This is a genomic window from Aeromonas sp. FDAARGOS 1408 (genome assembly GCF_019048665.1).
Taxonomy (GTDB): domain Bacteria; phylum Pseudomonadota; class Gammaproteobacteria; order Enterobacterales; family Aeromonadaceae; genus Aeromonas; species Aeromonas dhakensis.
This window is the reverse complement of sequence record NZ_CP077394.1, coordinates 227,501-449,904: the sequence shown is the minus strand read 5'-3', so window position 1 is coordinate 449,904 and position 222,404 is coordinate 227,501. Positions and strand designations below refer to the sequence as shown.

The window sequence follows — 222,404 nt, the reverse complement described above, 5'->3', positions numbered from 1 at the left end:
ACATCCTGCAGAAACTTCACCTTCTCCGGTGTGCGGTTGTCGGTCTGGGTACTGGCATGAAGCGCAATGGGAGGCAAATCCAGCGCCAGCAGCCCCATATCCTGCACAATCAGCGCATCGGCACCGGCTTCGTAGATCTGGTGGGTCAGCCGCCGAGCCTGCTCCAGCTCGTGATCGTGCAGCAGGGTGTTGAAGGCGACAAAGACCTGGGCACCGAAGCGATGGGCATGGCGCACCAGCGCTTCGATATCCTCTATGCTGTTGCCTGCCGCGCTGCGGGCGCCAAAGGCGGGGCCGCCCATGTAGACGGCATCGGCACCGTGATTGATGGCTTCTATGCCGTAGGCGAGGTTCTTGGCCGGAGCCAGCAGCTCCAACCGGTTGTGGTGGCTTAACGGGTGCTTGTTCTGGTGCATGGTCTCGGAGTCAGGGCGGACAGCAAATGGGCGCCACTCTAGGGCATTGCCACCCTCCCCGCCTTGATCCCGCTTAAGATCACCGCAAAATACAGGATTGGATCAGAGCACCACCTTCAGGGCCAGTCCCAGCAGCACCAGACCGCTCACCTTGTCGATGACGAAGGACTTGGCTTTGAGCCAGGCCAATACGGGGCCGCGAGAGAGCACCAGCGCCACCAGCACGTACCAGACGGCGTCGATCCCGCCAGCGGTCAGCATCATGATGCCCCCCTCGCGCCAGCCGGTATCGGCATGCACAAACTGGCTGAACAGGGCGATGAAAAAGACCGCGAGCTGGGGATTGAGAAAGGCCACCATAAAGCCTTCAAAGGCACCTTGCCGACCACGCAGCTGATGCACCTCTTCGCTCGCCTCCCCCTTGGCGGGTTTGGCCAGCAGCGCCTTGACCCCGAGCCAGGCGAGAAACGCCGCGCCGCCGTAGCGAATAACGTCAAACAGCAGCGGGGTCTGGGTGATCAGGATGGCGAGGCCCAAAGCCGTGATCAGCGCATAGATGCCGACTCCGAAGCCGTGGCCAAGCGCGGTGGCCACGCCGTGCCCCTGCCCTCCCTGCACCGTGTTGCGGATGATCAGCGCCAGGCTCGGCCCCGGGCTGATGGCCCCCATCACGCAGATTGCGGCCAGTGCCAGCCAACTCGTCAGTTCCATGGTGTTCCTTGTCTCAAGCGGAATATGAATGTCTGCGCTCAGGGTAAAGGGCCCCTGGTTATGCCAGAAGTGAAAGTTGGGAATAGAACCCATAGCCAATGGCTATAGGCCAACACAAGCGTCTGTTGCTAGCGGGGCGGGTTCAACACCTTGCGGCTCGCCGCCACCGTGCGCTGCAGGTGCTCGCGCAGGAAGGGATAGGCCAGTTCGCGAAACCACTTGTGGGCCGGATCCTGATGGTGGCGCTGGTGCCACAGCAGATGATACTGCTGGGTGCGGCTGACAAACGGCAGATCACAAAAGTGCAGGGCGTGCTCGCAGGAGAGCTGCCAGGCGATGTGAGCCGGGGTGGTCAACAGGCAGTCGGTGCGCAGCAACACCTCTACCGCCGCCTGAAAAAAAGGTACCCGGGCAAACCAGCGCCGACTCAGCCCCTGCGGTGCCAGCACCTGTTCCACCGGGCTGTCCTTGTCACCCCCGCCGCTCACCTGCAAATGGGGCCAGGCGAGGTAGTCATCCAGGCTCAGCGAGCGCCCCGCCAACGGATGGTGGCTGCCCATCAACACCACCAGCCGGTCTTCCCCCTGATGCAGGCCGCGGATCTGATCCGGCACCAGCTCGGTGATGGTGGAGACAATGTCCAGCTCGGATTGCCACAGCTGCGGCAGCAGGCGTTTGTCCCACAGGCTGTACTCCAGCGCCGCCAGGGGCGCCTCCCTGGCCAGCGCCGCGCAGATGTCCGGCAGGATGTGCTGGGCCACGTAATCGGAAGAGGCGAGCCGGAACACCCGCTCGCAGCGGCTCGGGTCAAAACCGGGAGCCTCGTAGAGTCGCTCCAGCGCACCGAGGGAATCCGCCAGCTGGGCGGCCAGCGCCTCGGCCCGTGGCGTCAGCAGCCAGCGCTGCCCCTCCCGCACCAGCAGCTCGTCGCCAAACTCGCTGCGCAGCTGGCCAAGCTGCTTGCTGATGGAGGGCTGACTCAGGTGCAGCAGCTCGGCGGCGCGGCTGATATTGCGAGTCTCCAGCAGCACCTTGAGGGTAGGCAGCAGGTTGAGATTGGCTTTGTGCAAGGGGAGGTTCCATCCAGTGGCGAAAGCCCTATCTTAGGGCAGCCAAGCCTCGTGGTTTAAGCGAAATTTCCCGCCGGCCCCCGCAACCTGGCGTGACCCTGCAGCCAGATAACCATGACCACAAGATGACAGTGGTTGCCCCGTGCGGCATAATTGCGCGATTTTCCGCCCGCGGGCGATCCACTTGAGAAGCGGTAACAAGATGAAATACGCCAATATCACAGGCTGGGGCAAATGCCTGCCTCCCTCCGTGCTGACCAACGACGACCTCAGCACCATCATGGATACGTCGGATGAGTGGATCTACCCGCGCACCGGCATCAAGGCTCGCCGCATCTCCCACGTCAGCACCTCCGATCTGGCCACCCTGGCCGGGCGTCGTGCGCTGGCCTGCGCCGGGCTGGAAGCCAGCGACCTCGACGGCATCATCCTGGCCACCGCCACGCCGGACAACCTGCTGCCGAGCGCCGCCTCCGCGGTGCAGAAGAAGCTGGGCGCCACCAATGCCGCCGTGTTCGACCTCAACGCCGCCTGCACCGGTTTCGTCTACTCCCTCTCGGTCGCCACCTCGCTGGTACAGACCGGCATGATGAAGAAGGTGCTGGTGATCGGCGCCGAGCGACTCACCTATCTGCTGGACTGGGCCCGTCGCGATACCGCCGTGCTGTTTGGCGACGGTGCCGGCGCCGTGGTGATCGAGGCGAGCGAGCAGGAGAGCGGTCTCATCGCCAACAAGCTGGGCTGTGACAGCGAGGCGCGCGAGATCCTGCACGTGCCGAACTTCGGCACCGACCGGGTGCGTTTTGCCGACATCGACGGCCTCTTCACCTTCAACTTCGAAGGCCAGGAGATCTTCAAGCGGGCCGTACGCGGCATGGGCGAAGCCACCAACACGGTACTGGCGCAGGCCGGTATCGCACCGGAGCAAATCGATCTGATCGTGCCGCACCAGGCCAACATCCGCATCATCGAGACCCTCGCCAAGCGCATGAACGCGCCGATGGAGAAGGTGATGGTCAACATCGAGCACTACGGCAACACCTCCGCCGCCACCGTGCCCATCGCCCTGTGCGAGGCACTGGAGCAGGGCCGCGTCCAGCCGAACAGCTATCTGCTGACTGCCGCCTTCGGTGCCGGCCTGACCTGGGGCGCCGCCATCATCAAGTGGGGCGATCGCGTGACACCCATCAAGGCGTGCGAGGCCGAACTGCCGCCGTGCGACAAGAGCGCGCTTGAGCTTATCGCCCATGCCGTGGAAGGGTGCCAAAAAGCCCACGCCAACGAGGCATAAAGCCGCCCGCACAACGCCGAGAGCCTGTCATATGCAGGCTCTTTTTCGTTCTATCCTCCTTCCTTATTGTGCAGATACGCCATTCCCCGCCAGCAAGGGGCTGCAAGCTGCCAAGCGTCCCCTCCATATTCCATTTTTCTCAGTAACCCCAATCAAGAAAGAGCAATTTGTAACCAGGCGATTTTTTTGCGCTAACCTTACTGAGTTATTGATAATTAGCGGGTTGCGCTTGGCTCATTCAGTCTGACTGAAATGACGGCTCACCCTCTTCACATTCAAGAGCAGGGGCGAGTTTGCGTATGACAGACAACACACGGGCACACACCTTAGCCTTCTGGGAGCCGGTCAGCTGGGCTTGCGGCCTTGGCCTGGGCCTGTTCAGCTCCCTGCTGTTGCTGCTCGCGGGCAGCCCCCTCCCTTATCTGCTGGCCAACCTGGCGGCTGCACTGGCCGCCACCCTCTGGAGCGCCCGCCACTACCACGCCAAACCCGCCGACAAAGAGAGTGAGGCGAAGCAGACCCATCCATTTGCCGATAACGGACTCAACCACTCCATCATCGGGCTCGAGCAGGTATGTGAAAAAGCGGTGCCTATCTGGTCGCAACAAATTGAAAACTCTCGCCAGCAAACCGAAGGAGCCATGATCGACCTCACCCAGCGCTTCGCCGGCCTGACCACCAAACTGGAAGAGGCGGTCGCCGCCTCCCACAATGCCGCCGGCGATCTGGGGGGGGAGAAGTCGGCCGGCATGGCAGCCGTGCTGGCCCAGAGTCAGGCCCAGCTCAATCAGGTCATCACCATCATGCACTCCACTCAGGCCAACCGCGATGCCATGCTGGCTGAGATCAAGACGCTCACCGCCTACACCATAGAGCTCAACACCATGGCGCTCGACGTGGCCAAGATAGCCTCCCAGACCAACCTGCTGGCCCTCAACGCCGCCATCGAAGCGGCCCGGGCCGGTGAGGCTGGTCGTGGTTTCGCCGTGGTGGCTGACGAGGTGCGCACCCTGTCGCGCCTCTCCAGCGAGACCGCCCAGAAGATGACCGACAAGGTTGACACCATCAATGCTGGCATCGGCCGCGCCTTCCAGATTGCCGAGAGCGCGGCCGGGCGCGACCAGGTTGCCGTCAGCGACGCCGAACACGCCATCGAGCAGGTACTGGAACGCTTTCGGATGGCCACCACCAGCCTGGCAGAATCCGCAGCCCTGTTACAGAGCGAGAGCAGCGGGATCCATCGCGAGATATCCGATGTCATCGTTTCGTTACAGTTCCAAGATAGGGTCAGTCAAATCCTCAGCCATGTGCGTCAAAACATGGACAGCCTCAACGACCACCTGGTCTCGTCTCGCAACAGAACACACCAGTCAGGCCCCATCCGGATCGATGCGGAGAGCTGGTTGGCGGACATGGAGCTCTCATACGCCACCGATGAACAACGCAACATTCATCATGGTCGCCAGCACCAGGCGGCAACCCCATCCAGCAATGCTGATGTCACTTTTTTCTAGGAGAGAGATATGCCCAAAACAGTCCTGATCGTGGATGACTCGGCCACCATACGCCAGGTTGTCGGCATGACGCTCAAGGGAGCCGGTTACGAGGTGATGGAGGCCAGTGACGGCAAGGATGCCCTCAAAAAGCTCGACGGCAAGAAGATCAACCTCATCATCAGTGACGTCAACATGCCGAACATGGACGGCATCAGTTTCGTCAAGGAGGCCAAGAAGCTGGCCAGCTACAAGTTCACTCCGGTGATCATGCTGACGACAGAGTCCCAGGATAGCAAGAAGCAGGAGGGGCAGGCCGCGGGAGCCAAGGCCTGGGTGGTCAAGCCGTTCCAGCCGGATCAGATGCTGGCTGCCGTGGCCAAGCTCATCATGCCCTGAGCCGGGAGGCGTTCATGCCGCTGCAAATCGAAACGGGTGAGCACAAGTGTGTCGTGACCATCTCGGGCGAGATGACCATCTACACGGCAGCCGAGCTGAAACAGGCGCTCACACCCCTGCTCTATCGCCAGCAGGAGCTGGAACTGAACCTCTCCCAGGTCAGCGAAATGGACAGCGCTGGTTTGCAGCTGCTGCTGGCGGCCAAGAAGACGGCGCAGCAGGGAGGCTATCCGCTGCACTTGGTCATGCACAGCCATGCCGTGCTTGATGCCCTTGAGCTGTGCCAGCTGGCGGCCTTCTTCGGTGATCCCACCCTCATTCCCCACGCCGATCACGCCTGACCGGTTCTACGGACAAGGAGTCATTCGTGAGCATCAATCTTGATCAGGCCCTGCAAACCTATATCGCCGAGGCGCGCGAGCTGCTGGAGGAGATGGAGTCCGCGCTGCTGACCCTGGAGAACGACCCGGACAATGGCGAGCTCATCGGCGCCATCTTCCGGGCGGCGCACACCATCAAAGGTTCCGCCGGCCTGTTCGGCCTGCAACCCATCGTCAGCTTCACCCACATCGTCGAGGATCTGCTCGATCAGGTGCGCAACCAGCAGTTGGCGATCAGTGAAGCGCTCATCAGGGATCTGCTGAAGAGTCGGGATCACATCGAACGCCTCGTCAGCCTGGTAGCTGAACAGGGGGAAGCCCTTGGTGCGGATGAACAGGCTCAGGATGAGTTGCTGCGGCGCAATCTGGCCCGTCACCAAAGCGGCAACCAGACCACGCTGCCGGAGCGGGCCCAGCCTGCCGATGCCGATCCGGTCAGCAAGGAGGAGGGTCACGTCAGCGCTACCTCCCTGTGGCACATCTCCCTGCGCTTTGGTCTTGACGTGCTGCGCAACGGCATGGATCCCACCTCTTTCCTGCGCTACCTCGGTACCATGGGCACCCTCTGCGCCATCGAGACCATTCACCATGCCCTGCCGGAGTGGGAACAGTTCGATCCGGAGAGCTGCTACCTCGGCTACGAGATCGATCTGGACTCCCAGGCCGACAAGAGTGCCCTGAGCGATGTGTTCGAATTCGTGCGAGATGACTGTCTCATCAGCATCTTGCCGCCCCACAGCAAGATCGCCGAGTACATAGCGCTCATCAACGCCCTGCCGGAAGACAACGAGATGCTGGGGCAACTGCTGGTCAAAACAGGCGCACTGACGGCCAGCGAGCTTACGCTCGGCCTGCAAGCCCAACATGAGCAGCCGCAGGCCGACACCAACAAGCTGGGGGAGATCCTGATAGCCCAGGGTGCCGTCAATGAAATAGTGGTGGACGCCGCGCTCAAGAAACAGAATCAGAGCAAGGAGAACAAGAACAAGGAAGGGCGTTATGTCCGGGTCCACGCCGACAAGCTGGATGAGTTGATCAATCTGGTGGGAGAACTGGTCGTGGCCAGCTCCGGCGCCAACCTGCTGGCCCAGCGTTCACGGGACAGCCAGCTGCAGGAGGCCAATTCCACCATTGCCATGCTGGTCGAGGAGATCCGTGATGGTGCCCTGCGCCTGCGCATGGTGCCCATCGGCGATACCTTCAACCGCTTCCAGCGGGTGGTGCGGGATGTCAGCCACGAGCTGAACAAGGACATAGCGCTGGTGATCACCGGCGGCGACACCGAGCTGGACAAATCGGTGGTGGAGAAGATCGGCGATCCCTTGATGCATCTGGTGCGCAATGCCATGGATCACGGCATAGAAGCGGCCGAGAAACGGCTGGCGGCCGGCAAGCCGGCACGGGGCACCCTGACCCTCAACGCCTATCACGACTCCGGCAGCATTGTCATCGAGATCCAGGACGATGGCGCCGGCCTCAACAAAGCCAGGATCCTGCAAAAAGCGCAGGAGCGGGGGCTGGCAGCAGCCAATGCCACCCTGTCGGATCAGGAGATCTACCAGCTCATCTTCGAGCCCGGCTTCTCCACCGCGGAGGCCATCACCAATCTCTCCGGACGCGGGGTGGGCATGGATGTGGTCAAACGCAATATCCAGGCCCTGCGTGGCAGTGTCGAGCTGGACAGCAAGCCCGGCCTCGGCACCCGGGTACAGATCCGGCTGCCGCTGACTCTGGCCATCATCGATGGTTTTCTGGTGCGCGTCAGTACCACTTACTACGTCATTCCCCTCGACATGGTGATCGAATGCGTGGAGCTGACCCAGAGCGCGCTGGCCGATACCCAGGGGCGCAACTACATCAATCTGCGTGGTGAAGTGCTGCCATTCGTCCGGTTGCAGCACTACTTCGATGTCGAGGGAACCCGTGGCCGCCGGGAAAATATCGTGGTCGTCAGCCATGGCGGCAAGAAGTCAGGGCTGGTGGTCGACGAGCTGCTGGGGGAGTTCCAGACCGTCATCAAGCCGCTCGGCAAGCTGTTCCAGCGCCTGCAGGGGATCAGCGGCTCCACCATTCTGGGTGGCGGCGAGGTAGCCCTCATTCTGGATATTCCCTCTCTGATCCAGCATGCCATCGACCAGGAGCTGGGCCAACTGAGCCAGTACGCCATTCCACGTCTGCAATCCCAACCAAGAGTCAATTAACATCAGGAGCCTGACATGTTCAAAAACTCCACCATCAAGATACGACTCACCATTCTGCTCTGCCTGCTCTGTGTGCTGCTGTTCGGCGTAGGAGTGCTTGGGCTCTACAACATGCATAGCAGCAACAAGGGGCTGCAACGGGTCTACAACGACCGGGTGGTGCCGCTCAAGCAGCTCAAAACCATCTCGGACAACTACGCCGTCGCCATCATAGACAATGTCAACAAGGCCAATGCCGGTCTCGTCAGCGCCGAGGAGGCGTTGCAGCAGATCCAGCATGCCCAGCAGCAGATAAAACTGGAGTGGCAACACTATCAGGCCACCAAGCTGACCGCAGCCGAACAGAAGCTGTCGGCCGAGGCCAACAGCCTGTTTAATACCGCGGATCGAGACATCACCAGGCTGGAGGCCTTTCTCTCAAATCAGCATGGTGTCATTGCGGATACGCTCAATGAGTTTGACGGCAAGCTATATAGCTCCATCGACCCCATTGGTAGCAAGATAACCGAGCTGGTCAGCCTGCAGCTCGACGTTGCCAAATCAGAATACGAACAGGCACAGGCCTGGTATGACGTCATGCTGCTTACCATGATGGCAGTGGTCGCCGCCGGCATGGTGGCTGCAGCCTGGTTTGGCATCGTCCTCATTCGCAGCATCATCTCCCCCATCAACCAGGCCCTGCAGGTTGCCAACCACCTGGCGGATGGCAATCTCGACGTCACCATCGACATCGGAGCCCACGATGAAGCCGGTCAGCTGTTGCTGGCCATGCAAAACATGGTCAACAAGCTGACGTCCCTCATTACCGACATAGAAACGCTGGTGACCGCCGCCGTCGAACAGGGGGATTTCAGCTACAAGATTGAACTGGACGGACGGCAGGGTTACATCAAGCGCCTCTCCGAACTGCTCAATCGTCTCTCCAACGTGACCGACACCAGCCTCAACGACGTGATGCGCATTGCCACCGCCCTGTCGCAGGGTGACCTCACCCAGAAGATCGAGCAACCCTACCCGGGAATTTTCGGTCAGACCAAGGATGGCCTCAACAGCACCATCGCCGCGCTGACCGCCATCATCGAGGAAGTTCGCAACGCCGCCGACAACCTGACCAACGCCTCCAATCAGGTCAGCACCACGGCCCAGTCCCTCAGCCAGGCCACCAGTGAGCAAGCGGCCAGCGTGGAAGAGACCAGCGCCTCCATCGAGCAGATGAGCGCCAGCATCAACCAGAACACGGACAACGCCAAGGTGACCGACAACATGGCGAGCAGCGCCGTACTGGAGGCCACCGAAGGGGGCCGTTCGGTACAACAGACGGTTGCCGCGATGCAGCAGATCGCCCGCAAGGTTAGCATCATCGACGACATTGCCTACCAGACCAATCTGCTGGCGCTCAATGCAGCCATTGAGGCGGCCAGGGCCGGTGAACATGGCAAAGGCTTTGCTGTGGTCGCCGCCGAGGTCCGCAAGCTGGCCGAGCGCAGCCAGATCGCGGCGCAGGAGATAGGCGAACTCTCGTCAAGCAGCGTCGATACCGCCGAGAAGGCGGGCAGTCTGCTCGACAAGATAGTGCCCTCCATTCGCAAGACCTCGGATCTGGTGCAGGAGATCAACGCCGCCTCCGGGGAACAGGCCAGCGCCGCCAACCAGATAAGCCTGGCCATGAGCCAGCTCAATCAGGTGACCCAGCAAAATGCTGCCAGCAGCGAGGAGCTGGCCGCCACCGCGGAGGAGATGAGCTCCCAGGCCAACGAGCTGCAGCAGACCATGGACTTTTTCTCCCTGCAAGGCAGCGGCCGCTCACCCAGACAGGTCGAAAACCTGCACAAGGGGGTGCCTCCCAGAGGCAAGTTTGTAATGCCGGCCCAGCCCCCGTTGCATGGCAATGCGGCTGCGCAACCGCAGGTTGACGAAACCGATTTTGTCCGCTTTTAACCGGAGAGCCTCATGAGCATGTCTACCGAAGTGGTCGCCCAGCCTGGCACGCTGGTACATGACAATCAGGGTGATGCCCAGTACCTGACTTTTCTCATCAACGGCGAGATGTTTGCCATCAACATTCTCGGGGTCAAAGAGATCATCGAATACGGCAACATCACCCCCATCCCCATGATGCCGAGTTTTATCCGGGGTGTGATCAACCTGAGGGGCGCCGTCGTCTCTGTGGTGGATCTCAACGCCCGTTTTGGCAATGCCCCCTCCAGCATCACTCGCCGCAGCTGCATCGTGATCATCGAGAACGTGCACCCGGACGACCCGGAACACGGCAATCAGGACATTGGCGTGGTGGTGGACTCCGTCTCCGAGGTGCTGACCATCCCCTGCAACGAGATTGAGCCGCCACCAAGCTTCGGGGCCCGCATCCGGGCCGACTTCATCAGTGGCATGGGTAAGGTCAACGGCAAGTTCGTCATTCTCATCAATACCGAGAAGGTGCTCTCCATCGACGAAATGGCCCAGCTCAGCGAGCTGACCCAGCAGCAGGAACGGCTGCTGGAACAAAAACCACAAACGCCATGACAACAACATAAATCAGCGTTTCGCTCCACCACACAGCAATGACATGTCGCACAAGGATAAGGCCCATGACTCAATCACTCTTTGGCAATCTGTTTGGCAACGGCAATGCTCATGCCTTGCTGCAGGAACAACTGCGCCAGTTGACTGGTGCAACCCGCACCCTGGCTCAGGGGATCCAGCAAGGTAAACAGTCCGCCCAGCTAGAGCTGGACACGCTCACCGGCCCTCTCAAGGAGCTCTGCCAGGAGTTCAATGCCGTACTGGGGCTGCTGGGAGATCGCCTTGGCAGTGCGCTCGCCGCTCGCGAGACCAATCAGTCGCTCTACGAAGAAAATCTGCGTGTGCGCAAGGCGCTGGATGGTGCCTCGACCAATGTGATGATCGCCGATACCAATTTGAACATCGTCTACATGAATGAAGCCGTGCTGGCCATGCTGGGACTGGCAGAGTCGGATATTCGCAAGGATCTGCCGAGCTTCGACGTCAGGCACCTGATGGGCAAGAACATCGATACTTTCCACAAGGAGCCCTCCCACCAGCGCAACATGCTGGCCAAGCTGGACAAGACCTACCGCACCCAGATCACGGTCGGAGGCCGCACCTTCTCCCTGATCGCCAACCCCGTTTTCAATGACGGTGGCGAGCGGCTCGGCTCCGTGGTGGAGTGGGCCGACCGCACCAAGGAGATCGCCATCGAGAATGACGTGAAAGCTGCCAATGCCGCCGCCAAGCAGGCGGCCGCCGAAAGTCTGCGAGTCAAGAAGGCGCTCGACGGGGCCAGCACCAACGTGATGATCGCCGATACTGATCTCAACATCATCTACATGAACGAAGCGGTCAGGGAAATGCTGGGCCAGGCCGAAACCGACATCCGCAAGGAGCTGCACCACTTCAGCTCGGCCAACCTGATGGGCGCCAACATCGACAGCTTTCACAAGAATCCGGGCCATCAACGCAGCATGCTGGCCAAGCTGAACAACACCTACCGTACCCAGATCATGCTGGGGGGACGCACTTTCGCCCTCATCGCCAACCCGGTATTCGGCGACGATGGCGAGCGGCTGGGCTCCGTGGTCGAGTGGTCGGATCGCACCAAGGAGGTCGCCATCGAACGGGAGATGTCGGAAATCGTCCAGTCCGTCATCAATGGCGAACTGCATCGCCGCATGGATCTCACCGGCAAGAGCGGCTTCTTCCAGAACCTTGGGGAGGGGATAAATCGTATCGCCGAGGTGATCGACACCAGTCTCAACGACGTGATCAGGGTGGTTCAATCACTGGCACGCGGGGATCTGACCCAGCACATAGAGGCCGATTACCCCGGCGTATTCGGCACGACCAAGGACTCCCTCAACCAGACCATCGTCTCGCTCACCAATATAGTGACCGAGGTGCTGGGAGCATCCGACAACCTCTCCAGCGCCGCCGAGCAGGTCAGCGCCACCGCCCAGTCCATCAGCCAGTCCAGCAGCGAGCAGGCTTCCAGCATGGAGGAGACCAGCGCCTCCATCGAGCAGATGAGCGCCAGCATCAACCAGAACACCGACAACGCCCAGGTCACCGATGGCATGGCCAGCAAGGCGGCAAAGGAGGCTGTAGAAGGCGGCGAGGCGGTCAAGCTCACGGTCGATGCCATGAAGCAGATTGCCAAGCGCATCGGCATCATAGATGACATCGCCTACCAGACCAATCTGCTGGCCCTCAACGCCGCCATCGAGGCGGCCCGGGCAGGCGATCACGGCAAGGGTTTCGCCGTGGTGGCCGCCGAGGTACGCAAGCTGGCGGAGCGCAGCCAGGTAGCGGCCCAGGAGATTGGCGAGCTGGCCTCAAGCAGCGTCGACATGGCGGAGAAAGCGGGACGCCTGCTCGATCAGATGGTGCCCTCCATCAACAAGACCTCGGATCTGGTGCAGGAGATCAGCGCCGCCTCCGCAGAGCAGTCAACCGGCGTCAGCCAGATCAACATCGCCATGAACCAGCTGAGCCAGGTGACCCAGCAGAACGCATCCTGCAGCGAAGAGCTGGCCGCCACCGCCGAGGAGATGAGCAGCCAGGCCGAACAGCTGCAACTGGCGATGGAGTTCTTCACCCTTGAGCGGCACAAGCTCAATGCCGGCCAGAAGGTGGCTGCCACCCGCACCGGCCCCCGCGGCCGCTTCATGCTCGAGAACAGTGCAGCAGAGGGTAATGGCAACCTGCCCCGGCCCCACAATGACGGTGACTTTGTTCGCTTCTAACCAGGGTGCGGGTGAGTGGAGCTCACCCGCACCCCGTTTGTTTCGGGAGTCCTTCCTTGTATCAGACCCAGTTGCATGATGATGAATTTGCGCAATTTCAACGCTGGATCCACCAGACGGCGGGGATCGATCTGTCGCCGGCAAAGAAGGCCCTGGTCGCCAGCCGATTGTCAAAACGGCTCTGTTACTATGAGCTGGAGAGCTATGGCGACTATTTCAGCCTGATCATGCACAACCGCGGCAGTGAACTGCAGATTGCGCTCGATCTGCTCACCACCAACGAGACCTACTTTTTTCGCGAACCCAAACACTTCGAATTTCTCGGTAACAAGGTGCTGCGCCAGTTGCCAAAAGAGCGGATGGTTCGGATCTGGAGCGCAGCCAGCTCTTCCGGCGAAGAGCCCTACAGCCTGGCCATGACCCTGGCCGACCATCTGGAGCTGGGTAACTGGGAAGTGATCGCCTCGGATATCTCGACCCGGGTGCTGGAACAGGCGAGAACGGGGCTCTATCCCATCGAACGGGCCCACAACATCCCGCTGCCATTGTTGATGAAGTACTGCCTGAAGGGGGTCGGCTTTCAGGAAGGCACCTTCATCATCGATCGCAAGCTGCGCGAGAAAGTGCAGTTTTACCATATCAACCTGAATCAGGAGTTGCCTGACATCGGGCTGTTCGACGTCATCCTGATCCGCAACGTGATGATCTATTTCAACCGGGAAACCAAGGGACAGGTGCTGCAGCGACTGGTGCCGCGCCTGAGAAAAGGGGGCTACCTCATCGTCAGTCACGCCGAGAGCCTGAACGGCCTGCCCCACGGCCTGCAACTGGTATCCCCTTCCATCTATTTGAAACCTTGAGTTTTTTCAGTATGAAAGAGGTCATGCTGCAACCGGGCGAGTTCTTCTTTGGGCAGGATGACGCCATCATCCGCACCCATCTTGGCTCCTGCGTGGCCATTACCATGTGGCATCCGGAGCAGAAGCGAGGTGGCATGTGCCATTACATGCTGCCCAGCCGCGGCCACAGCGCACCGGGTCTGGACGGTCGTTATGCCGATGAGGCAATCCAGCTGTTTATCCACGAAATAGGCAAGCACCCCGCCCCCATCCACGAATACGAGGTCAAGCTGTTTGGCGGCGGCAACATGTTTATAGAACAGCAAACGCTCAACACCATGAATGTGGCCATCAAGAACATCAAGGCGGCCTGGCAGCTGACCCAGCACCTGGGCCTGACCATCAAGGCCCACCATCTTGGCCATGCGGGACACAGAAGTCTGATTTTCGAGCTGGCCAACGGCAATGTCTGGGTACGTCATCATCGCTTGCCACACCGCTAAGGGGACGGGAATGAAACAGATAAGAGTCATGCTGGTGGATGATTCCGCCGTGGTGAGGCAGGTGTTGCAGGCCATTCTCGAGCAGGAGCCCGATATCAAGGTGATTGCCACCGCCTCCGACCCGCTGTTTGCACAAGAGAAACTGAAGAAGGAGTGGCCAGACGTGATCGTGCTGGACGTGGAGATGCCACGCATGGATGGCATCACCTTCCTCACCAAGATCATGGCCGAGCACCCCACCCCAGTGGTGATCTGCTCCTCCCTGACCGAGAAGGGGGCGGAAACCACGCTGCAGGCGATGGCCGCCGGCGCCGTCGACATCATCACCAAGCCCACGGTCGGTCTGAAAAGCTTCCTGCAAGAGTCGGCACAAGAGCTGGCCATGGCGGTGCGCGCTGCCGCCCAGGCCAATGTCAGACGCCAAGCCAGAACCCAGTCCACCACGGTCGCCCCCAAGCTCAATGCCGACGCCATCATGGCGCCGGCCAGCCAGCATGCCATGGCCCAGACCACGGAGCGGATCGTGGCGATCGGCACCTCCACCGGCGGCACCCAGGCACTGGAGGCCGTGCTGACTACCCTGCCCCGGGTCTGCCCCGGCATCGTCATCGTGCAGCACATGCCGGAGAAGTTCACCGCCTCCTTTGCCGAGCGGCTCAACAACCTGTGCCAGATAGAGGTACGGGAGGCCAGAAGCAACGATCGGGTGATCCCCGGGCTCGCGCTCATCGCCCCCGGCGGCAAGCACATGCTGCTCAAGCGCAGCGGCGCCTACTATCACGTCGACGTGATGGACGGCCCCCTCATCAACCGCCACCGTCCTTCGGTGGACGTGCTGTTTCGCTCGGTGGCCAAGTTTGCCGGCAGCAATGCCACCGGCATCATCATGACCGGAATGGGGGATGACGGTGCGCGCGGGCTGCGCGAGATGCTGGAGGCAGGCGCCAATACCTTTGCCCAGGATGAGGCCTCCTGCGTGGTCTTCGGCATGCCCAAGGAGGCCATCAAGCTCGGCGCCGCCCGCCATGTCCTGCCGCTGCAGGATATCCATCACGCCATCGTGGGCCGCTAGCAGACAGATGAGCTGACACAGCCCGGCCTGACCCGGGCTGTGTTGTTTCAATGCGGCATGTCGTCGAGCAGGGCGAACAGGCGATCAATCTCCGCCGAGGTGTTGTAGTGCATGCAACCTATTCGCAGCACACCGTCGCTCACCCCCAGCTGCTCCACCAGCGCCAGCGCATAGAAGTGGCCGGCCCAGCTGCACACCTGATGCTGCCCCAGAAACTCGGCCATCTCGGCGGGACTATGACGGCTTGAAGTGAGGGCGAAGGTAGGAGTGCGCCCCTTGCTGCCCTGAATGCCGTGCAGGGTGAACCAGGGGCGCTCGGCCAGCCTGGCCAGCAGATGCTCGCTGAGCTGCCGCTCATGGGCCTGGCTGCGGGCAAACGCCAGATCGAGGCGAGCTTCCAGCTCATGCTCGGTGCCGTCCAGCCCGGACAAGGAGGCCAGATACTCTACGGTCGCTTCTACTCCGGCCAGCGCCTCCCAGCTCTGGGTACCGGTTTCCCACTTGTAGGGCGCCACATTTTTGGCCGGCTCGACTTTGTAGGGGGTGAAATGCGCCAGGTGGCGATGCTTGCCGAAGAGGATGCCGAGGTGCGGGCCGAAAAACTTGTAGGCGGAGCAACCGAGGAAGTCGCAATCCCAAGCCTGCACGTCGATGCGCTCATGGGGCGCAAAGTGCACCGCATCTACGTAGAGCAGGGCACCCACCCCGTGCACCGCATCGGCGATACGCGGAATATCGACCAGAGTACCCGTGGTGTTGGAGGCCGCTGTTACCGCCACCAGCCGGGTTTTGGGCCCGAGCAGGCTGAACAGATGCGCATAGTCCAACCCCCCGGTCGTCACATCTACTCTTGCCTGATGCACTACCACGCCGCGATCCGCTGCCGCTTGCTGCCAGCTGGAGACGTTGGAGTAGTGATCGAGCGCGCTGACGATAATCTCGTCCCCCGCCTGCCACTCTCTGGCCAAGGCACGACTCAGCGCAAAGGTCAGGGTGGTGAAGTTGGCGCCGAACACTATCTCTTCAGCCCGCTCCGCCCCCAGCAAGGCAGCCACCGCCAGCCTGGCCCGCAGGGCCTGCTGCTCGGTCGCCCTGGCCGAGAAAAAGGGGCCGCCCAGATTGGCGTTGAAGCGGCCGAGGTAATCTGTCATGGCCGTGAGCACGGCGTGTGGTACCTGGGCCCCGCCGGGGCCGTCAAAAAAAACGGGGGTTTTGCCTTCAACCAGCTGATTGAGAGCGGGGAACTGGCCGCGCAACACGGCGATATCAAGAGCCTGCATAGGAGAAGTCCACAATCCATGTTAACAGTTGAATAACATGGCGAGAGTAAAATGCGGCAGCAGCAATGTCCATCAGTGAAGCGGTCAGCCATCACACTTACAAAATAAGGTGAATTTTTCAGTATAAAACGCTGCCTGATGGCAACCGGCTGGTGCGACACCTCGCCTCGCCACCATCGTGATCAATGCCAGACAGCAGCAGCGAAGTCGTTGATAAGCGTGAAAAATGAGCGACAAATATCAAAAAATGACCGAATGATACTTTTTTGCCGCCAGATATGCCCGCAAGGGGTTCACAAAGAGCGAAGATCTGATAGTATGCGCCTCGCACTTGGGGAGGGGTTCCCGAGCGGCCAAAGGGATCAGACTGTAAATCTGACGGCTCTGCCTTCGAAGGTTCGAATCCTTCTCCCTCCACCATTCAAGTGCAACAATCAGGAAAATACCCCGTGGAGGGGTTCCCGAGCGGCCAAAGGGATCAGACTGTAAATCTGACGGCTCTGCCTTCGAAGGTTCGAATCCTTCTCCCTCCACCATCTTCCTGAACAATTTGTGTAGTACCCCTGTGGAGGGGTTCCCGAGCGGCCAAAGGGATCAGACTGTAAATCTGACGGCTCTGCCTTCGAAGGTTCGAATCCTTCTCCCTCCACCATCATTCAAGAAAACCCGGCCTAGTGCCGGGTTTTCGCTTTTCACGCATCTATTCATTTGACACTGTCAGATCTGACAATTGCCTTTGGGCCCGCTTTTGGAAACAGTATTGCCATATCGTTCAAGGACATGACCATGTTTGAGATCTGGGATGAAGCAGGGCAGGCGAAAGGATTGAACCTGCAGCAGTTGCAGCAACGGCTGACCAGCTACCGGGGTGAGGTGATGGTGCGTTATATCAACCGCATCGGCTTGCCGACCACCCTGTTCCTGACGGTCGACAAGGGCCTCGCCTATCAGCGTTTCAAAGCCGACACCCCCCTGCTCGACTGGGACTGGCTGGCACAGGCCATAGAGCCAGAACAGCGCAAAACCTCATTGCTGCCGCTTGAGGCCGTTGCCCGCTGATAGTCAGCGCCCGCGATACCGTTACATGCAGAAATGAACTCAATATCGGTATTTATTTTAAATAATTCTGTCCAAGACTTTTGCTACAAGCTACTCACTATAGCTGGCCATGCGGCTGAATATATTTTCTCAACCAGGCAGTACATTTCTTTAATTCCAACCATCATCACCCCCACTCATCATGACCCCTGCGAAATATCCCGCCAAGCTATGAATCAATGAAAATAACCTTGATAAAATACATCGAAAACTCGCCATCAATATTTTTGGTCAGTCACCAAGTCTGTTTCTCATAAACATTCGATTTGCCCCTCCCCTGCCGGCCTGGTTGATAACCCCAGAGGGAACGCCACCTAAACCCTGCCGACTTTGCTCTGCTCAGGTGGCGCCCAAGGCAGGCCGGCCTGCGGATAATCCAATGAATGGCAACTCTCGCCAACAGCTTGGCATCAGCAGTTTGAGTGCCCAATTTTTACCAAATAATGCTGACCTGCCATACAGCGTTGAAATGCTTGTTCAAGCCGACATTTAGGCACTGCCATTTAATGCCAGCAACCGGTTAACTTCTCTTCTGCATGATTACATGCCGTCAGGAAGTATTGATTTTATATAAGAAATATATTTCATCGAGGCACATAAATATATCCATCCGGCTAGCTCATCCATATTATCAGAGAATTCCTACAGAACATTCCGCGCTTCCTCCGATATTATCCACGGCCATATCCGTCAACAGGTGAGTGCCGTGTTTGCATTTCAAGAAGAGTACCCAATGAGTGACATGGCAAGCATCCCGGTGGCCGAGCTTGCTGTGCCCTTCTATCAGCCGATCATTGGACGGGACCATCAGGTCAAGGGTTATGAGGTGCTGGCCAGACGCTGGGATCCGGCTCAGCTGAGTTATCAGGGCATCGACTTTCTCTCCCTCAGTGAGGATCAATCCCTGCATCTGGACATCGTCATGCTCAGAGCCGTCATGCGGGATCTGCCGACCCTGGCAAAGGCGGGCTCCTATCTACTCTCCATCAACCTCAACCCGACCCTGAGCAGCCCCACCTATCAGAACCTGTTGTTACTGGTGCTGATGCAGGCGCGCAAGCTGGGGATCGAGTTCTGGTTCGAGGTGCTGGAGCACGCCCCGCTGCACCCTCCGCATCGGGCGCTGATCGAGGTGCTGCGCGAGCACGGTGCCCACATCGCCTGCGACGATTTTGGCACCCAGGCCTGCAACTTCCAGCGGGTGATGGCGCTGCCCTACGAGATCATCAAGCTGGATCGCTCTCTGCTGCTGCAAGCGACCAAGAGTAGTCATGCCTTGCGCATGCTGACCGGTCTGGTGGAGTACCTGCAGCGGCTCGGCATGAAGGTGGTGTGCGAAGGGGTCGAAACCCTGCAGCACATTGAGACAGCCAACCGGCTCGGCTGTGACTATCAGCAGGGCTACGCCTACGCCATGCCTTCCCCCCTCTCCCGCTGGGCCTGAGCGGCCCATTTTACCCGTCGACTCGCGCCGGGGATGATTCCCTGCCAAATTGCATGATGCGGTGAGGGCGAGTACAATCTCGCACCCCGTTTATCCGGCCGATGCCGGGTATGCTGTGACCGGGTGGCGGTGTGAGTATCCACTCCCGGCGCAGCTCAACCCATACGACGCCATCAGGTGGCGCCGTCCTGATTTGCAATCAGACATAAGAGTCCGACATGTTTAAACCAGAATTGCTCTCCCCCGCAGGTTCCCTCAAGAACATGCGTTACGCCTACGCCTATGGCGCCGATGCCGTCTATGCCGGCCAGCCCCGCTACAGCCTGCGGGTGCGCAACAACGAATTCGATCACGAGAACCTGCAGCTCGGCATCAACGAGGCCCATGCTCTCGGCAAGCAGTTCTACGTGGTGGCCAACATCCAGCCCCACAACTCCAAGCTCAAGACCTTCATCCGCGACATGCGCCCCGTGGTGGAGATGAACCCGGATGCGCTGATCATGTCCGACCCCGGTCTCATCATGATGATGCGTGAAGCCTTCCCGGACATGCCCATTCACCTCTCGGTGCAGGCCAACGCGGTCAACTGGGCCACGGTGAAGTTCTGGCATCAGATGGGCCTGACCCGTGCCATCCTCTCTCGCGAGCTGTCGCTGGACGAGATCGAAGAGATCCGCATGCAGGTGCCGGAGATGGAGCTGGAAGTGTTTGTCCATGGGGCGTTGTGTATGGCCTACTCCGGCCGCTGCCTGCTCTCCGGCTACATCAACAAGCGCGACCCGAACCAGGGCACCTGCACCAACTCCTGCCGCTGGGAGTACAAGGTGCACGAGGGTAAAGAGGACGAGGTGGGCCAGATCGTCCACCGCCAGGAGCCGATTGCCGTGCAGAAAGTCGACCCGACCCTGGGTGCCGGCAAACCGACCGATGCACTGGTGCTGCTGGAAGAGTCCAACCGTCCGGGCGAGTACATGAGCGCGTTCGAGGACGAGCACGGCACCTACATCATGAACTCCAAGGATCTGCGCGCCGTCGAGCACGTGGAGCGGCTGACCAGGATGGGCGTCCATTCGCTGAAGATCGAAGGCCGTACCAAGTCCTTCTACTACTGCGCGCGCACCGCCCAGGTCTATCGCAAGGCGATCGACGATGCGGTTGCCGGCCGGCCGTTTGACCGCAGCCTGATGGGCACCCTCGAGAACCTGGCCCACCGCGGTTACACCGAGGGCTTCCTGCGCCGTCACAACCACAGCGAATACCAGAACTACGACTACGGCTACTCTGTCTCCGACACCCAGCAGTTCGTCGGCGAGATCACCGGTCGCAACGGCGACATGGTGGAAGTCGAGGTGAAGAACAAGTTCCTGGTGGGCAACAGCCTGGAGCTGATGACCCCGCAGGGCAACCTCAGCTTCAATCTGGAGCAGATGCAGAACCGCAAGGGCGAGCTCATCGACACCGCGCCGGGCAACGGCCACGTGGTCTACGTGCCGGTACCGAAGGAAGTGGACGTTAACTACGGCATCCTGCTGCGCAACCTCGGCGAGCGCGAGGATACCCGTCAGCCCCACTCGGCCGCCTGAGATGTCCCTGCTCATCACCGACAAGTGCATCAACTGTGACATGTGCGATCCCGAGTGTCCGAACCAGGCCATCAGCCTCGGCGAGGAGATCTACGAGATCGACCCCAGTCGCTGCACCGAGTGCGTCGGTCACTACGAGAAGCCGACCTGCATCAGTGTCTGCCCTATCGACTGCATCATCTGGGATCCCGCTCACGTGGAAACCGAAGAGCAGCTGATGGAGAAGTTCGTGCGGATGCACAGGCAGTAAGAAGAAGCTGCAGGTCGCAACAACATCATAAAAAAAGCCCCGCATGCGGGGCTTTTTCACGTTTGGTGCTCACGGCAGCTAGACGTATTCCATAAAGACCCGGGAGGTGAGCTTGGTGATGAGCTCGTAGGGGATGGTGCCGATCTGGTCGGCCACCCGCTCCACCGGCAGCCCTTCACCCCAGAGCACCGCCTCGTCGCCGGCCTTGTCGGTGGCGCCTGGGCCGAGATCCACCGTGGTCATGTCCATGGAGACCCGCCCCACCAGGGGTACGATGCGGCCATTGACCAGCACAGGCGTGCCGTTGGGGGCCATCCGTGGATAACCGTCGCCGTAACCGATGGCGATGACCCCGAGCCGGGTATCGCGATCCGACACCCAGTTGGCGCCATAGCCCACCGGCTCGCCCGCCTTGTGATCCCGCACCGCAATCAGTTGTGTCTTGAGGGTCATCACCGGCTGCAGGTCGTAATCCGCCGCCACCGTATTGGGGAAGGGCGATACGCCGTAGAGGATCACCCCTGGGCGCACCCAGTCGCAGTGGGAATCCGGCCAGGCCAGGATGCCCGCCGAGTTGGCCATGGCCCGCTCGCCCAACAGCGGCGCGGTCAGCTGGCTGAACAGGTCGATCTGCTCGCGGGTGGTGGGCTGCTCCAGCTCATCGGAGCGGCTGAAGTGGGTCATGATGTTGAACGGCTGCACCACGTTCTTGCACTTGCCGAGCCGCTCGATAAAGGCAGGCATCTCGTCGGCCCGCACGCCGAGCCGGTGCATGCCGGTGTCGAGCTTGAGCCAGGCCACCACGGGGGCGGGCAGCTCGGCCTGCTCCAGCGCCTCGAGCTGCTCCCAGGTGTGCACCGCGGTCTGCAGGTTGTTGGCCGCCAGCACCGGCAGGTCGGCGGCGCTGAAGAAACCCTCCAGCAGCACGATGGGCTTGACCACGGCGCAGGAGCGCAGCATCAGCGCCTCTTCGATGCGGGCCACCGCGTAGGCGTCCGCATCCACCAGGGTGCGGGCGACCGGCAGCAGGCCGTGGCCATAGGCGTTGGCCTTGACCACGGCGATGATCTTGCATTCGGGGGCGTGGCGTTTGACCACGGCGAGGTTGTGGCGCAGGGCCGCTGTATTGATTTGGGCGATAGCCGCTTTCATCTGTTTTCCCTTACGAGGGCATGATAACGCGCCAACGCGTCAGGCACCGGGTGGTGTCAGCCCTCAAATGTCATCGTCTAAGGCCGGACCGGCAGAATTGTCGAACCGGGAAAACTGTTTATGGAACTCTCTTTACCATCATCAGGGTGACGCACGCAGAGCGGGTCACCTGATGATCAGTAGTCATCATCAAACGCCGGACCCGCGTAGTTGTCAAAACGCGAGAACTGACCCTGGAAGGTAAGCCGCACCCGGCCGCATATTGGCGCCGTTACGCGGCTTGGCAGAGATGACTCTCACCACTCCCCCTCATGAGCGCGATGACGATGATCAGTAATCATCATCAAACGCAGGACCGGCGTAGTTGTCAAAGCGCGAGAACTGCCCCTGGAAGGTAAGCCGCACTCTTCCTATCGGGCCGTTACGCTGTTTGCCGATGATGATCTCGGCGATCCCCTTGTCGGGGCTGTCGTCGTGATAGACCTCGTCGCGGTAGATGAACATGATCAAGTCCGCATCCTGCTCGATGGAGCCCGATTCCCGCAGATCCGAGTTGACCGGGCGCTTGTCGGCGCGCTGTTCCAGGCTTCGGTTGAGCTGGGAGAGCGCCACTACCGGGCACTGCAGCTCTTTCGCCAACGCCTTGAGGGAGCGGGAGATTTCACCGATCTCCAAAGTACGGTTGTCGGAGAGGCTGGGCACCCGCATCAGCTGCAGGTAGTCCACCATGATCATGCTGATGCCACCGTTGTCCCGCGCCACCCGACGGGCGCGCGAGCGCACTTCGGTCGGGGTCAGGCCGGAGGAGTCGTCGATATACATCTTGCCCTTCTCGAGCAGGAGCCCCATGGTGGAGGAGAGCCGTGCCCAGTCCTCGTCGTCGAGCTGACCGGTCCGCACCTTGGTCTGGTCGATGCGCCCCACCGAGGCGAGCATACGCATGATGATCTGCTCGGAGGGCATCTCGAGGGAGAAGATCAGCACCGGCTTGTCGGCGGTGAGCGCCGCGTGCTCGCACAGGTTCATGGCAAAGGTGGTCTTGCCCATGGAGGGACGGGCCGCGACGATGACCAGATCCGAGCGCTGCAGGCCGGCGGTCATCTTGTCCAGGTCGTTGTAGCCGGACGAGACGCCGGTCACCCCGTTGTGGGGGGTTTTGAACAGCTCTTCAATCTTGTCGACGGTCTGCTCGAGGATGAGCTTGAGCGGCTGGGGGCCCTCGTTGGCGCTGGTGCGCTGTTCGGCGATCTGGAACACCTTGCTCTCGGCAAGATCCAGCAGATCGTTGGAGGTGCGGCCCTGGGGCTCGTAACCCGCTTCGACTATCTCGTTGGCGACCGAGATCATCTCCCGCACCACCGCCCGCTCACGCACTATCTCGGCGTAGGCGCTGATGTTGGCGGCACTCGGGGTGTTCTTGGCGATCTCCACCAGATAGGCGAAGCCACCGGCCTCTTCCAGTTGCTCGGAGCGCTCGAGCTCCTCCTGCAAGGTGATGAGGTCGATGGGGTTGCCCGCGTTGGAGAGGCGGGTCATGGCCTGGAAGATCAGGCGGTGCGGGCGGCTGTAGAAATCCTTGTCGATCACCCGTTCGGCGACCCGATCCCAGGCCTCGTTGTCCAGCATCAGGCCGCCCAGTACGGACTGTTCGGCCTCAAAAGAGTGGGGAGGGACTTTCAGCTGTTGTGTCTTGGCGTCTTTTTTCGCCGTCACTTGCTCTGCCATACACATAAAAACCGCAGCGGGAAGGGGACGGGAATTTTACAAAAGAAACCCCGCCATCGCGAGCGCAAATACGCGCTATTCACTTCTCTGTGGCCCAACCGCCCTCCTGTTGGTTGCTGCCATCGCCTCCTGATGACCGTTGCCGCGCAAAACGGGGCTCAAACCACGATAAAGGGCCAGACCAGGGTCAGTTCACCCTTGCTCTGTCTGGTTTTGCTGCGCAGTTTGCGCTCCTTGCGGCTCAACCGTCTGTTTTTCATGGGACACACTCCTGCCATTGACACCCACACGACGTGGTTCTTCGTTCATGAATAATTCATGCCAATCATGGTACATATCGGCCCAAGCTGCGACACATTTAGGGACATGCAGCCTGCCATGCGCCTCGCTGAGCTTGCCAAAGCAGAGCATGCCCCACCCACAGACGAGAGTGAAAAGAGTCAAAATGAAAAAGATGCTGACCCTGTTTGCCGTGATCCTGGCCATTGGCCTGGGGGCACCTCACGCCGAAGCCAAGAAGTTTGGCGGCGGCAAATCCTTCGGCAAGAGCTACAAGACGGCGCCGGCCCAGCCCGCTGCCAAGCCGGTCGACACCAAGAACCCCACCGTGGGCGCCCAGACCCCGCCGAAAAAGAGCGGCATGATGGGTGGTCTGCTGGGTGGCCTGCTGGCCGGCGGCCTGTTCGCCTACCTGCTGGGCAGCGGTGCCTTCGAAGGCCTGCAAGGGATGGACTTCCTGCTGATCGCCCTGCTGGCACTGGGCGGCGTGTTCCTGTTCCGCACCCTGCGCAAGGGCAAGATGGCGGCATCGCAGCAGCAACAGACGGCCTATGCCGGCTATCAGCCGCCCCAGAGTGCGGCTCCCCAGCAGTTCGAGCAGAACCACAGCGCCCCGCAGGCCACCGGTTTCGCCGACAGCGACGTGCCGTTCCGCCTGCCGCCAGGTTTTGACATGAACGGTTTCCTGGCCGGTGCCCGCGATCACTACCGCACCCTGCAGGAAGCCTGGAACAAGAACGATCTGGAGAAGATCCGCGAATACGTCAGCCCCGAGCTGTTCGAGCAGCTCAAGGCCGACCGCGCCGAGCTGACCGGTGAGCAGCACACCGAGGTGATGTATGTGGATACCCAGCTGGTGCGCGCCGACTACGGCAGCGACTGGGCCCAGGTGAGCGTGCGCTTCAGCGGCCGCTACATGGATCGCCAGGAGCAGGTCGAGGAGGACATCAAGGAGGTGTGGCACCTCGAGCGCAACCTGGCCAAGGACAATGCACCCTGGCACATCGTCGGCATCGAGCAACTGTAAGCTCGACCAGCCAGAGATGACGGATAAAGGCGGCCTGCGGGCCGCCTTTGCTTTTTGGAGGTCGCTGAAGCCCCTTGTGGTGGCTAGGAGATTGAGGTGTGATTGTGTAGTATGTCCGACCTTTTTTTGTTCAATTGAACCTTCACGAGGCGTGGTACATGGTGTTCCCCTTTCTGCGTAGCAGCAACATGCCTCGTCTCCTGGCCAGCCTGCTCTGCTGCGCCATCCTGATCCTCATCTCCCTTGCCACCCTCTACTGGCAAACCTGGTCGATGACCCGGCAGCAGGCCCAGACCGCCGCCGAACGCGCCATCATGCAGATCGACAGCGCTCTCTCCCATTCGACCCAGGCGGCCAGGGCGGCCCTGCCGCTGGCCAGCCGCCCCTGTCGCGAGGTGGCCCGGGAGCTGCGGGTGCTGGTCGCCACCTCCCCCTATGTGCGCTCGATCAACCTCTCCCGCAACGGCCGCCTCTACTGCTCCTCCATCTTCGACGAGATCGATCTCGAGGACCGGCTGCAGGACGCTCGCCACGAGCGACTCAGGCTGGAGGCCGTGACCCGGCTCGGACGCAAGCCGTCACTGCTGTTTTATCACCTGAGCGAGGGGAGCAACGCCGTGGTGGTCGCCATCAACCCCTATCACCTGAGCAAGCCGCTGCAGTGGCGCCTCGCCGGGGCGCACAGCTGGGTACAGATAGGCGAGCAGTGGCTCGACCTGCGTGGCAAGGTGCACGATGGCCAACCGCCCAGGCTGCGGGGCTTCAACTACCGGCTCGACTCGGCGGCATTCAACTACAGCCTCAATCAGGGATTCCCGCTGAGCGCCGTGCTGACCACCACCCTGCAAAAACAGAGCACCATCATACTGCTGATCCTGCTCCTGGGAGGGCTGGCCGGCCTCGCCACCTACCGCTGGTGGAGCCATATCTCGACCCCGACCCAGGAGCTCAGACGCGCCATCATCAAGCAGGAGTTCATCCCCTATCTGCAACCCATCGTCGTCAGCCAGAGTGGCCAGCTGCATGGCTGCGAGGTGCTGATGCGCTGGCAGCATCACAGCCAGGGGCTGATCCGGCCGGATCTCTTCATCCCGCTGGCGGAGGAGAGCGGCCTCATCATCCTGATGACCCAGACCCTGATGCAGCAGGTGCGGCTGCAGTTCGCCCCCCATGCGGCAGCGCTGCCACCCCGCTTCCACTTCAGCTTCAACATCTGTGCCCGTCACTGCCAGCAGCTGAGCCTGGTGGATGACTGCCGCACCTTTCTCGCCGCCTTCGCCGCCAACGAGGTCACCCTGGTGCTGGAGCTGACCGAGCGCGAGCTCATCACCCCCAACCAGCTCACCGGGCAGCTGTTTGACGAGTTGCGGCAGATGGGGGTCAGGATAGGGCTGGACGACTTTGGTACCGGCCACTCCAGCCTCACCTACCTGCAGCAGTTTCACGTGGACTATCTCAAGATCGACCAGAGCTTCGTCGCCATGATCGGCACCAACGCCCTCTCCCGCCACATTCTCGACAGCACCATCAACCTGGCGACCCGGCTGGGGTTGAAAACCATCGCCGAGGGGGTCGAGACCCGGGAACAGGCCGACTTCCTCACCGAGCGTCACGTCGACTACCTGCAGGGTTATCTCTATGGTCGCCCGCTCACCCCGCAACAATTTCTGCAGCGGCTGAACATCATTTCAACGCCCTGAATCCCGCTCGGGTACGGCAGGGTTGCATCACCCGCCGTGCTGATGGAAAATCCCCGCCGCGCCCCAGTCCTGCTGCGCAAAATCACGCAAACGTTTATTTGCTTTATTAATGTGCAGTAGCTCAAAGGAATCAGCTCTGTTTATTTCCAATTATTACTTTTTGCCTAGAATCGCCACACTCCTGTCATGCAGGAACGATATACAGGACTATAACAACAAGAGGAATATTACCGATGAAGAAGACGCTACTGGCCGTCACCGTCTCAATTACCCTGTTCGGGCTGACCGCCTGCAATTCAGAAAACAGCAGCAAGGAACATATTCCGCTGGATCTGACCATTGCCCACATCAATGATACCCACGCCCACCTCGACCCGACCGAAAATGCCCTGGCGATCCAACCGAGCGGGCAGGAGCTGTTCAAGTTCAACGCCAAGCTGGGCGGCTATCCGCGCCTGAAGTTCAAGCTGGACGAGCTGCGCAGCCAGGCGGCCAGCGAAGGCCGCAACTTCATGGTGCTCAACGGTGGTGACGCCTTCCAGGGCACCCTCTACTTCACCCAGTTCAAGGGGGAAGAGGAGTCCCGACTGCTCTCCGACATGGGTATCGATGCCATGGTGCTCGGCAACCATGAATTCGATCTGGGCAACCAGGCAATTAAAGACTTCGTCTCACGGGTAAATTTCCCGGTATTGGCTTCCAATATGGTGAAATCCAGTAGCGCCACCCTGAAGGACAGCGAGAATATTCACGAATATGTCATTAAGGAAGTCAATGGCGAGAGCGTGGGTATTTTCGGACTGGTGCTGGAAAATATGCATGATATTTCCTCACCGGACAAAGACACCCAATTCCTGCCGATGATTGAGACCGCCCAGAAAATGGTCGACACCCTCAAGTCCAAGGGTGCCAACAAGATCATCATGGTCACCCATATCGGCCTGCAAAATGACCAGGCGGTCGCCAGGGCTGTCAACGGCATCGACCTGATCGTCGGCGGTCACTCCCAGACTTTCCTCGGCGACATCACCGAGCTCAACAGCATCGGCTACACCGCCCACAACCAGAACCCGGCCGACGACAACACCTATGCCCAGATCGTCAACAACCCGGACGGCGGCAAGACCTGTATCGTGCAGGCCGGCGAATGGGCCAAGGGCTACGGCCTGGTCAACGTCTCCCTGAGCAAGGAAGGCGAGCTCACCAAGTGTGAAGGGCGCAACACCCTGATGACCGGCGACGACTTCACCAAGGAAGTGGCCAAGAAGAAGGTTCCGCTGAGCGGCACCGAGCAGACCAACGTGGTCGATTTCATCAGCAAGTCCCCGGTCATCGAGATCGTGCCGGAAGACACCGCCATGCGCGACGTGATCGACACCGAGTACAAACCGGCCGTGGCCGAGCTCGAGGCCAAGATCATCGCCGACGTGCCAACCAAGCTGCCCCACGTGCGCGTGCCGACCACCCCGGACGGTGCCGGCCTCATCGATCCTCTGGTGGCCGAGTCGCTCTACTGGAAGCTCAACAAGCTCAACACCAAGGTGGACTTCACCATCCAGAACGCCGGTGGCGTGCGTGCCGACGTGAACGCGGGCCCGCTCTCGGTCGGTTACGTGATGGGGACCCTGCTGCCGTTTGGCAACAAGATCGCCGCCTTCAACCTCAAGGGCAAGGACGTACGTGCCACCCTGGAGTACGCCGTTGACTACTCCATCGGTCTGGAGACCGGGATCGCCGCCTCCAGCGGTGCCTTCCCCTACGTCGGCCACCTGAGCTACACCTACGACGGCAAGCTGGCCAAGGGCTCCCGCATCACCAAGCTGGAGATGCTGGATGCCAACGGCCAGTGGCTGCCGCTGGATGACGAGAAGGTCTACCGCGTTGGTGCCAACACCTACATCGCTTCCGGCAAGGATGGCTACAGCGGTCTGCTCAAGCGCGAAGAGCTGCCCAACAAGGGTGACTACGTCGACTCCGGCGTGGGCGAGAACGAGATGTTCATGGAGTACGCCGAGTCCCAGGGCACCCTCAATCCGCTGCCCTATGCGACCGTAACCTACTACAAGCCCTGATCCGGCTCACAAGCTGTTGCAACGGCGCCTGAGGGCGCCGTTTTTATGGCATACTCCCCGCCAATCGATGCCGAGGAGACCCTTTGATGGCGAAGTACGACAAGATTTCCCCCGAGACCCAGCAGGAGGCGATGAAAATTGCCCGTGCCAACCAGAAACCGGGACAGACCAAGGAGCAGACCCAGCTGATCGCCCAGGGGATCCAGAAAGGCATAGACGAATACAAGAAGCAGATGAAGGCGCGGGCCCGCGAGGCCAATCGCCAGAAAAAACTGCAGGCCAAGGCCAAACAGTCCCACCCAGCGCAGCAGGATGAGGAGCAGGACGACATCGTCGAACTGGTGGAAGTGACCCGCCAGCATCCCCTGCCCTGGCTGCTGCTGGGATTGAGCTGGCTCGGCTTTGCCGCCTGGTACTGGCTGCGCTGAGACGCCGCCGGCAAACCTTTGCCTGGGATCTTCTTCACAGCCCGGGCCCTTGTGGCTGGTCATCCCGGCTGCGGGCTGATTAAATCCCGCCACTGCTGTTTACCCCCTTTTTCAGGATACCCGTTATGAACCCGGCTCCCCTCTACCTGTTGGCCCCCCTGGTGCTGTTTATCGTGACCCTGCTGCTCTATCGCATCTCGCCGCTGCGAGCGGTCGCGGCCGGAAGCGCCCGCTGGTTCATCCTGCCCGCCTTCACCCTCTTCATTCTGCTCATCATCATCAATGGTGCGGCAGACCCGAGCCTGCGCAACCCGGCCTTCCACTGGCTGATGCCGGGGCTCGGCTTTGCCCTCAGCCTGTTTCCAGCTCTGCCCAAGGCACTGGTGCCGCGCCTCGCCATCAAGGAGGGAGCCTTCGCCGCCCTCGGCCTGATGCTGATGAGCCTGGCCATGGTCTACTGACCGGCTGGCCGCTGCCGTTGCCATGACTCAAGGGGCGCTCTGTGACGAGGGCCCCTTGTACAAACAACGGCCTGCAGGCATCTTGGTGAAAGGATCGCCAGCAAGGAGGCCAGATGGACAATCCGCCTGATTTCATGGCGCAGTGGGATTACAAGGACCCCGCCGCCAGTGCCCTGCGTTTTCATGCTCTGCTGCCCGAGGCGCGCGCCGCCGCCGACCTGCAATACGAGCTGGAGCTGCTCACCCAGATAGCCCGCACCCATTCGCTGCAACGCCAGTTTGCCGAGGCACACCAGCTGCTCGACGAGATAGAGCCCCGCCTCACCGAGGCGACCCCGCGAGCCCGCCTGCGCGCCCTGCTGGAGCGCGGCCGCACCTTCAACTCCGCCGGCGACAAGGCCAGCGCCAGGACGCTGTTTGAACAGGCGTGGCAGCTTGGGCTCAAGCACAAGGAGCTCTATCTCGCCATCGATGCGGCCCACATGGTGGCCATCGCCGCCCCGCTGGAGGAGCAGAGCCGCTGGCATCAGCTGGCGATGGAGCTGGCGGAGCGCAGTCAGGATCCAAAGGTACGCGGCTGGCTCGCCACCCTCTACAACAATCAGGGTTGGACCCTGTTCGAACTGGGCCGGCTGGAAGAGGCCCGCCAATGTCAGCAAAAATGCCTGGCCTGGCACGAGCAGCACAACAATCAGGCCAAGGCCTTTATCGCCCGTTGGAGTCTGGCCCGCCTGAGCCGGGCTCAGGGGCAACACGAGCAGGCCCGGGCCGAGCTGACCCAGCTGAAGGACGACATGGCCGCCGCCGGCGCGCCCGAGGATGGCTATGTGTTCGAAGAGCTGGGGGAGAATGCGCTGGCGCTGGATGATCCGGCCGCCGCCGAATACTTCGCCCGCGCCTGGTTTCTGCTGTCGCAGGATCGCTGGCTCAAGGCCAACGAGGCCGAGCGACTGGCCAGGCTCAAGGCGCTGGGCAAGCTCTAGTCAACCATCGTCAAAAACGCAGCGGGGCGGCCAATGGGCCGCCCCGCATGCTTCATCCCCCGAGGGGGTAGCCCCAGGACGTCAGACCAGGCTCGCCTCCTCCCAGCTCTGTTTCTTGCGATAGATGGTGGAGGGGCTGATCTCCAGCAGGGCCGCCGCCTTGGGAATGTTGCCGTCACAGCTGGCGATGGCCTGCTCTATGGTCTCTTTTTCCACCAGCCAGAGCGGGCGGATCGGGGCATTGGACACCACAGGCTCGGTGCTGCCGACCGGCGCCGGTGCGGATACCGCCAGCGGCAGGCCCCCCCGGCTGCCGTTGAGGGGCGGCGGCAAGATGTCAGGGCTCACCAGCTCGCGATCGTTGAGCACCACTATGTTGCGTACCACGTTCTGCAGCTCGCGCACGTTGCCGGGCCAAGGGTAGTCGAGCAGCACCCGCGCCGCCTCGGCATCGAAATCCTTGAAACGCTTGCTCTCTTCCTTGGCGTAGCTCTGCAACAGGTTGCGCGCCAGCAGCAGTATGTCCTCGCCCCGCTCGCGCAGGGGCGGCAGGCTCAGCGGGATCACGTGCAGCCGGTAGTAGAGATCCTCGCGAAAACGTCCCGCCTTCACCTCCACCAGGGGATCCCGGTTGGTGGCGCAGACGAAGCGCACGTCCACCGTCTCCAGCTTGCCGCTGCCGACCCGCTGCAGGGTGCCGGTCTGGATGAAGCGCAGCAGCTTGCTCTGCAGATCGAGATCCATCTCGCAGATCTCGTCGAGGAACAGGGTGCCGCCGTCAGCCAGGCTGGCCGCCCCCTTGCGATCCCCCTGGGCGCCGGTGAACGACCCCTTCACGTGACCGAAGATCTCGCTCTCCATCAGGTCATGGGGAATGGCGGCGCAGTTGAGGGCGATGAAGGGTTGCTCGCGACGCGGGCTGCACTGGTGGATGGCCTCGGCGCACACCTCCTTGCCGGTGCCGCTCTCGCCGGTGATGAACACGGTCGCCTTGCTCGGCGCCGCGCTCTCTATGATGCGATAGACCGCCTGCATCGGCATGGAGGCACCGATGAAACCGGCAAACGAGCTGCGCTCGAAGTTCTCCCGGTACTGGGCCACCAGCGAGCTGAGCTGCTGGTGTTTGAAGGCGTTGCGAACGGTGGCGCACAGCCGCTTGCCGTCAAATGGCTTGGTCAGAAAGTCGAAGGCGCCGAGCCGCATCGCCTCCACCGCCACATCCACCGAGCCGTGGGCGGTGATCACCACCACCGAGCAGGGCAGCTGCTGTTCGGTGATCTGCTGCAGAATGTCCATGCCGGACATGTCGGGCAGCTCGAGATCCAGCAGCACCACGGGGGGCGGGCTGCTCAGCAGCTGGGCCAGGGCCTGCTGGCCACAGTCGGCCCGCAGCACCTCATAGCCATCCTGGGCCAGATACTGTTCATAGACCACTGCCAGACTGCGGGTATCTTCCACCAGCAGGACTCGGGGTTTGCTTTCCGCCACGGCGCCATCCTTGCAATTGATTTTGTTGTCTATTTCGCCATCTTAGCACAGTTGGCGACTCTCTCTTTTATCCCGCCATTCGGCAGGATATACAAGCAAAAACGGCTCCCTAAGGAGCCGTTTTTTCAACGCGGGCCGTTTACTTCTTGGCGTTCTCGCCATCGGCAGCCGGCTTCTCGATGGCCAGCAGCTCAACGTCGAACACCAGCACGGCGTTGGCCGGGATGGAGCCTGCACCGTGCTCGCCATAGGCCAGCTTGGACGGCAGGAAGAACTTGAACTTGGAACCAACCGGCATCAGCTGCACACCTTCGGTCCAACCCGGGATCACCTGGTTGAGCGGGAAGGTGGCCGGCTCGCCGCGATCGACGGAGCTGTCGAACTTGGTGCCGTCGGTCAGGGTACCGGTGTAGTGTACCTTGACGATGTCGGTGGCCTTCGGCTTGGCGCCGGTACCCATCTTCTCGACCTGGTATTGCAGGCCGGATTCGGTGCTCTTCACGCCCTCTTTCTTGGCGTTGGCGGCCAGGTACTCTTCACCCTTCTTCAGGTTTTCCACCGCATCCTTGTCAGCCTTGGCCTTGGTCAGCTCGTTGATCTTGGCATCGTATTGCTGCAGAACCTTCTGGATATCCTCGTCGGTCATCTTGGCTTCTTTGCCCAGACCGTCGGTGACGCCCTTCAGGATCACGGCATTGTCCAGCTTGATGCCGAGCTCCTGCTGGCGCTCCAGGGTATTGGCGATATAACGACCCATGGAGAGGCCAATTGCATAGCCGGATTGCTCTTCAAAGCTCTTGGCTTCAGCCTTGGGGGCCTCTGCCGGCTTGCTGGCTTCTGCCTTGACCTCTGCGGTATTCGCAGCAGTCTTCTCGTCTTTTTGGCAAGCAGTCAGACCTACGGCAACCGCCGCAGCCAACAGGGACACCTTCAGAAAATTGTTCATCAGTTTCTCCAAAACTCTAAATACCGCTCTCGGTTCCTTCGTGAAATGAGAGGTTTATCGTGATAAGCGCCTTATACTAACGCCGTGATCGCAGGTAACGAAAGCATGAGACAGGAAAAATGATAAAAAGTGCCATTTATCTCGTCGCGGTTTGCCTGATACTGACAGGCTGCGAACAGAGCTCATCGCCGGACCGGCAACTGACCCTCGCCAGCCAGGGGCTGCTGAGCGCCGATCTGGCCAGTGACGGCAAGCAGGCCATCGTCTCCAGCCTGGGCCAGGGCACGGTAGTGTGGGACCTGGAGCAGGACAAGGAGCGCTGGCGCTGGCGCCAGTCCGACAATCCGGACGACTTCGTCATCATTACCCGCTTCTCGGCGGACAACAGCCACGCCGTGACCGCCAGCCTGAATACCTTCGGGATCTGGCGCCTCAAGGATGGCCAGTCCCAAGGCTATTATTCGCTTCCTGAATCCAGGCTGAGGGACATCGCCCTCTCCGCCGACGGTCGCCAGGTGCTGATCGGCCGGGAAGACGGCAAGGCGGAGGTGGTGGACACCCGCACCGGCCGAAGATTGCAATTCCTCGGCCACACCGAGCAGGTCAACACAGTCGACATCTCCCCCAACGGCCGTTACGCCCTCACCGGCGGCAACGACTACAGCGCCTACCTGTGGGATACCCGCTCAGGCCAGGTGGTGTGGCGCTTCAACCACGCCGGCCGGGTGGTGCTGGCCCGGCTCGACCCGAGCGGACGGCTCGCCTTCACCGCTGACAGTCGCCAGGCCAGCATCTGGGATCTGAAAACCGGCAAGGAGCTGAGCCGGCTGCAGTTCGACCACCGCTTCGAGGTCTACACCACGGCGCGCTTTGCCAACGACGGCAAGTGGCTCATCACCGGCGCTCCCTCCCGCCAGCTCTCCCTGTGGCAGGTGAGCGACGGCAGCCTGCTGCAGAGCTGGCGCGTCTCGCCCCATCCCAAGGTGAAACCACCGAGCGCAGTGGTCTACGGCGTGGCTTTGCGCGACAATAGCCACCTTGTCAGCGCCAGCTCCAGCGGCCTGGCCGAAATCTGGACTATCAAGTAAGGACCAAAAGGCCCATGAGTCAGCAATTAAACGATCGCCTCGAAACCCTGGAAAGCCGCCTCGCCTTCGCCGAATACACGGTGGAGCAGCTCAACGAGGAGGTCACTACCCAGGGGCGCGAGCTGGATCGGCTCAAGCATCGGATCCAGCTGCTGGTGGACAAGCTGCAGAGCGTGCAGCCAAGCCAGATCGCCAGCATGGCCGAAGAGACCCCGCCGCCGCACTACTGAGTGCGCAGCCATAAAAAAACCCGCGCCAGGCGCGGGTTTTTTTATCATCGGCAACGCCGTGATCAGTGCTGATGGCCCTTGCCACCGCAACCGCCGCCACCGCAGCAGCCGCCGTGACCATGGTCGTCGCCGTGGTCATGACCGTGATCGTGGCCGTGATGGCCACCGCCGCAGCAACCGCCGTGCTCATGGTCGTGACCATGATCGTGGTCGTGGCCATGATCGTGACCGCAACCACCGGCACCGTGCACGTGGCCATGGGCCAGCTCTTCGGCAGTGGCGGTGCGCACGTCCTTGATCTCGACCTTGAAGCCCAGGGTCACGCCGGCCAACGGATGGTTGCCATCCACCTTGACGAACTCTTCGGACACTTCGACCACGGTCACCGGACGGTGACCTTCGTCGGTCTCGGCCACAAAAGTATCCCCTTCAGACACTTCCATGCCGTCGAACAGCTCGCCCGGCACTTCTTGCACCAGGTTCTCGTCGTACTCGCCATAGGCCTGGCTCGGCGTCAGGGTGACGTCGAACGCCTCGCCCACGCTGCGCCCTTCCAGCTCGGCTTCGAGGCCGGAGACCAGATAACGGGTACCGTGCAGATACACCAGAGGCTCTTTACCGACAGTGGTGTCGATGACTTCACCGTGTTCGTCGGTGACCGTGTATTCCAGCGTAACCACGCTCAGGGGAGCTACTTTCATGTCAGGGATCCTGCGGATAGAAAAAAACGGGCCCAGAATACCTCAAAAAGGCAGACAAGCATATGGTGGGCCCGGCTCAGTCGTGATGAAAAAGCCAGCAGGGGATGGCAATGCAAAGCCGCCCGCCATCCCGTTGGCCGGCACTCATGGGAGTGAGCGGCGCGCTGGCCCGTGCAGGCCGGCGACCGCCATCAGCCCGAGGGATAGGCACAGTCCGCGCTCTGCCCCTCCATTATTCCGGGCGAAACACCCCGATCACCTGCTCGGTCTCGCGGGTTACCCTGGCCACCTCGGCCTCGGTCTGCACCTGGGTGTCCCCGCACTCGACGCAGGTCACCTTCTCGACTCCATGCTCCATATACAGCATCATGGTGTCCATTTTGCCGCACGCCGGGCAGACAGCCCCGGCAATGAAGCGTTTTTTACGTCTGGTTTCCATTTTCGTTACCTCCGGGCAGCATCATATCAGGGTTTTTACATGCATCACGCCATCGAACATCAGCATTTTTTCACCCCCCATCTGCAAGTCGGCGTTCGCAAACGCGTGCCGGCAGGGCAACTGCTGCGGATTGCACGGGGTGCGGCACTGCTGCGACTCGGCGCCCATGAGCTGCTGCTGACGGCGGGAAACCACTTCTGGCTCAGTGCCGATGCCCTGGCCGCGTTCAGCCCGCTGGCCGGCTGCCGTTACGATCTGCTGACCTGCTCGGTGCGTGTCGACCAGCCCGCCCAGGCGGGCTGGCTGCAACCCGGCCCGCTGCTGGATCCCCTGTTCGACAGCCTGGCCGACTGGCAACGCCCCCGCGACTGGCACGGCGCCTACGGTCACCGGCTGCAGGTGCTGCTCGACGAGCTGCAGGGCTGCCCCATCCAGCCGCAGGCGGATGTTGCGCTGCAGACCGCCTGGCAGGGGCTGGCCGCTGGCCAGGCTGGCGGCAACGAGGCATGGCAGCAGGCGCTGGCGCAGCGCGGTCTCAGCGAACCGGCATTGGCGGCCGATGCCCTGCGGGCGCAGTGGCAGCTGCTGCAGGCGGTGCGTCTGCTCAAGAGCGGCAGCAAGGCTCCCCAGGTGGCGAGCAAGCTCGGTTACGAGGATGAGCGCGCCCTCGATCGCGCCTGCCAGCAGTGGCTCGGCTGCCCGCTGGCGACCCTGCTCGCGCTCTGACCGCCCCCTCGCAGCTCGGCCCCCGGCGGTTCGCACCAGGGCGGATCGCCGCAATAAATGGATGAAATGAGTCCAGTTTTACGGCAAACGGTCGTTAATAACGGAAGGGCCATTTCTCCTATAATCCTTTATGCTAGGGGCCTGAATCGACTGATACCGTTTTGACTCACAGGACATCTGCCATGAAAAGCAAGGCCAACCAATCCCAGGGCATGTTGCTGTTTCATCTCTCGGCCAAGCAATCCTTCGCCATCGGCACCCTCAAGGTAAAAGAGATAGTGCCCTACACCCAGCTGACGGCCATGCCGCACTCGCACCCGACCGTGCTCGGCGCCGCCAGCATGCGTGGCACTACCATCCCGGTGATCGACATGGCCATGGCGGTGGGTTATCGCCCGATCAGCCAGGAAGAGATGCCGCACTGCTTCATCATCATCACCGACTGCCGCCGCACCCTGGTGGGCTTTCTGGTGCGCGGCATCGACAAGATCACCGAATGCAACTGGCGCGACATAGCGCCGCCCCCCGCCTCCCTCGGTCACAACGTGTTCGTGACCGGCGTGACCCGGGTCAATGACCAGCTGATCCAGCTGCTGGACGTGGAGTTGATCCTCTCCCGGGTCTACCCGGACGACCCCAGTCACCTCTACCCGGTGCTGACCGACGTGCAGCGGGAGCGGATCAAGCCGATGCGGATCCTGCTGGTGGATGACTCCTCGGTCGCCCGCCGCCAGCTGATGGCGGCGCTGGACTACATCAACATCCCCTACGAGGTGTGCACCAACGGCAAGGATGCGCTGACCCTGATGCAGACCCGTGCCGCCCAGAAGACCCCCATCGACATCCTGGTGAGCGACATCGAGATGCCGGGGCTGGACGGCTACGAGCTGGCCTTCGAGGTGCAGAGCGACGCCAAGCTGGCGGGTGCCTACATCATCCTGCACACCTCGCTCTCGAGCGAGATCAGCGTGGAGCGGGCCCACCAGGTGGGTGCCCACGAGGCGCTGACCAAGTTTGAAGCCAACGAGCTGATCCAGGCCATGCTGCGCGGTGCCGAGCACCACGACAGCCTGCCGGCCTGATCCCGACGGCGAGCAGCCCGGCTGCTCGCCGTTTCCTTTTCTGTCCCGGACCCAGCATGCTGATCGAAAGCCACTTTCACGCCCCCTGGTGGGCACGCAATCCCCACCTGCAAACCATCCTGCCCAAGTGGCTGCGCCGCCAGCCGGCCCGCTTCGTGGCCGAGCGCTTCGAGCTGGCGGACGGCGACTTCGTCGATCTCGCCTGGAGCGGCGAGATCAGCCGGGATGAGCGACCGCTCATCGTGCTGTTTCACGGGCTGGAGGGAAGCATTCACTCCCACTATGCCAAGGGGCTGTTCGCCCACCTGCAACGCCAGGGCAACGAGGCGGTGCTGATGCACTTTCGCGGCTGCAGCGGCGAGCCAAACCGGCTGCTGCAGGCCTATCACTCCGGTGCCATCGAGGATGCCCAGGCGGTGATCGCCGAGCTCGGCCGCCGCTTTCCCGGCAAGCCGCTCATCGCCATCGGCTATTCGCTGGGGGGCAACATGCTGGTCAATCTGCTGGCGCGCGCCTGCCCGCGCGAGCTGACGGCGGCGGTGGTGATCTCGGCGCCGCTGCGGTTGGACAGCTGCGCCGATCGGGTCAATCAGGGCTTCTCGCGGGTTTATCAGCGTTATCTGCTGGGCACCATGCGCCACAACCTGCAGCAGAAGATCCGGCGGCAGGCGGCTGCCAGCGCCCGCTGGCAGCCGCAGCAGGTGCGCGCCATCGCCACCCTGCGCGACTTCGACGAGCAGGTCACGGCGCCGCTGCACGGTTTTGACAGCGCCGATCACTACTACCAGCGCTGCTCGGGCCTGGGGATGCTGGCTCAGATCCCCATCCCCACCCTGGTGATCCACGCCGCCGACGATCCCTTCATGACCGAGGCGGTGATCCCGCAGGCGGAGCAGCTCTCCCCCATGGTGCGTTACGAGCTGAGCCGGCGGGGCGGCCACGTGGGCTTCCTGCACGGTACCCCCTGGCGGCCAAGATTCTGGCTGGAGGAGCGGATCAGCCAGTGGCTGCAGGAGCAGACTCAAGGTACGGGCCGGTAGCCATGGCGGCCGCTCTCTCACCTCATCGGCAGGCGGCCAGATAAATCCCTTGCGCTGGCCGACCACAGATAGACAATACCCGCTCTCTGGTAACGGAAGATGAAACCATGATAATCCCCTGGCAAGAGCTGGATGCAGACACCCTCAACAACCTGCTCGAGCACTTCGTGCTGCAGGAAGGCACCGAGTATGGCGAACAGGATGTCAGTCTGGCCGACAAGGTCGACGATGTCAGAGCTCAGCTGCAGCAGGGCGTGGCGGTGATCGTGTACAGCGAGCTGCACGAAAGCGTGAACATAGTGCCCAAGGCGACCCTCGACAGGGCGCAGGTGGACGACCTACCGCAATAGCCTGCCCATCGCCGTTGCGGGCCTGCCACCCTAGCCGCCCTTCTCCCTGTCTGTTCCCGCCGGATCTCCCTGCACCCGATAAAACAACATGGCCCTGCGCAACTGCGCAGGGCCATGTTGACTGGCATTGCTGCCATCTTGCCGGATCTTGTTCATGCCTGTTCTGCAAACACCTTGCGCCCCTAGCGCGGCCTGTCCTGTCTCCCCGATAGCGGATAACGACAAGGGTGACCGCAATAATTAAGCACCGAGCCATATCGACAAAATAGAATAAATAAAGTGAAGCGGTTCACAATATTAAATTATGATGACAAAACTCGCCCTCCCCATAAAAATAGTGAGAGCAATATCTCGCTTCAGCCAATATCCAGCAGATTAATCCGCCACACAGCTGATTATTGATGGCGGCCAAATATGACAAGATGCTATTTCATTACCGATTCGCCCCGGCCGATGGCGTAATAATGGAACCCATGATCTTTCATGCGGCCCGGATCAAACAGATTGCGACCATCCACGATCAGGGGACGCTTCAACGCCTGCTTGATGGCGGCAAAGTTGGGGGCCTTGAAGTGGTTCCACTCGGTGCAGATCACCAGGGCATCTGCCCCAAACAGGGCGGCCTCCTTGGTGCCCATCAAGCGCAGCTTGTCGCAGTTGCCGTAGATCTGCTGGGCCTCCTGCATCGCCTCGGGATCATAGGCCTGCACGGTCGCACCGGCCTGCCACAACGCCTCCATCAGGGCCCGGCTCGGCGCCTCGCGCATGTCGTCGGTGTTGGGCTTGAACGCCAGCCCCCACAGGGCGATGGTCTTGCCTGCCAGGGTCTCCCCTTCGGAGCGGAAGAACGCTGACAGCAGCTGAAAGAGCCGCGATTTTTGCAATTCATTGACCCGCTCCACCGCCCGGATCAGCGGCGTGTCGTACTCCAGCTCCTGGGCCGTGGCCAGCAAGGCTTTGACATCCTTGGGAAAACAGGAGCCGCCATAGCCACAACCCGGGTAGATGAACTGATAGCCGATGCGCTGATCCGAGCCTATCCCCTGGCGCACCATCTCGATGTCGGCGCCGACCCGCTCGGCCAGTCCGGCCATCTCGTTGATGAAGCTTATCTTGGTGGCCAGCATGCAGTTGGCGGCGTACTTGGTCAGCTCGGCGCTGCGCACATCCATGAACAGGATGCGGTCGTGGTTGCGGTTGAAGGGCTCGTAGAGCTCGCGCATCAGCTGGCGGGAGGCCTCGTTGGCGGTGCCCACCACGATGCGATCCGGCCGCAGACAGTCCTGAATGGCGGAGCCCTCTTTCAGGAATTCGGGGTTGGAGACCACGTCGAAGGCGAACGACTGATCCCGCTGCTGCAGGATGCTCTTCACCCTGGCGGTCACCTTGTCGGCGGTGCCCACCGGCACGGTCGACTTGTTGACGATAATGACGGGCCGGTCACGATGCCGGGCGATGGTTTCGGCCACCGTCAGCACGTGGCTGAGATCGGCGGAGCCATCTTCCCCCGGTGGCGTCCCCACCGCCAGAAACTGCACATCACCGTGTTCGACGGCCTGTACGGCATCCGTGGTGAACACCAGGGCGCCGCTCTTGATGTTGCGTTGCAGCAGGGTGTCGAGCCCGGGTTCATAGATAGGGACATGACCGTCCATCAGGGCAGCCACCCGCTGTTCATCGACATCGACACAGATGACCTGGTGACCGACGTCGGCCAGCACGGTGGCCTGAACCAGGCCCACGTAGCCACTTCCAAATACAGTAATGTTCATATTGATACAACCAAAATGTCAGAGAATTTGTAATTTGGAAAAACAAAGAGTTGGGGGGTTATAAATATTTATCACATTACCTAAGATGTCCGCACCAGTTAATTGTTACCAGCTGTTTCTGGACCATTGCAGGCCCGCTTTTATATCCGTATGTTGAGTAAAACCGTTTGGGGGAGCCCAATTTCGTGGGCGCTGATTAATATTCTTTGTTGGATCTCATATGCAAGATTTTCTGCCATTTTCACGGCCAGCCATGGGCGATGCCGAGATAAGTGCTGTCTGTGATGTATTGAAATCGGGCTGGATCACCACGGGCCCGAAGAATCATGAACTGGAGCAGCAATTCTGCCATACCTTCGGCTGCCAGCATGCCGTCGCCCTCTGCTCCGCCACCGCCGGTATGCACGTCACCCTGATGGCGCTGGGCATAGGCCCGGGAGACGAGGTGATCACCCCCTCCCAGACCTGGGTCTCCACCATCAACATCATCACCCTGCTGGGGGCCGAGCCGGTCTTCGTCGACGTGGATCCGGATACCCTGATGACCAGCGCCGAGCTGATCGCCCCGCTCATCACCGCCAGGACCAAGGCCATCATCCCGGTGCACTATGCCGGCGCCCCCATCGACCTGGACCCCATCCTTGAGCTGGCCGGCCGGCACGGCATTCCGGTCATCGAGGATGCCGCCCACGCGGTCGGCACCCGTTATCGGGAGCGCTGGATCGGCGCCAGCGGCACCGCCATCTTCTCCTTCCACGCCATCAAGAACATGACCTGCGCCGAAGGGGGCATGCTGGTGACCGACGACAAGGCACTGGCAGACAAGGTACGGATGCTCAAATTTCACGGTCTGGGAGTGGATGCCTTTGATCGCATGAGCCTGGGCCGCAAGCCGCAGGCGGAGGTGATCACCCCGGGCTTCAAATACAACCTGGCCGACATCAACGCCGCCATCGCCCTGGTGCAGCTGGCGCGCCTGCCCGAACTCAATGCGAAACGGGCCGAACTGGTGGCCCGCTACCAGGAGCGGCTGGCCGGCCTGCCGCTGGCCTCGCTCGCCGTGCCGGGCTACCCCCATCTGCACGCCTGGCACCTGTTCATGGTGCGGGTCGACCCCGAGCGCTGCGGCCTCGATCGGGATCAGCTGATGCAGGCGCTGCAGGAGCGCGGCATCGGTACCGGCCTGCACTTTCGGGCAGCCCATACCCAGAAGTACTACCGCGAACGCTACCCGACCCTCAGCCTGCCCCATACCGAGTGGAACTCCTCACGCCTGTGCACCCTGCCACTCTTCCCGGACATGACGCTGGCCGACGTTGACCGCGTGGTCGCGGCACTTATCGACATATTGGAGTAACCAAACGTGAACAACACTGACATCAAGCTGGTTTCGGTGGTCATCCCCGTCTACAACGAGGAGGCCAGCCTGCCCGTGCTGCTGAGCCGGGTCACCGCCGCCTGCGATCAGCTGTCGCAGGATTACGAAGTTATCCTCATCGACGACGGCAGCCACGACGGCTCCACCGAGCTCATCAGCGAAGCCGCCGCCCGCGAGGGCAGCAAGCTGGTCGGGGTGCTGCTCAACCGCAACTACGGTCAACATGCCGCCATCATGGCCGGCTTCGAGACCGCCAAGGGGGATCTGGTGATCACCCTGGATGCGGATCTGCAGAACCCGCCGGAGGAGATCCCCCGCCTGGTGGAAGCCGCCATGCAGGGCTACGACGTGGTGGGCACCATGCGCCGCAACCGCCAGGACTCCTGGTTTCGCAAGACCGCTTCCAAGCTCATCAACAAGTCGGTGCAAAAGGCCACCGGCGTGCACATGAGCGACTACGGCTGCATGCTGCGCGCCTATCGCCGCCACATCATCGACGCCATGCTCTGCTGCCAGGAGCGCAGCACCTTCATCCCCATCCTGGCCAACAGCTTCGCCCGCCGCACCATAGAGCTGGAAGTGGGCCATGCCGAGCGGGCCCATGGCGAGTCCAAGTACGGGCTGATGCACCTCATCAACCTGATGTATGACCTGGTCACCTGCATGACCACCACCCCGCTGCGTCTGCTCAGCATCGTCGGCAGCGTGGTGGCGGGTATTGGTTTCGTCTTCTCCATCCTGCTGATCCTGATGCGCCTGGTAATGGGCGCCGACTGGGCCGCCGATGGCGTCTTCACCCTCTTTGCCATTCTCTTCACCTTTGTCGGCGTGCAGCTGCTGGGCATGGGGCTGCTGGGAGAGTACATAGGCCGCATGTACACAGACGTGCGCGCCCGTCCCCGCTACTTCATCCACCGGATCGTGCGCACCGCCACCACCCCTTCGCAACAGGAAGCTCAACAATGAAAGTCGTCGTCTTTGCTTATCACGATATCGGTTGCACCGGCATCGAGGCCCTGCTCGAGGCAGGCTACGAGATCCAGGCCGTCTTCACCCACGCCGACGATCCGGGCGAGAACCGCTTCTTCGGCTCGGTCGCCCAGCTCTGCGCCGAGCACAACCTGCCGGTCTACTCCCCCGAGGACGTGAACCACCCGCTCTGGATCGAGCGCATTCAGGAGCTGGCGCCCCAGGCCCTCTTCTCCTTCTACTACCGCAACATGCTCAAGCAGGCGATCCTCGACATCCCGACCGTCGGCGCCTTCAACCTGCACGGCTCCCTGCTGCCGGCCTACCGCGGCCGCGCCCCCATCAACTGGTGCCTGGTCAACGGCGAGACCCAGACCGGCATCACCCTGCACCAGATGACCGCCAAGCCCGATGCTGGCGCCATCGTCGCCCAGCAGGCGGTAGCCATTGCCGACGACGACACCGCGCTGACCCTGCACGGCAAGGTGCGTCTCGCCGCCCGGGCGCTGCTGGAGCAGGAGCTGCCCAAGCTGCGCGCCGGCGACATCCGCCTCACCCCGCAGGATGAGAGCAAGGCCAGCTACTATGGCCGCCGCACCCCGGCCGATGGCGAGCTGCACTGGCACCGCCCGGCCCGCGAACTGCACAACCTGGTGCGCGCCGTCACCCAGCCCTACCCGGGCGCCTTCAGCTTCGCCGGCGATCGCAAGTTGACGGTGTGGAAGAGCCACTGGCTGCCCCAGCAGAGCGACAAGCAGCCGGGCACCATCCTGAGCCAGGAGCCGCTGCGCATCGCCTGCGGTGAAGGGGTGCTGGAGATAGTGGCCGGTCAGGCCGAAGGGGGCCTCTATGTGCGCGGCGCCCAGCTGGCCCGCGAACTGGGGCTGGTCGAAGGGATGAAGATCGGCGCCAAGGCGAGCAATGCCCTGCGCAAGGCGCGGCTGACCCGGGTGCTGATCCTCGGCGTCAACGGCTTCATCGGCAACCACCTGACCGAGCGCCTGCTCCAGGATGGCGGCTACGAGGTGTATGGCCTCGACATCGGCTCCAGCGCGGTGGATCGTTTCATCGGTCACCCCAACTTCCACTTCGTGGAGGGGGACATCAGCATCCACACCGAGTGGATCGAGTATCACATCAAGAAGTGCGACGTGATCCTGCCGTTGGTGGCCATCGCCACCCCCATCGAGTACACCCGCAACCCGCTGCGCGTGTTCGAGCTCGACTTCGAAGAGAACCTCAAGATCGTCCGCTACTGCGTGAAGTACCACAAGCGCATCATCTTCCCCTCCACCTCCGAGGTGTACGGGATGTGCGACGATCACAGCTTCGATGAAGACAGCTCCCGCCTCATCGTCGGCCCCATCAACAAGCAGCGCTGGATCTACTCGGTCTCCAAGCAGCTGCTGGACCGCATCATCTGGGCCTACGGCAAGAAGGAGGGGCTCAACTTCACACTGTTCCGTCCCTTCAACTGGATGGGGCCGCGTCTGGACAGCCTGGACTCCGCCCGCATCGGCAGCTCCCGCGCCATCACCCAGCTGATCCTCAACCTGGTGGACGGTACCCCGATCCAGCTGGTGGACGGTGGCGCCCAGAAGCGCTGCTTCACCGACATCGAGGACGGCATCGAGGCCCTGTTCCGCATCATCGAGAACAAGGGGAACCGCTGCGACGGCCAGATCATCAACATCGGCAACCCGGACAACGAGGCCAGCATCCAGCAGATGGCCGAGATCCTGCTCGCCAAGTTCGAGGCTCACCCGCTGCGCGACCAGTTCCCGCCGTTTGCCGGCTTCAAGCTGGTGGAGAGCAAATCCTTCTACGGCGACGGCTATCAGGACGTCTCCCACCGCCGGCCGAGCATCGCCAATGCCCGCCGCCTGCTGGACTGGGAACCGACCATCGAGATGGAACAGACCATAGGCAACACCCTCGACTTCTTCCTGCAAGGGGCGGTCACCACGGGAGTCGAGCATGACTGAGGTAGGTCTGCGGATCGACGTCGATACCTTCAGGGGGACCCGTGACGGGGTGCCCCGCCTGCTGCAACTGCTCGACAAGCATCAGGTCAAGGGGAGCTTCTTCTTCTCGGTCGGACCGGACAACATGGGGCGCCACTTGTGGCGCCTGCTAAAACCCCGCTTTCTGCTGAAGATGCTGCGCTCCAACGCAGCATCCCTCTATGGGCTGGACATCCTGCTGGCCGGCACCGCCTGGCCCGGCAAGTCCATCGGCAAGCAGCTCGGATCCCTGATGCGCGACACCGACAGCGCCCGCCACGAGGTGGGGCTGCACGCCTGGGATCACCACGGCTGGCAGGCCAACACCGGCCGCTGGGACGAGGCCGAGCTGATTCGTCAGACCCGGCTCGGGGTGGATGCGCTCAACCAGATCCTGGGGCGCGAAGTGGATTGCTCCGCCGCCGCCGGCTGGCGGGCCGACCCGCTTACCACCCAGGCCAAGGAGCAGTTCGGCTTTCGCTACAACAGCGACTGTCGCGGCAGCGGCCTGTTCCGGCCCCTGCTGCAGGACGGTCGCCCCGGCACCCCGCAGATCCCGGTCAACCTGCCCACCTTCGACGAGGTGGTGGGTCATCAGGTGACGGTCGACGGTTTCAACCGCTTTCTGCTGGATCAGCTGGCGACCCCGCCGGCGCAGGGCCCCCACGTCTACACCATCCACGCCGAAGTGGAAGGGATCGTGATGGCGGATCAGTTCGATGCCCTGCTCGGCGACGCCAGGGCGCGCGGCATCCGCTTCGTGCCGCTCGGGGATCTGTTACCATCGGACCCGACCGGCTTACCTACCGGCCGGCTGGTGCGCGGCACCCTGCCCGGGCGGGAGGGCTGGCTCGGCTGCAAGGCCGAGGCCTGAGATGAATGACGCCACCTCGGGTGGCAGGACTAACCATCGCGCTAATCACACCATGCAACAGAGGATGTCATGACGTTGACCAAGTGGGCCCTGCCCCTGTTCTTTCTCTTCTTTTACCTGCTGCCGCTCGACCAGCGGCCGCTCTGGAGTCCGGACGAAAACCGCTACGCCGAAATAAGCCGGGAGATGGTGAGCACCGGAGACTGGGTCGTCCCCCACTTCCTGGGCCTGCGCTACTTCGAGAAGCCCATCGCCGGCTACTGGTTCAACAGCATAAGCCAGCAGCTGTTCGGTGACACCAACTTCGCCGTGCGCTTCGCCTCGGCCGCCGCCACCGGACTCAGTGCCGTGCTCATCTTCTGGTTCGCCCTGCAGCTGTGGCAATGCCGGCGCAAGGCCTTCCTCGCCGGGCTCATCTATCTGTCGCTGCTGATCGTCTACGGCATCGGCACCTACAGCGTGCTGGACGCCATGGTGACCCTCTGGCTCAACGCCGCCATGGTGAGCTTCTACATCATCCGCAAGGAGGGCTCCCTTGGCAGCCGGGTCGGCGGCTATCTGCTGTTCGGCCTCGCCTGCGGCATGGGCTTTCTCACCAAGGGCTTCATCGCCCTGGCGGTGCCCGTGGTGGTCATAGTGCCCTACGTCATCTATCAGCGCCGCCTGCTCGAGCTGGTGCGCTTCGGGCCGCTGGCCATCCTGAGTGCGGCCCTGCTGGCAGCCCCCTGGGCCATCGCCGTGCACCTGCGCGAACCGGACTACTGGCACTACTTCTTCTGGGTTGAACACATTCAGCGCTTCGCCGCCGACAACGCCCAGCACAAGGCGCCGTTCTGGTACTACCTGCCCATGGGGCTGCTCGGCACCCTGCCCTGGCTCGGCCTGCTGCCCGGCGCCCTGCGCAAGGGCTGGCAGGAGCGCAAGATAAACCCGGAGACCCTCTACCTGCTGGCCTGGGTGGTGTTGCCCTTCCTCTTCTTCAGCATGGCCAAGGGCAAGCTGCTCACCTACATCCTGCCCTGCTTCGCCCCGCTGGCCATGCTGATGGCCGCCAGCGCCGTCGATCTGCTCAAGGAGGGGAAAGAGCGGGCCTTCAAGGTCAACGCCTGGCTGAACGGCCTGTTCGGCCTCATCTGCCTGATCGTGCTGGCGGTGCTGGCCTTCTCCCCCCGCCACGCCGTCTACGGCGAGGAGGATCACGGTGCGCTGGCGGTGGCCATGGTGATCTTCGCCGGCTGGAGTCTGCTCGGCTTCGTTCAGCTCAAGGCCATCAACCAGCGTTGGACCCTGAGCGCGCTCTGCCCCATGGTGCTGGCCATCGGCCTGCCCTGGGCACTGCCGCAATCGCTGATCGACTCCAAGCTGCCGGAGCGCTTCATCGAGGCCAACCAGGCCGTGCTGATGAAGTCAGGCACCCTGCTGGCCAACGACGTGGGGCTGGCCTCCTCCCTCGCCTGGGGCACCCGGCGCAGCGAAATCAACCTGTTCGACAGCAAGGGCGAGGTCCATTACGGCCTCAGCTACCCGGATGCAGCGGGGCGCTACGTGGCCCGCGCCGACTTCCCGGCCTGGCTGGCACAGGCGCGTAAAAATGGCCAGGTAGCCCTGCTGATGAAGACGGATCGCGACGGCAACACAGGCCCGGTGCCCCCCGCCGACGAGACCATCGTCAGCCACCGGCTAACCCTGCTCATCTACCACGGGGCCCAGTGATGGACATACTGCTGCTGTTGCTGGTGTGTCTGCTGACCTGCAGCGGCCAGATGCTGCAAAAGCAGGCGGTCATCAGCTGGCAGCGCCGCCCCTGCAACCACTGGCAGAAGCTGCGTTCCCCCTGGCTCATCGCCAGCGTGGCGGCCCTCGGCAGCGGCATGCTGCTCTGGATCTACCTGCTGCAGCGGCTGCCGCTCGGCATGGCCTACCCCATGCTCAGCATCAATCTGGTGCTGGTGCTGGTGGGCTCCAGACTGTTTTTTCACGAGCAGATCAGCTATCACAACTGGCTGGGGGTGGGCGCCATCATAGTGGGCGCCCTGCTGCTGGGAGGTTTGCTATGAGCGGCGGCCATCAGCAGGCGCTGAAGGGGTATCTCTACGTGCTCGGCAGCATAGTGCTGGTGACGGTGGCCCAGCTCGGCATGAAGTGGGGGGCGATCCAGCTGCCGGCCTGGCAGCCGGATCTCGCCCTGATGCTGGCCCATCCGCTGCCGCTGCTGGTGATCCTGGCCGGCATCGGCTGCTATGTGCTGTCGCTGCTCTGCTGGCTGGCGGCGCTGCACTCCACCCCGCTCAACATCGCCTACCCCCTGCTCAGTACCAGCTATGCGCTGGTCTACCTGCTGGCGGTCAACATCCCGCTCTTCGCCGAGCCGCTGGAGCCGGGCAAGGCGCTCGGGGTGCTGTTTATCCTGCTGGGGGCCGTGCTGGTGGGGATCAAGCCTGCGGCCAGCAACAAGCAGGCAGACTAGTTTTTCTCTTGTTTGTCGCAAGGGCTGCCATGGCAGCCCTTTTTTCGTCTGCCGCCTATGCTGGCACGCCAGCGAAGCAGTTGCGCGGCGGTACTGTCAGACCGCACACTTGACCGTACTCGGAACATGCCCTTATAACGGAAACTCCCAAGGAAGAGAGAATTCTATGTCGGCCAAGCATCCCATCATTGCGGTTACCGGTTCGTCCGGTGCCGGCACCTCCACCTCCACCATCGCCTTTCGCTCCATGTTTCATCAGCTCGGTTATCAGGCGGCCGTGGTGGAAGGGGACAGTTTTCACCGCTACACCCGCCCGGAAATGGACGTGGCGATCCGCAAGGCGCGCGAACAGGGGCGCCACATCAGCTATTTCGGCCCCGAGGCGAACGACTTCGGCCTGCTGGAGAGCTTCTTCCAGGAGTACGGCCAGAACGGTAGCGGCCAGTATCGGCGCTACCTGCACAGCTTCGACGAGGCGGTGCCCTTCAACCAGATGCCAGGCACCTTCACCCCCTGGCAGAACCTGCCGAACGACACCGACCTGCTGTTCTATGAGGGGCTGCACGGCGGCGTGGTCACCGAGGATCACAACGTGGCCCGCCACGTGGACTTTCTCATCGGGGTGGTGCCCATCGTCAACCTGGAGTGGATCCAGAAGCTCATTCGCGACACCTCGGAGCGCGGCCATTCCCGCGAAGCGGTCACCGACTCCATCGTCCGCTCCATGGACGACTACATCAACTTCATCACCCCCCAGTTCTCCCGCACCCACATCAACTTCCAGCGGGTGCCGACGGTGGACACCTCCAACCCCTTCAGCGCCAAGGTGATCCCGAGTCTGGACGAGAGTATGCTGGTGATACGGTTTCGCGGCATCAAGCAGGTGGACTTCCCTTACCTGTTGTCGATGATCGACGGGTCCTTCATGTCGCGGATGAACACCATAGTGGTGCCGGGCGGCAAGATGGGCTTCGCAATGGAGCTGATCCTGCGCCCGCTGATCCAGCAACTGCTCGAAACCGGCAAGATCACCTGAGCCAAGGAGCTGACGATGCGGTTAGCATTTATCTCTGTGGGATTGGCCGCCCTGCTGGGCGGCTGCAGCAGCGGCCCCGCTGCACCGACCCTGGAGGCGGGCACCATGGTGGTGCGCCCGGCGGCCAGCTGGCCGTTCGGGGCGACGCCGCGCTATGCGCTGGCCGAGCAGTTCCAGTATGCCGGCGACAGCGCCGAAGGCTGGCTGGAGCCGGTTCAGCAGGCGGTCAACCAGGCGCTGGGCAGCAAGGGGTGGCAGAGCGTGCCCCTCGACGAGGCCGACCTCTGGGTCGCCATCGGGGTGGCCGGCAGCAAGGATCTGAGCGATGGCGAGATCTTCGCCCGCCTCGGCATGACGCCCGGGCTGCAGGCCAAGGCCGATGCCCGCAAGGGGACCCTGGCCATCGTGCTGCTCGACCGGCGTACCCAGCAGGCGGTGTGGAGCAGCGCCATCTCCCTGGCCAGCGACGTGGCCATCGCCGAAGGGGATCGCCAGCAGCTGAGCCGGCAGCTGGCCGCCAAGATGCTCGACTCCCTGCCCACCCGCTGATCCCTTCCTTTGAATGCAAAACGGCCTGCATCAAGCAGGCCGTTGCGATCACACCATGACAGTCACTTGCGCTGGCAAGTCAGCAGGGTTACCCCTTTCTGGCTGAGGATGGCCTGCTTCTCCTGGTTCCAGAAGGTGGTGACACCGTCGGAATACTTGGCACCGGACTCCGCCTCGACCCGGCCCAGCTTGTGGTAGACGCCGGCATAGGGGAACTGCACCATGTCGGCCTGGGCGTCATAGGTCACGGCCAGCATCTCTTCACCACACTGGTACTGGCTGAACTGGTATTGGGTCGGCTGCGGCATGCTGCAGGCCGCCAGTCCCAGCAGGGGGAGCAACACTATCATTTTTTTCATTGCACTTTCCTTATGTCATGGCGTTATTCGATCGGAATAATCACGGCTATCAGGCTTCAACAATTTGATAACTATGGGTAATTTCTACCGCTTTTTCCAACATCAGGGAAACTGAACAATATTTTTCCATCGACAGATCCACCGCGCGGGCCACCTGTTTCTCGGCCAGCCCCTTGCCGGTCACCACGAAGTTGAGGTGGATCTTCTCGAACACCCGCGGTACCGAGTCAGCCCGCTCTCCGGCCAGCTCCACATGACAGGCGGTCACGGATTGACGCGCCTTCTCCAGAATGGAGACCACATCAATTGAGCTGCAACCACCCACCGCCAGCAGGATCATCTCCATCGGGCTGGCACCCTCGCCGGGGTTGGCGCCGTCCAGGATCACCTGGTGACCGGACTCACTCTCGCCCACAAACTTCATGCCTTCCACCCAGCTGACCTTGGCTTTCATTTCACTTTTCCTCTTGATGACGACAGATCTGACCGACATAGCATACCCCAGACGGCGCGACAGCGGCACATATCCGCCATTTTCACGAACTTCCGGGCTAACTAGATCAAAATCAACATCTGATGCCCCCAGCTTCCTTACAATGGCGAACGGAGCGCAGCAGGGGTTGCAAGGGGAGCTGGCAAAAGCCCTCAAAGCCTTGTCAGCACAGACAAAGGCTCTTATCCTACTGCGACTAATACAAGGAATGGCAAGGTTGGCAGCTTGCCCGGACGCACGAGTCCATAAAAAGACACTACAGAGGAATTCTCATGGTCATTGGCAAACCGCAAAGCGATCCCACCCTGGAATGGTTCTTGTCGCACTGCCACATTCATAAGTATCCCGCCAAGAGCACCCTGATCCACGCGGGTGAGAAGGCGGAAACCCTCTACTACATCGTCAAGGGCACTGTGGCCGTCTTGATCAAGGACGATGAAGGCAAGGAGATGATCCTCTCCTATCTGAACCAGGGCGACTTCCTGGGCGAGATGGGTATGTTCGAGGAGAACGAGAATCCCGAGCGTTCCGCCTGGGTGCGTGCCAAAGGCTCCTGCGAAGTGGCCGAGATCTCCTACAAGAAGTTCCGCCAGCTGATCCAGGTCAACCCGGAAATCCTGATGCGCCTCTCCGGCCAGATGGCCAAGCGGCTGCAGCACACCAGCCAGAAGGTCGGCAACCTCGCCTTCCTGGACGTGACCGGCCGGATCGCCCAGACCCTGCTGAATCTGGCCAAACAGCCGGATGCCATGACCCACCCGGACGGCATGCAGATCAAGATCACCCGTCAGGAGATAGGCCAGATCGTCGGCTGCTCCCGCGAGACCGTCGGCCGGATCCTCAAGATGCTCGAAGAGCAGGAGCTGATCTCCGCCCACGGCAAGACCATAGTGGTGTTTGGCACCCGCTGATCCCCGCTACTGGCGGCCCCGCACTGGGCCGCCGGATAAAAAGGCTGCCACGGCAGCCTTTTCTGATCGCCTCCCCTATAATCCCGAACGCCCCTGCCAGCACGGCTTTCGCCAAGAGAGATCCTATGCACCTTCAATGCCCCATTTGCCGCAGCCCCCTTCAGCTGCATGACGCCTCCAAGGGGCGCTACTGCGCCAACAAGCACCACTTCGATCCCGCCCCGGAAGGCTATCTGGATCTCATCCCCGGCAAGAAGAATCCCAAGGACAGCGACAGCCGCGCCCTGATGCGCGCCAAGCGCCACTTCCTGGAGCAGGGCCACCAGCTGCCGCTGGTCGAGGCGATGGCCAGCCTGCTCGCCCCCCTCGAACCACGCGAGCTGATCCACCTGGGCTGTGGCGAGGGCTACTACTGCCGCGCCCTGGCCGAACGGCTGCCGGGCTGGCAGTTTGCCGGCGTCGACATCGCCAAGAACACCATCTTCGCCGCCAACAAGGCGCAGCCGGAGGGTCAGTTCGTCATCGCCGATCCGGCCCGCGCCCCCATCATGCCGGGCACGGCCCAGCTGCTGCTGGTCAACGATCTCAAGGTCAAGACCGAGCTGCTGGTCAACTGGCTGGCACCGGGCGGCTACCTGCTCTACCTGCAGCCGGGGCCGCGCCATCAGTGGCAGCTGAGGGTTAGCCTCAACCCGGTCAGCATGGAGCACCCGCTGAGCTGGCCGAGCCTGGCCGGCCTCGACCCCATGGGTCAGCTGCGCTGCCAGTTCAGCATGCAGATGGATCAGGGCCTGCGCGAGCACATTCTGGAGACCAGTCGCCTCGGCTGGCGCGCCAGCGGCGAGCAGCGCCACGCCTTCACCCACCAGGGGCCGGACGCGCTGGAGCAGGATCTGCTGCTGAGCCTGTGGCAAAAGCCGCTGTGAGCGCATTCACCCCATGAAAAAAGGCCCTGACGGGCCTTTTTTATTGCGCAGAATCGCCGTTACAGCTTGATCCAGGCATCGCTCCAGGCCGTGCCCTTGCCGGGTTCGTAGGCCCAGGCCGCGCCGGCGCACCAGCCGGTGTAGGGATGGGGCTTGCACTGGTAGTTGTCCCCCAGGTTGCTCACCTTGTCACCGGCTTTGTAAGCGGTGCCCTCCTTGTAAGGCGGGTTGCCATCCGGCGGCGTGGTACCGCCGCTGCCCTTGATCAGGATCTCGTGGGTGGCACTGCGGCTCAGCCCCTTGTCGTCGGTCACCTTGAGCACGAAGCCGTAGCGGGTGTCGCTGGCCGGGGTCGGCGGCAGGGTGGCACTCAGGGTGGACTGGGTCAGATCCGAGGCGCTGGCCCCGGCCGGCAGGGTCCAGGCGTAGCTGAGTGGCTTGCCTTCCGGATCGCTCGAGCCCTGGCCGGAGAGCAGCACGGTGGCGCCGCCCAGCGCCTCGCTCGGGCCGCTGATGCTGGCCACCGGCGGCAGGTTGGTGCCACCGCCGTTGTCCTCGATCACCACCTCGGGGAAGAAGTGCTGCACGCAGCGGCTGTAGTCACGCTCCTTGAAGGCGCTGAAACGGGTCTGGTAGCCCACCAGCTTGCAGGCATAGCTCTTGCCACCATTGGGGTTGCCCGGTACATAGCTCCAGTCGTTCTCCCAGTAGATGGGCAGGGCGCCGGCACCGGCCTCGTCGAACACCTTCATGTTCTTGCAGCCGAGTACCTCGTCGGCGGGCACCGGCACCCCCAGATACTGGGCCTGGGCCTGATAGTAGGTGATCCGGTTCTGGGACTGGGCATGTTCGGCCGCACCGCCACACTCCACCCCGCCGTTGATGATCTGGGTGGTCACCCCGAAGCCCGGTACCAGGCCGTTCTGCCGATCGTGGGCATTGGGCTGCCAGGTGCCGTCGATCACGTGCAGCATGGAGGGCTTGGGCGGCTGCGGATAGACGAAGAAGAAGACGGCGCTGGCCAGGTTGAGCCAGGTGTCCGCCACTTTTTCCGGGTTGTCCAGCAGGGTGCGCACTGTGCCGAACATGGCCTCGGAGAAGGGGCCGTAGTTGTAGTTGTACGACAGCTGCTTGGCACCGCGACCGAAGTAGCTCTTGAACTCGCCGTTGTCGAACTTGCCGCACGGCCACTGCTGACCCTGCCACACCTCGGGATTGCACTCGGCGTTGTAGCCGCCGCGCATCTGCTCGGTCCAGCCCATCTCCCGCACCCACACCAGGCCCTGGCGCCACTCGGGCTCGGGTCGCCAGTTCTCGTGGCCGCCGGTCTCCTGGGCGAAGTGGGCGAACATGGTGGCCAGCGACTTGCGGCAGATGGCCTCGGCGTTGCGCCCGTCGCTGTAGTCGCCACAGAAGGCCGGAAACTTGGCCACCGCCTGCAGGAAGCCGCGATAGGTGTACTCCGGCGCCCGCAGCGGGAACAGGAAGTTGAACTGCGATTCGCTGAGCAGCCCCTCCACCCGTTTGACGTTGGCGGGGTTGAGTGGCAGACCGGGGGCCACCGCCTCGACCACGGTGTTGTCGCGGGTGGCGATGGAGGCTTTGACCGCCGTCATGGCCGGGAAGTCGGTAAGCGCCTGCTCCCTGGCATCCAGCTCGCTCTGGCTCAGATAGACGGGGCTGCCGTCGGCGGTACCGCTGCCGCCCTGCTCAGGCGGAGTGACCCCCTCTCCGCCGGCGGGGGGCGTCACCTCCCCCTCCCCCATCAGCGCCCACGGCGAGTCCCACTCGTTGGCCACCTGCACCCCCGGGCTCTGGCCCGGATTGGCATACCACTTGGCCTCGTAGATCTGGCCGTTGAAGCTGACCTGGCTGCCGCCGGCATAGCCCTGATTGATGTCATAAGGGGTGGCGGCCCACAACTGGCCACTCAGACAGAGCGCGGCCAGCAGGGTGGCCACAGAGGACTTTCTTGTCATCATATTTACCTCTTGCTAGAGAAGGGCGGGGCTTGGCCCCCGCCCGTGGCACCTCGCGTTGCGCGAGGCGAAAAGGGATCAGCGCGTCGCCAGCGGCATGCCGTTGACCGTGTAACCGAGCCCGGCCGGCGCAGACGCAAGCTGGGCCTCGGCCTGTGACTGGTTGCGGCACAGCACGCTGGCGCTGCGCGGCTCGCTCGCGGTCGGCACGTTGACGTGGAACTTGTTCATCACGCTGGCGCTCAGCCTGTGGTTGGCCAGCTTGAAGCGCAGCAGGCCGTCGCGGGTCTCCACCTGCAGCTGGCAGTCGCTGTTGCCAAGCCGCTCGCCGTCATCGCCATAGGCAAAGCCGTAGGCGCCGTGCAGCGCCGGGTAGAGGTAGCTCGGCAGCTGACCCTGCGGGTCGTAGTAGCCGACCAGGGTGGTCACCGGCACGCCGAAGGCGGCAGGCTTGCGATCTACCGCCAGATCCGCCGGCGCCCCCTCGTTCCAGCGGCTGCCGTCGGAGGTGTAGCTCTTCTTGAAGCCGCGCGAGACGGTGATCTGCTGGCCGTTGATGAAGAGGGTGCTGTTGTAGCCGGCATTGTGGTCGATGCTGATGATGCGGCCGCGATTGACCGTCGAGGCGGCCGGCAGCTGGATGTTGCGGGTCCAGTTGCCATCCCACATGGCCACCTTGACCAGATCGTACTCGGCCAGCAGGGCGGCCAGCCTGACCTCACCCAGGTCGCTCACCGGCGCGGTGATCTGCTCGGCGAGAGTGACCCGGTGGCGGTAAGGCTCCATCTTCGCCTGGCTTTCGTTCCACTTGCTGAAGCCGGTAGGTGAGCTGGCGTCGAACACCGCCTTGCTCTCGAGGAAGCGCTGGATAATGGCGGCCGAGTTGGGGGTATAGAGGGTGAAGCGGTTGAAGCCGGAGAGCGGCTCGCCGCCGGCCATGGCGTCGAAGCCGAACTTGCGGCCATCAAACGGGGCCTGGCACTGGCCATCCAGGCAGGCGCTCTGGCCGCTGCGGCTCGCAAAGAAGTTGGGGATGAAGCGGTTCTTGTCGCCATCCCAGCCCCAGGTGGCATTGATCTGGTCGGCGCTGCGGTGCACCGAGCCGGCAAAGCCGCCCACGTAGTGGCCGAGGCCGTAGTTGTGGCCCACCTCGTGGCTGAACTCGTTGCCAAGGGAGGCGTCCAGGGTGACGATGCCGCCCCCGCCGGAGCCGCCATGCACCTGCACCCCGTTGGCGTACTTGCCGCGGCTGTTGTGGGCCGCCAGCTGGGCCACCACGTAGGGGTGGCTGCTCTCCCCCTCCCCGGCGGTGCTGTTGATGCCGTAGTTGGCATTGTCGATGCCAAGGGAGACCAGCTCCTTGCCGATGCGCTGGCGCATGGTGCCGCTGTGCCAGCCCCCCTCGCTCGGATCAAAGTCGGTGAGCAGGGTGCCATCCGGCAGCATCACTTCCGGCAGCGCCAGCGGCGCATACTGGCTGACGACGAGGCGACTGGCGGGAATGGTCTGGAAATACTCCCGCTGGGCCTCTTTATCTTTGGCAAAGGCGAACTGGTCGCGCGGGCTGGTCAGCATGCCGATGTCGATGGTGTGAATGAGCAGCTCCCCCGGCGCCCCCACCTTGAGGTCGGTCAGCTCACCGCTCAGATCCCCCTGGCTCAGGCGCAGGGTGAGGCCGGGCATGATCCACTCGGCCGGCAGCACGGCGCTCCAGGCGTCGCTCGCATAGGTGATGCCGTTGTTTTCCAGCTCGCCATCGCGGATCCACTGGCCGCGCACGAACTTGAACTGCTGGCTCTGGCCGCGGGAGATTGTTACCTGGCGGCCACTGAAGTAGACGGTGGAGTTGTAACCGGCATTGGAGGCGAGGCGCACCATCTTGCCCTCCAGGCTCGCATCGCGGGGCAAGAAGATGTCGCGCACCCAGCGGCCGTCGGCGGTCTGGATGGTGACCAGGGCATGGGGCTGCAGCTTGCCGAGCAGGAAGGCGCCGCTCGGATCGCTCAGCCTGGCCAGCTCGCTGCTGCTGTTGATGACGGTACTGGTGCCGGGGCCCGGGGTGAAGTCGATCCCCTCCTCCGGCGTCCCCTCCAGGTAGTAGGCGGTCTTGGGCAGGCGGGAAGGCGGCTCCAGCGTGAGGCTGCCGAGCAGCTTGCCGGCGCCGTCGCGGGCCTCTAGCGCCAGCGGCGCCTCGTTGCCGGCCTGCAGCGGGCGTACCAGCAGCAGGCTCTTGCGCAGGGCGGTGAGGCGGGGCTGGTTGTCACCCTCCCGCGGGTGGGCGGGCAGGATCTGGCTCTGGGCAAACTGGACCCCGGCCAGCAGCGATCCCTGCAGATCGTTCTGCGGCTGGGTGGTATCAAAGACCAGCGGAGTGGGTGGCTGAACGGCGGCCAGCAGCGGGCCGCTTGCCAGGGCTGCGCCGATCAGGCAGACAAGACGTGTGGTGCATGTGGTCATGGTGGTGCTCTTTTGTTGTTATGGGGGAAAAGGAGGGGCATGCCTGGCATGCCCCTGTGGATGGTGAATTACTTGCAGCTAGCGGCGCCGATGTCCTGCCAGACGTCGTGCTTGCCTGGCTCGTTGCCGCGGGTCCAGTACTGGGCCTTCCACTGGCGACCGTTGTGGGTGGTCACGTCACCGGCGTTGTAGGCGACATTGGCATCCCAACCCAGCTGCACCTGGCTTATCAGCTTCCACTGATCGGCGCTGCGGCTCGGCTCATTGCCCTGGGTCCAGTATTTGGCCTGCCATACCAGCTGGTTGTGGCTCACCTTCTCGCCACCGTTGTAGGTGGTCGCGGCCTTCCAGGCCGGCCAGTTGGCGGCATCCGGATCGGTGGCGTTGCAGTCGCCGCCACCGCTGACCGGGGTCACGGTGAGGCGGGTAGCGGCCTGGGCATCCAGTGCGCCATCGGTCACGGTGACGGTGAGGTCATAGCCGGTCTCCACGGTTACGCTGGGGCCGGTCACCACCAGGGTCTTGCTGTTCTGACCGCTGGCGGTGAGCCCGGCCGGCACGCTCCACTGATAGCTCAGGGTGTCGCCGTTGGGATCGCTGGCGTTGGCGGTGATGCTCACCTGCTTGCCGGCCTGCACCGAGACCTTGTCCTGCACGGTAACGACCGGCGGCAGGTTCGGTTGCGGCGCCTTGTTGGTCACCACTACCTGATCCTTGGCGCTGAGGTTGTGGTCATCGGTCACGGTCAGCTCGAACACCAGATTGACGTCCTGGCTCACTGCATCGACGGCTACCTTGGCCTTGGCCTGGGTGGCGTCGCTCAGGGTCGCCTTGGGACCGGAGATCTGGGCCCAACTGTAGCTCAGTACCGCCCCTTCCGGATCGCGGGAGGAGGAACCGTCCAGCACCAGCTCGGCCGGCCCGGTCACCGCGAGATCGCTGCCGGCATTGGCCACCGGCGGCTTGTTGACCGGCGGTGTGCTATCACCGTGGCCCAGCCCCTCGTGCATGGCGTTGAGAATGTCGCCGTTGTCGGCGTCGATTTCCCAGGCGAACATGCCGCCAAGCTGGTTGGCCAGCACGTACTGCCCCTTGGCCTTGACCGAGCGCTCGTCATCGAAGGTGATGAGCTCGCCGGTGGCAGCCTTGAACACGGACGGTGCCTCGGCCACTTCGTCATAGCTGTACTGCCAGTCACCGGCCATCTTGCCCTTGGCGATGCCACGGTAGTCGATAACCCCCTTCTCCCAGATCCCTTCCGCTTCGGTGCCCGCAATCGGGCCGGAGGCGGTGCCGGTGAAGGGGTTGTTGCCCTGATACCCGCTGACGCCAGTCCAGCCGCGGCCATACATGGCGGCCCCCACCACCACCTTGCCGGGCTCGACGCCCTGACCCAGCAGCGCCTTGACCCCCTTGTCGGTGGTGTACTTGGTGTTGGGATCCCAGCTCGACTCGTAGAGCGCGGTCTGGTGACCCAGCCCGGTGTTGGTCCAGGCGCCGTTGAAGTCGTAGCTCATCAGGAAGATGTGATTCATGTATTGCTGGGCGGCGCGATAGTCCACCTTGGCAATCTTGTCGCCGCCGGCACTGATGGCGGAGGTGAGCTCATAGGTGCGCCCCGTCTCTGCGCTCAGCTCGTCGAGCATGGCGCGCAGCTCCTTCATCAGCAGCACGTAGGTTTCGCCATCGGAGGGGCTGCCGAGGTTGGGGTTGGCCCCGAGGCCACCCGGGAATTCCCAGTCGATGTCCACCCCGTCGAAGAATTTCCAGGTCTGCAGGAACTCCTTCACCGACCCGACGAAGGTGTCGCGCTTGGCCTTGTCACCGAAGAAGAAGAAGGGGTCCGATAGGGTCCAGCCACCGATGGAGGGGAGGATCTTCAGGTCCGGATAGGCCTTCTTGAGCGCCATCAGGTTGCCGAAGTTGCCCTTGTAGGGTTCATCATAGGCGGTGAGGTTGCCCTGCCCCATCTGGATGGCGGCCCAGGGATCGTGGATGGAGACCTTGAAGTCCTCGCGTCCGGCACAGGAGCGCTGCAGCGCCTCGAAGCTGCCGGAGATCTCTTTGAGGCTGTCGTTGATGCCGTTGCCACCGCAGATCGGGGTGAAGCCATAGAGGATGTGGGTCAGGTTCTGGGCCGGGATCTTGTCCACGGTGAACTTGCGACCATAGACCCCCCACTCCACGTAGTAGGCCCCCATCACCTTGCCGGTCTTGTTGACGTAGGGCTTGTTGTTCTCCTTGAGCGGCGCCTTGAGCGGCAGCAGGTGGCTGCCGTCGGTGTCGGCCACCAGGATCTCTTTCTTGTCTGAGAGGGTGCAGCCGTCGGCGTTGCACAGCGCCACCTGCATCTGGTAGCGGCCCCCCTTGGTGACCTTGAAGTTGGCGGTGCCGGAGGCGGACGCGGCACCGGACCACACCTCCTTGCCGTCGAGCAGTACCTTGGCGGTCTGGCCGACATCACCGGACCAGAGGTTCCAGCTCACGCTGACCGGGGCACCATCCTTGTGAACCGTCACCAGCTTGTTGTAGGAGGTGGCGGCCTGGTCCACTTCGACGATGGCGAACTTGGTTTCGCCCCAGCCGATGGTGGGTTTGCCGGGGGCGGCAGCGAAGGCGGAGGAGGCGCAGAGCCCCCCGACGATCAGTGCCAGTACGGAGGGTTTTGGACTTAACATAGTTGAATATCCTTATTTCGTTCTTGGAATAGATAACGAAAAAGGCAACGCAACCTGACAGGTAACGCAGACAACATCGCACCATGGCTTGGCCCATGGACGAAACAACCTGTGGTGGCCCCGCTATCCTAGGTACCGCTGACCCTTAGACCGGAAGCTTTGCGTCCCGGACTTTCGTCCGGTTTGCCTTTTGCACAACTTGATTTGCGATAAAAATAATCGCGACCTGACTATAAGGGAGTCAAAGGAGAGAGGGCAAACCCCTGATTGATTATTAATAAGTCACTTTTTACCGATTTTGAGCCTCAAACGAGAAGAAAAGGCACATTTCCGGGTCGGAAAGTGCCGATCTTGCCACTTGGGGGCCGCCGATTAAAAATCGGACGAATTCCCGGATTCGTGATCACCATCAAGTTTGGCCGGCCGCAAGATGCTGTTCATCAGCGCCCGCAGCTTGAGAGGTTTGACCGGTTTGCTGATGTAGCCGTAGCCGTGTTCCCGGATCTGTGCCTGCAGCTCGCTCTTGCGATCCGCGCTGATGATGATGCCGCCGATGTGGTTGCCGTGAGCGAGGCGCAGCATGTGCAGCGCCTGCAATCCGGTCTTGCCGTCATCCAGATGGTAATCGGAGAGCACCAGCTGCGGCAGGAAGCCGCCGGCGATGAGATCCTCCGCCTGGGCCTGGCTCTGGGCGCACACCACCTCGCAGCCCCAGCGCCCCAGCAGTGACTGCATAGCGATCAGGATATCGCTCTCGTTGTCGATGCAGAGCACCCGGATCCCCTCCAGCTGGCTGTCGCGCTGGGCAGGGGCCGCCACCTGCGTCGTTGCGACAGGACGGGTCGCCAGGTTGAGGGTGACGGCAAACACCGAGCCCGCCCCCGGCCAGCTGCGCAGGGTCAGGTTGTGGCCGAGCACCAGGGCGATGCCGCGAGCGATGGCAAGGCCGAGCCCCAGCCCCTGCTCCCGTGCGGTGCGGGAGTGATCGAGGCGGGAGAACTCGTCGAAGATCGCCTCCTGCTTGTCGGCCGGAATGCCGGGGCCGTTGTCCCACACCTCGATGCGCACCTTGTCGCCGAGCCGGCGACAGCCGAGCAGCACCCGGCCGCCCGGGTTGTAGCGAAAGGCGTTGGTGAGGAAGTTTTGCAGCACCCGCCGCAGCAGGCGCACGTCGCTGTAGACCGCGAGGCTGCTCTCCACCACCGAGAACTGGATCTCCCCCGCCTGGGCCAGCACCCCGAACTCCGCCTTGAGGTTGTCGAACACGTCGCGCAGGGCGAAATCCAGCTTCTTGGCCTTGAACTTGCCCGCCTCGAGCCGCGAGATGTCGAGCAGATCGGTGATGAGATCCTCGGTCGCCCCCAGCGCATCGTCGATGTGGCGGGCGATGCGGGCCGGCTCGTCCGCCGGCGGCAGCATCTCCAGCAGGGAGGAGGTGAACAGCTTGGCGGCGTTGAGGGGCTGGGTCAGATCGTGGCTCACCGCCGCCAGGAAGCGGCTCTTGGATTGGTTGGCTCGCTCCACCTGCTGGTTCACCAGCAGCAGCTGACGGTTGAGCTCGGAGAGCTCGTGGGTGCGCTCGGCCACCCGCGCCTCCAGGTGTTCGTTGGCCTCGCGCAGCACCCGCTCGGCGTCGCGAAACGGGGTGATGTCGGTGAAGGTCATCACGAAGCCGCCCGCCGGCATGGGGTTGCCCTGCATCTCGATCACCCGGCCATCGGGGCGCTCGCGGGCCGAGATGTGCTGGCTGCCCCGCTGCATGAAGGCGACCCGCCGCGCCACCTGTGCCTCCACATCGCCGGAGCCGCACAGCCCCTGCTGGGCGTTGTAACGGATGATCTCCTCGATGGGGCGGCCCACCTGGATGAGGCCGGGGGGATAGTGGAACAGCTCGATGTAGCGCCGGTTCCAGGCCACCAGCTTGAGCTCCCGGTCCACCACCGAGATCCCCTGCCCCATGTGTTCGATGGCTCCCTGCAGCAGGCCGCGGTTGAAGCGAAATACGTCGGAGGCCTCGTCCACTATGGTGGCGATCTCTTCCAGCTGCATGTTGCGCCCCTGCAGGGCCGAGGCCAGCACCAGCCGCGCGGACGAGGTGCCGAACACCCCGGCCAGCAGCCGCTCGGTGTGGGCGATGAGCTCGGCGGAGGCCTGCATCTGGGGCGCCAGGGTGCCGCCCCGCTCGCCGGCGAAGCGGCCGAAGGCGCGCTTGACCCGGCTCGAGCCGACGAAGCGGGCCGCCAGCATCTCCAGCTCCTTGACCGAGACCCGCGCCTGATAGAGCGCCGTGGTGTCGCGGCTCGGCTTGCCGACGAAGTTGGCCGCCTGCAGCCGCTCGCTCACCGCCGGACGGGAGAGCAGGGAGCCCGCCACATAGCCGGCAAGGTTGAGCAACAGGCTCAGGAAGATGCACCAGGCCCCCAGGCTCAGGTCGCGCACCGCGGGCCAGTCGGGCGGCGCCAGCAGGGTCGCCAGCGGCGAGCCGGCCAGCAGGCCGCTCTCCGCCAGCAGGGTGGCGAACCAGAGGCTCACCCCGAGGGCGAGGCCGAGATAGACCCCCTTGCGGTTGCCGTGCCGCCAGTAGAGGCCGAGCAGCAGGGCCGGCGCGAACTGGGCCACCGCACCGAACGACAGGTAGCCGATGCGCGAGAGGCTGGTGAGATCCCCGAGCCAGAGGTAGAGCCCCCAGGCCGCCAGCAGGATCAGCAGGATGGCGCCGCGGCGCACCTGCAGCAGCAGGCGCACCAGCCGCTCGTCCCGCCCCTGCTGCCAGAAGCGGCGCAGCAGCACCGGCAGCACCAGATCGTTGCTGACCATGATGGCCAGCGCTATGGTGCAGACGATCACCATGCCGGTGGCCGCCGAGGTGCCGCCGAGAAACGCCAGCAGCGCCATGCCGTCGAACCCGAGCGACATGGGGAGGCTGATCACATAGGTATCCGAGGCCATGCCGGCCCCCACCCACTGCTTGCCCGCCAGCGCCAGCGGCCAGATGAAGAGCCCCATCATGAACAGGTAGAGCGGGAACAACCAGCGCGCCCAGTGCAGATCCTGGCCCTGGTTGTTCTCCACCACGGTCACGTGAAACTGGCGCGGCAGGCAGATGACGGCGCACATGGCCACCAGGGTGTAGATGGCGAGCTCCAGCAGGCTGCCCGGCGTCACCGCCACCACCGCATCGAGAAAATCGCTGGCCACCAGGGTGCGGGCCTGGCTCGGCTTGCTGAGGATGAGCCAGAGCGCGAAGCTCCCCACCGCCATGAAGGCGAGCAGCTTGACCACGGACTCGAAGGCGATGGCCACCACCATGCCGCGGTGGTGCTCGGTGGCATCCAGGTGGCGGGTGCCGAACAGTATGCTGAACAGGGCCAGCAGCAGGGCCACCCCGAGGGCCAGCCCGGCGGTATTGCCGGTGGGGCCGGCGGGCACAGGGTTGGCCATCAGCAGATCCAGCCCGGTGACGATGGCTTTGAGCTGCAGCACCAGGTACGGAAGTATGCCCATGATGGCGATCAGCGCGATCACCATGGCCAGGCGCTGGGACTTGCCGTAACGGGCGGCGATGAAGTCGGCGATGGAGGTGATGTGTTCGCGCTTGGCCACCAGGATGAGGCGGGCCAGCAGTCGCCAGCCGAACAGGAACACCAGCATGGGCCCCAGGTAGATGGGCACCGGCGACCAAGGCGACTCGCTGGCCTGGCCCACTGTGCCGAAGAAGGTCCAAGAGGTGCAGTAGACCGCCAGCGACAGGCTGTAGAGCAGGGGCTGGCCCTGCAGGCGACGCCGTTTGTTCTTGTCCGCCACGTAGGCGATCAGAAACAGCAGCCCCAGGTAGGAGAGCGACAATCCGATCAGCAACCATCCCTGGTGCATCTGTAACCTCTTGTCCGTGTTGAAGATTCAAGCGCAGCAGCAGCCAGTCTAGAGAGCTGCCCGGAAAATGTCATCTCCTTATTGCGGCGAGAATTTATCGTTTTTCAATAAAAAACGGTTGAATAAATATCGAAAAACGATAAACATCTGTCTGTGTTTATTGATAAACGATAACTCGGCGCTACGCGTGGCCCACCCTTTCACTCAAAGAGGTAAGCGATGAAACACAACAAGCTCGAACGCATGAGCAGCCTGATCGAATGGATCCTGTTGGCTACTCTGCTGGCCACCCCCGTCCTGACGGTCATGGGGGTCTGGTCACACCTGATCGGCGGCAGCGACTACCTGCAGCAGGAACTGCAAGAAGCGCTGAATGTGGAAGATAGTTCGGTGCTCGGCAAGGTGCCCCTGACCACGGAGTCGCTCCCGCAGGCCAGCACCCAGCCCGCCGTTGCCGACTATCCCCTCACTTTGGGAACCCGCCTGCTGGGCACCCTGGTGATGCTGCTGCCGGATCTGGTGTTCATGCTGATGCTGTGGCAGCTGCTCCAGCTGTTTCGCGGCTACCGGCAGGCCATGCTGTTCACCTTCAGCCAGATCCGTCGCTACCAGTGGATCGGCCTGCTGCTCTGCGTCAGCTTCGTCACCAAGATAGGCACGACGCCGCTGCTGGACATAGTGCTCACCCTGCCGGGACCCGAGCTGCACGGCAAGATCAACATCAGCTCGTCGGACTTCCAGCTGCTGCTGGCCGGGCTGATCGTCTCGGCACTGGCCCTGGTGATGCGCGAGGCCAAACTGCTGGCCGATGAACAACAACTGACGGTGTGAGGATCCCATGCCCATCATCATCCGACTCGATGCCCTGCTGGCCGAACGCAAGATGACCGCCCGCGAGCTGGCCCTGCGGGTCAACATCACAGAGGCCAACCTCTCCATCCTGAAAAACGGCCATGCCAAGGCGGTTCGCTTCTCCACCCTGGAGGCGATCTGCCGCGAACTGGGCTGCCAGCCCGGGGATCTGCTGGCCTTCGAGGAGGAGCGTTGATCCCCTATGAGTCGCCATCTCACCCTGTGTGCCCTCTGGTTGCTGCCGCTGTGGGCCTGCGCCGCCGATGGCACCCGCGGCCCTCGCTACCTTGTCGAGCAGGGCAGCCGTGTCAATGAGTTGCAGATACGCCTCACGATGCAGGGCAATCCCCCTTTTACCCTGCTCCCCGCTCGTCAGTTGCCGGGCAGTTCCGCACCGGTTTCACCCAAGCTGGTCTGTCTTGCAGACAACCAGCCGGTGGCCCTCAACCAACCCTTCTCCTGCCAAGAGGTCGGCTGGCAGGTAACCCTCACTCCGGCGCCAGCCCTGGGGGCCGATGCCTCGGCCCAGGCGTCGCTGCTGTTTGCCCCCAATCGGTGGCTATTGACCGAATGGGCCAATCTGGTGCGCCAGCAAGGGAGTCGCCAAGGGGACGTCTGTCTGCCGGATGGCAGTTGCCAGCCGCTGCCGGACCTCAACCAGCCGCCGCTGATCCTGCCATTTGGTCTGGCCACAGTGCCGGTCACCGAACGGGATCCCAGGCTGCTGCTGAGCCATGACGAGACGGCCAATCAGCTCGATCTGCCGGCCCTGCAGCAACAACTGAACGAGATCATCGACTATCTGGCCTTCCAGCTCGATGTCACCCCGCCCACTCAGCCGTGGCGGCTGGTGTGGCTGGGACGGGATGTGGCGACCCGCTCCCTCGGCGGCGCCGCCGGGGATCAGGTGTTTGTCGCCAACTACCCCACCAGGGATGGCAAGCCGACGCCACAGGCGCCACTGCGTCTGCTGCGCACCTCCGCCCACGAGGCGGTGCACATCCTCAGCACCACGCCACAGCCCACCTGGGCCAACGAGAGCGTTGCCGAGTACCTTGCCATCAAGGCGCTGCGCCGCTTTCGGCTGCATCAGGTCACGGCAGTCAACGAGCTGGCCGAACGGGGCAAGCAGTTGCCCCATGGCGAGAGCGGCCTCTATCGGGCGGCCCGCGAGGTGATGGCAGGGGATCGCTCCTACTACCCGCTCTTTTACGTCAAGGGGAGCGCCTTCTGGGAAACCCTGGACAGGGAGCTGCAGCACAATGACGCCACCCTCGCCCGGCTGCTGCCCCAGCTGGGCTGGCTGCCGGATGGTCGCTTTGATACCGCATCCAATGAGCTGCTTGCTGGCACCATAGGCTCGGATACCTGGCGCCGCCTGAGCCGCCACTATCTTGGCGAAGCGCGGTAACGCCGCACGCCGCAACGAAAAAGGGAGAGCCATGGCTCTCCCTTTTGCTGCGTGATGATTCAGACGGATCGGTATCAGACCGGAACATGCCCCTGCCCAGACGGCGCAGCTGGGCGCAGGCGCAGCACGAACACCGGCAGCACCACCAGCACCATCAGGAAGAAGATACTGCCCCCCAGCGGTTCGTAGAGCAGACCGCACAGGGTCATCAGGGCGGCCACCGTCATGCCGAGCCCCAGCGCCGCATAGAGCGCCTGGGTCGGGATCAGCTGCTCGGCCGGCAGCTGGCGGGTCATGAAGCGCACGGCGCCGAGGTGGCTGACGCAGAAGGTGACCGCATGCAGCAGCTGGCCCGCCACCAACACCAGGATCTCGGTGGAGGCTCCAAGCAGGATCCAGCGCACCACGCAGCCCAGCGCCCCCACCAGGAACAGGGTCTGGGCGCCGAAGCGGTTGAGGAAGCGCTTGTCGGCGGCGAACATGCCGATCTCCGCCACCACCCCCAGCGCCCACAGATAGCCGATGGTGGTGCCGCTGTAGCCCGCCGCCTTCCAGTGAATGGCACTGAAGCCGTAGTAGGCGGCGTGACTGCCCTGCAGCAGGGCCGAGATCAGCAGGAAGCGGCGCACCTGGGGAGACTTGAGGGTATCGAGCAGGGAGGCCTTGGCCCGCTCGCCCTGAATGTCCCGCGGCACCGGGTGCAGCGGCAACCAGCTGAGCAGCAGCATCAACAGCAGCCCGGCCACCATGGTGTGCAGCACCCATTCGCTGCCAAAATTCCCCACCAGGGCCCCCACCAGGGTCGAGGCAACGATGAAGGCAAAGGAGCCGCACAGGCGCACCTTGCCGTAGTCGAGGTGCGCCTGCACCACCATGCGGGTGGCCAGCGCCTCCCCCACCGGCATCAGGGTCGGGTAGATGAAGTTCGCCACCAGGGTCAGTCCCACCAGCCACCAGAGGTTGTGGCTGAGATAAAAGCCGAGGAAGGCCAGCAGGCTGAGCAGGCTGAGCAGGCGGGTGACCGGCAGCAGATGCCCCGCCCCCTTGATCTGCCCCATCACCATCAGGTTGCCGGCAAAGCGGATCGCCATGCCGGCACCGAGCAGCAGGCCTATCATCTCCGCGCTCACCCCGATCCCCTCCAGCCAGAGCGACCAGAACGGCAGATAGGCACCATAGACGAAGTAGAAAGCACCAAAAAACAGGGCTAACCAGGAGAAGGCGGGCATAGATCCTCGGCAAGGGGGAAGATGGGGCACAAATGATAACCGATTTGCCGGTGGGGATCCTGCGATCCCGGGTGGGAAGCCACGCAGATAATAATGAAAAACATCAATAAAATTGAACTATTGGCGCAAGACCGGTGTCTATCGAGTAACACCTCCTCCTGGTTAGTGTTGCAATCCTTCCACCCGCCACCGGCGGGTTTCTTTTTGGCCGTTCGCTGGCGCCATGAAAAAGGGGCCCGCAGGCCCCTTGTCGTGATGGGTATTAATCAGAACACGTACTTGACCCGTGCACTCAGGTTGCGACCCGGCTCGGTCTTGTTGCTGGTGCTGGCACTGGCGCTCTGGCCGGTGATGCTCTCGTAGTTGACGTACTCCTTGTCGAACAGGTTGAAGACGCCCACGTTGAACTGCAGATCCTGCACCGGCTTGAACTGGGCATAGATGTCCACCACGCCCCAGCCTGCGCTCTTGATGTTGTCGTTGCCCTTGGCATCCTTGCCCACCTTGCTCATGTCGTCGGCAAAGCGCAGGGCGGTGTTGATGTTCCAGTTGGTCTGCTCCAGTCGTACCCCCAGGGTCCCCTTGAGCGGGCTCAGGCTGTTGATGTAGTTGCCGTCGCCATCCTTGCCCTCGATGTAGGAGAGGTTGCCCCAGACGTTGACCAGATCGTTCAGCCAGTAGTCCGCCTTGGCCTCGGCCCCCTTGGTGGTGGCCTTGTCCAGGTTCTGGTACTGGTAGACGGCGGTGCGCCCTTCGGTGCTCACCTGGCCCAGCTCGATGAAGTCGTCGTACTTGTTGTAGAAGGTGGCCACTTCATAGCTGAAGCCGCCGGCGCTGCCGCGCACCCCCAGATCGATGCCGTCGCTGCTCTCGGGTTTGAGGTTGGTGTTGGGCTCGATGCGATAGCCGTACGCCTGATGGTTCAGGGTGGAGAAGGCGTTGTCATACATGGGGGTCTTGTAGCCGTGGCTGTACTGGGCGAACAGGTTGGCCGCCTCGTGCGCCTTGAATACCAGCCCCAGCTTGGGCGAGAACTCCCCTTCGGAGAAACGTTTGAGGTTCTCGCCCGTGTAGGCGGGATCCTGATCCGGGTTCATCCGGTAGTAGTCATAGCGGGCCCCCGGCGTCAGCACCCAGCGCTCGCCAAACTTCAGCTCGTCAAACGCCCACAGGGCGCCGTGCTCTGTGGTGGTGGAGGGGAAGCTCAGCTCGCTGTAGCCTTCAAAATCCCCCGCCACGGTCGGCGCCTTGAAGCGGGTCCGCTCGTTGTCGGTGTGCTCATACTCCAGGCCCCAGGCCAGTCGCTGGCTATCCAGCGCCTTGCTGAACTTCACCTGGGCGCCCAGACTCTTCTGCTCGAAACCGTTGTGATCCAGCGAGTTCTTGGTCACATAGGGGTTGGTCGGCCGCACCGGGTATTTGGAGGAGGCGTACTGATCCATGGTCTGCTTGGTGCGGGCGTAGTAGATCTTGCTGTCGATGCGATCGACCCAGGGCGCCTGCAGGGCGATGCCGTGATCCAGCACCAGCGACAGGTTGTCGGTATCCTTGTCGGTGATCGGCTGGTTGAAGACAGAGCCCGCCTTGGTGAGGTCGACCGCGTCGGGGTCCTGACCCTCGGTGAAGTAGTCGACGGTCAGCTTGAGGAACTGGCTATCGCTCAGGTTCCACTGGCTCTTGAACAGCACGGCCTGACTGACGATGTCGAACTCGTTCTTGTCGCTGTCGTAGTTCTGGGTCACCCCGCCGTCACGCCAGGTGTAGCGCAGCAGGTTTTCCAGCTCGCCGGTACGCAGGGCACCGGTAAAGCCCGCCATCTTCTGGTGGCTGCTGGAGGCATAGCCGGAGGTGGCGTCCAGATAGCTGTCGCGCCCCTTGAGGAAATCCGCCGCATCCTTGGTGGTGATGGCGATGACGCCGCCCAGCGCATCGGAGCCGTAGGCGGCCGAGGCCGGCCCCTTGACCACCTCGACCTGCTTGATCATGTCGGTGTCGAAATAGCTCTGGCCCACGCCGCCGTTCTTGTAGGCGTCGTTCTCGCGCACGCCGTCGCGCACTATCTTGACCCGGTTCTCGCCCATGCCGCGAATGATGAAGGTCTGGGCATCGCCGGCACCGCCGAGGGCGGTGACGCCCGGCTCGTAACGGAACAGGTCGGCGACGTTGCTCACCACCTGCTCTTCAATCTGTTCGGCGGTAATGACCGAGATGGGACCGGAGACATCTTCCAGTTTCTGCTCCATCCGGGAGCCACTGACCACCATGACGTCATCTGCTTTCTTGTCCGCCGCAAAAACCGGGGAAGCGAGGCCGGCCGCCACGGCAAGGGCGACCAGCGATAGGGTGTTGTTATGGGCCACTGCAAATCCTTATTGAGAACTGTTATCAAACAGCAGGCATCTTACTCACCTCTCAACAAAGATCAATAATAAACGGAATCATTCTCATTTTCTTTTGTCGTAATTAGGTTCTACACTACGCCCCTCTGTTTTCCCGCCCGCCATGCTGCCATTGTATGGTGCAGGCACCTCATCGCTGCGAGACACCCATGACCCGACTTCTGCCCCTGCTCACTCTGCCCCTGCTGCTGGCCGCCTGTGCCACGACGGCCCCCGTCAACGATGCCGGCACCCTCTATCACTATCAGCTCAAGGCCACCCAGGGGGATGCACTCACCCTGGAGCAGGCCCTGACCCGGGTGGCGGATGCCGACATAGTGCTGGTGGGCGAGCTGCACACCCACCCGGCGGTGCACCTGCTGCAGGCCAGAATGCTGGCGGGCCTGGCCGACACGGCACAGGCAGATGGCCGCGCCCTGGTGCTCTCCATGGAACAGTTCAGCCGCGCCGATCAGCCGGTGCTGGATGCCTACCTGGCCGGTCGCATCGGCGAGGCCGCCCTCATTCGCGACGGCAACGCCTGGCCCAACTACCCGAGCGACTATCGCCCGCTGGTGGAGTTCGCCAAGGCGCGCCACCTGCCAGTCATCGCCGCCAATGCCCCCAAACCGCTGGTGAGCTGTGTCGGCCAGGAGGGGCCGGCCTGGCTGGATCAGCTGCCCGCCAGCCGTCGCAGCCAGCTGGCCCGCACCCTCACCCTCGGCGATGATCCCTATCGCCAAAAATTCATGGCCTCGCTCCATCATGGGGATGCCGACGGCAACGCCCGCCGCTTTGCCGCCCAGACCAGCTGGGACGACACCATGGCCGAAAGCATGGTGGATTACCTGCGCAGCCACCCGGGCCGGCGCATCATGCACATCGCCGGCAACTTCCACGTGGAGGGGGGGCTGGGGCTGGCCAGCCGCATCGCCAGCCGCAACCCGGCCCTCAAGGTGGCGCTGGTCGTGCCTGAGCTGACGGCGCCGCAAGCGGGCAAGGAGCAAGCGGCGGCAGCCGGCCGGGTGGCCGACGTGCGAGTCGGCATCGCCCCCCTGCCGGAACGCTGGCTAAATGCCGATGAAATGAAGCAAGATATGGGCGCACTGCATCAATCCCGCAGTCGTGACTGCAGCCAGTGGCTGCAACCCTGACCTTGCGTCTGAGGAGCCCAGTGGCTGCCACCCTGACAAACAATTGCCCAAGGATTTCATATGGATGTGTTACTGGTCATCGACATGCAACAGGGGCTGTTCACTCAGCCTCGCCATCAGGACGCCCAGGTCATCGCCAATATCAATCGATTGGCCGAGCGCGTGCGGGCAGAACAGGGTCGTGTCATCTATGTGCAGCACGATGCCCCCGGTTCCGAAGTGGATCCCGCCAGTCCGGGCTGGCAGCTGCACGCCGATCTCGCCCCGCAGGGGCATGACAGCCGGGTGCGCAAGACCGCCTGCGACAGCTTTCTCGACACCGAGCTCGGTTTCCTGCTGGCGGAGCAGCCGGTGGACAGGCTGCTCGTCTGCGGCTGTGCCACCGATTTTTGCGTCGACACCACATTGCGCAGCGCCGCCGCCCGCGGTTTTGAGGTGGTGGCGGTGACCGACGCCCACACCACGGCTGACCGGCCCCACCTGAGCGCGGAGCAGATCATCGAGCACCATCACTGGATGTGGCGTCACCTCAGCCTGCCAAAAGGCAGAAGCGTGACCCTGCTCACGACGGATGAGCTGCTCGGCGCCACCCAACCCGAGCCGGCATGTTAATCTGCCCGCTTTGAAGCGATCACCCGATTGGAGTCTTGTGTGCGTCTACTCTCTGCCGTTGCCTTCACGCTGCTGTTACCGGCAATCACCGCCTGCTCCGGCTTGCCGGGGCACCAGCCGGATGGCCCGGCCCCCCTGTTCAGGACCCACATCAATGAGGAGGGGAGCAAGCGCTTCACCTTCGAGGCCGCCCCGCTCGATACCCTGCCCACCCGCCTGCAGAACGATGACGGCAGCAGGCTGAGCAGGAACAAGAGCCTGCTGGAGCGGCGCGAAGCGCTGCAGGATGCCCAGCTCACCCAGGCGCTGGCCGAGCGCAAATACTGCCGCGAAGGCTACATAGTGCTCAGCCAGACTTCCTGGAAGATCCGGGGGGAATGCAACGAGACCGCCACCCGGGCCGACCGCGACGCCTTTCCCAACAAGGCCTCCTGGCAGGATTGAGGGAAAACCGTCCATAAAAAAACGGGCAGCCCCAGGGCTGCCCGTTTTTTCATCCTGGCGATCCGCGCGGATCAGACCGGCGCGTCGGCCGGGCTGGTCAGCTCGGCGCCATTGTCGATGCGCTTGTGCCCTTCCACCAGATGGACGAAGTCCACCAGCTCGTCACCGGAGACCCGGAACGCCTGGCCGAAGCCCTTGACGAACAGCCCCTGCTCGGGCTTGAGACGAAACAGCACGAAGTCCTTGAGATTGGAGAGCCCTTTGACTATCTCGCCAAAGCGCCCTTCCAGCGCCGCCACGGCCTTCTCCCAGCGCACGTCGTCGCGGGCCACCACTTCGGCCAGCGCATCGAAGGTGAGGCGCTTGCGGGCAAACAGTTCGCGGGCCCCGTTCTCGTCCTCGATCAGCATCAGCGACACCTTGGGCACCTGTTGCAGGTTGCGGGCGTGGCGGGCGATCTCGGAGATGAGCACATAGTAGCCATCTTCCTGCAGCACGAAGGGGGCATAGCTGGCATTGGGGTTGCCTTCACTGTCCACCGTCGCCAGCTGCAGGGTGCGGCAACCGTCGCGAAACTCGCGGATCTCCGGTTGCAGGCGGTTCTGCAGACGCTCCTGACGTTCACTCATGCTTTGACTTCCTCTTGATACTGGTGGCGCAGGGCCATGAAGCGTTCCACCTGGGCCGGCAGCAGCTGACGCTGCTCGTCACGCCCCAGATAGACCTTGAAAATGCAGCGACCGCTGTGGCCGAAGAACTGGAAGGAGTGCCCCTCCTTGCCCATGAACAGCTTGCTGACTAGGGCAATACCGACCACGTTGTCGAGCTTGAGGTGGCCGTGCATCTCGCCGTCACGCCCCATCAGGTTGTAGTAGCCACGGGCGCTCTTGCCGCGGGGGAAGGGGGCCTTCACCTCGAAGATGGAGCCGTCGGACTCGACGATGGTGGTCACCTGGCCCCAGTCGGCCAGATCCGCCAGCAGGGCTTCTGCCTGCTCGGCGGGCACCAGGGTAACCAGCTCGGCCGGCAGGTGGCGCACCACCTCCCATTCGCTGACGGCCAGCTCGGCGGCGATGGTGGACGGGTGAGCGCCGGGATCTTGTGCCAGCAGCCCATGAATGCGTTGTGCAATGCTCATCGGTTCTCCCTTGGGATGCCTGCGGCATCCCTGTTCTGTCATGGCGGATACTGTAATGAAGGCCCCAAACCAATGCAATTGATAATCGCTTTCATTCTCAGTGCATTTTTTTCGACGGCTTGATATTCTCGGCGACAATCCCACTTCATTCACCCTTCGGAGGTTAGCATGGGCCGTCGTTTTGCCCTCGCACTCAGCCTGCTCGGCTGCTCAGCCCTGTCCCTGCCCGCTCTGGCGCAGGAGCGTATCGTCAGCATAGGCCCGGCCACCACTGAACTCATTCTGGCACTCGGGGGCGAGCAGAGCCTCATTGCCACCGACATCAGCAGCCCGGAGCCGAAGAACCTGCCGCGGGTCGGCTATCACCGCGCCCTCGCCGCCGAAGGGATCCTGAGCCTGGCGCCGACCCGGCTGGTCGGCAGCGACGAGATGGGGCCACCACCCGCCCTGGAGCAGCTGCGCCGGGCAGGGGTCGAGGTGGACGTGCTGCCTACCGCCCCCACCCTCGCCAACCTCAACCAGCGTATCGATACCCTGGCCACCCTGCTCAAGGACCCGGCCGCCGGCACCCGTCTGAAGGCCGAAATCCAGACCCAGAGCGAGCTGCTGGCCGCTCAGGCCAAGCAGAACAAGCAGAACAAGCAGAACAAGCAGCTCAAGGTGATCTTCCTGCTGTTGCACAAGGGCCAGCCCACCAGCATCGCCGGCGGCAACACCACCGCCAGCGCCCTGCTCACCCTGGCCGGTGGCATCAACCCGGTGGCCCAGCTGCAAGGCTACAAGCCCGTCTCCACCGAATCCCTGATCGAACTGCAGCCCGATCTGGTGCTGGTGAGCGGCCGCGACTGGCAGCAGTATCAGGATCCTGAAACCGTGCTGAGCCAGGTGCCCGCCCTTTCCGCCACCCCGGCCGGCAAGAACAGGGCCATCCATGCCATCGATGGTCACGCCCTGCAAGGGGGGCTCAGCCTCACCTCGCTGCAGCAGGCCAGCCAGATCGCCAAGTGGATCAAGCTGGGTTCATGATGCGTCTGCCACTGCCCTGGCTGCTGTGCCTCACCGGCGGCGCACTGGCGCTGCTGCTGGTCGGATCCTTGGCCACCGGTCCCATGGCCCTCTCCTTTGGCGAGAGCCTGCGCGCCCTGTTCGCCGGCCAAGGGAGCGGGATTGAGGCCCACAAGTTGCTGATCGTGCAGGAGATCCGCCTGCCACGCACCCTGCTCTGCATCGCCGTAGGGGGGATTCTCGGCCTCTGCGGCGCCGTGATGCAGGGGCTGTTTCGCAACCCCCTGGCCGACCCCGGCATCATCGGGGTCTCCGGCGGGGCGGCGCTCGGCGCGGCGCTGGCCATCGTGCTGCTGGCCCCCCTCAGCCAGCAGTGGCAGAGCCTGCTCGGCATCGGCCTGCTGCCCCTGCTCGCCTTCCTCGGCGGCGCGCTGACCACCACCCTGGTCTATCTGCTCGGCACCCGGGAAGGCGGCACCTCGGTCACCGTCATGCTGCTGGCCGGGGTGGCCGTCACTGCCCTGTCCGGCGCCGTGATCGGCCTGCTCACCTATCTCGCCGACGATCAGATGCTGCGCAACCTGAGCCTGTGGCAGATGGGGTCGCTGGCGGCGGGCAAGCCGGTGGACGTGGCGCTGGCGCTGCTGACCCTGGTTGCCCTGCTCATTCTGTTCATGCGCGATGCCAACCCCCTCAACGCCCTGCTGCTGGGTGAAGGGGAGGCTCGCCACCTCGGCATCCAGGTACAGTCCCTCAAGCGGCGGCTGATCCTGCTCACCGCCGCAGGGGTCGGCGTGGCGGTGGCAGTGGCCGGCATGATAGGTTTCGTCGGTCTGGTGGTGCCGCACCTGGTGCGGCTGCTGGCTGGCCCCAACCATGTCCGGCTGCTGCCGCTCTCCGCCCTGCTCGGGGCCGCCCTGCTGCTGGGCGCCGACATACTGGCCCGCACCCTGCTGGCACCAGCCGAGATGCCGGTCGGCATTATCACCGCCCTGCTGGGCGCCCCCTTCTTCATCTGGCTGCTGGTCAAGGGCCGCCGCACCCTTTAACCGGAGGACTCATCTTGTCAGCTTCATCGACCCTGCTGCACTGTCGCCAGCTCAGCCTCAGCCGGGGCGGCCGCCCCATCCTGGACAGGCTCGACCTCAGCCTGCAGGCGGGCAGCCTCACCGCCCTGCTCGGCCCCAACGGCGCCGGCAAGAGTTCGCTGCTCAAGTGCCTCACCGGCGAGCTGGAACATGAGGGGGAGATAGATCTGTTTGGCCGGGAGCGGCGGGAGTGGGCCGGCAACGAGCTGGCCCACCGTGTCGGCGTGTTGCCGCAGAGCTCGTCCCTGAATTTCCCCTTCCTGTGCGAAGAGGTGGTGGCCATGGGCCGACTGCCCCACAGCGAGCCGGCCAGCCGGCGCGACGAGATAGTGCGGGCCGCCATGACCCATGCCGGAGTCGATCACCTGGCCGGCCGCCTCTATCCCGGTCTCTCCGGCGGGGAGCGCCAGCGGGTACAGTTCGCCCGGGTGCTGGCCCAGATCTGGCAGGCCCCGGAGGAACCGCAACAAGCGCGGCTGCTGCTGCTGGACGAGCCCACTTCGGCGCTCGATCTCAAGTACCAGCACCAGCTGCTCACCATGGCGCGCGCCCTCGCCGCCCGTCATACCGCCGTGCTGGTGGTGCTGCACGACCTCAATCTGGCGGCCCGTTACGCCGACCGGCTGGTGATGCTGGAGCAGGGCAGAGTGATGGCCGACGGCACCCCGCGCGAGGTGCTGACGCCTGATCTCATCGACCGGCTCTACGACTACCCGGCCCGGGTGATCACAGACCCGCAGGGGATGTATACCGTCGTCCTGTAGGGCGATTTCTCGCTCATACTGCAAGGGTGTCAATCACGGATGCTTGCCCCATGCCTGCTCGTCTGCTGTTGCTCTGGTTCCTCTCCCCTCTCTGCGTTGCCGCCCCCCTGCGTTTGGTCGTCCAGGAGTTTGCTCCCTACAGCTTCATGGGCAGTGACAACCAGCCGACCGGCGCCATGGTGGACATGGTGAAAGAGGCGTGCAGCTACTGGCCTGAGGGGTGCCAGATCACGCTGCGCCCCAATCTACGGGCCAGAAAAGAGCTGGATCTGGGGGAAGTGGACGGCATGTTTCCGCTCGCCTGGAGCGATGCCAGGGCAAAGACGCTGAGCTACTCGGTACCGCTGTGCAAGGCGAGCTGGGGCATCTTTGCCCATGTCGACGAAATTGACGCGCCGCTGACTCTGGCTCGCCTTGGTCACGCACGGATCGGGGTGACCAGAGGCTCGTTCAGCGAGACCTTGCTGCGCCAGCTGGACGACACCCTGCACCAGCAGGGGATCTCCCCGATGCAGCTGGAACTCAACGTCAACGATGATTATGCGAACCTGCTCAAGATAGAGCGACAGGGGCGCTACAACCTCTACTTCTCCAACCTGGATGTGGCCCTCTATCGACTCAACCTCAGTGGCGCCTCGAAGATCAGGCTATGGCAGAAGAGTCACGAGGCGAACTACTACATCGCCTTCAACCGCCAACGCATGAGTGAGGCGCAGCTGGCAGCCTTCAACCAGATCCTGATCCGGCTGGAAGCCCAGGGCAATCTGCTGCGGCACAGGGTGCACTGGGGCCTCTCCTCACCGCTGCCCGATCATCGGCTGCACACCCTTTTTCCACCCGGCTCACAGAGGCCTCACGCCAACTGATAGCGACCCGGCTTGTGGTTGAGTGTCAACACCAGGTTACAGATGATGGCCGCCACCACGGAGAGGGCCAGGATCCAGGGCTGCACCACGAAGAAGGAGGCGATGACGATGGTGCAATCCAGCCCCATTTGCAGCTTGCCGGCGCGGATGCCGAAGCGATCCTGGATAAACAGCGCCAGGATGTTGAAGCCGCCCAGGCTCGATTTGTGGCGGAACATGATGAGCAGCCCCATGCCGATCAGGGTGCCACCGATGAGCGCCGCGTAGACCGGCTCAATCTTGCCTATCTGCAGCACAGCATTGAGGTGATCCGTCATAAAGGAGACGGTCGCCACCGAGACGAAGGTGTTGAGGGTGAAGCGCGGCCCCATCCTGAGCCAGGCCAGGGCATAGAAGGGCAGGTTCATGCCGAAGAACAGCAGGCCGAAGCTCAGCCCGGTCACCTGCTGCAGCAGCAGTGCCAGCCCGGCGGTACCGCCGGTGAGCAGGCCCACCTGATGAAACAGAAAGATGCCGAGGGAGACGAAGCCGGCGGCGGTCAGCAGGGCGATGATGTCTTCATAGAGGGGGTGCGCAGTACGAGCGGACTGCGCCGAGACGGGGGTGTTGTCCATAACCGGTATCCAATAGCGAAGTAAAAGAGTGTCTGTTGCCCATATCGCGGGCGCGAGCCCTGTCCACAGGGCTTCGTTATGGGATTCAGTCTATTTTTTGCGACCATGATCACAATAGTCGCCGCCCACGCCCCGTTTTGGTGCCTGTCATTCTCCATTGACAGCCGCTGCACCAAGATGCAGCATGCCGCGCCTGAGCCGCTCCCACCTTGACGAAAAGGGCGGTTTGCCATGGCACAGACGCGCCGGCTCTGCTACAACGCGCGCAGCCCCACTCCAGCACCACCATCAGGAGCCCCATGATCTGCACAGGACCCCAGCCATGAAGTATCTGGTCACCGGCGCCGCCGGTTTTATCGGTTTTCACGTCGCCAGACGGCTGTGCGAGGCGGGTCATCAGGTGGTGGGGCTGGACAACCTCAACGACTACTACGAGGTGAGCCTCAAAGAGGCTCGCCTGGCGATGCTGACCCCCTTCCCCCACTTTCGCTTCGTAGAGGGCGAGCTGGCGGACCGGGCCGGCATGGCCGCCCTGTTTGCCGAGGGGCAGTTCGAGCGGGTGATCCACTTGGGCGCCCAGGCGGGGGTGCGCCACTCGCTGGAAAACCCCTTTGCCTACAGCGAGAGCAACCTCACCGGCATGCTGACGGTGCTGGAGGGGTGCCGCCAGCACGACATCCGGCATCTGATCTACGCCTCCTCCAGCTCGGTCTATGGCATGGGCGAGCAGCTGCCGTTCAGTGCCGATCAGCAGGTGGACCACCCGGTTTCCCTCTATGCCGCCACCAAGAAGAGCGGCGAGCTGATGGCCCACGCCTACTCGGCGCTCTACGGCCTGCCCACCACAGGGCTGCGTTTCTTCACCGTCTACGGTCCCTGGGGCCGACCGGACATGGCCATCGCCAGGTTCACCCGCGCCATCCTGGCGGGCGAGCCCATCGACGTCTACAACCAGGGCGATCTCAGCCGCGACTTCACCTTCATCGACGACATCGTCGAGGGGATCCTCGCTGTCGCCGAGCTGCCACCCCGCCCCAACCCTCACTGGCACGCCGGCGAGCAGAGCCCGGCCGAGAGCGCCGCCCCCTACCGCATCCTCAACATCGGTCATGGCCAGCCGGTGCGGCTACTCGACTTCATCGAGGCGCTGGAACAGGCACTGGACAAGCCCGCCATCAAGCGGATGCTGCCGATGCAGGCGGGCGACATGCACGCCACCTGGGCCGACAGCGAGCCCCTTCACACCCTCACCGGCCTGCGCCCCGCCACCTCCATCGAGGAAGGGGTCGCCGCGTTCGTGCGCTGGTATCTCGACTACTACCAGCCCGCCCGCTGAGATGGAGTAGCCATCCCGACCAGACACTGGGTGCGCCCTGCCACGGCCGGCTGAAAATTGTTTGATGAGTTAATGGAATGGCGCCGCACCACCTCCCCCCTTAGGATGGGGATGTGAGGCGGATGGCGGTTTGCCGGGCACCGGCTGGGGTATACTGGCCGCACTTGGTGCCACACGGGCACGCATCCGCCCCCTCACCATGATGAGAAGGAGTCACCTCATGATCCGTATTCTGCTGTTGCTGGGCGCCGCCCTGTCTGCCTACGGACTGCAACAGAGCCATACCCTGATGCCGCTGCTGAGCCTGCTCGGCCTGCTCTCGCTCTGGGTGGCGAGCGAAATTCGCCTGATGTATCGCCAGCTGCCCGCCGCCGAGCCGGACGAGCAGCCCTATCATCTCGACGTCTGAGGGGGCCAGGGGCAACTGATTTAGCCACCTCTTTATCGCCACCGACCACCTGGATGCACGGCCAGCCCCTGCTAGGACTGCATCGGTCATTGGTTCCATATCGTTTTGATCTCTGGATACCCGGATCCAGAACAACAGGATCCACTGGATTAATGGCAGAACGGGCCATGTTCCCCTATATCTTCTGTACCCCAACAGGAGAGAATCCATGTCGAGCCTCAGCGAAAACAGGCTGTTTTTGCTGCTTTTTTTATCGCTGTTGCTGGCCGGTCACGTGCAGGCAGCGGCGCAAAGCAGGGATTTCAGACAGGCCCCCAAGGCGCTCAGCGCACTGAAGCAAGGTCAACAGGCACAGAGTCAGGGCAACCTGACCCAGGCCATCCACTTCTACTGCGCCGCCGCCACCACGGGTAACCCGGAAGGGTATTTTCGCATCGGCCGCCTGCTCGCCACCGGCCCGGGCTCGGTTCGCAACCCCCGCATGGCCAACGCCTACCTGGCCATGGCGATCCGCCTTGGCAACCAGCAGGCCGCCCGCTACTACAACAGCCGGGTCGGCAATGCCGTGATGGGGGATCAGTGCGGCAGCGGCGTCGGTGGATCCGGCGGTTACTTCGCCGCCATCCCCACCACCCCCTTCAATCTGGAGGCCTATCTGGCCCGCCAGTCGCCCGCCAAGCAGAAGCTGGCCACCATGCTGCGCCACGCTGCCAAGCGCCACCGCATCGACGAGCGGCTGGTGCTGGCCATCGCCATCGCCGAATCCAACCTCGACAGCCGCGCCGTCTCCCCCAAGAATGCCCAGGGGCTGATGCAGCTCATTCCCGAGACCCAGCAGCGCTTCGGGGTGACCCGCCCCTTCGATCCGGAGCAGAACATCAAGGGCGGCGTGGCCTATCTCAAGTGGCTGCACACCCATTTCGATGGCAACTGGACCCTGATGTCGGCAGCCTACAACGCCGGCGAAAAATCGGTGGAGCAGTATGGCGGCATCCCCCCCTATCAGGAGACCCAGCAATATGTGCGGCGGGTGCTCTACTTCGCCGGCCACAAGCAGCCCTGAACCCGGCTCCCTGCCGGCCTGCTATTGACAAAAGCCACCGCCTCATTTGCGCAATCGTTTGCCTTTCGATAGGATCCGGCGCTTTCTCGCACGTATTACAGGTAATCCATGAATTTCATCAAACGCTGCTCGCGCCTGCTCACCCTGTTTGCCCTCTTCTCCTCCGCCGTCGTGGCGGCCAATCCGGCCCCCGCCCCCATCCTGATCCAGGGGGCAATGGACGTCGAAGTCGAAACCCTGGTGGCCGCCCTCAAGGAGAAGCAGGAGCTGACCGTGGGCGCCTGGACCTACTGGCAGGGCACCCTCTCGGGTTATCCGGTGGTCATCTCCCGCACCGAGGTGGGACTGGCCAATGCCGCCGCGGCCACCACCCTCGCCATGGAACACTTCCGGCCACGTCTCGTCATCAACCAGGGCACGGCGGGCGGCCACGATCCGGCGCTGCACCGGGGCGACATCGTCATCGGCACCAGGAGCTTCAACATGGGGGCTTATCGCAGTGATCTGACCCCCGCCGAGCAGGGCGTCGATCCGAGCAAATGGCACAACTTCGAGGTCACCATGCGCCTGCGTGACAACGGCAAGCTGGTGGAACATACCTCCTTTGCCGGCGATCCCGAGCTGGTTGGTCGCGCCCTCGGCATGGCTGACCGTTATCGTCATGGTCGGGTGGTCCCCGGCATCATAGGCACCGCCGACGAGTGGAACCGCCAGGTCGCCCGCATCAACTGGCTGCACCAGACCTACCAGACCGCCGCAGAAGAGATGGAAACCTCCTCCGCCGCCCTGGTAGCGGAGGCCTACAAGGTGCCCTTCGTGGGTATCCGGGTGCTCTCCAACACCGATCTGCACGGCGAGGAGTTCGATCCGCAAACCGCCATTCACTGCCAGCAGTTCGTCATCGACTACGCAAAGGCGCTCATCAACGGCTTCAACAAAGCCTGATAGCTCCAAAGAGGCCGCCACTGTGGCGGCCTCTTTGCCCTACGACACCCATGCTGCGGCATTACCCGCTTTTTTCTCGGCAGACTGACCTCAGCCGGCAGATAACACCCTGCGCCCATAGTGGCGGTAGTAACCCACCAGATTGCTGACCAGAAAAAGCCCCTCCATCAGCGCCGCCACGGGCGATCCCACCAGCAGATTGTTGACCAGCCAGCAGAGGGTGCCCAGCAGCATCCAGCGCCGCAGCAGGCGATCATCCGGGCAAAACGCAGCCCGGGTCTGCAGCAGACTGGCCAGCAACCCCAGCAGGACGAGCGGCCCCTGATAGGTGGCGAGCACCGCAAGGCAGGACAACCCCATAAAGAGCCACATCAAGAGGCGGTGAGTGGCCAGCATGCTGACCACGAAGCGCAGACTCGCCAGCCAGAGCAGCAGGGCGGCAGACCACTGTCCCAACAGCGCAAAATGGGCGCCATTGAGGGTGCAGGAGAGCGCCAGACAGGCCAGAATGGCCCGGCGCGCCCGCAGCTGAAACGACAGCAGATCCAGCAGCAGCGCCAGGCTCACCACCAGTTGTGACCACAAAAACAGCGACATCATCCCCACTCCAGGCTTGTTCGAGGGGCCCAGCATGGCGGGAATGGGCGCGGCGCGGCATTAACCCGTGTTAATGCGCCGGCGGATCCGCGACAGGGTGACCGGGCTGATACCGATATAGTTGGCGAGCTGCACCTGGGTGAGCCGCGCCGGCCAGTGGGGGAAGGTGTGGCAGAGCTCCTGGTAGCGCTCTTCGGGGGAGTGGAGCAGCAAGAAGGCCTCCTTGCGCTCCTTGTAGCAGAGCTGCTGGCGCAGCAGGGCCATGCAGACCGGTTGCCAGGCGGGCTCGTCCAGCAGGGCGAGCGGCACCCGCACCAGCTGCAGCGCCGTGACGGCCTCCAGCTGGTAGCGGGCAGGCGACCCGCTGAGCCAGCTATCGTAGAGCAGACAGAGCTCCCCTTCGAAGTAGAACTCCTTGCAGCGCTCCTGCCCGTCCCGGGCATAGTGGCAGGCACGGGCGATCCCCCGCTCGATGTAGAAAGCCGACTCCTGCATCTCCCCCTGGGCCAGCAGCGGCTGACCCGGCTGCAAGGTCAAACGGGGTAGGTGGCAGGCAAGCGGCTCGCCGATGGCGGGTGCCAACCCCATGGCGGCGAGGGTGGCCGCCAGAGGCGGGGCAGAGGGCAGGCTGGTCATGCAAACTCCGGGGCAAACTGGGCCTTCATCATGCCAAGTTTGGCGGCCCGTTGCAGCAGGCTGTGATGGCCCCGGCAAAGGGGATGGCCGGCCGGGTACCACCTTTGCCCCCCCTCGCCCATTGGTTTACAATCGACGGGTTTTTTGGAACCCGGTTGGCGACCCGCCGACCTGGCCCCACCACGACATCAGTCTGTTAGTGCCAAGACATTAACCTGCTGAAAAGGAAGAGAATTAGCCAATGGCTCAATTTATTTACACAATGAACCATTGGCTTCATTCAAAAGCCATGCAGAGCTAGAAAGAGCCACACAAAGCCAACAAAATCACATGGTTATAATTAACCCCTCTTGGCTGATTGCAGCTTTTTGAAGCTCTTTATTTGGCCCCATTTTGGCCCCAAACACAGAATTCCCGCATCTTTTGGCCCCAGGATGGCCCCAAACTGGCGGATGATTTCTTGGTGAAATAATGATGATTGTTGCTGGCGGAAGAGCCAGTTCTTGGTGGTAACCAACAACTGCTTCAAGCATCTCTTTCTCATCCGTGGCCTCAGCCGGGAACGGGCCGCAGCACGTAGATCCGATCCTAAAATACACATCAAACTCCATCTCGAATGTTCCCTCTTTACTCTGTTGCAGATGAATCAATCAGTATCTGGTAAGACCTGCTGAAATCTACAGCTGCACTTGCGGCAAAGATATGGTCAGGCTGCTACGTTATTTCATACATGAAAAACCTGTCAGATCTGACAGGGTCACAAACGAGCACGGGCAACGTAGTAACTCGGGAGTTGCCCAATGAAGAACAGACGAAAGGCTTATTTGACATCAGCTGAGCTGGAGTATGTAGCGGCAGCCAAGCGCTACCTGGCCGCTATTCTTGCTGAGAAGGATGTTAACGAGTCGCAATTGGAGGAGATGACCGGGATCCCTGTCTCGACTCTGAGCCGTTGGTTATCACAGGATCGTGGGGAATTCATGACGCTGGCTGATGCCGCGTTGATCTGCCGCGCTATTGGGATTGATGTGCAGGCCATGCTGCCACCGGCAACTTGGGGCTGCTCACATCCAGAAAGCTCGAAGATGGTGGTGTTCTTGATGGGGATACCGCTGCCTCACCTGAGATGGCTGGCGGATACCTATGAGAAGGGGGTGGTAGCCCTGCGCCAATGACGCAGAGCTGTGTGTCAGATAACGGACGCTGGCTGCTCCGGCAGCTGATGTGATAATGGCCAGCCTGCTTGCTCGGGCACCAGGGTCAATTCGTAGCGGTAGCGCTGCCAGTCTGCCAATAACTGCGTGTGCTCTGGCTTGGCATAACCACCTTCAACGGCTGGTTTCAGGATGGCAATTGATTGGTTTGACAAGTTAAGCAAGTCGAATTGGATGCTTTTTGCCACAATCTCGTCATCAATAGATGATTCTGTGATTGGCGCAAACCCACTGGCGCTTTGCATCCACCCAATCTGTACGCCGTCATCACATGGAACCCATGTCATTGACTCGTGATAGCGGCCTTCAGGGTCTACACCTGTCAGCTCTTTTACTTCATTCTCTTCTACTCTTGCCCACATTGTCACCACTCCACTATCACGACACCAGAAGCACCATCCACACCAGCAATCGTTTGATTTGATGCGGTTGTGGAACCACCATTCCCACCTTTTCCGAACATGAGAGGAGATGAGCCGCCAGACCCGTACCCTACTGAGGCGCCAGCTACGGATGGGGATGCTGATACACCTGATGAGCCAAAGGCCCCAACGCCATTTTCATCGCCGCCAGAACCTACACCGCCTGCTCCTCCAGCACCATTCACTGATGAAGTAGCCAAAGCCGAGGCTGAGTTACCAGCACTGCCGCCGGTAGCACTGCAATACGCACCAAATGAACTTGAGCTACCACCAGTAGCGGCTGGCAATGCCTGGGTCCCCCCCTTACCGCCGGCACCGATTGTGACGGCGATGCTTTGCCCTGGTGAAACAGTAATGGTCTTTTTACTTATGCCACCCGCCCCACCCCCACCGGCGGCCGCATTGTAGTTTGCAGACGAAACTGCACTTCCTCCGCCACCGCCACCACCGACAACTGTCACTCTTACCTTTGTGACTTTATCTGGCACGATAAATGACTGAACGCCTACCACATCAAACACCGATCTGGTGACAGATAGTTTTCGTTTGGAAAAAATCTCTTTAATGGCTGTAACCAGTTGATTGTTCTTGCTCTTGTCAAGAACCACCCCGCTTTCTGAGTCCTCTATTACCGCGCAGATTTCCTCCTGCATCGCATCCAGAATCTCAGGGCTGATCTCTGTCGCAGGCGTTCCTGTTTGCGGGTTGCCCTTGGTAAAGCCGTCCTTGCCAGAGCCGAACTTGTCTTTTTGCCGTGATGGCGTATCAATTCGATGCATGTTGCTCTCTCCAGGGAACTGGAAATAAAAAGCCCGCGCAAAGGCGGGCTGTATTAAATGGAGGATTGGCGCTACTTGGTTGCCAACACTTTGTCGCAGGGGTAAGGCACCAGCACGGTTTTGCCCTGGTGGACTTCTTCAACCTGACAGATTGGCCCGGGGGCTGTGGCGGTATTCCAGGCCCAGCCCAGCAGCACGGCGACCACGATCGCCGTAATGGGTTCGAGACGAACGATCATGATGCCTCCAGTTTCGATGCCCAGACATACTGGGGCGTATCGACGATGACAGTCACCGAAGCCAGCGCGGCGGCCAGTTCGGCGTCAGTGGTGCGCACGTTGGCGTGGTAGCCAGGGACTGGTTCACGACACTGCGTCTCCACCCCATCGACAACCTGCACCTCGCCAGTGGGGCGCGTCACCATGCCAGGCGGCAGAAGCTGCAACGAGGCGGTGGGGTGATAGAGGGTGCCGCTTTCGCTGTCCTTGATAAACCCGGCAGAGATAAGCGCTTTGGTCATGGCGGCCTTATCGGCCGCCTTTAAGTTGAGGTCGATAAAGTCGGTCATCGGATTGCCTTCATCTGATCATCAGTTGGAGAGAAGAACCACGCTCTCACATTGCGAACGTGACCATAGAAATCCCGAGAGCCAACGGCATTTGAACCGGCGATATAAACAGGATCTGAATATGTTTTGACAGGATATGGCTGCCACGCTGACCCAAGGTTCACACCGTCCAACCAGCGTGATGTATCGCTAAATCTGGCTGCGACTGTTTTTCTAACCCCGACAAGGTTTGCCCCTCCCCACATCCCCGTTGTCATATCGATAAAAGGCCCCTTATTAGCAGGGTCTGAAATTTCAAATACCCTAGGCCAAGAGTTCAACCCCTTGCCCATCAGCTTGATTTGAGCTGCAAAGGCCATGTTTATGTCTGACGGAACATTTCCTGATGGGGCTAAATAGAGGGATTCCTTCGCGCGGGTTGCAGCAGCCCCGGCGGTTGGGATATATGAGCTGGCGAATGGTAGAGCTTCTGTTTGGACGCCCCAAAACGCAATTTCATCACTAACATTGGGGAGGTTAAACGAGAATCGACTCACTGCAATACCAGTAGATATTGTCAACCGCCGCCAACCCGCACCGCCAACCGGTTTTACTGTTGCAGTAAGTCCGCTGGCCACTGATGATATTTCACCGGCGGGGCTGATTGTGACCTTATCTGATGCCGAGGCAACGTAAACAAAAAAGCCAGATGGGGCGACCTTGATGTTAAAAAATACAGAAAGGCTTTTTACTCCTGTCATGTCTTGCGGAGCCCCAACTAGCGAAACATTAGAGTTTGCTATCGCGCATACCGCTGATTTTATTTGTGACGATGCACCATACGGATTCTGCTCTGTTGCTGTCTTTACCGTAGTCCCGCCAGTTACATGGTTAAAAAAATCCCAATCCTCAGAACGCTGAGTTAGGTTCGTACTCTGCCCCTCAATCAGCAGCCCCTCTTTCTCAAAGCGCGGCTCATTCGCGGCGGCGGTTTTAAGCAGGCCATCCTTGCCAATGTAGGTCGCCGTTGAGTTGCGGGAAAAGTTGACCATCCTCGCCACAACATCCGACCCTACCAACACATCCCGGCCATAGCCGGTGATAAGGCGCAGGCTGTCAGAGAGCGGCGCCCAGACATCCGGCAATGGCAGGGCAGTGAGGCCGATGGCATCCGCTACAGTTTCAAGCCCGGAGATCTGTGATGCCAGCTTGGCAGAGTCATCCGCTGCTTTGGCGCTGGATGCTGCCTGCGCGGCAAAACCGGCGGCCGCATCTGTGCTTGGCTTGAGGTTCTGCTTGACCCGCTCAGCCAGTGTCGGCTGATCGGGGTACCCTGGGACGGGAACCATCTGCCCCTCTTGCCCCACGACGATCTGGTTAAAGGTGCCTATCGTCTGCTCAACGAGTAGGATCGCTTCGGTAGGGTCTTTATCGTTTACTGCCATCAGGTATCTCCAAATCCCAGACAGCATGCGGCTCGCATCGCATCAGCAAGGCGGATCATGTTGTCGTGGTCGGTGGTATAGACGAAATTCAGAATGGTGTGAGAGGGGGCCTTCTTGCCGAGTATGCACTGCATGACGGCATCTCCCCAGACGCAGAGCGAACTGCCGGCCACCGAGCCAGCGCGCATGTAGTCAACGTTCATGCGAGGCAGATTGACCTGCCACACATATCGCCACTCAGGGCCACAGATAGGGGCGCCAACCAGACTGCCTGCACAGAACACCGCGCCGTGGTAGTTGGAGATGGTGGCATCCGGGTAGCCGAGCGAGGCGAGCAACTGCAGGTAATATTCGGCGTTGATGCCGCCAAGCGAGTTGATCTTGGCCTCGAGGCGCTGCTGGCGCTCCTTGATAGTGGCTGTTCCTGGCACTTCGCATTCATCTGGCAGGCCGCAAATCCCTTCATAGCGGGACAGCAGCACCGTAGTTTGCTGCGGGTCGATCTCTTCTTGCGCCAGCGCATCTGCCCGCTCTGCGGTGCGCGCCAGCTCGGCGGCGCCAGCGGTGAGTAGTGGATGCTCCCCGTCCCATGCCGGGCCGTATGGGAGCAGCTTCTGCAGCTGGTCGGCGTAATCGGCTGCGGTCAATCCCATGTTGTGGCCCCCAGCGCGACTATCTCGCCCTTGGCGGTGGTGAATTCGGCCGTGGGGGCGAGCAGTTGGTGCTTGTATTCGCCATTGGCGGCGCTGATTGCCTCAGACACTCGCGACGGCGCGATGGTTTGCTCAGGCCCACCCTCGCGACGATAGAACTCGCGCAGGGCGGCGGTAACTGCAGAGCGCACTGCAGGAGTGTCAGGAGTAACCTTGATGTGGTGAGCCACGGATTTCAGGTTGATGCCGAGCAGATAGAGCTCGGAGGCCGCCACAGGTGCCTTTGGCTCGATATGCTGGCGGGCAGCGGCGATGATAGCTGCTGATGGCACCATCGCCTCGGAGTTGTCATCAACCAGGAACACCCCGACCGTGCCTGCCCCCATCCAGTGGCGGTAGCACCAGGCGCGGGTCACCCCGGGCACCTCTTCGGCCCATACCTGATAATCGGTATCGGCTCCGCCCTGTGGGGTGAAGAACCAGCGATCAATCACCCTGGCTCGCCAGTCATCGACGCTCTCCAGATCTGTACCGCCCTGAACGCTGTCAGCCACCCCTGAGGATGAGAGCCCGGCCACCGGTTCGGAGAGGATCATCCCCTCGCCATCATCCAGATTAGTGTGATAGCCAGTCTCCGAGCAGGTGATCGGCAAACGCAGCACACCGCCTGATGAAGTCGCCGCCTCGGTGGCGACATACTGGAGCGGGGTGCTCCCCTGATATACGGCCACTGCACCGGCTGAGACCGTGATGCCATTGCTGACACCGGAGATGCGCAGCCAGCCGGCGGCCGGTTGCGCCTCTTTCCGCGGGCACTTCTTCATGCTGGCATGGCGCAGCAGCCACTGCTCGTCGCAGAGATCAGGCAGCATGTTGCGCTCGAGGTATTCGATATGTCCGTTCACCCCGTGTACGGCGCCAGCATAGGCGCGGGCGTAGACCTCGGCATCCGAGCGGCGCAGCGGATCATCCAGCTCTGCCATCACATCGGCTCGCACCCGCTGGATAATCTCGCGCAGGGTTGGGCGCAGGGAGTAGCTAGACATTGACGGCCTCCAGAATGTCGGGGATGGTAATTTGCTGGTCAGACCCATCAAAGGTGAGCGTCACGACCAGTTCGGCGCCGTCAATCTCTCGGCGGCGGCACTCGGCATCGATGCGGGTGACCATCTCGTCATCTTTCAGCCAGGCCAGCGCCTCTAGGGCGTAGTCGCGGGCCCGCTCGCGCACCTTTGGCAGGTTCTTCTCGCGCCGCAGCAGATAGAGGCGGCTGCCGATCCGGTCACCGGCCACGGTCGGGTAACTGTCTCCCCACCATCCGTAATGGCAATCGCTATCGTCGGAGGCGCCAGCGCGGCGCCAGGTGAAGAGGCTGATAAACACCGCCCTGTGCAGCGGATGCAGCAGGTCGCCGGAGTCGGTTAGGACGCCGTTGACAGAGATCAGCATGGTGTTACTCCATCCGGTTTTTTGGCTTGCCGGTCGGGGTGCCGCCGGGGTGTTCGTGGTCGTTGAATTGGTCGCGCATCGTCTGCATGGTGCCGGTCTTGTCGCTGATCTCACCGGTACACTTCAGCAAGGGGGTATCGAAAACGGCTTCTTTCTCGGCTTCAACTGCTAGGGTCAGGGTCTTTATCTCGACGCGGCGCCCCCTGCGCAGCACAATGCGATCACCCTCATCGGTGTAGAGCGCCACCTCCCCTTTTTTAAGCCCCTTCAGTCGGTAGCGCCGATCGGCAACGACCAGCACCACGCCGTGTGACTTGTCGCCATCCGGGAAGACGGCGACATGTTCTGCCCCGTCATGGGGGCAGGAGGTGTAACCATAGGGCTCGAGATGCTCGACATCATCTTTCAGCTCACCGCCCAGCATCTCGATCTGCACCAGCTGGCACTTGGCCGCCGAGTTGACCAGCCTGATCACGCCGCGAGATAGCAGGTTGCGGATGGCGCTTTTCAGTTCACGCATCAGAAAATGTCCTCATCCTTGCTCCTGCGGGCTGGCTTGGGAGCCGGCACATCAGGCAGATAGGCATCGGCAGGGCCGACGCGTAGGGTCGCGATGGTGCCGCGATCGTCGCGGCTGTACTCCACCTCGGCGATCACCAGTTCGTCACCGGCAAAGTCGTTATGAGGGTCGAATACCGGCACCACCATGTTTGGCAACCACAGAGCGCCTGACTCCTGCCGCCAACCGCGTACCGTATAGGTTGCCTCTCGCGCCTTGGCCTCGCGGCGGCGGGCCTCGAATTCGCACATGGCGCGGCAGCTGGCAATGCTGGCCTGCCCGGTCTGCTTGATCAGCAGCGGGCGATAGCGACCAACCTTGCCGCCGACCTTGTGGCTGACCTTGGTCGAGCTGGATTCACCGAAATCGTCATCGGTACCCGCTCGCTGGCCGGCAACCCGGTATTCGGAGTGGCAATCGCTCTGATCTTGCGGTGCACTGCAACTGAGAATGTTCTTGCCATAGACCAGCGGGGTGGTGGCGTGCAGCGCACCAACCACCCCGAAGTGCAGATCGCCGTTGGCATCGTCATAGGCCAGCAGGCGCTGCTGCTGCATCAGTCTGTCGATGGCCTCGGCCACCGTCTCCCCCCAGTCCACCGAAAAATCGGAGATGGGGGATTGTCCAGCCGCGCCGAACACCGATACCCCAAACGGCTGGCAGAGCGCAGCGGCAATTTGCTGCGGGGTCTGCCCCCTGAACTGGCGCACCGTGGCGGCGCTGTCGATCAGGTCGCCGGTGCGGGAGCGTCCCCGAATGGAGCGGGTGATACTGCGAGCGTCATAACTGACCGGCTTCGCATCGACGTAGCCGGTGAGCACCAGATCGCGGCCGATCAGCACCTCTACCCTGTCTCCCTGCTTAATCCCAGTGGATACAGCATCAAGTAGCTCGCCCTTTTCGCTGGCCCGCTTGGTGACTTGCACCTCGAAATCGCGAGCCAGCCGGTCGATGCCTGCGCTGATCCGCATGGCCGTCCAGCCATACCAGGCATTGCCATTGATCCGCAGGTGATACTCGTCGCTCATGATGCCAGGGTCCGCAGGGGGTCGGGGGGCACAAAGCCCGGGTGAGAGAGGTTGTTCTTGGCGATCAGCTCATCCGCCCGACTGGCATCGTCATACCACTCGGCCGCCAGCACCAGCGCCGGTACCGTGTCGCTCGGGGTGCGCATCACCAGTTTGGAGGCATGCTGTTGCTGCTGGCGTAGGGTGCTGACCAGTTCGCGGCGCAGATCCCGCAGCGCCTGATAGACGCCGTCATCTGTGGTGCGCTCGCTCTCCTTGTCGATCGCCGCAATGATGGTCTGACGGGTCTCCTCCAGCTCATCATGGGTCGGGGTATTTATCGCCTCGGCGGGCGGTGCCACCACCACGCTATCGAGCGCGGGGGGCCGTGCCGGGGTGGTGGTTGGTTGGCTCGGCGTCGGCATCAAGGCCACCGCCTGGGCGCTGCTGGCGATCAGGTTGACCCTCACCAGCTCGGAGACGCTGTTGGTCAGCCGATCGGCCTGCTGTTTGTCCTGCGCTGACGTTGGCCACACACCAACCGGCCTTGCTGACTGTGTCTGCGAGGCGGTGGCGGTGCGGTTTGACAGCGACAGCAGGGATCTGGCGGTGGTGCTGGACCCCTTGCCAGCATCCAGCACATCAGCTAGCCGCCGCGAGAAGATCCAGGCGGTAGATGGGGGCGGCATCAGCACACCAAGATCCCCCTGCATCAGCCGCATGGCGGCAGACATCTTGCCGTCGGCACTGCCGAGCATGTCGGCCACATCGCCAAGCAGGGCTGATGCGTGCTCGACGGTGGCCATCGACATCCACTCCGGCAGACCGTCAAGACCAAAGGCGCTGGCAAAGGCGCTTTGCGCCCGGTCGAGCAGGCTGGTTGAGCGCCCCGCCAACAGCGATGAGCCGAGCGGGGTGGCGGTTGGCCACTCATCCTCGCCAGACTCCACAAAGGTGAAGCTGACGACACACATGCGGCCATCTTTCTTGCTGTGGCTGATGCGCTGCTTGCCCATCACCACCACGTTCATCCGCCCGTACCAGGGGCTCACCAGTTCACCGGGTCCAACCTGTTCGAGCGCGGCAATCAGCCGATCCCGCTCGGCGATAAAGTCGGGGCCGATCAGGTAGGCAGTGATGGCGTATTCCCGGGTCTCACGCCCCATGTCCTCGACGCTGGGGGTATCGCGGCCGGGATACTCATGGATCACGGTGCGACGACCGATCTGCAGGTCATCACCGTCAACCTTGAACGCCACCCCGCGAAACGAGGCGGCCTGCAGGCGATCTGTCCAGCTCATCGCTACCCCTTCGTTGCATAACGTGAATACCCAACATCGGGCAAGATGGACCAGCCAGGAGAGGCTTTGCCCTCGTCAACGCGCATGTTTTGCGGGGCATCTTCAAAGCGCACCACCATCTCGCCAGCCACGCGACCACCACCGGAATTGGCGCCAGCAGCCGGAGATGAGGCGGACAACGGCGAGTGCTTGCCAAGTGGCGAGCCACCGAACCAGCTGCCCACAGTGTCAACCGCGCTGCCGAACGCACCTTTGGCACCAGAAGCCAATGAGCTGGCGGTTTCACTCGCCCATTTGGCCCCATTCATCAGCGGCTCGATGTAGGGTTTGATCTGCGCCCACAGGGAGCGGAAGTACCCGACAATGGGGTCCCAGTTCTTGATCAGGATGCCGAGTGGTGAGAAGTTGAAAAAGGCAGACTTGATGAGTTCCCAGGCGTCCAGGCTGACCGCCTTGATGCCCGCCCATGCGTCACTGAAAAAGCCGACAATGCCGGCCCATGTGCGCTGGAACCAGGGGCCAATGGTGCCCCAGTTGGCGATAATCAGGCCTGCCGCCATAGCGACACCACGCAGGATCAAGCCAAGCGGGGTTGCTGTCAGGGCGTTGCCGAAGAATGTCGCCGCAACACCGCAGGCATAGAGCACCAGCTTGAGCGCTGCGAACCCGGCAGCCACCCCCACCACCCCGCGGATCACCTCGGGGTTGGCGGCGGCAAACTCGCTGAACTTCGCAGCCATATCGCCCAGCCAGGTGACAGTGTCTTTCGCCTCGCCCTGGAAGGCGCCACCAATGGCGGCAAGGCCGTTCACGGCGGTCCCCGTCATGGCATCCCACAGGTTTTTCAGGGTACCGAGCTGGGCGCCAACCCGCTGTTGCAGGCTGGCCTGGCGCGCCATCTTCTGCTGGATCTCGTCATATCCGGAGCGCCCCTTGTCGATCAGGGCGTTGACCACCTGCAGGGTTTCCGCATCATCTCCGAAAATCTGCTTGATGATGGTGGTGCGCTGCTGGCTTGTGAGAGATTGCAACTTGTGAAGTTGGGAAAACAGGTTATCAAGCCCGCCAAACTCGCCCTTACCATCAGTGAAATCGAGCTTGATCCCCTTGCGGCTCATCAGGCGGTTGGCTGCGTTGATTTTCTTGCTGTCGAACCCAGCTTGCAGCACCTTGCGGATCGCGTTGCCGGACGACTCCCCTGCCATCCCCATCTGGTCCATCATGATCGCCAGCGGCGCCAGAGATTGCGACGCCTTGAGTCCGTCCTTGTCGATCATCTTCAGCACCGAGCTGGTCTTGCTGAAGAAGCTGAGCATGTTGGTGTCATCCACCCCCATATAAAAGGCTTTCTGGATGGTATCGAACAGGCTCATCATGTCTTTGGAGGCAGTGCCGGTGGCGTCCTGCATCTTGGCGGCGAACTCGGCGGCAGCTGCTGGAGCTTTGCCCAACTGCACGGCCAGATAGGCGGTGGCCTCACCCACCCCACCCAGTACGGTTTCGGCACTCAGACCCTGCCGCTGCAGCATGGTCATCATGTCCTGAAAGTCGGCCGTAGTGCCCGGCAGCTTGTTGCCGAGCCCCACAGCAAGATCATTCATTTTCTTGAATTCGGGGCCGACCGAGCCACTAGCATCCATCATCGCGACCTTGAGGCCGGTGGCTGCATTCTCTGACTGTGCAAAGGCGGCCAGGCTGCCGCCCACGGCGGCAGCCAGACCAGCACCGATGGCTGGCGCCCCTTCACCGGCGCTTTTGAGGTCGCGCTGCCAGCTTTTGATGTTTTTGCGGATACCCTTGAGTGCCGGAGACAGTTTGTCTACACCGGTGATCAGGGCTTTGAGTTGAAATTCATTGGCCATAAATCACCCATTTTCGGCCTTCATCAGCCGCTCACACTGGCGCTCCATCAAAGCCAGGGCGTCAAAGTCATGGTGAAGGAAGGCTATGGGATCGCCAGCCTTCCACCACCTCGCCATGTCAAAGTAGCGGTCAAGAATGTCGCGCTCGGTTACCCCTTCAGGAAAAAACCGGCGACGTCCCAGGCGGCATTGTTGAGGTCGGCCGGCTCAATCTGCTCCACGGCGCTGGCCGGGATAGCGCACAGCTCGATCAGATAGCCCTTCACCTTTTTCATGTTGATGCTGACCTCCCCTTCGGGGGTCATGGTGTAGGGCAGGCCAAGGCGGCAAACCTGCTCACCAGTCGGCTTTTTAAGCTCCAGCTTGGCGACCGGCTCGCCGTGCGCCTGAATAGGGGCAGATAGCGTGATGACTTTATGGTTCATTGAAAGAAGCCCTCTTCGGCGTTGAATTGCAGATCGACGGTGCCATCTTCGGGGTTGTAGTTGGCCTCCCCCTCGAGCCAGGCATTTTTCAGCACATGGACCCAGCCATTTGCCAGCTCGGAGGTGATGGTCATGCTGTCACCCTCGATGATCTTCTTCAGCGGGAAACCCTTGGGCACCTTGAACGTCCCCTTCATGTATGGGGCGCGGTGCGTCTCTTTGTAGTCATTGCCGCCGCCGAGATCAGTGATGGTCTCCTTGACCTTGAGGTTGAGGGGGACTTCCATCCCCCCGGTCAGCGACAGCTGTTCGCCGTCAACCTTGATGTAGGTAGTACCTGAGATGCGGGCCATTTATGCAGCCTCCTGATATTGCAGACGGAACTGGTTGAGCAGCGCGAAGACACGCAGACCGTTGACGTAGTCCGGCGGGAACAGCACGTTGACCCGACCGGAATCGCCATCTCGTTCCACGATCAGGTACTGGGCGAATAGCTCGCTGTTTTCGACGATGCCGAGTCGCTCCATGACGCGGTATTCGCCGTTGAGCTCGCCTTTGATCACCGCCGGGGTGACGATGGCCTGCCCCTCACCAAAGCGGGTACCGTCGTTGGCCAGCTTGTGGCGGCCATACTTGCTGGTCACCAAGGTGCGCAACCGGCGGATCACATAGGCGGAGGTGTGCAGGGTCTCGCTATCGAGATAGGAGTTGTCGGCAGCACCGTACTTGTTGCGCTGGTACATGGTGATCGCACGTTCGACCATCATCACGCCAGAACTGGCCGTCTGGGTGGCGATGCCACTGGTCAGCAGCACCTGCCGTTCGGAAATGGTGAAGCGCTTGCCGGTCGGAGCCGGCAGCAGACCGTTGAGCTCGCCGGTCTGGGTCGGCCGAGCCGGGTCGATGCGGATAAATACCGCATTGCGGGCACAGCTGGCAGCAGCCACTTCGTAAGGCGACGCTGCCGTCAGCGGCTCGACGCCGGTCATGGTGACATGCTGGCTGTTGCGGGCCTTACCGAAGGTGGAGAGTTCAGAGAGAGTGCCGCGTTTGGCGCTGTAGAGATGGCCGTAGATTTGGCGCAACCACGACCAGCGGCCGGTGGCGTCGTTCATCTCCGCCTCCAGCACATCCAACGATCCGCTGTCATGCCAGGGAGTGGCGATAAAGTCGAACGGCTCATCACCCATGGCCGCAATGGCAGCGGTCAGATCCGGCGAGCCAGCGCCGTTGCTCATGGCAGTCAGGGCCACGTTGATGCCGTTGGGCAGGGATTCGCCACCCATCACACCACGGTAGTTGAGCGCCAGGTTGATATCGTTACCGGTCAGCCCCTTCCATTTTGCAGTGACCGTCACCACACCAGCAGATACGGTTGCGGTCACCGGCAGGCTGGGATCGGAATCGATCGCCGCCTTGATGCTGGATGCCACCGCAGTGGCGGCCGCAGAGGCTGGCACCCCGGCCTGCACGCGCTTGCCAGCGATGTAGAGCGAAACCACGCCGGCAGAGATGGCGGTACCGGTCACCGTGATGGTGGCGGTCGCAGCAGCGCCTGCGCTGGGCTCAGGCACGTCGATCAGCCACAGCTCGCCGAACGAATCGACATTGCGATAGGCTGCCACCATGGCGGCCAGCTGGCTGCCGGCACCGACCAGACCTGCCGCCAGGGCGGGGTTGGTGACCTGCTGCAACTGGTTCTTGCCGGTGGTGACAGAAGCCAGGCCATGGCCCAGCACCAGCGCCCGCAGGGTTTCGCTGGCGCTATTGGCCGCCGAGTTGTCCATCTCCGCATAGAACAGCGGAACCCGCAGATCGGCGGGAATATTGTTGAAGCTGACGGTCATTATTTTGCTCCCTTCTTGCTGGCCGTGACCTGAGGTGCGGCCTCGGCTGCGGGCTCTTGCTCGGCTTCCGGCTCTTGTCCAACCGGAGGTTCGATGACGACATCGCCATCAAGCTGGCGGCGATACCAATACTGGTTGGCGAGCACCTCGCGCCCTTCAGCGGGCAGCAGGTCGCCGCGGTCAGGATCGGGGACCGATCGACCGTCATTGGGTTTGACGAACATGGTTATTCCTGTGGGGTTGGGGCGAATCCGAGCGAGCTAGCGTCATTCATGGCGTGAGCAAGCTTGAGCATGTTGCTGTAATCGCTGACGAATACGGTGTTGACCGGGAAGTTGAACTGATGCTCAATGATGCGCCATTCTGGCGGCACCACGTCGGGGCCTAACCCCGGGCTGATATAATCGATACCCCACTGGTCGCCGTGGCCGCAGAGCCCCTCAAACTCGGGGAGTGCCTCCAGATCTTCCCATTGGCGGGTATCTTCCGGGCCGATCTCGAACTCGGCCGAGAATTCGAACTGGTAGTAGAGGTGTGCCCGATTCATGTCGAGCAGGTTGCCACCCTGATAGGTAATGCCGTTGTACTTCTTCTCGTCCGGCGACCAGCCCATCAGCGCCTTCCAGAGCGCCTCTCGCGCCTCTTCAATCACATCTACCGAGGCTTGACCGCGAGCGTCCTGGGTGTTGTTGACCACGACCACTACGGCAAAGGCGTCGGTTATCTTCTGCCAGTAATCGGTCTGGCTGCGGTTCTCTTCTGCGTTGTCATCAAGTGGGATGACATAGGCTGCCGGCAGGGCCAGCTTGTTGTTCTCGGGCAGCGGCTTGAATTCGGATGCACCCGCGACTCTGCTGCCAAACATGGGGCAGCGTTGGCGAATGGCCGCAATCAGCGGGCTTATCTTCATGTCGGTTTCTCCGGCCTGACCGATGCCCGCAGGGCTGTGAACAGGGTTCGCTGGATTTCGTAGCTTCGGTTTTTGAGGGTCTTGGCAAAGTAGTTCTGACGGGGAGCGATGCGCCACGATGATCCGCCGCTGGCCCCCTTGCGGTGACTCTTTGCCCGCTGGGCGCCACGCCTGACCCCATAGAAGAGATAGGCAGGATAAAAGCCATCGCTCGGGATATCTTTCGAGGCCCCTTCTCCCTTGTTGTGGCTCAGCTTGACCATAAAGCCCGGGCGGTTTGCAGTAGCCCTTGGCACGAAGTAGCCGATCGACTTGGCCAGATCACCGGACTGATAGCCAGGCGCCTGCCCTGCACTGGAGATGGCCCGCCGCGCCACCGCCCGCCGATTGTCGCGGAGCAGGGTGCGGCCGACATCGACGAACGCCCGCCGGACGCGGGCCTTGTTGAAGCGGATCTCCTGTGCATCCGGGAAGTCGACGTGGAGATAAATGCCCGAATTTGAGTTTTCAAACCCCATGGCCACCTCTCCTGTTATGTCGGCAGATCCAGCTGCTCCAGTTCGACCAGCGCCCAGACGGTTTCGCCGTTTAGCGGCTCGCAGCGCTTCACCCGATAGACGATCCCCCTGTGCACCATCTGGTGGTCACAGGTGAGCTGACGCCAGCGGATCAGGCATTTGTGCGTCACCTTTTCGTCAATCTGCACCCCGGCCTGATAGATGCCGCCGGTGACAGGCATCAGCTTGCCCCAGGCGTTGATCTGGTCGTGGTACACCTGACGGGTGGAAAAATCCTCAGCTGGTTCTTCGGTTACTCGCCGGATCTGCAGGCGGTTTTTGAGCTCGCCGGCGCTGGGCGGGCGCATGGCGTTGACGACTGACGATTGGCGGATCTTCATATCGGCATCCTGGTGTAGGGGCCAATCAGGTAGCGAAAAGCGAATGGGACCTCGACTTTCTCGAAGTCGGAGACCGCCTCGCGGTTGTTGAACCAGTGCGCCACCATCAGCAGGCCGGCGGCCTTGAGGTCATCACTGATCACCAGCTGGCGATCCGTCATCTCCGCCTGCGGCGCATCGAGCAGCTCCCGGTCGGTGTGCTGCTCGATAGCCCGGCGGGCGGCCCCGATGTAGAGGTTAAGCAGCAGATCCTGGCTGGCGTCATCATCTTCGAGGCGGCACTGGTGCTTCACCTCTTCCAGCGTGATCCACGACATAACTACTCCTCGGCTTGTTCCGGCTCGGCTTGTGCCAGTGCTTTCTTGAACACCAGTTCGGCTTCAGCCGGTGGCAGGCGGGTGATATCGCCTCGGCTGTAGTTCTTCCACGGGCCGATGAAGCGCACCAGCACCCGCTCATCATGAAGGGGGGCCGGCTCATCGCCGCTCTGCTGCTCGTGATCGGCGTCAGTGGCGCCAGCGGGCTGATCACCAGTCAGCGGCGCGGGTCCAGCTCCGGCTGCATCGCCGGTTGCATCGCCTGGCGCTTGGCCTGCTGCGTGGTGGTCAGAATCTGATCCATCGCCTTCGCCAGTTCCGGCGTTGGGATCTTGCCCAGTGCCTGCATCGGCATCGGGTTGGGGGGTGTCAGTTTCATTGCTGGTCGGCTCCTGCGGCGGTTCGTCGCTCTGCTGCTCGTGATCGGCGTCAGTGGCAGGTGCCTGCCCTGCGCGAGCGCCTTTCGGTTGCTTGGACATGTCAGCTCCTTGTTACAAGGTGATGAGAGAGGGCGCCAGTGCGGCGCCCTGCTGCGGCCTTACCAGGTAACCTTGGTACCCAGCGCCAAACCTTCCGGATGACGGAAGCCCACATCGTGGTTGCCGACCAGGCGGATCAGCGACTGGTTGCGGGAGAAGGAGCTGACCATGTCACCGTTGCTGTCCACATAGGCCGCCTCGGTAGAGAAATCGATGGTCATGTTGTCCTGCTCGCCGATCACCACGTCGTTCCAGTCGGCGAAGTAGATCTCAGACTCGTTAGTACCGGTGCCGAGGTTGGTCGGAATGGTATTGGTGTGCGCAATGGGGTACCCCTTGAGCATGCCTTGTGCCATCTCCGGATAGACCTTGTTGCCGTTGCCATCGCGCAGGCCGAACAGCTTCATCCAGGTGCGCGGGCTCATACCCCAGCCCGGATAGACCATCAGGCTGTCGGAGCTCATCAGCTTGAGGATGAGCTTGTCCAGGTAAGCGTCGATGGTCTGCATGTCGGCGGTACCGGTCCACTCGACAGTGCGGCCTGCATCGGTCGCGACCTTCTTGAAGCCGATCGGGGTGTTGTTGGTGCCGTCATCGCGCAGGAAGGCTTTATCCTCGCGCACCGCCATGGCGGCGATCATGTCGCTCAACACCAGCTGCTCGACGTTGTAGCCGGCGCAGCCGATCAGCTGGTTGCTGATGGGCACCAGGGTGATCATGGTTTTGGCAGCCAGTTTCACATCACCGAACTGGCTAGCGGTACCGCGAGCATCGAGGCCCTCGCCCACGTAGCTGGATGTCGCGCCGCCGGTCATGCGCGGCATGGAGAGGTTGCCGTTGGGCAGCGGCACCACGCGGGCGCCCAGCTTGCGCACAATGGTCTTCGGGCGCAGCAGCTCGATCACTTCGGAGTGCAAGTTCTCGGGGATCAGGGCACCACCTGAACCGGCGGCGGTGCTGATGGCCATAGCCACCTGCTGGTCGCCGATTTCTGTGGCAGCGAATTTCTCTGCCAGCTGCAGGTCACCTTTGCCGGCAGCGACAGCCATCGCCATACGGGCAAAGCCTGCGCCCTGATATTGTTTCAGCTCCGGCTTCACATGGACAGCCGGAGGCGCCTGGGAGCCGTGAGCGTTGACCGGTACCGCCTGCTGCGCCATCAGGCGCTCGGCGCTCTCTTGGCGGGCGATGGCGGCGCTGATCTTGTTCGCTTCGCTCTCCAGGTCAGCAAACTGCTGCAGTTGCTCATCGGTAAGAGCGGTGCCGCTGGCTTCGAGTTCTGCCAAGGCTTTGACCTGGGCGGCGATTTCGCCACGCTCGCGGCGGAGGGCTTCGATAGTCTTCATCGATTGGTTTCCTTTGGACATAAAAAAAGCCCCTTTCGGGGCTTGTTGGCTGGGTTCCGCCGCTGGGCTAGAACTGGTTCTGTAATTCGATGGCGCGGGCCCGCAGGCCGATGCTTTGCGCCGGTTTTACCGGTTTGGCCACGCTGGCGGCCAGGCCGTTTAGATAATCCTGCGGGTTGGCCAGTTCGTCGGCCAGACCGTTGTTGACCGCCTCTGCACCGCTGTAGAGGGTGGCCTCGGTGGCTTTCACCTGCTCGACGGACAGGCCGCGATAGCGGGCCACTGAGCTGATAAACAGGTCGTAGGCCTGATCCATGCGGTGGTTGATGGCCGCCATGGCGCCATCGCTGAGGGGCTCGTGGGGGGTGCCGTCCTTTTTGCGGTCACCGCGGTAGAAGGTGGTGAACTTGAGCCCAACCTCTTCCTCCCACTTGCTCACCTCCATGTGCTCCATGATGACACCAACAGAGCCGCAGCCGCCGGTTTCACTGACCACCACCTTGCTACAGGCTGAGGCAATGAAGTAGGCCGCCGAGTAGGCAGAGAAGTTGACCAGCGCAGTGATCGGCTTGACGCTGCGCTTGGCATAGATGTAGTCGGCCAGCTCCTTGCAGCCGACCGCATGGCCACCGCCGGAGTTGATATCGAGCACGATCTCTTTGACCCGCTCGTCGGCGAGGGCCGTGGCGATCTGCGACCTCGCCCACTCGTAACTGGTCAGTTCGGTGCAGGCGCCATCGATTTGACCGCGCCGCGCTACCAGAATGCCGTGCAACGGGATCACCGCCAGCCCTTCCACGCGGTACTGCGATTCGCTGCGGGCCTCGAGCTGTTTGGGCTCCAGCGCATCCGACAGGTCATCGGCGGCCATCACCTCAATCTGGCTGCCAAGCATGCGGGGCATCAGCAGGCTCTTGACCCCTGCCAGCACCTCCTGGGTGACATAGAGCGGACACCCGAACACCTGGCTGGCCAGGTGCGGGTAGTTGATCATCAGCTTCGGCATAGGATGGCCTCGATTTCCGTGATTTGTTCCTGGGTCGCCTGGGTGATGCCTTGCGGCAGCTTGCCGGTAGAGACCATGTTGAGCGGGGTCAGGTAGATATCGCCACCCTGGATCGGGGGCAGGTTTTCCAACCGGCGGATATCGTTGACGCTGAGCCAGCCCCACTGGCGGCCGAGGGCGTATGACTCGTAACGGGACTTCTGGTCTGCCCGCAGCAGGCCGGAGAGGTTGAACTCGATATAGAGATCTTTGCGCTCATTCGGCAGCAGCAGGTCGCGCATCATGGCGGCCTCGATGCGCTTGACCCACGGCAGCAGGGTGTAGATGACGAACTGCAGCCCCTGATGCTCGATGTTGTTGTTGGTTGCCCGATCCAACTCGCCGATCATGTGTGGCGGGACCTTGTAGAGGCGGCAGATTTCGATGGCGCCATATTTGCGCGACTCGAGCAGTTGGCTCTGCTCGTTTGTCATCGCCATCTGTTTGTACTGCATTCCCTCCTGCAAGATCGCCACACCGAAAGAGTTGCGGGCCCCGGCGTAGGCATCAACAAACTTCGACTTGAACTGCTCCAGTGACTCTTGGGTTGTGAATGGCTTGCCGGTGGTTTCGATTGTTCCTGACAGGGTGGTGCCGTTGGCAAATACCGATCCGGCATGCTCATCCACCGCCATAGCCAACCCGATTGCATCCGGGTTGCTCTGGATCGGCGAGACACCAAGGTAACCATCCAGACTGAAGCCCTTGACGTGGTGCACCATCCGCATCGGAAGGATCTGGTTGCTGCCATCAAGCAGCTGATAGTAAGGCAGCCCGTCAGGCCCCTTGAGTACCATCATTTTGTCCGGGTTGACCGGGATCAGCTCGTTGATGTATCCGTCGCCACGGCGCCCAATAATGCTGTAGCTGTTGCCGCGCAGGCCAAGGTGGCCCATGCGCTGCTCGTTAAACTCGAAGCTGGTGTCTTTCTGGTTAGGGCAGGCGTGGACAATATCGTACAGCGGGTGGTCGGTAGCCCGGGTGCGACTGTCGTCGCTGCGCTGGTAGAGCTCGCACGGCAGTTGGGCAATGGATTCAGCCAGCAGGGTGACACAGGCGCGGACTGTGCCCTGTGCCAGCGCAGACTCCGGCGTGACCATGACGCCCGCCTTGCTGCGCCGCGCCCGTACGCTCGAGATCCACTGACTGAAGTTGCCACCACCACCCCTGCGCTCAAACAGGAATGGGAAGAACATCAGTCACCACCTCGCTGTTTGTTGTTTTGGTGCCAGGCGATGGCACGACTCAACCAGGCAGACCAGCCCAGCGCCAACAGGCCTCCGACCACCCAGCCGAGCGGGGCAGACCAGAGCCAGGCGCCATAGGTCAGCGCGGCGGCACCCAGCAGGCCCACCAGAAAGGCGATGATGTTCATCAGCATAGGACGTCCGTGGTTTCGTAAATGGATTTGGTATTGCCGCGGCCCGCGACCATGGCGCGGCCGATGGCCATCATGAGCGCGACAGCGCCGTCAATTTTCTGATCGGCAGACTCCTTGACCGGGCGCACCACATCGTCGTTACCGGGCAGGTTCTTGCCGATCACGTTGCCGATACACCAGGTCATCAGGCTGTTGCCATCGTGATGGAAACGGCCGGACTGTATGGCGGCCTCCAGCTCTCGCATCGGGTCGCTCATGTTGGTGTAGTTCTGGGTGATGGAGATGGGGGTCAATCCCTCATCTGCCAGATCGTGAGCCAGTGCGGTTGCGCCTGCCGGGTCGAGCGGAACTTCCAGCACGTTGCCACTGGCGGCAGCCTCTTTGGCTACGGCCAGGATTTCTCGATAGTCAATCTCGGCACCCTCTGTGGTGCTGAGCTCGCCCAGGTTCATCCACTTCTGATAGCGCTCTGCCAGCCGCCGGTTGTCAGTGTTGAAGGCCGTATCTTCCGGCACCCAGAACTCTGGGGCTATCGAGTAGTAGTGGCGCTTGCCGTCAATATCTCGCCAGAACAGTCTGGCCATGGAGTTCATGTCGAGCTTGCGGGCAAGGTCGAACGAGAGGATCAGCTCCTGCCCCTCGAACTGCTCCAGCGTCAGGCTGCGATCTTCGCAGGCCTTCCACGCCTCCATGTTGTAGTAGGCGGTTTTGGCCGACACCCAGACGTTGAGGTGCTTGGTCTTGAAGATGTTGGCAAAGCGGGCCGACTTGATGGCCTTGGCCTGTTGTGCCAGCAGGTATTCGGAGTAGACGGAGACGCCCATGTTGGGGTTGGCCTTGGCCAACACCTTGGGGTCAGTCCAGTCGTCACCCTCGTCAATGGTGTAAATGATGCCGAACAGCTCATCATCTGGCACCGTGCCCGCCAGCATTTCGATCACCTCCCGCCGCTTGTCGTAGCAGGGGCCATCGATGTTGTAGCCAGCAGTGGTGATGACCCACATCAGCGGTTGGCGGCGGGCGCCCATACCGGTGATCATGGTGGTGTAGAGGTCATCCGTGTCGTGCTCGTGGTATTCATCCACGATGGCACAGGATGGCGACTGGCCATCACCTGGGTTGCCAATCAGCGGCTCGAAGCGGGCGCCGTCAGAGGGGATATTCAGGTTGCTGGCGTTGACTTCGATACCGAAGTGATCGAGTAGCGCCTGGGTGCGCTTGGCCATCAGGCGGGCGGGGCGAAACACCTCCCACGCCTGTTTTTCTGTGGTGGCGCCGGAGTAAACCTCGGCGCCAAATTCGTTGTCTGCCGCGAAGCAGTAGAGGCCGACCGGCGCAGAGAGCGCCGACTTGCCGTTTTTACGCGGGATCTCGTTGTAGACCTCGCGGAAGCGGCGCAGGCCGCTCCCCTTGCGCACCCAGCCAAAGACGCAGCAGATGATGAACATTTGCCACGGCTCAAGGTTCAGGGTCTGGCGCTTGAACGCCCACTCCCCCTTGGTATGGGGCATGAGCTGGACAAATGTGGCGGCTCGCTCTGCCTTGTCCTTGTCGAACCGAAACCGAAACTTGGCCGACTTCTCTTTGGCCAGATCATCGAGGTGGCGCTGGCAGGCCTGGATGACATAGCGACAGGCTGGGATCTTGCCGCGCACCACGTCGCGGGCGTAGCCGTTTGCCACGTTGACATAGGGATAACTTTTGCGTGTTGCCATCGGTCATCCCTACAAAGCTGCGAACGGGTTCCCCCCTCCCTGTTTCTTGTTGCCTCCGATCAGGCGTGAGCGGCTGGACGGGTCCAGCCCAAGCAGAGAGCCGTAGCTGGTCATCTGCTTGAGTGATTCGTTGGCCACCGTACAGGCGGGGTTTTTGACCGGCCCGCCGGTTGCCCCTTCGACAACCAGGCCATGTTTGGCGATCTCGATTTCCGCTCTGCGCCAGCGCGAGTATGCCGCGCAGAAGGCCTCGAGGTTGTGCAGGTCGGTGACACAGAGCACCTCGGCACCGCAGAGCTCACGGATCACCATGTCCCACATGGTCGGGGCCCACTGATCCTCTGCCAGCCATTCAGGGCATTCGACATAGAGCAGCGGGGTGAAGGTGGGCTCTGCGTTGTTCAGCGAGCGCTTGCCGGGGTTACCAGCCAGCCGCTTCAGCGCCGTCGGTTTGGGCTTGCGACCTTGACCAGGCGCTCTTGGTGCCCCTGCCATCGCGCCCTCCATTTAAATTTTTAATTTCGCGGGTATAAAAATTCGACCGGGCTGGCAGTCACGGAGGCGAAAAGGTGGAAGGATTTGATCCCCCCCTCCCCCTCAGGATTGCCCGTGGCGGCCAGCAGAGGCCTCCTGCTGCGTCTTCTGCTTGTGACAGCACCGGCAGATGGCCTCGAGGTTGGTATCGTCATCCGTGCCGCCTGCGGACTTTGGCACGATGTGGTCAACGGCATAGGCGGAGGTAATGATCCCCTTGCGAATGCAGGGCTGACATAGCCCGCGATCTCGCTGCATGATGCGCTCCCGGCGCTTGCGCCAGCTGGCGCCATAGCCACGCTCGGATGATGACGACTTGGCAGCGACACGCAGCCAACCGACAGCCAGACCTGTATGCTCGGAACAATAACCACCTGGCGCATCGGTCAGGGCATGACACCCTTTGGCCCGGCAGATCTGTTTGATACGTGGTGGCATGGCTATCGCTTCAAATAGGGCGCCGCACCGGACGCAGTTACACGGAACGACCCGTCAGTTTGGAGAGTGACTCGGTGCGGCAATTCGGTTAATCGGGATTGGTAAGGGAGAGGTAGGCTCTTTGGCAGGCCATGCCTGATGCTCGAGCGCGGTCATACGCTCTTGCCAACTCTCCCGCTCGCGCATCAGCCCGGCCGAACAGGTCGGCGAGCACCACGGCGGACTGTCCGGCTGCATCGCCTGACTGGGCAGTGCCGGAATGGCTGGCGCACTGACTGGCTCTGAGAGCAAGACGCCCTGCTTGCTCGCGCAGGCCGACAGCAGCAGCGTCAGCGACAGCAGCGTCGCGTTCAGCATTGGCGATCTGTTTTTCAGCATCTTGTCTCACCTTATCCATATCAGCCTGACGGCGCCGCTCAGCCTCGCGGGCAGCAATCTCGGCATTGGCCCTTGCCGTCGCCAGTTCGGCCGACTGCTTATCCCACTTGGCAGACCACTCCAGCTCTTTTTCGTGAGAGCCGCTCGAGTAGCCTTGCTGATAAAGAAGCCACACCAGAAAGAACATCACTGCCTGGCGCAGCAAAGACCACAACACAGGGTGCGCCTTGAGAAACAGGCGAACCGCATTCATGCCAGTACCCCGCCGAGCTCCTGGAACTTGGCGAGCAGCTTCTCTTTGGAGTGCTCCGGCTGGTTGTAGCCAGCACCCGGCAAAGACGCCCAGATGTTGCGGCACTTGTCGATCGCAGCACCGATACGGCCAGCCTCGACATCGGCCAGCGCTCGCCGCTCGCGGATCAGCTGAATCGCCCACGTGTCTTGAGATACCGGGCCGAAGTCCGGCAGCGCCAGTTGCGCCTTGTAGTGCTGCCAGTGCTTGCTCAGAAACTGATAGCGGCCGGCCGCCGTACTTTTCAGCCCCGGCGCCACCTGGATAGACACGTTCGGGTGCTCGGCATAGCTCGCAAAGGTCTTGCCCGGGCTGACCAGCTTGTCATAGCCATCATCACCACGGCCGATGGTTCCTTCGCTGAATGCCAGCATATCGAGAAAGGCCGCCAGATTGCGGCTACATTCAATTCGCGCCATCGCCAAACCTCCGATCTAGCACACGACCAGCAAACTCGCGGATTTTCTCTACCCCGAGAAAACCGATAGATCCGCCGACAAAGCCCGAGGCCGTCGCTGGGATTCCGAGCAGGTCCAGCCCAGACATCACCGACAACGAGATAGCGCCACACAAGGCAGACTCCAACAGGCGCTGCCTTATCGCTCCGCCGGAGTAGGTCACCCTCAACCAGGAGATCACCACCGACAGGATAAAGCCGTACAAAGCGGGCCAGTGGGCATCGGCCCAGGCCAGCAGCCAGGCCAGCAGGCCAAGGTCTTTTTCAGGCATCTTCATACCCACCACCCCGCGGGGCTCCAGAAACGAAAAAACCCCGGCGAAGCCGAGGTTTGGAAACAGAATAGAAAAAAGACCGCCACCTTTAGGGTGCAGTCTTCCATCATTGGGTTTCACTCTACACAAAATTGCTTTTTACTGTCAACTACCTTTCACTGGCTGTTTTTCCCACCACGTATCGAATGATTCAGCGTTGGCCATTCGTTCCGGGGCGCCAATCACAACGGCATGGTGGATCTGACTTATGTCATAGCGGCTCATCTGCATGCCTGCCATGATCGCATATCCGTCTGCTGTGCGTTTTATCCATCGGCTAGGCGTGGTAAACAGCGATGCACACTGCTCAGCCTGATCACTAGGTAAGATACCATTAAGACCTTCCACACACATTACGGCCTGCGAGTGTGAGATGTAATTCTCAGTTCCCATCACCGCTCCGAATCCATTTGTTAGAAAGTACATCCCATACCCAGCCACAAACATGGCCCCGCCTATGGCTCCCAACATTTTGATATTCATATTGTTTCCTCAAACTCAGTTTTGTTGTATCAACCAGCGTGCAACTACATCCTCCGGCGTTTGCCATCTGCTGCAAAGCGGTCAGTTCTACCCTGCCAGCTCCCATATCTCTCCCACACCTCTCCTGCTCAATCAGCAATTTCAAGAGCGCCGAATTTCCATCACTAAGCAATTGTCCAACACGAAATTCGACAAAGCTTCCTTCGTGAGTTTCGCATGCGAAAATACCTCTCCCCAGCCAATAATGTAGGGAATAATCATTCGTCAACATAATAACGGGCCTCCGGCATCACCTGCTCGGATAAAAATTGAATGCGTTAGTTATTCGGCAGGAGCTGCCAGTGCTCATAATTTACAGATCTGAAATTGAGTCTGTCAACAGATTTCGGAAAGTTCTTTATTAACAAAATCGAGCGATGAAAATTGTTCCATCGGAACAACGCTACTCTCTGTAGCATTTTTCTACTGCCTGTAGATTATAGTTAAGAAATTTATGAACTTGAGTTTATGTAAAACATAAAAGCAATACGTGAAATATCAGACTATCCATCATTGAAGCGTCACGACAATAATAGATAACAATGTTTTTTATACATGATATAAACATTGCCACTATCCGCTACACCATGGTCGGCCTAACTGGCCTTACCCATCGCATCAAACCATGGTTGCTGGCCACTCACGCCAACACAGCTGCATTAAAGGCTTTTAGGCTGATTACCCATCAAGATTGCAATCTTGATGGGGGGCGGCGCCGGGCACACAAGCCCCAATCGAACCAACTCAATCACCTCAACCACCTCAGAACCTGCATGCCACCTGACTTTAATGGACTATCTACTTTTGTGCGCTCAGCATGATGACATCATCACAAAATCAAATAATCAGGGCCGGTTGTTCAGCATCAGATTTTTAATATTGATTGTTAGGGTGTTCATGTGCACCAAAAGTAACCATTGGCAGATGCTATAAAATGATTTTAAGACTGGTATCATCCTCCACAAAAAAGAGTTTAAGCGAGTTAGTTGCTTAAACACTTTAACGGAACCAGCCTGTCGGCGCCTAAAGCATCTATGCATTGCTTATATAGTATTTTAAAAATGTTTTACCGATACAGAATATGGGTTTGTCACAACAGTACATTTTTAGCCGCTAAAATGATTTTAATGTGGTGAAAGGCTGCCTCGGCAAACCCGCGTTAACCCAACTGGCACCTGATGCGGACGGCAAGGGCCCTTGCTATACTGTACAAAAACACAGTGAGAGCCACAACCATGCTTGCTATCCCGCACCCATCACCCGACAGCCTTGAGCTGCCGCTGTTCCTGTCGCCTGTCACCTGTGGCTTCCCCAGCCCGGCCCAAGACTATGTGGAGCAGACCATCGACCTGAATCAGATCTGCGTCGAGCATCCGGCCGCCACATTCTACGTGCGCGCCAGTGGGCACAGCATGGTCAGGAAGGGGATCCATGACGGTGACCTGCTGGTTATCGACAGGGCGGTAAAGGCCCGCCACGGAGCCATCGTGCTGGCCTGCCTGGATGGCGAGTTCACCGTCAAGGAACTGCAGGAAACGCCCCGGCCAGCCCTACTGCCGGCCAACCCCGATTTTCCTCCGATTTATCCGCAAGAAGGGCAGGAGCTGGAGATATTCGGCGTTGTCACTTTCGTGCTCCACAAGACCAAGCTGGGGTAGACCATGCCCACCGCCATCGCCCTGGTAGATGTGAACAACTTCTACGCCTCCTGCGAACGCCTGTTTCGGCCTGATCTGAAGGGGCGGCCTATCGTGGTGCTCTCCAACAATGATGGCTGCGTGGTGGCCCGCTCGGCCGAGGCAAAAGCCATTGGCATCAAAATGGGGGTCCCCTACTTCCAGATCCGCCAGTTCTTCGAGGCGATGGGCGGGATCTGGTTCTCCAGCAACTATGCCCTCTATGGCGACATGTCCCAGCGGGTGATGACCATCCTGGAAGGGATGGCGCCAGCAGTGGAGGTCTACAGCATTGACGAGGCGTTTGTTGAGCTGAGCGAAAGCTGGGCAGGCAACCTGGTGGCCTATGGCCGACAGATCCGCGAACGGGTGCAGCAGTGGACCGGCCTCACCGTAGGAGTCGGCATCGGCCCCACCAAGACGCTGGCCAAGCTTGCCAACTATGCCGCCAAGAAGTGGCCGGCCACCGGTGGCGTGGTGGACCTGCGCGACGAAGCCAGGCGGGCCAGGCTGATGGCCATCACCCCGATCGAGGAAGTCTGGGGGATTGGCCGGCGGCTGACGGCCAGGCTGGAGTCTCAGGGGATCCGCACTGTGGCCGAACTGGTCGCTGCCGACCCAAAGAGCCTGCGGCGCCAATATGGGGTCGTGGTGGAGAGAACGGTGCAGGAGCTGCGGGGGATCCCCTGTGCTGACCTCGAGCAGCTTGCGCAGGCCAAACAGCAGATCATCTGCAGCCGAAGTTTCGGGGAGCGCATCACCCAGATCGGCCCCATGCACCAGGCGCTCGCCGGCTATATGGAACGGGCAGCAGAAAAGCTGCGAGCCGAGGGCATGTGCTGCCGCCATGTCACCCTGTTCATCCGTACCAGCCCATTCAGCGACAAGGCACCCTATTACGGCAACCAGGTGAGCACCAGGTTGGCCATGCCCACCCATGACACCCGGGCACTACTGGCCCAGATCCCTGCCCTGCTTCCCCGTATCTGGCGAGATGAGCAGCGGTACCAGAAAGGAGGCGTGATGCTGGCCGACTTCACCCCGATGGGCATGCAGCAGGGCGATCTGTTCGCCGGCGACCAGCAAGCCCCACGCAGTGAGGCGCTGATGCAGGTCATCGACAAGATCAACAGAGGGCGGTTGGGGAAGGTCTACTTTGCGGCTCGAGGCCGGGACACCAGAGAGTGGATGATGAAGCGAGAACAGCTCAGCCCCCGCTACACCACCTGTTTCAACGAGCTCCCCGCGGTGAAGGCATAAACTTCACCAGCTTTGTCAACTGCTGCTGAATCGGCTTCCACTTTGGATCTGACGGGACCTTCTCCACCCTGGGTGCCGGTTCCTGATGAATGCACAGCACCTTGATGAAAATGCGCTTTGGCGCCTTCCCCTCTTCCCTCAATCCACGGCGAACCTTCACGGACTTGTCCACCCAATCAGAGGTCCGCAGGTAGTTCATCAGCTGGACCGCCTGTGCGCTGGGGATGTCAAACGCCGCCGCGACATCGTAAAGGTCGAAGAAGTCGCCATAGAGCAAACCCCACCCAGCCACCTTTAATGCAGGCTCTTTCAATTTGCTATCCATGTCGCTCTCACGGGATTCCCTCGGTGATCATCAAGATAGCTGCCACCTTAACAATGCGAAATCGTAAGCTTACCGGTCAAACTCTCGTCACATTGATAATCATGCCTTGTCCAACAACAAGAATGATCGGAAAATAGCATATCAGGCCCAAATGGCCATAGCTTGATGATGCCGCCACACGGCAAATCACTGCGCAAGGAGAATGAGATGAATATCCCCGTTTACACGATTGTTACAACCCCACCAACAGAAGGAGAGCATGATGCTCGACGACGACACCGCAAGTCGGAAAAACGACAAAAAGAAAGCCACTTCACATCGATATATGAAGTGGCTACTTGGTAAGCTAATAGACGTTTTACTGACGTTAGCTTTTGAACAAACTTTGACGCATCTTTGGGTTCACATGCTTGGCGGCCTTGAACACATAGAGCTGGTCAAAATAATCATTTGATATGCAAGGGGCTTAGGCCCCTTTTTTACGCCGTTTGACGCAACTATTTTACATTGCAAATACTACCTGTGTTGTTGACATAGTGCAACTCGACAGCGATTCGAATGCTGGTCCACAAATCACCAAAAAACCTTCTCTGCTTTGCGCATAAAATTCAAAGCGTATTTAGACACTGATTTTCTTTGAGTTCTTGAGTGAAAAAGCCGCCAGAAAAAACATCTGGTGGCACACACAAAAACCAGCTGATAGATGAGCATCTACGCCACTATGCCGCCGTCACTCGCTTGTAGAAGGCTTCCACCTCACTCTCCTGCACATGGCACCATGCCAGCACCGCCTGATAGAGCGGATACCACTGCTGTTCCCACTCATTGCGGGTCATGGAGCCAAGCAGGGGTTCGATGGCGCGGCGCACCTGGGTGCCCGGGATCGGGCGCAGGCCGGTACCATTGCAGCGCGGACAGGTCTTGTCGATGGCCTTGCCGTGCAGCCGGCTCAGCTCCAGATCACGGATCACCCCGCGCCCCCGGCAGAACTGAGGGTGACAGGCCGCCCCCGGGGTGTCCACGGTGCGGCAGAAGTGCTGAACCGCCAGCGCAGCCAGCGCTTTGAGTGCCAGACCTTGCCGGCGCTCCTTGATGGCCCCCACGTACTTCGGCGCCAGCTTGCTGCACTCGGCCATCACCCCGATCACCGCCTTGCGGTGGCTCTCCTTGTCCTTGGTGTAGCGGGCCATCACCAGTGCCAGGCCAACGGCCTCATATTTCTGCACCAGACCAAGGGCCCCCAGAACATCCGCCTTGGTCAAATGGCTGGCTCCTGTCGAACGAGATTGAATCGCCTGGATCATCACCGAGCGCGGCGAACCGATGGAAATTGCGTACTCGAGCCTCATCAGAATGCCTCCAGTGACCAGCAGGCGCCTTTGCGCTGTACCCCGACGAAGGTGAACATCCAGTGCTGCTTGGCTGCCACCTTGATCTTGACCCGGGCATCGTCCTCCCAGAACCCTTTCACCTCGTGCAGCTCGATCAGCCCATCCCCGCGCACCACCATGAAATCCGGGGTGTAGAAGGTCTTATCGGCCAGCCGCAGTTTGAGCGGCTCAAACTCGAAGTGCAGCACCTCCCCTGCCAGCATCAGCTGACGCAGGTGGCCGGCATAGGCCTCCTCGGTCTTGTTCATCGAGCCCGGCACCGGCTGCGGGCGGGCCCGCGCCTTCACCACCCTTCCACTGTATGGCGTCATCCAAACACTCCCAGGCCGGCGGCCTTGTTTAACGTCATCGCGACGTGATCCAGCTGGCTGCCGTGGGCTTGCTCCCACTGCTGCCAGCCATTGTTGTGCAATTCCATGTGTGCCTGGTGGCAGAGCGGAAAGGTCATCAGGTCATGGGTCTTGCTGCCCATCACGCTGAGTCCGTGCCCCACCACATGGTGCGCCTCAATGCCATCGGTCTGGCCGGTCACCACGCAGGGCAGCTGGCGCACGAACGCCAGATAGTTGGCCGACTCCCACCGCTTCATCTTGGGGCGGGGGATGTGCAGCATAGGCGGCTCTGGGTCGATGGCCTTCACCACCGGCTTGGCCTTGATCCTGCCGCGCAGCTCTGCCAGCGGATCCTGCTCCAGCAGGGCCTCTTGGTTCACCCGATAGCGGGAATCAGTCTCCCGATAACCGCGCCCGGGCACCAGCACCCGCTCTGGCTCCAGCGCCGGCAAGCGGCAGGCATGGCGAACAACGGCGATCGGCAGATGCCCCTGCACCTTGTACACGCTGGCCCACCAACAGAGATCCCGTGCCTGCAACTGGGCAAGCTGCACCCCGCACCAGCCGGCCACCTTGGTCAGCAGCGCCCGGGCGATCGCCTCGGCATGCTGACCTGGGTCGAACGGCAACTGGCCGTCGCGGAACTCGTTATCGTGGTGCCAGCACAGAGGCAGCGGCAAGCCGCCCATCTCGGTGATGACCGACTCCCCGATGCAGTCATGGCCGATCAGGCACTGGCCCACGCTGCGCAAGGCCAGCTCGCCGCCGGCAGCCTTGACGATGGCGGGATTGAGCAGGGCCCTGGCCAGCTCAGGGAACTGGGCCAGCAGATCACCCCCTTCTGGAGCAGGGACGAGCACCGCCGGGCGGTTGGAGAGTGAGGTGCGCAGCTTGGCCAGCTCCTCCCCCACCTTCAGCAGCACCACCCCCATCTCTGGCACAAAGACCGGATGGGTCGGCATCATCCCAGCTTCTCCACCATCTCCAACTTGTCGAGCAGCGGGCCAAGACGGGCCAGAAGCTGATAACTGGCCGTACGGCGCAGGGCGGCTGCTTCGGATGCGATAACCCGGCGAGCAGCCTCGGCGGCTGTCAGGCCCGGGCAGGCGGTGTCGATGGAACGGAACAGCTCGGCGCTGGCATTGATGGCGGCCCCGGCGGGGTTGTTGGCCTGCTGCTGCAGGTGCTGCGCTCTGGCCGCGCTGCGGCTCGTGAATTTACTGATCATGTGACCCCTTTACCTCACGGTAGTGGTTCAGCCGATCGCGAAAATACTCCTGGTACTCCGCTGGCTGTTGAGTGATGGCCTTGGCGACATCATCGCGACTCGCCTGGCCGAGGCGGCACCGCCACACAAGGAGGGCCGCCTGCTTATCCAATTGTACCCTCTGACGGTCCCCTTCAGGAAGCCGCGCCAGATTGAATGTCATGGCCGGATACCTCCTGCCGGATCCGGCTGGCAGAGTGAGCGGCCCTTTCTGCCGCGAAGGCCAGCGCCTCCGGCGTCATGCCGGTGGCAGCAGCATGCTGCATCACCTCGGCAGATCGCTCCAGCTCATGCAGGGCGGCCGCCAGTTCCACCTCCAGCACGGTGGCATTGCGCACAACCACCCCGTTGCTGTCCACTACGTGGTGCAGGGACCCGGCGAACGGCCCGCTGTAGGGCCGCAGTGACAAACCACAGGGAAGGTTCATGCCTCAGCCTCGAAGTAGCCCAACTCACGTTTGAAGCCGGCCAAGATGTCGATCAGGTAGGCGGCTTCATGGCGGGCATCATGCAGAGCGTGATGGCGGATCCCATCAAATGGCCGCTGGTACTTGGGGTCAATCCCAAGCAGCACTCGGCCCATCCAGACGGCAGTCCGAAGGCTCTGGTTACCTCTGAACCCCCATGGCTGCTCCACACCCCACTGCCGGTAGGCATCCGCCAGCAGCACGTTGTCAAACTCACTGCCGTTGCCCATCAACTCGACGGCGGCCGCCTTGCTGAAGTGTCGGGACAAGAAGTTGGACAGCGCCTGCAGCGCATCCACCAGGAACAGCCGGCCTGCATTGCCGAACATCTCCTCCCAGGCCGCTGGACTCTCCGCCTTTTGCTGCTCCCAGAATGCCAAGGTGTCGTCATCGCGCTGGCGGCCCTGCGCCAGATCGATCCGGCAGTAGAACTCATCAATGGCCTGCAGCCGAGTGACATCGACAATCACCACCCCGATGGAGCCGATCACAGCATCAGCTCCCTTGCCGAGCGTCTCGATATCGACGACGGCGACCAGACTTGGGGTATTCATACTGCATGCTCCTCAGAAGAAAGAGCCGGCTCTGCCATCGCAAAGACGACAAAACCTGGCTGTTGTGCGTAATCCGTGACGTAGGTGATCACTTTGGTGACTGACTTGCCGGTGTAACAGAGTGTGGCCGCCAGGCTGATAGTGCTGTCGAACTCCCGCAGCACCACCAGATCACCCCTTTGGAAGTCACGATCGCTATTATCCCGGATCTCGAAGGTCTTATCCCCTGCGATGACCGCAGCGAAGTAGCGGGGAGCGATCTTCAGCTCGTGAGTGACCTGGCTCATGCCGCCACCTTCCCCAGGCCGACCTTTGCCAGCAGATCGGCAAAGCGGCTCTGGTACCAGTGCGGCGCCGTCTCACGCTGGCAGCGCGGATCCACGATGTTCTTGCCATAACGCAGCCCGGCTGGCGTGATCGACCAGAACTCCTTCTGCTTGTCCGGGGTCTTGCTGGACGGCCGGCTCATCTTGACGATCAGCCCTTTCGACTCCAGCAGCGCGTTGAAGTAACGCACCCCCATGGTCACCCCGTGCTGTTTCAGGCCTTCGGTGGCCGAGAAGGTGGCACGCGAACTGCCGTCAGTGGCGTCGCTCGGCGCGTCGATGGCGTAGGATGGCAGCAGGTTCGGCAGGCCATGCTGGCGCTGGATGGTCTGCAGCATGCCCAGCTTGCCGGAGTTGCTGACGTTCAGCATGCGGGCGGCGGTCTCGGCAAACAGCAGCTCGACCTGTACCGCCTCCACATTGACCGTCGGACCGGTGGGTACCTGGTACTGGCCGGTCGTGCGCAAGGACGGCAGGACTTCACCGGTGACCCACCGCTTGAAGGCCTTGGCCGCCGGCAATTTGCTGCCGAAGATCAGTGCGTAGACCCCGCCCTCATCGAGGAATGACACCTCCTGCACCCCGCTGGTTGTGGGGGTGTCGCGTTTCACGACATCCCCTTCATCCACATGGCGCTTCACGGCATCCCGCGCATTGCTGTAGCCCAACGCCTTGCACACATCGACAGCGCAGAACAGCACTCGCCCATCTTCCTGGATCAGGCGCACCTTGCCGAACTCTTCACTGTCAAAACTCAACACCTGCATGTCACTCTCCCGATTGTCATGATGTAGGCTTTGGTCAAATAATACTGTTTAAATATCCAGTAGTTCAATGCCATTGATCCAGATTTGCCCGGCCACGTCACCAACGCTCAACTGATACAGATCGAGACCAAACGCCTGCGCCCTGGTGAACTCTCGGCGGGCCCCACTGCTCTGCTGCCAGCCGGGGAGAAAGGCCACCGCCTCGCACTCCATCAGCATTGGGATGGCGATCCGCATGTAGGCCTCATGGCTCCAACCATCTGGCAGGATCGCCGGGTTCATCACCTGGGCGCCCAGCGACTTCAGGTGCGCCTCTGCGGCAAAGAACGCCGGCCGGTTGAACTCCGGCAAACCGGTCATGGGGCCAGCCACGTAGACCTTTACCCCTTCCAGCAATATCTGCCCTGCCCCCACCTGTGGCTTATTGGTCATCACGGGCCTCCTCGGCCAGGTTGTTCACGGCGGGGGAGCCCGCCGACAGGTTTGCAGCCATGAACAGCGCCACAAACACCAGCATCACCAGAAGCCCCGCCTTAGCCATGGCTGGCCTCCCGGGTTCTGGCCGCCAGCTCGCTCAATTCTCGGCAGGCCGATACCAACCGCGGCTCCTCCTCGAACTCGTCCCACTCCAGTTCAGGGCCGACCTCCTGTGCCAGCCACTGGCGCAGGGTCAGCCACACCATCCCCAGCAACGCCAGCCAGGCCAGCGCCAATCCCAGAAACATCCATTCAAGGCTCATCTGCTCCTCCCCCTCCCGGTGGTGGTGTAACGGGCTGCGCGGGTCAGCGCCGCCCCGACAACGTCGGCAGCCTGCTTGGCCACCGGATCAAATCCAGACTCCATAATCTGGTAGAGCGCCATAAAGATCGGGATCCCCGCCTCCCTGGTGCGCTCCACCTCCTCGATGGTCAGCACCGGGGCGTACCAATCTCGGGTCGCCGTGTGCTGGGCGTAGTAGTGCATCATGCGGCACCGCCTTTGGCCTTAGCGATAGCTGCTCTGGCGATGGTTCCAGCGGATGAATGGTGATATGGGTCGCACCCGGCGATTTCCTCCAGCGCCACCATCAGGTCGTCGTACAGACTCTCCAGATCCAGCAATTGGTTGCCGACGGCAGCCACAAGCCCTTTCTGCTCCAACTCATCTGTCGGCAGACCTCGGCACGCATTAACACAGGCCACGATGCGGCTTGCATTTTCACGCTGTTCGTCACTGAATTGCTTGTCGTCAACATCAATCCAGAGGCGAGCGATGATGGCTCCATTTGATGCACGAATTTGAATGAGCTCATCCTCATCCCGTTTTACTTCAACGGCATTCCACGGCTCCTTGCCATGTTTACTCATGATCCCATCCTCACCAACTCCACCGCCTTGCCCCGGATCCGCGCAGCTTCCGCCCGCGCCCCCTCGGCCCCATCCGTCACCAGGTAATAACCGGCGGCAGTCGCCGCATCGGTCTGGCCCAGCGTATCCAGCGAGTTCGACACCTCCAGGTGCACCCGCTCGCCCACCCAACCCCGCACTGGCGGATAGATGGCAACCCGGCAGAACTCCGCCTCACGCACATCACGCTCGGCATTCGCATTGAATTGACTGGCCATCATGCACATCCTCCACGCTTGAACAGGGCTTTGAGCTGGGCCACACCGCGCTGGCCGGCCTGCTGGTAAAACTCAGGGCTGTGCCGGATCTGCTCTCTGGTCGGTAGACCCTTCAGCACCTCGGCCTCAACGTCCTCACCAGCCATCACCCGGCGCACGACCTGGTCATAGGCCTGGGCGAAAACCTTGCGGTATTCGTCTGCCGTCAGTGTCTGGCGCTCAAAGCGGGTGGCTCGAGCGGCGATCACCACTGCCGGATGGCTCTTGCGGTGGCGAACGACATCAGCTAATGCCTGCTCTACGGTCGGCAAGCCGATGGCCTCTGGGGTGATTTGGCACCACTTGATGAACATGCCGGTGCTCGGGAAGAAAGGGATCTCCTGTTCACGTGCTACCCGCATTCCAAGCTGCAGTTGATCGCGGCTGGTGCAACCGGCATCCACCAACGCCCGAGTCCACTCGGCCAAGGCGCGGCGCTGGGAATCATCGGTTGGATATGCATGCTTCCATGCTGGGAAAACAATCTTCAGCTGCTCGAACAGCATCGAGACCATCTGCGTGTCCCGATCGGTAAGCGGGCGCTGCTGTTGCTGGTTAACCGCCTCAATGGCCGGTGAGTTGGCGATCTCGCTGAGCAAGGTGCCGAGTGGTTTCATGCTCATCAGAACCCCTCCTGCATCCGGCGATTCAGCTCGTCAGCAGTCATCGACCTTGTCAGGTCGGTATGCTGGTCACCTGCCCCGCGGCTTGCCGGCGCCGCATTGCGCTTGGCTGTGAGCTGGTCCCACTTCTGGCGCAGCTTCTGGGGGGACAGCACGTTGCTGCACCAGAATGCATCCCGGCTCACCCAGTCATACTGCTCGCAGATATCCCGGTGACTGCGCAGGTCCAGTTCACGCATCAGGCGGATCACGTTGGCCCACTGCGCCCAGTTCGGCTCGAGCGCGGTCGGAGCGATCACCTGCACCCGCTTGAACATCCACTGAGCGGTCTGCAGGTCTTCAGCGGTTCCCCATGACTTACCATTGGGGGTTTGGATTGCGGCCTCTGGGATAACCCGGGTCTTGGGCTCCACCGCAGGCTCTACAGAGAGGGGGGCAGTAGCAGTGACACGCTCATCAGCGATACGCTGTTCACTCTGCTTGTCGAAAGTCGCGTCAGCGAGTTGCGACGAAGAGTCTTTAAGATCTTTCTTTATGTTCTTACTGATATAGTCTTCGGCGTGTTGTTCGGCGGGTAAATCCGCGCCGCCACTTTGCAAGCCACCATCAAACCCCAGTAATGGCGCGGCCTCAGAATCAGCGTCATATTCCGCGCTAAATATTTGCGATAATCCGCGCTGATAAGCATCAAAATTGAGCAATGTGACTACGGTGTAACCACCCTTACCACGGGCGCCAACACAGCTGATCGCACCGTCGTTCTTGAAGAACTCCAACGCCCGGCGGGCCTGATCTTCAGAGATGCCGCACTCCTGCCCCAGGCTCTTGGCCGAGCACACCAGCTGCCCGCGGCTAAGCTGCACTCGTTTGCCGCCAAAAACCACGCAACGCTGTTCGTGAGCCACCTCAAGGATCAGGTGAAACATCACTGCCTTCTTGGCCACATCCCGGTACCAGGCCGCATTCTTCATGCTGCGGTAGAACAGGCGAAAGCCGGTGCGGGCGTTATCGTCCACGTTGCAACCTCGCGTAATTGGGGCGACCGCAGGGGCCGCCAGTCTGATCACCTCACCCATGACTCACCTCCCGGAGAAGTTGCATCAGACACTCAAGGTGGCGGCTTGCCTGTTCTGGGGAGACCGGGATCTTGATGCCGCGACGAAACCCGCCATACACCAGGAAGGTGCCGCTCTGGCTGCTCACCAGCCTTGGCAGTATGGGGGGAATGACGCTGCGCCTGCGTTGACGTCGGGGCCACTCTTGGCGCGGCCGCTCGACCATAGGCATGAGATTGAACCCTTGCTCAAAGGCATTGTTATCCGTATGCTTTTCCATGTTCACATCCTCTTTCGATGTTTGAACCTGGCCCCGACTGTTAGCGCAGTGCGGGGCCACCTTGTTTCTACTTGCCGGCGGTGGCCGGCAGGGTCCGCACGTTGACGGCGGTGGTGCGGATCAGCCCCAGCACATGCTCGGCGGCCTGAGTGCCGATCCGTTCAATCTGGCCGTGCTCCATCCGGTCGATCACGCCATCAGCCCGGGCGTCGTGGATCGACTGCATGAGCTTGCCGAACACCGACTGGGCCAGCAGCACCTGCTCCACCAGGTCATCATCGCTGACGACCCCGGCCGGCAGGTCAACCAGCGCTTTGCCGCGGCTGGCAGCCCAAGCTTCCAGAATCCGGTTGTCACCGGTGAGCTCGGTGATTGCGACAGCTTCACCCAGGTTCAGGTGATGGCTGTCGCAATCCGGGTTGAGCTTGTTGGCCAGCACGGTGGCACCCTTGCCCATCAGGCGAGCCAGCTCGCTGATGTTGTGGTGCTGACCGAGCAGGTAAGCAGATGCCAGCACATCAGGACGAGAAACCAGAGGTTTACTTAACGTATTACTTTCAGTTTGCTGTGCCATGATCTGCTCCATGATCTTGTTGGTTCGCGATAGCGGCCAGAATGTCGGCGGCGGTGGTGTCTAGTGGCAAGGCTGAAATGTCAGATTGGCTCAACCCTTGCTTCAGCAAAATCGGGACCCAGGTGGCCGGTACGACATTTCGTTTAAATGCGCGGTGAACGGCTGGAGGGGTCACATTCAGCACCTTTGCTAGTGCTGCTTTGGTCTTGAATCGGTCGAGTAGCGCGTTCATTACGGCGTCCTGTTCGGTTTTTTATGCCACCAATGATAACCGAGGATTTCTTTTTTCGACAACTGAAATTCACCATCGAAGCCGTTGACAATAGAAGGAACGAAAAATGCAACCGAGAAGCTCAGAGATGGCTCGTTACGAGGCCGACAAAATAGCGTTTGCCCAGCGCCTGAATGAGGCACTGGAACAGAAGGGATTTGCCGAGCGTGGCCGCGCTGGCAAATTGCAAAGCCTGTTGCGCGATCCGCCATCTATCGTTGCAATTCGCAAATGGTTATCTGGCGACAACCTGCCGGAAGTGAAGCGACTGGGAGAGATATCCCAGATCATCGAACGGTCTGTGCAGTGGATGCTGACCGGTGAAGACAGCAACATCGAGGGATTCTCTGACCAGGTGGCTCTGGTGCCGGTGATCTCCTGGGTGCAGGCTGGCAACTTTTGCAGCAATGGCGATATCCCGCTGCCGCAAGAGGTCGAAGAGCGGATCCCCAGCCCTGTCAGAGTTGGCTACCGAGCTTATGCCGTTCGAGTGAAGGGGGACTCCATGGTCTCTCGCGAGGGTGGTCGCTCCTATCCGGAGGGAACCGTGCTGATCGTAGATCCCGATGTAGAGCCGGAAGCAGGCCGCCGGGTGATTGCCCGGATCGGCGATGAGACCACCTTCAAAGAGCTGGTACGCGATGCAGGCCAATGGCTTCTCAAGCCGCTCAACCCCCAGTACAAGATGATCCCCGTGACCGAAGAGGTCGCCATCTGCGGCGTGGTACGTTGCGCCGTGCAGGAAGAGTAAGGGCGCCCTCGGCGCCCTGCTTGTTACTGCTGTTCAAGGTTGTTGAGCGTCCAACTGTTGATATCGCCAGTTTCACTGCCCCCCTTGAACTTCACATCACAATGCCAGTTGGTTCTCACCATGGCGCCGTAGGCGTTCTGTGAGTCAACGTGCAGCTTGTAGACATAGCGCTGCCTGCCCATACTCCAAGCGCCATCAGAAGAGAATGGGAAATCTGCTGATGATGGTGAGAGCAGCTGCGTTTCAACAAACCGCTTGCACATGATATAGCCCATCACTGACAGGTCTTTGGCATCCAGTTCGTTGAAGTGCCCCCGGAACATCTCGGCATTGTTCTTGTACTCCCGAACGCACCAACCGAAAACATCCTTTACCCCCAGTTCCTTTGACTTGCTGCTCGCATAGTCGCTCAGGCAGGTATAAAACGCCTCTGTCTCCTTCCTGTCTATGGCCGCAGCAGCCACCAGATCACCCACCACCTCTCGGCGCTCATCCGCACCCAGATCAATAAACCAGGACAACTGTCGGTTGTCATAGCTCGCAACCGATTTGCTGGCTGGTTCCGGCTGCTTGGCGGGCTCTTCCTCTACCTTAGCGCTCCCCTCATCCGCTTTAGTCTGATCTGGCTTCCCATCTCTTGGTACCACGATCATCAACAGCACAAAGCCAACCAGCCAAACGCCAACAGCCCTGAAAAATACCTGCTTGCGGTCAGCGGCCTTTACCCGCGCAGGGTTGACCATACCAACAAAGAACGCAATGGGGATCACCACCACCAACATCAGCACTACCAGGTTACTTACCGCTTCCATCTTGCCGCCCTTCTTCGCTTATGAATGAGGATTCATTTTACCCCGAAGCGGCTAAATGAAAAAAAACCAAAAAAATGAAAACCTACATTTGACACAAAGAAAACCCAAGGTTAGTATTTGACTCATTAAAGGAAACAAGAAATTACCAAGTGCGAAGACAACCCCAGCCGGAGGGCCAGCACAACACTGGCAGCGGTGGCCAACTACCGCTTGGGGACATAACACCGGCAACCGGGCTGACTCACCTCCCCGCTCTCCCTTGGCAAGGCTTGAATGCGTGCCGACCAAGGTGACCGGAAAACATGGTCAGTGACCGGCTGGCAACTGGAAAGACAGTGAAGTGCGAACGAAGCGAGTGGCGGGTCTGACTCCCCAGCCACCCACCCGGTGAAAGGCCGGGACACAACCGGGATTGTATTGCAGGTGACTTATGAGGCTTCGCGCCCACGGACGATTGAGCCGGTGACCAGTGCAATCCACGGTTGTGGTGATGGCGAGCGCAGCCGCCGGACGAAACCGTGTGACAACAAGATCCCGTTGGGGTGGAAACACACGCGAATGACGAGATGGTGCATGAGAAGACATCACCGGCCACCACAGCCAACCCGTCAGTTGGGCAAGTCGAAAGACCTCAGCGCTGACACCGGATATGGGTAACCGGCAGGATGCAGACCAACGAGGCGGCGCTGCAACCATGATCCCGCCTAGTTCGTAGCAATACGCGCAGCGTGTTTATCCGAACCGAGCTTGCTGGAAGGTGAGCGCACTACATCGGTGATTAGGCAAGTGGTATGCCGCCTGCTTTGGGAGCAGATAGTCAGAGGTTCGAGCCCTCTATCACCGACCAATTATTGGCGTCGTAACTGGGTAACCAGGCCGTCAATGGGAGTGTAACTACGACTCAAGCTCCCCAGCCATGGCAGTAACAGCGGTGAGGACACCGACCGCGGTAGGCCCCATGGGGTACGAAAACCCATCCGCTCTGGCGATGTAAAAGGCCAGAACACAACTGCATTGGCACTGCGCGACCAGACGCGAAACTGGCACGGAGTGCTCTAGGCGAAAGGCAGCTTAAGTACCGATGCTGGCAGAGGCGAGGAGCCGGTCACCAAGCCCTGAGGAATATCGGAGCCTGCTGCTCAATCAGTGCCAATGACAGTTGTGGTGAAACTCCTGCTGAGGTTTGGCTTGGCCAGTAATGGACCTCTCTAATGGTCTTGGAGACACAGGGAAAAAATAGAGGACGTTGTTGCCCCTCCACCACAACGAACCCGTCATTCCGCTGGCAGCCTTTAACTGAAGCGAGAGACGCCGGATATGGTAACCGGCAACCAACCCACCGCAGGGTTACGCGGTCGCCTGGTCCCGCTGTGAAGCGCCACCAAGGCCCTCGCCGAGAGGCGACAGTTTCGAAATGGTAGGTCTGCCCGTGAGGGCGCACCGGTGCCGACAACAAGAACGGCTGACTCGCTGTGAAGCGCTCAGCCTCACCACAGGTGCAACGCATGTGGTTACTACTCCTGATGTTGATCTGGCTGCTCGGGCTGGCAGCTGACCAACTTGCAACACCAACCGTCACCCACCTGACGGCGCCATCAAGGGCAGCACCACCGCCCACGCTGGCACAGGGCTCCAGGCCCTGACCAATAAGCCCGACATGTTCTCTCCTGGCCCCGGCAACGGGGCCCTTATCCCACAAGCGATAGCGGCCCAACAGCGGGTCACGGCCTCCTTTTGCCTGTCGCTTGTGTGATGAGTCCCATTTCAGAGATAGCGGAGCCAGCCATGCACCCAAGCGAGTTCATTGCCAAGCACATCAAGGCAACGTTGGAGAAAGAGCAATTCCCCCCCCATGCGATCTCGCTGGGCGTGGCTGAAGCCAAACGCTATTTCGACCGGACACCCAGCTTTGCCAAAGGGAAGGTGTTCGATGAGTGCCTCAAGGCGGCCAGCGCAGTAGCAAGGATCGCGAAGAAGGCGGAATCGGCCAAGCAGGCCAAGCCCTGATCCGGGGTGCGGGTCGCAACAAGTGAGGAAAGACCATGACCAGCTTCTACAAAACCACTGATGCCAACGTGCTGGCCGCTCACGCCGCCTTTGAGGCTGCAAAGAGTGTCCTGATTGAGAAAGCCAACACACTTGGCAAGGAGTTTGATGGCAAGCCGAAGTTCAGCAGTGATGTGCACCAGTTCAAGTGCGCCCATCTGGTGCTGAACAACTACTCCCAGCGCGAAGATAAAGACCTCTGGACCAAGCCTGACCAGAACTACCTGTCAGCCCCACGACGCGGGAAGGTACAGGGCAAAGCCAAGGAGCAAAAGGAGCTTCAGGATCGCTACTGGGACATGTTCCCCGAATCTGTGGAGGCCAATCCGCTTTACGAGTCCATGGGCCTGAACTGGGGTGAGCTGCTGTTTGGCGGCGGCTTCACCATGTTTGCCCATGATGGCGCGATTTATCTGCGCACCGGTGCCAAGGTTGGGCCAATGATGACCGAGATCCTGGGTAGCGAGTTCAACGCGGCTGAGCAGAACCTGCGACAGGAGAAGGTAGCATGACTGGCTTCTACCTGCGCGACACCAGAACCAATGTAGGCAGCACCTGCATGTTCTGGGCGCTTAATGGCAATGGCTACACCTCAAACTTGGACAAAGCCCACGTCTACACGCTGGAAGAAGCGCAGCGCCACATCAACGACCGCCATACCGATGTGCCGCTCAGCAAAGCACTGGTCGATGAGCTCGTTACCGTGCGGGTGGATCACCAGTATCTGGATGACACCAAGGCAGGCCTGGTAACAGGCTGCGATCAGTATGTGATCCACTGCTGTATCGGTGATTTCGACGGGAATGACGTTTACTGGAAAGCCCAGAAGGGCTCAACAGTCTGCCTGTCGGATGCGTTGATCCTGACGGCAGATGAGGTAAGGCATGCCCTGTGGAACGATGAGGTCGCCTTTTACCCGCTTGAGTACGTGAAGTCCATCAGCCGCCGCACATTCCAGGCTCGCAACATCAACGAGCGGCGCATGATCACCGTTGCCGGGATCCGCATGCCAAAGCGCCGCCGCGAGCGACCGACAACCGGCCGCACCCGCGGCAACTGCCCTGACTGCGGCAAGGTCACATGGGGGCTTAACCCATACGAGGCGTACACCTGCGCCGATGCAGCCAGAGAGAAGTATGGAGCCAGCCACATTGACGACTGCGAGGACGCGGCCAGATACAGCAAAGCCAGAAAGGAGCTGTCATGAACATCGACATCTTCAACACCGATCGCAAATACCGCGTCATCTACGCCGATCCAGCTTGGCAGTTCAACAACAAGAACACCGGCGGAAGCATGACCAGCTCTGCCGAGGCGCAATACACCGTCACCAGTCTGGCCGACATGGCCGCACTGCCGGTTGCCAAGCTTGCTGACGATCACTGCCTGCTGGTGATGTGGTGGGTCGGCAGCATGCCGCAAGAAGCCATCGACCTGTGCAAAGCGTGGGGCTTTCGCCTGGTCAACATGAACGGCTTTGTATGGCGCAAGATGACCAAGCGCTGGCTCCCCCACTTCGGTATGGGGTTCACCACCCGGGCTGGGTCTGAATCTGCCCTGATTGGGGTGCGAGGCAAGGTGAGCGAGCTCATCAAGGATCGCGCAGTGCGGGCCGTCATCGAGGCAGAGGTTGGCAAGCACAGCCAGAAGCCGAACGAGTTCCGCGTTGCCATTGAGAAAATGTGCGGTGCAGTTTGCAGAGATGTGCCGCGCATCGAGCTGTTCGCCCGCGAATCTGCCGCCGGTTGGGACTGCTGGGGCAATGAAGCACCGGAAGCAGAGGCTGCCAGCGCACCTGTGAACCCGCTTGCCGAGATCGAGCCACTGGCCGACTGGCGCAACTTCCCTGCCGTCAGGGCGGTGATGTACCAGGTAGATGAGGTTGAATTGCTCACCCCGAGCAACACCAACCTGCTGGCCGGATACCTGCGCGACATCATCGACAGCGGCAGCGATGATGCCACTACTCTGACTTGTGCCTGCGTTATGGCCCACCACCTGCTGCATCCGGATGAAGAACAGCACATCGACAACGGGGAGGCAGCATGAAGGCGATCGATCTGTTCTCTGGGTTGGGTGGCTGGTCTACCGGCGCCGTGATGGCTGGTTGCGAAGTACTTTGGGCTGCAAACCACTGGCCGGAAGCTGTTCACTGGCACAGTGAGAACCACCCTGACACTCAGCACGTCTGCCAAGACCTGCATCAGGCTGACTGGACGCAAGTGCCGAGCCATGATCTGCTGCTCGCCTCACCATGCTGCCAAGGGCACAGCAAAGCGCGTGGCAAAGCCAGCGGCAACCCGCAGCATGATGCCAGTCGCTCAACAGCGTGGGCCGTGGTCTCTGCCCTTGAGTTTCACCGCCCGCCTGCCGCCATCGTAGAGAACGTGCCGGAGTTCCTTGAGTGGCCGCTCTATCCGGCATGGGCAGCAGCCATGCAGGCACTCGGCTATGCCTTGGCTCCACATGTAGTCAACTGCGCGGATCTCGGTGTTCCGCAGGAGCGGATCCGGATGTTCATCGTATGCACCCGCTCGGCAAACCCATTAACCCTTAACCTGCCAAAGTTGGAGCATGTTCCTGCGACTCAGTTCATTGACTTTGCAGCAGGACGATGGTCACCGATAGCCAAGCCGGGGAGAGCAGAGGCAACACTGGAGCGAGTTGCCAACGGCAGAGCGGCCCACGGCGACAGATTCGTGATGAGCTACTACGGCAACACCCGCACCGGGCGAAGCATTGAGCGGCCGATCGGAACCATCACCACCCGCGATCGCTGGGCTGTCGTGGACGGTGACCGCATGCGGATGCTCACGGCAGAAGAAAACCTGCTGGCGATGAGTTTCCCGCGCAATATCAAGCGCCCAGACAACCACCGGTTGACTGTTCACATGGCAGGCAACGCCGTCCCGCCACTGGCTGGAAAGCGAATCATCCAGGCACTGATGGAGGCAGCATGACCACCAACAGCCAGAAGCTGATCTGCAGCAAAGGGATTAAGAAAGACCGATCGGCTGCTGAAGCTCTCAAGCGCCGCCAGAAGAAACGAGCAGAAATCGAACTCCGCCAACTGGCCAGCCAGTATGGCATTGACCACCGGGAGATACAGTAATGAGCATCGCGCAGACCGTTGCCGAGTGGATTCACGGCAGAGAGGGAGGGGCCATCAGTGCCGAGGTGGCCGCCGAGTTCTCCCTCACTGTCAGCGAGGCCAGCATTGTGATGGGGCAGATCCACAGAGAGTCCCGCTTCACTACCCGGGTTGAGCACTTCTGTCTGGTTGGGGATAACGGCCGGGGCCGCCACACTCGCCGCCTCTATGTGGACGTGGTGAAGCCGCCGCAGTGGCGCAAGACCCCAGTGATAGGCACTTGCGGGGATCAGGTGGTCCGGTTCGACAGTGTCACCGACGCCGAGACCAAGGGAGGCTTCGTCAGAGTTGCCATCACCCGCTGCCTTGCCGGCCAGCAGGAAAAGCATGGCGGGTACAGCTGGCAGATAGACACCACCAAAGGAGCAGGCAAATGCACCGCTACCGCTACACCCTGAGCGCCGTTACCGAACTTGGCTCTGCGCCGGATCGCCTGACTGGCACCATCGAGGCGCACCACCCGATGACCCACCAACAGATCCGGCTGGCCGCCATTGATAAGGCCCCAGCCCAGTATCTCAACTTCAACGAGCTGGAGTACCAGGAGATTGAAACGAGCACAAATTGAAGGGCTGGCAATTCTGGCCGGCGCAGCACTCATTCTGGCCACCCTGGCTGCGATGTAACAGATAACAACTGTCCGGGAGGACACGATGAGCACCAAACTCCACCAACGCAATTACCGCGATGATATGGCCCAGGCCATCCAGCAGGAGCAGTCTGGCAACTTTGCAGATGCTGCGCTCTCCTACAAGAAGGCCCAGCATCACGCCGCCAGCGCCAATATGCTGAGCAAGGCCAAGTTCGCCATGGCCCGCCGCATTCGCTGCCTCAAGGGAGCTAACGATCCCCAGTGGCGCCAGGTAAACGAGAAGTTCCAGCAACTCCATCAGACTCTGGAGGCTCGCTGATGGCCAGCCGCGGTATCAACAAAGTCATCCTGATCGGCCATCTCGGTCAGGATCCGGAAGTCCGTTACATGCCGAGCGGCGGCGCTGTAGCCAACATCACCTTGGCAACCTCTGACACCTGGCGCGACAAGCAAACAGGCGAGCAGAGGGAGCGCACCGAGTGGCACCGGGTCGTAGTGATGGGAAAGCTGGCCGAAGTCGCCGGCGAGTACCTGAAGAAAGGAGCCCAGGTCTATATGGAAGGCAAGCTGCAGACCCGCAAGTGGCAAGACCAAAGTGGCCAGGAGCGCTATACCACAGAAGTGCTGGTCGATGGCTTCAGCGGCGTGATGCAGATGCTGGGCGGCAGGCCGCAGGGAACCGGTCAGCAGCAGGCGCCAGCCTCGCAGCAGCAGGGCGGATATGGACGACCACCCCAGCAGCAAGCCAAGTCCAACCAAAATTACAACGAACCGCCGCCTATGTTTGACGACGATATTCCGTTCTTTAGGTTCGCTGGCCACCCGGCGCTGATGAACTGCATCTGAGGTACGACAGAACAACCGGCGGCTCGCGGCCGCCATTCTCGCCGTGAGGCGTAAAGGAGAGACACATGCACCAGAAGATCATAGTGATGGAGCGCCCCAGCTGGGTTCTGCCTAGGGTTTTGGGGGAGATGTTCGGGTACACTGAGAAGGCCATCAGCGAGAAGCGGAAGAAGGGCCAGCTTATAGAGGGGGTCCACTACAAGTTGGCCCCGGATGGGAAGTATGTCTATCACTGGCGGAGATATGAGGATTGGCTGACCGGAACCAAGAACTGATCGACATCGTTGCTGAAACGCCTGGCGTCGAGCTGCACGGCAAGAGCCTGCGCATCGACTTCCGATTCCACGGCAAGCGATGCCGGGAAACGCTCAACATGCCGGCCACCAAAGCCAACATCAAGCACGCCTCCCGCAAGCGGGAGGCTATCCTGCATGAAATCGCGATCGGTGTCTTCGACTACGCCAAACACTTCCCAGACAGCAAGAACGCCCACCGATTCGCCGGCACGACCGCAAGCCGGGACATCTCTCTGGGCGACCTGGTAGAGCACTACCTGAAGATCAAGGATGTGGACATAGGCGACAACGCCCGGGGGCGCTATCGCTCCATTCTTGGGATGATGGCTTCAGACCTTGACCACACCAGAATCGTCAACACCTTCCGAACTGAAGACCTGCAGCAATGGCGCCGCTTCCTGATGACTGAACCGCGGGGGAGAACAAACAAGCCGCTGGCCCCAAGATCTGTCAACTACTACATGATGGTGGCGGCCGGGCTGTTCAACTTCGCCACGCAGAATGGCTACACCCACCAAGACCTCTCATCGGTTCTCACCAAGGTAGAAGTGATCCGGGACAAACCAGACCCGTTTGACCAAGAGGAGTTCCGGCGCCTGCAAGAGGCGGCAAGGCACGACATGGACGCAATGTGGATTCAGCTGGCTTGCTGGACAGGCATGCGGACAGGTGAGCTCTGCTCGCTGGCCTGGGAGGATGTTGACCTTGAGCGCGGGGAATTGCAGATCCGCCGCAACATCACCCAAGCCCGCAACTTCAAGGTACCGAAGACTGGCCATGAGCGCACCATCGTGCTCCTGCCCCCGGCCATCGAGGCTCTCCGCCGATTGCGGCCCATGACAGCGATGCGCCAGACCCACTACATCAAAAAGACGCTGCGAGACCGCAGGCAGGTAGATGAGAAGGTCACGTTCGTGTTCAGTCCCGATGTAACCAGCAAGACCCCAGGGCTCAGCATTTGCTACACGGCTTTCACCTTGGGCGACAAATGGGACAGATTGATAAAGAGGGCTGGCATTCGCCGGCGAACCCAATACCATATGCGCCATACATTTGCTTGCTGGATGCTGACCGCGGGCGCCAACCCGGAATGGGTTGCGTCATACCTGGGGCACGAGGACAGCACCATGGTGCGAACAGTCTATGGCAAATGGATCCCCGAGCAAGACCGCGACGAAGCGGACAGGGTTTGGGGCAGACTTGGGGCCAGCTTTTCTGATTTGGCCCCAATACGGCCCCAAGAATTTATTGCATCACGATAACAACCTGTAAATTAAAGAGAATTAGCCAATGGCTCAATTTATTTACACCATGAACAGGGTCGGCAAGGTAGTGCCGCCCAAGCGTCATATTCTCAAGAACATCTCCCTCTCCTTCTTCCCGGGCGCCAAGATCGGCGTGCTGGGTCTGAACGGCGCCGGTAAATCGACCCTGCTGCGCATCATGGCAGGGCTAGATACCGAGATCGAAGGGGAAGCCCGTCCGCAGCCCGGCATCAAGATCGGCTACCTGCCGCAGGAGCCCAAGCTGGATCCGGAGCAGACCGTACGCGAAGCGGTCGAAGAGGCGGTCGGCGAGGTGAAACGCGCCATGGCCCGGCTGGACGAGGTCTATGCGGCCTACGCCGACCCGGATGCGGATTTCGACAAGCTGGCCCGCGAACAGGGCGAGCTGGAAGCCATCATCCAGGCCCAGGGCGGCCACAACATGGAAAACCAGCTGGAGCGTGCGGCCGATGCCCTGCGCCTGCCGGCATGGGATGCCAAGATCAAGCACCTCTCCGGTGGTGAGCGCCGCCGCGTGGCACTGTGCCGCCTGCTGCTGGAAAAGCCGGACATGCTGCTCTTGGACGAACCGACCAACCACCTGGACGCCGAGTCCGTGGCCTGGTTGGAGCGCTTCCTGCACGACTACGAGGGCACCGTCGTGGCCATCACCCACGACCGCTACTTCCTCGACAACGTGGCCGGCTGGATCCTGGAGCTGGACCGCGGCGAAGGTATCCCGTGGGAGGGCAACTACTCCTCCTGGCTGGAGCAAAAAGATGCCCGTCTGGCGCAGGAAGCCAGCACGGAAGCGGCTCGTCGCAAGTCCATCGAGAAGGAGCTGGAGTGGGTTCGCCAGAACCCGAAAGGCCGTCAGGCCAAATCCAAAGCCCGTATGGCCCGCTTCGAAGAGCTCAACACCAACGACTACCAGAAGCGCAACGAGACCAACGAGCTGTTCATTCCGCCCGGACCGCGCCTCGGCGACAAGGTGGTGGAAGTGGCCAACCTGCGCAAATCCTATGGTGACCGGGTGCTGATCGACGATCTGTCGTTTGCCATTCCGAAGGGGGCCATCGTCGGCATCATTGGCCCGAACGGTGCCGGTAAATCGACCCTGTTCCGCATGATGTCGGGTCAGGAGCAGCCGGATTCCGGCGCCATCACCCTGGGTGAGACCGTGGTGCTGGCCTCTGTCGATCAGTTCCGCGACAGCATGGACGACAAGAAGACGGTGTTCGAGGAAGTCGCCGACGGCCAGGACATCCTGCGCATCGGCAACTACGAGTTCCCGAGCCGCGCCTACATCGGCCGCTTCAACTTCAAGGGTGCCGATCAGCAGAAGCGGGTCGGCGAGCTCTCCGGTGGTGAACGCGGCCGTCTGCACCTGGCCAAGCTGCTGCAGACCGGCGGCAACGTGCTGCTGCTGGATGAACCGACCAACGATCTGGACATCGAAACCCTGCGCGCCCTCGAGAACGCCCTGCTGGAGTTTCCGGGCTGCGCCATGGTCATCTCCCACGACCGCTGGTTCCTCGACCGCATCGCCACCCACATCCTGGACTATCAGGACGAGGGCAAGATCGAATTCTTCGAAGGCAACTTCACCGAATACGAAGAGTGGAAGAAGAAGACCTACGGCGCCGAGGCGGTCCAGCCGCACAGAGCCAAGTACAAGCGCATCGCCAAGTAAACCGGCAAATGCGACAAGGGGAGCCCAGGCTCCCCTTTCTTGTGCCCGATGGCTTACAATCCAAGACGGATACCTTTTATGCATGGATGTAGCAAGATGACGACCCAGCCCACCACAGAGAAGAAACTGACCATCCAGATCCGGGTTGAACCGGGCTGCCTCGGGCCGGACGGCAAGGCGCACATCGAGACCTTCTGTGCCGCCGCCGCCAGGATCTTCGCCGCCGTGGAGCCGGAGCTGGTGAACTGGACCCTGCTGCCCCGCTATGACAAGCAATTGCCGGAGCAGGAGTTCTTCATCGACGGCCGCAAGCTGAGCGAGGAGCAGGCCAGCCTCTTCCTGCGCCGCATGGGGCGGGAACTGGGAGAGGTGCAGGACAAGCTCGACTCCGTGCTGGCCCAGCTGGTGGAGCGTTACTTCAAGACCCTCTGACCCGACCCCTGCCCCTCAAAAGGTTCTCCAGCGAGAACCTTTTTTATTTTCGGCCTGGAAAACGTTTGAATTTTTGCTCTATTCATTGATCCGCCTCGCAGATCCGGGGTTTGTAAACGGCGCCGCCTGTGTAAAAATGTGCGCGCTGTCACGGTATCAGGACGAGTCTGGTTGTTTAACCACCAGAAAGCGGGCGTCACTCCTCCATGGAGGATGCCCCTCTCCTGCTGCTTATTTCACGTCACCTATTGGAATCCAACATGAATCAACCACACCAGGCCCCCGCACAGGCCGCCGGGCAAGGATTGCTTGAGCGTCTGTTTGCCCTGAAGGGCCATGGCACCAACGCCCGCACCGAAGTGATCGCCGGCATCACCACCTTCCTGACCATGGTCTACATCGTCTTCGTCAACCCGCAGATCCTCTCTGCGGCCGGCATGGACACCCAGGCCGTGTTCGTTACCACCTGCCTCATCGCCGGCATCGGCAGCATCCTGATGGGCCTGCTCGCCAACCTGCCCATTGCGCTGGCACCGGCCATGGGCCTCAACGCCTTCTTCGCCTTCGTGGTGGTGGCCGGCATGGGCTACTCCTGGCAAGTGGGCATGGGCACCATCTTCTGGGGCGCCATGGGCCTGCTGATCCTCACCCTGCTGCGGGTGCGCTACTGGCTCATCGCCAATATTCCGCTCACCCTGCGGGTCGGCATCACCGCCGGCATCGGCCTCTTGATCGCCCTGCTCGGCCTGCACAACGCCGGCATAGTGGTGGCCAGCCCCGCGACCATGGTGACGGTGGGCAACCTCACCTCCCTGCCCTGCCTGCTGGGGCTGCTCGGCTTCTTCCTGATCTGCATCTTCTCGGCCCGCGGCGTCCACTCCGCCGTGCTGATCGCCATCGTAGTGACCACCACCCTGGGCTGGCTGTTTGGCGACGTCACCTTCAAGGGCTTCGTCTCCATGCCCCCCAGCATTGAGCCGGTGTTCGGCCAGCTGGATCTGATGGGGTCGCTCGACATCAGCCTGGCCGGAATCATCTTCTCCTTTATGCTGGTCAACCTGTTCGACTCCTCCGGCACCCTGATCGGCGTCACCAACCGCGCCAAGCTGGCCGATGACAAGGGTCACTTCCCGCGCATGAAGCAGGCCCTGCTGGTGGATAGCGCCAGCTCCGTCGGCGGCGCCTTCATGGGCACCTCCTCGGTCACCGCCTTCATCGAGAGCAGCTCCGGCGTCGCCGTCGGCGGCCGTACCGGTCTGACCGCCATCGTGGTCGGCCTGCTGTTCCTGCTGGCGATCTTCTTCTCCCCGGTTGCCGCCATGGTGCCGGCCTATGCGGCGGCGGGGGCCCTCATCTATGTGGGTGTGCTGATGTGCTCCGAGCTGACCCGGGTGAAGTGGGAAGACCTGACCGAAGCGGTGCCGGCCTTCATGACCGCCGTCATGATGCCGTTCAGCTTCTCCATCACCGAGGGGATCGCCGTGGGCTTCATCTCCTACTGCGTGATGAAGGCGGGCACCGGCCGCTGGCGCGAGATCAACCCCTGCGTGCTGGTGGTGGCCCTGCTGTTCGTGCTCAAGTTTGTCTGGGTCGACAGCCACTAAGCCGCGACGCACAAATACTGCGCAAACAAAAATGCCCGTCAGCGACGGGCATTTTTTATGGCTGATGAAGGGGCGCTCAGCGAATGCCGCGCGCCTCGCGGATCCACTCCCAGGCCTGCTGGATCTCCTGGGTCTTCTCCTTGGCCATCTCCATCATTTCGGGCGGCAAGCCCTTGGCGGCCAGCTTGTCCGGGTGATGCTTGCTCATCTCCTTGCGGTAGGCGCGCTTGATCTCCTGATCGCTGTCGCTCTCGCTCACCCCCAGCAGCTGATAGGCATCCTTGAGCCTGTCACGGGAGGGCGCCTCCTGCCGATACTGCTGACCACCCTGCCCGCCATCCTGATACTGGCCACCGTGGGCCCGGTTGAAGAAGTTCATCTGCGCCTCGGCCATCGCCAGGATGCGGGCCAGCTCGATGCGGCTGAAACCCAGCTCGTCGGCGATGGTATGCAGGATGGCACGCTCGCTGGCCTCGACCTTGCCATCGGCGAAGGCGGCCTGCAGCTGTACCTCGAGGAAGAAGCGCAGGATATCGCGCTGGCCCTGGCTGGCCTGGCGAAACTCGGCCAGGGTCTCCCGCAGCGGGAAGTCCGCCTCCTTGCCCTGGCGGAACGACTCCTGAGCGCGAGCCCGCTGCTCCCCTGCCAGCCGCATCCGGTCCATCAGGTTAGAGGCGACCCGGACCTCCTGCTCGGTCACCTGGCCGCTCGCCTTGGCGATGTGGCCCATGACGGCGAAGGTGGCGTGGAAGAAGACCGCCTGTTGCTGCTGGGTGGGGGCGCGGCGAAAATTCAAGCCCATGCCCCGATCGAAGCGATGGCCGATCCAGAGGCCAAGCAGGGCACCAAAGATGTTGCCGAGCAGAAAACCGAAGAAGGCGCCAAGCACCTTACCCCAAATACGCATGGTTCAAGACCTCGTGAAATTAATGAGTGCGTCCTTGCAACTGATCGTCCAGCTCGTGCAGCCGCTGGGCCGTCCCTATGTCGCGCCACTCGCCGGCCAGCAGGCTGCCGCCCACCCGACCTTTCGTCATCCACTCCCGCAGCAGGGGCGCCAGCTTGCGTGCCCCCGCCGCCAATCCGGCAAAGGCGGCGGGATCATAGAGCCCGACGCCGCTGAAAGTCAGCGCCGGGGTATCAACCACCTTGCCCGCCTGCAGCGCAAAATCCCCCGCCGGATGCTGCGGCGGGTTGGGCACCAGCCAGAGGTGGGCCAGCTGGTCGCCAAGGGGCTGGCTCACCAGGGTGCGATAGTCCAGGTCGAGCCAGGTATCGCCGTTGATCACCAGAAAAGGATCGCTGCCCAGCAGCGGCAGCGCCTGTACGATGCCGCCGGCAGTCTCCAGCGCGCTCTCCTCGGCCGACCAGTGGATGGAGACCCCGAGCGCACTGCCATCGCCGAGCGCTTCCACCAGCTTGTGACCAAGCCAGGCGTGATTGATGACCAGGTCGGTCACGCCGGCCGCCTTGAGTTTGTCGATATGGTGCACGATGAGCGGCTTGCCCCCCACCGCCAGCAGCGGCTTGGGCAGGCTGTCGGTGAGCGGGCGCATCCGCTCGCCGCGCCCGGCGGCCAGAATCATCGCCTTCATGACGCCACTCCGCTGCGGGCCAGCCCGGGCAGCACCACCTGCTCCAGCCACTGGCCGAAGCGGGCCAGCACCGGATAGGCGGCGCCATGGCTGCGGCAGACATCCACCACGTAGCCCAGGGTGCGGGGAATATCCTTGAGGTAGCCGGACTTGCCGTCGCGGTGGTAGAGCCGGGTGAAGATGCCCGCTGCCTTGAGGTGGCGCTGCATGCCGGTGAGGTCGGCGGCGCGACGAAACGCGGCGTAATCGAGCCCGCCCAGCAGATTGGCCTGCTGCAAAGTGTCGAAGCCGAGCCGCATGCCCTGCTCGATCACCGCGTCTGGCCAGCGCACGTAGCAGTCTTTCAGCAGCGAGACCAGGTCATAGCTGAGCGGCCCGATGACCATGTCCTGGAAGTCGATGACCGCCAGCTCGCTCTCATCCGGCGTCTCGCCACCGCACACCATCAGGTTGCGGCTGTGAAAATCACGGTGCATCACCCCCTGCGGCTGGGCCAGGTTGTTCTCGGTGAGGCAGGCGAAGGTCTCGGCCAGCAGTTGCTGCTCTTCATCGCTCAGGGTCAGTTGCAGATGGTGACCCAGCAGCCACTCGGGGAAGATGCTGTTCTCCCGCGCCATAAAGGCGGAATCAAAAGGCTCAAGGTCCAGCTCAACCGCGCCGAGACGGGGCAGCAGCGCTATGGCCTTGCTGTACCAGGCCTGCACATTGTCTGCGTTCAGGCAGCCGATAAGCTGGGTATCCCCCAGATCCGTCACCGCCAGCAGCCCCTGCTCATAGTCCACCGCCCGCACCTCGGGGGCCAGCAGGCCGCCGGCGTGCAGGGCCGAAGCATTGCGGACAAACTCATGATTCTTTTCGGTTTTAGGGTTGGCATCCACCCAGATCAGGCCACCGCCACGGTGGTAGCGGCGAAAACTGGCGTCACCGGAAATGAGAGTCAACTGAAGGCTGGCATCACCGGAAATCCGGCGCGCCCAGTGCAGCAAGAGGGAATCGCGATCGTGCATAAGTCGGGGACCAAATTGGAAAGCAGCACTTGGCTGTTAGCCCTGGCCGCAATAATGCTTTATCATTGCCGGCTAACATAAAGCAATGACATGCAATGTCAACTCGATGAATCCTGTCGTAAAATGCATGTCTTGAATCAGCCGTAGCTACCACGGATTGCGCGAGTCTTTCACATGACAAAACGGACACTGGGATACTCCTATCCCATCGCCCTGACCATCAGCCTTGTTCCTGCCCTGACCCCTGCCATCGTGCAGGCAGCGCCGCTGACGCCGCCTCCCGCCACCGGGATCCTGGACGGGCTCTGCTATGACTATGTCCCCAAGATTGAAAAACTGGCGCCCGGCACCGACGCCAATGCCCAGCCCGTGGAGGTGGATGCCGATCGCCTCGAAGCCAAGCAGGGTGGCACCGCCGTCTATCAGGGCGACGTCAAGGTGCGCCAGGGCGTGCGCAAGTTCGATTCCGACTACGCCGAGCTCGATCAGAAGAGCCGGGACGTCATCGCCATCGGCAACATCTACTACAACGACGGCCAGATCACGGTCACCAGCGACAAGACCCTGAAATCCAACCTGGATACCAAGAATTCCGAGCTGGAAGAGGGCAAGTATCAGGTGCATGGCTCGCCGGTGCGCGGCTCCGCCGACCGGGTCACCATGACCAACAACAACCAGAACATCACCCTGGAAGGGGCCCAGTACACCACCTGCCCACCGGGCCAGGAGGTCTGGACCCTGAAGGCGGGCAGCATCGACATCGATCAGACCGAGGTGTTCGGGGAAGCCTGGAACGCCAGCCTCTGGCTCTACGACTATCCGGTGTTCTACTTCCCGTACATCAACTTCCCCATCAAGGATGAGCGCAAGACGGGCCTGCTCTACCCGGGTTACACCCAGAGCTCCAAGAACGGCATGGACATCACCCAACCGTTCTACTGGAACATAGCCCCCAACTACGATGCCACCATCACCTCCCGTTTCATGGACAGACGGGGCCTGATGGAGCAGGTGCAGTTCCGCTACATGCCGGATCCGGCTCACGTCGGCAGCCTCTATTTCGAGAACCTGGCCAACGACAAGCAGTACGACGAGACCCCGAGCCTCAATCAGGCCATGTCAGACGGTCACCGTTACCTGCTCAACGCCAATCACACCTCGCTGTTTGCCGACAACGCCATGCGGGTGTCGCTCGACTACACCAAGGTGCGGGATCGGGATTACAACTACTTCAACGACTTCTCCCCCAAGGTGGGTACCCAGGTCGAGAACCAGTTGCAGCAATCCCTGATGGCCGGTTACTTCCAGCCCAACTGGAACATCAACACCGAGGTGCGCACCTACCAGATCCTGCTGGCCAGCGCCCAGCAGCCCCACGAGCTGATGCCGCGCATCGACCACAACTACTACCAGCAGGGCAGCTGGTACGATCTCGCCTGGAACACCGAGATCACCAAGTTCGGCTACAACAATGCCCAGGCCATCGCCCAGAACCAGGGCGGCGCCTACACCGGCACCCGGGTCTACACGGCCCCGACCCTGACCATGCCGCTGATCAACGAGGCTGGCTACTACCTCGACAGCCAGTACAAGCTGATGTACACCCGTTACGATCAGGAAGTGCCGGACAACATGAGCCAGACCTTCGTCAGCCGCTTCACCCCTGCAGGGGCCAACGGAGTCACCCTGGACGAAGGGATCATCACCCGCACCCTGCCCTCGTTCCGCCTCAAGGGCGGCATGACCTTCGAACGCAACCAGAACTGGTTCGGCGGGGATGCCAACCAGACCCTGGAGCCGGAGTTCCAGTACCTCTATGTGCCCTACAAGGATCAGGACAACATAGGCGTCTATGACTCCACCACCATGCGCCAGGACTACTACAGCCTGTTCAGCGACCGCCGCTACGCCGGCCTGGATCGCATCAGCGACTCCAACAGGATCTCCATCGGCCTCACCAGCCGGGTATATGATGAGATCGGCGATGAACGAATTCGGCTGGCCGTTGCCCAAGCTTTCGATTTCGTTGCGCCCAGGGTCAAGCTCTACCCCAGCGAAACCCTGACCACCAACACCCGCTCCCCGCTCTCCTTCGAGGGGGATGCCAAGATCAACGAGCAGTGGTTTGCCCATGCCGGCGCGCAATATGATATGGACCAGAGCCGGCTCAGCTCCGCCAACAGCGCCCTTGAGTATCGCCACGAGAAGCTGATCAGCCAGTTGAACCACCGTTTCGTGCGCGACGCCAACTACGATCTCGAAAACCGGGGACAGGTCACCGACCTCAACCAGATCGGCCTGCTGTTGACCACGCCGCTCAACGATCAGTGGCACCTGTACGGGGGTTACTACCAGGAGCTCAACCAGAGCGTGAAGTCTGATCGCAAGGTGGGCCTGAAGTACGACTCCTGCTGCTGGAGCATCAACTTCAACCTGGAGTGGGTCAACACTCCGGACAACGTGACCCTGCGTCCGACCTCGGAGCGCAGCCTGGGCATTCAGTTTGAAATGAAAGGATTGGGTAGCGTGGGTACCGGCACCAAGGGCACCTCCCTTGACACCGAAGCACTGCCTTACATTCGTCCGTTTAACCTGCGAGACCAATAAGCGGTCTGGCAAACGCCTTGAGAGATGGATATGAAGAAGACGTTGATTTCCCTGCTGACTGCAGGCCTGTTCGGAGCCATGAGCCAGGGTGCCTTCGCCGCCCCCGAGCTGATGGACAAGGTGCTTGCCGTGGTCAACAAGGACGTGGTGCTGGCCAGCCAGCAGGAGGCCCTGGTCCAGAAGGTCAAGATCTCCGCCCAGGAAAACGGCCAGTCCCTGCCCGATGACGCCACCCTGCGCAAACAGGCGCTGGACCGCCTGATCCAGGAGAGCCTGCAATTGCAGCTGGCCGAGCGCCAGGGCCTCAAGATCAGCGATACCCAGCTGGAGCAAGCGATCCAGAGCATCGCCGCCGACAACAAGATGACCCTGGATCAGCTGCGTGCCCAGCTGGATCGCGAGGGGCTGACCTATGCCCAGTATCGGGAAGAGGTGCGCCGCGAGATCCTGATGAACGAGGTGCGCCGCAACCAGGTGCGCCGCCGCATCAACATCTCCGAGCAGGAGGTGAAGCAGGTGGTGGATATCCTGGCCAAGCAGGGTCAGCAGCAACAGCAGTACCATGTCGGCCACATCCAGGTTGCCCTGCCGGACAACCCGAGCGCCGAGCAGCTCAACGCCGCCAAGAGCAAGATTGAACGCATCCTGGCCGCCCTCAAGCAGGGCGCCGACTTCCGCAAGATGGCCATTGCCGAGAGCAGCGGACCCAAGGCGCTGGAAGGGGGTGACTGGGGCTGGATGAGCCCGCAAGAGATGCCGACCCTGATGGCCGAAGCGGTGCAGGGTGCCAAGAAGGGCGACATCGTCGGCCCGCTGCGCTCCGGTGCCGGTCTGCACATCATCAAGGTGTTCGACAGCAAGGGCCAGCAGCAGGTGGTGCAGACCGAAGTGCGCGCCCGCCACATCCTGATCAAGCCCTCCATCATCCTGAGCGAAGAGAAAGCCAAGGGGATGCTGGACGGCATCCTGCACGACATCAAGAGCGGCAAGGCGAGCTTCGCCAGCCTGGCGGAGAAGTACTCCGAGGATCCGGGCTCCGCGGTGCAGGGTGGCGAACTGGGCTGGTCCGATCCCAACGTCTACGTGCCCGAATTCCGCGACATGGTCAACCGCCTGCAACCAGGCCAGATCAGCGAACCCTTCCGCACGACCCACGGCTGGCACATCGTCCAGCTGGAAGAGCGCCGCAGCCAGGATGCCACCACCAAGGCCCAGGAGCAGCGCGCCTATCAGCTGATCTACAACCGTCGCTTCACCGAAGAGTCCCAGGCCTGGCTGGACGAGCTGCGTGACGAGGCCTACATCCAGATCGAAGGCGCCGGCAGCTGATGACCTGTCGTCGCCTCGCCATTACCCCGGGTGAACCGGCCGGGATCGGCCCGGATCTGGTGCTGCAGATTGCCCAGCAGGATTGGCCGCACCAGCTGGTGGTGATCGCCGATCCGGCGCTGCTGCGCGAACGGGCCGCCCTGCTGGGGCTGCCCGTCGAGCTGCTGCCCTATGATGCCGGTCAGCCGGCACAACCGCAGCGGGCGGGCACCCTGACCGTCTGTCCGGTTCCCCTCGGCGCCGCCGTGATACCGGGCAAGCTGGACGAATGCAATGGCGCCTACGTGCTGGCCACCCTGCAGCGCGCCTGCGACGGCAACATGAGCGGCGAATTTGCCGCCGTGGTGACCGGGCCGGTGCACAAGGGGATCATCAACCAGGCTGGCGTGTCATTCAGCGGTCACACCGAGTTCTTCGCCCAGCAATCCAACACCGCCGACGTGGTGATGCTGCTGGCGACCGAAGGGCTGCGGGTCGCGCTGGCGACCACCCACATTCCGCTGGCCTATGTGGCGATGGCCATCACCGAGGATCGCCTCGGCAAGGTGATCCGCATCCTGGATGCGGATCTCAAAGCCAAGTTTGGCATCGCCAAGCCCCGCATTTACGTCTGCGGCCTCAACCCCCACGCCGGGGAAGGCGGCCACCTCGGCCGTGAAGAGATTGACGTGATCGAACCCGCCCTGGCCGGCCTGCGCCAGGAGGGGATCGATCTGGTCGGCCCGCTGCCGGCCGATACCCTGTTCCAGGAGAAATACCTCAAGGATGCGGATGCGGTACTCGCCATGTACCACGACCAGGGGCTGCCCGTGCTCAAATACAAGGGCTTCGGCAGTTCGGTCAATATCACCCTTGGACTCCCTTTCATCCGCACTTCGGTGGATCACGGCACCGCACTGGATCTGGCAGGCAAGGGCCTGGCCGACTCCGGCAGCCTGATCACCGCGATCAACCACGCCATCAAGATGGTAGAGAAAAAAAGATATGAGCAGTAAGGTGCACATGGGCCACACGGCCCGTAAGCGTTTCGGTCAGAACTTCTTGCACGATCGCTACGTGATCGACCAGATCGTGGCCGCCATCAATCCGCAGCCGGGTCAGAACCTGGTGGAGATAGGCCCGGGTCTGGCCGCGCTGACCGAGCCGGTCGCCGCCCAGATGGACAAGATGACCGTGGTCGAGCTGGACCGGGATCTGGCGGCGCGCCTGCGCGAGCACCCGACCCTGAAGGACAAGCTCACCGTCATCGAAGCCGATGCCATGCGTTTTGACTTCAGCACCCTGATGGGGGAAGGCAAGGGGCCGCTGCGCATTTTCGGCAACCTGCCCTACAACATCTCCACCCCGCTCATCTTCCACCTGTGCGAGTTCGCCGATCGGGTAGAAGACATGCACTTCATGCTGCAAAAGGAAGTGGTGCTGCGTCTGGCCGCCGGCCCGGGCAGCAAGGCCTATGGCCGTCTGAGCGTGATGACCCAGTACTACTGCCAGGTAGTGCCTGTGCTGGAAGTGGGCCCTGGCGCCTTCAAGCCGGCGCCCAAGGTGGATTCTGCCGTGGTCCGTCTGATCCCGCACAAGAACCCGACCATAGTCGCGAAAGACATTCGCTGCCTGAACCGGGTCTGCACCGAGGGCTTCGGCCAGCGTCGCAAGACCATTCGCAACAGCTTCTCCAACTTCATCACGGACGCCCAGCTGACCGAGCTTGGTATCGATGGCAACCTGCGCCCGGAGAACCTCTCCCTCGAGCAGTTCGTCATGATCGCCAACTGGCTGGCGGATCAGCCAAAGGCCTGATCCCGTGGCAACCCCGCACATCCTGGTCCGCCCATACCCCTCGTATGTGGCGGACAGCAAAGACCCTTACCAGTTCCACTATCTCATCGAGATCGAGAACCTGGGGCCCGGCCCGGCGCAACTGCTGCGCCGACGCTGGCTCATCACAGATGCCAATGGCAAGATGCTAGAAGTCGAAGGCCCCGGCGTGGTCGGCGAGCAGCCGGTCATCGCCCCCGGCGAGACCTTCCGCTATCAGAGCGGCGTGCCGCTGGCCACCCCGCTCGGCGTGATGGAAGGGAGTTATACCCTGCAAGACGAGTCGGGGCAGCAATTCGAGGTGCCTATCGCACCCTTTACGCTGGCCGTCCCCCACATTATCAACTGAGGTTTCATGGCGAACTGTTTTGTTGGCGATATCCAGGGCTGTTACGACGACTTGCGCCGTCTGCTGGATCTGGCCGAGTTCGATCCCGCTAACGACGTACTCTGGCTGTGCGGCGATCTGGTCGCCCGCGGCCCGGACTCTCTCAACACCCTGCGCTTCGTCAAAGGGCTGGGCAACCGTGCCGTCACCGTGCTCGGCAACCACGATCTGCACCTGCTGGCGGTCGCCGACGGGGTAGCCCCGCTCAAGAAGAAAGACAGGCTGCAGGAGCTGATGGACGCCCCGGATCGGGACGAACTGCTGGAGTGGCTGCGCCACCGCCCGCTGCTGGCGGAGCACCCCGACCTGCCCATCATGATGGTGCATGCCGGCATCTCCCCGGCGTGGGACGCCCGCACCGCCCGCAACTGTGCCCGTGAGGTGGAAAGCCTGCTGCGCGGTGATCAGTACCAGTGGCTGCTGCACAACATGTATGGCGATCAGCCCGATGGCTGGCAGGACGATCTGGTCGGGATCGAGCGCTACCGCTACATCATCAACACCTTCACCCGAATGCGCTTCTGCTATTTCGACGGCCGGCTCGACTTCAAATGCAAGAAGGGCCCCACCGAGTCGACCCCGGGCCTGCGTCCCTGGTTCGAGCAGCGCGAACACCATGTGGACGACCCCATTCTGGTGTTCGGCCACTGGGCGGCCCTGATGGGCAACACCGGCAAGCAGGATATCAAGGCGCTCGACACCGGCTGCGTCTGGGGCAACAACCTCACTCTGTGGCGCTATGAAGATGATGCCCTGATCGCGACCCCCTGCCCCACCTACGCCAAGTAATGGTGAGGGAGCGAGCGTCTGGACAATCAGAGCCTCACCCTGTGGCGCTATGAAGATGATGCCCTGATCGCGACCCCCTGCCCTACCTACGCCAAGTGACGATAAGCGGCTGAACCTGAGCAACCCTGTGGTGCCATGAAGATGATGCCCTGATCGTCACTCACTGTCCCGCCAACGCCAAGTAGGCTGCAGACAATAAAACAAAACAGGCCCGGTATTGCCGGGCCCGTTTTTTATGGTGCACTGCTCACCCTAGAGCTTGCGTCCCAGTCGTTTCTCGATCTGCTGTCGCTCCCACTCGGGGCCGAACAGTTTGAAGGGCTGGAACAGGTTGATGGCATGGGAGATCAATCCCAGCCCCCAGCCCAGTGCCGGCCACCAGGCCCAGATATAGCCCGGGTTGCTCAGATAGTTGATGACAAACAGCCCGCATATTACCAGCAGGTAGCTGGCGATGTGGTAATAGAAGCCCTTGAGCCCCTCCACATAACGCATGGCGGCCCGCTCCTCTACCGATACCCGGATCTGATCCCGTTCCATCGTGTCACTCCCTCTCATCTCATGCTCCTGTTGGCTTGTACCGTCAAGTTGCGCCACCTCGAGCTCAAAGACGGCGGCCAGGGCCTTGAGGGATTCCAGTCCGGGCTGCTGACCCTGCTCGATCCGCTGAATGGTGCGAACGCTCAGGCCGGTAAAGGCGGCCAACTGCTCCTGTGACCAGCCCCGCTGCAATCTCAACTTCCTGACGATCATCTCGAACTCCTTGTGGTTGATTGACGGGGCCAGCATAGGATCAGGAGGGTGGCATGCGACACGACAGCAGCCTGACACCAACCTGACTTTCCTTTTAATTCAGTGCATTAGATAAAATAGAGAGAGCAGAAATCCCATCAGTCCTCCCCACAACGCCCCCCTCTCGATGACCTGACAGCAGGGCGACAGAGGCGCTTCTAGCAAGATAGCGCCCTGCTCTTCGGGGAGTCGAGCTTATAGCGCCTGCATCAGCTCGGCGGCAATTTCAAAGGAACGCAGCCGCGCCTGATGATCGACGATGGGACCGTTGAACATCAGCTCGTCGGCCCTGGTTTCCGCCAGCAACGCCTTGAGGCCGTGGCGTACCTGATCCGGGTTGCCCACCAGCGAGCGGGCCAGGGTCTGCTCCATCGCCACCAGCTCGCGTTCGGACCACTCCTCGCTCAGTTCGACGACGGGCGCCGGCAACTTGCCCGCGTTGCCGCGATGCAGGCGCAGGAACTGCTGCTGCAGGGTTGTGAACTGGAAGCGCGCCTCCCGCTCGCTGTCGGCGGCGATCATGTTGATGCAGACCACCGCATGGGGCTTGGGCCAGCGGGCGGAGGGGCGATACTGGGCGCGGTAAATTTCCAGCGCCTGCAGCAGCATGGCGGGGGCGAAGTGGGAGGCAAAGCCGAACGGCAGCCCCATGGCCGCCGCCAGCTGGGCGCTGTAGAGGCTGGAGCCCAGCAGCCAGATGGGCAGATGCAGCCCCTGGCCCGGCACCGCCTGCACCGCGCCCACCTCGTCGCCAAAGTAGTCCATCAGTTCGCGCACATCCGCCGGGAAGTCATCCACCTCGCCGCTGCGCTGGCGTCTGAGCGCCCGCATGGTGCGCTGATCGGTGCCTGGCGCGCGGCCAAGGCCGAGATCGATGCGATCCGGATAGAGTGACGCCAGGGTGCCGAACTGCTCGGCAATGACCAGCGGCGAGTGGTTCGGCAGCATGATGCCGCCCGCGCCGATGCGCAGGGTATTGGTGCCGCCGGCCAGGTGGCCGATCAGCACCGAGGTGGCGGCACTGGCGATGCCCGGCATGTTGTGGTGCTCGGCCAGCCAGTAGCGGTTGTAACCCCAGCGCTCGGCATGGCGAGCCAGATCCAGCGAGCGGCGAAACGACTCGGCCGGCTGGGAGCCTTCGGCAACGGGCACCAGATCGAGCACGGAATAGGGGATGGCAGACATGGGTCACTCCATTGATTCACAGACCAGTAACAAGGGGGGCAATGTAGCACGGGATACCTGAATGAATCACCTGATCGGCCGGCAAAATTGACGGACACAGGTTACGGGAGCGCCAGCAGGGGGAGTTTCTCTCTGTCACATCCCGATCTCTCTGAATGGGTTATTGTGTTTATTGTCATCCTGCAGGCACACTGCAAGTTGATCGTCTCTGCAATCGCCCGTGTGACAAGGATGTGTCCATGACAACTGCCAGGCCAGGTCGTAAACCTTTCTATGTGCATATCGCCACCCTCTTCATCCTGCTGTTCACCCTGCTCGGCAGCGCACTCATCGCCTTGCAGTTCCAGCAAGGGGCCCGCCAGGGGTTGGAGCACGAGCGACAGAACTTTCTGCAGTATCGCCAGCAGCTGGCCCTCGCCCTGCAGCTGAACGAGCGGCCGGCCCGCATGTCGCTCAGCCTGCTGCGCAGCGGCCAGCTGGCTGCCATGACCAACCTGACCGACCGTCTGGCCTACCTGCCGCAACTGGCGGAGGTGCTGGCCAACAGCCCCAGCTATGGGGCCGTCTATGCCGGCTACGAGGATGGCGACTTCTTTCTGGTGCGCAAACTGACCGAGCGGGCCAAGACCCAGCTGGGGGGCGTGCCGGCCGCCAGCAGCCTGCTGGTGCAGAGCCTCAGCCAGGGCAAGGGGGAGTTTCTCTATTTTGATCAGCGGCTGAGCCTGCTCGAGCGGCGCCCCATGCCGAACTACCGCTACGATCCCCGCAGCCGCGACTGGTACAAGCAGGCCCGCTGGCGTGCGGGGATCGCCACCACCAACCCCTACCTCTTCTTCACCACCAAGGAGCCTGGCATGACGCTGGCAGTGGAGAGCGACGATAGACGCGCCGTGATCGGGCTAGACACCAGCGTCGAGGGGCTGTCGGCCCTGATCGGCAAGCTGCAGTTGCCTGCCCAGAGCCAGGTGATCCTGTTCGATGAGTACGCCACCCTGCTGGCCGCCGATCCCAGACACCTGCCGAGCTTCGAGCAGCTGAGCCAGCTGCCCATGCTGGCCAGCCTGCCCCACCCGGCCCTGGCGGACCTGCAACAACGGATCATCAGCCAGCCCACCTTGCTGAGCGACCCGGCCGAGCTCAACCTGACCGCCGCCGATGGCAGCGACTGGCTGGTCAACCTCTCCCCCCTCGGGAGCGACTCCCCCTTCCATATCGCCCTGCTGGTGTCGGCCGACCTGCTCTATCAGCAGGCCAGAGACGAGGCCCTGGTCAATCTGGGCTGGGCGCTGGCGGGCCTGCTGCTGCTGCTGCCGGTGATCTGGCTGGTCTCGCGGCGTACCGCCACCCCGCTGCTGGCGCTTACCAAGGAGGCGGAGCGGATCCAGCATTTCGATTTTGGCGAGAGTCGGGTCCCCGAGTCTGCCATCCGCGAGATCGACGATCTGGCCCATACCATGTCAGGCATGCGGCTGACCCTCGGCAACTTCATGAACATGGGGCGGGCGCTGGCGGCCGAACACCGTTTCGACTCCCTGCTCAGCCGCATCCTGCACGAAACCATCGCCGCGGTGCAGGCCGAAGGGGGTTGTCTCTACCTGGCTCAGGAGCAGGGGATGGTGGCGGTGCAGGCGCTGTGGCGCAAAGCGCCGCTGCCGGCCGGGCAGATCCGCTGGCAGCAGGCCCTGTTTGGCGAGCTGGCCCGGGGCGAGCGGCTCAGCCTCGCCATCGACCAGCAGGGCTGGCAGCAGCATCTGGCCGACTGGGGCCCCTTCCCCGGCCCCTGCCAGCTGGTGGCCGAGCCCCTGCGCAACCATCGCCAGGAGCTGATCGGCTGCCTGCTGCTGATCCTGCCAGACTGCTCGGCCCGCGAGCTGGCCTCGCGCATCAGTCTGATCGAGGCGCTGGCGGGCACCTCGGCCTCCGCCATCGAGAATCAGCGCCTGCTGGAGGAGCAGAAACAGCTGCTGGAGTCCTTCATCGAGCTGATGGCCGGCGCGATCGACGCCAAGAGCCCCTACACCGGCGGCCATTGCCAGCGGGTGCCGGAGCTGACCCGGATGCTGACCGAAGCCGCCTGTGCCCAGCAGCAGGGGCCGTTCGCCGAGTTCCGGCTCAACGAGGAGGAGTGGGAGGCCATCCATATCGCCAGCTGGCTGCACGACTGCGGCAAGGTGACCACCCCCGAGTTCGTGGTGGACAAGGCCACCAAGCTGGAGACCCTTTACGATCGGATCCACGAGATCCGTACCCGCTTCGAGGTGCTCAAGCGCGACGGCTACATAGAGGCGCTGGCGGCCCGCCTGCCGGCATCGGAGCGGGAAGCGGCCAGGGCGACGGTGGCGCCGCTCTGGAGCACCCTGGACGAGGAGTTCGCCTTCGTCGCCGAGTGCAACCTGGGCGGCGAATGGATGGCACCGGAGAAGCTGACCAGGCTGGATGCCATCGCCAGCCGCACCTGGCTGCGCACCCTGGACGATCGGCTCGGCATCAGCCGGGAGGAGCTCAAGCTGCGCCAGGGGGAGCCGGCCGCACCGCTGCCCTGCGTCGAGCCCCTGCTGGCGGACAAGGCCGCCCACCTCATCCCCCGCCCCGTCCACGATCAGCTGGACGAGCGCAACCCCTGGGGCTTCAAGGTGCGGGTGCCCACTCACCTCTACAACCGCGGCGAGCGCTACAACCTCGCCATCGGCCGCGGCACCCTCACCGAGGAGGAGCGCTACAAGATCAACGAGCACATCATCCAGACCATTCGCATGCTCGAACGCCTCCCCTTCCCCCGCCATCTACGCAGCGTGCCCGAGATTGCCGGCGGCCATCACGAGCGGATGGACGGCAAGGGCTACCCGCGCCAGCTGCTGGGCAGCCAGATGAGCATCCCCGCCCGCATCATGGCCATCGCCGACATCTTCGAGGCGCTGACCGCCAGCGATCGCCCCTACAAATCGGGCAAGACGGTCTCCCAGTCGCTGGCCATCATGCAGAGCATGGTGCGAGAGCAGCACATCGATCCCACCCTGTTTGCCCTGTTCGTCAGCAGCGGCATCTGGCGCGATTACGCCGGGAGATTCCTCGCCCCCGAACAGCTGGATCAGGTGGATGAAAACGCCCTGCTGGCCGGGCTGGCCTAGGGCCGGGTCATATTTTCTTACATTTGCGGGCTGGCCTGAACGCCCCCGGCTGGTTATAACGGTGCCCCTATAGCGAAGGGGGAGCAATAGACTCCCCCTCACTCTTTGTCACACCACACTGTTCAGGTTATCTATGTCAAAACATCTCATCATGCTGGGCGCGCTGACGCTGTCCGGCTGCTCCCTGTTGTCTCCCCCCGCCCCCACCGTCACCCCGGTGCACCTGGCCGATGCCAGCCAGCGCGGCTTCTACATCGAGTGCAGCAACATGACGGCCTGCTTCCAGCAGGCCAACCAGACCTGCCCGCAGGGCTACCAGGAGACGGATCGCCGTCAGCAGACCCTCTACAGCACCCAGTACACGGCGGGCAGCTATGACGACGAGAAAAAGGTCTACAAGGCTGGCAAACCCTATCGCATGGCCAACACGGTGCACTCTCTGACCATCCAGTGTCCGGTCGATATGGGCATCACGCCGCGCTGATCCGCGCTTTGCGGCCGGCACGAGGCAGATGGCCCCGGCCGGCCGCTAGCCACCCTTTTCTTGTTTCATCGAGCACCACTCTCTTATGTCACCCCGAATTTTCCTGCTGGGCAGCCTCTTGCTGTCCGGCTGCGCCCTGCTGCCGGCGCCCGCCACCGTCACCGAACTCGCTTCAGCCAATCCCGCACTGCAACGCTTCCAGATCGAGTGCGCCGCACTGGAGGAGTGCCAGCAGCAGGCGACGCTGAGCTGCCCGCTCGGCTATCAGGAGACCGAACGCCGCCAGCGCACCTTCACTTCCCATCAGATGAGCATGGGGGCCGCCGATCCGATGACGGGGTTTCGCCCAAGCTTCCCCCAGAGCAGCACCTTCACCACCCATACCCTGCTGGTGCAGTGCCCCCGCAAGCCGGCACAGCCCCACCCGCTGGGACGCTGACAAAAAAGGGCCCGCAGGCCCTTTTTTCCGATGTCGCCACGCTCAGCGCATCGCCTCGGCGTGCTGGCGGGCCAGCTCGTCGCTCATCAATTCCCGCATCCTGAATTTTTGCAGCTTGCCGGTTACCGTCATGGGGTACTCCTCCACGAAACGGATGTATCTTGGCACCTTGAAATAGGCGATGCGGGCCGACAGGAACTGCTTCAGCTCCTCCTCGCTGGCCTCCTGGCGGGGCCTGAGCTTGACCCAGGCGCACACCTCCTCGCCATAGCGCTCGCTGTCGACCCCGAACACGGCTGCATCCTGCACCGCCGGATGATCGTAGAGCCGCTCCTCGATCTCGCGCGGGTAGATGTTCTCGCCACCGCGAATGATCAGCTCCTTGCTGCGCCCGACGATCCGTACATAGCCCTCTTCATCCATGATGCCGATGTCCCCCGAGTGCAGCCACCCTTCCTCATCTATGGTATCCGCCGTCTTGGCCGGATCCTGCCAGTACCCTTGCATCACCCCGTTGCTGCGACAGCAGATCTCGCCCCGCTCGCCGATGGCCACTATCTCTCCGCTGGGGTCGACCAGCTTGATCTCGGTGTGACCGATGGCGCGGCCGACCGTGGTGACCCGCTTGTCCAGCGGCGCGTCGATGGCGGTCATGTGATTGATGGGACTGCACTCGGTCTGGCCGTAGGCGATGGTCACCTCGGTCATGTGCATCAGGGTCTGCACCTTGCGCATCAAGGGCTCGGGGCAGATGGCACCGGCCATGATGCCGGTGCGCAGGGAGGAGAGATCGAACTGATCAAACTCCGCCAGCTCCAGCTCGGCGATGAACATGGTCGGCACCCCGTGCAGGGCGGTGCAGCGCTCCTCGCTCACCATCCGCAGGGTGGCCGCCGGATCGAAGGCTTCGGCCGGAAACAGGGCGCAGGCCCCCACACTGATGCAGACCAGATTGCCGAGCACCATGCCGAAACAGTGGTAGAGCGGCACCGGGATGCAGAGCCGATCCTGCTCGCTGAACGCCATGCCTTGCGCCACCTGGCGGCCGTTGTTGAGGATGTTGCTGTGACTGAGGGTAGCCCCCTTGGGGTTGCCCGTGGTGCCCGAGGTGAACTGGATGTTGATGGCGTCATCGGGTTTGAGGGTGGCGGCCACTCGGGCCAGCCAGGCCGGATCCTGCCGGTCGCCCAGTGCCAGCACTTCGGGGAAGTTGAGCATGCCGGCGCTTTGCTGCTCCCCGAGCCGGATCACCATCTCCAGGCTTGGCAGCCGGGATGATGTCAGGCGGCCTGGCGGACAGCTCGCCAGCTCGGGGGCCAGCTCGCCCAGCATGGCGAGGTAGTCGCAACCCTTGAACGCGCTGGCGCAGATCAGGGCCCGACAACCCACGTTGTTGATGGCAAAGGCGAGCTCGTAGCTGCGGTAGGCGGGGTTGATGCAGACCATGATGGCCCCGATGCGGGCCGTAGCGAATTGCACCAGGCACCACTCGATGTTGTTGGGCGACCAGATGCCGACCCGATCCCCTGGCCGGATCCCGAGCGCCAGCAGGCCCAGCGCCAGCCGGTCTGTCTGGGTCAGGTATTCCCGGTAGTTCCAGCGGATCTGCTGGTGGCGCACCACCACAGCGGGCCGCTCGGGGAAACGTTCCGCCACCTCTTGCAGGTAGGCGCCTATGGTCTGGTGAAGCAGCGGCTGATCGCAAGGACCGGCCCGGTAGCTGAGCAGTGAGGTCATGGGGTGACTCCTGGCCACATAGGTTGGTATTGCCTACTGCTCGGCTGGCGTGTTTTTTCAGCTTGTTACATTAATGTAAATTCACGCCTCATAAAAGACTCACTTTGGTCTAATAGTGGCCATAAAAAACGGCCAACCGAAGTTGACCGTTTACAGACGCGGGGCAGATCAGAACAGCAGGTGCGCCACCCCGGCGATGACCGGCAGGGTGATCAGGGTGCGCAGCAGGAAGATCACGAACAGCTCCCACAGCTTGACCGGGATCTTGCTGCCCAGCAGCAGGGCGCCCACTTCCGACATATAGATGAGCTGGGTGACCGACATGGCGGCGATCACGAAGCGGGTCATCTCGCTCTCGATGGTGGAGGCCAGCACCGCCGGGATGAACATGTCGGCGAAGCCCACCATGATGGTCTTGGAAGCGGCTTCCGCCTCCGGCAGTTGCAACAGCTCCAGCAAGGGGACGAAGGGGGCCCCCAGCCAGTTGAAGATGGGGGTGTGCTCGGCCAGCATCAGGGCACAGGTACCCACCGCCATCACCACCGGCAGCACGCCAAACACCATGTCCAGGGCATTCTTCACCCCTTCCCGCGCCACGGCGCCGAGATCCGTCATGCTGTCGGCCTTGGTCAGGGCCCGCTCATAGCCATAGCTCAGCACGCTGTGCTGATGGGGGATCGCCTCCTGCTTGCGGCACAGGGGGGTACCGTCGCTGTAGACATCCTTCTTCCAGGAGAGCGGCGGCAGGCGCGGCACCACGATGGCGGCCACCACCCCGGCCAGGCAGACGGTCAGGTAGAAGGGCACGAACATGTGCTCCAGCTTCACCTGGGAGATCACCACCAGGCAGAAGGTGATGGAAACGGCAGAGAAGGTGGTGCCGATGACGGCGGCTTCCCGCTGGGTGTAGAACTTGCCTTCGTACTGTTTGCTGGTCAGCAGGATGCCGACGCTGCCATCCCCGAGCCAGGAGGCGAAGCAGTCCACCGCAGAGCGGCCCGGCAGGCGGAACACGGGGCGCATGATGCGGGTCATCATGGTGCCGACAAACTCCAGCAGACCAAAATCGAGCAGCAGCGGCAGCAGCAGGCCGGCGAAGATGAAGACGGAGAACAGCACCGGCAGCAGATCGTGCAGCACCAGACCACCGGTCGCACCGGAACGCAGCACCTCGGGACCGGCCTCGAAGAAGGTCAGCAGCACGAAGATACCGCCAAGCACCCGCACGCAGGCCCAGAAGGGAGAGACGTTGAACAGGCTGTTGAGGAAGGGGCGCTTCACCAGGATCGCCGGCTTGAACAACCAGGCGATCAGGGTCATCAGCATGGTGGTGGTGATGATGGCGCTGACCATGGCCACCAGATAGTCGGCAAACACCCTCTGTACCAGCTTCGCCAGTACGGCTACCGGGATGGTGACGTTGCCGTCATAGAGAACGGGGGTCATGAACAGCAGGATCCCGATGAGTGACGGGACCAGGAACATCAGCACGTTGCGACGGGTATTGAGCGCAGGTGCTTGCAGAGTCTTTTCCAGCATGGTTTACAGCCTTAATGTTACTTTTCCTTAGCCAGGCGAACCTGCATACCCATGCTCTCACCCGACAAAACGGGCGCAAGAATACTCCAAAAAAATGCACAAACAAGCCTTTAATGGATCATTTCAAGCATAAATATTTTTACAGGCAAACCTTCCATAAGAATGTACCCAAACAGATGCGCATATCAATTCATTACAAATGGTTAGCACATTGTTTCGTTAAGGTTACATTCAGGAGCGCAGTATAATCAGTTGCGGTTGGCAGGCAATAAGTGACATGAGAAATATATCTATATGGTGATCCAGTCGATCCCCATAAAAAAACCGGAGCCTGGCAAGGCTCCGGTTTTTCAGCGGCGGGTGGCTGCACTGTGCCCACCCGCAGGATGAGGGTCAGTCACGCACGTAGATGACTTCCACGCCATCATCGTCTTCGTCGTCCCAGTCATCGTCATCCAGCGACTCGTCAAACGCCTTGGAGGCAGCCAGCGCATCCGCTTCGGCCTTGGCCAGCTGGTTCTTGTGGTAGTCGTCCCACTTGAACTCCACCTTCTCGATGGCTTCCTTGGCATCTTCCGCCAGCTGACGGGGCATGGTATCCAGCAGATCCAGGATGTCGTAACAGACCTTCTTGGTCCCTTCCTTGCTGATGGCGGTGATGGCGTAAACCGGCCCTTCGTGGTTCAGGGCGGCCTTCACGCGCTCCATCACTTCACCTGCCTCTTCTTCCAGGATCAGGTCCATCTTGTTGAACACCAGCCAGCGTGGCTTGCTCGCCAGCTCCGGGCTGTACTTCTCCAGCTCGCGGACGATGGTCACGGCATTCTCGGCCGGATCGGAACCATCCACCGGGCAGATATCCACCAGATGGACCAGCACGCGGCAGCGCTCGAGGTGCTTGAGGAAGCGGATACCGAGGCCGGCGCCTTCGGCAGCACCCTCGATCAGACCCGGAATGTCGGCAATGACGAAGGAGCGGGAGTTCTCGCCACGCACCACGCCGAGGTTCGGCACCAGCGTGGTGAAGGGGTAGTCAGCCACTTTCGGGCGGGCCGCAGAGACGGCACGGATGAAGGTGGACTTGCCGGCGTTGGGCAGGCCAAGCATGCCGACGTCGGCCAGCAGCAGCAGCTCCAGCTTCAGGGTACGTACTTCACCCGGGGTGCCGTTGCTCTTCTGGCGCGGCGCACGGTTGACCGAGCTCTTGAAGCGGGTGTTGCCAAGACCGTGGAAACCACCCTTGGCGACCAGCAGCTTCTGCTCATGGTGGGTCAGATCCCCCAGCAGTTCGCCGGTATCTTCATCGGTCGCACGGGTACCGACCGGCACGCGCAGGATCTTGTCCTTGCCGCGACGACCGGTACAGTTGGCGCTCTGGCCATTCTCGCCACGCTCGGCGGCGTGGAAACGCTCGAAACGGTAGTCGATCAGGGTGTTCAGGTTTTCATCGGCAACCAGATACACGTCGCCACCGTCACCGCCGTCACCGCCGTCCGGGCCACCGTTCGGAATGTACTTCTCCCGGCGAAAGCTCACACAACCGTTACCACCGTCACCGGCATCGACTCGAATCTGGACTTCATCAACAAACTTCATAGGTAACCGTCACCTTAATTCGAAAAACCGATACGCCATTATAGTGGTACAGACCCCTGCGGGCGATACGCATCTTGCCAGTCGCCCCTTCAGAGCCAGGGTCGGCTGCGTGCCGTTTTTTCGTCAACTACATCAGAAAAACAAAAGCCCCGCCTGTTGGCGGGGCTTCGGATCCTTGCGGTCCGTAATTACTCAGCAACGATGCTTACGTACTTACGGTTCAGCGGACCTTTGACTTCGAACTGCACCTTGCCGTTCGCGGTAGCGAACAGGGTGTGGTCCTTGCCCAGACCAACGTTCTCACCAGCGTGGAACTTGGTGCCGCGCTGACGAACGATGATGCTGCCAGCCAGAACTGTTTCGCCGCCGAAACGCTTCACGCCCAGGCGTTTAGCTTCTGAATCGCGGCCGTTGCGGGATGAACCGCCAGCTTTTTTGTGTGCCATCTATCGTACTCCTCTAATTAAGCGCTGATGCCAGTGATTTTGACTTCAGTGAACCACTGACGGTGGCCCGCTTGCTTACGGTGGTGCTTACGACGACGGAACTTGACGATAGTCACTTTCTCGCCACGGCCGTGAGCCACAACTTCAGCTACAACCTTGCCACCTTCAACGAAAGGAGCACCTACTTTAAAAGTGTCGCCTGCAGCAACCATCAGCACTTCGTTGAAGTCGATGGTAGCGCCAGTCTCAACGTTCAGCTTTTCCAGACGAACGATTTGACCTTCGGCCACACGGTGTTGTTTTCCGCCGCTTTGGAATACCGCGTACATTTGATTAACTCCGTAAAGGCGTGTCTTTTGCTCAAGGCCAGACACGCGCAAAAACCTATAACAATGGGCGGGCATTCTACGCAAATCGATTTGCTCAGGCAAGGCCAATTTAGCAAAAAGTTTATTTTGTGCGCATATCTGCCGCCGTGAATAAACGCTTAACTGTAACCCATTGTGAAATCGTGTAGAATCCCCGCCATTGCTAAAATCGCAGTCATCACTGCCGTCACGTTACGAGACTTATGGACCAACAGACTATCCGTGCGCTCTGTGCCGCCGACATGACGGCGGTCAATGAACTGATCCTGGCGCGACTCCAGTCCGATGTCAGCCTGATCAACCAGCTTGGTTTCTATATTGTCAGTGCAGGCGGGAAACGGATGCGCCCCATGCTGACCGTCATGGCCGCCCGCGCACTGGGATATGAGGGTGAGGATCACCTGAAACTGGCTGCCATCATCGAATTCATTCACACCTCCACCCTGCTGCACGACGACGTGGTCGACGAATCCGACCTGCGCCGCGGCCGGGAAACCGCCAACGCCATGTTCGGCAACGCCGCCAGCGTGCTGGTGGGTGACTACCTCTACAGCCGCTCCTTCCAGATGATGAGCGAGCTCTCCAACCTGCGGGTGATGGAGATCCTCTCCGAGGCCACCAACACCATCGCCGAAGGGGAAGTGCTGCAGCTGATGAACTGCAACGACCCGGATACCACCGAAGAGAGCTACATGACGGTCATCTATTGCAAGACCGCCAAGCTGTTCGAAGCCGCCACCCGTCTCGCCGCCGTGCTGACCCATCAGCCCGCGCCCATCGAGCAGGCGATGACCGACTACGGCAAGTATCTGGGCACCGCCTTCCAGATCATCGACGACGTGATGGACTACTGCTCCCAGAGCGACGAGATGGGCAAGAACGTGGGCGACGATCTGGCCGAAGGCAAGCCGACCCTGCCGCTGTTGCGTGCCATGGAAGTGGGTAGCCCGGAAGAGCGCCAGCTGGTGCGCGACGCCATCGAGCACCGCAACGGCATGGAGCACCTCGACCGGATCCTGGCCATCCTCGACCGTACCGGCGCGCTGGAGTACTCCCGCATGCGGGCCCGGGAAGAGGCCGACAAGGCCATCGCGGCCCTCGCCATCCTGCCGGACTCCCAACACAAGCAGGCGCTGGAAACCCTGGCCCACATGGCGGTGCAACGCAGCGCCTGATGCCAGCCGGTAGACAATAAAAAAGAGGCCAGAGGGTCTCTTTTTTATTGTCCAATTAGCCGTGCCACTGTCGTTTCAACCAGGAGCTAGCGGGCCAGCGCCCACAAGATAACGGCCCCGGCCACCACCAGACAGCCGCCTATGCGGCGCAACTGCTCGGCCGGTTGATCGCTCAGCAGTCGCAACATCTGCTGCCAGGCGCGCGGCATCAAGAGCGGCCCCAGCCCTTCGAACAGCAGCAGCAATCCCAGCCCCATCAGGATGGATGTCAGCATACAACCTCCTTTCTCGTCTGAATGTGCCCCAACCACAGCACTTCGCACGCCGCCCCCCCTCCCGCTGCCAGCCGATGACCGGCAAACAAAAGGGCCTGAATCATCAGGCCCTTGGGTCAAATCACGACAAGCTTACTGCTTGTTGCCGTGCGGCGACTTGAGGTAGCGGAAGAACTCGCTGTCCGGCTTGAGGACCATCAGGTCATTGCCACCGGCGAAGCTCTTGCGATAAGCCTCCATGCTGCGCACGAAGCTGAAAAACTCGGGGTCTTTCTTGTAGCTGTCGGCATAGATCTTGGCGGCCTCGGCATCCCCTTCACCACGCAGCTGACGAGCATTACTCTCGGCATCGGCGATCATGACGGTCACCTTGCGGTCGATGTCGGCACGCAGGATCTCGGCCTGCTCGCGGCCCTGGGAGCGATGCTCACGGGCTACCGCGGTCCGCTCGGCACGCATACGCTGATAGATGGAGCTGGAGACTTCCACCGGCAGGTTGATCTGCTTGATACGCACATCCACCACCTTGATGCCGAGCTCGGAGGAGCGCGCCATCTTCATCAGGGCATCTTCCATCACGGTACTGCGCTCACCAGAGACGATGTCCTTGATGGTGCGATTACCAATTTCGGAACGCAGACCGTTGTTGATCTTGCGCTTGAGCAGGTCTTCGGCCTGGATCTTGTTGCCACCGCCGGTCGCCAGGTAGTACTTGGAGAAGTCCTCGATCTTCCACTTCACGTAGGAGTCGATGATGAGGTCCTTCTTCTCGGAGGTGACGAAGCGATCTGCCTGCCCTTCCAGGGTCTGGATACGGGCATCCATCTTGCGAACCTGGTCGATGAGCGGCACCTTGAAGTGCAGGCCCGGCTCGTACAGGCGCGGCTCGCCGGATTCAACCCGCTTCACCTTGCCAAACTGCACCACGATTCCCTTCTGGCCTTCATCGACGATGAAGACCGAAGAGAAGCAGACCATGGCGGCCACAGCGATGACACCAATAGCTAGCTTTTTCATCTATCAGTTTCTCCCTGAGCTGAAACGGTCGCCGCTGCGCAGCGGGGTCGGCGTGGAGTTGGCCCCTTCGTTGGACGGCGGGGTCTGTTCAACCACAGGCGCACCTGCCGGACGAGCCGGTTGCACCGCGTTGGCCTTGCCGGAGAGCTTGTCGAGCGGCAGGTAGATCATGCTGTTGTTGCCAGCCGGCATGTCGACCACCACCTTGTTGGCCTGCTGATAGAGCTCTTCCATGGTTTCCAGGTAGATACGATCACGGGTCAGCTCGGGCGCGGCCTGATACTGGGGCAGCAACTCGTTGAAGCGAGCGACTTCACCCTTGGCCTTCAGCACGATCTGGGACTTGTAGGCTTCGGCCTCCTGCTCCAGGCGCTTGACCTGGCCGCGGGCCTTCGGCTCCACTTCACGGGCATAGGCTTCGGCTTCACGAATGAAGCGCTGTTCATCTTCCTGAGCGGAGATGGCGTCATCGAACGCATCCTTCACCTCTTCCGGCGGACGCGCTGGCAGGAAGTTGACGTCGACGATCTGCAGACCCATGTGATAGGGCTCGATGATGCTGTCGATCACCTGCCAGGTCTCCTGACGCACCTTCTCACGACCCGTGGTCAGCACGTCGTCCATCCGGGTGTGACCCACCACGTAGCGCAGGGCACTGTCGGTCGCCTGACTCAGGCTCTCGTCGGCGTTGGTGACGCTGAACAGGTACTGCTCGGGATCGACCACGCGATACTGCACGTCCATCTCGACCCGCACCACGTTCTCGTCCTGGGTCAGCATGAAGCCGGAAGCCGGCAGGGAGCGGACCGACTCCACGTCCACCGGGATAACCCGGTCGATGAAGGTCGGTTTCCAGCGCAGGCCCGGATCCACGTTGTGGGAGTACTCGCCAAAGCGCAGCACCACGCCACGTTCGGCTTCGCGAATGGTATAGAAGCCGCTGACGACCCACACCACTACCGCCACCACCAGCGCGATGGAGAGGCCGAACTTGCCGGCGTCACCACCACCCGATTTGCCGCCACCCAGCAGACCACCAAAACGGCGGCTCACCTTGCGCAGCATCTCGTCCAGATCAGGGGGTCCCTGATTCTTGCCGTTGTTCCCCCAGGGGTCACGGTCTTTGCCGTTATTACCAGGCTCATTCCAAGCCATCAGCGTCTCCATTAATACATGCGGATGGATATCATCTCTATCGGGCCATCAACCGTTGATGAAGCCAGCAAACATTCATCTCATCGACGAATCAATGCCTGATAAAGCGTTGTAAACTCTCACCTTCTTGTTTCACGAGGCGGTTCCAGTCAGCCAGTTGCAGGCGGACTTCCAACACAAAATCCCCCTCCTCGCTGAAACCTTCCTGCTCGATGCCCTTGAGGCGATAGAGCGCACTGCGCAATCTGGCGGCCGAAGGGGGCAACTGCAGGGTGTGGTGCACCATGGAGCCGGCCAGCAGCTCGGTCAGGGCAACAAACAGATCGTCACACCCTTCGCCGGTCTGGGCAGACAGCCAGACCCGCACCGGGCGCCCCTCTTCGTCCCGCTCCAGCCCGACCGGGTGTTCACCCAGCTTGTCGATCTTGTTGCAGATCATCAGCTGGGGCCGGTCATCGGCTTCGATCTCGGCCAGCACCTGCTGCACCGATTCGATATTCTCCTGCATCTGCTCGTCGGCACAGTCCACCACGTGCAGCAGCAGATCCGCTTCGCGGGTCTCCTGCAGCGTCGCCTTGAAGGCCGCGACCAGATCATGGGGCAAGTGTCGAATAAATCCAACTGTATCCGCCAGAATCACATCACCCACATCCCGGATCACCAATTTGCGCAGGGTCGGATCCAGGGTTGCGAACAATTGGTCGGCAGCATACACGCTGGCAGCTGTAAGTTGGTTGAACAAAGTGGACTTTCCGGCGTTGGTGTAACCCACCAGAGAAACGGTCGGCACCTCGTTGCGGTTGCGGGCACGACGTCCCTGTTCCCGCTGCTTGGCCACCTTGTCGAGCCGGCGCAAAATCGCCTTGATGCGTTCACGCAACAGGCGGCGGTCGGTTTCCAGCTGGGTTTCACCCGGGCCGCGCAGGCCGATCCCCCCCTTCTGACGTTCAAGGTGGGTCCAGCCTCGCACCAGGCGAGTAGAGAGATGGCGCAACTGGGCCAGTTCGACCTGCAACTTGCCTTCGTGAGTACGGGCACGCTGAGCGAAGATATCGAGGATCAGGCCGGTCCTGTCCACTACCCGGCACTGGAACAGACGCTCCAGGTTACGCTCCTGGGCAGGGGTCAGGGCATGGTTGAAGATGACGACGTCGGCGTCCAGCATCTGGACCTGGGACGCGATCTCTTCAGCCTTGCCGCTGCCGACAAAAAATTTGGCGCTGGGCGCACTGCGGCTGGTGGTGATCACCCCCAGCGCATTGACCCCGGCCGAGCTCACCAGCATCTTGAGCTCTTCCAGATCCTCCCGCTCACCCTCATCACTGAAGTTGACATGTACCAGAACGGCCTGTTCGCCGGCTTCATAACGGTCAAACAAGCGCTTGCTCCTTGACAAGAATCATGATGAATCTGGGTTGACGAGTCGCCTCGTCCCGGGATATCACGCCTCGGCTTCACCCTGCTCTTCGCCAGCCGCGCCCTGGGCGTGCTGGTGATGGTTGACGGCACGGGCCGGCACCACGGTGGAGATGGCGTGCTTGTAGACCATCTGGCTCACGGTGTTCTTCAGCAAAATGACAAACTGGTCAAACGATTCGATCTGACCCTGCAGTTTGATGCCGTTCACCAAATAGATAGAAACAGGAATCCGCTCACGGCGCAGCGCATTCAAAAACGGGTCTTGGAGAGATTGCCCCTTAGCCATCTTCTTTTCCTTATAGTTTGTTGTTTTTAAACACCGGATATCAATATAACAACCTGATTATACAGGAGTGTCAAGCCACTCCGGCACGGGCGACGACCCTTGCCAGATTGCCAGACTCACCAGATTCCAACCAGGTCACATCAGACCAACCGCGCAACCAGGTCATTTGACGCTTGGCCAACTGGCGGGTGGCAACAATTCCGCGATAGCGCATCTCATCATACTCCACTTCCCCCGCCAGGTAGTCCCACATTTGGCGGTATCCCACGCAGCGGATGGAGGGAAGATCCGGGGTGAGATCGCCCCGTTGGTAGAGGCCCCTGACCTCCTGTTCAAAGCCACCCTGCAGCATCTTGTCAAAGCGCAGCTCGATGCGCTGGTGCAGCACGGCGCGATCGCTCGGTGCGATGGCAAACTGCAGCACGCGATAGGGCAACCCCTCCCCCTGCACCTGGGTCAGCTCGGTGAGGGTCTTGCCGCTGATGCGGTAGACCTCGAGCGCCCGGCTGAGCCGTTGCGGGTCATTGGGATGGATGCGGGCCCCGGCCACCGGGTCGATGCGCACCAGCTCATCGTGCAGTGCCTGCCAGCCAAGGCGGGCGGCTTCCTCCTCGATGCCGGCCCGAATGGCGGGGTCGGCGGAGGGCAACGGAGAGAGTCCCTCCAGCAGCGCCTTGAAATAGAGCATGGTGCCGCCCACCAGCAGCGGAATGCGGCCGCGATCGGCGATCTCTTTCATCTCCCGCAGCGCATCGCGGCAAAAATCGGCCGCCGAATAGCTCATGGCGGGATCCAGGATGTCGATCAGCCGGTGCGGCGCCTGCGCCAGTTCGGCCGGCGTAGGCTTGGCGGTGCCGATATCCATGCCGCGATAGATGAGCGCGGAATCCACGCTGATGATGTCGCAGGGCAGTGCCTGGCACAGTTCGATGGCGAGATCCGTCTTGCCGGAGGCTGTCGGCCCCATCAGAAAAATTGCAGTCGGCAAGTCAGCCACGTGAAAAACTCCCCCTGCATAGTCGCCACCCCTTGGCGGCGCACCTGCAAAAAACTGGTTTATGGATTCAAGAGGGCATTTCCCTCAATGGCCATCGGCGAACTCGGCCAGCACGCTCGCCAGCGACAGCGGGCGCACCATGCGAACGTCTGCCAGTTGGTCACTGAAATCGGCAACAAGTTCCGTCAGCAAGCGGTTGGCCGTGGCAAAATCATATACTTTTTCGCGACTTATCCCCTGCTCCACCAGCCATTGGCATAGTACTTCAGCCTGCTGGCCAGCATCACTGTCAGATCCGCTCTCGATCAGTTGCAGCAATTCGGGTAATAAGCGCACCAGATCGGTCTGGCGCAGCAGCGCTGGCACCCGAGTCAGGATCATGGTGTCGCGCCCACCGCTTTTCAACTCCAGCCCCATCCGTTTGAGCAAACGCTCCTGCGTTTCCACCAGCGCGACCAGGTTTTTCGGCAGCTTGAAGGAGACCGGCAGCAGCAGCGGCTGGGCCGCCAGCCCCTGGCCCCAGGTTTCCAGCAGCCAGTGGCGCAGCAGCAGGCGCTCGGCCCGCACCAGCGACAGCAGGGCCAGCCGGTTGTCCCGCTCCAGCAGCAGATAGGCCTGCTCCACCAGGGTCAAGGCCCGCCACGCCCCCGCCTTGGCCGCCACGGCGGCAGGCGCGGTTTCAGTCTCTGCCAGCGGCGTGTCCTGCACCGTCGGCAGGGTGGTGAGCAGCGCGCCCATGCCGCGCATCGCCTCCCGGCTCGGGGGCTCGGGCGGCTGGTAGTTGCCGGGTCGCCCGGCGCCACTTCCTTCCCGCACTTCCCGGGCCGGGGCACGGTAGTTGTGCTCGGCGCCATACCACTCGGCTCTGGGCGCCTGACCCGGATACTCGATAGGGGCACTGACCGGCAGCTCGACCAGGGTCTCGGCCAGGGGTTGGTCGCTCCCGTCGCTTGCCGCCCCTGGCTGGCGCAGGGCGGTAAAGAGCGCCTGAAAGATGAAGTCGTGAATGAGGCGCGCCTGATGGAAGCGCACCTCGTGCTTGGCCGGATGGACGTTGACGTCCACCTGACGCGGATCCAGCTCGATGTAGAGCACGTAGGCCGCGAAGCGATCGGTCGGCAGCAGTTCGTCATAGGCCTGGCGAATGGCGTGGTTGATGAGCTTGTCGCGCATCATGCGGCCGTTGACATAGGTGTATTGCAGATCGTTCTGCGGTCTGGCGCCGGCGGGCGTGGCCAGCCAGCCCCACAGCCGCACGTCGCTGTGCTCGCTCTCCACCGCCAGCGCGTGGTGCATGAAGGGAGAGCCGCACACCGCGGCGAGCCGGCGCTCCTGCTCCGCCACCGTGTTGGCGGCCTTGTACTGGCGCACCACCTTGCCGTTGTGGCGCAGGATCAGGGTGACGTCGAAGCGGGAGAGCGCGATGCGGCGCACCAGCTCGTCAATGTGGGCAAACTCGGTCTTTTCGCTGCGCATGAACTTGCGCCGGGCCGGGGTGTTGAAGAAGAGATCCACCACCTCCACCGTCGTGCCCACCGGGTGGGCCGCCGGCTTGACTGTTACGCTCATCTCGCGCCCTTCGGCCTGGGCCTGCCAGGCTTCGGACTGCTCCGCCGTGCGGGAGGTAAAGGTGAGCCGGGAGACCGAACTGATGGAGGCGAGCGCCTCGCCGCGAAAGCCCAGGCTGTTGATCCCTTCCAGATCGTCGAGGGTCGCCACCTTGGAGGTGGCATGGCGCGACAGCGCCAGCACCAGCTCATCCTTAGCAACGCCACCGCCATTGTCGCGAATGCGAATAAGCTTGGCACCGCCCTTGTCGATGTCGATCTCGACCCGGTCGGCGCCCGCATCCAGGCTGTTTTCCACCAGCTCCTTAACCACGGAGGAGGGCCGCTCCACCACCTCACCGGCAGCAATCTGGTTGGCCAGAATCGGCGGCAATATACGGATTGGCATCGCTTACTCCTGCTGGTTGAACGGGATGGCTGTGGCAACCACCCCGGCTGGTAGCCACGCCCCCGCATCACAGCCCGCGCTCGTCTGGCTGGCCAGAACAGGGGACAAAGAACGGATCGGCATCACTGGCTCCTGCTGGTTGAAGGTGCGGGTAATCGGCGGGGGCGGGGGCGATGAGGACTAGCCGGGTCAGCCCTTGCCACTGGCAGGGACGGGCCCGGCGCCTCATCCAGCGCTATTTTTGCGGGATATAGAGCACCTGCCCTATCTGGATGTCCCGCGACTTGAGCTTGTTGATCTCCACCAGTCGCGCCTGGCTGACCCCGTACTTCTCGGCAAGCCGGGAGAGGCTCTGCCCGCGGGTGACCACATGACGGAGCATGTTGGCCTTGTCATTGCTCTGCACGCTGGTCACCGGCACGCTCGGCTCCTTGGCTGCCACCACGTAGGGCTTGATCACCCCGGCGCCGGACGAAGAGCCGCCAACGCTGCTGACCGGCGCCCCGCCGTCGCTGCTGCGGTTCGGCTCGGTGGCCGGCATCCGGTTGGTCACCACCTGCTGCACCGGCTGCGCCGCCGGTTTGCTGGCAGGGGCGGGTCGGCTGACCGCGGCCTGCTTGTTGCTGGCCTGCCCTTTGCCGGTGAGCATGGCGCCCTTGGTCGGGTGAGCCCGGTAATAGTTGCGGATCCCCTCGAAGATGGCGCGAGCCAGTTGATCCTGATAGCTGGAGGTCGCCAGCAGCTTCTCTTCGGCGTGGTTGGAGATAAAGCCAGTCTCCACCAGCACGGAGGGAATGTCCGGCGCCTTCAGCACCGCCAGGCTGGCGTGCTCCGGCGCCTTCTTGTGCAATCGGGCCACCCGGCCCAGCGAGCGCAGGATCTGGCGGCTGACGTCATAGCCTTCGGCCCGCGACTTGTCCATGGAGAGGTCGAGGAAGGTCTGCGCCAGGTAGGGGTTGGGATCGGATTCGGCCAACACCTTGCCTACGCCCCCCAGCAGCTCGCCCTGTTTCTCCTGCTTCTCCAGCCAGCTACCCATCTCGCGGTTGGCACGGTTGGTCGACAGCACCCAGACGGAGGCGCCGCGCGGGGTCGAGTTGTGGAAGCTGTCGGCGTGCACCGACACCAGCAGGTCGGCCTTGGCCTTGCGGGCAATCTCGGAGCGCTTGTTCAGATCGACGAAGTAGTCGCCGCGCCGGGTCAGCACTGCGCGCATGCCGGGTTCGCGGTCGATGAGGGCGGCCAGTTTCTGGGAGACCGCCAGGGTCACCCGCTTCTCGTAGGTGCGACGCGGGCCGATGGAGCCCGGGTCTTCCCCGCCGTGGCCTGGGTCGATGGCGATCACCACTCCCTTGCCCTTGCCGCCCACCGGTGCCGCCTGAGCGGTGGCGGAGGCCTTCTCTTCATAAGGCAGGTCGATCACCAGCCGGTGGCCATAGGGCCCTGCCGGCGCCAATGGAAAGACCACCGGCTTGATGGCTGAACTCAGATCCAGCACCAGCCGCAGCCCGCCTTTTTCCAGCGGCGAGCTCTCGCGGATCTTGCGCACCAGCTCGCTCTTGTTCTCGATGCGGGCCAGGTTGGTGACGTTGCTCGCCCCTTTCAGGTCGATCACCAGCCGGTCCGGACCGGTCAAGGTGAAGTAGTTGTAATTGGGGGCGCTGCTCATATCGAGCACCACCCGGGTGTTGTCCGGCGATGGCCACACCCGCACGCTCTTGAGCTGATTCGCCCAGGAGGGTAAGGCCAGCAGGGAGAGGGCAATAACAAGGATCAAGCGCACGTAGATGACAACCGTTCCAGAATGGCTTCGCCAATAGCAGTGCGGGCGTCAATCTGCACCTCGCGCTGCTCGTTTGCATAACTCAGGGTGATCTCGAGATCCGGCGCAGGCAGCCAGCCGTCGCCCTTTTCCGGCCACTCCACCAGACAGAGGGTGTTGGCGCCGAAGTAGTCGCGGATCCCCATGAACTCCAGCTCTTCCGGGTCGGCCAGCCGATAGAGATCGAAGTGGTAAAGCTGCCAGTCGGCCAGCTCGTAGGGCTCCACCAGGGTGTAGGTCGGGCTCTTGACCTTGCCCTCATGACCCAGCCCCTGCACCCAGCCACGAGTCAGGGTGGTCTTGCCGGCCCCGAGGGCCCCGTGCAGGAAGACAGTGGTCGCCTGCTGGCAGGCGTGGGCCAGACGGCCACCCAGTGCCACGGTTGCTGCCTCGTCCGGCAGTGTCATCATCAACTGTTTTGCCATGTTCTTCTTTAGCTTGTTATGGTGTCGGGATTAACCAGTCGACGGATAAAGGGCAGCAGGTCTGATGCCAGCATGCCCCGCTCTCCGTCTGCAGCGGCCAGATCGGCCGCTTCCCCGTGGATCACGGCGCCCAGTCGGGCTGCCTCGGCGGCAGACCAGCCCTGGGCCAAAAGGGCGGCGATTATACCAGATAACAGGTCGCCCATGCCGCCACTGGCCATACCGGGATTGCCCTCGTTGCAGAGCGCCATCCCCTTGCCGTCGTGGATCAGCGTCCCCGCCCCCTTGAGCAGCACCACACCGCCGAAGCGCTGCTGCAGACGCTGCACCGCGGCAAAGCGATCCGCGGCGATCTCGGCAATGGTGCAGCCCAGCAGGCGGGCCGCCTCGCCCGGATGGGGCGTGAGCACCCAATTATCCTGATGACGGGGACATTGCGCCAGCCAATTCAATCCATCGGCATCCAATACCAGTGGCACCCGCTCGTTAACAAATGACTCAAAATGGCGCCGACCCCACTCATCCTGACCCAGACCCGGTCCCACTACCCGCACCGAGGCCCAGCTTTCCTCCCCCCCGACCTGACTGCCCATCAATTCGGCCTGGTAGAGGCTGGCGGGCAGGTGATCAGGATGCTGGCACACCCGCACCAGACCGGCACCGGCCCGCAGGCAGGCGCGCGCGGCCAGCACGATGGCTCCCTGCATCCCCGCATTGCCCCCCACCAGCAACACCTTGCCGTGGGAGCCCTTGTGGGACGAGCGCTGGCGCGGCGTCAGCCTGGCGCGAAGAGAAGGATAATCGACGCACTCGGCGGCCGCCTGCCACCCGGGCGGCGCGGTGACACCGAGGGTGTCGCAGTCGAGTCGACCGACGCAATCCACCCCGTCGGCGGTGAGCATGCCCTGCTTGATGCCGATGAAGGTGAGGGTACGGCTGGCGCGCACCACGGCTCCCATGGCGCAGCCGGTATCGGCATTGAGGCCGGAGGGGAGATCCACCGCCAACACGGGCACCTGCAAGCCATTGATTGTTGCGACGATCCTTGTCATGAGCGGTGACAGCCGGATATGGACACCGGTGCCAAGCAGTGCATCTATCACCAGATCCGGGGCCGGCAGCCGGTCGAGCTCCCGCTCCTCGGGCGACACCACTGTGCCCCCCATCGCCAGCCACTCGTCGGCTGCCCGCCTGGCATCCCCCGTCAGCTCGGCGGGATCCCGCACGGCAATCACCTGAGGCTCCAGACCCAGCTGTCTCGCCAGGCGGGCCAGCACGTAGCCGTCGCCACCATTGTTGCCGGGGCCGGTAAAGATCCACCAGCACCGGCTGTGCGGCCAGTGGTGGGTGGCGTAGGTGCGCAGCGCCGCACCGGCGCGCTCCATCAGGGCATAGAGGCTCAGCCCCTCGCGTTCGGCCCACTCCCGCTCCAGGGCACGGATCTGTTCAGTCCGCCACAGTGATTGTGGTAAGCTCTGCCCCTCTTTCCCGCTGATAGCATCCCCGATGACCTGTTCCATGACGGCTCCTGACTCTCATCCATTGATCCGGTCCGGCGGGCACCGGGCTCATGATGCAGTATGACGGCGGCAAACGCCCCCATCGGTTAACCTTGGCAGCAAGCCCCCAGAGATGCGATACAGCATGACAGTACACTCCCATCCCGGTGCACGCTCAGGCCGCCCGCCAGCAGGACCGGCAGCGCCATGACCACGGCCGAACTCCATCAACTGGCCCAAGATATCAAGCTCTGGGCGAGCGAGCTAGGATTCGACCAGGCCGGCATCACCGACACGGATCTCACCCTCGAAGAGCCCAGGCTGCAAGCCTGGCTGGACGCTGGCTATCACGGCAGCATGGACTACATGGCGCGCCACGGCATGATGCGGGCTCGCCCCCACGAGCTGCTGCCGGGCACCTTGCGGGTGCTGTCGGTGCGGATGAACTATCTCCCGTTCGAGGCGGGCTTCGCCGCCACCCTGCGCGACCCCACCCTTGGCTACATCAGCCGCTACGCCCTCGGTCGCGACTACCACAAGTTGCTGCGCAGCCGGCTCAAGCAGCTGGGGGAGCGCATCGAGCAGCGCTGCGAGGCGCTGGGCTGGCGCCCCTTCGTCGACTCGGCCCCCATTCTGGAGCGGCCGCTGGCGGCCAAGGCCGGCCTCGGCTGGGTGGGCAAACACTCGCTGCTGCTCAACGAGTCGGCGGGATCCTTCTTCTTTCTGGGGGAGCTGCTGCTCAGCCTGCCACTGCCGCTGGACGCCCCAGTGGAGAAAGAGCAATGCGGCAAGTGCGTGGCCTGCATCAACATCTGCCCCACCGGTGCCATTGTCGCCCCCTACGTGGTGGATGGCCGCCGCTGCATCTCCTATCTCACCATCGAGAACGACGGCCCCATCCCCGTAGAGTTCCGGCCGCTGATGGGCAACCGCATCTATGGCTGTGACGACTGCCAGCTCATCTGCCCCTGGAACCGCTACGCCAATGCCAGCCCTGAGCCCGACTTCAGCCCGCGCCCCAATCTGCACCGCCCGCCCCTCTTGACCTTGTGGGGCTGGAGCGAGAGCGAGTTTCTCAAGCACACGGAAGGCAGCCCCATTCGCCGCATCGGCTATCAGCGCTGGCGCCGCAACCTGGCGGTGGCCCTTGGCAACGGCCCGGCCAGCCAGGAGGTAATGATGGCCCTGCAGCAGGCGCTGACGGAAGCCGAGCCCATGGTGGCCGAACATATCGAGTGGGCGCTGGCGACCCTGGCCCGGCGCCAGCAGGATGACAACAAAAAGACCCGCTTGCTGATCCGCTGCATCGAAAAAGGTCTGCCGGATCACGCATAGACGATCTGCCCCTTGCCGGATCCAGGTCATTTTTTCATGCTCTGCCGACGGTCGATGGTCGGCACAACAAAAGGAACAAGCTGATGCAGATGTTGGGAGTGGATATCGGTGGTTCGGGGATCAAGGGATGCCTGGTCGACACCGCAACGGGCGAGCTGATTGGCGAACGCCACCGGCTGGTGACGCCGCAGCCGGCCACCCCGGCCGCCGTGGCGCATACCCTCAAGGCGCTGGTGGAACACTTCGACTGGAAGGGCCCGGTGGGCTGCGGCTTTCCCGCCACCATCCACAACGGCATCGCCAAGAGTGCGGCCAACATCGACAAGAGCTGGATTGAGACCGACGTCGCCCATCTGTTCGGCGACGTGACCGGCCAGCCCTGCCACGTACTGAACGACGCCGATGCGGCCGGTCTGGCAGAGATGCGCTACGGCAACGGCCGGGATCGCCAGGGGGTGATCATCCTCATCACGGTCGGCACCGGCATCGGCACCGCCGTGTTCGTCAACGGCCAACTGCTGCCCAACACCGAGCTGGGTCACCTGATGCTGGAAGGGATGGTGGCCGAGCACTACTGCTCGGACGCGGTGCGCAAGCGCGAGGATCTCTCCTGGGGCCGCTGGGGCAAGCGCTTCAACAAATACCTGGCCCGCCTCGAGTTTCTGTTCTCCCCCGACCTCTTCATCCTGGGCGGTGGCAGCGCCGCCAAGCTCGACAAGTTCATCGACAAGATTGAGACCCGGGCCCCGCTGGTGGCGGCCGCCAACCTCAATCAGGCCGGTATCATAGGCGCCGCCCTGCACGCCGCCGAGCTGACCGCCGCCCGCCAGTCGGCATGAGCCCGTCGTGAACAACAAACAGCAGAGGCCCGGCATTGCCGGGCCTCTGCTGTTTTCCCCGCACATTTTTCACTACGCGCCGCACATCTCAGCCGACGGCGGCCATCCCCTAGAGGTCGTCGAGCCGATGGGCGCCGTGCACCAACCGGGTCAGGCGGGTCTGCTCCTGCGTGGCCAGGCCACCGAGCAGCCGCACCGTCTCCTCGGTCGGACACTCCCGGGCCAGATGGCTGAGCTCACCGATGAGTTTCTCCTCCTGCCGGCACACCAGCTGCACTATGTCCTGGGTCTGGGCCGTGGCGGGCAGGCTCAGGCGCCGGATCCCGGGCAGCAGATCCTCGCTGAAACCCCGCTCCAGCCAGGTCTCCTTCACCCCTTCACCAAGTTCGCTCAAATAGTCATCCAGCTGGGTACCAGCCGTCTCCTCCCGCTGCTGCAGATAGGCCAGCAGCAGCCGGCTGCGCTCGCCATCCACCTGGGTCATGAGGCGTCCGTAACAGAGTCCAAGCTGGTGATGCACCTGCTCCAGATAGAGCAGCAAGTCTTTGATTTGTTGAAATCGCATCAGGTTGCCCTCCTGTATGTCGTGCCCATCCAGTATAAAAAACAGGCAATTGCAAGCCAAGCCAAAGCACGGCCCTTGTTGTGCTGCATCAAGAAGCCGGCCAAGAAAGCAGCGATCGATACAAAATGGAATGATTTGTGCCAACCCGGGGGGAGTAAAAGGATGAGCAGCTGAATCCGTCTCACGACTAATAAAGGAAGTGATAATGGTGTATTTGCCATTTGATATTCGGCAATCCTACTACACTGCCAAATACAATATTGATGTGAACCGGATCACCGTCGGCCTTAGTCAACAAGTGGCAATCTTTAGCACTTTTTTAGACGTCTAGATGTATAAACACGCGTTGACATGGCCATCCAGACATCTTAGCATCATCCTCCATGATGACAGAGCTACCCAGTGAAACCTCTGCCCAATTTACCCGCCTGTAGCGCCCTGTGCTTTAAGGCTGTTAGCACGGAAGAATCCATGATTAAGTTGATCGGTCTCAACAAAGTCTACGGTAAAGGCAGTGATGCCGTGCACGCCCTGCGTGACGTGAGCCTGCATGTGCCCCAAGGCAAGATCTTCGGGGTGATCGGTGCCTCCGGTGCCGGCAAGAGTACCCTCATCCGCTGCGTCAACCTGCTGGAGCGCCCCACCGAGGGGCAGGTCATCGTCGATGGCCAGGACCTGGTCGCCCTGAGCGAGCGGGATCTGACTCAGGCTCGCCGCCAGATCGGCATGATCTTCCAGCACTTCAACCTGCTGGCCTCTCGCACCGTCTCCGCCAACATCGCCTTCCCGCTGGAGCTGGCGGGCTGGAGCAAGGACAAGATCCAGAGCCGGGTCAGCGAACTGCTGGCCCTGGTCGGGCTGGAAGCCCGTGCCCACGCTTATCCGTCCGAGCTCTCCGGCGGCCAGAAGCAACGCGTCGCCATCGCCCGTGCCCTGGCACCGGCTCCCAAGGTCCTGCTGTGTGACGAGGCAACCTCGGCCCTCGACCCCCAGACCACCCGCTCGATCCTGACCCTGCTCAAGGAGATCAACGTCAAGCTGGAGCTCACCATCCTGCTCATCACCCACGAAATGGACGTGGTGAAGGGGATCTGTGACGAGGTGGCCATCATCAGCGACGGCCGTCTGATCGAACAGGGGGAAGTGGCCTGGTTCTTTAGCAATGCCAAGACCCAGCTGGCCCGGGATTTCATCCACTCCACCATCCACCTGGAAGTGCCCCAGGAGTATCAGGATCGGATGAGTAGCGACCGGGTGCCCGCCAGCTATCCCCTGGTGAAGCTCGGCTTTACCGGGACCACGGTGGATTCGCCGCTGATTTCCGAGGCGAGCCGCCGCTTCAACATCGACATCAGCATCCTGAGCGCAGACATCGAATACGCCGGTGGCGTCAAGTTCGGCTTCCTGCTGGCGGAACTGTTCGGGGACGAGGCCCAGTGCGAGGCCACCCAGCAGTTCCTCATCGACAACCACATTCAGCTGGAGGTAATGGGTTATGTCCGAAGCAATGATTAATCTGCTGATTTCGGCTCTGGGCGACACCCTCATCATGGTGTTTGCCTCCGCCCTGTTCGGCTGCCTGCTCGGCCTGCCGCTCGGCGTGGCGCTGCACGTGACCAAGACGGGTCAGATCCTGGCCAATCCGCTGCTCAACAAGGTCCTGGGCGTCATCGTCAACGTCGGTCGCTCGGTGCCCTTCATCATTCTGCTGGTCGCCATCATTCCGTTGACCCGCTTCATCGTCGGCACCAGCATCGGCACCATCGCCGCCATCGTGCCGCTGACCGTCGGTTGCATCCCCTTCATCGCCCGCCTGGTGGAAGGGGCCCTGATGGAGGTGCCGGACGGCCTGCTGGAAGCGGCCAAGGCCATGGGCGCCAAGCCATTGCAAATCATCACCAAGGTGCTGCTGCCCGAGGCCCTGCCCGGCATCCTCAACAGCGTCACCATCACCCTCGTCACGCTGGTGAACTACTCCGCCATGGCTGGTGCCATCGGGGGCGGTGGACTGGGCGATGTGGGTATTCGCTACGGCTATCAGCGCTTTGACCCGACCGTCATGCTGGTGACCGTCGTGATCCTGGTAGTGCTGGTTCAACTCATCCAGAGCGCGGGTGAGCGCCTGGTCAACAAATGTGATCATCGTTAATCGTCGATTTCTGACAGGAGGTTTTATGAAATTTGGCATCAAATCCGTTGCGGCTGCCCTGCTGGCTACCCTGGTACTGACCGGTTGCGGTCAAAAGGAAGAGAACAAGACCCTGAAGGTGGGCGCCATCGCCGGCCCCGAGACCGAACTGGTTGAAGTGGCCGCCAAAGTGGCCAAGGAGAAATACGGCCTGACCGTCGAAGTGGTCAACTTCTCCGACTACGTCACCCCGAACGTGGCGCTGAACGATGGCAGCGTTGACGTCAACGCCTTCCAGCACAAGCCCTATCTGGATGCCCAGATCCGTGATCGCGGCTTCAAGCTGGTGCCGGTCGGCAACACCTTCGTCTACCCGATCGCCGGTTACTCCAAGAAGATCAAGGCCCTCTCCGAGCTGAAAGATGGTGCCCAGATCGCGGTGCCGAATGATCCGACCAACCTGGGCCGCTCCCTGATCCTGCTGGAGAAGCAGGGTCTGCTGAAGCTCAAGGAGGGTGCCGGTCTGGAAGCGACCGTGCTGGACATCGCCAGCAACCCGCGCAACTTCAAGATCGTCGAGCTGGAAGCAGCCCAGCTGCCGCGCTCGCTGGAAGACGTGGACTTGGCCATCATCAACAACACCTTCGCCGGTCAGATTGGCCTGACCCCGACCGAGAACGGCCTGTTTGTCGAGGACAAGGAGTCCCCCTACGTCAACCTGATCGTCGCCCGCGACAACAACAAGGACGACGAGAAGGTCAAACAGTTCGTACAGGCCTTCCAGACCGACGACGTCTACAAGAAAGGGCTGGAACTGTTCAAAGGCGGCCTGGTGAAAGGTTGGTAATCACTCACTCGGCAAAAAAGGCCACGCAATGCGTGGCCTTTTTTATTGCTGCCGCTATCATATCGGCGAGCACGGCAACACGAACATATTCATCACATGAAAAAATGGTATCTGGCCTACTGCAAGCCAAAAGAAGAGGCCCGCGCCCGCGCCCATCTCGAAGCCCAGGGGATCGAGTCCTACTATCCCATGGTGGAAATTGAAAAACTGCGGCGGGGCAAGCGAGTCCCGGTGCGGGAGCCCATGTTCCCCAACTACCTGTTCATCTACGTGGATCTGGAAGAGGTCACCCCGGTCACCCTGAAGTCCACCCGCGGCATCAGCCGCATCATCCACTTTGGACGGGAGTGGACCGCCATCAACAGCCAGCTGGTCTATCAGCTGATGAGCCGGGACGACAGCGACGAGGCGCGCGCCAGCTACGCCAACCTGCCGACCCAGGGTGACAAGGTATTGATAGAATCCGGTCCGCTGGCCGGCTTCGAGGCCATCTATCTGGAGCCGGATGGCGACAAGCGCGCGATCCTGCTGGTGAGCCTGCTCAATCAGGAGACCAGCAGCAGCTTCGACAACCAGTCCTTCCGCCGGCTGGAGTGACCCGCCAGGTCAGAGCAACCATCTCTTGCCAGCAAGGCTGAAAAGAAACGGGGCAGGCCAAGCGGCCTGCCCCGTTTTCATGGGCCTTGTCAGCCTCAGGCATCCAGTTCGAAGCGGCTGATCACCGCCGTCAAGCGGCCGGTATCCTGCGCCAGCCTGGCCACTATCTCCTCCCCCTGCTGGCTGCGCTGGCTCGACTGCCGGCTGAGCCCGGCGATCTCCTCCACCGTGCCCGCCACCTCCTGCGCCACCCGCGACTGCTGCTCGGTCGCGGTGGCGATGGCCCCTAGCTGACCCGACAAGTCCTGCACCAGCTGCAGCATGGCGTCCAGGGTCGCGGTCACCGAGTCGACGGCGCCGCGCCCCTCCTCCACCAGCCGGGTACCGCTGCCGACCGTGTTGACGGTCTGGCGGGTCTGCTGCTGGATGCTGGCGATGGTCTGGCTGATCTCCTCGGTGGACTGGCTGGTGCGGCTCGCCAGCAGGCGCACCTCGTCGGCCACCACCGCAAACCCGCGTCCCTGCTCGCCGGCCCGCGCCGCCTCGATGGCGGCGTTGAGCGCCAGCAGATTGGTCTGCTCGGCAATGGTGGCGATCACCTCGGTGACGCGTCCCACCTGCTCGCTCTGGCTGCTAAGCTGGCCCATCGCCTCGTTCGCCTGGGCAATCATGGCGGCAATCTGCTGCATGGTAGCCGTCATGCGGGCCAGCTCGTGGCCGCCCTGGCGGGTCTGCTGTTCGGCCTGCTGGGCGGCCCGCGCCGCTTCGGCGATATTGCCCGCCACATCCCGGGTGCTGACCGACATCTGCTCGATGGCCGCCGCCACCGTATCGACCCGCTGATTCTGGCTCGCCAGATCGGTGACGATGGCGCGGGTGGTGCTGCTCACCTCACCGCAGGCCCCGTCTACCTGCCCCACCGCCCCCTGGATCTCCCCCACCAGCTGGCGCAGCTGGCCGGACATCTGGTTGATGGAGCCCGTCAGCCCGCCCAGCTCATCCTGGCTCTGCACCGGCAGGGGACGGGCCGGCAGCCGGCCATTGGCCACCTGATCGGCTCGCAGCACCAGGCTGGCGATGTCCCGGGTCAGGCGGCGACTGAACAGCAGCGCCACCAGGGTCCCCAGCACGATCACGGTCAGGGTGGCCAGCAGCAGGGTGCGATTGATGGCCTGACCGGCGCTGGTCATCTTCTGGCCCATGCTCTGTACCTCGGCACGGGTCTCGGTCACCTGGCCAGCCAGCTGGGTCGCCAGCTGGCCGAGAGCGGGCTCAATCTCGGTCGCCATCAGGTAATTGGCCTGATCCCAGTCCGGGGCCTGACGCTTCTCGATCACCTGGCCCACCAGCTCGACAAAGGGGGCCGACATCTCCTCGAACAGCGACCAGATCCCCTTCTGCGCCTCGGTAAAGTTGGCCTCTTGCTGCTTCAGCTCGGCCACCCGCTGCTGGTGGAACTGGTAATAGTCCTGGTATTTGGTGCGATAGTCCGGATCCCCCGAGATGAGGAAGTCACGCAGGGCGGAGAGCGCATTGGAGAGGCCGTTGTAGGCATCCCCCACCTGCTTGAGCAGCAGGCGGCGATCGCCGGGCAGCTGATCCTGTGGGGTCGCCACCTCTTCGTTGGCAAAGGACTGCAGCTGATCGAGGGCAGACTCTGCCAACGGCCCCGCCTCCTGCAACATCAGGGTATGGGCGGGCAGATTCTCGTCGGTCTGGGCTATGTCCCACACCTTCTGTTGGCTGGTCTTGAAGGCCTTGAGCGAGCGAGCAAGCTCGGCGGTGAACTGCTGATGCTCGATAACCTGCCAGGCCCCCTCCCACTCCTGCTTGAGGCGGTCGGCCTGCGCCGGATCCTTGCCCAGGATGAGATAGGCCCGCAGGGAGGAGATGGTCGCCACCAGCGCCTTCTGGCTGGCCTCATCCCGTTGCAGGGCGGGCAGGGCCTGCTCCATCAGAGCGCTGCCGGCCTGTCCGATACGGCCGAGCTGGTGGTAGACCAGGCTGGAAGAGAGGATCACCAGCAGATTGATAAAACAGAAGCTGAGCAGCAACTTGCTTGAAATTTTCATGAACATCCTTGTTTCTTTGCGGGCATCCTGCCCGACATTCACTCCCCGAGCAGCGCCGGTAGCCGTTCACGCCAGGAGTCGTGCCATCCCATCAACTCCTCACGCGGCATGGGCCGGGCAGAGAAGAAGCCCTGGCACACGTCGCACCCCAGCCGCGCCAGCAGCCGCCAGGTGAGTTCATCCTCCACCCCTTCGGCGACGGACTTGAGCCCCAGTTTGCGGGCCAGCTCGATGCTTGACTCTATTATGGCCAAGCGAGAGGGGTCCTCAAAGCAGTGATCGACGAAAGAGCGATCCAGCTTGAGTTCGGTGAAGGGCAGCAGGGCCAGCTGCTGCATGGAGGAGTAGCCGGTACCGAAGTCATCGATGGAGAGGCCGAAACCGTGCATGCGCAGGCGCGTCAGCACCTCCAGCGACTTGCCCAGATCCTGCACGAACGCGCTCTCGGTCACCTCCAGGGTGATGAGCTCGGGGTTGATGCTCCAACGCTGGCACTGGTTGATCAGGGTGTTGCACAGATCCCCCTCGATCAGCGAGGTGGTGGAGAGGTTCATCGAGAGGTTGAGGGATAGCCCGGTCTGCTCCCACAGGTGGCCATCCCGCAACGACTTGCTGATGATCACCTCGGTCAGCCGATCGATGAGGCCATTGTGCTCCGCCAGCGGAATGAAGCGAGCCGGCGAGATGAGGCCGTACTCCGGATGCTGCCAGCGGGCCAGCGCCTCCATGCCGACCCACTGGCCGGAGCCGAAGCTCACCTTGGGCTGATACCAGGGCAGCAGCTGATCCTGCTCCAACGCCAGGCTCAGCTCATCCAGGGTCAGACGGTGGCCATCTTCCTCCTGGGCTCGCTCCTGCTGCGGGCGCCAGGCCCCGATCAGCTGGCTGATCTGTTGCTGGCTGGAGGGCTTCTCGATGCGCCCCAGCACCTGCAAGCCATAGGCGGCGCTCATGCGTAGCACGGCCTCGACCACATCATCCTCCAGCGCGCTGGAGAGGATGATGCCGCCGCGAAAACCGCCGAGGGAGAGGCGGCGCAGCAGCGCCATGCCATCCATGCCCGGCATGCGCAGATCGCAAAACAGGATGTCGACCTGATGACGCTGGCACATGGCCAACGCCTCCACTCCGTCCTGCGCCTCCAGCAGGGAAGCGTAACCGAGCCCGCGGATCTGGTGCATCAACGCCTTGCGCTGGAAGGCGTGGTCTTCCACCACCATGATCACCAACTCATGCTGTGTCTTGTTCATCGAGCCATAATCCAATTTCACCTGTAATAGCCTTCATCAGCGCCAGCACCGTCTGGCTCAGTTCGCTGAGCTCGTCCAGCTGCTTGAGGCGGGCCGCCGCTTCGAGCCGGGCCGCCTCCTCCGCCAATGCCTGCTGCCCCACCATGCGGGCAGCCCCCTTGATCCGATGCGCCGTCTCCACCAGGGCATAGGTATCCTGCCTGGCCAGTGCCTGCATCATGTCATCTCCGTCCTGGCGATTGGAATCCAGGTATTCCCGCGCCATGCTGCGCGCCACCGCCTCATCGCCAAACAGCGAGATCCAGCGCTCCCCCTGCTCGCTGGCAGGGGCAGGGGCCTGGCTGGGCTCCTGTGCCAGGCTGCTCACCGGCAGCCAGCGCATCAGCACCTGCCGCAGCGTATCCAGGGTATAGGGTTTGAACAACATATCGTTCATGCCCGCCTCCTGCATCTGCAGGCCGGCCTCTTCGGAGGTATCGGCCGTCACCCCGATGACAGGGGCCGATACCCCCTGCTCTCGCAGCGCCCGGGTCAGGCTGTAACCATCCATCGCCGGCATGTGGCAGTCGGTCAGCAGCAGGGCGAATCCCTGCCCCTGCCAGGTGCGCAAGGCCTTGTCGCCGTCATCCACCACCTCGGCATCCACGCCGAGAATGGCCAGCTGGCGGGCCAGCAGGGCGCGGTTGATGGGGTGATCATCGGCCACCAGCACCCGCCCCTGCAGCTTGGGCGCATTGGCTTCCACCGGGCTGATCGCCGCCTCCCCCAATAACTGATGGCAAGTCTCCAGCAACAGGTCGGGATAGAGCGGCGATTGCCCCAGCCGCCACCAGGCACTCGACCCCATGCGACCGCGCAGGGCCTCCTGCGGGGAGAGCACTATGCCCTTGAGGGTCGATCGCTGCAAATGGCCCAGCCAGTCGCTGCCGAGCGCCTGCTCGAGCCAGCTCTCCTCCGCCAGCAACAGGCCGTTGAGGGGCTGCTGCCACTGCTGTGGATCCAGACGATGCAGCCTGGCCCCCAGCCGCTGCATGGCGCTCTGCAAGGCAACATCTTCGCCAAACAGCCACCACTCCTGGCCAGCCAGCGGCGGGGCATCCCACTGACACTCGCTCAGCGGGAACTCGAAGGTGAGCCGGGTGCCGTGCCCCGGTTTGCTCTCGAGCGTCAGCGTGCCCCCCATCTTCTGGGCCAGCTGGTGGCAGATGGCCAGCCCCAGCCCGGTGCCGCCGAAGCGTCGGGTTATGTCGGACTCCACCTGCTCGAACGGGGTGAACAGGCGATCCTGCTTCTCTTCGGCGATGCCGATGCCGGTGTCGCTGATCGTGATGACCAGTCGCTCGGCGTGCAGGCCCACCTGGATGCGGATCTCGCCCCGCTCGGTAAACTTGACCGCATTATTGAGCAGGTTGGAGAGCACCTGACCCACCCGCACCGCATCGATGCGGGCCTGATCCGGCACCTCGGTGCCCCAGTCCAGCGTCACTCTGAGCCCCTTGCCATGGGCCAGGGTGGCATGGCCGCGGATCACGTCACAGATGACGGAGGCAAGCCGGCACTCCTGATAATGGAGCTGCAGCTGGCCCGCCTCTATCTTGGAGAAGTCGAGCACATCGTTGACCAGATAGAGCAGGTTGTTGGTGGAGGTGACCACGTTACGCAGCAGGTAGCGCTGATCCTCGTTCAGCTCGCTCATCTGCAGCAGCTCCAGCATGCCATGCATGCCGGAGATGGGGGTTCTGAGCTCGTGGCTCATGGTGGCGAGGAAGCGGCTGCGCACCTGCATCGCCTGCTCGGCATAGGCCCGCGCCTCCCTCAGCTCGTGCTCCTGGCGCTTGAGGGCCGTGATGTCCTGGATCACCCCGTTGAGGATCAGGTGCCCCTCCTCCTGCGGCACGAAACTGCCGCGCACCTGCAGATAGCGCGCCCCCTCAGGCCGCTCCACCTTTACCTCGAGATCGAGAGGGGCCAGGGTCTGAGCATGGTTGGCCACCTTGCTGACGAAGTCCTGCAGCGCCTCCTCGGTAAAGCCGAACACCTCCCCCCCCGACTCGGCCGACAGCATCTCCTGCCGGCTGGCCCCCAGGATCTCGCTCGCCCCCTGCGAGGCATAGAGGAAGCGCCCCTTGCCGGGTCCGATCCAGAGGTACTGATAGACGATGCCTGGCATGCTGTCGGTGATCTGGGTGAGGCGGGTCTCCGCCTTGCGGGCCCGCGCCTCGGCCTCCTTGATGCGGGTCACGTCGGTCAGCACGGTCAAGACACCGAGCATGTCTCCATCCGGGGAGGTGTAGGGGCGCTTGGTATAGATGACGTGGAACATGGAGCCATCCTGGCGGCGGCTGTTGCCCGCCCCCTCCAGTTGTGCGCCGCTCTGCCACACCTCCTGCTCTTCTTTCAGTACCCGAGCCCGCTCTCTGGCCGGCATGCGGTCCAGATCGTCGCCCCCCTCCTTCATCGGGTCGCCGATGAAGGCATCCCGATAGGCCTGGTTGCACAGGGTGATGCGCTGCTCGCGATCCCGCAGCACCACCATGTTGGGCAGGGAGTTGAGCAGGGTCTGCACAAACGTCAGCTGCTCGTTCAATTTGTGCTCGGCCAGCTGGCGCTGCACTATCTGGCGACGCAGGGTCCGGTTCCAGCCCATGAACAGCAGCACGCAGAGCAGGAAGGCCCCCAGCCCCAAGGCGGACCAGAGCGCCACCGTGGTCGGATTGATGCCGGTCTGGATGGTCAGAGTCAGCCACTTGTGCTCCAGCTTGGTCATCTCTTCCGGCCGGATGGAGAGCAGCACCTTGGTCAGGATCTGCTGCAACATAGGATCCTGTTGATGCACCGCCATGGCGACCGGCACCCTCAACTCGTTGCCGGAAAACACTACCTGGTAGCGGTTGTTGAACCCTTTCTGCAGTGCCTGCTCCAGGGTGGTCATGCTCATCAGCACATAGTCGACCTGGTGTCCGTCCAGCAGGGGCAGCAGCTTGGTATCGCTGCTCGTCGCCACAGGGTTGGCGCCCACCTCCTTGAGTACCAGCTCCTCCACCGAGCCGCCGACGATCCCCACCCGGCGTCCCTTGAGCTCGTTGAGACTGGCCAGCTCTTCACTCCCCTGCCTGGCGGCAATCACCCGGTGGATGAAGGCGTAGTCGGGGGTAAACAGGGCGTACTGGCGCCGCTCGGCGGTCGGGGTGATAGCCGGAATGAAATCCAGCTTGCGCGCCTGCAGCAGGCTCTGGGTCTCGGCCCAGCTGCTGGTGGGTACCAGGCTGAAGTGCAGGCCGGATCGCAGGCTCACCAGCTTGAGCAGGTCGGCGATGAAGCCCTTGAGCTGGCCATTGCCATCGATCTCGCTCACCGCCGGCCAGTCCGGCGCCACCCCGAAGCGCAGGGTCGGGTGGCGGGCCAGCCAGTCCAGTTCGCTCTGGTTGAACACTATCTGGCGAGGGCCGTTGGCCAGCTCGTAGTCGACGATACCGCCGGTCTCCAGAATGCGGCGGCGCTCATCCAGCGACATATCGTTGAGGGCCAGCTCCAGCAGATCGCGCAGCCCCTGATTGTCCAGCCTCACCGCCATGGCCAGCGAGGTATCCGTCACCCACTCCGGGGTGATCACCTTGAGCCCGGTCTGCGGCTGCAGGCGCTGCAGTCGCATCAGCGAGGGCAGATCGGAGAGATAGGCATCCGCCAGCCCCTTCTTGACCATGAAGACGGCTTCGTCGCTGCTGTCCGCCTCGATCAGCTGGGTCATTCCGAGCTGGGTCAACTCCTCGCAGGAGCTGAAGCCGTGCTCGCACACCCAGCGCAACTGGCGTGCCGCGGCCAGGGTCGGCTCCCCCTCCTCCCGCGTCAGCAGGACGGCGCGCGGCAGGGTCATCAGATCCGAGGTAAAGCGCATCTTCTCCTGACGCGACTGGCTGGGCGTCACGCCGATCAGCATGTCCACCTCCCCATCGAGCAGCGCCTGCTGGGCATCGGCATAGTAGGGATAGGTCTTGTAGCGCACGGTCAGCCCCAGCCGGCCGGCAATCTGGTTGGCAAAGTCGTCGAGCGGACCGTTGAAGCCGCCCCGGCCATTGGTATAGATGTAGGGGGGCCAGGCCATCGAGGGCATGCCCACCACCAGGTCATTGCGCGAGGCGAGCCACAGCCGTTCCGTCAGTCCCAGCTGATCCTTGTCCAGAGAGGTTTCTGCCGCAGCCACATGGCTCCAGCAAGCAAACCAGCACAACAGAATGGCGCGATAACAGAGGCGCAGCATGGATGACTCCTGAACAGATCGGAGAGCGATCATAGGGATTTTGGCAAAATGTGCGAATAAAAATTCGTAACAGAACTCGTGCGGATACGAAAAATGGCAGGCTAATGCCTGCCATTTTTATGCAAGAAGGGGGCCAGGCCCCACCTTATCAGGTTATTCGGTTCCCAAGCCGGAAGCCGGTTTGATACTCCTGCTCACGGATATGGGCGATCTGCACATTTTGCCCTTCCAGACCTATGTCTTTGAGCAGGGCGGGCGACAGGTGCAGATAACGGGTGCGGCGTTCCAGCCGGGTGATCCGTTTCTGGACCAGGGTTTCGACGGTGCGCAGCAGGGTCAGTTCGATAGACATAATATTCTCCAGTTGAACGTGCGGTTCCCCCGGAGAGAAGAGATCACCCTGCGGGACAACCGCGGGTGATGAAAAGCAGGTGTTACCTGTTTCCTCCACGCGGCAGAAAAAGAGCACGAGTCTTCGCGCTGCTGATGCAGCGGTCGAACGCAACGTTTAACATTGAATGTTGCATATCCGTCTCCTTACCGTGTGAAAGTTGAACAAGTTGCCACAGTCTAAAAAAAGACCGAATTTTATACAAGAACCTCACCCCCCATATGGGGAGGTGAGTCATCTATCAATACTCATCCGGAACAGAGAGCCTGACGCCGTCCCGCTCAGATCCCGGACAGCAGCCGAAACTCCTCCAGCGCATAGGTATCCGTCATGCCGCTCACGTAATCCAGCAGCAGCCGCACCCGGTAATACCACTCCTGCTCCGCCTCCTCGGCAAAACGGGGATCCCGGCTGGCCACCGCCAGTCGGTAGGCCTTGAGATGGCGGGCCGACAGGCGATGGTAAAGCCGGCGGGCAAAGAACAGCTCGCTGCCCCCCTGCCCCGCCAGCAGGCGTTCGAACTGGGCAGCAGGCAGGGCCAGCAGGCAGGCGTAGGTGGAGAGCACGCCGCGCAAGGCGGCATAGCCCTCCAGCTCCAGCGCCTCCACCTCGGGACGCATGAACACCAGCTCGCGAGCGACCCGCTTGAGGATGTCGAGCACCCGCGCCGCCGGCGCCTGGCCGTGCAGCAGGGCCTGAGGATAGGCGCCGCTCAGGATCTGGGCGTGCTCGCTCACATAGGTGCTGGCGGCCAGCGCCACCAGATCCCGGGTCAGCCGTTGGCGGAAATGGGGAAAGAAGCCGCGATCCGAGTCGACGGCCGCACTCAGCAACGCCGCCATGTAGTCACCGCCATCCGCCTCCCGCAGCGCCTGCAGCAGCTCGCCGAGGCCGAGGATGCGCCGATCCACCGCATCTTCCAGATCCGCGATGCAGTAGGAGATGTCGTCCGCCGCCTCCATGATGTAGACCAGCGGGTGACGACAGCCGGCGGCCAGCCCCAGGCTCTGGCCGAGGGCGCTGTAGAGGGGTTGTTCGCTGAAGAAGATGCCGCGCTTGCTGCTCCAGCCATGATGCTGGCCATAGTAGGGGGTTGCCTGCCGGCCCGCCGGCGGTTGCTGTGGATATTTGCACAGTGCCGCCAGCTGCCCCAGGGTCAGATTCAACTCGTGCAGGCTGTGTACCAGCCGCAGGCTCTGGGCATTGCCATCAAACACCAGCAGATCCTGGCGAAGCTCGGCCCACTGCTGGCTGGGCGCCTTGCCCAGAGCAGCGACAAACAGGCCGTCCAGCTCCTGCGCCAGCCACTGGCTCATCACCTGCTCGCCAAAGTGGCCGAACGGCGGGTTGCCGACGTCGTGCAACAGGCAGGACATCTCCACCAGATTGACGAAGGCCCCCTCGCACACAGCGCCTGCCGGCAGGGCCGCCAGAACGCGGCGGCTGATCTGGCGACCGGTCTCCTGTACTTCCAGCGAGTGGGTCAGTCGGCTGCGCACCGAGGCCTTCACGTCGAGTGGGAAGACCTGGGTCTTCTGCTGCAGCCGGCGCACCGGCGCCGCCTGCACGATGCGGGCGCGATCCTGCTCGGTCGCCTCCAGCAATTCTTCGTCACCCCAGGGGTGGATCCGCTCGGGGGTAATCAAACGGCTATACATGTTGCAGCTCCTTGCCAGCGCAGCGCGTTTATGAGAGCAACCAGCGCCGCAAGCGGGCGATATCGCCCGGGTACTCCCGGCGCAGCGTCTCAATCCAGTCTTCCACATTCTCCCACCAGGCCGGATGATCCGGGCTCTGGATCAGCTGGGCCGTCTGCTGCAGCCGGCGCAGGCCGATGGAGCCCGCCGCCCCCTTGATCTTGTGCGCCTCCTCCACCACGCCGGCCTGATCCCGGGCAATCATGTTGGAGTCGAGCACCGCCATGTAGTCGGGCATCATCTTCTCGAACAGATCGACGCTGGAGAGCAGCACCGGCTTGCCCACGGTATCGGCATAATCGGTGAGGAAGGGCAGGTCCAGCAGCGCATCCTGGCTAACGGTGTCGGCCTGCTCGTCCGCCTCGTCCCCGGCCAGAGCGGCAAACAGGTGACCAATCACCTCCCGCACCGCCTTCGAGCCGAGCGGCTTGTTGATCACATCCTGCATGCCGCGATCCCGGTAGTACTGGCGATCACCGGTGGCGTTGGCGGTGAGTGCCACCATGGGCGGCAAACTTTCGCCGTAGCGGGCGAGCAGCTGTTCCGCCACATCAAACCCCGTCATGTCCGGCAGCTGGATGTCGAGCAGGATCAAGTCAAAATCATCCGGGTTGGCCATGGCCAGCGCCTGGGCGCCATCGCGCGCTACCTTGACCTGGTGGCCAAGCTTGCTCAGCAGGGCGCAGGCCACGGTCACGTTGAGCTCGACGTCCTCCACCAGCAGGATGTCGAGGGACGGCATCTCGGGCTCAGGGACGGCAACCTCTCCTTCGATACACTCCACCTCCAGCTCGGCGGTGAAGCAGGACCCCTCGCCCGGATCGCTGTCCACGTAAAGCTGGCCGCCCATCGCCTGCACCAGCTGGCGGGAAACCGCCAGCCCGATGCCGGTGCCGGTGGCGTGCTTCTTGCCCTGTACCTGATAGTACATGGCGAAGATCTTCTCCTGCTGGGCGCGCGGAATGCCGATGCCGGTATCCTCCACCTCGAAGTGCAGCGCCAGCTTGCCCGGCGCGTCGGCGGCATGGGCGAGGCAGCGTACCGTCACCCCACCTTCGTCGGTGAACTTCACCGCATTGCCCACCAGATTCCACAGCACCTGGCGCAACCGGGTGCCGTCCGCCATCACGAACTGTGGCACCTCGCCATCCCGATCGAAGTGCAGATAGAGCCCCTTCTGCTCCGCCTGGATGCGCGACAGCGTCTCCAGCTCGTCGAGGAAGGCGGGCAGATCGATGCGGGTCGGCGCAATCTCCAACCGGCGCCGATCCAGTTTGTCCAGATCGATAATGTCGTTGAAGATGTTGCCGAGCGTCACCGCGCTCAGGTGAATGGTCTTGAGCTGCTGATGCCGCTTGGGATCGAGCGGCGTATCCATCAGCATCCGGCTCAGGCCGACGATGCCGTTCAAGGGAGTGCGCAGCTCGTGGCTGATGGTGGAGATGAAGGTGGTCTTGTCGCGGCTCGCCTTCTCCAGCTTGTCCTGGTATTGCTTGCGCTCGGTGATGTCGCGGCCAAAGCCGAGCAGGCCGAGCCGCTTGCCGAAGCGGTCGAAGAAGGGCACCTTGCGCAACTCGAAGTAGGCCTTGCGGCCATCTGGGTACTCCAGCCACTGCTCATAGGTGAGCGGCTCATTGCTGGCGAAGACCTGCTTGTCGGTCTCCACCACCTTGCTGGCAATGTCGTGCTTGTAGACGTCGAACGGAGTCAGCCCGATGAGCTCCGCCTCCACCTTGCCGGTCAGCTCCTCCATGGCGCGGTTGCAGCCGGAGAACTGCTCGTCTTCGTTGCGGTAGTAGACCAGATCGGGGGAGCAGTCGATGAAGGAGCGCAGCAGGGCGGTGCGCTCGCCCAGGTGCAGCTGGGCCTTCTCGCGCTGGAACACCTCGTTCTCCAGATCCTCGATGGCCTGCTGACGCAGGGTCTCGGCCCGGTTGGTCTCAGCGATCTGGGCGTTGAGGCGGCTGATGTTCTCCTGCAGCTGGCTGTTGAGCTCGAGATCCCGCTCGCGCATGTCCTGCAGCTTGCGCACCATGCGGGTCAGCCGCTGGCGGGAGTCCTCCAGCTGATCCACCACGATGGAGAGAAAATAGACGGCCCAGGGGGTGACCAGCAGGCCGAAGAAGACCGAGCGCACCAGATCGACGATATCCACGGTGCCACGCAGAAACAGAGTGACCCCCATCTGGATGGAGACGGCCAGCACTATGATGCCGGTGGCCAGGAACATGCTGAATCGCACCAGCCCCAGCTTGGTCATCAGGTCGACGTAATATTGCGCCCAGGATTTTATTTGTTTCATCTTATTGTTTTCTCCCCGATATTCGCCGAACAGAATACCAGCACGACGCGCCGAACTCTTCTGCCGTCGCACGATAAATTATCGATTAACCTCCTCCGCCCGCTGGGGTAGCATGCCGGAGTCAATTCGGTCAGCCCGGATTAAGCCTGGCTGGCTATAATGCCAGGCCGTTCAATTCAACCAACTGATAATTCAGGAGTCTCATCGATGCGCAATCTCACCCTGCTGAGTCTTGGCCTGCTGGCAGCCAATGCCGCCCACGCCGACCTGGGCGAGATCCCCAAGCAGTCAGGCTGGTCCGGCTTTCTGCTGGGCGGGGTCAACGCCGTCAGCTACCAGTCCAACTTCTACGCGGGCGATGACAACCACAGCCGTATCAATGATCTCGGCTCGCCCGACAGCGAGAGCGGCCTGACGCCGCTGCTCAACGCCGACATCCGCTATACCTTCGCCGATACCCGCACCCAGATCTTCCTCGGCAACCTGATCCAGGATGCGGTGCGTTTCGACTTCACCCAGCAGCTCGGCCTGCGCCAGGAGATGGGCGACAAGGGCATAGTCGCCACCTCGCTGGTGTTCAACGTCATGCCGGTGGAGCTGTGGAGCGATCCCTTCGCCACCGGCGTGGACCGCAGCTCGACCGATCTGAAGTCAAAAGGGGCCCGTTTCGCCTGGGACAAGATCTGGGGCAGCAACTTCTACGGCAACCTGACAACCCGGGAGGTGGACATGGACGAGGAGCGCAGCGGCCAGCAGTATGATCAGAGCCACGGCACCCACTACGCCGGCATGCTGGATCGCAACGGCAAGGTGCACGACATGGAGCTCTCCTACCAGTTCCATTTCGGCGGCAACCAGCTGCTGGAGCCGGCCATCCTCTACAAGGAGGCTCGCCTGGACGGCAGCGCCGAGAGCTTCAAGAACACCGGCCTGAAGTTGACCTACGCCAAGCGCGGCCCCCAGTGGTCCTTCGTCAGCAACCTCTACACCGGCAAGCGCAAGTACGACGAGGCGAACCCCATCTTCGGCCAGCATGCCGACGCGGACGAATTCGCCGTCAACGGTACCTTCTTCTGGCACAACCTGTTCGGCGTCAAGGCCCTGGCCGCCACCTTCACCGCAGCCTACTCCAATGCCGACTCGGACATCGACTTCTACGACAGCCAGTCCACCCGTTTCAGCACGGGTCTGCTCTACAACTTCTAGCGGCGAGCAGCACCAACAAACGAGGCCACCCCATGGGTGGCCTCGTGCATTGCGGACGGCGGGAAAATCAGATCCCGAGGGAGTCCAGCAGATCGTCGTGATCGTTGGCTACCGGGGCGGCGGCCGGAGCCGGCTGGGCAGACTCGCGCTTGGTCTGGGCGATCAGGGCATCGGGATCCAGCTCTTCCTGATCCATGCCATCGTTGTGGATGCGGATGAACTCGGTTTTGTCCATCGCCAGCTCCAGATAGAAGATGTTGTTGCGGGCGGTGAAGAAAGTGACCCGGCGCGACTCCGGGCTGTCGAGGTTGGTATCGACGCTCAGCATCACCTGCTTGTTGAGGGCCAGCATCTTGGGCTGGTTCTGGGTGATGTGGGTCTGCAGATCCCGGCCCACCTTGACGGTGAAGCTGCCGACGATCTGGTTCATCAGCTCGCCCATGACGTTGCTCACCTCGTCCGAGGTGTGGGAGATGGCGAGATCTTCCTTGGAGAGCCCCATGCTGAGCATGTAGCTCTCGTACAGCTCCATGGCGGCGGAGGCGGAGAAGTTGATCACCACCAGGCCGGAGAAGCCGCCGTCAAACAGCACGAAGCAGCCGATATCCGGCTTGAGGCAGGTCTTGCTGATCCGCTGCACCATGCCGGAGAAACGCACCTGACTCTGGGTTGCCGCACTCAATACATCCGTCACCGAATGGCACAGGCTCAACAGCACGTCCTCTGTGGTCAATACGGTATCATCGTCGGCTCTTGTCACTATCATGGGACCTTCCTGAACATCGAAAATGGGCTTATCTATACCATAACTCTAACAGATAGCGCGGCCCGGGCGTCGAAATAGCGAGCCGCCTCTCACTTGATTCAACTGTCAGTTTCAAGGGGAGTGAATCCGGCCAGATTGGCCAGCTTGAGTCGCCAGCCGGCGGCTTCCCGCTGCAGGGTCGATTCATCATAGGGCAAGGAGGGATGAGCCCCCCAGATGGGGCCAGGCCAGGCCTTGTCGGTACTGAAACGGGCCACGTGGTGCAGATGCAGCTGGGGCACCAGGTTGCCGAGCGCCGCCACGTTGATCTTGTCCGGGCGCAGCGCCTGCTCCATCAGGTTCGCCACCGCGCAGGACTCCTGCATCAGCTGCTGTTGCTGGGCCGGCGCCAGGTGGTGGATTTCCCGTAGATTGGCCACTCTCGGCACCAAGATGAGCCAGGGATACTGGCTGTCCTTGGCCAGCAGGACGCGGCAGAGGGGCAGATCGCCGAGCAGGCGGGTATCCGCCTGCAGGCGACTGTGCAATTCAAACATGAAGACCTCGTTGCAATAAGATGGGCGCTAGACACGATGAGAGCCCCCACGTTACTGCAACGGACGGCAAACTTAAAGCCGCGGCACGGCCCAGCTGACAAAGCGCTTGCGCAGGGCCGGATCCGCCTTGAGGAAGAGTTGCTGCAACTGCCCCTCCAGCTCGCTGGCCGCTACCGGCGCAATCTCGCTGGCGACCACGGCCGCAGGAAGTGCAGAAACAGAAGCCGCCGTCAGCGCCGCCTTGCCACCGCGCTGGTTGTATTCGGCCAGCTTGGCGCGCCAGTCCATGCCGATCAGCATGCCGCTGGTCACCAGCGCATCCTGCTCGCTCGCCATCACCTTGCCGTCGGCCTGCAGCCCCATGACGGGAGACTTGGCATACTGCGCCATGCCCCGCTCATCACTCGGCAAGTTGGCGACCAGCTGTAATTGTTGCTGGCTGGCCTGATAGCGCAGCACCTGAGGCGCGGAGCGCAGCTGGCGGTCATTCTCGCTGCTGCTGCGACTCGGGATCACCCCTTCATAACGCACCAGCAGCTGCTGCTCGCCATCCGGCAGGGTGGCGTGCTGCTCGTCGTGCAGGGTGCCAGCGCTCACCGCCAGGATCTGGAAATCCGCCGGCACCGTCACCTCAACCGCAGCATGCGCCGAGCCTGTGCCCAGCATCATGTTCATGCCCAGTGCGGCGCACAGCAGCGACACACCATTTCGATATCGACAACCCTTCATCTTCGTTCATCTTCCTGATCGCGTTGATGGGCGCAGGCTAGCAGCCGAAGATGACAGAAAAATAACGGCAGTTCAGAGCAGGTAGTGGGGCCGCTCGGCAAACCACTGGGCCAGCACCTGTTTGAACAGCCGGATCTTGCGCGGCACTCGCCGCTGCTGGGCATGCAGGATATGAAGCGGGTGCAGGCCGCTGTGCCACCCATCGAGCACGGTCACCAGCTCCCCCGCCGCCAGTAGGGCATCCACCGCAACCAGCGGACACTTGGCATAGCCCAACCCCGCCCGGGCCAGCTGCAGCGCCGTGCTGTAGTGATTGGCCCGCACCTTGCCTTGCACCAGGATATGCGCCTCCTCCCCCTCCCGGCTGAAGTGCCACTGCTCCCAGGCCGGGTTGCTCCCCATGAGCAGGCAGGCACGCCCGCTGAGCTCATAAGGGGTGGCCGGCTTGCCCTCCCGTGCCACCAGTGTAGGGCTCGCCACCACCACATCCCTGAGCCGGCCCAGCGGCATGGCCACCAGGTTGTCGGGCACCTCGCTCATGGCGCGCAAGGCGATATCATGCTCACCCTGACTCATGTCGACCATCTGATTGGTGAAGTTGAGCTCGACCGCAACCCCGGGGCAAAGCTCGGCGAAGCGAGCCAGCAGCTCACTCACCATGCGATCGCCGGCGCTGATCGGGCAGGTGAAGCGCAGCCGGCCGCCATCCTCTTCGGTCAGGGCCTGGATATCCTGCTCCGCCTGACGGGCCAGCGCGAAGATCTCCCCCGCCTGCTGGTAGAGGGTCGAGCCCGCCTCGGTCAGGCTGAGCCGGCGGGTGGTGCGTTGCAGCAACTGGGCATTGAGAGAGGACTCCAGCGCACTGACATGACGGCTCAGCATCCCCTTGCTCACCCCCAGCGCATCGGCGGCGGCGGAGAAACTGCCCCTTTGTACCACTTCGTAGAAACTGGCCAGATGGGCGATATCCATCATTAGCTCCAATTTGGAAACAATGGGTTTATTTTACGCGCTTTTTCTCCCTTTTCATCGCGCTAGAATCAACACATCCCAACCAGGAGTGAAACAGATGAAGATTGTGATTGTGGGTGCCTCCGGCACCGTCGGCTCCGCCGTCAGCGACTTGCTTGCCAAGGATCACCAGGTGATCCGGGTCGGCCACAGCCAGGGGGATGCCAGGGTCGACATGCGCGATCCCGCCTCCATCAAGGGGCTGTTTGCCAAGCTGGGGCAGTTCGATGCGCTGGTAGTGGCCAGCGGCAGCGCCGCGTTCAACGCCCTGACCGAGATGACCGATGAAGAGTGGCAGCTGGGTATCCAGAGCAAGCTGATGGGCCAGATCAACCTGACCCGCGCCGCCATCCCCCACCTCAACGACAAGGGCTCCATCACCCTGATCAGCGGTATCCTGAGCGAGGAGCCCATCAACTGGGGCGCCAGCGTCACCACCATCAACGGCGCCGTCGAGCACTTCGTCAAGGCGGCCGCCTGCGAACTGCCGCGGGGCCTGCGCATCAACGTGGTGAGCCCGACCGTGCTGGAGGAGTCGATGGATAAATACGCCAGCTTCTTCCCGGGCTTCGTCCCCGTGCCCGCCGCCAGGGTGGCGCAGGCCTACCAGAAATCGGTACTGGGCGTACAGACCGGCCAGGTGTTCAGGGTCAACGGCTGATCACCGCCCTTCTGCCGCCCAGTCGGCACGGCAACAAAAACGGGCCCCTTGATGGGGCCCGTTCCGTGACCGCTGCCGTACCGGCAGGTGGCAAACGTTTGTTTTTACGACAGTAAAAAAGGCGGTACGCCTCAGTCGATCAGCCCGTACTGCTCGCGCAGCACCTCGATGATCTCCTGCTTCGGATTGGCGCTGCGAACCAGCGGCTGACCGATGATCTTCTCTGCGATCCCCACGTAGGTGTTGGAGATGTCCATCATCACCTCGGTCGGCAACTTGTTGTCGCGGGCCAGGGCGAAGCGCTCGGGCATGCGGTGCTTGTTCAGCAGGATGTCCGGATCCGGGAAGTGATTGAGCAGCCACTGGCGGAAGCCCTCTTTGGACTTCTCGACGATCTGGCCGTCGCGCAGGGCGGCGCCGTCCCAGATGCGGGAGCTGTCCGGGGTGCCCACTTCATCCATGTAGATCAGCTTTTCGTTGCCGGCGGCATCCTGGACGTAGCCAAACTCGAACTTGGTGTCGACGAAGACCTGATCCAGCTCGGCCAGCGCGTCACTGATGACGTTGAAGCCTTCTTTGAGCAGCACTTCGTAGCGGTCGATGTCGGCCGGCTTGCTGAAGTTGAAGCCCTGGTAGTGGCGTTCGATGTCGGCACGGGAGACGTTGACGTCATCGGCTTCCGGCACGCCGTCCAGCCCTTTCAGCACGCCCTTGGTGGAGGGGGTGATGAGGATCTCCGGCAGCTTCTGATCCTTTTTCAGTCCTTCCGGCAGGGTGATGCCGCAGAACTCGCGCTCGCCATCCTTGTAGGCACGCCACATGGAGCCGGTGATGTACTGGCGGGCGATCGCCTCGATCATCACGGGACGGGCTTTTTGCACGATCCAGACGAAGGGATGGGGGATGTCCAGGATATGGCTGTCGGCCAGCCCCTTCTCCTTGAACAGCTTGAACCAGTGGCTGGAGATGGCGTTGAGCGCAGCCCCTTTGCCCGGCACACCGTTGAGCCCGTCCACACCCTGCCAGATGCAGTCGAAGGCCGAGATCCGGTCGCTGATCACCATGATGGCGAGCGGCGCATCCGCCGGCACGTCGTAACCCTTCTCGCGGATGAGGCGGGCACTGTCTGCGGCGGTCAGCCAGTAGACGCTGCGCACTTTACCGGAATGGACGGGTTTATCGGTACGGATCGGCAAATCATCGTTCACCGCCAATACTTGGTCTGCAAGACTCATGGCTAATAACACTTCCTGTTTGTGGGGGGTTAACATAACAAAACAGGGGCACAAGGCCCCTGTTTCTATTCTGTTTTTGCAGCTTGGTCAGCCAGACCCTTGGCGAACGCCTCGGACAGGCTGATGTACATCTGGGAGATGACACCGGACGACACGGGCTTCTTGTCCTTGTCGAACAGGGTGATGGAGGTCTTGCCCCCCGCCATCTCGCCAAGCTGGAAGCGATACTTGTCTTCGTCCAGCTTGAACGGCTCGCTGCCCTTGGCCTTCCAGAACTCGCTGCCCGGCTCGTCGTACTCCACGTCGATCCAGCCCAGCGACTGCTGGGTATCCTTGATGGTGAAGCCGTAGGCCGGCAGCACCTGATTGAGACGACGCCACACCTGGTCAAACGAGCCGTCAACGATCCAGGCGCTCAGCTCGTTGTTGTCCAGACCCAGTTCCAGCCCCATGCCATCGTTGGCCTTGTGCTGTTCGCGGGACTTGAGCTGCTTGTCGTAGTAGAGCGAGAACTGGTTGAGGGCCCGGGTCGCGTAGCGCTGGGCATCGGCCGGGGTCAGCTCCTTGCTGGTCTCGCCATCGATGGTCTCCTCGTGATCCAGCACCCGGACCGACATGTTGACGGCGTGGCGCTGGGGATCGTTGCGCAGGGTGAACTGGTAGCGCTGGCGAATGACGAAGTCGTCGTCCTCTTCGCTCCAGCCGTCGAGCGCCTTGGTGTTGTCAAACCAGCCGGTTTGCAACACGCCGGCCTGCTGGTCCAGCTTCTCGGTGGTGACCTTGTACTGGGCGAGGAAGTTCATCAGGAAGGCCCAGGTATCGCGCTCCACGCTCTGGGAGGTGCTGAGGGCATAGAAGGCCATGGTAGGTTCACCGGCATTGGTCACCACCTGGCTGCCCGGTACCACGGTCAGCAGCTGGGCGGGCGGACGCACATCCACCTTGGCCCCGAGGGCACCGTCACGGCTGCTCTCTGGCAGGGGCGGAATGTCGAAACTGCTGTTAAAGGCGGGGGTACTCAACCCGGCCGGCACCAGGAAAGCACGGCCTTCAAGGCGGGCATCCTCGTACTCGAAACCACGGTTGGCCATCTTGCGTTCCTGGGGTGAGCTACAGGCTGCCAGCACGGCAACGGTCGCCACGCTCAGCACCAGGCGCACTGCATTTCCCTTTCCATTTGCTTTAAACACTCGCCATCAACTCCGCAGTCGTCAGTGCTCGCGCCATCGCCCGTTCGCCCTCGGCAGTGAGGTCGGTGAGCGGCAGACGCAAGGTGGCCGTCGCAATCAATCCCAGCTGGGCGCAGGCCCATTTCACCGGGATGGGGCTCGGTTCGCAGAACAGAGTCTGATGCAACGGCATCAATCGATTGTTGATGTCATGCGCCCGCCCGGCATCGCCGGCCAGCGCAGCACGACACATGTCGGCCATCTGGGCCGCTGCAATATTGGTGGTGACCGAAATGACACCGTCACCGCCTTGCAGCATAAAATCACATCCACTGGCATCATCGCCACTATAAAGTGCGAATTGCGCACCACACAGCTCACGCAGCAGCGGTGTACGGCTCAGATCCCCGGTGGCCTCTTTCAGGCCTATGATGCCGGGCACCCTGGCCAGTCTGGCTACCGTTTCCGGTTTGAGATCGCAACCGGTACGACCGGGCACATTATAAAGAATTTGGGGCAGACCACTAGCCTCGGCGATCGCACAATAGTGACGATAGAGACCTTCCTGGGTGGGTTTGTTGTAATAAGGTGTGACCGAGAGACCCGCCACCACGCCGGTTTCGGCTAAGCGCTTGGCCAGGGCGACGGCATGGGCGGTATTGTTGGAACCACAGCCGGCGATGACCGGGATGCGTCCGGCGGCCAGTGCCACGGTTTTCTCCACGACGGCAATGTGCTCCTGCTCGCTCAGGGTCACCGACTCCCCCGTGGTCCCCACCGCGACGATGGCGCTGGTTCCGGCGCTGACATGATACTCGACCAGATTGGCAAGACTGGCCCAATCGACTTCACCTGAAGCCAGCATGGGGGTAACGAGGGCAACAATACTACCGCGCAACATGGATATTTCTCCCGATTTTCAGGGGCGTTATGGTAAAGCTGCCCCCTTGGAAAAACAAGGGAGGCCACGGCCAAGCCGTGTTACCATCCGGCACAAACAGCCGTGCGCAAGCGCCGGAAACTGGCGCCGGAACCGGGCCGCCACCACCCGGCAGGACGCTTGCCACAACGAGATTCTCAGCAGGGTCGCCACGCGGCCGCGCGGGCCAGATCCCTTCGGTCGACGTGCCCGCCGCCCGCATTCGCCACCCGCTAATGGACGAGAGAAGATTTATGACTCATTACCTGGTCGTAACGGCCATCGGCACGGACAGGCCTGGCATCGTCAATGAGGTCACCCGCCACGTCAGTGGTTGTGGCTGCAACATTGTCGACAGCCGTCTTGGCATCTTCGGCAATGAATTCACCTTCATCATGCTGCTGTCCGGTGACTGGAACAGCCTGATGCAGCTCGAGATAAGCCTGCCCCTGCGCAGTCAGGAGTGGGACCTCATCACCATGATGAAACGCACCGAGCGCCACCAGTCGCTGCAATACGACATCAGCGCCAACGCCGAGATCCTGATCCGGGACCAGCCGGGCATCGTAAGCCAGTGCACCCAGTTCTTCAGCGATCACGGCTGGGACATCCAGGCCATGCAGACCATCACCCTGGAGCAGCAGCCGTTCAACCTGCTCAAGGCCAGCTTTCAGCTCAATCTGGCCAAGCAGGGAGAGGCGGCCGGCTCGCAGGCGGCCTTCGCCGGATTCTGTCGTGAACTGGGCGCAGAATCGTTCGAATTCATCGTCAACAACAAACACGCCTGACGGCTCATCAAGGAGATCCCATGCAACCTTTATCCGCTGGCAGCCTGGCCCCCGACTTTTCCCTCTCCGACCAGGACGGCAACCAGGTGCGCCTGGCCGACCTGCGCGGCAAGAAAGTGCTCGTCTATTTCTACCCCAAGGCGATGACCCCGGGCTGCACCACCCAGGCCTGCGGTCTGCGCGACGTCAACGCCGAACTGGCCGCCCTCAATGTGGTGGTGCTCGGCATCAGCCCGGATAGCGCCAAGCGGCTGAAAAAATTCGAGGAGCGCGACAACCTGAACTTCCGCCTGCTGGCCGATGAAGATCATGCGGTGGCCGATGCGTTTGGCGTCTGGGGCCCGAAGAAGTTCATGGGCAAGGAGTATGACGGTATCCATCGGCTCAGCTTCCTCATCGACGAAGAGGGCAAGATTGCCCACCGCTTCGACAAGTTCAAGACCAGCGATCACCATCAGGTGGTGCTCGATCTGCTCAAGGGCTGAACCACAGATACCGGTACTGCTGATATGGAAAGGGCCTGCAAGCGCAGGCCCTTTTTTATTCGCATGTCTCAGCCCTTCCGCATTGCAGACGGGGGACACGCGATCTCCCCCATTCGGTCACCTGCCCGGATGAGGGGCGGCAGCCTTGTTGTTTTCCATGGCGGGGCAGTGTGCATCCATAACGGGATGCCTTGGTGACGGATCTTTCGGCACAAGCCAAATGACGCCCTTATTGTTGCGCCAACGGGCCAGAAAGCAAGGTGCCGGCCGTTACATTTAATTAACCAGCCCACGCCTGCGTTGATTTAGCGCCCCGCAATCTCGCCAACCTCCCCTGCCAGATCAAAAAATTCATCCTATATATGGGTTAACGTGACCCCAGTTTCATTTTCCAGTGAGAAAAGCCCATGAACATGAGCCACACCGAACGTCTGATCCTGAGCAACCAGTACGAGATCCTGGCCAAACTCAATCCGGAGAAGGCGGCGTTTTACCAACGGGCCAGCACCATTATCGAGCGCGGCTACTGCCTGCAGATCCTCGAACTGGAGAAGAGCTTCGGTCATCTGGAACTGGCCACCTGCCAGGAGGTGATCGACACCCTGGAGTTGCACCATGCGCTGGCCATCTCCTGGGGCAACCTGGACGCAGCCGATCAGGGCGAGATCAATGCCAGCCGGCTGGAGTTCAACGGCTACAGCCGCAGCCAGGAGCGAGAGCTGGCCGATTACGTCTGCTTCCTGCTGGAGGTGGACAAGCGCTTCCCCGAACTCAAATGCCCCTGCGACGAGCTCTCCAGCGACATCGCCATGCGTGACAAGTACCAGCGCATGCTGGCGGTCTGGCGCCAGTGCCCGCGCCAGTACAAGCTCTCCATCCAGGAGATCCGCAAGGTATTGGCGGCCTGATCCGGCAGCCATGAAAAAGGCGCCGCGAGGCGCCTTTGTCCGAGTCATGGGCCACAGGCCTCACTCGTAGAGGAAGGATTTGTCCAGCTGCTTGAAGGCGGCGTTGAGAGTATCGGCCAGCTCTTCGTATCTCGGCTGGGCCACCAGCTGGCGCTGACCGCCCTGTTCGTTCATCTTGCCGTTGATCTCGCGATACCAGCTGGCAAGGGAGGGCGGCAACCGGGTATCGGCACGCTGGCCAAGCCAGTAATAGCCCTGCAGCGGCAGGCTGAGCAGAAACAGCACCGAGGTCATGACGGAAGGCCAGTAGTGCTGCTCGCCAAACTGGAACTGCAGCATGACGCTGAGCACCGCCAGCGCAGGAATCACCTTGAGGGCGAACTCGGTGGCCTTGATCACCCGATTCTCCGGGAACATGGAATTAAGCTCGGGACGGCGGGGCCAAAGGGTCATATAATGACGGCCTTGCTGTAACTTAGTTCCAAAAATGTTCATGCTCATGCTACCTCCGAGCTCTTTTTGAACGTATTAACGGCAAAACCACGACAATATTTGATGCGCAATAACAAAGGTTGAGGATGACTTTGTTATTTTTCAACAATCGGGTTATCCTTTGTACGCCCAATTTTTGCGCCAACGGCCTGCCGTTGAGCCGTCAGGGACGTCTGGATTTCGGGTCTTGTATCACTATACAAGGGGCAAGCAACAGATTGCCAACCCTCATAAGGATAAGTTGAAAGTTTTTGGACACAGCGCGTCCAACGCATCCTCCTACACAACCCAATCTGCGATAGGATTTATTCATGAGTAAGCTGGTTCTTGTTCTTAACTGTGGCAGCTCTTCCCTGAAGTTTGCTGTCATTGACGCAACCACCGGTGATGACCTGCTGTCCGGCCTGGCCGAGTGCTTCAACCTCGACGACGCCCGCATCAAGTGGAAACTGAACGGCGAGAAAGGCAGTGCCGATCTGGGCGCCGGTGCCGCTCACCAGGAAGCGCTGGACTACATCGTCAACAAGATCCTGCCGCTCAACCCGGAGCTGTCCAAGAACCTGATCGCCATCGGCCACCGTGTCGTACACGGCGGCGAGCGCTTCACCTCCTCCGTGCGCATCTGCGACGACGTGATCGCCGGCATCGAAGCCGCCGTACCGTACGCCCCGCTGCACAACCCGGCTCACCTGATCGGTATTCGTGAAGCCCGTCGCGTGTTCCCGGCGCTGGCCGAGAAGAACGTGGCCGTGTTCGACACCGCTTTCCACCAGACCATGCCGGAAGAAGCCTTCCTGTACGCCCTGCCGTACAAACTCTACAAAGAGAACGGCATCCGTCGCTACGGCGCCCACGGCACCAGCCACTACTACATCAGCCTGGAAGCTGCCAAGCAGCTGAACAAGCCAGTGGAAGAGCTGAACATCATCAACTGCCATCTGGGCAACGGCGGCTCCGTCTGCGCCATCAAGAACGGCCAGTCCGTCGACACCTCCATGGGTCTGACCCCGCTGGAAGGCCTGGTGATGGGTACCCGCTCCGGCGACATCGATCCGGCCATCATCTTCTTCCTGCACGACAAGCTGGGCATGAGCGTTGATCAGATCAACACCATGCTGACCAAAGAGTCCGGCCTGCAGGGTCTGACCGAAGTAACTTCCGACTGCCGTTTCGTTGAAGACAACTACGACAGCAAAGAAGAAGCCAAGCGTGCCATGGACGTTTACTGCTATCGCCTGGCCAAGTACATCGGCGCCTACGCCGCCGCCATGGACGGTCGTCTGGACGCCGTGGTCTTCACCGGTGGTATCGGTGAAAACTCTGCCCCGATCCGTGAAATCACCCTGAACAAACTGGGTCTGCTGGGCTTCGACGTCGATCACGACGCCAACCTGAAGGCTCGCTTCGGCAAGGGTGGCGAGATCACCAAGGCTGGCTCCACCAAGGCCCTGGTTATCCCGACCAACGAAGAGTGGGTCATCGCCCACGACGCGCTGGAACTGGTCGGCGCATAATTTCGCTGTAGAGCAAGGCCGCCCAAGGGCGGCCTTTTCCTGATCCCAAAAATGAACAAGGGGTATAAAGTGGCACGCACTATTATGCTTATCCCGGTCGGCACTGGTGTCGGCGTAACTTCCGTGAGCCTTGGCGTCGTTCGCGCCATGGAGCGTCACGGTGTCAATGTCAGCTTCTTCAAACCGGTCGCTCAGCCGCGTCCGGGTGAAACCGGTACCGAGCGTTCCACCGCCGTGATCCGCGCTGCAGCCAACATCAACCCGCCCGAGCCGTTTGCCCTCTCCTACGCCGAGAACATGATCACCTCCAGCAACACCGACATCCTGCTGGAAGAGATCGTGGCCCGCTTTGAAGAGCACGTGAAGGCCAGCGGTGCCGAAGTGCTGGTCATCGAAGGCATGGTGCCGACCGACAAGCAGCCGTTTGCCAACAAGCTGAACTATGACGTCGCCAAGGCGCTGGACGCCGACATGGTGTTCGTGACCCACCCGGGCAACGACTCCAGCCAGAAGCTGAAAGAGCGCATCGAGCTGGCTTGCTCCAACTTCGGTGGCGTCAGCAACCCCCGCATCGTGGGCTGCGTCATCAACAAGGTGGGCGCACCGGTTGACGAGCACGGCGTGACCCGCCCCGACCTGACCGAGATGTTCGAAGCCCATCACCACGGCGCCGACACCGCTCACAACCTGGAAGTACTGCAGGTATTCGGCAAGAGCCCGCTGCGCATCCTCGGCTGCATCCCCTGGAACACCCAGCTGATCGCCCCGCGCGCCAAGGATCTCGCCAAGCACCTGGCTGCCAAGATCCTGCACAAGGGTGAGCTGGACAGCCGCCGTCTGCAGACCGTGACCTTCTGCGCCCGCTCCATCCACAACATGATCGAGCACTTCCGTCCGGGCAGCCTGCTGGTCACCTCCGGCGACCGTTCCGACGTCATCGTCTCCGCCTGCCTCTCCGCCATGAACGGTGTCAAGCTGGGCGCCCTGCTGCTGACCGGCAACTATCACCCGGAACCCCAGGTGATGGCGCTGTGCCAACAGGCCATGGCTACCGGCCTGCCGATCATGATCACCGGCACCAACACCTGGCAGACCGCCGTCAGCCTGCAGAACTTCAACGTCGACATCCCGGAAGATGACCGCGAACGTATCGAGCTGGTGCAGGACTATGTGGCTGGCCACATCGACAAGCACTGGATCGAGTCTCTCTCCGCCAAGTCCACCCGCTCCCGTCGCCTGAGCCCGCCGGCCTTCCGTTACCAGCTGACCGAGCTGGCCCGTCAGGCCAACAAGCGCGTCGTGCTACCGGAAGGGGAAGAGCCGCGTACCATCAAGGCTGCCGCCATCTGTGCCGAGCGTGGCATCGCCCGTCCGGTGCTGCTGGGCAACCCTGAAGAAATCCGTCGCGTCGCCGAACAGCAGGGCGTGGTACTGACCGACCGCGTCGAGATCATCGATCCGGTTGCCGTGCGCGAGCGCTATGTGGCCCGTCTGGTCGAGCTGCGCAAGAACAAGGGCATGACCGAAGTGGTTGCCCGCGAACAGCTGGAAGACAACGTGGTACTGGGTACCATGATGCTGGAGCGCAACGAAGTCGACGGTCTGGTATCCGGCGCGGTGCACACCACTGCCAACACCATCCGTCCGCCGATGCAGATCATCAAGACCGCCCCGGGCTCTTCCCTGATCTCCTCCATCTTCTTCATGCTGCTGCCGGATCAGGTACTGGTCTACGGTGACTGCGCGATCAATCCGGACCCCACTGCCGAGCAGCTGGCCGAGATCGCCATCCAGTCCGCCGACTCCGCTGCCGCCTTCGGCATCGAGCCGCGTGTGGCCATGATCTCCTACTCCACCGGCACCTCCGGCGCCGGCGCAGACGTAGAGAAAGTGCGTGAAGCGACCGAACTGGCCAAGGCCAAGCGCCCCGACCTCATCATCGACGGTCCGCTGCAGTACGATGCAGCCATCATGGAGAACGTGGCCAAGTCCAAGGCGCCGAACTCCCCGGTTGCCGGCAAGGCCACCGTGTTCGTGTTCCCGGATCTGAACACTGGCAACACCACCTACAAGGCGGTACAGCGCTCCGCTGATCTGGTCTCCATCGGCCCCATGCTGCAAGGCATGCGCAAGCCGGTCAACGACCTGTCCCGTGGCGCCCTGGTGGACGACATCGTCTACACCATCGCCCTGACCGGTATCCAGGCAGCCCAGGCCGAGTAATCGTCCGAGGCTCTGCCTGCTGAAAAACCCGCCGCAAGGCGGGTTTTTTTATGGCTGATTTGGGGAAATGTTGATCCGCAAGATCAAATCGGGATCCTGGCAGGATCCCCTGCTCGGCGACGGGCACCTGCCCGGCAAGGGCGGCGGGATAAGCAAACACTCACACCCGCCAGAGTCGATTGCACAATTGCGCCCCAGCGCAGATCAGATCCAAATATCCTTTTAAGATCAGCACACTAACGCCAGACACACCGCTAATCTACAGAGTTTTCCACAGCTTTTGTGGATAGTTTACCGATCATTTGAAAGAAAATGACAGACTCGTGCCAGCCCTCCATTCCACCAAGCGCCCACAAGAAAGGGGCTCCGAGGAGCCCCTTTAATCTGCCTGCTGCCAAGCGATGGCTCAGGGACGCAGCGCCTTGTCGGCGCGGGAGATGCCACACACCCCGGAGCGCACCACTTCGACGATCTCGTTGGTCTGGGCGGCGGTCTTGATGAAGGCATCCAGCTTCTCGCTGGTCCCCACCAGTTGCACCGTGTAGAGCTCGGGGGTGACGTCGACGATCTGGCCGCGGAAGATATCCGCCAGCCGTTTCAGCTCGTCGCGACCACCACCGGCGGCGCGCGCCTTGACCAGGGCGATCTCCCGCTCGATGTGCTCCCCTTCGCTGAGATCACACACCTTGAGCACGTCCACCAGCTTGTGCAGCTGTTTCTGGATCTGCTCCAGCACCCGCTCGTCCCCCATGGTGACTATGGTCATGCGCGACAGGGTGGGATCCTCGGTGGGGGCCACCGTCAGGGTCTCGATGTTGTAGCCGCGCTGGGAGAAGAGGCCCACCACCCGGCTCAGGGCGCCGGATTCGTTCTCCAGCAGAACGGAAATTATATGTCTCATCAGGTTCTCTCCGTCTTGCTCAGCCACATCTCGTCCATGGCGCCAAATTTGATTTGCATGGGATAGACGTGCTCATCCGGGTCAACCGAGATGTCCATGAACACCAGCCGATCCTTCATGGCGAAGGCCTTCTCCATGGCGCTCTCCAGCTCCGCCGGATCACTCACCGCGATGCCGACGTGGCCATAGGCTTCCGCCAGCTTGACGAAGTCAGGCAGGGATTCCATGTAGGAGTGGCTGTGGCGACCGCCGTAGAACATCTTCTGCCACTGCTTGACCATGCCAAGGGCGCGGTTGTTGATGGAGATGATCTTGATGGGCACCCCGTACTGCATGCAGGTAGAGAGTTCCTGAATGTTCATCTGCACCGAGCCATCGCCGGTGACGCAGCAGACCACCGCATCCGGGTTGGCAAACTGGGCTCCCATGGCGGCCGGAATGCCGAACCCCATGGTGCCGAGACCGCCGGAGTTGATCCACTGGCGCGGCTTGGCGAACGGATAGTAGAGGGCGGCAAACATCTGGTGCTGACCCACGTCGGAGGCCACGAACGCCTCCCCCTTGGTCACCTTGTAGAGGGTCTCGATCACCTGCTGCGGCTTGATCAGGGTGGGGTGGGTCTCATAGGCCAGGCAGTTGCGCGAACGCCACTGGCCGATCTGGCTCCACCAGTCCGCCAGCGCCTGCTTGTCGTTGTCAAAACCGCATTCGCGGATCACTTCCAGCATCTGCTCCAGCACGGTTTCCACCGAACCGACGATGGGCACGTGGGCCTGCACCGTCTTGGAGATGGAGGTGGGATCTATGTCGATATGGACTATGGTGGCGTTGGGACAGAACTTGGCCACGTTGTTGGTGACACGATCATCGAAGCGGGCCCCCACGGCGAAGATGAGATCCGCGTTGTGCATGCTCTTGTTCGCTTCGAAGGTGCCGTGCATGCCGAGCATGCCGATGAACTGCGGATGAGTGCCGGAGAAGGCCCCCAGCCCCATCAGGGTGGTGGTCACCGGCAGGTTCAGCAGCTCAGCCAGCTTGGTCACCAGGTGATCCGCATTGGCGTTGATGGCACCGCCACCGACATACATCACCGGCCGGCTCGCCTCCACCAGCAGCTTGGCGGCACGCTTGATCTGGCCCTTGTGACCCGACTTGGTCGGGTTGTAGGAGCGCAGGGAGACCGTCTCCGGGTACTCGTAGGGGAATTTCTCTTTCGGGTTCTGCACGTCTTTGGGCAGATCCACCACCACCGGCCCCGGGCGGCCGCTGGCGGCAATGTAGTAGGCCTTCTTGATGGCGGCCGGAATGTCGCTGGCTTTCTTGCACAGGAAGCTGTGCTTCACCACCGGGCGGGAGATGCCGATCATGTCGGTCTCCTGGAACGCATCCTCCCCGATCATGCTGGTCGGCACCTGGCCGGACAGGATCACCAGGGGGATGGAGTCCATGTAGGCGGTCGCGATCCCTGTGATGCAGTTGGTGGCGCCGGGACCCGAGGTCACCAGCACTGTGCCCACCTTGCCGGTGGAGCGGGCGTAGCCGTCCGCCATGTGCACCGCGGCCTGCTCGTGCCGCACCAGGACATGCTCCATCTTGCCGTTTTCAAAGAGAGCGTCATAGATGTCGAGCACTGAGCCACCAGGGTAGCCGAAAACGTGCTCAACTCCCTGATCTTCCAGCGCTCTAACCACCATCTGGGCGCCTGATAACATCTCCATGATAAAGCCCTCCAGGCTTTGCTCCGTTAAGCGAAAGCTATCGGCAGTCCGCTGCTTCCCGGCACCGCCGGCCCGTGCGTTGTTGTTGTCTGAATACGGACCCGGCGAGTTCGGCGCTGTCGATAGTAGAAAAATAGGTTTTTTCCATCATTCACCCGCAAAGCGGGTGAAAAACCAACTTAACCCGCTTGTGAACGGTTGTCCACGGCTTTGTCTGACCACAACAGTCATAAATTTCAAACAACTATTAACATTCAGTGACTTGCTGGAAAGGGTGGGAACAATGCGGGGAAGATGGGTGGCAAGCCAGCGGATCATGCTGCAACAGCCGCCAAAAGCGGAAAAAAATGGCCCACCGCCAGGGTGGGCCTTGGTGGCAGGCTGCGGATCAGTGATCCTGTTCCGGCTCCGCCAGCCAGATCTGCTGATCCGGATCCGTCTCTTCGCAGACCGAGATGCTGACCCCCATGTCCAGCAGCTCGTGCAGGGTGAGATTGTCCGCCAGGTTCATGGTGTCGCCGTTTTCATTGGTAAAGCGCATGGTGTCCGTCCTCTCCTTGGTGGGATCCCTCTCAGTCTAGTCAAAGGCGCTGACTTGCGATAACCAGCAACTACTGAGTGCACTCCCCTCCTCCAGCTCGCTCAGCCGATCGCACACCTCCTCCGGAAACAGGGTTCGGGCCCACAGCCGGCGGGAGAGATCCGCCACGCTCTCCAGGGCGCCGGCGGCGAGCCAGCCGGCCAGCTCCCCCGCCACATCGGGGTAGCAGATCTGGCCCGGGGCCGTCGCATCCAGCCAGGCCCGCACCGCGTTGGCATCGAGCGCATCCATCAGCCGCGCCAGCCCCATCAGTTCCAGGGTCTTGCTGTTGGTCAGCTGCTCGAACTGGCCTCCCAGCGGCTTGACCAGCAGCTTTTTGCCAAGGGAGAGCGCCTCCGAGGCGAGCTCGAAACCACCGTTGGTGATGACCCCGCGACAGCCGGCCAGCACCTGCTTGAACGCCTCACGGGCTTGCGGCTCGAAGCGGATGTTGCGCCACTGGCTGGCACTGCGAATGGCCGGATGAAAGCAGACGAAGCGTTGCTGGTTGAAGCGCGACAACAGGGCCGCGATCGCCTCGGTCTGCTCGAACGGCAGATAGACCAGGATCTGCTGGTTGTCGGGCCCCTGGCTGATGGGATCTATGATGGGCGGCAACAGGGGCTGGCCGAAGTGAAACCAGTGCAGCCCGAGGGACTGGCGCACCGGCGCGAAGTGGCGCATCAGCTGGCGGTTGAAGCCGCTCTCCCCCCAGCGTGGAATGGGCCAGTCGAAACTCGCCTGATGGCTGATGGTGAGGCTCGGCTTGTCCCAGCGGCGAGCGGCATGGGCGCTGATAGGCTCGAAATCGCTGATGACGAGGTCGTAGTCACGACAATCGAGCGCTCGCATGTCGCGCCAGAAGCGCAGGGGCGAGAGCCCCTTGAGGGTGCGCCAGTTCGAGATGGCCCCCTCATGGCTGACGAAGGTGATGCCGGGAAAGGTGCGGTAGTCGCCGAATTCGGCCATCTCGAAGTAGCCGTCAGCAGGGCGGCCGCTGAACAGATAGTCCACCGCGAGACCACGGGCCCGCAAGGCCCGCGCCAGGGTGCGGCTGCGACTGATGTGGCCGTTGCCGGTCCCCTGCACACCGAACAGTATCTTCATCCCTGCCCCCACATGAGCGCCAGCAGGGCGCAGCCACCACCGAGCAGGGCGCCGGCCACCAGGTCGCTCAGATAGTGGACCCCCAGCAGCAGACGGGACGCTCCCACCAGCGCGGCCCAGACGAACAGCAGCGGCGCCCAGAGCGGGAAGCTGGCCGCCAGCACGGTTGCCATCAGGAAGGCGGCGGCGGTGTGGCCCGAGGGCAGACTGTAGCGGTCGGAGGGAGTGATGAAGACCGGCAGCCCCACCGGGCGCTGGCGTTTGAGGGCATTCTTGAGCAGCAGGTAGAGCGGCAGCTCGAGGGCGAAGGCCAGCAGTGCCAGCTTCACCAGTTCGCGCTCGGCTTCCCCCTGCCACCAGAGCAGGGCCGCCAGCACGGCGTAGAGCGGGCCGTCACCGGTACGGGAGATGAGCCTGCTGATCCTGGCCTGTGGCCGGTTGTAGGCGTGGAGCAGGCAGATGCGGCACACCTGCAGGTCCCATTGCTGGATCTTATTCATAACCCCTCCTTCCCTAGCATCTCAGAGCAGACTAGGGCGGCGGGGTGACACTTGGTTGACGTTCAAATAACAGATTTATGAAAAAAGGGCCGAATGGCCCTTTTTGCTACCAGCGTGGCAAATGATCAGTTCAGGGTGCCGCGCAGGCCGTTTTCCATCAGGCGGCAGTTGTGATCCGCCAGGCGAGCCATGAAGTGCTCATCCACGGTCAGGCCGAACACCTGCTCGTAGAGATCCTTCATCACGAAGGGCTGCCACATCATGCTGAGGAAGGAGATCTTCAGCATCTCGGGATCCAGGTTGTCACCCAGCTCGCCGTTGTTTTTCATGGACTCCAGCAAGGCATCGAACTGGGGCAGCTGGCGTTCCAGCAGACGGTTCAGCACAAAATCCCGACCCGGACTCTTCTCGGTCGATAATGCGCTGGAGATGGCGGAGGTCAGCTCGCTGTTGGGCGCCATCACCTGGTAGTAGGTGTTGAGCAGATCGTTGAGGCTGCGGTTGCCGGTCTCGTCGTGCCAGGCCTGGTCGAGCGGCTCGGCCACATCCCCCAGCACCGCCTTGTAGAGGCCCTCTTTGCTGCCGAAGTAGTAGTGGATCATGGCCAGATTGGAGCCAGCCAGCTCGGCGATCTCGCGGGTCGTCACCTTGCTGTAGGGGGTGTTCAGAAAACGCTCGCGAGCGGCACAGAGCAACTTGTCACGAATGTCAGAACGTCCGACCGGACGACCAGGTCTACGTTTTTCCATTTAATACCTCGGATAATTCAGCAGAAACTGACAAGTCGATCTGATTGTACAGATGATCGAGTACAGCAGGAATGACCAGATAATCGGGCAAGGGCCGAATATGGGACAAGTAAATTTGCACTCCTTTACAATCCGATTAAATAAACCAGCGAAATGAACCGGGTGCGTACGGTTGACACAGCATAAAAATCTCGATATTGGTAAAAGCGTTATCGACTGCAAGGATTGATTCATCATGCGTATTGCCGCTCCGCTACTACTAATCTCCCTAATCGCGACCTCTCGCGCGGGATCCTTGTAGCCGGGCTCAGGCATAGCCGGAATTTACAAAAACCCGTGCACCCTGCACGGGTTTTTTTATGCCAACGCAGGATGCACGTCACCGAACTTAGGAAGAGGGAAGTCACATGTCAGATCGGGTCATCATATTCGACACCACCCTGCGCGATGGTGAGCAGGCCCTGGCGGCCAGCTTGACGGTCAAGGAGAAGCTGCAGATCGCCCAGGCGCTGGAGCGGCTCGGTGTCGACGTCATGGAGGTGGGGTTCCCGGTCTCCTCCCCCGGCGACTTTCAATCGGTGCAGACCATTGCACGTCACATCAAGCAGAGCCGGGTCTGTGCCCTCGCCCGCGCCCTGCCCAAGGACATAGACGCCGCCGGCGAAGCTCTGCGGGTCGCCGACGCCTTTCGCATCCACACCTTTATCTCTACCTCCTCCATCCACGTCGAGAGCAAGCTCAAGAAGAGCTTCGAAGACGTGCTGGAGATGGGGGTCAGCGCCATCAAGCACGCCCGCCGTTATACCGACGACGTGGAGTTCTCCTGTGAAGATGCGGGCCGCACCCCGATAGACAACCTGTGCCGCATGGTGGAGGCCGCCATCAAGGCCGGCGCTCGTACCATCAACATTCCCGATACCGTGGGCTACACGGTACCGACCGAGTTCTCCGGCATCATCCAGACCCTGTTCAACCGGGTACCCAACATCGATCAGGCCATCATCTCGGTCCACTGCCACGACGATCTGGGCCTCTCGGTGGCCAACTCCATCGGCGCCGTGCAGATGGGGGCCCGCCAGATCGAGTGCACCATCAACGGCATCGGCGAGCGGGCCGGCAACTGCTCGCTGGAAGAGGTGGCGATGATCCTCAAAACCCGCGCCGACCTGCTCGGGGTGCACACCAACATTCGCCATAGCGAAATTCATCGCACCAGCGCCCTGGTCAGCCAACTCTGCAACATGCCGGTGCAGCCGAACAAGGCCATCGTCGGGGCCAACGCCTTCTCCCACAGCTCCGGCATCCATCAGGATGGCGTGCTCAAGGCGAAAAACACCTACGAAATCATCACCCCGGAGAGCATCGGCCTCACCCAGAACAACCTCAACATGACCTCCCGCTCCGGCCGCCACGTCATCAAACACCGGATGGAGTCCATGGGCTACGCCGAGAGCAGTTACGACCTCGACGATCTCTACGCCAAGTTCCTCACCCTGGCCGACAAGAAGGGGCAGGTGTTCGATTACGATCTGGAGGCGCTCGCCTTCTTCAGCCAGATCCACGAAGAGCCGGAGCACTTCAAGCTGGAGTACCTCGGCGTACAGAGCGGCAGCTCCGTGATGGCCACCGCCTCGGTGAAATTGAAGGTGGGCCAGGAGATCGTCAGCGAAGCCGCCACCGGTAACGGCCCGGTAGATGCGGTCTACCAGTGCATCAACCGCATCACCGGCTACGAGATCAGCATCGACAAGTACGAACTCAAGGGCAAGGGGGAGGGCAAGAACGCCCTCGGCCAGGTCGACATAGTCGCACAGTACAAGGGCCGCAAATTCCATGGCATGGGCCTGGCCACCGACATCATAGAGTCTTCCGCCCAGGCGTTGATCCACGTGATCAACAGCATCTGGCGCGCCGATCAGGTGGCCGAACAGATGGAACGCAACGTCGCAAAAACAGACAAGATCAATACGGAGAGCGTGTGAGTATGAGCAGTTATCGGATCGCAGTATTGCCGGGTGACGGCATTGGCCCGGAAGTGATGGCCGAGGCCGTCAGGGTGCTGGAAAAGGTGCAGGCCAAATTCGGCTTCACCCTCGACTACGAGCGCCATGACGTGGGCGGCATCGCCATCGACAACCACGGCACCCCGCTGCCCCAGAGCACCATAGCCGGCTGTGAAGCGGCCGACGCCGTGCTGTTCGGCTCGGTGGGCGGCCCCAAGTGGGAGCACCTGCCCCCCAACGATCAGCCGGAACGCGGCGCCCTGCTGCCTCTGCGCGCCCACTTCAAGCTGTTCTGCAACCTGCGTCCGGCCCGTATCTACACCGGCCTCGAGCAGTTCTCGCCGCTGCGGGCCGACATCTCGGATCGCGGTTTTGACATCGCCTGCGTGCGCGAGCTGACCGGCGGCATCTACTTCGGTCAGCCCAAGGGGCGTGAAGGGGAAGGCCCCACCGAGAAGGCATTCGACACCGAGGTGTACCACCGCTTCGAGATAGAGCGCATCGCCAAGATAGCCTTCGAATCTGCCCGGGTGCGCAAGGCCAAGGTCACCTCCATCGACAAGGCCAACGTGCTCGCCTCCTCCATCCTGTGGCGCGAAGTGGTGACCGAAGTCGCCAAGTCCTATCCGGACGTGGCGCTGAATCACATGTACATCGACAACGCCACCATGCAGCTCATCAAGGATCCGTCCCAGTTCGACGTGCTGCTCTGCTCCAACCTGTTCGGCGACATCCTCTCCGACGAGTGCGCCATGATCACCGGCTCCATGGGGCTGCTCCCCTCCGCCAGCCTGAACGAATCCGGTTTCGGGCTGTTCGAGCCGGCCGGTGGCTCGGCCCCGGATATCGCCGGCAAGGGGATCGCGAACCCCATCGCCCAGATCCTCTCCGCCGCCCTGATGCTGCGCTATAGCCTCGGCCAGGAAGCCGCCGCCCAGGCCATCGAGCAGGCCGTGGCCCAGACCCTGGCCGAAGGCTACTTCACCGCCGACCTGCATCAGGCGAGCGCCCGTCACCCGGTGCAGAGCACGGCCGAGATGGGCAGCCAGATCGCCGCGCGCATCTGACCCCACGGCATCGATAACAAGGAAACCGAGCAATGGCCAAGACCCTCTATCAGAAAGTATTCGACGCCCACGTGGTACGGGAAGTGGAAGGGGAAACCCCCCTCATCTACATCGACCGCCACCTGGTCCATGAAGTGACCAGCCCGCAGGCATTCGACGGCCTGCGCGCCATGAACCGCCAGCTGCGTCGCCCGGATCTGACCTGGGCCACCATGGATCACAATGTCTCCACCACCACCAAGGACATCGCCGCCTCCGGCGAGATGGCCCGCATCCAGATGGAGACGCTGGCCCATAACTGCAAGGAGTTCGGTGTTCGTCTCTACGATCTCAACCACAAATACCAGGGTATCGTCCACGTGATGGGACCGGAGCTTGGCATCACATTGCCCGGCACCACCATCGTCTGCGGTGACTCCCACACCGCCACCCACGGCGCCTTCGGCTCGCTCGCATTCGGCATCGGCACCTCCGAGGTGGAGCATGTGATGGCCACCCAGACCCTGAAACAGGGCCGTGCCAAGACCATGCGCATTTCGGTCAACGGCAAACTGGCCGAAGGTATCAGCGCGAAAGACGTGGTGCTGGCCATCATAGGCCGGGTCGGCCATGCCGGCGGTACCGGCTATGTGGTGGAGTTCGCCGGCGAGGCGATCGAAGGGCTCACCATGGAAGGGCGCATGACGGTCTGCAACATGGCCATCGAGCTCGGTGCCAAGGCCGGCATGATCGCCCCCGACCAGACCACCATCGACTATATCCGTGGCAAGGAGTTCGCTCCCAAGGGCGAGGTGCTGGAGCAGGCCATCGCCTACTGGCAGAGCCTCAAGAGCGATGCCGATGCCAAATTCGATGCCGAAGTGGTGCTGGACGCCGCCGACATCGCCCCGCAGGTCACCTGGGGCACCAACCCGGGTCAGGTGATCGCTGTCAATGAACCCATTCCGGCGCCGGAATCCTTCAGCGACCTGATGGAGCAGCAATCCGCCCGCAAGGCCCTCGCCTACATGGATCTGCAACCGGGTCAGAAGCTCTCCGACGTCGCCATCGACAAGGTGTTTATCGGTTCCTGCACCAACAGCCGCATCGAGGACCTGCGCGCTGCCGCCGCCATCGCCCGCGGTCGCAAGGTCGCCGCCGGGGTGCAGGCGCTGGTGGTGCCGGGCTCCGAGCAGGTGAAGGCCCAGGCCGAGGCCGAGGGGCTCGACAAGATCTTCATAGAGGCTGGCTTTGAGTGGCGTCTGCCCGGCTGCTCCATGTGTCTGGCCATGAACAACGACCGGCTGCAACCGGGGGAGCGCTGCGCCTCCACCAGCAACCGCAACTTCGAAGGGCGTCAGGGCCGCGCCGGCCGCACCCACCTGGTGAGCCCGGCCATGGCCGCCGCCGCCGCCGTCACCGGCCGCTTCGCCGACATTCGCGCGCTGTAAGAGGGGTTGAGGATGAAAGCATTCAAACAACACGGATGGCCCTTCGCCGTCACCGACATCATCTTCGCCGACATTCGTGCACTGTAAGAGGGAACGTACATGACAGGTTTCAAACAGCATAAAGGGATCGTTGTCCCCCTCGACAGTGCCAACGTCGACACCGACGCCATCATTCCCAAGCAGTTTCTGCAGAAGGTCAATCGCATCGGTTTTGGCAAGCACCTGTTCCACGACTGGCGCTTCCTGGACGATGCGGGGGAGCAGCCCAACCCCGAGTTCGTGCTCAACCAGCCGCAGTTCGCCGGCGCCAGCATCCTGCTGGCCCGCGAGAACTTCGGCTGCGGTTCGAGCCGCGAGCACGCCCCCTGGGCACTGGCGGATTACGGCTTCAAGACCATCATTGCCCCGAGCTTTGCAGACATCTTCTACGGCAACGCCATCAACAACGGCATGGTGCCGGTACGCCTGAAGGAGGAGGAGGTCGACGCCCTGTTCCAGCTGGTCGCCGCCCAGCCTGGCATCGAGATCGAAGTGGACCTGGAAGCCAATCAGGTGCGGGCAGGCAGCCTCACGTTCGGCTTCGAGATCGATGAGTTCCGTCGCTACTGCCTGCTCAACGGGCTGGATGCCATCGGCCTGACCCTGCAGCACGAGGCCGCCATCAGCGCCTTCGAGGCGAAACAGCCGAGCTGGATTTAAGCAGCCAATTGCAAAAAACGAGTAGAATCAACAGGGAGCCTTGGCTCCCTGTTTTATTGTCAGGCCTAGGTGCACGCCATGGCCCGCCACTTCTGCATACCCGACGAGACACCTGGATGAAGATGACACTCGCCCTCCCCCTGCTCTGCGGCCTCTGGCTGGCGCTGCCGGTCTGCGCCGGGCAGACCTATTTCAACAGCAGCGGCGGTCAGCTCAACGTCGGCTGGCAGGACAAGGACGGCAAGGTGCAGCAACTCACCTATCGGCTGGAGGCAGGCAAGCTGCCGCCGCTCATCGCCTATCGGTCGGCCCGCATGCAGGAGGACGTGCTGCAGAGCTTGCTGCAGCAGGGAGTGGCCGAGTTCCCCGCCGTGCAGTTCTCCCTCTCCCGCCCCGAGATGGAGCTCAGGCTCAAGGGCCGTCAGCCCGAACAGGTCACCAAGGCCATGAGCTGGCTCACCCAGCAGCGCGACAAGCAGGAGGCTGCGTGGCTCAAGCTGCACTATTTTCAGCCGTTCACCGCCCCCGACGGTGCCGCCGCCATCAAGCAGGATCACGTGCGCATCGCACTGGAGAGCCGCAGCGAACTGGCGCCGCTGGCCGAACAGCTCAAGCAGCAGGGCAGCACGGAAACCGAGGCGCGCCAGAAGACCACGGCCCAGATGCTCGGCTTCATTCAGGCCATCCCCTATCAACTGCTCGACAGCCAGTCGGGCCGCCAGGGCAAGGGCTTTCTCAGCCCGCGCCAGGTACTGGAGCAAAATCAGGGCGACTGTGACAGCAAGGTGACCTTGATGGCCGCCATGCTGGCCCAGCTCTTTCCCGAATTGAAACAGGCCATGGTGTTCGTACCGGGTCACGCCCTGCTCGGAGTGGCGCTGCCGGCCAAGCCGGGCGAGACTACCTTGAGCTGGGAAGGGGAAACCTACCTGCTGATGGAGCCCACCGGCCCGGCCCAGCTGGCGATGGGTCAGCTGGCGCCGACCAGCAAGACCTTCATCGACAGCAAGCAGCTCAGCGTGCAGCCGGTTCGCGCCGACAAATAGGTGGTGGACGTCATGAAAACGAGGGGGGACAGGCCAAAATGAAAGCGACCAGCGCAGGGCTGGTCGATGGAGGCAAGGAGGTGGATGGCTCAGGCGAGGGACTGGAACTCGATGGCCAACAAGAGCCCGTCCTCCTCTTCCAGCACCCTGATGATGCGGGCCTGCGCCTCGAAGGGGGGCAACAGGTTGTTGTTGGTGGCCAGGCTCACCCGGATGGGCTGGGTCGTATCGAGCTGGTGCTCCGGCACCGAGATGCCCATGCCGTTGGCGCTGAGATCCCGACAGACCCCCTCCAGCACCTGCTGCTGCTGGAAGATGGTGACGGGAGCATTGATTATCATGCGCTGGAAGGCGCGTCTTTCCTTGGTGCTGGTGATCACGCAAACATCCTCTGTTGAGCTGATCCGTCTCGCTGGCCCGCAGAAACAATTGTGCTGGCCTCCCCCCAAGAACGTTAATACAATGCGGTGCGTTTCTCAAACGGGGTGCGGTCTACCGCTGAGATTATACCCGTGAACCTGATCCAGATAATGCTGGCGGAGGAATTTGAGGCATGGCGCTCATTTTATGCGCCCTCATCCGCTGGCACCTCATTGCTAAAGGGAGTGCCACCCATGAAAACCCTGCTGCTGGTCGCCACCGGCCTGCTCTCCGCTCAGGCCTTCGCGGCGGATACCCTCACCGTCTACACCTACAGCTCCTTCACTGCCGAGTGGGGCCCGGGTCCCAAGATCAAACAGGCCTTCGAGAAAGAGTGCGGCTGCACCCTCAATCTGGTACCGCTCGAAGATGGCGTGGCCATCCTCAACCGGTTGCGACTGGAGGGCAAACACAGCAAGGCCGATCTGGTGCTGGGGCTGGACGATGCCCTCGTCAGTGAGGCCAAGCAGAGCGGCCTGTTCGCCCCTCACGCCACCAAGCTGGATGGCCTCAAGGTGCCCGGCGGCTGGCAGGATGACACCTTCGTCCCCTACGACTACGGCTACTTCGCCTTCGTCTACGACAAGGAGAAGCTCAAGCAGCCCCCCAAGAGCCTGAAAGAACTGGTAGCGCGACCCGACCTCAAGATCATCTATCAGGATCCCCGCACCTCCACCCCGGGCCAGGGGCTGATGCTGTGGATGAAGTCGGTCTACGGTGACCAGGCCCCCACCGCCTGGGAGCAGCTGGCCAAAAAGACGGTCACCGTCACCAAGGGGTGGTCAGAGGCCTACGGCATGTTCCTCGATGGCGAGGCGGACATGGTGCTCTCCTACACCAGCTCCCCCGCCTATCACCTGATTGCCGAGCACAAGCCCCAGTATCAGGCCGCCGCGTTTGCAGAGGGGCACTACCGTCAAGTGGAAGTGGCTGCCAAGCTCAAAAATGCCAAGCAGGGCAAGCTGGCGGATCAGTTCCTGCAGTTCATGATAAGCCCCGCCTTCCAGAACGAGATGGCGACCGGCAACTGGATGTATCCGGTGATCGACACACCGCTGCCCAAGGGCTTCGAGCAGATGATCACCGTAGCTAAGCCGCTCGCCTTCAGCTCTGACGAGGTGGCCGCCAATCGCAAGAGCTGGATCCGCGAGTGGCTGCAAGCCGTTACCCAGTGAGTCGTCTCTTCGTGAAACCTGGGACGCGTCTGCTCTGGTGGCTGCCGGGCAGTGCAGCCACAGCCCTGACCCTGCTGTTGTCGCTGGGGCCGCTGGCGGCCCTGTTGTGGCAGGCCGGGGGGCTAGCCCCTCGCACCCTGCTGGCCGATCCCTACCTGCGCCACGTGCTGGGCTTCAGCCTCTGGCAGGCGCTGCTCTCCACCCTGCTGAGCCTGGGACTGGCCATTCCGGTGGCCCGCGCCCTGGCGCGGCGCCGCTTTCCGGGGCGCACCCTGCTCATCAAGCTGTTCGGCCTCTCGCTGGTACTGCCGGTCATCATCGCCGTCTTCGGCATCGTCGCGGTGCATGGCAAGCAGGGCTGGTTGCCGCAACTGCTGCACGGGTTCGGGCTCGCTCCCGGCAACTACCTCTACGGCCTGTTCGGCATCCTGCTGGCCCACGTCTTCTTTAACATGCCGCTGGCCGCGCGTCTCTTGCTGCAGAGCCTGGAGAGCATCCCCGAATCCTCCTGGCGCCTCGCCAGCCAGCTCGGCATGCGCTCCTCCCATATCTTCCGGCTGCTGGAGTGGCCGCTGATCCGGGCCCAGCTGCCAGGGCTGGCCAGCCTCATCTTCATGCTCTGCTTCACCAGCTTCGCCACCGTGCTGGCGCTGGGGGGCGGCCCCAAGTCCACCACCCTGGAGGTGGCCGTCTATCAGGCGCTGCGCTTTGACTTCGATCTCGCCACCGCCGGCGGACTGGCGCTGGTCCAGCTCATCCTGACCGCCGCCCTGCTGATGCTGCAGCACAAGCTGCAGAGCAGCCCGGCCAGCCGGATCACCTCTCATCGCCCCTGTCTGCGACCGGACCGTCATCAGCCGGGCAGCGCCCTGGTGGACGCCCTCGCCCTTGCCATCGGGCTGGCGGTATTCCTGCCCCCCTTGCTGGCCATCGTGGTGGCCGGCCTCAATCCCGGCCTGCCGGATGCCCTGACCTCAGGCAAGTTGTGGCTGGCCAGCGGCCAGTCGCTGCTGATTGCGCTGGCGGCGGGCAGCCTGGCCACCCTGCTCGGCAGCGCCCTGCTGCTCACCAGCCGCCATCTGCGGGTTCGGGAGCACAAGCGGCGGGCCGCCGCCCTGTGGGAGACCAGTGGCTCGGTGATCCTGATGATCCCGGCGGTGGTGCTCTCCACCGGCCTCTTCATCCTGTGCATGCCATTTGCCGATGTCTTTGCCCTCGGCCCCTGGCTGGTGGTGCTGGTCAACGCCCTGATGGCGCTGCCCTATGTGCTGCGCACCCTCTCAGCCCCCATGCAGCTGGTAGTGCGCCAGTACGACCGGCTGGCCGACAGCCTGGGGGTACACGGCCTGCATCGACTGCGACTGGTGGAGTGGCCCCTGCTGCGCCGTCCGTTGGGCCAGGCAGCAGCGCTGGCCATGATCTTGTCGCTCGGGGATCTCGGCGCCATCGCCATGTTCGGCAACCAGGAGCTCACCACCCTGCCCTGGCTGCTCTATCAGCAGCTCGGAAGCTACCGGCTGACCGAGGCGGCCGCCACCGCCCTGCTGCTGCTCACCCTCTGCTTCTCCCTGTTCTGGCTGGTAGAGCGGGGGCTTGGAGGAAAGCATGCCGAGCATTGAGAGACAAAAGACCCGGCGCTACCGTCTCGGCGGCTGTGCTGGTCGCTCAAACGCCCCCCTTGAGAGGAAAACATGCTGAACATTGATGAGCTGGTGACCAGCTACCCGGACTGGCGCGTCAGCTTCAGCGCCACCCTGCCCAAGGGGGAGATCACCGCGCTGATCGGTCCGAGCGGGGCAGGTAAGTCGACCCTGCTCGGCATGATCGCCGGTTTCGTGCCGATAGAATCAGGCGCCCTCAGCTTCGATGGTGAAGATCTGTTGCCGCTCGGCCCGGCCGCACGGCCGGTCACCACCCTATTTCAGGATCACAACCTGTTCCTGCACCTGTCGGTATTCGACAATATCGCCATCGGCTTGCACCCCGGCCTGCGCCTGAACGCCGCCCAGCGGGCTCAGGTGAAGGATGCCGCGAACCGGGTCGGCCTCGGCGAGATGCTCACGCGCCTGCCGGAACAGCTCTCCGGTGGCCAGCAGCAACGGGTCGGGCTGGCCCGCGCCCTGGTACGCGGCAAGCCGCTGCTGCTGCTGGATGAGCCCTTCTCGGCGCTCGATCCGGCCCTGCGCCGGGAGATGCTGGCAGAGGTGGCCAGGCTCGCCTGCGAGCAGGGCATTACCGTACTGATGGTCTCTCACAACCCGGAAGATGCACAGCTCATCGCCGACCAGGTGTTGTTCATCGACGAGGGGCGCATCGCCCTGCAAGGCAAACCCGGCATACTGCAAAACAGCGATCACCCCGGGCTGCTGCGCTACCTTGGCCGCACAAAGGAGCAGTGACCGGCAACGGGATCAAAAAAGGGGAAGCCGGTCGGCTTCCCCTTTTCATATGAGGATGGATCGTCAGATCAGAGGTTTTCCTCGGCGAAGGAGGCGAGCTTGCTGCGCACCACCCCGTTCAGGAAAATGTTGGCACTGCCATCGAAGTCCTTGAAACGCTCGACTATGTAGGTCAGACCCGAGGTCACCGGGCTCAGGTAGTTGGAGTCGATCTGGGCTAGGTTACCGGAGCAGACGATCTTGGTGCCCTCGCCGCAGCGAGTGATGATGGTCTTGATCTGGGACGCGGTCAGGTTCTGGCACTCATCCAGCAGCACAAAGGTGTTCTGGATGCTGCGCCCGCGCATGAAGTTGACCGATTTGAACTGGATGTTGGCCTTCTCCATGATGTAGCTGAGGGACCCGCTCATGTTCTCGTCCTGCTTGTGCAGCACCTCCAGAGTGTCGGTGACCGCAGCCAGCCAGGGCATCATCTTCTCTTCTTCGGTGCCGGGCAGGAAGCCGATGCTCTCGGCAATTTCCGGGGTATTTCGAGTGACGATCACCTTCTCGTAGATCCCCTTCTCGATCACCAGCTCCAGGGCGGCAGCCATGGCCAGCAGTGTCTTGCCGCAGCCCGCCGGGCCGGTCAGGATCACCAGATCGATGTGCGGGTCGAGCAGAGCATCGAGCGCCATCCCCTGATAGACGTTCTTCGGATGCACCCCCCACGCCTTGCGGGACATCAGTCGCTCGCGCCCCAGATCCTTGATGCGGATCTTCTGGTTGTCGTGGCTGAGTACCCGGGCGGCGAAGAAGTTCTCTTCATCGATCAGGTACTGGTTGACGTGAACCCCCTCCAGCAGCTTGGCATCGATGACGTGGACGGTATCGCGGCCATGGGTCTCGCTGTCACACTCGCCGACCCGCTCCCAGAAGCTGCCTGGCACCGTCTGGAAGCCCTTGGCGAGCAGCCGGATGTCATCGATCAACTGGTCGCTGCGATAATCCTCGACGTGGGCAAGCCCGGCCCCCTTGGCCTTGAGCCGCATGTTGATATCTTTGGTGACCAGCACCACCTGCCGCTTCAGCTCATGCTTTTGCAGGTAGAGGGCCGCGTTGATGATGCGGTTGTCGGCCTCCTTGTCGGTGAACACCTCAGCATCCTGGGGCAGATGGTGGTCACTGAAGATGGAGATGTGACCGCTCGCCTCGCCGGCCAGCGCCACCCCCTGCACTATCTGCTCGGGGGTCGCGTCGCGGAACACGTCCTCCAGCGCCCGGATGGCGATGCGCGCATCACGGCTGACATCCTTGTGGCGATCCTTGATGTTGTCCAGCTCTTCCAGCACCGTCATGGGGATGAGCACGTCGTGCTCTTTGAAGGAGTAGATGGCGAGGGGTTCGTGAAGCAGAACGTTGGTATCCAGGATAAACAGCTTTCGGTCCGTATTGTCCATAAGCATCCTCCTTGGCACTGAAGGTGCCACGTGTGTGAATCTCAGATGTCATTGAAACCACACGGCCGTGACAGTTTTATTACCTCCAACGCTACGCCCGATTTTACCATCACGCAACAAATCACTTGGGCACCCCGCGTGTTTGCGCAGAAAAACAGCAGCTGGCCTTTACTGGCCCTCAAGGGTTCAACTGCACTTGGAGTCGCCGCAGTTAAGGCAGGTCATGCAGCCATCTTTCTGCACCAGCGCCTTGCTGTGGCACTTGTAGCAGAGCGCCGCACCGGGGGGAAAACCACTCCCAGCCTGCTGCTCGTCGGCTTCTTGCGCGGCTTGGATCTCCGCCTGCTTGCCGGCCAGAAACGCCTGCTGGTGCTCATCCAGCCCGGCCCCCTTGAGCATGCCGATCTCGGTGAGGTGGGTCTCGATCACGTTGCCAATTTCGGCGATAAGGGACGGTACGTACTTGCCCTTGTTCCAGTAGCCGCCCTTGGGATCGAACACGGAGCGCAACTCCTCCACCAGAAAGGTGACATCACCCCCCTTGCGAAACACCGCCGAGATGATGCGGGTCAGCGCCACTATCCACTGGTAATGTTCCAGGCTCTTGGAGTTGATGAAGATCTCGAATGGCCGGCGGGTCTCGTGCACCGTCCCCTCATTGAGCACTATGTCGTTGATGGTGATGAACAGCGAATGCTCGGAGACATGCTCGGGGGTCTTCAGCTTGTAGGTGGTGCCCATCAGCCGCTCCGGCCGCAGCACGGTCTCGTGCATCTGTACCACGGCATCCTGCTGGGCCGGCTCTGCTTGCGGCTCGTCCCGGGTTTTCACCTGGTAGGCGACGATCTTCCCGTCGATCTTCTTGACCATGAACTCGTCCTCAAAATTTGCCGTAATAGCCTTCTTTCAAGGCGTCGTAGAGGTTGGCGGCGGTATGCAGCTCGCCATCGTATTCGATCTCCTCATTCCCTTTCGCCGTGATGACGGAGCCATCCTCCAGGGTGAACTCGTACAGAGTCTTCTCCAGATCCTGCTCCTTCACCAGCACGCCCTGGAAGGCTGCCGGATTGAATCGGAAGGTAGTGCAGCCCTTGAGTCCCGAATCCGAGGCGTAGAGGTAGATGTCCTTGAACTGTTCGAACGGAAAGTCGGTCGGCACGTTGGCGGTCTTGGAGATGGATGAATCAATCCAGCGCTGGGCCGCCGCCTGAATGTCCACATGCTGCGCCGGCGTGATGTCGTCGGCGGTGATGAAGTAGTCCGGCAACCGGATCGCCTCATCCTCGGCATAGGGCATGGCGGCAGGATTGACCAGCTCGCGGTAGGCAAGCAACTCGTAGGAGTAGACATCCACGCTCTCCTTGCTCTTCTTGCCCGGCTTGATGACATTGCGGCTGTAGTGGTGGGCAAAGCTCGGTTCGATACCGTTGCTGGCGTTGTTGGCGAGCGAGAGCGAGATAGTGCCGGTCGGCGCTATGCTGCTGTGGTGGGTGAAACGCCCCCCCACTTCGGCCAGCTCGGCAACCAGGGCTGGATCCACCTCGGCTACCTGCTGCATATAGCGGCTGTAGCGCGCGTGCAGCACCTTGCCCTTTACCTTGTCGCCCGGCTTGATGCCGTCTGCCGCCATCTCGGGGCGCAGTCGCAGCAGCTTGCCGGTCACCTCGAACTCCTGCTCCATGATGGGCGCCGGGCCCTTCTCCTTCGCCAAGGCCAGGGACTCGCGCCAGCCGGTCATGGCCAGCTCCTGGGATACCTGTTCGGTAAAAGCGACTGCGGCAGCAGAGCCATATTTTATCCGCAGCATGGTGAGGGCCGAGCCGAGGCCAAGGAAGCCCATGCCATGCCGGCGTTTGCTGATGATCTCCTCGCGCTGCTTGGCCAGCGGCAGTTGGTTGATCGCCACCACGTTGTCCAGCATGCGGGTGAAAATGGCCACCACTTTGCGAAAGGCGGGCCAGTCAAAGGCGGCCTGTTCGGTGAAAGGGTCGCGCACGAAGCGGGTCAGGTTGACGGATCCCAACAGGCAGGCCCCATAGGGAGGCAGCGGTTGCTCGCCACAGGGGTTGGTGGCCCGGATCTCCTCGCAGAACCAGTTGTTGTTCATCTCGTTGACCTTGTCGATCAGGATAAAACCGGGCTCCGCGTAGTCGTAGGTGGAAGTCATGATGACGTTCCACAGCCTGCGGGCCGGCAGGGTCTTGTAGACCTTGCAGGCGACCTGCCCCAAGGCGTTGACGACAACCCCCTCCTTGTTGGGCCAGTCGGCCCAGACCACCTGGGCGGGATCATCCAGCGCAATGCCATCCTGCCCCACCTCCCTGGCGGTGTAGGGGAAAATAAGCTGCCAGGAGGCATCCTCTTTCACCGCCTTGACGAACTCTTCGGTGATGAGCAGGGAGAGGTTGAACTGGCGCAGGCGGCCATCCTCCCGCTTGGCCTGAATAAACTCGATCACATCGGGGTGACGGATATCCATGGTGCCCATCTGGGCGCCACGACGCCCTCCCGCCGACGAGATGGTGAAACACATCTTGTCGTAGATATCCATGAAGGAGAGCGGGCCAGAAGTATGGGCCCCGGCGCCGGAGACGAAGGCCCCGCGCGGGCGCAGGGTCGAGAAGTCATAGCCGATGCCGCAACCGGCCTTCAGGGTCAGCCCCGCCTCGTGCACTTTGCCGAGGATATCGTCCATCGAATCCTCGATGGTGCCGGACACGGTGCAGTTGATGGTGGAGGTAGCAGGCTTGTGCTCGAATGCGCCGGCATTGGAAATGATGCGACCAGCAGGAATGGCACCGTTGCGCAGGGCCCACAGGAAGGGCTCATACCAGGCATCAGAGTCATGCTCCTGCGCGGCGAGAGCACGGGCAACCCGCTGGTAAGTGTCATCGATGGCACCATCGATGGGAGTGCCGTCCTTGCTCTTGAGCCGGTACTTGCTGTCCCAGATCTCGAGGGAAGTCTCCTGCAGAGGAATATGACGAGAGCCGCTCTCACTCTCTCGCACCGGATGTGATTTAGCCATGTTCAATCAACCTCCTGGATATGCCGCGACCTCATGACAGTAACAGCCATTACTACATATAGCTAACGCGGAAGACAAAATCACAATATATAGTAATCATTTGCGCTTTCTGGTCATGCCTGCCACAAGCAAATGCCCCGGCCAGCAGGGTACTGGTCCGGGGCATTACATCGCGTCATTTAATTGCCCGGGAAGCTCGCTTCCCGTCGCAGATCAGGGCTTCTTGACGTATACGGTCGGGGTGTCACCAGCCATATTCAGATAGAACTCATAGACACCATCCGCATCCGGTGAGAACTTCATGTCCTCATACTTGGAGCAGGGATTGACCGGTACGGCTTCGCCACCCAGCACGGCAACACCATCGCTTGGGCTCTTGTAGCCAAAGTTGGTGCCACAGCTCCAGCCGGAGTCGGCAAACTTGAACTTGTAAGGAGCCCACTCTTTCTTGAGCGCTCCCTTGGCCATATAGAGCTTGTCGGCCACCTTGACCACCTTGCTCGCATCGGTTGCCATCCAGTCGTTCATTTCCCCGCGCAGGTAGATGGACTTGCCACCGAAATCGCTGTTATCCGCCGCCTGCTCTGCACCGCCATTGGATGCGCAACCGCCTAATACCAGGGTTCCCGCCGCCAGCATCATCGTTACTGTTCTTTTGAACATGTGTCCATTCCTCAGATTATTGTGATTCCTTGGCCCATCGAACGTGGGCTGACGAATTAAAGCAGAGCGGGCATCGCAAGAAAGGTAGAGGCATCACATTCCGTGCTTTTTCTGCTCAACAATTGAATTGATGGACAAATATCAGCCCCGTAATGGGCAAATCGCACAAGAAGCAATGTGAGTAAGGTGGTTGCAGATCGAACAGCTGAACTGCACTTAGGGGAGAAAAAGCTGAATGTCAGGCAATAAAAAAGCCCGCTCAAATGAGCGGGCTTCTTCAATTGGGTGCCTGGCAGTGTCCTACTCTCGCATGGCGAATGCCACACTACCATCGGCGCTACAGCGTTTCACTTCTGAGTTCGGCATGGGGTCAGGTGGTTCCACTGCGCTATTGCCGCCAGGCAAAATCTTCAATCTGAAAAAGCTGATTTTGTTATTCGTTCTCGGTATCTGCTACAAGCCTTCGAACACTTCTTGGGTGTTGTATGGTTAAGCCTCACGGGTAATTAGTATGGGTTAGCTCAACACGTCGCCGCGCTTACACACCCCACCTATCAACGTTGTGGTCTCCAACGGCCCTTTAGGACCCTCAAGGGGTCAGGGATGACTCATCTCAGGGCTCGCTTCCCGCTTAGATGCTTTCAGCGGTTATCGATTCCGAACTTAGCTACCGGGCAGTGCCACTGGCGTGACAACCCGAACACCAGAGGTTCGTTCACTCCGGTCCTCTCGTACTAGGAGCAACTCCCTTCAATCATCCAACGCCCACGGCAGATAGGGACCGAACTGTCTCACGACGTTCTGAACCCAGCTCGCGTACCACTTTAAATGGCGAACAGCCATACCCTTGGGACCGACTTCAGCCCCAGGATGTGATGAGCCGACATCGAGGTGCCAAACACCGCCGTCGATATGAACTCTTGGGCGGTATCAGCCTGTTATCCCCGGAGTACCTTTTATCCGTTGAGCGATGGCCCTTCCATTCAGAACCACCGGATCACTATGACCTACTTTCGTACCTGCTCGACCTGTCCGTCTCGCAGTTAAGCTGGCTTATGCCATTGCACTAACCTCCTGATGTCCGACCAGGATTAGCCAACCTTCGTGCTCCTCCGTTACTCTTTGGGAGGAGACCGCCCCAGTCAAACTACCCACCAGGCACTGTCCGCGAGCCCGATTCAGGGCCCTGCGTTAGAACATCAAACATACAAGGGTGGTATTTCAAGGACGGCTCCAGCGCAACTGGCGTCACGCCTTCAAAGCCTCCCACCTATCCTACACATGTAGGTTCAATGTTCAGTGCCAAGCTGTAGTAAAGGTTCACGGGGTCTTTCCGTCTAGCCGCGGGTACACCGCATCTTCACGGCGAATTCGATTTCACTGAGTCTCGGGTGGAGACAGCATGGCCATGGTTACACCATTCGTGCAGGTCGGAACTTACCCGACAAGGAATTTCGCTACCTTAGGACCGTTATAGTTACGGCCGCCGTTTACCGGGGCTTCGATCAAGAGCTTCGCTTGCGCTAACCCCATCAATTAACCTTCCGGCACCGGGCAGGTGTCACACCCTATACGTCCACTTTCGTGTTTGCAGAGTGCTGTGTTTTTGATAAACAGTCCCAGCCATCTGGTCACTGCGACTCCCGTCAGCTCCATCCGCAAGGGACTTCACCAACAAGAGCGTACCTTCTCCCGAAGTTACGGTACTATTTTGCCTAGTTCCTTCACCCGAGTTCTCTCAAGCGCCTTGGTATTCTCTACCCGACCACCTGTGTCGGTTTGGGGTACGATGACTTGTAATCTGAAGCTTAGAGGCTTTTCCTGGAAGCAGGGCATCAATGGCTTCCGCACCGTAGTGCGTTCGTCTCGTGTCTCAGTGTTGTGTCTCCGGATTTGCCTAGAAACACCACCTACGCACTTTCACCAGGACAACCGTCGCCTGGCCCACCTAGCCTTCTCCGTCCCCCCATCGCAATTACAAGTCGTGCAGGAATATTAACCTGCTTCCCATCGATTACGCCTTTCGGCCTCACCTTAGGGGTCGACTCACCCTGCCCCGATTAACGTTGGACAGGAACCCTTGGTCTTCCGGCGAGGAGGCTTTTCACCCCCTTTATCGTTACTTACGTCAGCATTCGCACTTCTGATATCTCCAGCATGCCTCTCGACACACCTTCGCAGACTTACAGAACGCTCCCCTACCACTCACGCTTAGCGTGAATCCGCGGCTTCGGTGCCTGGTTTGAGCCCCGTTACATCTTCCGCGCAGGCCGACTCGACTAGTGAGCTATTACGCTTTCTTTAAATGATGGCTGCTTCTAAGCCAACATCCTAGCTGTCTGAGCCTTCCCACATCGTTTCCCACTTAACCAGAACTTTGGGACCTTAGCCGGCGGTCTGGGTTGTTTCCCTCTTCACGACGGACGTTAGCACCCGCCGTGTGTCTCCCGGATATTACTTACTGGTATTCGGAGTTTGCA

228 protein-coding genes, 4 tRNA genes, 2 rRNA genes and 2 riboswitches (2 of these 236 running past the window's edge) are annotated in these 222,404 nt (G+C 61.8%); of the genes, 107 read left to right on the top strand and 127 right to left on the bottom strand.

Annotated elements, in window-relative coordinates:
- From I6L38_RS02335 to I6L38_RS02325, 3 genes are all read right to left on the bottom strand, one after another.
- Positions 1-416, bottom strand: the start of a protein-coding gene (locus tag I6L38_RS02335; protein ID WP_216989115.1) for a U32 family peptidase. Its footprint begins 1,444 nt before the window's first position; only the first 416 of its 1,860 coding nucleotides appear in the window; the start codon lies at positions 414-416; the stop codon falls past the left edge of the window.
- A 102-nt stretch (positions 417-518) separates the two neighbouring features.
- Positions 519-1,127: a LysE family translocator gene (locus tag I6L38_RS02330; RefSeq protein ID WP_016349742.1), complete on the bottom strand. Its 609-nt coding sequence runs from the start codon at positions 1,125-1,127 to the stop codon at positions 519-521.
- Between the two features lie 128 nt (positions 1,128-1,255).
- Entirely contained in the window at positions 1,256-2,197 is a 942-nt protein-coding gene (locus tag I6L38_RS02325) for a LysR family transcriptional regulator (protein WP_216989114.1), read from the bottom strand.
- A gap of 202 nt (positions 2,198-2,399) precedes the next feature.
- On the opposite strand from I6L38_RS02325, the gene I6L38_RS02320 reads away from it, so the two are divergent.
- From I6L38_RS02320 to I6L38_RS02270, 11 genes are all read left to right on the top strand, one after another.
- Positions 2,400-3,488, top strand: a complete 1,089-nt coding sequence (locus I6L38_RS02320; protein ID WP_017763914.1) for a ketoacyl-ACP synthase III — start codon at positions 2,400-2,402, stop codon at positions 3,486-3,488.
- A gap of 299 nt (positions 3,489-3,787) precedes the next feature.
- On the top strand, positions 3,788-5,002 hold the full coding sequence (locus I6L38_RS02315; protein WP_043171052.1) for a methyl-accepting chemotaxis protein: 1,215 nt from the start codon (positions 3,788-3,790) through the stop codon (positions 5,000-5,002).
- 9 nt (positions 5,003-5,011) lie between these two features.
- On the top strand, positions 5,012-5,380 hold the full coding sequence (locus I6L38_RS02310; RefSeq protein WP_005303778.1) for a response regulator: 369 nt from the start codon (positions 5,012-5,014) through the stop codon (positions 5,378-5,380).
- Positions 5,381-5,394: 14 nt separating this feature from the next.
- Positions 5,395-5,721: an STAS domain-containing protein gene (locus I6L38_RS02305; RefSeq protein WP_017779183.1), complete on the top strand. Its 327-nt coding sequence runs from the start codon at positions 5,395-5,397 to the stop codon at positions 5,719-5,721.
- Positions 5,722-5,747: 26 nt separating this feature from the next.
- Positions 5,748-7,961 (top strand): chemotaxis protein CheA, encoded by a 2,214-nt coding sequence (locus I6L38_RS02300; protein ID WP_201883104.1) that lies wholly within the window; start codon positions 5,748-5,750, stop codon positions 7,959-7,961.
- Between the two features lie 15 nt (positions 7,962-7,976).
- Positions 7,977-9,899, top strand: a complete 1,923-nt coding sequence (locus tag I6L38_RS02295; protein WP_017782066.1) for a methyl-accepting chemotaxis protein — start codon at positions 7,977-7,979, stop codon at positions 9,897-9,899.
- Between the two features lie 12 nt (positions 9,900-9,911).
- Positions 9,912-10,484 carry a chemotaxis protein CheW gene (locus I6L38_RS02290; RefSeq protein WP_017763910.1) on the top strand — a complete coding sequence of 191 codons (573 nt, stop codon included), beginning with the start codon at positions 9,912-9,914 and terminating at the stop codon, positions 10,482-10,484.
- 65 nt (positions 10,485-10,549) lie between these two features.
- Positions 10,550-12,721 carry a methyl-accepting chemotaxis protein gene (locus tag I6L38_RS02285; protein ID WP_216989113.1) on the top strand — a complete coding sequence of 724 codons (2,172 nt, stop codon included), beginning with the start codon at positions 10,550-10,552 and terminating at the stop codon, positions 12,719-12,721.
- 56 nt (positions 12,722-12,777) lie between these two features.
- Positions 12,778-13,581, top strand: a complete 804-nt coding sequence (locus tag I6L38_RS02280) for a protein-glutamate O-methyltransferase CheR (RefSeq protein WP_017779178.1) — start codon at positions 12,778-12,780, stop codon at positions 13,579-13,581.
- 11 nt (positions 13,582-13,592) lie between these two features.
- On the top strand, positions 13,593-14,063 hold the full coding sequence (gene cheD, locus I6L38_RS02275) for a chemoreceptor glutamine deamidase CheD (RefSeq protein ID WP_017779177.1): 471 nt from the start codon (positions 13,593-13,595) through the stop codon (positions 14,061-14,063).
- Positions 14,064-14,073: 10 nt separating this feature from the next.
- A complete protein-coding gene (locus I6L38_RS02270; RefSeq protein ID WP_005303794.1) occupies positions 14,074-15,135 on the top strand; it encodes a chemotaxis response regulator protein-glutamate methylesterase in 1,062 nt (353 codons plus the stop codon).
- A gap of 47 nt (positions 15,136-15,182) precedes the next feature.
- Here I6L38_RS02270 and I6L38_RS02265 read toward each other — a convergent pair whose 3' ends face one another.
- Entirely contained in the window at positions 15,183-16,415 is a 1,233-nt protein-coding gene (locus tag I6L38_RS02265) for a cysteine desulfurase-like protein (protein WP_005303796.1), read from the bottom strand.
- 335 nt (positions 16,416-16,750) lie between these two features.
- Between I6L38_RS02265 and I6L38_RS02260 the strand changes: the two genes are divergently transcribed.
- The 7 genes from I6L38_RS02260 (at position 16,751) to I6L38_RS02230 (ending at position 20,790) form a co-directional block, all read left to right on the top strand.
- A tRNA-Tyr gene (locus tag I6L38_RS02260) sits at positions 16,751-16,835 on the top strand.
- Between the two features lie 31 nt (positions 16,836-16,866).
- A tRNA-Tyr gene (locus I6L38_RS02255) sits at positions 16,867-16,951 on the top strand.
- A 31-nt stretch (positions 16,952-16,982) separates the two neighbouring features.
- Positions 16,983-17,067: transfer RNA gene (locus I6L38_RS02250), tRNA-Tyr, on the top strand.
- Positions 17,068-17,201: 134 nt separating this feature from the next.
- On the top strand, positions 17,202-17,474 hold the full coding sequence (locus I6L38_RS02245; protein WP_017787730.1) for a hypothetical protein: 273 nt from the start codon (positions 17,202-17,204) through the stop codon (positions 17,472-17,474).
- 745 nt (positions 17,475-18,219) lie between these two features.
- Positions 18,220-18,957: an EAL domain-containing protein gene (locus I6L38_RS02240; protein ID WP_043171047.1), complete on the top strand. Its 738-nt coding sequence runs from the start codon at positions 18,220-18,222 to the stop codon at positions 18,955-18,957.
- Between the two features lie 218 nt (positions 18,958-19,175).
- Complete coding sequence (gene yegQ / locus I6L38_RS02235) at positions 19,176-20,540, top strand: tRNA 5-hydroxyuridine modification protein YegQ (protein ID WP_005303943.1); 1,365 nt, start codon at positions 19,176-19,178, stop codon at positions 20,538-20,540.
- Between the two features lies 1 nt (position 20,541).
- Entirely contained in the window at positions 20,542-20,790 is a 249-nt protein-coding gene (locus I6L38_RS02230; RefSeq protein WP_005303946.1) for a YfhL family 4Fe-4S dicluster ferredoxin, read from the top strand.
- A gap of 78 nt (positions 20,791-20,868) precedes the next feature.
- Here I6L38_RS02230 and alr read toward each other — a convergent pair whose 3' ends face one another.
- Entirely contained in the window at positions 20,869-21,942 is a 1,074-nt protein-coding gene (alr, locus tag I6L38_RS02225; protein ID WP_025202148.1) for an alanine racemase, read from the bottom strand.
- 330 nt (positions 21,943-22,272) lie between these two features.
- Positions 22,273-23,667, bottom strand: a complete 1,395-nt coding sequence (gene dnaB / locus I6L38_RS02220; RefSeq protein WP_010673258.1) for a replicative DNA helicase — start codon at positions 23,665-23,667, stop codon at positions 22,273-22,275.
- A 445-nt stretch (positions 23,668-24,112) separates the two neighbouring features.
- Between dnaB and I6L38_RS02215 the strand changes: the two genes are divergently transcribed.
- The 6 genes from I6L38_RS02215 (at position 24,113) to I6L38_RS02190 (ending at position 30,617) form a co-directional block, all read left to right on the top strand.
- A complete protein-coding gene (locus I6L38_RS02215; protein ID WP_005303956.1) occupies positions 24,113-24,973 on the top strand; it encodes a Tim44 domain-containing protein in 861 nt (286 codons plus the stop codon).
- Positions 24,974-25,131: 158 nt separating this feature from the next.
- Positions 25,132-26,673, top strand: coding sequence for an EAL domain-containing protein (locus I6L38_RS02210; protein ID WP_216989112.1), 1,542 nt, complete (start codon positions 25,132-25,134; stop codon positions 26,671-26,673).
- Positions 26,674-26,906: 233 nt separating this feature from the next.
- Positions 26,907-28,745, top strand: coding sequence for a bifunctional UDP-sugar hydrolase/5'-nucleotidase (locus I6L38_RS02205; RefSeq protein ID WP_005303962.1), 1,839 nt, complete (start codon positions 26,907-26,909; stop codon positions 28,743-28,745).
- An 86-nt stretch (positions 28,746-28,831) separates the two neighbouring features.
- On the top strand, positions 28,832-29,173 hold the full coding sequence (locus tag I6L38_RS02200) for a DUF2956 domain-containing protein (protein ID WP_005303965.1): 342 nt from the start codon (positions 28,832-28,834) through the stop codon (positions 29,171-29,173).
- A 125-nt stretch (positions 29,174-29,298) separates the two neighbouring features.
- Positions 29,299-29,634 (top strand): hypothetical protein, encoded by a 336-nt coding sequence (locus I6L38_RS02195; protein WP_005303968.1) that lies wholly within the window; start codon positions 29,299-29,301, stop codon positions 29,632-29,634.
- A 113-nt stretch (positions 29,635-29,747) separates the two neighbouring features.
- A complete protein-coding gene (locus I6L38_RS02190) occupies positions 29,748-30,617 on the top strand; it encodes a tetratricopeptide repeat protein (protein ID WP_216989111.1) in 870 nt (289 codons plus the stop codon).
- An 81-nt stretch (positions 30,618-30,698) separates the two neighbouring features.
- On the opposite strand, the gene I6L38_RS02185 is transcribed toward I6L38_RS02190, so the two are convergent.
- Together I6L38_RS02185 and fkpA are read right to left on the bottom strand one after the other, a co-directional pair.
- Complete coding sequence (locus tag I6L38_RS02185; RefSeq protein WP_042009157.1) at positions 30,699-32,105, bottom strand: sigma-54 dependent transcriptional regulator; 1,407 nt, start codon at positions 32,103-32,105, stop codon at positions 30,699-30,701.
- A 139-nt stretch (positions 32,106-32,244) separates the two neighbouring features.
- Positions 32,245-33,051 (bottom strand): FKBP-type peptidyl-prolyl cis-trans isomerase, encoded by an 807-nt coding sequence (gene fkpA, locus I6L38_RS02180; protein WP_005303977.1) that lies wholly within the window; start codon positions 33,049-33,051, stop codon positions 32,245-32,247.
- Positions 33,052-33,170: 119 nt separating this feature from the next.
- Between fkpA and I6L38_RS02175 the strand changes: the two genes are divergently transcribed.
- Positions 33,171-34,139, top strand: coding sequence for a WD40 repeat domain-containing protein (locus I6L38_RS02175; protein WP_010634893.1), 969 nt, complete (start codon positions 33,171-33,173; stop codon positions 34,137-34,139).
- Positions 34,140-34,153: 14 nt separating this feature from the next.
- On the top strand, positions 34,154-34,369 hold the full coding sequence (locus I6L38_RS02170; RefSeq protein WP_005303987.1) for a SlyX family protein: 216 nt from the start codon (positions 34,154-34,156) through the stop codon (positions 34,367-34,369).
- Positions 34,370-34,431: 62 nt separating this feature from the next.
- Here the strand turns inward: I6L38_RS02170 and I6L38_RS02165 are convergent, their stop codons facing one another.
- Entirely contained in the window at positions 34,432-35,070 is a 639-nt protein-coding gene (locus I6L38_RS02165; RefSeq protein WP_216989110.1) for a peptidylprolyl isomerase, read from the bottom strand.
- 232 nt (positions 35,071-35,302) lie between these two features.
- Positions 35,303-35,509, bottom strand: coding sequence for a YheV family putative zinc ribbon protein (locus I6L38_RS02160; RefSeq protein WP_005303994.1), 207 nt, complete (start codon positions 35,507-35,509; stop codon positions 35,303-35,305).
- A gap of 39 nt (positions 35,510-35,548) precedes the next feature.
- Between I6L38_RS02160 and I6L38_RS02155 the strand changes: the two genes are divergently transcribed.
- The 4 genes from I6L38_RS02155 to I6L38_RS02140 all read left to right on the top strand — a co-directional run bounded on the left by I6L38_RS02155 (position 35,549) and on the right by I6L38_RS02140 (position 38,707).
- The gene (locus I6L38_RS02155) at positions 35,549-36,235 is read left to right on the top strand and encodes a hypothetical protein (RefSeq protein WP_216989109.1); all 687 of its coding nucleotides are present in this window, start codon (positions 35,549-35,551) and stop codon (positions 36,233-36,235) included.
- Positions 36,236-36,417: 182 nt separating this feature from the next.
- On the top strand, positions 36,418-37,317 hold the full coding sequence (locus I6L38_RS02150) for a chemotaxis protein (protein ID WP_005304001.1): 900 nt from the start codon (positions 36,418-36,420) through the stop codon (positions 37,315-37,317).
- A 56-nt stretch (positions 37,318-37,373) separates the two neighbouring features.
- Positions 37,374-38,357 carry a hydrolase gene (locus I6L38_RS02145; RefSeq protein WP_043171040.1) on the top strand — a complete coding sequence of 328 codons (984 nt, stop codon included), beginning with the start codon at positions 37,374-37,376 and terminating at the stop codon, positions 38,355-38,357.
- Positions 38,358-38,464: 107 nt separating this feature from the next.
- Positions 38,465-38,707: a YheU family protein gene (locus tag I6L38_RS02140; RefSeq protein ID WP_005304010.1), complete on the top strand. Its 243-nt coding sequence runs from the start codon at positions 38,465-38,467 to the stop codon at positions 38,705-38,707.
- 425 nt (positions 38,708-39,132) lie between these two features.
- On the opposite strand, the gene I6L38_RS02135 is transcribed toward I6L38_RS02140, so the two are convergent.
- A complete protein-coding gene (locus I6L38_RS02135) occupies positions 39,133-40,479 on the bottom strand; it encodes a UDP-glucose/GDP-mannose dehydrogenase family protein (RefSeq protein ID WP_010634898.1) in 1,347 nt (448 codons plus the stop codon).
- 220 nt (positions 40,480-40,699) lie between these two features.
- Here I6L38_RS02135 and arnB point away from each other — a divergent pair, with 220 nt between their 5' ends.
- From arnB to I6L38_RS02090, 9 genes are all read left to right on the top strand, one after another.
- On the top strand, positions 40,700-41,836 hold the full coding sequence (arnB, locus tag I6L38_RS02130; protein WP_216989108.1) for a UDP-4-amino-4-deoxy-L-arabinose aminotransferase: 1,137 nt from the start codon (positions 40,700-40,702) through the stop codon (positions 41,834-41,836).
- Between the two features lie 6 nt (positions 41,837-41,842).
- Positions 41,843-42,823 carry an undecaprenyl-phosphate 4-deoxy-4-formamido-L-arabinose transferase gene (gene arnC, locus I6L38_RS02125; RefSeq protein ID WP_019840221.1) on the top strand — a complete coding sequence of 327 codons (981 nt, stop codon included), beginning with the start codon at positions 41,843-41,845 and terminating at the stop codon, positions 42,821-42,823.
- Positions 42,820-44,811 (top strand): bifunctional UDP-4-amino-4-deoxy-L-arabinose formyltransferase/UDP-glucuronic acid oxidase ArnA, encoded by a 1,992-nt coding sequence (gene arnA / locus I6L38_RS02120; protein WP_216989107.1) that lies wholly within the window; start codon positions 42,820-42,822, stop codon positions 44,809-44,811. Before arnC ends, arnA begins: the two co-directional genes overlap by 4 nt.
- Positions 44,804-45,703 (top strand): 4-deoxy-4-formamido-L-arabinose-phosphoundecaprenol deformylase, encoded by a 900-nt coding sequence (gene arnD, locus I6L38_RS02115; protein ID WP_017763895.1) that lies wholly within the window; start codon positions 44,804-44,806, stop codon positions 45,701-45,703. Before arnA ends, arnD begins: the two co-directional genes overlap by 8 nt.
- 69 nt (positions 45,704-45,772) lie before the next feature.
- Positions 45,773-47,416: a lipid IV(A) 4-amino-4-deoxy-L-arabinosyltransferase gene (gene arnT / locus I6L38_RS02110; RefSeq protein WP_216989106.1), complete on the top strand. Its 1,644-nt coding sequence runs from the start codon at positions 45,773-45,775 to the stop codon at positions 47,414-47,416.
- Positions 47,416-47,760, top strand: coding sequence for an EamA family transporter (locus I6L38_RS02105; RefSeq protein ID WP_017787715.1), 345 nt, complete (start codon positions 47,416-47,418; stop codon positions 47,758-47,760). The genes arnT and I6L38_RS02105 overlap by 1 nt, the downstream gene beginning before the upstream one ends.
- A complete protein-coding gene (gene arnF, locus I6L38_RS02100) occupies positions 47,757-48,170 on the top strand; it encodes a 4-amino-4-deoxy-L-arabinose-phosphoundecaprenol flippase subunit ArnF (protein WP_005304034.1) in 414 nt (137 codons plus the stop codon). The genes I6L38_RS02105 and arnF overlap by 4 nt, the downstream gene beginning before the upstream one ends.
- A 166-nt stretch (positions 48,171-48,336) precedes the next feature.
- Positions 48,337-49,206 carry a phosphoribulokinase gene (locus I6L38_RS02095; protein WP_010634905.1) on the top strand — a complete coding sequence of 290 codons (870 nt, stop codon included), beginning with the start codon at positions 48,337-48,339 and terminating at the stop codon, positions 49,204-49,206.
- 15 nt (positions 49,207-49,221) lie between these two features.
- The gene (locus I6L38_RS02090) at positions 49,222-49,755 is read left to right on the top strand and encodes a DUF4136 domain-containing protein (protein ID WP_010634906.1); all 534 of its coding nucleotides are present in this window, start codon (positions 49,222-49,224) and stop codon (positions 49,753-49,755) included.
- 62 nt (positions 49,756-49,817) lie between these two features.
- Here I6L38_RS02090 and I6L38_RS02085 read toward each other — a convergent pair whose 3' ends face one another.
- Both I6L38_RS02085 and I6L38_RS02080 read right to left on the bottom strand, forming a co-directional pair.
- Positions 49,818-50,114, bottom strand: a complete 297-nt coding sequence (locus I6L38_RS02085) for an MliC family protein (protein ID WP_017763891.1) — start codon at positions 50,112-50,114, stop codon at positions 49,818-49,820.
- 49 nt (positions 50,115-50,163) lie between these two features.
- A complete protein-coding gene (locus tag I6L38_RS02080; protein WP_005304045.1) occupies positions 50,164-50,568 on the bottom strand; it encodes an OsmC family protein in 405 nt (134 codons plus the stop codon).
- Positions 50,569-50,879: 311 nt separating this feature from the next.
- Here I6L38_RS02080 and crp point away from each other — a divergent pair, with 311 nt between their 5' ends.
- Positions 50,880-51,518: a cAMP-activated global transcriptional regulator CRP gene (gene crp / locus I6L38_RS02075; protein WP_005304048.1), complete on the top strand. Its 639-nt coding sequence runs from the start codon at positions 50,880-50,882 to the stop codon at positions 51,516-51,518.
- A gap of 125 nt (positions 51,519-51,643) precedes the next feature.
- A complete protein-coding gene (locus I6L38_RS02070; protein ID WP_005304051.1) occupies positions 51,644-52,444 on the top strand; it encodes a putative RNA methyltransferase in 801 nt (266 codons plus the stop codon).
- Between the two features lie 59 nt (positions 52,445-52,503).
- On the opposite strand, the gene I6L38_RS02065 is transcribed toward I6L38_RS02070, so the two are convergent.
- The 4 genes from I6L38_RS02065 to I6L38_RS02050 form a co-directional block, all read right to left on the bottom strand.
- Positions 52,504-54,426 (bottom strand): glycoside hydrolase family 19 protein, encoded by a 1,923-nt coding sequence (locus I6L38_RS02065; protein ID WP_302055692.1) that lies wholly within the window; start codon positions 54,424-54,426, stop codon positions 52,504-52,506.
- Positions 54,427-54,501: 75 nt separating this feature from the next.
- The gene (locus tag I6L38_RS02060; RefSeq protein WP_216989105.1) at positions 54,502-56,880 is read right to left on the bottom strand and encodes a M66 family metalloprotease; all 2,379 of its coding nucleotides are present in this window, start codon (positions 56,878-56,880) and stop codon (positions 54,502-54,504) included.
- A 68-nt stretch (positions 56,881-56,948) separates the two neighbouring features.
- Entirely contained in the window at positions 56,949-59,558 is a 2,610-nt protein-coding gene (locus I6L38_RS02055) for a glycosyl hydrolase family 18 protein (RefSeq protein WP_216989104.1), read from the bottom strand.
- Positions 59,559-59,668: 110 nt separating this feature from the next.
- Positions 59,669-59,756: riboswitch (cyclic di-GMP riboswitch) on the bottom strand.
- 174 nt (positions 59,757-59,930) lie between these two features.
- The gene (locus tag I6L38_RS02050; protein ID WP_216989103.1) at positions 59,931-63,431 is read right to left on the bottom strand and encodes a PAS domain-containing hybrid sensor histidine kinase/response regulator; all 3,501 of its coding nucleotides are present in this window, start codon (positions 63,429-63,431) and stop codon (positions 59,931-59,933) included.
- Positions 63,432-63,650: 219 nt separating this feature from the next.
- Between I6L38_RS02050 and I6L38_RS02045 the strand changes: the two genes are divergently transcribed.
- From I6L38_RS02045 to I6L38_RS02035, 3 genes are read left to right on the top strand one after another with little or no spacing between them, the layout of a single operon-like run.
- On the top strand, positions 63,651-64,262 hold the full coding sequence (locus I6L38_RS02045) for a DUF2975 domain-containing protein (protein WP_017787709.1): 612 nt from the start codon (positions 63,651-63,653) through the stop codon (positions 64,260-64,262).
- A gap of 7 nt (positions 64,263-64,269) precedes the next feature.
- Positions 64,270-64,479 (top strand): helix-turn-helix transcriptional regulator, encoded by a 210-nt coding sequence (locus I6L38_RS02040; protein WP_005304071.1) that lies wholly within the window; start codon positions 64,270-64,272, stop codon positions 64,477-64,479.
- Between the two features lie 6 nt (positions 64,480-64,485).
- Positions 64,486-65,694, top strand: coding sequence for a hypothetical protein (locus I6L38_RS02035; RefSeq protein WP_216989102.1), 1,209 nt, complete (start codon positions 64,486-64,488; stop codon positions 65,692-65,694).
- Between the two features lie 74 nt (positions 65,695-65,768).
- Here I6L38_RS02035 and I6L38_RS02030 read toward each other — a convergent pair whose 3' ends face one another.
- Together I6L38_RS02030 and I6L38_RS02025 are read right to left on the bottom strand one after the other, a co-directional pair.
- Entirely contained in the window at positions 65,769-66,923 is a 1,155-nt protein-coding gene (locus tag I6L38_RS02030; RefSeq protein WP_216989101.1) for a 3-phenylpropionate MFS transporter, read from the bottom strand.
- Positions 66,924-67,189: 266 nt separating this feature from the next.
- On the bottom strand, positions 67,190-69,283 hold the full coding sequence (locus I6L38_RS02025) for a TonB-dependent hemoglobin/transferrin/lactoferrin family receptor (protein ID WP_216989100.1): 2,094 nt from the start codon (positions 69,281-69,283) through the stop codon (positions 67,190-67,192).
- Positions 69,284-69,471: 188 nt separating this feature from the next.
- Between I6L38_RS02025 and I6L38_RS02020 the strand changes: the two genes are divergently transcribed.
- Genes I6L38_RS02020 through I6L38_RS02010 form a run of 3 tightly spaced genes read left to right on the top strand, consistent with a single transcriptional unit; the run spans position 69,472 to position 71,511 of the window.
- Entirely contained in the window at positions 69,472-70,455 is a 984-nt protein-coding gene (locus tag I6L38_RS02020) for a ChaN family lipoprotein (RefSeq protein ID WP_043171025.1), read from the top strand.
- 60 nt (positions 70,456-70,515) lie between these two features.
- On the top strand, positions 70,516-71,067 hold the full coding sequence (locus tag I6L38_RS02015) for a cysteine hydrolase family protein (protein ID WP_005304086.1): 552 nt from the start codon (positions 70,516-70,518) through the stop codon (positions 71,065-71,067).
- Positions 71,068-71,106: 39 nt separating this feature from the next.
- Positions 71,107-71,511, top strand: a complete 405-nt coding sequence (locus tag I6L38_RS02010) for a hypothetical protein (RefSeq protein WP_216989099.1) — start codon at positions 71,107-71,109, stop codon at positions 71,509-71,511.
- Positions 71,512-71,582: 71 nt separating this feature from the next.
- On the opposite strand, the gene hutZ is transcribed toward I6L38_RS02010, so the two are convergent.
- Together hutZ and hutX are read right to left on the bottom strand one after the other, a co-directional pair.
- Positions 71,583-72,140 carry a heme utilization protein HutZ gene (hutZ, locus tag I6L38_RS02005; protein ID WP_005304092.1) on the bottom strand — a complete coding sequence of 186 codons (558 nt, stop codon included), beginning with the start codon at positions 72,138-72,140 and terminating at the stop codon, positions 71,583-71,585.
- Complete coding sequence (gene hutX / locus I6L38_RS02000; protein ID WP_005304096.1) at positions 72,137-72,649, bottom strand: heme utilization cystosolic carrier protein HutX; 513 nt, start codon at positions 72,647-72,649, stop codon at positions 72,137-72,139. Before hutX ends, hutZ begins: the two co-directional genes overlap by 4 nt.
- 168 nt (positions 72,650-72,817) lie before the next feature.
- Here hutX and I6L38_RS01995 point away from each other — a divergent pair, with 168 nt between their 5' ends.
- The 4 genes from I6L38_RS01995 to I6L38_RS01980 are packed head-to-tail and all read left to right on the top strand — an operon-like array spanning position 72,818 to position 76,372.
- Complete coding sequence (locus I6L38_RS01995; RefSeq protein ID WP_201881801.1) at positions 72,818-73,675, top strand: hemin ABC transporter substrate-binding protein; 858 nt, start codon at positions 72,818-72,820, stop codon at positions 73,673-73,675.
- Complete coding sequence (locus I6L38_RS01990; RefSeq protein ID WP_216989098.1) at positions 73,672-74,703, top strand: iron ABC transporter permease; 1,032 nt, start codon at positions 73,672-73,674, stop codon at positions 74,701-74,703. The genes I6L38_RS01995 and I6L38_RS01990 overlap by 4 nt, the downstream gene beginning before the upstream one ends.
- Positions 74,704-74,717: 14 nt before the next feature.
- Positions 74,718-75,506 (top strand): heme ABC transporter ATP-binding protein, encoded by a 789-nt coding sequence (locus I6L38_RS01985; RefSeq protein WP_005304104.1) that lies wholly within the window; start codon positions 74,718-74,720, stop codon positions 75,504-75,506.
- A gap of 50 nt (positions 75,507-75,556) precedes the next feature.
- A complete protein-coding gene (locus I6L38_RS01980; RefSeq protein WP_216989097.1) occupies positions 75,557-76,372 on the top strand; it encodes an ABC transporter substrate-binding protein in 816 nt (271 codons plus the stop codon).
- Here I6L38_RS01980 and I6L38_RS01975 read toward each other — a convergent pair.
- On the bottom strand, positions 76,360-76,986 hold the full coding sequence (locus tag I6L38_RS01975; protein ID WP_005304112.1) for a YitT family protein: 627 nt from the start codon (positions 76,984-76,986) through the stop codon (positions 76,360-76,362). The two genes, I6L38_RS01980 and I6L38_RS01975, sit on opposite strands and share 13 nt — an antisense overlap.
- Positions 76,987-77,308: 322 nt before the next feature.
- Between I6L38_RS01975 and I6L38_RS01970 the strand changes: the two genes are divergently transcribed.
- The 4 genes from I6L38_RS01970 (at position 77,309) to I6L38_RS01955 (ending at position 80,739) form a co-directional block, all read left to right on the top strand.
- The gene (locus I6L38_RS01970) at positions 77,309-78,322 is read left to right on the top strand and encodes an NAD-dependent epimerase (RefSeq protein ID WP_201988715.1); all 1,014 of its coding nucleotides are present in this window, start codon (positions 77,309-77,311) and stop codon (positions 78,320-78,322) included.
- A gap of 220 nt (positions 78,323-78,542) precedes the next feature.
- Positions 78,543-78,731 (top strand): hypothetical protein, encoded by a 189-nt coding sequence (locus tag I6L38_RS01965; RefSeq protein ID WP_005304119.1) that lies wholly within the window; start codon positions 78,543-78,545, stop codon positions 78,729-78,731.
- 208 nt (positions 78,732-78,939) lie between these two features.
- Positions 78,940-79,794, top strand: coding sequence for a lytic transglycosylase domain-containing protein (locus tag I6L38_RS01960; protein WP_216989096.1), 855 nt, complete (start codon positions 78,940-78,942; stop codon positions 79,792-79,794).
- Positions 79,795-79,902: 108 nt separating this feature from the next.
- On the top strand, positions 79,903-80,739 hold the full coding sequence (locus I6L38_RS01955) for a 5'-methylthioadenosine nucleosidase (RefSeq protein ID WP_216989095.1): 837 nt from the start codon (positions 79,903-79,905) through the stop codon (positions 80,737-80,739).
- Between the two features lie 90 nt (positions 80,740-80,829).
- Here the strand turns inward: I6L38_RS01955 and I6L38_RS01950 are convergent, their stop codons facing one another.
- The 3 genes from I6L38_RS01950 to I6L38_RS01940 form a co-directional block, all read right to left on the bottom strand.
- On the bottom strand, positions 80,830-81,339 hold the full coding sequence (locus I6L38_RS01950) for a YgjV family protein (protein ID WP_201881798.1): 510 nt from the start codon (positions 81,337-81,339) through the stop codon (positions 80,830-80,832).
- Between the two features lie 57 nt (positions 81,340-81,396).
- Positions 81,397-81,972, bottom strand: coding sequence for a Crp/Fnr family transcriptional regulator (locus I6L38_RS01945; protein ID WP_201881796.1), 576 nt, complete (start codon positions 81,970-81,972; stop codon positions 81,397-81,399).
- 326 nt (positions 81,973-82,298) lie between these two features.
- Complete coding sequence (locus tag I6L38_RS01940) at positions 82,299-82,505, bottom strand: hypothetical protein (RefSeq protein WP_216989094.1); 207 nt, start codon at positions 82,503-82,505, stop codon at positions 82,299-82,301.
- A 267-nt stretch (positions 82,506-82,772) separates the two neighbouring features.
- On the opposite strand from I6L38_RS01940, the gene I6L38_RS01935 reads away from it, so the two are divergent.
- Positions 82,773-83,147: a helix-turn-helix transcriptional regulator gene (locus I6L38_RS01935; RefSeq protein WP_216989093.1), complete on the top strand. Its 375-nt coding sequence runs from the start codon at positions 82,773-82,775 to the stop codon at positions 83,145-83,147.
- A gap of 14 nt (positions 83,148-83,161) precedes the next feature.
- Here I6L38_RS01935 and I6L38_RS22555 read toward each other — a convergent pair whose 3' ends face one another.
- The 33 genes from I6L38_RS22555 to I6L38_RS01775 all read right to left on the bottom strand — a co-directional run bounded on the left by I6L38_RS22555 (position 83,162) and on the right by I6L38_RS01775 (position 106,469).
- Positions 83,162-83,548: a hypothetical protein gene (locus I6L38_RS22555; RefSeq protein ID WP_254204182.1), complete on the bottom strand. Its 387-nt coding sequence runs from the start codon at positions 83,546-83,548 to the stop codon at positions 83,162-83,164.
- 2 nt (positions 83,549-83,550) lie between these two features.
- On the bottom strand, positions 83,551-84,387 hold the full coding sequence (locus I6L38_RS01925) for a glycine-rich domain-containing protein (protein ID WP_216989092.1): 837 nt from the start codon (positions 84,385-84,387) through the stop codon (positions 83,551-83,553).
- Positions 84,388-84,458: 71 nt separating this feature from the next.
- The gene (locus I6L38_RS01920; protein WP_216989091.1) at positions 84,459-84,626 is read right to left on the bottom strand and encodes a hypothetical protein; all 168 of its coding nucleotides are present in this window, start codon (positions 84,624-84,626) and stop codon (positions 84,459-84,461) included.
- The gene (locus I6L38_RS01915) at positions 84,623-84,955 is read right to left on the bottom strand and encodes a hypothetical protein (protein WP_216989090.1); all 333 of its coding nucleotides are present in this window, start codon (positions 84,953-84,955) and stop codon (positions 84,623-84,625) included. The genes I6L38_RS01920 and I6L38_RS01915 overlap by 4 nt, the downstream gene beginning before the upstream one ends.
- The gene (locus I6L38_RS01910; protein ID WP_216989089.1) at positions 84,952-86,379 is read right to left on the bottom strand and encodes a hypothetical protein; all 1,428 of its coding nucleotides are present in this window, start codon (positions 86,377-86,379) and stop codon (positions 84,952-84,954) included. Before I6L38_RS01910 ends, I6L38_RS01915 begins: the two co-directional genes overlap by 4 nt.
- Positions 86,379-87,032, bottom strand: coding sequence for a YmfQ family protein (locus tag I6L38_RS01905; protein WP_216989088.1), 654 nt, complete (start codon positions 87,030-87,032; stop codon positions 86,379-86,381). Before I6L38_RS01905 ends, I6L38_RS01910 begins: the two co-directional genes overlap by 1 nt.
- Complete coding sequence (locus I6L38_RS01900) at positions 87,023-88,078, bottom strand: baseplate J/gp47 family protein (protein WP_216989087.1); 1,056 nt, start codon at positions 88,076-88,078, stop codon at positions 87,023-87,025. Before I6L38_RS01900 ends, I6L38_RS01905 begins: the two co-directional genes overlap by 10 nt.
- On the bottom strand, positions 88,071-88,481 hold the full coding sequence (locus I6L38_RS01895) for a phage GP46 family protein (RefSeq protein ID WP_216989086.1): 411 nt from the start codon (positions 88,479-88,481) through the stop codon (positions 88,071-88,073). The genes I6L38_RS01900 and I6L38_RS01895 overlap by 8 nt, the downstream gene beginning before the upstream one ends.
- 4 nt (positions 88,482-88,485) lie before the next feature.
- Positions 88,486-89,001 (bottom strand): phage baseplate assembly protein V, encoded by a 516-nt coding sequence (locus I6L38_RS01890; RefSeq protein WP_216989085.1) that lies wholly within the window; start codon positions 88,999-89,001, stop codon positions 88,486-88,488.
- Positions 89,001-90,068, bottom strand: coding sequence for a phage baseplate assembly protein (locus I6L38_RS01885; protein ID WP_216989084.1), 1,068 nt, complete (start codon positions 90,066-90,068; stop codon positions 89,001-89,003). Before I6L38_RS01885 ends, I6L38_RS01890 begins: the two co-directional genes overlap by 1 nt.
- Positions 90,065-91,348 (bottom strand): DNA circularization protein, encoded by a 1,284-nt coding sequence (locus I6L38_RS01880; RefSeq protein ID WP_216989083.1) that lies wholly within the window; start codon positions 91,346-91,348, stop codon positions 90,065-90,067. Before I6L38_RS01880 ends, I6L38_RS01885 begins: the two co-directional genes overlap by 4 nt.
- Positions 91,349-91,350: 2 nt before the next feature.
- On the bottom strand, positions 91,351-93,210 hold the full coding sequence (locus I6L38_RS01875) for a phage tail tape measure protein (protein ID WP_216989082.1): 1,860 nt from the start codon (positions 93,208-93,210) through the stop codon (positions 91,351-91,353).
- A 149-nt stretch (positions 93,211-93,359) separates the two neighbouring features.
- Positions 93,360-93,635 carry a phage tail assembly protein gene (locus I6L38_RS01870; RefSeq protein WP_216989081.1) on the bottom strand — a complete coding sequence of 92 codons (276 nt, stop codon included), beginning with the start codon at positions 93,633-93,635 and terminating at the stop codon, positions 93,360-93,362.
- Entirely contained in the window at positions 93,632-93,988 is a 357-nt protein-coding gene (locus I6L38_RS01865) for a phage tail tube protein (RefSeq protein WP_216989080.1), read from the bottom strand. Before I6L38_RS01865 ends, I6L38_RS01870 begins: the two co-directional genes overlap by 4 nt.
- On the bottom strand, positions 93,989-95,482 hold the full coding sequence (locus tag I6L38_RS01860) for a phage tail sheath subtilisin-like domain-containing protein (RefSeq protein ID WP_216989079.1): 1,494 nt from the start codon (positions 95,480-95,482) through the stop codon (positions 93,989-93,991). It abuts the gene before it with no gap.
- Positions 95,482-95,706 carry a DUF2635 domain-containing protein gene (locus tag I6L38_RS01855; protein WP_216989078.1) on the bottom strand — a complete coding sequence of 75 codons (225 nt, stop codon included), beginning with the start codon at positions 95,704-95,706 and terminating at the stop codon, positions 95,482-95,484. Before I6L38_RS01855 ends, I6L38_RS01860 begins: the two co-directional genes overlap by 1 nt.
- 2 nt (positions 95,707-95,708) lie before the next feature.
- Positions 95,709-96,392: a hypothetical protein gene (locus I6L38_RS01850; RefSeq protein WP_216989077.1), complete on the bottom strand. Its 684-nt coding sequence runs from the start codon at positions 96,390-96,392 to the stop codon at positions 95,709-95,711.
- Positions 96,389-96,910, bottom strand: a complete 522-nt coding sequence (locus I6L38_RS01845) for a hypothetical protein (RefSeq protein WP_216989076.1) — start codon at positions 96,908-96,910, stop codon at positions 96,389-96,391. Before I6L38_RS01845 ends, I6L38_RS01850 begins: the two co-directional genes overlap by 4 nt.
- A 14-nt stretch (positions 96,911-96,924) precedes the next feature.
- Positions 96,925-97,290, bottom strand: coding sequence for a head-tail adaptor protein (locus tag I6L38_RS01840; protein ID WP_216989075.1), 366 nt, complete (start codon positions 97,288-97,290; stop codon positions 96,925-96,927).
- Positions 97,287-97,607: a head-tail connector protein gene (locus I6L38_RS01835; protein ID WP_216989074.1), complete on the bottom strand. Its 321-nt coding sequence runs from the start codon at positions 97,605-97,607 to the stop codon at positions 97,287-97,289. Before I6L38_RS01835 ends, I6L38_RS01840 begins: the two co-directional genes overlap by 4 nt.
- 2 nt (positions 97,608-97,609) lie before the next feature.
- The gene (locus I6L38_RS22700; RefSeq protein ID WP_302055691.1) at positions 97,610-97,741 is read right to left on the bottom strand and encodes a hypothetical protein; all 132 of its coding nucleotides are present in this window, start codon (positions 97,739-97,741) and stop codon (positions 97,610-97,612) included.
- An 83-nt stretch (positions 97,742-97,824) separates the two neighbouring features.
- Positions 97,825-97,986, bottom strand: coding sequence for a hypothetical protein (locus I6L38_RS01830; protein WP_216989073.1), 162 nt, complete (start codon positions 97,984-97,986; stop codon positions 97,825-97,827).
- A 159-nt stretch (positions 97,987-98,145) separates the two neighbouring features.
- On the bottom strand, positions 98,146-99,432 hold the full coding sequence (locus tag I6L38_RS01825) for a phage major capsid protein (RefSeq protein WP_216989072.1): 1,287 nt from the start codon (positions 99,430-99,432) through the stop codon (positions 98,146-98,148).
- Positions 99,433-99,499: 67 nt separating this feature from the next.
- Positions 99,500-100,438, bottom strand: coding sequence for a S49 family peptidase (locus tag I6L38_RS01820; RefSeq protein WP_216989071.1), 939 nt, complete (start codon positions 100,436-100,438; stop codon positions 99,500-99,502).
- A complete protein-coding gene (locus I6L38_RS01815; RefSeq protein ID WP_216989070.1) occupies positions 100,426-101,673 on the bottom strand; it encodes a phage portal protein in 1,248 nt (415 codons plus the stop codon). Before I6L38_RS01815 ends, I6L38_RS01820 begins: the two co-directional genes overlap by 13 nt.
- Positions 101,673-101,858, bottom strand: a complete 186-nt coding sequence (locus tag I6L38_RS01810) for a hypothetical protein (RefSeq protein WP_076362410.1) — start codon at positions 101,856-101,858, stop codon at positions 101,673-101,675. Before I6L38_RS01810 ends, I6L38_RS01815 begins: the two co-directional genes overlap by 1 nt.
- Positions 101,852-103,573 (bottom strand): terminase large subunit, encoded by a 1,722-nt coding sequence (locus I6L38_RS01805; RefSeq protein WP_216989069.1) that lies wholly within the window; start codon positions 103,571-103,573, stop codon positions 101,852-101,854. Before I6L38_RS01805 ends, I6L38_RS01810 begins: the two co-directional genes overlap by 7 nt.
- 9 nt (positions 103,574-103,582) lie before the next feature.
- Positions 103,583-104,068 carry a phage terminase small subunit P27 family gene (locus I6L38_RS01800; protein ID WP_033136783.1) on the bottom strand — a complete coding sequence of 162 codons (486 nt, stop codon included), beginning with the start codon at positions 104,066-104,068 and terminating at the stop codon, positions 103,583-103,585.
- A gap of 102 nt (positions 104,069-104,170) precedes the next feature.
- The gene (locus I6L38_RS01795) at positions 104,171-104,545 is read right to left on the bottom strand and encodes an HNH endonuclease (protein WP_216989068.1); all 375 of its coding nucleotides are present in this window, start codon (positions 104,543-104,545) and stop codon (positions 104,171-104,173) included.
- Between the two features lie 88 nt (positions 104,546-104,633).
- A complete protein-coding gene (locus tag I6L38_RS01790; protein ID WP_216989067.1) occupies positions 104,634-105,176 on the bottom strand; it encodes a DUF2514 domain-containing protein in 543 nt (180 codons plus the stop codon).
- On the bottom strand, positions 105,173-105,634 hold the full coding sequence (locus I6L38_RS01785; protein ID WP_216989066.1) for a glycoside hydrolase family 104 protein: 462 nt from the start codon (positions 105,632-105,634) through the stop codon (positions 105,173-105,175). Before I6L38_RS01785 ends, I6L38_RS01790 begins: the two co-directional genes overlap by 4 nt.
- Entirely contained in the window at positions 105,621-106,067 is a 447-nt protein-coding gene (locus I6L38_RS01780; protein ID WP_254204181.1) for a phage holin, lambda family, read from the bottom strand. Before I6L38_RS01780 ends, I6L38_RS01785 begins: the two co-directional genes overlap by 14 nt.
- 24 nt (positions 106,068-106,091) lie before the next feature.
- Positions 106,092-106,469 carry a hypothetical protein gene (locus I6L38_RS01775; RefSeq protein ID WP_216989065.1) on the bottom strand — a complete coding sequence of 126 codons (378 nt, stop codon included), beginning with the start codon at positions 106,467-106,469 and terminating at the stop codon, positions 106,092-106,094.
- A 1,274-nt stretch (positions 106,470-107,743) separates the two neighbouring features.
- Here I6L38_RS01775 and umuD point away from each other — a divergent pair.
- Together umuD and umuC are read left to right on the top strand one after the other, a co-directional pair.
- Positions 107,744-108,166, top strand: a complete 423-nt coding sequence (gene umuD / locus I6L38_RS01770; protein WP_216989064.1) for a translesion error-prone DNA polymerase V autoproteolytic subunit — start codon at positions 107,744-107,746, stop codon at positions 108,164-108,166.
- A gap of 3 nt (positions 108,167-108,169) precedes the next feature.
- Positions 108,170-109,444 carry a translesion error-prone DNA polymerase V subunit UmuC gene (umuC, locus tag I6L38_RS01765; protein ID WP_216989063.1) on the top strand — a complete coding sequence of 425 codons (1,275 nt, stop codon included), beginning with the start codon at positions 108,170-108,172 and terminating at the stop codon, positions 109,442-109,444.
- Here the strand turns inward: umuC and I6L38_RS01760 are convergent.
- Positions 109,416-109,769, bottom strand: a complete 354-nt coding sequence (locus tag I6L38_RS01760; protein WP_216989062.1) for a hypothetical protein — start codon at positions 109,767-109,769, stop codon at positions 109,416-109,418. The genes umuC and I6L38_RS01760 overlap by 29 nt on opposite strands.
- Positions 109,770-110,028: 259 nt before the next feature.
- Between I6L38_RS01760 and I6L38_RS01755 the strand changes: the two genes are divergently transcribed.
- Entirely contained in the window at positions 110,029-110,223 is a 195-nt protein-coding gene (locus I6L38_RS01755) for a hypothetical protein (RefSeq protein ID WP_216989061.1), read from the top strand.
- 265 nt (positions 110,224-110,488) lie between these two features.
- Here I6L38_RS01755 and I6L38_RS01750 read toward each other — a convergent pair whose 3' ends face one another.
- The 19 genes from I6L38_RS01750 to I6L38_RS01660 all read right to left on the bottom strand — a co-directional run bounded on the left by I6L38_RS01750 (position 110,489) and on the right by I6L38_RS01660 (position 119,280).
- On the bottom strand, positions 110,489-111,031 hold the full coding sequence (locus I6L38_RS01750) for an antitermination protein (protein WP_254204180.1): 543 nt from the start codon (positions 111,029-111,031) through the stop codon (positions 110,489-110,491).
- Positions 111,032-111,117: 86 nt separating this feature from the next.
- Positions 111,118-111,471, bottom strand: coding sequence for a DUF1064 domain-containing protein (locus tag I6L38_RS01745; protein WP_254204179.1), 354 nt, complete (start codon positions 111,469-111,471; stop codon positions 111,118-111,120).
- The gene (locus I6L38_RS01740) at positions 111,468-112,457 is read right to left on the bottom strand and encodes a DUF968 domain-containing protein (RefSeq protein ID WP_216989059.1); all 990 of its coding nucleotides are present in this window, start codon (positions 112,455-112,457) and stop codon (positions 111,468-111,470) included. The genes I6L38_RS01745 and I6L38_RS01740 overlap by 4 nt, the downstream gene beginning before the upstream one ends.
- Positions 112,454-112,720 carry a hypothetical protein gene (locus I6L38_RS01735; protein ID WP_254204178.1) on the bottom strand — a complete coding sequence of 89 codons (267 nt, stop codon included), beginning with the start codon at positions 112,718-112,720 and terminating at the stop codon, positions 112,454-112,456. The genes I6L38_RS01740 and I6L38_RS01735 overlap by 4 nt, the downstream gene beginning before the upstream one ends.
- Positions 112,710-112,922, bottom strand: coding sequence for a DUF3283 family protein (locus tag I6L38_RS22760; RefSeq protein ID WP_216989058.1), 213 nt, complete (start codon positions 112,920-112,922; stop codon positions 112,710-112,712). Before I6L38_RS22760 ends, I6L38_RS01735 begins: the two co-directional genes overlap by 11 nt.
- The gene (locus tag I6L38_RS01725) at positions 112,894-113,187 is read right to left on the bottom strand and encodes a hypothetical protein (RefSeq protein ID WP_211067169.1); all 294 of its coding nucleotides are present in this window, start codon (positions 113,185-113,187) and stop codon (positions 112,894-112,896) included. Before I6L38_RS01725 ends, I6L38_RS22760 begins: the two co-directional genes overlap by 29 nt.
- Positions 113,184-113,780, bottom strand: coding sequence for a 3'-5' exonuclease (locus tag I6L38_RS01720; RefSeq protein WP_216989057.1), 597 nt, complete (start codon positions 113,778-113,780; stop codon positions 113,184-113,186). Before I6L38_RS01720 ends, I6L38_RS01725 begins: the two co-directional genes overlap by 4 nt.
- The gene (locus I6L38_RS01715) at positions 113,777-114,067 is read right to left on the bottom strand and encodes a DUF3850 domain-containing protein (RefSeq protein WP_216989056.1); all 291 of its coding nucleotides are present in this window, start codon (positions 114,065-114,067) and stop codon (positions 113,777-113,779) included. Before I6L38_RS01715 ends, I6L38_RS01720 begins: the two co-directional genes overlap by 4 nt.
- Complete coding sequence (locus I6L38_RS01710; RefSeq protein WP_182951501.1) at positions 114,064-114,873, bottom strand: Bro-N domain-containing protein; 810 nt, start codon at positions 114,871-114,873, stop codon at positions 114,064-114,066. Before I6L38_RS01710 ends, I6L38_RS01715 begins: the two co-directional genes overlap by 4 nt.
- A 48-nt stretch (positions 114,874-114,921) precedes the next feature.
- Positions 114,922-115,305: a DUF4406 domain-containing protein gene (locus I6L38_RS01705; protein WP_216989055.1), complete on the bottom strand. Its 384-nt coding sequence runs from the start codon at positions 115,303-115,305 to the stop codon at positions 114,922-114,924.
- Positions 115,306-115,406: 101 nt separating this feature from the next.
- Positions 115,407-115,613 carry a hypothetical protein gene (locus I6L38_RS01700; protein ID WP_216989054.1) on the bottom strand — a complete coding sequence of 69 codons (207 nt, stop codon included), beginning with the start codon at positions 115,611-115,613 and terminating at the stop codon, positions 115,407-115,409.
- Positions 115,610-115,840, bottom strand: a complete 231-nt coding sequence (locus tag I6L38_RS01695; RefSeq protein WP_076362432.1) for a hypothetical protein — start codon at positions 115,838-115,840, stop codon at positions 115,610-115,612. The genes I6L38_RS01700 and I6L38_RS01695 overlap by 4 nt, the downstream gene beginning before the upstream one ends.
- Complete coding sequence (locus tag I6L38_RS01690; protein WP_216989053.1) at positions 115,837-116,220, bottom strand: hypothetical protein; 384 nt, start codon at positions 116,218-116,220, stop codon at positions 115,837-115,839. The genes I6L38_RS01695 and I6L38_RS01690 overlap by 4 nt, the downstream gene beginning before the upstream one ends.
- On the bottom strand, positions 116,217-116,480 hold the full coding sequence (locus I6L38_RS01685; RefSeq protein WP_254204177.1) for a hypothetical protein: 264 nt from the start codon (positions 116,478-116,480) through the stop codon (positions 116,217-116,219). The genes I6L38_RS01690 and I6L38_RS01685 overlap by 4 nt, the downstream gene beginning before the upstream one ends.
- Positions 116,477-117,139: a replication protein P gene (locus I6L38_RS01680; protein WP_216989052.1), complete on the bottom strand. Its 663-nt coding sequence runs from the start codon at positions 117,137-117,139 to the stop codon at positions 116,477-116,479. The genes I6L38_RS01685 and I6L38_RS01680 overlap by 4 nt, the downstream gene beginning before the upstream one ends.
- Positions 117,139-118,215, bottom strand: a complete 1,077-nt coding sequence (locus tag I6L38_RS01675) for a hypothetical protein (protein WP_216989051.1) — start codon at positions 118,213-118,215, stop codon at positions 117,139-117,141. The genes I6L38_RS01680 and I6L38_RS01675 overlap by 1 nt, the downstream gene beginning before the upstream one ends.
- Complete coding sequence (locus I6L38_RS01670; protein ID WP_254204176.1) at positions 118,208-118,474, bottom strand: hypothetical protein; 267 nt, start codon at positions 118,472-118,474, stop codon at positions 118,208-118,210. The genes I6L38_RS01675 and I6L38_RS01670 overlap by 8 nt, the downstream gene beginning before the upstream one ends.
- Positions 118,475-118,541: 67 nt before the next feature.
- Complete coding sequence (locus tag I6L38_RS01665) at positions 118,542-119,048, bottom strand: phage regulatory CII family protein (protein WP_216989050.1); 507 nt, start codon at positions 119,046-119,048, stop codon at positions 118,542-118,544.
- A complete protein-coding gene (locus I6L38_RS01660) occupies positions 119,032-119,280 on the bottom strand; it encodes a hypothetical protein (RefSeq protein WP_216989049.1) in 249 nt (82 codons plus the stop codon). The genes I6L38_RS01665 and I6L38_RS01660 overlap by 17 nt, the downstream gene beginning before the upstream one ends.
- 106 nt (positions 119,281-119,386) lie before the next feature.
- On the opposite strand from I6L38_RS01660, the gene I6L38_RS01655 reads away from it, so the two are divergent.
- Entirely contained in the window at positions 119,387-120,070 is a 684-nt protein-coding gene (locus I6L38_RS01655) for a LexA family transcriptional regulator (RefSeq protein WP_216989048.1), read from the top strand.
- Between the two features lie 23 nt (positions 120,071-120,093).
- On the opposite strand, the gene I6L38_RS01650 is transcribed toward I6L38_RS01655, so the two are convergent.
- Positions 120,094-120,882 carry a hypothetical protein gene (locus I6L38_RS01650; protein ID WP_216989047.1) on the bottom strand — a complete coding sequence of 263 codons (789 nt, stop codon included), beginning with the start codon at positions 120,880-120,882 and terminating at the stop codon, positions 120,094-120,096.
- Positions 120,883-121,654: 772 nt separating this feature from the next.
- On the opposite strand from I6L38_RS01650, the gene I6L38_RS01645 reads away from it, so the two are divergent.
- From I6L38_RS01645 to I6L38_RS01570, 16 genes are all read left to right on the top strand, one after another.
- Positions 121,655-121,729, top strand: a tRNA-Pro gene (locus tag I6L38_RS01645).
- Positions 121,730-122,667: 938 nt separating this feature from the next.
- The gene (locus I6L38_RS01640) at positions 122,668-122,889 is read left to right on the top strand and encodes a hypothetical protein (protein ID WP_216989046.1); all 222 of its coding nucleotides are present in this window, start codon (positions 122,668-122,670) and stop codon (positions 122,887-122,889) included.
- A gap of 35 nt (positions 122,890-122,924) precedes the next feature.
- On the top strand, positions 122,925-123,440 hold the full coding sequence (locus I6L38_RS01635; protein WP_216989045.1) for a hypothetical protein: 516 nt from the start codon (positions 122,925-122,927) through the stop codon (positions 123,438-123,440).
- On the top strand, positions 123,437-124,135 hold the full coding sequence (locus tag I6L38_RS01630) for a hypothetical protein (RefSeq protein ID WP_216989044.1): 699 nt from the start codon (positions 123,437-123,439) through the stop codon (positions 124,133-124,135). Before I6L38_RS01635 ends, I6L38_RS01630 begins: the two co-directional genes overlap by 4 nt.
- On the top strand, positions 124,132-124,977 hold the full coding sequence (locus tag I6L38_RS01625) for an MT-A70 family methyltransferase (protein WP_216989043.1): 846 nt from the start codon (positions 124,132-124,134) through the stop codon (positions 124,975-124,977). The genes I6L38_RS01630 and I6L38_RS01625 overlap by 4 nt, the downstream gene beginning before the upstream one ends.
- Positions 124,974-125,888: a DNA cytosine methyltransferase gene (locus I6L38_RS01620; protein ID WP_216989042.1), complete on the top strand. Its 915-nt coding sequence runs from the start codon at positions 124,974-124,976 to the stop codon at positions 125,886-125,888. Before I6L38_RS01625 ends, I6L38_RS01620 begins: the two co-directional genes overlap by 4 nt.
- A complete protein-coding gene (locus I6L38_RS01615; protein WP_216989041.1) occupies positions 125,885-126,040 on the top strand; it encodes a hypothetical protein in 156 nt (51 codons plus the stop codon). Before I6L38_RS01620 ends, I6L38_RS01615 begins: the two co-directional genes overlap by 4 nt.
- Positions 126,040-126,477, top strand: a complete 438-nt coding sequence (locus I6L38_RS01610) for a hypothetical protein (RefSeq protein WP_216989040.1) — start codon at positions 126,040-126,042, stop codon at positions 126,475-126,477. The genes I6L38_RS01615 and I6L38_RS01610 overlap by 1 nt, the downstream gene beginning before the upstream one ends.
- Complete coding sequence (locus I6L38_RS01605) at positions 126,453-126,647, top strand: hypothetical protein (protein WP_216989039.1); 195 nt, start codon at positions 126,453-126,455, stop codon at positions 126,645-126,647. The genes I6L38_RS01610 and I6L38_RS01605 overlap by 25 nt, the downstream gene beginning before the upstream one ends.
- Positions 126,648-126,732: 85 nt before the next feature.
- Positions 126,733-126,990 carry a hypothetical protein gene (locus I6L38_RS01600; RefSeq protein WP_060388594.1) on the top strand — a complete coding sequence of 86 codons (258 nt, stop codon included), beginning with the start codon at positions 126,733-126,735 and terminating at the stop codon, positions 126,988-126,990.
- Complete coding sequence (locus I6L38_RS01595) at positions 126,990-127,517, top strand: single-stranded DNA-binding protein (protein WP_216989038.1); 528 nt, start codon at positions 126,990-126,992, stop codon at positions 127,515-127,517. Before I6L38_RS01600 ends, I6L38_RS01595 begins: the two co-directional genes overlap by 1 nt.
- A gap of 65 nt (positions 127,518-127,582) precedes the next feature.
- Complete coding sequence (gene xisR, locus I6L38_RS01590) at positions 127,583-127,792, top strand: excisionase family protein (protein ID WP_060388592.1); 210 nt, start codon at positions 127,583-127,585, stop codon at positions 127,790-127,792.
- Positions 127,768-129,075 (top strand): DUF3596 domain-containing protein, encoded by a 1,308-nt coding sequence (locus tag I6L38_RS01585; RefSeq protein ID WP_216989037.1) that lies wholly within the window; start codon positions 127,768-127,770, stop codon positions 129,073-129,075. Before xisR ends, I6L38_RS01585 begins: the two co-directional genes overlap by 25 nt.
- A gap of 28 nt (positions 129,076-129,103) precedes the next feature.
- Complete coding sequence (ettA, locus tag I6L38_RS01580; RefSeq protein ID WP_005304135.1) at positions 129,104-130,771, top strand: energy-dependent translational throttle protein EttA; 1,668 nt, start codon at positions 129,104-129,106, stop codon at positions 130,769-130,771.
- 96 nt (positions 130,772-130,867) lie between these two features.
- Positions 130,868-131,203 carry a hypothetical protein gene (locus tag I6L38_RS01575; RefSeq protein WP_010634932.1) on the top strand — a complete coding sequence of 112 codons (336 nt, stop codon included), beginning with the start codon at positions 130,868-130,870 and terminating at the stop codon, positions 131,201-131,203.
- 260 nt (positions 131,204-131,463) lie between these two features.
- Positions 131,464-132,807: an NCS2 family permease gene (locus tag I6L38_RS01570; protein WP_005304142.1), complete on the top strand. Its 1,344-nt coding sequence runs from the start codon at positions 131,464-131,466 to the stop codon at positions 132,805-132,807.
- Between the two features lie 76 nt (positions 132,808-132,883).
- On the opposite strand, the gene djlA is transcribed toward I6L38_RS01570, so the two are convergent.
- From djlA to I6L38_RS01555, 3 genes are read right to left on the bottom strand one after another with little or no spacing between them, the layout of a single operon-like run.
- The gene (djlA, locus tag I6L38_RS01565) at positions 132,884-133,714 is read right to left on the bottom strand and encodes a co-chaperone DjlA (RefSeq protein WP_216989036.1); all 831 of its coding nucleotides are present in this window, start codon (positions 133,712-133,714) and stop codon (positions 132,884-132,886) included.
- Positions 133,715-133,733: 19 nt separating this feature from the next.
- Complete coding sequence (gene murU, locus I6L38_RS01560; protein WP_201889699.1) at positions 133,734-134,402, bottom strand: N-acetylmuramate alpha-1-phosphate uridylyltransferase MurU; 669 nt, start codon at positions 134,400-134,402, stop codon at positions 133,734-133,736.
- Positions 134,399-135,409, bottom strand: a complete 1,011-nt coding sequence (locus I6L38_RS01555) for an aminoglycoside phosphotransferase family protein (protein WP_043171010.1) — start codon at positions 135,407-135,409, stop codon at positions 134,399-134,401. The genes murU and I6L38_RS01555 overlap by 4 nt, the downstream gene beginning before the upstream one ends.
- 174 nt (positions 135,410-135,583) lie before the next feature.
- On the opposite strand from I6L38_RS01555, the gene lptD reads away from it, so the two are divergent.
- The 6 genes from lptD to I6L38_RS01525 are packed head-to-tail and all read left to right on the top strand — an operon-like array spanning position 135,584 to position 142,337.
- Complete coding sequence (gene lptD, locus I6L38_RS01550) at positions 135,584-138,016, top strand: LPS assembly protein LptD (protein WP_201889701.1); 2,433 nt, start codon at positions 135,584-135,586, stop codon at positions 138,014-138,016.
- A gap of 30 nt (positions 138,017-138,046) precedes the next feature.
- Positions 138,047-139,345: a peptidylprolyl isomerase SurA gene (surA, locus tag I6L38_RS01545; RefSeq protein ID WP_005304159.1), complete on the top strand. Its 1,299-nt coding sequence runs from the start codon at positions 138,047-138,049 to the stop codon at positions 139,343-139,345.
- Positions 139,345-140,340 (top strand): 4-hydroxythreonine-4-phosphate dehydrogenase PdxA, encoded by a 996-nt coding sequence (gene pdxA / locus I6L38_RS01540; protein WP_201881792.1) that lies wholly within the window; start codon positions 139,345-139,347, stop codon positions 140,338-140,340. The genes surA and pdxA overlap by 1 nt, the downstream gene beginning before the upstream one ends.
- On the top strand, positions 140,330-141,142 hold the full coding sequence (rsmA, locus tag I6L38_RS01535) for a 16S rRNA (adenine(1518)-N(6)/adenine(1519)-N(6))-dimethyltransferase RsmA (RefSeq protein WP_005304162.1): 813 nt from the start codon (positions 140,330-140,332) through the stop codon (positions 141,140-141,142). Before pdxA ends, rsmA begins: the two co-directional genes overlap by 11 nt.
- Positions 141,143-141,146: 4 nt before the next feature.
- Positions 141,147-141,509, top strand: a complete 363-nt coding sequence (gene apaG / locus I6L38_RS01530) for a Co2+/Mg2+ efflux protein ApaG (protein WP_005304166.1) — start codon at positions 141,147-141,149, stop codon at positions 141,507-141,509.
- A 6-nt stretch (positions 141,510-141,515) separates the two neighbouring features.
- Positions 141,516-142,337: a symmetrical bis(5'-nucleosyl)-tetraphosphatase gene (locus I6L38_RS01525; RefSeq protein WP_017782105.1), complete on the top strand. Its 822-nt coding sequence runs from the start codon at positions 141,516-141,518 to the stop codon at positions 142,335-142,337.
- 252 nt (positions 142,338-142,589) lie between these two features.
- On the opposite strand, the gene I6L38_RS01520 is transcribed toward I6L38_RS01525, so the two are convergent.
- On the bottom strand, positions 142,590-143,090 hold the full coding sequence (locus I6L38_RS01520; protein ID WP_017763864.1) for a 2TM domain-containing protein: 501 nt from the start codon (positions 143,088-143,090) through the stop codon (positions 142,590-142,592).
- 234 nt (positions 143,091-143,324) lie between these two features.
- On the bottom strand, positions 143,325-144,314 hold the full coding sequence (locus I6L38_RS01515) for a luciferase-like monooxygenase (protein WP_005304175.1): 990 nt from the start codon (positions 144,312-144,314) through the stop codon (positions 143,325-143,327).
- Positions 144,315-144,469: 155 nt separating this feature from the next.
- On the opposite strand from I6L38_RS01515, the gene I6L38_RS01510 reads away from it, so the two are divergent.
- The 3 genes from I6L38_RS01510 (at position 144,470) to I6L38_RS01500 (ending at position 148,365) form a co-directional block, all read left to right on the top strand.
- Complete coding sequence (locus tag I6L38_RS01510) at positions 144,470-147,442, top strand: HD domain-containing phosphohydrolase (protein ID WP_216989035.1); 2,973 nt, start codon at positions 144,470-144,472, stop codon at positions 147,440-147,442.
- A gap of 133 nt (positions 147,443-147,575) precedes the next feature.
- A complete protein-coding gene (locus I6L38_RS01505; protein ID WP_017787686.1) occupies positions 147,576-147,926 on the top strand; it encodes a hypothetical protein in 351 nt (116 codons plus the stop codon).
- Positions 147,927-148,011: 85 nt separating this feature from the next.
- On the top strand, positions 148,012-148,365 hold the full coding sequence (locus I6L38_RS01500) for a hypothetical protein (protein ID WP_017787685.1): 354 nt from the start codon (positions 148,012-148,014) through the stop codon (positions 148,363-148,365).
- Between the two features lie 42 nt (positions 148,366-148,407).
- Here the strand turns inward: I6L38_RS01500 and I6L38_RS01495 are convergent, their stop codons facing one another.
- The 5 genes from I6L38_RS01495 to rplU form a co-directional block, all read right to left on the bottom strand.
- Positions 148,408-150,102, bottom strand: a complete 1,695-nt coding sequence (locus I6L38_RS01495; protein WP_201885115.1) for an AMP-binding protein — start codon at positions 150,100-150,102, stop codon at positions 148,408-148,410.
- A 168-nt stretch (positions 150,103-150,270) separates the two neighbouring features.
- The gene (locus I6L38_RS01490) at positions 150,271-151,641 is read right to left on the bottom strand and encodes a YjiH family protein (RefSeq protein ID WP_005304191.1); all 1,371 of its coding nucleotides are present in this window, start codon (positions 151,639-151,641) and stop codon (positions 150,271-150,273) included.
- 393 nt (positions 151,642-152,034) lie between these two features.
- Positions 152,035-153,237, bottom strand: coding sequence for an Obg family GTPase CgtA (gene cgtA / locus I6L38_RS01485; protein ID WP_017763857.1), 1,203 nt, complete (start codon positions 153,235-153,237; stop codon positions 152,035-152,037).
- A 188-nt stretch (positions 153,238-153,425) separates the two neighbouring features.
- Positions 153,426-153,683, bottom strand: coding sequence for a 50S ribosomal protein L27 (gene rpmA / locus I6L38_RS01480; protein WP_005304202.1), 258 nt, complete (start codon positions 153,681-153,683; stop codon positions 153,426-153,428).
- A gap of 17 nt (positions 153,684-153,700) precedes the next feature.
- Complete coding sequence (gene rplU / locus I6L38_RS01475; RefSeq protein WP_005304210.1) at positions 153,701-154,012, bottom strand: 50S ribosomal protein L21; 312 nt, start codon at positions 154,010-154,012, stop codon at positions 153,701-153,703.
- A gap of 242 nt (positions 154,013-154,254) precedes the next feature.
- Between rplU and ispB the strand changes: the two genes are divergently transcribed.
- Positions 154,255-155,226 (top strand): octaprenyl diphosphate synthase, encoded by a 972-nt coding sequence (ispB, locus tag I6L38_RS01470; protein WP_005304213.1) that lies wholly within the window; start codon positions 154,255-154,257, stop codon positions 155,224-155,226.
- An 86-nt stretch (positions 155,227-155,312) separates the two neighbouring features.
- Here ispB and I6L38_RS01465 read toward each other — a convergent pair whose 3' ends face one another.
- From I6L38_RS01465 to I6L38_RS01420, 10 genes are all read right to left on the bottom strand, one after another.
- Positions 155,313-155,501, bottom strand: coding sequence for a DUF2065 family protein (locus I6L38_RS01465; protein WP_005304217.1), 189 nt, complete (start codon positions 155,499-155,501; stop codon positions 155,313-155,315).
- A gap of 132 nt (positions 155,502-155,633) precedes the next feature.
- A complete protein-coding gene (gene hflC / locus I6L38_RS01460; protein WP_017763855.1) occupies positions 155,634-156,518 on the bottom strand; it encodes a protease modulator HflC in 885 nt (294 codons plus the stop codon).
- Between the two features lie 3 nt (positions 156,519-156,521).
- Positions 156,522-157,673, bottom strand: a complete 1,152-nt coding sequence (hflK, locus tag I6L38_RS01455) for an FtsH protease activity modulator HflK (RefSeq protein ID WP_216989034.1) — start codon at positions 157,671-157,673, stop codon at positions 156,522-156,524.
- Between the two features lie 91 nt (positions 157,674-157,764).
- Positions 157,765-159,051 carry a ribosome rescue GTPase HflX gene (gene hflX / locus I6L38_RS01450; protein ID WP_005304225.1) on the bottom strand — a complete coding sequence of 429 codons (1,287 nt, stop codon included), beginning with the start codon at positions 159,049-159,051 and terminating at the stop codon, positions 157,765-157,767.
- Between the two features lie 63 nt (positions 159,052-159,114).
- Positions 159,115-159,378, bottom strand: coding sequence for an RNA chaperone Hfq (hfq, locus tag I6L38_RS01445; protein ID WP_005304228.1), 264 nt, complete (start codon positions 159,376-159,378; stop codon positions 159,115-159,117).
- A 70-nt stretch (positions 159,379-159,448) separates the two neighbouring features.
- Positions 159,449-160,366, bottom strand: coding sequence for a tRNA (adenosine(37)-N6)-dimethylallyltransferase MiaA (miaA, locus tag I6L38_RS01440; protein WP_017782112.1), 918 nt, complete (start codon positions 160,364-160,366; stop codon positions 159,449-159,451).
- A 93-nt stretch (positions 160,367-160,459) separates the two neighbouring features.
- On the bottom strand, positions 160,460-162,331 hold the full coding sequence (gene mutL, locus I6L38_RS01435) for a DNA mismatch repair endonuclease MutL (protein ID WP_216989033.1): 1,872 nt from the start codon (positions 162,329-162,331) through the stop codon (positions 160,460-160,462).
- Positions 162,332-162,566: 235 nt separating this feature from the next.
- The gene (locus I6L38_RS01430) at positions 162,567-164,114 is read right to left on the bottom strand and encodes an N-acetylmuramoyl-L-alanine amidase (protein WP_201892889.1); all 1,548 of its coding nucleotides are present in this window, start codon (positions 164,112-164,114) and stop codon (positions 162,567-162,569) included.
- The gene (tsaE, locus tag I6L38_RS01425) at positions 164,105-164,578 is read right to left on the bottom strand and encodes a tRNA (adenosine(37)-N6)-threonylcarbamoyltransferase complex ATPase subunit type 1 TsaE (protein ID WP_005304245.1); all 474 of its coding nucleotides are present in this window, start codon (positions 164,576-164,578) and stop codon (positions 164,105-164,107) included. The genes I6L38_RS01430 and tsaE overlap by 10 nt, the downstream gene beginning before the upstream one ends.
- 8 nt (positions 164,579-164,586) lie before the next feature.
- A complete protein-coding gene (locus tag I6L38_RS01420) occupies positions 164,587-166,098 on the bottom strand; it encodes an NAD(P)H-hydrate dehydratase (RefSeq protein ID WP_216989032.1) in 1,512 nt (503 codons plus the stop codon).
- Positions 166,099-166,284: 186 nt separating this feature from the next.
- Between I6L38_RS01420 and queG the strand changes: the two genes are divergently transcribed.
- Entirely contained in the window at positions 166,285-167,412 is a 1,128-nt protein-coding gene (gene queG / locus I6L38_RS01415; RefSeq protein WP_201970378.1) for a tRNA epoxyqueuosine(34) reductase QueG, read from the top strand.
- 83 nt (positions 167,413-167,495) lie between these two features.
- Positions 167,496-168,251: a polyphosphate--glucose phosphotransferase gene (gene ppgK, locus I6L38_RS01410; RefSeq protein ID WP_005304254.1), complete on the top strand. Its 756-nt coding sequence runs from the start codon at positions 167,496-167,498 to the stop codon at positions 168,249-168,251.
- Between the two features lie 109 nt (positions 168,252-168,360).
- On the opposite strand, the gene I6L38_RS01405 is transcribed toward ppgK, so the two are convergent.
- Positions 168,361-168,816, bottom strand: a complete 456-nt coding sequence (locus I6L38_RS01405) for a hypothetical protein (protein ID WP_216989031.1) — start codon at positions 168,814-168,816, stop codon at positions 168,361-168,363.
- 471 nt (positions 168,817-169,287) lie between these two features.
- Between I6L38_RS01405 and metN the strand changes: the two genes are divergently transcribed.
- The 4 genes from metN to rfaH all read left to right on the top strand — a co-directional run bounded on the left by metN (position 169,288) and on the right by rfaH (position 172,388).
- The gene (gene metN / locus I6L38_RS01400; protein WP_216989030.1) at positions 169,288-170,331 is read left to right on the top strand and encodes a methionine ABC transporter ATP-binding protein MetN; all 1,044 of its coding nucleotides are present in this window, start codon (positions 169,288-169,290) and stop codon (positions 170,329-170,331) included.
- Positions 170,312-170,965 (top strand): methionine ABC transporter permease, encoded by a 654-nt coding sequence (locus I6L38_RS01395; protein ID WP_216989029.1) that lies wholly within the window; start codon positions 170,312-170,314, stop codon positions 170,963-170,965. Before metN ends, I6L38_RS01395 begins: the two co-directional genes overlap by 20 nt.
- Positions 170,966-170,990: 25 nt before the next feature.
- Positions 170,991-171,791: a methionine ABC transporter substrate-binding lipoprotein MetQ gene (metQ, locus tag I6L38_RS01390; protein WP_123245411.1), complete on the top strand. Its 801-nt coding sequence runs from the start codon at positions 170,991-170,993 to the stop codon at positions 171,789-171,791.
- Positions 171,792-171,887: 96 nt separating this feature from the next.
- A complete protein-coding gene (gene rfaH / locus I6L38_RS01385) occupies positions 171,888-172,388 on the top strand; it encodes a transcription/translation regulatory transformer protein RfaH (RefSeq protein ID WP_005304273.1) in 501 nt (166 codons plus the stop codon).
- Positions 172,389-172,483: 95 nt separating this feature from the next.
- Here rfaH and I6L38_RS01380 read toward each other — a convergent pair whose 3' ends face one another.
- From I6L38_RS01380 to arcB, 6 genes are all read right to left on the bottom strand, one after another.
- Complete coding sequence (locus I6L38_RS01380; RefSeq protein WP_216989028.1) at positions 172,484-174,460, bottom strand: methyl-accepting chemotaxis protein; 1,977 nt, start codon at positions 174,458-174,460, stop codon at positions 172,484-172,486.
- Positions 174,461-174,498: 38 nt separating this feature from the next.
- Positions 174,499-175,710, bottom strand: a complete 1,212-nt coding sequence (locus tag I6L38_RS01375; protein WP_017763841.1) for an EAL domain-containing protein — start codon at positions 175,708-175,710, stop codon at positions 174,499-174,501.
- Positions 175,691-179,968, bottom strand: a complete 4,278-nt coding sequence (locus tag I6L38_RS01370; RefSeq protein WP_216989027.1) for a transporter substrate-binding domain-containing protein — start codon at positions 179,966-179,968, stop codon at positions 175,691-175,693. Before I6L38_RS01370 ends, I6L38_RS01375 begins: the two co-directional genes overlap by 20 nt.
- Positions 179,969-180,116: 148 nt before the next feature.
- Entirely contained in the window at positions 180,117-180,320 is a 204-nt protein-coding gene (locus tag I6L38_RS01365) for a hypothetical protein (RefSeq protein WP_005304283.1), read from the bottom strand.
- A 320-nt stretch (positions 180,321-180,640) separates the two neighbouring features.
- Entirely contained in the window at positions 180,641-182,017 is a 1,377-nt protein-coding gene (gene dgt / locus I6L38_RS01360; protein ID WP_043171988.1) for a dGTPase, read from the bottom strand.
- A gap of 28 nt (positions 182,018-182,045) precedes the next feature.
- On the bottom strand, positions 182,046-184,358 hold the full coding sequence (gene arcB / locus I6L38_RS01355) for an aerobic respiration two-component sensor histidine kinase ArcB (protein ID WP_010634958.1): 2,313 nt from the start codon (positions 184,356-184,358) through the stop codon (positions 182,046-182,048).
- A 207-nt stretch (positions 184,359-184,565) separates the two neighbouring features.
- Here arcB and I6L38_RS01350 point away from each other — a divergent pair, with 207 nt between their 5' ends.
- Complete coding sequence (locus I6L38_RS01350; protein ID WP_010634959.1) at positions 184,566-185,564, top strand: DUF2860 family protein; 999 nt, start codon at positions 184,566-184,568, stop codon at positions 185,562-185,564.
- A gap of 67 nt (positions 185,565-185,631) precedes the next feature.
- Here I6L38_RS01350 and I6L38_RS01345 read toward each other — a convergent pair whose 3' ends face one another.
- From I6L38_RS01345 to I6L38_RS01330, 4 genes are all read right to left on the bottom strand, one after another.
- Positions 185,632-186,330, bottom strand: coding sequence for a DUF3334 family protein (locus I6L38_RS01345; RefSeq protein WP_043171987.1), 699 nt, complete (start codon positions 186,328-186,330; stop codon positions 185,632-185,634).
- Between the two features lie 98 nt (positions 186,331-186,428).
- Complete coding sequence (locus I6L38_RS01340) at positions 186,429-186,866, bottom strand: HIT domain-containing protein (protein ID WP_043171986.1); 438 nt, start codon at positions 186,864-186,866, stop codon at positions 186,429-186,431.
- 72 nt (positions 186,867-186,938) lie between these two features.
- Positions 186,939-187,595 (bottom strand): DUF2057 domain-containing protein, encoded by a 657-nt coding sequence (locus tag I6L38_RS01335; RefSeq protein WP_043171985.1) that lies wholly within the window; start codon positions 187,593-187,595, stop codon positions 186,939-186,941.
- Between the two features lie 72 nt (positions 187,596-187,667).
- Positions 187,668-188,567, bottom strand: coding sequence for a LysR family transcriptional regulator (locus I6L38_RS01330; protein ID WP_043171984.1), 900 nt, complete (start codon positions 188,565-188,567; stop codon positions 187,668-187,670).
- 97 nt (positions 188,568-188,664) lie between these two features.
- On the opposite strand from I6L38_RS01330, the gene I6L38_RS01325 reads away from it, so the two are divergent.
- Positions 188,665-189,267 (top strand): short chain dehydrogenase, encoded by a 603-nt coding sequence (locus I6L38_RS01325; protein WP_043171983.1) that lies wholly within the window; start codon positions 188,665-188,667, stop codon positions 189,265-189,267.
- Between the two features lie 131 nt (positions 189,268-189,398).
- On the opposite strand, the gene I6L38_RS01320 is transcribed toward I6L38_RS01325, so the two are convergent.
- The 3 genes from I6L38_RS01320 to dapA form a co-directional block, all read right to left on the bottom strand.
- Positions 189,399-190,502 (bottom strand): phosphoribosylaminoimidazolesuccinocarboxamide synthase, encoded by a 1,104-nt coding sequence (locus I6L38_RS01320; protein ID WP_010634965.1) that lies wholly within the window; start codon positions 190,500-190,502, stop codon positions 189,399-189,401.
- Positions 190,503-190,567: 65 nt separating this feature from the next.
- On the bottom strand, positions 190,568-191,692 hold the full coding sequence (gene bamC, locus I6L38_RS01315; RefSeq protein WP_017779109.1) for an outer membrane protein assembly factor BamC: 1,125 nt from the start codon (positions 191,690-191,692) through the stop codon (positions 190,568-190,570).
- Positions 191,685-192,572, bottom strand: coding sequence for a 4-hydroxy-tetrahydrodipicolinate synthase (gene dapA / locus I6L38_RS01310; protein ID WP_201881767.1), 888 nt, complete (start codon positions 192,570-192,572; stop codon positions 191,685-191,687). The genes bamC and dapA overlap by 8 nt, the downstream gene beginning before the upstream one ends.
- A gap of 272 nt (positions 192,573-192,844) precedes the next feature.
- Here dapA and I6L38_RS01305 point away from each other — a divergent pair, with 272 nt between their 5' ends.
- The 3 genes from I6L38_RS01305 to I6L38_RS01295 all read left to right on the top strand — a co-directional run bounded on the left by I6L38_RS01305 (position 192,845) and on the right by I6L38_RS01295 (position 194,771).
- Entirely contained in the window at positions 192,845-193,378 is a 534-nt protein-coding gene (locus I6L38_RS01305; protein WP_005304323.1) for a glycine cleavage system protein R, read from the top strand.
- A gap of 20 nt (positions 193,379-193,398) precedes the next feature.
- The gene (gene bcp, locus I6L38_RS01300; RefSeq protein ID WP_005304326.1) at positions 193,399-193,863 is read left to right on the top strand and encodes a thioredoxin-dependent thiol peroxidase; all 465 of its coding nucleotides are present in this window, start codon (positions 193,399-193,401) and stop codon (positions 193,861-193,863) included.
- A 407-nt stretch (positions 193,864-194,270) separates the two neighbouring features.
- Positions 194,271-194,771 carry a YfbU family protein gene (locus I6L38_RS01295; RefSeq protein WP_024942265.1) on the top strand — a complete coding sequence of 167 codons (501 nt, stop codon included), beginning with the start codon at positions 194,271-194,273 and terminating at the stop codon, positions 194,769-194,771.
- Positions 194,772-194,831: 60 nt separating this feature from the next.
- Here the strand turns inward: I6L38_RS01295 and yfbV are convergent, their stop codons facing one another.
- Entirely contained in the window at positions 194,832-195,272 is a 441-nt protein-coding gene (gene yfbV, locus I6L38_RS01290) for a terminus macrodomain insulation protein YfbV (protein ID WP_017779105.1), read from the bottom strand.
- 302 nt (positions 195,273-195,574) lie between these two features.
- Between yfbV and I6L38_RS01285 the strand changes: the two genes are divergently transcribed.
- Positions 195,575-196,777 carry an acetate kinase gene (locus tag I6L38_RS01285; RefSeq protein WP_005304335.1) on the top strand — a complete coding sequence of 401 codons (1,203 nt, stop codon included), beginning with the start codon at positions 195,575-195,577 and terminating at the stop codon, positions 196,775-196,777.
- A gap of 51 nt (positions 196,778-196,828) precedes the next feature.
- The gene (gene pta / locus I6L38_RS01280; protein WP_017763828.1) at positions 196,829-199,000 is read left to right on the top strand and encodes a phosphate acetyltransferase; all 2,172 of its coding nucleotides are present in this window, start codon (positions 196,829-196,831) and stop codon (positions 198,998-199,000) included.
- 406 nt (positions 199,001-199,406) lie between these two features.
- Here the strand turns inward: pta and ilvN are convergent, their stop codons facing one another.
- The 6 genes from ilvN to I6L38_RS01250 form a co-directional block, all read right to left on the bottom strand.
- The gene (gene ilvN / locus I6L38_RS01275) at positions 199,407-199,901 is read right to left on the bottom strand and encodes an acetolactate synthase small subunit (RefSeq protein WP_005304342.1); all 495 of its coding nucleotides are present in this window, start codon (positions 199,899-199,901) and stop codon (positions 199,407-199,409) included.
- Entirely contained in the window at positions 199,901-201,619 is a 1,719-nt protein-coding gene (locus tag I6L38_RS01270) for an acetolactate synthase 3 large subunit (RefSeq protein ID WP_005304345.1), read from the bottom strand. Before I6L38_RS01270 ends, ilvN begins: the two co-directional genes overlap by 1 nt.
- A 388-nt stretch (positions 201,620-202,007) precedes the next feature.
- Positions 202,008-202,160, bottom strand: a complete 153-nt coding sequence (locus I6L38_RS01265) for a hypothetical protein (protein WP_005304348.1) — start codon at positions 202,158-202,160, stop codon at positions 202,008-202,010.
- A gap of 36 nt (positions 202,161-202,196) precedes the next feature.
- On the bottom strand, positions 202,197-203,306 hold the full coding sequence (locus tag I6L38_RS01260; protein ID WP_216989026.1) for an MJ1255/VC2487 family glycosyltransferase: 1,110 nt from the start codon (positions 203,304-203,306) through the stop codon (positions 202,197-202,199).
- Positions 203,303-203,806: a phosphatase PAP2 family protein gene (locus tag I6L38_RS01255; protein WP_010634973.1), complete on the bottom strand. Its 504-nt coding sequence runs from the start codon at positions 203,804-203,806 to the stop codon at positions 203,303-203,305. Before I6L38_RS01255 ends, I6L38_RS01260 begins: the two co-directional genes overlap by 4 nt.
- Positions 203,807-203,931: 125 nt before the next feature.
- Positions 203,932-204,555: a TetR/AcrR family transcriptional regulator gene (locus tag I6L38_RS01250; RefSeq protein ID WP_005304358.1), complete on the bottom strand. Its 624-nt coding sequence runs from the start codon at positions 204,553-204,555 to the stop codon at positions 203,932-203,934.
- A 407-nt stretch (positions 204,556-204,962) separates the two neighbouring features.
- Here I6L38_RS01250 and leuA point away from each other — a divergent pair, with 407 nt between their 5' ends.
- The 5 genes from leuA to I6L38_RS01225 all read left to right on the top strand — a co-directional run bounded on the left by leuA (position 204,963) and on the right by I6L38_RS01225 (position 210,800).
- Positions 204,963-206,537 carry a 2-isopropylmalate synthase gene (leuA, locus tag I6L38_RS01245; RefSeq protein WP_043171981.1) on the top strand — a complete coding sequence of 525 codons (1,575 nt, stop codon included), beginning with the start codon at positions 204,963-204,965 and terminating at the stop codon, positions 206,535-206,537.
- A gap of 2 nt (positions 206,538-206,539) precedes the next feature.
- Positions 206,540-207,625: a 3-isopropylmalate dehydrogenase gene (gene leuB / locus I6L38_RS01240; protein ID WP_216989025.1), complete on the top strand. Its 1,086-nt coding sequence runs from the start codon at positions 206,540-206,542 to the stop codon at positions 207,623-207,625.
- Between the two features lie 32 nt (positions 207,626-207,657).
- Positions 207,658-209,055 carry a 3-isopropylmalate dehydratase large subunit gene (gene leuC, locus I6L38_RS01235; protein ID WP_139431550.1) on the top strand — a complete coding sequence of 466 codons (1,398 nt, stop codon included), beginning with the start codon at positions 207,658-207,660 and terminating at the stop codon, positions 209,053-209,055.
- A gap of 99 nt (positions 209,056-209,154) precedes the next feature.
- The gene (gene leuD, locus I6L38_RS01230; protein WP_010634978.1) at positions 209,155-209,754 is read left to right on the top strand and encodes a 3-isopropylmalate dehydratase small subunit; all 600 of its coding nucleotides are present in this window, start codon (positions 209,155-209,157) and stop codon (positions 209,752-209,754) included.
- 116 nt (positions 209,755-209,870) lie between these two features.
- Complete coding sequence (locus I6L38_RS01225) at positions 209,871-210,800, top strand: hypothetical protein (RefSeq protein ID WP_017784315.1); 930 nt, start codon at positions 209,871-209,873, stop codon at positions 210,798-210,800.
- Between the two features lie 89 nt (positions 210,801-210,889).
- On the opposite strand, the gene I6L38_RS01220 is transcribed toward I6L38_RS01225, so the two are convergent.
- Positions 210,890-211,180 carry a PilZ domain-containing protein gene (locus I6L38_RS01220; RefSeq protein ID WP_005304376.1) on the bottom strand — a complete coding sequence of 97 codons (291 nt, stop codon included), beginning with the start codon at positions 211,178-211,180 and terminating at the stop codon, positions 210,890-210,892.
- Positions 211,181-211,271: 91 nt separating this feature from the next.
- Positions 211,272-211,362, top strand: a riboswitch (TPP riboswitch).
- Between the two features lie 52 nt (positions 211,363-211,414).
- Here I6L38_RS01220 and thiB point away from each other — a divergent pair.
- From thiB to thiQ, 3 genes are all read left to right on the top strand, one after another.
- Entirely contained in the window at positions 211,415-212,395 is a 981-nt protein-coding gene (gene thiB, locus I6L38_RS01215) for a thiamine ABC transporter substrate binding subunit (RefSeq protein WP_043162404.1), read from the top strand.
- Positions 212,392-214,014, top strand: a complete 1,623-nt coding sequence (thiP, locus tag I6L38_RS01210; protein ID WP_216989024.1) for a thiamine/thiamine pyrophosphate ABC transporter permease — start codon at positions 212,392-212,394, stop codon at positions 214,012-214,014. The genes thiB and thiP overlap by 4 nt, the downstream gene beginning before the upstream one ends.
- A gap of 72 nt (positions 214,015-214,086) precedes the next feature.
- Positions 214,087-214,794 carry a thiamine ABC transporter ATP-binding protein gene (thiQ, locus tag I6L38_RS01205; protein WP_216989023.1) on the top strand — a complete coding sequence of 236 codons (708 nt, stop codon included), beginning with the start codon at positions 214,087-214,089 and terminating at the stop codon, positions 214,792-214,794.
- 68 nt (positions 214,795-214,862) lie between these two features.
- Here thiQ and I6L38_RS01200 read toward each other — a convergent pair whose 3' ends face one another.
- The 6 genes from I6L38_RS01200 to I6L38_RS01175 form a co-directional block, all read right to left on the bottom strand.
- Positions 214,863-216,233: a PhoH family protein gene (locus I6L38_RS01200; RefSeq protein WP_017763817.1), complete on the bottom strand. Its 1,371-nt coding sequence runs from the start codon at positions 216,231-216,233 to the stop codon at positions 214,863-214,865.
- Positions 216,234-216,419: 186 nt separating this feature from the next.
- Positions 216,420-217,103 (bottom strand): NrdJb, encoded by a 684-nt coding sequence (locus I6L38_RS01195; protein WP_095593376.1) that lies wholly within the window; start codon positions 217,101-217,103, stop codon positions 216,420-216,422.
- A 10-nt stretch (positions 217,104-217,113) separates the two neighbouring features.
- Complete coding sequence (locus I6L38_RS01190; protein ID WP_216989022.1) at positions 217,114-219,261, bottom strand: adenosylcobalamin-dependent ribonucleoside-diphosphate reductase; 2,148 nt, start codon at positions 219,259-219,261, stop codon at positions 217,114-217,116.
- Between the two features lie 213 nt (positions 219,262-219,474).
- Complete coding sequence (locus tag I6L38_RS01185) at positions 219,475-219,924, bottom strand: pullulanase (protein WP_043171972.1); 450 nt, start codon at positions 219,922-219,924, stop codon at positions 219,475-219,477.
- 287 nt (positions 219,925-220,211) lie between these two features.
- Positions 220,212-220,326, bottom strand: a 5S ribosomal RNA gene (rrf, locus tag I6L38_RS01180).
- Between the two features lie 83 nt (positions 220,327-220,409).
- Positions 220,410-222,404 (bottom strand): 23S ribosomal RNA (locus tag I6L38_RS01175); it runs 894 nt beyond the window's last position.

What these genes read in the sequence shown, in the direction of transcription:
- I6L38_RS02330 (WP_016349742.1), bottom strand. Translation starts at nt 1,127, where the DNA reads ATGGAACTGACGAGTTGGCTGGCACTGGCCGCAATCTGCGTGATGGGG.
- I6L38_RS02320 (WP_017763914.1), top strand. Translation starts at nt 2,400, where the DNA reads ATGAAATACGCCAATATCACAGGCTGGGGCAAATGCCTGCCTCCCTCC.
- I6L38_RS02315 (WP_043171052.1), top strand. Translation starts at nt 3,788, where the DNA reads ATGACAGACAACACACGGGCACACACCTTAGCCTTCTGGGAGCCGGTC.
- I6L38_RS02310 (WP_005303778.1), top strand. Translation starts at nt 5,012, where the DNA reads ATGCCCAAAACAGTCCTGATCGTGGATGACTCGGCCACCATACGCCAG.
- I6L38_RS02305 (WP_017779183.1), top strand. Translation starts at nt 5,395, where the DNA reads ATGCCGCTGCAAATCGAAACGGGTGAGCACAAGTGTGTCGTGACCATC.
- I6L38_RS02295 (WP_017782066.1), top strand. Translation starts at nt 7,977, where the DNA reads ATGTTCAAAAACTCCACCATCAAGATACGACTCACCATTCTGCTCTGC.
- I6L38_RS02290 (WP_017763910.1), top strand. Translation starts at nt 9,912, where the DNA reads ATGAGCATGTCTACCGAAGTGGTCGCCCAGCCTGGCACGCTGGTACAT.
- I6L38_RS02285 (WP_216989113.1), top strand. Translation starts at nt 10,550, where the DNA reads ATGACTCAATCACTCTTTGGCAATCTGTTTGGCAACGGCAATGCTCAT.
- cheD (WP_017779177.1), top strand. Translation starts at nt 13,593, where the DNA reads ATGAAAGAGGTCATGCTGCAACCGGGCGAGTTCTTCTTTGGGCAGGAT.
- I6L38_RS02270 (WP_005303794.1), top strand. Translation starts at nt 14,074, where the DNA reads ATGAAACAGATAAGAGTCATGCTGGTGGATGATTCCGCCGTGGTGAGG.
- I6L38_RS02265 (WP_005303796.1), bottom strand. Translation starts at nt 16,415, where the DNA reads ATGCAGGCTCTTGATATCGCCGTGTTGCGCGGCCAGTTCCCCGCTCTC.
- I6L38_RS02245 (WP_017787730.1), top strand. Translation starts at nt 17,202, where the DNA reads ATGTTTGAGATCTGGGATGAAGCAGGGCAGGCGAAAGGATTGAACCTG.
- yegQ (WP_005303943.1), top strand. Translation starts at nt 19,176, where the DNA reads ATGTTTAAACCAGAATTGCTCTCCCCCGCAGGTTCCCTCAAGAACATG.
- I6L38_RS02230 (WP_005303946.1), top strand. Translation starts at nt 20,542, where the DNA reads ATGTCCCTGCTCATCACCGACAAGTGCATCAACTGTGACATGTGCGAT.
- alr (WP_025202148.1), bottom strand. Translation starts at nt 21,942, where the DNA reads ATGAAAGCGGCTATCGCCCAAATCAATACAGCGGCCCTGCGCCACAAC.
- dnaB (WP_010673258.1), bottom strand. Translation starts at nt 23,667, where the DNA reads ATGGCAGAGCAAGTGACGGCGAAAAAAGACGCCAAGACACAACAGCTG.
- I6L38_RS02215 (WP_005303956.1), top strand. Translation starts at nt 24,113, where the DNA reads ATGAAAAAGATGCTGACCCTGTTTGCCGTGATCCTGGCCATTGGCCTG.
- I6L38_RS02210 (WP_216989112.1), top strand. Translation starts at nt 25,132, where the DNA reads ATGGTGTTCCCCTTTCTGCGTAGCAGCAACATGCCTCGTCTCCTGGCC.
- I6L38_RS02205 (WP_005303962.1), top strand. Translation starts at nt 26,907, where the DNA reads ATGAAGAAGACGCTACTGGCCGTCACCGTCTCAATTACCCTGTTCGGG.
- I6L38_RS02200 (WP_005303965.1), top strand. Translation starts at nt 28,832, where the DNA reads ATGGCGAAGTACGACAAGATTTCCCCCGAGACCCAGCAGGAGGCGATG.
- I6L38_RS02195 (WP_005303968.1), top strand. Translation starts at nt 29,299, where the DNA reads ATGAACCCGGCTCCCCTCTACCTGTTGGCCCCCCTGGTGCTGTTTATC.
- I6L38_RS02190 (WP_216989111.1), top strand. Translation starts at nt 29,748, where the DNA reads ATGGACAATCCGCCTGATTTCATGGCGCAGTGGGATTACAAGGACCCC.
- fkpA (WP_005303977.1), bottom strand. Translation starts at nt 33,051, where the DNA reads ATGAACAATTTTCTGAAGGTGTCCCTGTTGGCTGCGGCGGTTGCCGTA.
- I6L38_RS02175 (WP_010634893.1), top strand. Translation starts at nt 33,171, where the DNA reads ATGATAAAAAGTGCCATTTATCTCGTCGCGGTTTGCCTGATACTGACA.
- I6L38_RS02170 (WP_005303987.1), top strand. Translation starts at nt 34,154, where the DNA reads ATGAGTCAGCAATTAAACGATCGCCTCGAAACCCTGGAAAGCCGCCTC.
- I6L38_RS02165 (WP_216989110.1), bottom strand. Translation starts at nt 35,070, where the DNA reads ATGAAAGTAGCTCCCCTGAGCGTGGTTACGCTGGAATACACGGTCACC.
- I6L38_RS02160 (WP_005303994.1), bottom strand. Translation starts at nt 35,509, where the DNA reads ATGGAAACCAGACGTAAAAAACGCTTCATTGCCGGGGCTGTCTGCCCG.
- I6L38_RS02155 (WP_216989109.1), top strand. Translation starts at nt 35,549, where the DNA reads ATGCATCACGCCATCGAACATCAGCATTTTTTCACCCCCCATCTGCAA.
- I6L38_RS02150 (WP_005304001.1), top strand. Translation starts at nt 36,418, where the DNA reads ATGAAAAGCAAGGCCAACCAATCCCAGGGCATGTTGCTGTTTCATCTC.
- I6L38_RS02145 (WP_043171040.1), top strand. Translation starts at nt 37,374, where the DNA reads ATGCTGATCGAAAGCCACTTTCACGCCCCCTGGTGGGCACGCAATCCC.
- I6L38_RS02140 (WP_005304010.1), top strand. Translation starts at nt 38,465, where the DNA reads ATGATAATCCCCTGGCAAGAGCTGGATGCAGACACCCTCAACAACCTG.
- I6L38_RS02135 (WP_010634898.1), bottom strand. Translation starts at nt 40,479, where the DNA reads ATGAACATTACTGTATTTGGAAGTGGCTACGTGGGCCTGGTTCAGGCC.
- arnB (WP_216989108.1), top strand. Translation starts at nt 40,700, where the DNA reads ATGCAAGATTTTCTGCCATTTTCACGGCCAGCCATGGGCGATGCCGAG.
- arnA (WP_216989107.1), top strand. Translation starts at nt 42,820, where the DNA reads ATGAAAGTCGTCGTCTTTGCTTATCACGATATCGGTTGCACCGGCATC.
- arnD (WP_017763895.1), top strand. Translation starts at nt 44,804, where the DNA reads ATGACTGAGGTAGGTCTGCGGATCGACGTCGATACCTTCAGGGGGACC.
- arnT (WP_216989106.1), top strand. Translation starts at nt 45,773, where the DNA reads ATGACGTTGACCAAGTGGGCCCTGCCCCTGTTCTTTCTCTTCTTTTAC.
- I6L38_RS02105 (WP_017787715.1), top strand. Translation starts at nt 47,416, where the DNA reads ATGGACATACTGCTGCTGTTGCTGGTGTGTCTGCTGACCTGCAGCGGC.
- arnF (WP_005304034.1), top strand. Translation starts at nt 47,757, where the DNA reads ATGAGCGGCGGCCATCAGCAGGCGCTGAAGGGGTATCTCTACGTGCTC.
- I6L38_RS02095 (WP_010634905.1), top strand. Translation starts at nt 48,337, where the DNA reads ATGTCGGCCAAGCATCCCATCATTGCGGTTACCGGTTCGTCCGGTGCC.
- I6L38_RS02090 (WP_010634906.1), top strand. Translation starts at nt 49,222, where the DNA reads ATGCGGTTAGCATTTATCTCTGTGGGATTGGCCGCCCTGCTGGGCGGC.
- I6L38_RS02085 (WP_017763891.1), bottom strand. Translation starts at nt 50,114, where the DNA reads ATGAAAAAAATGATAGTGTTGCTCCCCCTGCTGGGACTGGCGGCCTGC.
- I6L38_RS02080 (WP_005304045.1), bottom strand. Translation starts at nt 50,568, where the DNA reads ATGAAAGCCAAGGTCAGCTGGGTGGAAGGCATGAAGTTTGTGGGCGAG.
- crp (WP_005304048.1), top strand. Translation starts at nt 50,880, where the DNA reads ATGGTCATTGGCAAACCGCAAAGCGATCCCACCCTGGAATGGTTCTTG.
- I6L38_RS02070 (WP_005304051.1), top strand. Translation starts at nt 51,644, where the DNA reads ATGCACCTTCAATGCCCCATTTGCCGCAGCCCCCTTCAGCTGCATGAC.
- I6L38_RS02065 (WP_302055692.1), bottom strand. Translation starts at nt 54,426, where the DNA reads ATGATGACAAGAAAGTCCTCTGTGGCCACCCTGCTGGCCGCGCTCTGT.
- I6L38_RS02060 (WP_216989105.1), bottom strand. Translation starts at nt 56,880, where the DNA reads ATGACCACATGCACCACACGTCTTGTCTGCCTGATCGGCGCAGCCCTG.
- I6L38_RS02055 (WP_216989104.1), bottom strand. Translation starts at nt 59,558, where the DNA reads ATGTTAAGTCCAAAACCCTCCGTACTGGCACTGATCGTCGGGGGGCTC.
- I6L38_RS02050 (WP_216989103.1), bottom strand. Translation starts at nt 63,431, where the DNA reads ATGCACCAGGGATGGTTGCTGATCGGATTGTCGCTCTCCTACCTGGGG.
- I6L38_RS02045 (WP_017787709.1), top strand. Translation starts at nt 63,651, where the DNA reads ATGAAACACAACAAGCTCGAACGCATGAGCAGCCTGATCGAATGGATC.
- I6L38_RS02040 (WP_005304071.1), top strand. Translation starts at nt 64,270, where the DNA reads ATGCCCATCATCATCCGACTCGATGCCCTGCTGGCCGAACGCAAGATG.
- I6L38_RS02035 (WP_216989102.1), top strand. Translation starts at nt 64,486, where the DNA reads ATGAGTCGCCATCTCACCCTGTGTGCCCTCTGGTTGCTGCCGCTGTGG.
- I6L38_RS02030 (WP_216989101.1), bottom strand. Translation starts at nt 66,923, where the DNA reads ATGCCCGCCTTCTCCTGGTTAGCCCTGTTTTTTGGTGCTTTCTACTTC.
- I6L38_RS02020 (WP_043171025.1), top strand. Translation starts at nt 69,472, where the DNA reads ATGACCCGACTTCTGCCCCTGCTCACTCTGCCCCTGCTGCTGGCCGCC.
- I6L38_RS02015 (WP_005304086.1), top strand. Translation starts at nt 70,516, where the DNA reads ATGGATGTGTTACTGGTCATCGACATGCAACAGGGGCTGTTCACTCAG.
- hutZ (WP_005304092.1), bottom strand. Translation starts at nt 72,140, where the DNA reads ATGAGTGAACGTCAGGAGCGTCTGCAGAACCGCCTGCAACCGGAGATC.
- hutX (WP_005304096.1), bottom strand. Translation starts at nt 72,649, where the DNA reads ATGAGCATTGCACAACGCATTCATGGGCTGCTGGCACAAGATCCCGGC.
- I6L38_RS01995 (WP_201881801.1), top strand. Translation starts at nt 72,818, where the DNA reads ATGGGCCGTCGTTTTGCCCTCGCACTCAGCCTGCTCGGCTGCTCAGCC.
- I6L38_RS01990 (WP_216989098.1), top strand. Translation starts at nt 73,672, where the DNA reads ATGATGCGTCTGCCACTGCCCTGGCTGCTGTGCCTCACCGGCGGCGCA.
- I6L38_RS01980 (WP_216989097.1), top strand. Translation starts at nt 75,557, where the DNA reads ATGCCTGCTCGTCTGCTGTTGCTCTGGTTCCTCTCCCCTCTCTGCGTT.
- I6L38_RS01975 (WP_005304112.1), bottom strand. Translation starts at nt 76,986, where the DNA reads ATGGACAACACCCCCGTCTCGGCGCAGTCCGCTCGTACTGCGCACCCC.
- I6L38_RS01970 (WP_201988715.1), top strand. Translation starts at nt 77,309, where the DNA reads ATGAAGTATCTGGTCACCGGCGCCGCCGGTTTTATCGGTTTTCACGTC.
- I6L38_RS01965 (WP_005304119.1), top strand. Translation starts at nt 78,543, where the DNA reads ATGATCCGTATTCTGCTGTTGCTGGGCGCCGCCCTGTCTGCCTACGGA.
- I6L38_RS01960 (WP_216989096.1), top strand. Translation starts at nt 78,940, where the DNA reads ATGTCGAGCCTCAGCGAAAACAGGCTGTTTTTGCTGCTTTTTTTATCG.
- I6L38_RS01955 (WP_216989095.1), top strand. Translation starts at nt 79,903, where the DNA reads ATGAATTTCATCAAACGCTGCTCGCGCCTGCTCACCCTGTTTGCCCTC.
- I6L38_RS01950 (WP_201881798.1), bottom strand. Translation starts at nt 81,339, where the DNA reads ATGATGTCGCTGTTTTTGTGGTCACAACTGGTGGTGAGCCTGGCGCTG.
- I6L38_RS01945 (WP_201881796.1), bottom strand. Translation starts at nt 81,972, where the DNA reads ATGACCAGCCTGCCCTCTGCCCCGCCTCTGGCGGCCACCCTCGCCGCC.
- I6L38_RS01940 (WP_216989094.1), bottom strand. Translation starts at nt 82,505, where the DNA reads ATGCTTGAAGCAGTTGTTGGTTACCACCAAGAACTGGCTCTTCCGCCA.
- I6L38_RS01935 (WP_216989093.1), top strand. Translation starts at nt 82,773, where the DNA reads ATGAAGAACAGACGAAAGGCTTATTTGACATCAGCTGAGCTGGAGTAT.
- I6L38_RS22555 (WP_254204182.1), bottom strand. Translation starts at nt 83,548, where the DNA reads ATGTGGGCAAGAGTAGAAGAGAATGAAGTAAAAGAGCTGACAGGTGTA.
- I6L38_RS01925 (WP_216989092.1), bottom strand. Translation starts at nt 84,387, where the DNA reads ATGCATCGAATTGATACGCCATCACGGCAAAAAGACAAGTTCGGCTCT.
- I6L38_RS01920 (WP_216989091.1), bottom strand. Translation starts at nt 84,626, where the DNA reads ATGATCGTTCGTCTCGAACCCATTACGGCGATCGTGGTCGCCGTGCTG.
- I6L38_RS01915 (WP_216989090.1), bottom strand. Translation starts at nt 84,955, where the DNA reads ATGACCGACTTTATCGACCTCAACTTAAAGGCGGCCGATAAGGCCGCC.
- I6L38_RS01910 (WP_216989089.1), bottom strand. Translation starts at nt 86,379, where the DNA reads ATGGCAGTAAACGATAAAGACCCTACCGAAGCGATCCTACTCGTTGAG.
- I6L38_RS01905 (WP_216989088.1), bottom strand. Translation starts at nt 87,032, where the DNA reads ATGGGATTGACCGCAGCCGATTACGCCGACCAGCTGCAGAAGCTGCTC.
- I6L38_RS01900 (WP_216989087.1), bottom strand. Translation starts at nt 88,078, where the DNA reads ATGTCTAGCTACTCCCTGCGCCCAACCCTGCGCGAGATTATCCAGCGG.
- I6L38_RS01895 (WP_216989086.1), bottom strand. Translation starts at nt 88,481, where the DNA reads ATGCTGATCTCTGTCAACGGCGTCCTAACCGACTCCGGCGACCTGCTG.
- I6L38_RS01890 (WP_216989085.1), bottom strand. Translation starts at nt 89,001, where the DNA reads ATGCGTGAACTGAAAAGCGCCATCCGCAACCTGCTATCTCGCGGCGTG.
- I6L38_RS01885 (WP_216989084.1), bottom strand. Translation starts at nt 90,068, where the DNA reads ATGAGCGACGAGTATCACCTGCGGATCAATGGCAATGCCTGGTATGGC.
- I6L38_RS01880 (WP_216989083.1), bottom strand. Translation starts at nt 91,348, where the DNA reads ATGAGCTGGACAGATCGCCTGCAGGCCGCCTCGTTTCGCGGGGTGGCG.
- I6L38_RS01875 (WP_216989082.1), bottom strand. Translation starts at nt 93,210, where the DNA reads ATGGCCAATGAATTTCAACTCAAAGCCCTGATCACCGGTGTAGACAAA.
- I6L38_RS01870 (WP_216989081.1), bottom strand. Translation starts at nt 93,635, where the DNA reads ATGAACCATAAAGTCATCACGCTATCTGCCCCTATTCAGGCGCACGGC.
- I6L38_RS01865 (WP_216989080.1), bottom strand. Translation starts at nt 93,988, where the DNA reads ATGGCCCGCATCTCAGGTACTACCTACATCAAGGTTGACGGCGAACAG.
- I6L38_RS01860 (WP_216989079.1), bottom strand. Translation starts at nt 95,482, where the DNA reads ATGACCGTCAGCTTCAACAATATTCCCGCCGATCTGCGGGTTCCGCTG.
- I6L38_RS01855 (WP_216989078.1), bottom strand. Translation starts at nt 95,706, where the DNA reads ATGTTCGTCAAACCCAATGACGGTCGATCGGTCCCCGATCCTGACCGC.
- I6L38_RS01850 (WP_216989077.1), bottom strand. Translation starts at nt 96,392, where the DNA reads ATGAAGATAAGCCCGCTGATTGCGGCCATTCGCCAACGCTGCCCCATG.
- I6L38_RS01845 (WP_216989076.1), bottom strand. Translation starts at nt 96,910, where the DNA reads ATGGGGTTTGAAAACTCAAATTCGGGCATTTATCTCCACGTCGACTTC.
- I6L38_RS01840 (WP_216989075.1), bottom strand. Translation starts at nt 97,290, where the DNA reads ATGAAGATCCGCCAATCGTCAGTCGTCAACGCCATGCGCCCGCCCAGC.
- I6L38_RS01835 (WP_216989074.1), bottom strand. Translation starts at nt 97,607, where the DNA reads ATGTCGTGGATCACGCTGGAAGAGGTGAAGCACCAGTGCCGCCTCGAA.
- I6L38_RS01830 (WP_216989073.1), bottom strand. Translation starts at nt 97,986, where the DNA reads ATGAAACTGACACCCCCCAACCCGATGCCGATGCAGGCACTGGGCAAG.
- I6L38_RS01825 (WP_216989072.1), bottom strand. Translation starts at nt 99,432, where the DNA reads ATGAAGACTATCGAAGCCCTCCGCCGCGAGCGTGGCGAAATCGCCGCC.
- I6L38_RS01820 (WP_216989071.1), bottom strand. Translation starts at nt 100,438, where the DNA reads ATGCCGAAGCTGATGATCAACTACCCGCACCTGGCCAGCCAGGTGTTC.
- I6L38_RS01815 (WP_216989070.1), bottom strand. Translation starts at nt 101,673, where the DNA reads ATGTTCTTCCCATTCCTGTTTGAGCGCAGGGGTGGTGGTGGCAACTTC.
- I6L38_RS01810 (WP_076362410.1), bottom strand. Translation starts at nt 101,858, where the DNA reads ATGCTGATGAACATCATCGCCTTTCTGGTGGGCCTGCTGGGTGCCGCC.
- I6L38_RS01805 (WP_216989069.1), bottom strand. Translation starts at nt 103,573, where the DNA reads ATGGCAACACGCAAAAGTTATCCCTATGTCAACGTGGCAAACGGCTAC.
- I6L38_RS01800 (WP_033136783.1), bottom strand. Translation starts at nt 104,068, where the DNA reads ATGGCAGGGGCACCAAGAGCGCCTGGTCAAGGTCGCAAGCCCAAACCG.
- I6L38_RS01795 (WP_216989068.1), bottom strand. Translation starts at nt 104,545, where the DNA reads ATGCCACCACGTATCAAACAGATCTGCCGGGCCAAAGGGTGTCATGCC.
- I6L38_RS01790 (WP_216989067.1), bottom strand. Translation starts at nt 105,176, where the DNA reads ATGAATGCGGTTCGCCTGTTTCTCAAGGCGCACCCTGTGTTGTGGTCT.
- I6L38_RS01785 (WP_216989066.1), bottom strand. Translation starts at nt 105,634, where the DNA reads ATGGCGCGAATTGAATGTAGCCGCAATCTGGCGGCCTTTCTCGATATG.
- I6L38_RS01775 (WP_216989065.1), bottom strand. Translation starts at nt 106,469, where the DNA reads ATGAATATCAAAATGTTGGGAGCCATAGGCGGGGCCATGTTTGTGGCT.
- umuD (WP_216989064.1), top strand. Translation starts at nt 107,744, where the DNA reads ATGCTTGCTATCCCGCACCCATCACCCGACAGCCTTGAGCTGCCGCTG.
- umuC (WP_216989063.1), top strand. Translation starts at nt 108,170, where the DNA reads ATGCCCACCGCCATCGCCCTGGTAGATGTGAACAACTTCTACGCCTCC.
- I6L38_RS01760 (WP_216989062.1), bottom strand. Translation starts at nt 109,769, where the DNA reads ATGGATAGCAAATTGAAAGAGCCTGCATTAAAGGTGGCTGGGTGGGGT.
- I6L38_RS01755 (WP_216989061.1), top strand. Translation starts at nt 110,029, where the DNA reads ATGATGCTCGACGACGACACCGCAAGTCGGAAAAACGACAAAAAGAAA.
- I6L38_RS01745 (WP_254204179.1), bottom strand. Translation starts at nt 111,471, where the DNA reads ATGACGCCATACAGTGGAAGGGTGGTGAAGGCGCGGGCCCGCCCGCAG.
- I6L38_RS01740 (WP_216989059.1), bottom strand. Translation starts at nt 112,457, where the DNA reads ATGATGCCGACCCATCCGGTCTTTGTGCCAGAGATGGGGGTGGTGCTG.
- I6L38_RS01735 (WP_254204178.1), bottom strand. Translation starts at nt 112,720, where the DNA reads ATGATCAGTAAATTCACGAGCCGCAGCGCGGCCAGAGCGCAGCACCTG.
- I6L38_RS22760 (WP_216989058.1), bottom strand. Translation starts at nt 112,922, where the DNA reads ATGACATTCAATCTGGCGCGGCTTCCTGAAGGGGACCGTCAGAGGGTA.
- I6L38_RS01725 (WP_211067169.1), bottom strand. Translation starts at nt 113,187, where the DNA reads ATGAACCTTCCCTGTGGTTTGTCACTGCGGCCCTACAGCGGGCCGTTC.
- I6L38_RS01720 (WP_216989057.1), bottom strand. Translation starts at nt 113,780, where the DNA reads ATGAATACCCCAAGTCTGGTCGCCGTCGTCGATATCGAGACGCTCGGC.
- I6L38_RS01715 (WP_216989056.1), bottom strand. Translation starts at nt 114,067, where the DNA reads ATGAGCCAGGTCACTCACGAGCTGAAGATCGCTCCCCGCTACTTCGCT.
- I6L38_RS01710 (WP_182951501.1), bottom strand. Translation starts at nt 114,873, where the DNA reads ATGCAGGTGTTGAGTTTTGACAGTGAAGAGTTCGGCAAGGTGCGCCTG.
- I6L38_RS01705 (WP_216989055.1), bottom strand. Translation starts at nt 115,305, where the DNA reads ATGACCAATAAGCCACAGGTGGGGGCAGGGCAGATATTGCTGGAAGGG.
- I6L38_RS01700 (WP_216989054.1), bottom strand. Translation starts at nt 115,613, where the DNA reads ATGAGCCTTGAATGGATGTTTCTGGGATTGGCGCTGGCCTGGCTGGCG.
- I6L38_RS01695 (WP_076362432.1), bottom strand. Translation starts at nt 115,840, where the DNA reads ATGATGCACTACTACGCCCAGCACACGGCGACCCGAGATTGGTACGCC.
- I6L38_RS01690 (WP_216989053.1), bottom strand. Translation starts at nt 116,220, where the DNA reads ATGAGTAAACATGGCAAGGAGCCGTGGAATGCCGTTGAAGTAAAACGG.
- I6L38_RS01685 (WP_254204177.1), bottom strand. Translation starts at nt 116,480, where the DNA reads ATGATGGCCAGTCAATTCAATGCGAATGCCGAGCGTGATGTGCGTGAG.
- I6L38_RS01680 (WP_216989052.1), bottom strand. Translation starts at nt 117,139, where the DNA reads ATGAGCATGAAACCACTCGGCACCTTGCTCAGCGAGATCGCCAACTCA.
- I6L38_RS01675 (WP_216989051.1), bottom strand. Translation starts at nt 118,215, where the DNA reads ATGGGTGAGGTGATCAGACTGGCGGCCCCTGCGGTCGCCCCAATTACG.
- I6L38_RS01670 (WP_254204176.1), bottom strand. Translation starts at nt 118,474, where the DNA reads ATGGAAAAGCATACGGATAACAATGCCTTTGAGCAAGGGTTCAATCTC.
- I6L38_RS01665 (WP_216989050.1), bottom strand. Translation starts at nt 119,048, where the DNA reads ATGGCACAGCAAACTGAAAGTAATACGTTAAGTAAACCTCTGGTTTCT.
- I6L38_RS01660 (WP_216989049.1), bottom strand. Translation starts at nt 119,280, where the DNA reads ATGAACGCGCTACTCGACCGATTCAAGACCAAAGCAGCACTAGCAAAG.
- I6L38_RS01655 (WP_216989048.1), top strand. Translation starts at nt 119,387, where the DNA reads ATGCAACCGAGAAGCTCAGAGATGGCTCGTTACGAGGCCGACAAAATA.
- I6L38_RS01650 (WP_216989047.1), bottom strand. Translation starts at nt 120,882, where the DNA reads ATGGAAGCGGTAAGTAACCTGGTAGTGCTGATGTTGGTGGTGGTGATC.
- I6L38_RS01640 (WP_216989046.1), top strand. Translation starts at nt 122,668, where the DNA reads ATGCACCCAAGCGAGTTCATTGCCAAGCACATCAAGGCAACGTTGGAG.
- I6L38_RS01635 (WP_216989045.1), top strand. Translation starts at nt 122,925, where the DNA reads ATGACCAGCTTCTACAAAACCACTGATGCCAACGTGCTGGCCGCTCAC.
- I6L38_RS01630 (WP_216989044.1), top strand. Translation starts at nt 123,437, where the DNA reads ATGACTGGCTTCTACCTGCGCGACACCAGAACCAATGTAGGCAGCACC.
- I6L38_RS01625 (WP_216989043.1), top strand. Translation starts at nt 124,132, where the DNA reads ATGAACATCGACATCTTCAACACCGATCGCAAATACCGCGTCATCTAC.
- I6L38_RS01620 (WP_216989042.1), top strand. Translation starts at nt 124,974, where the DNA reads ATGAAGGCGATCGATCTGTTCTCTGGGTTGGGTGGCTGGTCTACCGGC.
- I6L38_RS01615 (WP_216989041.1), top strand. Translation starts at nt 125,885, where the DNA reads ATGACCACCAACAGCCAGAAGCTGATCTGCAGCAAAGGGATTAAGAAA.
- I6L38_RS01610 (WP_216989040.1), top strand. Translation starts at nt 126,040, where the DNA reads ATGAGCATCGCGCAGACCGTTGCCGAGTGGATTCACGGCAGAGAGGGA.
- I6L38_RS01605 (WP_216989039.1), top strand. Translation starts at nt 126,453, where the DNA reads ATGCACCGCTACCGCTACACCCTGAGCGCCGTTACCGAACTTGGCTCT.
- I6L38_RS01600 (WP_060388594.1), top strand. Translation starts at nt 126,733, where the DNA reads ATGAGCACCAAACTCCACCAACGCAATTACCGCGATGATATGGCCCAG.
- I6L38_RS01595 (WP_216989038.1), top strand. Translation starts at nt 126,990, where the DNA reads ATGGCCAGCCGCGGTATCAACAAAGTCATCCTGATCGGCCATCTCGGT.
- xisR (WP_060388592.1), top strand. Translation starts at nt 127,583, where the DNA reads ATGCACCAGAAGATCATAGTGATGGAGCGCCCCAGCTGGGTTCTGCCT.
- ettA (WP_005304135.1), top strand. Translation starts at nt 129,104, where the DNA reads ATGGCTCAATTTATTTACACCATGAACAGGGTCGGCAAGGTAGTGCCG.
- I6L38_RS01575 (WP_010634932.1), top strand. Translation starts at nt 130,868, where the DNA reads ATGACGACCCAGCCCACCACAGAGAAGAAACTGACCATCCAGATCCGG.
- I6L38_RS01570 (WP_005304142.1), top strand. Translation starts at nt 131,464, where the DNA reads ATGAATCAACCACACCAGGCCCCCGCACAGGCCGCCGGGCAAGGATTG.
- djlA (WP_216989036.1), bottom strand. Translation starts at nt 133,714, where the DNA reads ATGCGTATTTGGGGTAAGGTGCTTGGCGCCTTCTTCGGTTTTCTGCTC.
- murU (WP_201889699.1), bottom strand. Translation starts at nt 134,402, where the DNA reads ATGAAGGCGATGATTCTGGCCGCCGGGCGCGGCGAGCGGATGCGCCCG.
- I6L38_RS01555 (WP_043171010.1), bottom strand. Translation starts at nt 135,409, where the DNA reads ATGCACGATCGCGATTCCCTCTTGCTGCACTGGGCGCGCCGGATTTCC.
- lptD (WP_201889701.1), top strand. Translation starts at nt 135,584, where the DNA reads ATGACAAAACGGACACTGGGATACTCCTATCCCATCGCCCTGACCATC.
- surA (WP_005304159.1), top strand. Translation starts at nt 138,047, where the DNA reads ATGAAGAAGACGTTGATTTCCCTGCTGACTGCAGGCCTGTTCGGAGCC.
- pdxA (WP_201881792.1), top strand. Translation starts at nt 139,345, where the DNA reads ATGACCTGTCGTCGCCTCGCCATTACCCCGGGTGAACCGGCCGGGATC.
- rsmA (WP_005304162.1), top strand. Translation starts at nt 140,330, where the DNA reads ATGAGCAGTAAGGTGCACATGGGCCACACGGCCCGTAAGCGTTTCGGT.
- I6L38_RS01525 (WP_017782105.1), top strand. Translation starts at nt 141,516, where the DNA reads ATGGCGAACTGTTTTGTTGGCGATATCCAGGGCTGTTACGACGACTTG.
- I6L38_RS01520 (WP_017763864.1), bottom strand. Translation starts at nt 143,090, where the DNA reads ATGATCGTCAGGAAGTTGAGATTGCAGCGGGGCTGGTCACAGGAGCAG.
- I6L38_RS01515 (WP_005304175.1), bottom strand. Translation starts at nt 144,314, where the DNA reads ATGTCTGCCATCCCCTATTCCGTGCTCGATCTGGTGCCCGTTGCCGAA.
- I6L38_RS01510 (WP_216989035.1), top strand. Translation starts at nt 144,470, where the DNA reads ATGGGTTATTGTGTTTATTGTCATCCTGCAGGCACACTGCAAGTTGAT.
- I6L38_RS01505 (WP_017787686.1), top strand. Translation starts at nt 147,576, where the DNA reads ATGTCAAAACATCTCATCATGCTGGGCGCGCTGACGCTGTCCGGCTGC.
- I6L38_RS01500 (WP_017787685.1), top strand. Translation starts at nt 148,012, where the DNA reads ATGTCACCCCGAATTTTCCTGCTGGGCAGCCTCTTGCTGTCCGGCTGC.
- I6L38_RS01495 (WP_201885115.1), bottom strand. Translation starts at nt 150,102, where the DNA reads ATGACCTCACTGCTCAGCTACCGGGCCGGTCCTTGCGATCAGCCGCTG.
- I6L38_RS01490 (WP_005304191.1), bottom strand. Translation starts at nt 151,641, where the DNA reads ATGCTGGAAAAGACTCTGCAAGCACCTGCGCTCAATACCCGTCGCAAC.
- cgtA (WP_017763857.1), bottom strand. Translation starts at nt 153,237, where the DNA reads ATGAAGTTTGTTGATGAAGTCCAGATTCGAGTCGATGCCGGTGACGGT.
- rpmA (WP_005304202.1), bottom strand. Translation starts at nt 153,683, where the DNA reads ATGGCACACAAAAAAGCTGGCGGTTCATCCCGCAACGGCCGCGATTCA.
- rplU (WP_005304210.1), bottom strand. Translation starts at nt 154,012, where the DNA reads ATGTACGCGGTATTCCAAAGCGGCGGAAAACAACACCGTGTGGCCGAA.
- ispB (WP_005304213.1), top strand. Translation starts at nt 154,255, where the DNA reads ATGGACCAACAGACTATCCGTGCGCTCTGTGCCGCCGACATGACGGCG.
- I6L38_RS01465 (WP_005304217.1), bottom strand. Translation starts at nt 155,501, where the DNA reads ATGCTGACATCCATCCTGATGGGGCTGGGATTGCTGCTGCTGTTCGAA.
- hflC (WP_017763855.1), bottom strand. Translation starts at nt 156,518, where the DNA reads ATGAAAAAGCTAGCTATTGGTGTCATCGCTGTGGCCGCCATGGTCTGC.
- hflK (WP_216989034.1), bottom strand. Translation starts at nt 157,673, where the DNA reads ATGGCTTGGAATGAGCCTGGTAATAACGGCAAAGACCGTGACCCCTGG.
- hfq (WP_005304228.1), bottom strand. Translation starts at nt 159,378, where the DNA reads ATGGCTAAGGGGCAATCTCTCCAAGACCCGTTTTTGAATGCGCTGCGC.
- mutL (WP_216989033.1), bottom strand. Translation starts at nt 162,331, where the DNA reads ATGCCAATCCGTATATTGCCGCCGATTCTGGCCAACCAGATTGCTGCC.
- tsaE (WP_005304245.1), bottom strand. Translation starts at nt 164,578, where the DNA reads ATGGCAAAACAGTTGATGATGACACTGCCGGACGAGGCAGCAACCGTG.
- I6L38_RS01420 (WP_216989032.1), bottom strand. Translation starts at nt 166,098, where the DNA reads ATGGAACAGGTCATCGGGGATGCTATCAGCGGGAAAGAGGGGCAGAGC.
- queG (WP_201970378.1), top strand. Translation starts at nt 166,285, where the DNA reads ATGACCACGGCCGAACTCCATCAACTGGCCCAAGATATCAAGCTCTGG.
- ppgK (WP_005304254.1), top strand. Translation starts at nt 167,496, where the DNA reads ATGCAGATGTTGGGAGTGGATATCGGTGGTTCGGGGATCAAGGGATGC.
- I6L38_RS01405 (WP_216989031.1), bottom strand. Translation starts at nt 168,816, where the DNA reads ATGCGATTTCAACAAATCAAAGACTTGCTGCTCTATCTGGAGCAGGTG.
- metN (WP_216989030.1), top strand. Translation starts at nt 169,288, where the DNA reads ATGATTAAGTTGATCGGTCTCAACAAAGTCTACGGTAAAGGCAGTGAT.
- I6L38_RS01395 (WP_216989029.1), top strand. Translation starts at nt 170,312, where the DNA reads ATGTCCGAAGCAATGATTAATCTGCTGATTTCGGCTCTGGGCGACACC.
- metQ (WP_123245411.1), top strand. Translation starts at nt 170,991, where the DNA reads ATGAAATTTGGCATCAAATCCGTTGCGGCTGCCCTGCTGGCTACCCTG.
- rfaH (WP_005304273.1), top strand. Translation starts at nt 171,888, where the DNA reads ATGAAAAAATGGTATCTGGCCTACTGCAAGCCAAAAGAAGAGGCCCGC.
- I6L38_RS01380 (WP_216989028.1), bottom strand. Translation starts at nt 174,460, where the DNA reads ATGAAAATTTCAAGCAAGTTGCTGCTCAGCTTCTGTTTTATCAATCTG.
- I6L38_RS01375 (WP_017763841.1), bottom strand. Translation starts at nt 175,710, where the DNA reads ATGAACAAGACACAGCATGAGTTGGTGATCATGGTGGTGGAAGACCAC.
- I6L38_RS01370 (WP_216989027.1), bottom strand. Translation starts at nt 179,968, where the DNA reads ATGCTGCGCCTCTGTTATCGCGCCATTCTGTTGTGCTGGTTTGCTTGC.
- I6L38_RS01365 (WP_005304283.1), bottom strand. Translation starts at nt 180,320, where the DNA reads ATGTCTATCGAACTGACCCTGCTGCGCACCGTCGAAACCCTGGTCCAG.
- dgt (WP_043171988.1), bottom strand. Translation starts at nt 182,017, where the DNA reads ATGTATAGCCGTTTGATTACCCCCGAGCGGATCCACCCCTGGGGTGAC.
- arcB (WP_010634958.1), bottom strand. Translation starts at nt 184,358, where the DNA reads ATGAAACAAATAAAATCCTGGGCGCAATATTACGTCGACCTGATGACC.
- I6L38_RS01350 (WP_010634959.1), top strand. Translation starts at nt 184,566, where the DNA reads ATGCGCAATCTCACCCTGCTGAGTCTTGGCCTGCTGGCAGCCAATGCC.
- I6L38_RS01345 (WP_043171987.1), bottom strand. Translation starts at nt 186,330, where the DNA reads ATGATAGTGACAAGAGCCGACGATGATACCGTATTGACCACAGAGGAC.
- I6L38_RS01340 (WP_043171986.1), bottom strand. Translation starts at nt 186,866, where the DNA reads ATGTTTGAATTGCACAGTCGCCTGCAGGCGGATACCCGCCTGCTCGGC.
- I6L38_RS01335 (WP_043171985.1), bottom strand. Translation starts at nt 187,595, where the DNA reads ATGAAGGGTTGTCGATATCGAAATGGTGTGTCGCTGCTGTGCGCCGCA.
- I6L38_RS01330 (WP_043171984.1), bottom strand. Translation starts at nt 188,567, where the DNA reads ATGGATATCGCCCATCTGGCCAGTTTCTACGAAGTGGTACAAAGGGGC.
- I6L38_RS01325 (WP_043171983.1), top strand. Translation starts at nt 188,665, where the DNA reads ATGAAGATTGTGATTGTGGGTGCCTCCGGCACCGTCGGCTCCGCCGTC.
- I6L38_RS01320 (WP_010634965.1), bottom strand. Translation starts at nt 190,502, where the DNA reads ATGAGTCTTGCAGACCAAGTATTGGCGGTGAACGATGATTTGCCGATC.
- dapA (WP_201881767.1), bottom strand. Translation starts at nt 192,572, where the DNA reads ATGTTGCGCGGTAGTATTGTTGCCCTCGTTACCCCCATGCTGGCTTCA.
- I6L38_RS01305 (WP_005304323.1), top strand. Translation starts at nt 192,845, where the DNA reads ATGACTCATTACCTGGTCGTAACGGCCATCGGCACGGACAGGCCTGGC.
- bcp (WP_005304326.1), top strand. Translation starts at nt 193,399, where the DNA reads ATGCAACCTTTATCCGCTGGCAGCCTGGCCCCCGACTTTTCCCTCTCC.
- I6L38_RS01295 (WP_024942265.1), top strand. Translation starts at nt 194,271, where the DNA reads ATGAACATGAGCCACACCGAACGTCTGATCCTGAGCAACCAGTACGAG.
- yfbV (WP_017779105.1), bottom strand. Translation starts at nt 195,272, where the DNA reads ATGAGCATGAACATTTTTGGAACTAAGTTACAGCAAGGCCGTCATTAT.
- I6L38_RS01285 (WP_005304335.1), top strand. Translation starts at nt 195,575, where the DNA reads ATGAGTAAGCTGGTTCTTGTTCTTAACTGTGGCAGCTCTTCCCTGAAG.
- pta (WP_017763828.1), top strand. Translation starts at nt 196,829, where the DNA reads ATGAACAAGGGGTATAAAGTGGCACGCACTATTATGCTTATCCCGGTC.
- ilvN (WP_005304342.1), bottom strand. Translation starts at nt 199,901, where the DNA reads ATGAGACATATAATTTCCGTTCTGCTGGAGAACGAATCCGGCGCCCTG.
- I6L38_RS01270 (WP_005304345.1), bottom strand. Translation starts at nt 201,619, where the DNA reads ATGGAGATGTTATCAGGCGCCCAGATGGTGGTTAGAGCGCTGGAAGAT.
- I6L38_RS01265 (WP_005304348.1), bottom strand. Translation starts at nt 202,160, where the DNA reads ATGCGCTTTACCAATGAAAACGGCGACACCATGAACCTGGCGGACAAT.
- I6L38_RS01260 (WP_216989026.1), bottom strand. Translation starts at nt 203,306, where the DNA reads ATGAAGATACTGTTCGGTGTGCAGGGGACCGGCAACGGCCACATCAGT.
- I6L38_RS01255 (WP_010634973.1), bottom strand. Translation starts at nt 203,806, where the DNA reads ATGAATAAGATCCAGCAATGGGACCTGCAGGTGTGCCGCATCTGCCTG.
- I6L38_RS01250 (WP_005304358.1), bottom strand. Translation starts at nt 204,555, where the DNA reads ATGGAAAAACGTAGACCTGGTCGTCCGGTCGGACGTTCTGACATTCGT.
- leuA (WP_043171981.1), top strand. Translation starts at nt 204,963, where the DNA reads ATGTCAGATCGGGTCATCATATTCGACACCACCCTGCGCGATGGTGAG.
- leuB (WP_216989025.1), top strand. Translation starts at nt 206,540, where the DNA reads ATGAGCAGTTATCGGATCGCAGTATTGCCGGGTGACGGCATTGGCCCG.
- leuC (WP_139431550.1), top strand. Translation starts at nt 207,658, where the DNA reads ATGGCCAAGACCCTCTATCAGAAAGTATTCGACGCCCACGTGGTACGG.
- leuD (WP_010634978.1), top strand. Translation starts at nt 209,155, where the DNA reads ATGACAGGTTTCAAACAGCATAAAGGGATCGTTGTCCCCCTCGACAGT.
- I6L38_RS01225 (WP_017784315.1), top strand. Translation starts at nt 209,871, where the DNA reads ATGAAGATGACACTCGCCCTCCCCCTGCTCTGCGGCCTCTGGCTGGCG.
- thiB (WP_043162404.1), top strand. Translation starts at nt 211,415, where the DNA reads ATGAAAACCCTGCTGCTGGTCGCCACCGGCCTGCTCTCCGCTCAGGCC.
- thiQ (WP_216989023.1), top strand. Translation starts at nt 214,087, where the DNA reads ATGCTGAACATTGATGAGCTGGTGACCAGCTACCCGGACTGGCGCGTC.
- I6L38_RS01200 (WP_017763817.1), bottom strand. Translation starts at nt 216,233, where the DNA reads ATGGACAATACGGACCGAAAGCTGTTTATCCTGGATACCAACGTTCTG.
- I6L38_RS01195 (WP_095593376.1), bottom strand. Translation starts at nt 217,103, where the DNA reads ATGGTCAAGAAGATCGACGGGAAGATCGTCGCCTACCAGGTGAAAACC.
- I6L38_RS01190 (WP_216989022.1), bottom strand. Translation starts at nt 219,261, where the DNA reads ATGGCTAAATCACATCCGGTGCGAGAGAGTGAGAGCGGCTCTCGTCAT.
- I6L38_RS01185 (WP_043171972.1), bottom strand. Translation starts at nt 219,924, where the DNA reads ATGTTCAAAAGAACAGTAACGATGATGCTGGCGGCGGGAACCCTGGTA.